This is a genomic window from Fibrobacter sp. UWB10, from assembly GCF_900182935.1.
Lineage (GTDB): Bacteria > Fibrobacterota > Fibrobacteria > Fibrobacterales > Fibrobacteraceae > Fibrobacter > Fibrobacter succinogenes_O.
In genome coordinates, this window is record NZ_FXUE01000006.1 from 1 (window position 1) to 196,343 (window position 196,343).

Genomic DNA, 196,343 nt, shown 5'->3' on the forward strand with positions numbered 1-196,343 from the left:
GAAGGTTACCCGGTTGCTGGCGCTACGGTTAACGTCAAGGATGTGAGCATCTTCCGTTACCTCGCTCTCGACCTCGAAATGTCTCACGATGACCTCTATGCCAAGAAGAACCGTGGCTTCATCTGGGCTGTCAAGCTCACCAGCCGCTTCGGTGATACTCGCGAAGAGAAGATCGGTGAAGAACGTTATCGTCGTTTGAAGATCGAACCTGAAAACGACTACCGCGCCGCTATGCGTCTCTACTTGAACCGTCAGTTCTTGGAAGCTGCATACGCCTTCGGTAAGGTTCAGACTAAGTACCCGGCATTCCACCTTGTGGACCAGGCCGCCTTCTATAAGGCAAAGTCTTTCGAAAACCTCCGCATGCACAAGGCTGCTAAGTCTGTGTACGAAGACGCTATCAAGCGCTATCCGCAGAGTGACCAGCGCGCCAAGTATCACTTCCAGTTGATGAACATCGACTATAAGGAAGGCAAGTACATCGACGCTATGGCCAAGTACCAGAATATTGCTCAGAAGTTCGGTGAAAGCGACGTGAAGGCTGACGCTGACTACGTTGCCGGCCAGATCAAGTTCGAACAGGGCCTCTATCAGGAATCTGTCGACCTGCTCGCCGCCATCCTTCCGGGTAACGCCAACTACTTCTACGCCCGTTACACCATGGGTATTGCTTACAGCCGTCTCGGCAAGTTCGACGAAGCTGAAAACTGCTTCCGCGACATTACCGAACAGCCGGTGTCCAACCAGTCTGAACGTGACTTGCAGGACGCTGCTAAGGTGAAACTCGGCCACATTTACTTCTCTGGCGAAAAGGCCGATATTCCGGCTGCCGCTCAGATGTATGGCCAGGTGCAGCCCGGTTCTCCGGTGTACGACGAAGCTATGCTCGGTATCGCATGGTCCTTCCTCAAGGTTAACAAACCGGACGAAGCCATCAAGCCGGCTCAGTGGATTATTAAGAATATGCCTGAATCCTTCCTCGTGTCTGAAGCATACCTCGTTCAGGGTTACTGCTACTTCATCAAGAAGGATTACAACAACGCTGTGAAGTCTCTTGAACAGGCTGAAAAGCGCACCGAACAGCCGGTTGTGACCGTTGCTGCTCGCGACAGTGCCCGTCAGGCTTTCGATGCCATGCAGGACGAATTCGACTCCGTGCAGGTCAAGGCACTTGATCTTGCTCGCCAGCTCCCGACTCCGCGTGTGCAGAGCAAGCGCGAAGCCTTGCAGCCGAGCTTCGACAAGGCTAACGCTGCTATCGAAGATTACGCCGCATTCACTCAGAAGGCTATTCAGAGTGACCGTTTCGAATCTAACCGTAAGCGTATTTTGGATGACGCTGGCTTTACCTTGGCAACCGTCAAGACTAAGATGGGTCAGGGTGCCGCAAGCTCTGAAGCCGCTCAGGAACTTGAAAGCCTGGATGACGAGTTAGACGATTTGGAATAAACAATGAATGAAGTTAGACCTGGCTTTTAAAAACCAGGTCTTCCCCTTTTTTATCTCAATAGGTGGAAAGAGAAAAATGAAAAAATTTTTGCTTGTTGGTGCAATCGTCTGCTCGCTCGTAGGCACCTCTTTTGCAGCGTCAGATCCTTGTAAAGACAAAGTCAATGAAGCCAAGAAATTGGCGGCCAAGTGTAAGGCCATGCCGAAGGGACCGGAAAAGACCCAGTGCGCAGGCTCCTACAAGGTTCTCAAGAACCAGGCCGAGCAGGCTTGCCGTTCCGGTGGCCTCGATGAAAAGGGCATGGAAGATGCCATTAGACAGTGGGAAAAGCAAGTAAACAACTGTAAGGGCAAGCAGAACAAGCGTTGCGCATCTGCTCTCCAGCAGTTGGGCCACTATCAGTTCCAGCTCGAAGAAAAGCACTTCCTCGATAAGAACGCCCAGTATGAAGAAGATGTAGCATGGTGCGCCGACCGCGATAACAAGCCGGCAAAGTGCGCCAACATCGATCAGCTCCCGAAGGCTGATCACCAGAAGTCCTTGGGTTACTTCCTCGAATATATCGACAAGTATCCGAAGGAAGACAAGACTCCGACCGTTATTTACCAGGCTGCTGCTGTGCAGGAAGCTAGTGGTGAAGACGAAAAGGCATACAAGCTCCGTATGCGCTTGGTCGAAAACTTCCCGGACAACGGTCTTGTGCCGAAGGCTTGGCTCCGTATTGCGGAATACCACTTCATGAACCGCAAGTTCCGTGACGCTATCAAGGCGTACAAGAAGGTGACCGGCTTCGAAACCCTTACGGGTAAGGAAGCTGCCCTTGCCATGTACCACTTGGCAGAATCTTACTACAACATTGCTGAATACGAAACTGCTGCAGTCAAGTACTATGAATACATCATCGGTGCTGACAAGGGTAAATATCCTGCTGACTTGCGCGCAGAAGCTATGGACTTCATGGCAGCCTCTTTCTCTGACCTTGAAGGTGGTGGTGTTGCCGAAGCTGAATCTTTCTTGAAGGACAAGAAGGTTCCGTTTAAGGATTCCGTGTACTATCGTATCGGTATGAAGAACAAGGACCACGACCGTAACGAAGAAGCCGTGCAGTCCTTCAAGCGCTTGATGAACATCAACCCGGATTACATCGACGCTCCTCTTGCTGATATTGCGATGATCGAAATCCTCATCATCCAGCAGAAGTTTGAAGAAGCTCAGCAGCATCGCTACACTGTGGTGAAGCGCTATGACCGTAACTCTTCTTGGTACAAGAAGAACCAGAAGTATCCGGAATCTGTGAAGAACGCAGAAACCGCTATCCGCGGCGCTATGCTCGACATTCCGCAGTATCACCATGCTCGCGCTGCCAAACTCACCAAAGAAGGTGACCTGGAAGCCGGTAAGAAGCAGTATGCAGAAGCCATCAAGGCTTACGAAGCATTCCTGAAGCGCTATGCCAAGGAACCGACTTGGGACGAATACAAGGTTCACATCAACCTCGCTCTCGTTTACCAGGAAATGGGCCAGTTTGCTAACGCTGCCAAGATGTTCAACTGGATCGTCGATACTGATACCACTCGCTACGGCCGTCGCCCGATGGGCTCCGAAGCTCTCCTGAAGAAGGAAGAAGCTGCATATAACGCCGTGCTCATGATGGACCAGTCTCGTGAAAACGCCAAGAAGAAAAAGTATGGCGACGATGCTGTGAAGGCTTACAAGTCTGAAGAAACCAAGGCTTACTTCGATCAGGTTAACAAGTACATGGCCAAGTTCGGCCAGAACAAGGAAGCTGCAGAACTTGCATACAACGCCGCTATCGTTCATTACGATGCCAAGCAGTTCAAGGTGGCTGTGGGCGTGCTCCGCAAGCTTAAGCAGGACTTCCCGAAGCATCAGTACATTTTGCTCATCAGCCGTATGCTTGCTCAGTCTCTCTTGGAATCTGGCTCTTACGACGAATCCCTCACCGAATTCGAATGGCTGTATAAGCAGTATACTCAGGTCAAGGAAACTCGTAATGACTCCATGGCCAAGGAAATCGAAAAGGCTATCGCTTACGTGCTCTTCCAGATGGCAGAACAGTCCGTTAAGCAGAACCAGTATCAGAAGGGTGCTGAAGCTTACCTCGCTCTCGTGAAGCGCTACCCGCTCATCGACATTGCTGACAAGGCCGTGTTCGAAGCCGGTGCCGCCTATGAAAAGGATCAGCAGTTCATCAAGGCTGCCGAAACCTTCATGATTCTCCCCAAGCAGTATGCTAAGTCTCCGCTCACCATCAAGGGTATCGTCCGTGCTGGTGACGCTCACAAGAAGGCTGCTAACCTGAAGAAGAACGATCAGAAGTACTTCGAACAGGAATACCGCGAAGCTGCTCAGACCTACTTGTTCATCACGAACAACTTCCCGCAGGATTCTATGGCCTTCATGGCTATCGGTTCTGCAGCTCAGGTCTACGACACCATCGCCGACAAGAAGGCTGCTGCTGTGACTTACGAAATTGCTTACAAGCGCTATCCGAAGGATGAACGTACTCCGGGTTACTTGTACAGCGCCTGCTTGAGCTACGATGAAGCCAAGATGACCGACGAAGCAATCCGCTGCTCTAAGGACCTCGTTCGCGACTACCCGAAGAGCTCTTACGCTCTCGACGCTGCGTTCAGCATCCCGATGGCATACGGCAATGCTAAGAAGTGGGAACTCGCTGCTTCTGAATATCACAGCTTCATCAAGGCCTACGGTAACGACGATAAGGAAAAGCTGATTGCTGCCTATATCGGTGCTGCTCGTGCCTACATGGAACTTAAGGAAGAAGAAAAGGCTGTTGAAGACTACCGCAAGACTCTCGAAGCTTACGACAAGTACGGTCTGCAGATCAAGAATGCTGACCCGGGTGTTCCGGCTGAAGCTGCCTTCTACCTCGGTGAACATGAATACCACAAGATGGACCCGTATGTCCTGAAGGGTAAGGAAAAGGAAAAGGCCAAGATTATCAAGCAGTTGGTCGATATCCTGCAGAAGGCTATGAGCCAGTACTCTAAGTCTGCAACCTACGCATCTGAACGCTGGACCTTCAAGGCCACCAACAAGATGGGTATGCTCTTCGTGACCATGGCTGCCAAGATCCGCGAACAGGAACTCAATGGCAAGAAGGAAGAAGAAAAGTTTGCTGAACGTATCGGTATCGTGCAGCAGCTCCCGAGCTACTATGAACAGGCTCGTCCGATCTTCCAGAAGAACATTGACCTTGCTCGTGACCAGGGCTTCTACAACCAGGATGTGATCGAAGCTGAAGAAGGCTACATTGAAATGTACTACCAGGGCTGCGCTGTGTTCGTCGAAGTGGCTGACGCTTTCGCTAACTCTCCGCTGCCGGACTCTGCTTCTATCGTGAAGGAATACGTTGAATACGAAGGCATGGCCAAGGAAGACGCCGTTGAAGCTGTCCATGAAGACTTGGAAGCTTACCGCGAAGAATTGACCAACCGTTCTAACGGTGCTAAGGAACTCGCTGTTCCGCAGTGCGCAACCGGTATTAAGGCTGCTGCTCACTACGGTATCGAAAACCAGTGGACCGAAAAGCTCTTCGAACTCCTCAAGACTCTCGATGAAAACAACGAGACCTTGAACACCAAGATCGAAAAGTTCGACCCGTCTACCTTGTTCTCTGACCCGGCTTACTTCAAGACCAAGGCTCGCTTGGAACAGATTGCTAAGTCCGAAGTCATGACTCCGGAAGAACAGATCACGACCTACCGTGAAATCATCAAGGATGCCAAGACTGAAAACGAAAAGTTGAAGGCTGAACTTGCTGACCTCCAGAAGCAACTCGCTGGTGGCTCTGCTTCTACTACTTCCTCTTCCATGAGCTCCATGGACGACGAACCGGAAGCTGCCGCTGAACCGGAAGCTGCTCCTGCCCCGAAGGCCAAGAAAAAGGCCTCCAAGAAGAAGGGCAAGAAAAAGTAGCGGTAAAAACAATTTTACGGGGAACCTAGTTCATAGGGTTCCCCTATTCTATAAGGGTAAAAATGGCGTTTTTTGAGTAGTAAACAAGATTTTACCGGCTCGACTACACAATTTTGCCCTAAAAAAGATTAAATATGAACAAAGATTTTTCAAAATAAACCAAAACACTCAATCAAGGAGTACTCTAATGTCTAAAATGCTTCAATCCTTCAGCCCGGAATCTGATGGTTACCAGTTCATGTGGATCATCCTCGTGGTGTTCATGATTGGCCTCGGCTTCTCTGTTGAACGCTTCCTTTACATCATGGTGAAGAGCGCTAAGGGCCGTAAGGATTTCTTGGCCAAGTTCGGCACTCACATTTCTGCTCAGCGCTATGATGAAGCTCTCAGCTATGCCAACGCAACCAAGCTCCCGATCGCTCGCGTGATGGCCGCAATCGTTGCTGCCCGTAACGGTGGTCGTGAAACCATGTCCGCTGCTTGCGACGCAGTGTTCCTGACCGAAGCTCCCCGTCTTACTCGTTATATCAGCATCATTCAGGTTATGGCTTCCATCTCCACGTTGCTTGGACTTATGGGCACCATTTACGGTCTGATCTACACCTTCGATGCTGTGGCTAACAAGCCGGCTGCTGAACGTGCTAAGGCCCTTTCCGATGGTATTGCTATCGCTATGGGTACTACGCTCCTTGGCCTTCTCTCCGCTGTGCCTCTTCTGGTCATCGTTGGCCTCCTCAACATGAACTCCGAACGCCTCATCCAGGAAATGGAAGAAAAGGGCCTCAAGATTATCAACTCCCTCGCTTAATCGAAGATAGAGAGATAATTTTAACGGAGTTATAAAACATGGCAAGACAACTTAAGAAACCAGCCAAGCCTGAAGAACCGGACCTGTTGCCGGCGATGGGCTTGTTCACTATCCTGATTCCTATGCTGTTGTCTATGACCGCCTTCTCCAAGCTTGCTATCGTTGAAATCAACATGCCGGAACGCAGCATGATGAATATGGACAACGATACGCCTCCGGAACCGGACCAGCAGGCTCTTAACCTCTCGCTCGCTATCACTGGTGATTACCTGGTGATCGGTGCCCGCGGTGGTTTCCAGCCGAACGTTTACTTCAAGGAAATGTGGACGTTCCGTTGCAAGTCCGATGCGCAGCTCATTACGTATGCGCCGGAAGATGTGAAGTCGGCCGTGGAAAGCGGTCATGGTCCCAAGTGCAAAGACGGATCCGAAATGGATAAAGAAAAGTATCTTTATGAAATCGAATCCATCGAACTCTGGGCCATCAACAAGGAATCCGAAGAAGACCCGGGCCGCGTGATTTGGGCCGTGTATTCTTCTCAGTCCGAAAATGTGCCTGACAGCGCATATGTGGACGGTAACAACGCATTCCTCGCTGCTCCTGGCGAAGGCGCTATGGGTCTGACCCCGCCGCCGATGCTCAAGAAGCCGAGCGCAGGCGCTGTGCTTGCAACCCTCACTCCGAACTCGGCTCGTACGCTGAAACCGGATGTGGCTGCAAAGAACATCATCTACCCGCTGTCTGCTTACGACTTGATCGCTAAGGACCTGATTCAGATCCATACGCAGTTCATTGACCTCGAAGACGTCGATAACATCATCATCGTTGCTAACGACGACACCCAGTTCGATAAGATCATTCAACTTATGGACCGTGCTAAAGAGGCCGGTTTCAGCAAGATCAACCTTGCTAAGCTGGGAGGTTAATAATGGCTAGAAAAACTCGTAAATTTAGCGAAGACGTACCTTTCTCTTTGACGTCCATGATGGACATGATGACCATTATTCTGGTGTTCATGATCAAGAACTTGGACGCTGAAGGTCAGCTTTTGACCCAGGCCGAAAACCTCATCCTTCCGGTGTCTACCTCTAAGGTGCAGCCGAAGGAAGTGGCTCTGACGGTCGTGGTCGATAACAACTACGTTGTGGTCGATAACGCAAAGATCGTTCCTACCGAAGACGTCTTGAAGCAAGAAGATCTTCTTGTGACCAAGGTGGACTCCGTTCTTAAGGAACGCCGCGCAACGGAACAGGAACACGCCCTGAAGATGGGTCTTCCTGCTGACGAAGCCGGTAACATCATTGTGCAGATCGACAAGAACATCCCTTACGATGCAATGTATAAGGTCATGGCTACTTGTGGCTTCTCTGGCTATACGCACATTGCATTCGCCGTTATGCAGAAGAACGGAGGGGAGGAATAATTATGGCTAAAAAGAATACTCCCGAAATGGATCCGTTAGTAGCGTCCCTGATGCCGGAATCCGACAAGAAGATGGGTGCTATTGCCGGTATCTCTTTAGTCGTAGCTTTGGCTATCTGCCTTTGGGCTTCCATGTACGAACAGGTGGTGGACGAAGTCGTGTTCGACGACTCTGCCGCTGCTGATCTTACTGCTTCTATGACCATCGATGAAAAGAAGGAAGAGAAGAAGGAAGAGAAGAAGAAGGAAGAACCCAAGAAGCCTCGTAAGAAGGCTGGTGGTGGTGGCAAGCCGCGTGGTAAGGGTCAGCCCAACGCTCCCCAGACTCGTGGTGTGCTTAAGCTCTTGACTGCTCAGACCAAGAATGCCTCTGCAGGCGCCTATGACCTCATGAAGAACCAGAAGTTCTCTAAGGACATCGACAAGGTGCTGAAGGACGTGGCTGGCCTCCAGACGACGGGTAAGACCGTTCTCGGTGGTCGTCGCGGTAAGGCTGATGGTGGCTTTAACGAAGGTTATGCCGAAGGTGGTTCCGGTGGTATCGGTGACGGCCTGGCTGGTCTTCTCGGCGGCGGTGGCGGTGGTATCGCTACCAAGGCTAAGGGCTCCATTAGGACTCCGTCTGAACGCGATATCGACATGGGTGCCGGTGGTGGATCTCGTTCCGCTGCAGACATCATGAAGGTTGTGCGTCAGCGTACTCCGGGTCTGCGCCACATCTACAACAAGTTCCTGAAGAAGAAACCGGGCTTCCAGGGTAAGGTTACCTTGAAGTTCACGATCGCTCCGGGTGGCGAAATCATCAGCATCTCCATTGCTTCTTCTACGACCGGTTACGGCGAATTTGACGGCGAAGTCAAGAACGCTGTGAGCCGCTGGAAGTTCAGCAAGGTGAAGTCTGGTAACACCACTGTTACGATCCCGTTCACCTTCTCCGAATAATTCGGCGAAAACTTGAAAAAAGACCGGACTACCAAGTCCGGCCTTTTTTGTATGTAAAGGCCTATTTCCTCCGCTTGGCCTTTTTGTATAAAAAATTTGGCTTTTGTTTAAAATTTTATTGCGTTTTTCATTTAATTAAACTAACTTTAAAGCAGAATTTTCCAAGGAGTTATCCTATGAATATAAGAACTGCTGCTGCCGTTGGTGCCGCTTTTGGTATTCTTGGCGTGGGTTCCGCTTTTGCAACCTTTGCTCGCGTTGAATCTATGGGTAAGAACACCACTTACATCATGGACGATGTAAGCATCTTTGACAACCCCGCAAACGCATCCCTTTACTCCAATTACTTGATCGGTGGTTTTGGTGCATACACCGACAACAATATGACTGCTGGCGGAAACGTTGACCCGCAGCATCCGACTTTCGGTGGTATTTTCTCTATTTCTTTCGGTGAAGACAACAATCCCGATCCGAAGTTCACGATCGGTGGTCTCTTTGGCCGCATTAACACCGAACTTGCCATGTACTTGCCCGATTACGTGCAGACCGGCAAGAACACTTACACGGTTGTTCCTGAAACCGTGACGAACTTTGACGGCTTCTTGGGCGGCACGTTCTCTAGCGGCGACGCTTGGGGCTTGCATGTTTACGTTGCTCACCAGGATGGTGGCGATGTGGACGAAAGCGGTACCTATCAGCCGGATAGCAAGGCTTATGCCTCTATCGTTCAGTTTGATGGTGGTGTGAACTTCCAGGTGGGTAGCGGAACTTCTTACGAAGCATCTGTCGGCCTTGCTCGTGTTCAGTACGGCCCGGAACGTCACAGCTTCTTCGATGATGGAGACTTCTCTTTCCTTGCTAAGGCTCGTGCCTTCTTCACTCTCGAAGCTATCGATGGTGAACTCGTGCCGGCAGTCTCCATGAAGCTCGCTCAGGCTCCTGGTATCGATGACAAGCGTGCTCAGGCTGGCATGGGTATCAATGTGGCCATGGACCGCGGTTTCTTCTGGCTCGGCCTTGACTTCATTTGGAACCAGCTGAAGTCTCATGACTGGGTTTACGACAAGACTGTAGATGACGGTGCATGGGTCTATGACTCTCGCAACGAAGACGATCCGAACTGGGACAAGCGTTCCGACATCGGTGGCAAGATCAGCTTCGGTATCGAACGTAACATTTGGTGGGACTGGTTCGTTATCCGCGTGGGTGGCCAGAAGTCCATTCTCTACACCGATTGCAGCGTGAACGAAAAGAACAAGTACACCGAAACACGCTATGGTCTTTGCAAGGACGACGGTACCTTCTTCACCACGAATCCGCTTGCTGACGGCACTGCCGACGATCACGTTGGATTCGGCTTCGGTATCAATATCGAAGAACGCCTGAAGATTGATGTGACCGTTGCTGAAGACTTGCTCTTCCGTAACCCGTTCCAGGGTGAAGGCCGCCTCTTCTCTAGAGTGGATGCTACCTACTCGTTCTAATTCATACAGATTTATTCGGACTTGAATACGAAGACGCCCCTTTCGATAGGGGCGTTTTTTGTTTATGCATTCTTTCTACATTATAGCTATGAAATTTTTCTCTATAGCTACTCTATTCCTTGCCGTTTTCCTGTTCGGTTGCGCCGAACCGACAGAACGCATTGAGAACAAATTAACTGATTATTTGCAGGATGACTTGAAGTTCATGGTGGCAGAGACTATGAAGGCTTCCAAAAGCCGCGAAGGGCTCCTGGATACTCCGTATTACCGCGTGAAGGACTTTAGGCTCTTTGATGGCGCCGAAGCCCGTATTTATGCGGCATACGCCGAGGTCGATTTCTTTATCTACAAAGACATCTCCATGCACGAAAAACGCAAGTATCGTTATGACGTGAACACCCGTGGCTGGGACCGCTACAAGAAGGAACTTAAATTCGGCAAGGACACGCTGAGATAGGACTCCGTTCACGGTATTGCAGATTTTAAATTTTTTTTTGCCTACGGCATTCTGCTATCGGACAACTTTTTTATATTTCTTTACGGAAGTTAAATCTTAAACAAGGATTGGATTTTGTTCGGCCTCTTTTCTTGCGATATCGGTATTGACCTTGGCACGGCGAATACGCTTGTTCATGTGGCGGGTCAGGGAATAGTCATCAATGAACCTACGGTTATTGCGGTGGACAGCAAAAATAACCGTGTTTCTGCTATCGGTTTCGAAGCAAAGAAAATGCTTGGCCGTACGCCTGGCGAAAGCCGTGCCGTGCGTCCGATGCGCGATGGCGTGATTGCCGATTTTGAACTGGTGGAAAACCTGCTGCAGACCTTTATTAAGCGCGTGCAGAAGTACCCGCTGTGGATGGTGAAACCCCGTGTGGTGGTCGGCGTTCCGAGTGGCATTACCGAAGTGGAAAAGCGTGCCGTGATCGATGCTGCTAAGCAGGCCGGTGCCAAGGAAGTCCACCTGGTGCATGAACCGATGGCTGCTGCTATTGGTATGGGCATCCCGGTTGAAGACCCCATTGGTAACATGGTGATCGATATTGGCGGTGGTACTTCCGATATCGCCGTAATCGCTTTGAATGGCACCGTTTGCAACGCCTCTGTGCGTGTGGGCGGTGATGAAATGGACGAAGCCATTGTTCGTTACCTGCGCACCATGTACAACCTTTGCGTGGGTGACAGCACTGCAGAACAAATCAAGATCCAGATTGGCTCTGCTAGCCCGCTGGAAGAAGAACTGACCATGGAAGTGAAGGGTCATGACTTCTTGGCTGGTATGCCGCGTACCACGACGATTAACAGTGCCGAAATTCGTGAAGCCTTGAATGAACCTGTGACCGCTATTATCGAAGCGGTAAAGCAGGCCTTGAGCATTACTCCGCCGGAACTCTCTGCCGATATTTTCGACAAGGGTATCATCATGACGGGTGGTGGTTCTCAGTTGCGCGGCTTCGACGAACGTATCCGTAAGGAAACGGGACTTTCGGTGAACGTGATTGATGAAGCTCTGACTTGCGTCTGCAAGGGTGCCGCTCGCATTCTCGAAGATTTGGACAAATACCGCCCGGTTTTGATAGCATCTTCGAACTAACACGATAGGGTTCGATGCTTAGGGCGATTCGCTTTATTGTCGACTTGTTTACACAAAGGCACGGTATTGTTGCCTTTGTGTTTTTCTTGGCACTAGGACTTCTGATGAGACAGGCTCCGAATCCAATCCGCGAGAGCATTGTTTCAACAGCGGTGTCGACGTTGTATTTTCCTGCGCAGCGTATTGTGTCTGCGGTTGGACATTTCAAGACGGTTGCTCTTGAAAATGAACAGCTGAAAGAAGAAAACGCGCGCCTGAGACAAGAAACGTATCATGCGCGTGAAGGCCTGCAAGAACTAGCTCGACTGCACACGCTAGTCCGGTTTGATGACAAGTGGGATTTCCCGATTGTGACGGCTCGTGTGGTTGGTCATAATCCTGGGCGATTTCTTACGACGATGGTGATTAACCGCGGTACGGAACATGGTGTGAAAGAAAACATGCCGGTGTTCTCGATGAATGGTCTTGTCGGAAAAATTTCGAAAGCGACCATGAGTCATTCCCGCGTTCAGTTGCTGGTTGACCCGAATCTTAAGTTGTCTGTAATGGACCGTCGCACTCGTGTGGTGGGATTCCTTGAATCGATGGATGGCCGCCGCCTGATGGCTATGGTTCCGACTCATGCCGGAATTCATGCGGGCGATACGCTTGTGACTTCGGGCCTTGGCGGTATTTTCCCGAAAGGAATTCCTGTGGGAACCGTGAGGGATGTTCGCAAGTCTGACCTCGATGTGATGCGCTTGATGGATGTTGAACCGTTCCAAGAATTTTCGATTCTTGAAGAAGTGTTTGTGATGGAAAAAGAACCTGATTGGATTATCAAGGAGTTGCTCGATGAATAATTTAGGGTGGCTTAAGGTTCTTGTGATGTTTATACTTGTATTCGCATTGCAAATGACAGTTGCGGAATGGCTTGGCTTTTTTGACATTTCGCCGGATTTTGTTGTGATTTTTATTGTGGCGGTAGCCATTAGAATGGGGCCTACTGCGGGCTGCCTGTGGGGCTTTGTTGCTGGCTTTACGCAAGATGTGTATGCGCCGGTAGAATGGCTTGGTGCAAATTCCATTTCGATGACGGTGCTTGGTTTTGCGGTTGGTCAGCTTGAAGAACGTTTCTTGTCGCTGAACTTGCCTGCTAAAGTGGGCGTTCTCGGCCTTGGCTTTTTTGTGTGCGACATGATTTACTTTGCGATTACAGGACTTTCTAAAGATGTCGTCACGAACCTGTTCTTGACAAAATCGCTGCCTGAATGCATTTATACGATGCTGATTGGTGGTATTTTCTTCTACTTGGATTTGGGCAAGAAGAACAAGAAGCATGCTTAAGGGAATGTCTGAAAACGAGACCCTGCAAAACAGGAACTGGAATGTATTGATTTACATGACCGGTGTTGTGGTCTTGTTTTTTATTCTTTTGATGCGCCTGTTTTCGTTGCAGTTTACCCATTACGATGAAAACCTGCAACGTTCTGAAAACAACCGTATTCGAAAGGTTGTCCTTGTGGCCGAACGCGGTTACATTTACGACCGCAATGGCGAAGTCCTGGTGCGTAACCGTCCTTCGTACCAGATTGCGCTTAGCTCCATTAACATGCCGCGCAAAAAGAGCGAGCGCGATTCCCTGTTCATGAAATTGCTTAGCATTAAAGATACTGCGGGAGAACGCTTGTTCGATTCGCTTTCGCTGGATACGGCGTTTCAGCGTTCCCGTTGGATTAAGAACAGGCCGATTCGCTTGCTTGAAGATGCTTCTGCAGAACAGGTGGCGATTATCGAAGAACGCTCCGAAGAACTGCCCGGCGTAATGACGGTAATCGAATCGCGTCGTGAATACCCTTACGGAACAATGGCTTCGCATGCGCTTGGGTACACGAGTGAAATTTCGGAAGAACAGCTCAAGTTGCCCGAATACGAAGGTTATACGCAGGGCGACCGAATTGGCCAAAAAGGGCTTGAACAGTTTTACGATAAGGAATTCCGCGGCGTAAACGGCATGAAGCTTGTGGAAGTGAATGCCTCTGGTCGTGAGGTGGGCACGGTCGACGGTGTCGAAGGCACAGAACCTGTGCCGGGATTGCGCTTGGTGTCGACCATCGATTTGCGCTTGCAGAAGGTTGCCGAAGAGGCAATTCCCGATTCTGCGAAGGGTGCGCTTGTCGCAATCGACCCGCGTAATGGTGAAATTCTGGCAATGGTTTCTTCGCCGAGATTGGATCCGAATATTTTCTCTTTGAAAAAGCGTGAGCGCAACAAGGGTTGGGCTCACGTGGCGCTCGATTCCATGAGGCCGCTTACAAACCGCGCTATTTCGGGAACATACCCGCCGGCATCTATTTTTAAATTGGTGACAGCTGGTGCTGGGCTAGAAAATGGAATCCTGACCGAGAACAAGTATTATTCCAAACCTTGTACGGGCGGTTACCAGTACGGGGCGCGCTACCAGAAATGTTGGGGTACGCATGGTAACTTGAATGTGGTGCACGCAATCCGTTTGAGTTGTGACGTGTTCTTTTACCAGGCCGGCCTTGATATCGATATGGCTCGTATCAATGAATTCGGCAGGCGCTTTGGCTTGGGCGAAAAGCCGCTCGGAGTGGATATCCCTGGCGAAAAGGCGGGGTGGCTTCCGGATTCAACGTCTTTCAATGAACGTAACAAGCGCTTGGGTTGGCGTTGGGCTCGTGGTTTGATTTTGAACTTGTCGATTGGCCAAGGGCAGATTGTGACGCCTTTACAGCAGGCAACCTTGATTGGTTCCTTGGCAACTGGAAAGGGCGTCTATAGACCTCACTTTATGAAGGAATTGCGTGATTTCCAGGGCAATGTGGTTCGTCGCTATGAGCCTGAAATTATTCGCCCGGGAAACATGAAACCCTACACGCATCGCATTTTGCTTGCGGCCATGGATTCCGTGGTGAACCATCCAGGCGGTACGGGTAAGCGCGGTGCTCTTCCGAATGTTCGCGTGGGTGCAAAGACGGGTTCTGGCGAATGGAAAAAAGGCGAAAAGACTCACGCTTGGTATGCTGCCGTTGCTCCGCTTTATGCTCCGGAAATCGCTGTGGCTGTTATTATGGAAGCCGCTGGTGGTGGCGGTGCCGTGTCGGGCCCGATCGCTAAAAAAGTGTTGGAAGCCTATTTTGAAAACAAGGCGAAGGAAGAGGAGGGCGTAAAGTGAAGTCCGGACGATTCCTGGACCAGTCACTCAAATTTGACTGGTTGTTCATTGTACTGACGCTTGCGTTGATGACCTGCGGTGTCTCGCTTGTTTATTCGGCGACGGTAAACGAGGAAGTCATAACATTCGATTCCTTCTGGTTCAAGCAGATTGTGTACTTTATTTTTGGCAGCGTGTTTGCGGGTGCCCTTATCTTTGTGCGCATTGACTGGTTGAAACGGGCGGCGTTCCCGCTATATGCGGTAGCCCTTATTTTGCTTGTGGTGGTGCTCTTTTTTGCGGGCGATGTGGTAAAAGGCGCTGGCCGTTGGATTGACCTTGGCGTGTTCAAACTGCAGCCTTCTGAATTTGCAAAGATTGCGTATCTCTTGACGTTCTCTTATTGGCTTTCGAAGCATCCGGTAAGTTTGTTCAAGATGAAAACCTTCGTGGTGCCGTTTTTCTTGTTCATTGTTCCGTTCGCATTAGTGCTTAAGCAGCCAGACTTGAGTACGGCACTTGTGTTTATTGCGGTAACGATGGTGGGATTCTTTTTTGCTGGCCTTACGCTTACCGACATGTTCCTGATTGTAAGCCCGGTGTTTTCGGTGCTGTTCTCGCATTCGCAAGAACTCTTGTTCGAATTCCTTTGGGGAATTTTGATTTGCGTGGTGGTGTTCGCTCTTTTCCGCCGTAGACTTCCTAAGGTATTGTCGGCCATTTTCTTGATGGCTAACATTTTTGCCGGCTACGCAAGTACGATGGCTTGGAACATGTTGGAACCTCACCAGCAAAAGCGCGTGAACACCTTCCTGGATCCGATGAGTGACCCCTTGGGCGATGGTTACCAGGTGCTGCAGTCGCTTACTGCAATCGGTTCGGGCGGCTTAACCGGCAAGGGCTTTGGAAACGGAACGCAAACGAATCTTGCCTTCTTGCCTGAAGAACATACGGACTTTATTTTTAGCGTGCTTGGCGAACAGTTCGGTTTTCTTGGTTGCGCTTTCATTTTGTGCCTTTATGCCCTGTTCCTGTGGCGTGCGACCTCGATTAGCAAGCAGTCGTCGGACCCGTTCGTGACGCTGATGGTCATGGGGGCGTCTACGATTTTCCTGTTCCACATTATGGTGAATATTGCGATGACGATTGGCCTTATGCCGGTGACAGGGCTTCCCTTGCCGTTCCTATCTTATGGCGGATCGTTTGCGCTTACCTGTATGGTGCTGGTCGGATTCTTGCTTTGCCTGCGATTCCAGGCACGAAGAAGATAGTTCTGTTTGCCCCCAAAATTTAGGGGCAGATTTTCACACTTTTTGCAAAGCTGGCGTATATATACAAGGAGCTTCTTTGGCTCCGAGGAGTTTATATGCGCTGGATTGAACGTGTAGAACGATTTGTCTTTGGGGCGGAATGTCTTGGGTGTGGAAATCCTTCGGGAAAACTTGATCCATGGCTTTGCCCTGAATGCGTAAAAGAATTGGAGCGTGAGTCGAGGATTGATGTTAACCCTGGGCCCGAGGCTTACAGTTTATACCCGATGCGGCCTTTGACGCGTAAACTTGTTCATGCGTTAAAGTATAGGGGCATTTCGGGAATGGCGACCTATTTGGTAAAACATTCGGCGTCGGTACGGTGCGGGGCGGTGGCCGAGGATTTCGCGATGCTACCTAAACCTTTGTTCTTTGTGCCGGTTCCCCTTCACCGGGCAAGATTCCGGGAACGCGGCTATAATCAGGCTGAAAAAATTGCGGCGGCGCTTTCGCTTGCGTTTGGAGGGAAGGTTTGCCGTTGGCTTAAAAGAAAGACCTTCGTCGTGTCTCAGACTAAACTTTCAAAAGAACAGCGAGAACGTAATGTGGCCTACGCTTTTGAATGCGTGCTCAAAAATGTGCCAGCGACGGGAACGGTTGTGCTGGTAGATGACGTGTTTACGACAGGGGCGACGACTTCGGCATGTCTTGCTGCTTTCGGACGGGATTTCCCGCTGCCGATTAAGGTTTGCACGTTGCTTTATGACGAGCCTGCCTCGGCAGCGGCGGACTATGCGGCAGACAATCGCGTTGAATGGGAAGTGAAATAAAAAAAACTCCTATGAAGGAGTTTTTAGCGGAGGAAGAGGGACTCGAACCCCCAAGCCTTACGGCGGCGGTTTTCAAGACCGCTGACTTACCAATTAGCCTATTCCTCCAAGGCTTTCCAAGGATAGAAAAATTCGCCTAATTCTGTCAATAAAAGTTGAGAATAATGCGAAGTTTATTTAAATTTTACAATGTATGACGGAACTGGACGAAAAACAGGCAGTAGAGTCCCAAAGAATATTGGATCTATTGTTCGCTTACATGCCGAAGATTGCGGCAGAGCGAAAAATGGATGGCTTGCTTATTCTGATGGCTGACCTGGGTCGCTCGATTGTATCGGCGGACCGGTGCTCCCTGTGGCTTGTCGATAATGACCGTGGTGAATTGTGGACAAAGGTTGCTCATGGCGTAAGCGAACTTCGCATTCCTAAAGATGCAGGCTTTGTTGGCTATTCCGTAAGGACTGGCGAACCGCTTTTAATCAAAGATGCTTACCAAGACCCGAGGTTCGACCATAGGAGCGATGAAAAGACTCATTATCGAACAACGTCTGTGATGACGGTTCCGCTCATGGATTCTGCCGGAAACGTAATGGGTGTGTTCCAGGCTATTAACAAGCAAGGTCAGAACGAATTGGGCGAAGCGGCTGTATTCTCGGTCCAAGATTTGGAACGCCTTCGCTTGACGGCTGTGTATTCGGCTAAGACTGTCGAATCGGCCATGTTGAACATGGAACTGGAAGCGACTCAGCAGGAAATTATCCATATCTTGGGTGAAGTTTCTGAATATCGTAGCGAAGAAACGGGCGACCACATTCAACGTGTCGCTGAGATTTCCGGCATATTGGCGAGGTATTTCGGCCTTCCGGACAAAGAAGTGGAACGCATTCGCCTTGCCGCCCCGATGCATGATTTGGGCAAGGTCGGTATTCCTGATGCCATATTGAACAAGCCGGGTCGGTTTACCGAAGAAGAATATACCGTCATGAAGAAGCATTCCGAAATCGGATACAACATGCTTTGCGGCTCCAAGCGCAAACTGTTGCGCTTTGCGGCATCGATTGCCCGTTCGCATCATGAACGTTGGGATGGCCATGGCTATCCAGATGGCATTGCTGGCGAAGATATTCCGCTTGCAGGCCGTATTTGCTCTGTTGCCGACGTTCTGGATGCTCTTTCTAGCCCGCGTTGCTACAAGCAGCCTTGGCCCGAAGACAAAGTGAAGGCTGAATTCTTGAAACAGCGTGGCAGCCAGTTCCAACCGGAACTTGTAGATGTCCTGATGGAACATTGGGATGAAATCTACAGCCTCTACCGCCACGACCCCAATTAAAATTTTTTTAACACCGTGCTTTTGAAAAGCTAGTTTTGTAAAAGAAAAGAAAAAGACCTCGATAAAATCGAGGTCTTTTTTCGTGGCACCGGTCAGAGTTGAACTGACGACACGCGGATTTTCAGTCCGCTGCTCTACCAACTGAGCTACAGCGCCGACTTGGTAGGCCAAATATAGAACACTTTGTGAGCCCTGTCAAGGGTAAATAGAATATTACTGATATTTTTCCCTTTTTTTTGAATAATCTTCTAAATTTAGTAGCTGGGTGCTAAAGAATATGACTCTGGAATTTGGGATTTCCGAGCAACGTTTTATCATAGGGTAGCAGTGTGTACGTATTCAACAAGATAAAAGGCCTTGCTTTCATTGGCGGACTCGGTTTGGTTTTCTCGGGCTTCGTTGCCTGTATGGAAGATTCCACTTCAAACAAAAATTCCGATGAACCCCTTCCTGTAAGGGTTGATACCGTGGTTCATGTTGATTCGGTTACCGGTGATACGGTTACGACAATTGTAGAAACTCCGGGGCATAAGGATACTGTCCGTACGATTGACCCGGTTACGGGTGATACGTTATGGAAGATCGACACCGTTTATGTGCCTGCTGATACGACTGTTGAATGGGTCGGAAACTCTGCGTTGAGAATTACCGAAGTTTCCCCTGTGAATTTGACTTGGCTCGATGAAAATGGTGATGATCCGGGTTGGATTGAAATTTACAATGCCGGAGATGTTGCTGCAAACCTTAAAGGCTATGCTCTTGTTGAAAGTCGTGAAAAGCCGCGCAAGTGGGTCTTTGGTGATGAACTGATTGCGGCCAAGTCTTTCCGCACGGTATTCTGCGACAAGAATAACATTGCTGCTGTGGCACCTTCGGATGATTCCACGATATACAAACTTCGTACCCATACAAACTGGAAACTCAATAGGAGCGGTGGAACGGTTTACTTAATTGACCAGTATTATTCCATCCGTGACTCGGTTGCATATCCGGAACTTTCTACGGGCATGAGCTGGGGCATTGTTGACGGTGGTGTGTGGAAGTACTTTGAAGATCCGACTCCCGAAAAGCCGAATACGGAAGCCGTCGCCTACGATGGCGTTGCTCCCAAGATTTCGTTTGATAAGAAGGGCGGCTTCTACAATGAACCTGTGACCTTGAAGGCTCCGAATGTTCCGGAAGGTGTTTCTGTTCGTTGCACGAAGGACGGCTCTATTCCGACCAAGTCTTCTGAAGCATTCAAGTCTGACATGAAGATTGAAAATAGTACGGTTCTCCGTTGTGCTGCATTCAAGGAAGGTCTCCTTTCTAAGGAAGTGGTCACCAACACCTACTTTGTCGGTGAAATGGCAAAAATGCCTGTGGTGGCTGTGAGCGTGGATCCGGACTTCTTTGAAAAGTACTACAAGAAGACAAATGGTGGAGAACCGGATATGGATCACGACCAGATGTATGCTCCGAATGAATCTTATCCGAACGATTCCGGTGAACTTCCGGTTCATGTGGAATACTTTGAAAACGGATCCAACAGCAAGGAAAGGGCCTGGGAAGCCGATGGCGGAATTTCCTTGATGGGTGGCTGGAGCCGCATGGAACGCAAGAAGTCTGTCGCTATTGTGATGAAAGAAGAATACGGTGGAACCTGGCTGAAGTATCCTTTGTTCGAAACGCGTAAGGGCGTGAACGACAAGTACAAGGGCTTTAACCTGCGTAACAACGGTAACCGTTTCGTGAGCGATTACTTTGCTGATGCTGTGGGTGGTGCTATTCTTGAAGGCAGCGGTGTTGATTACCAGCGTAGCCGCCAGGTGGTGGTATTCTATAACGGTAAGTACTACGGCATTCACGATATGCGCGAACGCTTTAACAAGAACTTTGTTGAAACAAATTACGGAATCGATGCTTCTTCTGTTACGTTCCTCAAGCATTTGGGTGTAAAGGTCGAAGCTAGCAACGGTACCCCTGACGAATATATCGCCATGCTGGAATATGCCGCAGACCACGACTTTGCTGCAGATAACGATGCTTACAACTACATGACGACGCTCATGGATATGGGCAACTTTGCCAACTACATGCTCGCCGAAATGTACGTTCACAATGGTGACTGGCCGAACAACAACGTTCGCGTTTGGAAGGCCCCGGATTCTCCGCTTTGGAAGTTCATGGTTTATGACCTTGACCATGGCTTTGATTGGGAATGGGGTGTCGAAGGTTTTGGCAAGCACGAAAATATGTTCCAATGGGTTAAGCAGGGTGGACGTTCTAACGGTTCTTGCTACACAAGTAGCAGCACTAAGTTCACTGGAGACAAGGCTCATTGCTTCCATGTCCTTTACACTCGCTTGATTGAAAACGCCTATTTCAAACGCCTGTTCTTGAACCATGCTGCCGTAATGCTGAATACTTTCTTGAATGCTAAGAACGTTGAGAAAAATAGAGCGTTCCTTGCTGGCATGCTCAATCAAGCGGATATTGATAGAGATATGGAAGTAGAAGCATACAAAGAAAGAAGATCCACTTATGGACATTTTGATGCGAAGGGCGAAAGGCTTACTACTTGGGCGGAAAGCCGCGATTCGGAATTCCTGTCTGAAATTCAGGAAGAATTCGGCGTGGGTAGCCTAGTTTCTGTTACGATTACGGCTACGGAAGGTAAAGGCTCTGTCCTTATGGATGGCATGGTCCTCCCGAGTGCTAGTTACAAGGCTAAGTTCTTTGCCGGAAATACAATGGAGCTGACTGCTATTCCTGCTGCCGGTGCCGTATTTGGTGGCTGGACGGGTTGCGAACCTGTGCCTAACGTACCGGAAAAGTGTATTGCAACGGTTGCTGAAGGAGCTTCTGTAACGGCAACGTTCAAATAATAGCGCTTTGTAAGTTTTTGGAAAGGAACCTGTGGCTTGATAGCCGGGTTCCTTTTTCTATATTTGGCGTCATGCGAAGCCCTGTGCGCAAGATGTTTGACGAAATTGCCAACCGCTATGATTTTTTAAATCATACGCTCAGTTGCTTTCAGGACATCTTGTGGCGCCGCAGTTGCTGTCGCGAACTGAAACGGCAAAACCCCGGCAAACGTCTGCTAGACTTGTGTGGGGGCACGGGCGATTTTGCGGTTACTTACGAAAAATTCAATGGCAAGCCAGATGTCGCCGTTTTGGGCGACTTTTCGTTTGGTATGCTGAAGGGTGCTGCAGGCAAGAAAATGACAGCGGTTCCCTTGCAGCTCGATGCCATGAAAATGCCTTTTGGTGATGCCTCGTTCGATGTGGTGTTGAACGGCTTTGGAATGCGAAACTTGCCCGATGCCGAAGGTGGCTTGAAGGAATCTGCCCGTGTGCTCTCAAATGGGGGGTACTTGCAGGTATTGGAATTTTTTTCTCCGAGAAACGCATTCAACAAGTTTTTCTACAAGAGACTTGCACCGCTTTTTATTCCGGTGCTGGGAGCCTTTTTTAGCAAGCGGGAAGCTTACGAATATTTGGTGAATTCTGTGCTTCGTTTTTTGCCGGTCAAGGATTTTGTCGCAATGGCGGAATCGAACGGCTTTGAACTGGTGCACGTGAAGCCGTGCTTTTTCGGGGTGGCCTACCGCGTATTATTGAGGAGACGAACATGAGGTTCATTTTGGGGGTAACCGGTGCAAGCGGCGCCATTTACGCGACAAGGACCGCAATGCATTTAAAACGTTTAGGACACCATGTGACCGCTTTGGTGACGCCGCCGGGTAGGGGAGTCGTTGCCTACGAAGGTCAGGACGAACTGTTCGATTACGTGGATGATGCTCCTGACGTGAAGAACTTCTTTGCCGAATGTGCAAGCGGTTCTGCCGATTATGCGGGTATGGCTGTGGTTCCGTGCTCCATGGGTACGATTGGTCGCATTGCTGGTGGAACGTCTGACAATTTGCTGATTCGCGCAGCCGATGTTTGCCTCAAGGAACGCCGCCCTTTGGTTGTGGTGCCGCGCGAAACCCCCTACAACTTGATCCACTTGGATAACATGACCCGTTTGACTCGTCAAGGCGGGATTGTGATTCCGGCGTCGCCTCATTTTTATGACCACCCGAAGACAATCGAAGAATTGGTGGATACCGTAGTCGCGAAAATCCTGATGCACTTGGGTGCAATGAGGGACGCTGCCGACATTGTGAAGCCTTGGAAGGGAATCTCGATACCTAAAGTGGTAAAACAGAAAACGCCTTCTGTGAAGCACTTGGCCAAGGTGAGAGCTAAAAAGAAATAAGTATGCTTAAAAAGGTTCTTGAATTCGGCCACATGGTGCGCTTTAGTCATTCGCTTTTCGCGATGCCTTTTGCGATTGGCTCCATGTGGGTCGCGGCAAACGGTTTTCGCGGCATGGCTGCCGCGGAGGCGGTCAAGATGATTGCGCTTATTGTGGGCTGTATGGTGACCGCCCGTAACAGCGCCATGAGTTTCAACCGCATTGCCGACGCCGATATCGATGCCAAGAACCCGCGTACTGCAAAGCGTCACCTGCCTGCAGGGCGCCTGAGCAAGGCGTCGGTGATTGCCTTCCTTGCCGTAAACGGAGTGCTTTTCGTGCTGTTTGCGGCGCTGTTACAACCGCTTGCCGGTCTGCTGGCGTTACCGGTGTGGCTCTTGCTGCTTTCTTATTCTTACTGGAAACGCTTTAGCTGGCTTTGTCATTGGTTCTTGGGGTTTGCGATTGGCATGAGCCCACTTGGAGCCTGGATAGCCATTCGCGGCGAATTTGCTGTATTCCCGATTTTCTTGCTTGTGATTCTAATGCTCTGGATGGGCGGCTTTGATATTATTTATGCGACTCAGGACGAAGAAATTGATCGCCAGATGGGCCTACATTCGGTGCCTGCCCGTTTTGGCCGTAAACGCGCCTTGCAGATTGCTTTCTGGAGCCATGTGGCTATGCTTGCCTTGTGTGTGGCTTTCGGCGTGTTCTGGGGCATGGGAATCCCCTGGTGGGTGGTAACGGGACTCATGACCGCTGCAATCCTCTACATCCATTTATTCCGCAAATCCGATGACCTCGATGCCATGAACCGCGACTTCTTTTTGGCGAATGTCGCTATCAGCGTATTGGTGATGGCGGGGCTCATCGTGTGGATTTGCATGGGAGGCGATGTCAATGCCCTTTACTAACGGTCCGTTCAAGAAGCCCTTCACCATCGAAGACAAAATCCAGATGTTCGACCGCATGGGCGCTACCGCCGCCGTAATTGCGCTGATCATTATTATGCTCATTGAGTCGGGACATGTGGGCGAGTACAAGAACCTTGCCGACATGGGCCTTACAGCGATGATCGTGGTGCTTGCCGTTTCTCTGGTCGGCAGCCTCTTCTATAAGACAAGAAGAAAGTAAGGCTGAAAAGAATCGCTGATTAAATTTCTAAGTCGGCGGAGTAGACGGTTTCGATAGTGCCGTCGTCGCATTTGAACAACAGGCTTCCATCATCTTGCATGTCAAGAATGGAGCCTGTTTTTTTGATGGCGCCTGAGCCGCTGTCGCGATTTTCGTCGGTGCAGTGATTGTTGACGATAATGGTGCCCCGTGCGCCGATGAACTGGTCCATGCGCTTCCAGGCGGCAACCCACGGGCGAATCCCGAAGGCTCGGAACTGCCCAATCGCGCGTTCCAGATTTGCAATGAGCATTTGCAAGAGTCTTTCGCGATTGATGTTTTGACCGCAGATGTCTTTCAGTGTTGTGACCGCGCGGCCCAGGTAGGCGTAATCTAGCGGACTGCTGTTTACGTTGATGCCCACTCCCATGCTGACCGCTGGCTTCCTTAAGTCATGCTGACGCAGGTCAGCATCGGCTTTTTGTGTCGGAACCATAACGATCTCCGCCAGAATTCCGCAGAACTTGCTTTTCCCGCACAGAATATCGTTCGGCCATTTGACGGTGACTTTCCCGATGTTCTTGTTCCCGCGGCCTTGCGCGTTGGATTCGTCTTGCAGGCTTTTGAATACTTCGGCAAAGGTAAGCGCTGCTACCTGCGTGATTTGCGGGGCAGATGCAAGCGGGATTCCGTCGAGTGGAATCAGAATGTTGAAGTAAAGGTTTAATCCGGCGGGCGATGCCCACGTGCGCTCATGACGGCCGCGCCCGGCTGTTTGCGTGTCGGCGACAAATAAGGTGCCGGGCGCAATTTCGCCTGCGGAGGCTCGGGCCTTCATTAGGCTATGCGTGCTTTCGAGGCTGTCAAAAAGAAATGCGGGCGAATTTCCGAAACCGCTGAGTTTCCAATCGCAGAAAGATTTTTCGAGGGAAAACATCTACTGGTCTTTCTGCTGGTCCTCAAGCATCTTGAGGGCTTCTTCGGGGAAGACGGCGAAGTATTCCTTCTTCTTGTCTTCGAAGAGCTGTAGCAGGCGTTCCTGTTCGAACTGCTCGCGGTCGATGTTCTGCATAAAGAATTCATCGCGAGCGAAATCGCGGGTGGTCATCTGCTTCTTGATGTCTTCGGAAAGATCGACTTCGTCCCAAAGAATGTAGTACGACCCGACTAGGCCGTCGGCGAAAATGTCCACGTTCAAGGTGACGGAATTGCTCTTGGTCGAGTCAACCAGTTGCACCTTGGTGTCACGCTTTTCAGGGCGGAACACTTCTACGTCGTTCACGGGTTTATCCAAATCCTGTGCCCAGCAGAAAGCTGCTGCGCATAACAGGAACATTACCTTATGTTTGAACGACAAAATCATAGCTACAATATACAATGAAAAAGCCCCAAATAAAAGGGGCTAACAAAAAAGCGTGATGGAAAATACGGCTGTTTTTGAGCAAATTGCTATACGACGCCGTACTGTTTCCACTTGCCGCCACGCCAGCGGATATAATTCACGATAGAACGGTAGAATTCGTCGGCGGCCATGCCGAGCCAAATACCCACGAGACCGAGATCTAGACCGAAGGCGAGCAGGAGGGCGGTACCCAGGCCGCAGGTCCACATCATGGCAGAACCTACGATGGCGGGGAACTTGGAATCGCCCGACGCGCGGAGGGCCGAGGTGATGACCATGTTTGCGGCCTTGAACGGCTGCAGAATCACGTCGCACCACAGGCAGAGCTTGCCCAGGCGGATGACTTCGGGGTCGCTGGTGTAGAACGAAAGCAACTGGGTCCCAAAGAGGGCAACGATGATTGCCACAATGAGCCCGCTTGCGCTACCGGCAATCAGGCTTTGGTGCAGTCGGCGGTTCGCCTTGTCAAAGTCGTGGGCGCCCACAAGGTGAGCCACGAGAATCTGGTTTCCGCTACTCAAACCCACGCTCAAAATGACTGCGAGCATGGCGAAGTTTGCACTAAAGATGCGGGCGGTCATGGCAATAATGCCCAAGTGCACCACAATCGCTGTCAGCACCACCTGGAAAATCTGGAAACTTACGGGCTCGACCGCGGCCGGAAATCCGATGCGAATCCAGTCGGGCAGAATCACGCGGGAACGTTTGAAGTCGGTTCGGCGAATCTTGTGGTGGACCTTGATTCGCAAAATCAGGAACAGAATGCTTGCGGCAATCAGCCAAGAAAGCATGGTGGCAAGCGCCACGCCCTTCACGCCCATCTGCGGGAACCCGAGATAGCCGTTCAGGAAGATGACGTTCATGATGGCGTTCGAAATAATCGTGATGAAGTTTCCGAGCAGGTTCCATACGGTAAGACCGTGGGTCGCAATCAAAGACGTGAGACAGGATTGCAGGGCGCGGAACGCAAAACCGATAGAGACAATATGCAGAAAGTCGCGGGCGTGGTGGGCGGCCTCGCCTGTAAGCCCCATCCAGCTTACAATCTGGTTGTTTAGGGGGATTATAACCAGTGTGATTGCAACGCCTAACAAGAGGCTACCCAACAACACCATAGTTTGGGTGGTGCCAGCTTGCCTGGGGCGTTCTGCCCCAATGAACTGCGAGGCGATGCTCGCCCCTGCTTGGGCGAAGGCGTTAATAGCCATAAAGAGTGCGCCCAGCACAGGCATAAGTGCCCCCACGCCCGCTGCCGCCGATTCCGACGTACGCGACAAGAACCAGCTGTCCATCATGGGTTGGCACGTGGCGATACCGAAGGTAATGAATAGCGGCCACGAAAGGCTTAAAAGGGATCTGTCCTTGACTTGCACTTGCATACGCCGCCAATTGTAGAAATGCCCCAGCCTAAAGGCTAGGGCTTGAAAATTTTTTTTGTATACAACTGTATCTGGTGAATCACTTTTTAGGGTGATTTTGCCGGATTTTACTCTCCGCGGTTCTTGGCGGCAACGTCCTTGTACTTGTTGTGGTCGGCCAAGTTGGAGCTAAAGAAATGCGTCATGGAACCGTCGTCTTTTGCAACAAAGTAAAGGGCGTCGGTCGTGGCCGGGAACAGCGCAGCCTCAATCGCCTTGCGGCCTGGATTCGAAATGGGACCCGGCATTAAACCCTTGAATTTGCGGGTGTTGTAGGGGCTATTGCTATTGAGCTGGCTCTTGTAAATCGGGCCGGTCAGGTTCCTGAAAATGAACCGCACCGTGGGGTCTGCCCCGAGCGGCATACCGATGCGTAAACGGTTATGGAATACGCCTGCAATCAGCGGACGTTCTTCGGGAATGCCGGTTTCTTCTTCGACCACGCTTGCAAGCGTCAGCACCTTGTGCCAGCTGCCAAGAGTCTTCCACATAGAGCCCGGACGCTTTTCCATTTCGTCGCGGACCTTGAGGTTTGCGGCCACCATGTGCTTCAGGATTGTCTCTTCGTCGGCGTCAATCGGGAAGGGGTAGGTGTCGGGGAGCAGGTAGCCTTCCAGGGAGTTTGCTTCGACTCCGAGCGAGCGGGCGAACTTCGGGTCTTGGACGAGCTTGTTCCAGCGGTTCTCGTTAAAGTCAGGGTAAGCCTTCTTTAAATAGGCCGGGATTTCCCACGAGGCGCGGCCTTCGGGAATGGTTACGCGGCGTACGGCAACCTTGCCGCTTTCAATAATGGCGAGCACCTGCGGTAGCGTAAGGCCAGCCGGGATTTCGAACCAGCCTGCCTTGAGGTTCGGGTTCAACCTTTTCATGGTCAACCGGAAGGCGAGGTCGTCGCTCCAAATTCCGTTCTGTTTTAGAATCTGGAAAACCTTTGCGGGGGAGCTCCCCTTGGGGACCTCGATGAGGGCTGTTTCGGTGTTTTTTGCCAGCTCACCCATCCTGGACTTGAGGTTTACGGTCAAAAAAGTGCCCAAAAGTGCCAAAATGATGGCCAAAATAAGTAAAATCTTCTTCATATCGCAAAAATTTAAAAGAAAATCTGACGAAAGTCAAAAATAAAAGGTATATTCGTACTTGCATTGTCAAGTTTTTAACCTGTTTCTGAGGAAAGATATGAAAAAGGTGCTCTTAATTGCTCTTGCTCTGATGGTTAGCGTTTCTTTCGCTGCCGGCAAGAAGGTTAAATCTAAGCTGGGTGACGTGGACCTGACCAAGGAAAAAGATGGTGGTTCTGTCGTTTGTACCGCAGGCTTTAATGATGAACTGACGATCCTTAAGGACGGCGAAACGGAAGTGCTCGTGAAAGGTCCTTGCGGACAGGGCTGGGTTCAGAAGTCCAAGATTGAATACGTTGCACAGGCTGCTGGTGACAAGTCCATGAAACTCGATCAGGTGGACGTGGTCGGCTGGCTCGATAACCCGAGCGCCGTGTTCGTGTTGGAAAACGATGACCTCGACCTCGACGGTGTGAACATCGACCGTGACTTCAAGGAATACTTGCAGCACACGATGGACCGCGAACAGATGGAAATGCACAACAACGAAAACTAATTCGTTTTCTGTCGCAAACGCGTTTGGTTCCCCTGCAGTACGCAGGGGTTCTTTTTTTGTGGGGTTCATTGTTCCGCATTTGGCGTGGTTAGTCTACGTGTGTAAACATTATCAATTTGTTATGTGCTTTCAATCACGTGGAAAATGAGTTCTGAAAAGCTAAATTTACACACATGAAAATTTCTAGAATCGTTAATCTTTTTGGCCTTACGGTGCTTGCCGCAGGGTTTATTTCTATTTCTTCTGCTGCCGTTACTCCGACCCGCGTTGGCCCGGTGAGCCAATACGGCCAGCTGCAGGCTGGTAAGAATTCGGATGGTCACGGTCGTATCTATGGCAGTTGCAAGGGTGTGACCGCCGGGAACGAAGTTGCTGTGCAGGGCATGAGTCTCTTCTGGAGCATGGCTAGCGGTAATGAAGGTCCGGCTTATTGGAACGGTGCAACGATTTCGGGACTTGTTGAAAAACAAAATATCCAATTGATTCGTGGTCCTGTCGGTGTTGATGGCGACTGGCAAAATGGAAACGGAAACTATTTTACGAATACGAATTTCCATAGGAATTTAATGGATTCGGTGGTAACGGCCGCCATTAAAAACGATATCTATGTGATTATTGATTTCCATAGTCATTGTGCAGAACAGATTACGAGTAACGCACAGTCGTTCTTTAGCTATATGGCTGAAAAATGGGGCGGCTATGACAATGTGATTTTCGAAATCTACAATGAGCCCAAGAACAATTGTTCTGACAGCTGGTTTGACCTGAGCGGAGCACAAAACTACTGGAAAGAAAAAATTGTCCCGTATGCAAAAACGATTATCAAAACCATTCGCACTTATTCCGACAACCTGATTGTGGTGGGAACTCCATACTATGATCAGTATACAAATGCGGCTCTTGTTGAACCGCTCAATGATGCTAATGTGGCATATTCGTTCCACTACTATGCGGGTGATGACCCGTATCGTCACAAGACTGATGACCAGGGTGCTAGAGCCGAAAAGGCGATGCAAGGCGGACTTTCTGTCTTCGTGACCGAATGGGGTAATTCTGCGCCGAGCGGCGATGGTGGTTTTAATAAAGATTATAGCAGCACTTGGTATCAGTGGATGACCAAAAATCAGCTGTCAGGTGCAAACTGGTCTGTATCGAATAAGAATGAAACTGCTTCCTATTTTAGTGGTGGCGCTTGGAATTATTCGGAAAGCGGTAAATGGGTAAATGAAAATGTCTTTGCTCCGATTCGTAATCAGGTGTATACTGCCTGCTCTGCAACGCCTGCGTCATCTAGCTCCAGCGTAGCCTCTTCTTCCAGTTCTGTTCCGTCTAGCTCTAGTGTGAAGCGCGTGACCGTCTTTGAACTCACTAGTGGTAATGCGAACCAGACCGTTATTGCTGGCGATTCTATTAATCCAATTGTCTATCGCTTTAACGACAATGTGGTTGGTCTTAAATTGTCTGGCCTTCCGAAAGGCTTTGGTAGCGTACTTGATACGAGTGCTAGAACGTACTCCATTAAGGGTGCCTCTGAAGAATCCTTGCGCGATCATGAGTTTACCTACACGGTGGCTGTGACCGGAGTTGATTCGAATACGACTGCAACGGGTAAGATTACCGTCAAGCATAAGCCTGTTACGACATCGATCGAAGTGGTGGAAAATGCTTCTCAGACTGTTGTTGCCGGTGACTCCATTTTGCCGATTGTATTCCGCTATCAATATTTGGATTCTATTGCGGCGAGCGGCCTTCCCGAAGGAACCATCAACTTGCAGATGGATAAGTCTACGAAGACGATTACGCTTGCCGGTGCCGTCAAGGAAACCCTCCGTGACCATGAGTACACTTTGAAGCTGGATATCTTTGGACCGGACAACAATGCCTCTGCTACAGCGAAGGTGATGGTTGTGGCGCCTAAGTCCAGCAGTTCCGTGGAGTCCTCAAGCTCTGTCGTATCCAGCTCTAGCGAAGCATCCTCCAGCTCTGAAGAAGTTTCTAGCTCTAGTGCGGAATCTTCTAGTTCCGTCGAATCTTCTTCTAGCGAAATTTCTAGCAGCTCTGTTGAATCCTCGAGTTCTCAGCCGAAGTCGTCAAGCAGTTCTGTTGTGTCCTCCAGTTCTGTGCCGGAATCTTCTAGCTCTGAGCCGGAATCGTCCAGCTCCAGTGTCGAATCTAGCTCCAGTGTTGAAGAATCTAGCAGCTCCTCGAATGTCGATGTGTTGGTGGTTGGCAGCGTAGAACAGCTTGCGGTGCCAAACGGCAAATTTGAAGAAATCGTGTTCCGGAATGTGGTAACGGCTGTTCGCAATACTTATCACTTGCATTTCGTGACCATGGCGCAGTCCGGAAATGAGTATGTCGTTTCCGCAACTACGGTGCCGGACTACTTTAGGCCTGGCGAGTATGCGGACACCTTGACTATCAATGGTGAAAAGTATGAAATCAAGCTTACCGTAACCGAACAGACGACCTTTGCCGCAGCATCTGTGACAAGCCCGGTTCTGCTGATGGTGGAAAACCGCACGCTCCATGTGTCGGGTGCTGAAATGGTCCGTCTAGACGTGTTCGACATGCAGGGGCGCCCGGTGGAAAGCTTTAAGCAGGTAAAGGGCTCTGTAAGCCTCGAAAACCTTCGTCAGGGCAACTATATCGTGCGCGTGAGAGCAGGCTCTAACAGCCTAATTCGCCGAATTTCGATTAAATAAGCCGTTTTTGTCCAAAAAGACAAGTGATTTCGTGAACCCCGGTCTAGCCGGGGTTCTTTCGTTTCTTACGGAAATGTTATAAAAATATTCCAATTTGGACTAGGCTAAATCGTCTTTTCTAGCGCGGGGTCTCATTTTCGGGTATATATTTGTTTACATATCGATTTCTCGCAATCGATATTGAGGTTGTTTTAACATGGAATTCACCTAAACCCCGGAGGTCCACCATGAAAACCGCAATCCTTAGCTCTATTTTAACCGTTGGCTTAGGCGCTTCTGCTTGGGCTGAAGGAACACCGCTTGATATTGCGGTTGGTGATTCCGTAATCATTGATGATTTTGCGGATGGTGACTATAACTCCAATTTGGGTCCATGGGTTTTCTCAAAGGCTGAAACATCTTCATTGGATACATCTATTGTAGATGAATCTGGTGTCAAGGCTCTTAAATTGGATTATACGGTTTCGTCAGGTTTTATAATGCCGAAGGATTATCCATACGGGATGCAAATGTCTGAAGGCTATGTTGAAGCGAAAGTGCTTCTAGATGAAAGTCAAAATGCAATTGATTTGTCGAGTTGTACCGAAATTCGATTTGATTATAAGCAACCGCAAAATTCGATGGTGATGATGATTACGCAGTCGTTTGCTGTGATTGACGGAAATGGTCAAGCGTATTCCAAAAGCCTGAATTCGGCCATGTATTATAATCAATCTTTCCAAACGGCAAGAATCAAATGGACCGATTTGGTTGGCGATGATGCTGCAGATGATGTTGCTAAAAATGTAGCGGCATTTAGCTGGAAAATTTCGTCACCTTCTATGATGGGAATGTCTGCTCAGGGATCTCTTGAAATAGCCAATGTTCGCTGTGTCAACCTTCCTGTTTATACGGTGAAGTTCTATAAAGGCGAAGAACTGTTGCAATCAAAAAAATATCTTCAGGGAGAAACACCTTCTTATGATGGATGGTTCGAAGAGACGGATCGGTATCATTATGAACTTAGAGGCTGGGAACCTGAAATTACTCCTGTGACAGCTGATGCCAGTTACAAGGCTGTGCTGGATAGTAGTCTCCGTCGTTATGAAGTCTACTTCTACGATGCTAATGAAAATCAGCTGATGTATAGTTATTTGCCGTACGGAACGGTTCCGAGTTATACCGGTGTGAATCCGGTAAAGCTTCCTACTGTTGGATATTCCTACACCTTTAAGGGCTGGGGAACGCGAACTTGTGATTATGTGGAGTATAAAAAATGTTCTGATGACGATGAATATGATTGTGATTATTGGGATGAAGAAATATGCTTGATAGAATACATACAAGATCTTCCTCCGGTAACAGGAGAAACGTCGTATTATCCGGTATATGATTCTACGGCAAATATCTATACGGTCAAGTTTGCCAATGTTGATGGAGAAATCCTGAGCAGTCAGGAATATGCCTATGGAACAAAGGCAAGCGATATCGTGCGCCCGGCAAATCCGACCCGAGAATCTAAAAATGGTATCGTATACACCTTTAAAGGTTGGGTTCCCGAAGTTTCAGATGTGTCTGGTCATGTGGTTTATGTCGCTAATTATTCTGCTGAGACGGCGGATGGTGATCCTGCTGAAATATATACCGTGGCCTTTGTGGATGAAAATGGTGTTCTTGAAGTAAAGGAATACCAAGCGGGAGATTACCCTGAATATACGGGTTCTGCCGAACCGTCCAAGGAATCGTCGGTGATGTATGATTATATCTTCACTGATTGGCGCGATCAGAATGGTTGGTATATAGACGAAGTGGATGAGAATAAAGTGTATATGGCTCTCTTTGAAGAGCAGTACCGCAAATATTGGATTGTCTTTAAGGATGATGACGGTTCGGTTCTCGATTCTATCCAGTATGAATATGACAGTTATATTGATGATGACGATGTAAGGGAACTTGCAAAGTCTTATGATGATGGCTATAGTCTGCAAAAATGGAATCCGGAATTGAAACGGGTTACGGGTCGCGCCGTTTATCAGGCGGTGTATAGCTATGAAGCTCGTTTTGTGGCCGAAGATTTCTACCGGTCAGAATGGGTGAGCAAGGGTGAAACCCCGGAGTGTAGAGATTGCAACCCTGAAAAGATGCCTACGGCTGAATATACTTATGAGTTTATCGGTTGGGATAAATTGCCTGCACCTGTTACAGATACGGTGACTTATACAGCTGTCTTTAAAGCGGTGCCTATACCTGCAGCACCTGTAACAAATATTGCCGTGGGTGACGCATTGTTAATCGATGATTTCGAAGACGGTGATGAAATCTCGAAACAGGGTGGTGAATGGTTCGTCTATGATGACAGTGATAGCGAATACCATTATTCTTCGGAAATTTCCAAGACGGTTTCTGTAAAGGCCGATGGTTCGAAAACCCTTGAAGTTGCGCACAAGAGAAGATGCAGTTGGAAAGGTGGCTACGATTGCGATGGCTGGCTTGGAGTTGGAGTAACCCTTTCGTCGGGAGGAACCCCGGTTGATTTGTCGCAGTGTAATGCTATCCAATATGACTATCGTGGTAGTGAACACATATTCAAAGTGGAAAGCGTCCTTGATGTTGATTACAATAGTGTGAGGACTTATGTTGATTCAAGTGAAAACTGGAAGACTGTTACGATTTATCTTAACAAACTGAAATATGGTACGGTCGATGCAGATGTAGCCTTTAAGCAGGCTAAGCAGTTCATTTGGAGCGACATGATGGGCGAAGGTATTTTTGAACTGGATAACATCAAGTGTCTCCATAAGCCGACTTATGTTGCGAAGTTCTATTACGGAGAAAATCTGATTGATTCTGTAATGGTTGCCGAAGGGGATGAACCCGAATATGATGGCGCCTTCTCGCTTGATAGCGTTGCAGAAGAAATGTCAGACGATAAGTTTGAATATGTCGTGGATTGGACTCCTGAAATTGTCCCGGCGACTAAGGATGTGGCCTATACGGCCACATTCACCAAGCAACCGCGTAAATTCTGGATAAGCTTTAGTACGGCAAAAGATTGGTCGGATACGCTTGTGGAATACGGGAAGACGCCTGTATACGAGGGGGACCTTACCAGGGATCCGGATGAATCTTGTAAGGAATACATCTTTGACAGGTGGGTATCTTATGATTATGAAACGGATGAAGACGTTTATGGCTTATTCCCTGCGACGCGTGATCGGTCGTATTCGGCTGAATATAAGTGTAAAATGCCTGTCATGATTACCATTACATTTATGGATGACGATGGGGAAACCGTTCTTTTGACCAAGGAATATCCTTATGGAAGTTATGTGGATTATTATTCTCCTGAGAAAGCTCCTACTGCGAGGTCTACTTACCGATTCTCTGGATGGAATCCCTATTTCCAGAGGTATGCGTATTCAAATATGACTTACACGGCCCAATTTGATGAGAATACACGTTATTACAGGGTGACTTTTGTGGATGCTGAAGGTGGGGGAATGTATTCGGATGATTACGAATATGGAACCTTGTATAGCGCTATCACTCCGCCGTACTGGCAACCAAACAAATATTCTCAGGATGCTAATTACGAATTTACAGGTTGGTCGCCGGCGCTTACCGATGAAGATAGCGTAACGGGTGATGTAGTATTTGTTCCTCAATATAGCGCTGAGTATAAAGTTCGCTTTGTGGATTACGATGGATATTCAATCGATGTTGATGGAGAGAGTTCGAAGTATTATCCTGAAGGAACGTTACTTAGCGAAATTGTCAAACCGGCAAATCCGACTCGTGAATCCTATAGTGACTCGGCATATGAATTTATGGGGTGGTTGCCAGAAATTAAAGAAGGCGATCGCTTGACTGGGCCGATGACATTCCTTGCGACTTATAGATCGCCTGATAATAAGTATACGATTACCTTTATGGACGGAAATGAAATCTTGTGGCAGGCTGAAGTCGAAAAAGATTCTATGCCTAAATACGAAGGCTATGAAATTGATCCGTCTTGGAAGGATGATCAACAATACAGCTACAGTTGGAATCCTGAAGATGGATGGGATAAGGAAATTGTCAAGGTGACAGGTCCTGCCGTATATGTTGCAAAGATTAAACAGACTCCGAAGAAATACACAATCGTGTTCCTAAACGATGATGGAACGGTATTGAAGACAAAGGAGTATGAATTTGGTGAAACCATAACGGATGCACCGACCGAGGCTGAGGTTATTGCCAATAAAACGGGTGAATTCCGCTATAGTGACAAATGGTGTATTCAAAACTCTTATACAGATTGGGTTTGCAAAGTCGATGGCGGTAAGGAATGCATAGAATGGGAAGAAGTTCAGATAACTAATTTGAACTGCTATAATGGCTTGCAAACGGTGTCGGAAAATAGAACCTATGTCGCTAATATTGAATATAGGATCAATTTCTATGATGGCAATGGTAAACTCCTGAACGAGAATGATAATGGTAAGTGGAGTGATATTACCAGCTGGTATCGTTATGGAGATACAATCCGCTATTGTTACGAAAATGATCCGGATGAATGCTATGAAAATGATTTGCCCACGAAGGATTCTACGGCTCAGTATAGTTACTCGTGGAATGGTATCAAATCTTATAACACGATAGCCGAAAATGCCTGGACGCCTTCTATTACGACGGTAACGGGATCGATAAATTATACTGCATTGTTTGATTCTACATTGCGCCGTTATGAAGTTGCCTTTGAAGATGAAGATGGCTCGGAGCTTAAAGATGCGATTTCTTACCCGTATGGAACGCAACCTGAAGATATTGCAGTTCCTGAAACGCCGTCTAAGAGTCCGACAAAATCGGAGGTCTATACTTTTGCGGGCTGGAACTTGAAGGCTGTTACAGGAAATGTGACATACAGGGCGACTTATACGGTTTCTCCGAGGCTGTACACGATTACCTTTGAAAGTGCGGATGGCGCTGTGCTTGAATCGGCGGATTATGCATACGGCACGCCGACATCAGATATTAATCTGCCTACGGCTCCGATCAATTCGGGATTCAAGTTTGCGGGCTGGACTCCTGAGGTTGCAACTGTGACTGAAGATGTGACCTACAAACCGCATTACGTTCCGAATGATGAATTCGTGGTCACCTGGCGTGATGAAGACGGAACACTCCTGCATACGGAAAACTATGCTGCAGGACAGATCCCCTCGTATGACGGAACGCCGACAAAGGAATCTACGGCTCAGTATGACTACACCTTTAACGGATGGACGCCTGCAATTGCGGCGGTGTCTGGAGATGTGGAGTACAAGGCGACCTATACAAGTAAGGTCCGTAAATATACGGTCACGTTCGTCAATGAAGATGGATCTCCGCTTGGTACCGCTAAGGAATACGAGTACGGAACACCGGTAGAAAATATTGTGGTTCCCGAAGTTCCTGAAAAGCCTTCGAATGAATACTATGCATTCACTTTTGCGGGCTGGACGCCGGCTCTGAGCGAAGTGACCGGAAATGTGACTTACAAGGTTCTTTACGGCAATATGAAACGCTCCTTTACGGTGGTGTTCAAGAATAGTGCTGGCAATGTATGGAACGAATATACATACTATTACAACGAGGTTGTAAATGTTCCCAAATATGGTCCTGAGACTTATACTCCGGAATGCGAATATGACTTTGACAAGTGGGTAAGAGTCGCTGGCGAAAGTGATACCGTCAAGAGTGATATGGAATATGTGGCGACGCATTCTGGAGTTTGTCAAACTCGTGAGTATTTTGTCCAGTTCCATGATACGCTTCGCGATGAATGGGTGTCGTATCAATTCTATCCTTATGGAACCAAGGCTGAGGATGTGAACGTGCCTACCGTATCGGGTTCGACGATTGGCGATTGCGAATACCGCTTTGTCAAGTGGTCTCCGGATCTTGCCGATGTAACTGGACATGTTAGTTATGAAACGGTTTATGAAAAGGTATGTAACGAACAGTTCGAGGTGACTTGGTTGGGCGATGATGGCAAGGAATTGCGTAAATCGAACTACAATAAGGGAGAAGTTCCTACCTATGGTGATACAAACCCTGCAAAGGCAAGTTCTGCCAAGTACGACTACAGGTTCGCTGGTTGGACGCCAGATGTGGTTGCTGTAACGGCAAACGCTCAATATAAGGCAAAATTCGATTCGACCATCCGCAAGTACGCAATTAAGTTTGTGAATTACGATGGCGTAACGGTAAGGACCTCGGCTATGTACGAATACGGAACAAAGGCGAACCTGATTGTTGCCCCGACGATTCCGGATACAGTTGTCGGTAATTGCACCCTTAAGTTCGACAAGTGGGATAAGGAATTCGCAGACGTGACGGGTGCCGCAACCTATGTTGCCCAGTACAAGTCCGTTTGTGGAACGAATCCGCCTGCAAGCTCCAGCAGCGTTGTGCCTCCTGCAAGCAGTTCTAGCGAACCTCCTGTCTCGAGCAGCAGCGTAACGCCTCCTGTATCCAGCAGTAGCGTGGTTCCGCCTGCAAGTTCCAGCAGTGTTGTGCCTCCTGCAAGCAGCTCTAGCGAACCGCCTGTGGTAAGCAGCAGCTCTGAACCGCCTGTGGTAAGCAGCAGCTCTGAAGTGCCTGTGGTATCCAGCAGCTCCGAACCTCCGGTTGTCTCCAGCAGCAGCGTTGTACCGCCTGCAAGCTCCAGCAGTGTCGTGCCTCCTGCAAGCAGTTCTAGCGTGCCTCCTGCATCGAGCAGCAGTGTAACACCTCCTGTGTCCAGCAGTAGCGTTGTGCCGCCCGCAAGCTCTAGCAGTGTTGAACCTCCTGCAAGCAGTTCGAGTGGTGGAACCACGAGCGTGAATGTTGCTCAAAACATGCTCAAGTTCGGCTATGCGAACAACCTGCTGACGGTGGTTCAGTCTAGCCCTGCGATAGTGCGTGTTCAGGTGTTCGACATGAGCGGTCATGAGGTGCTTGCCTTCTATGAACCGGTTGCGGGCTCCAAGGGCTTTAGCCTTGCGAGCTTGGAACGAGGTAACTACATGGTGCGAGTCTCTAGCAAGACTCAAACGCGCTCGGCAAGAATCGTTGTGAAGTAATTGTACCCTCCTAAAAAAGTAATCCCTGCGACGTGTAACCCACGCTGCGGGGATTTTCTTTATGCATAAATTTATATATCTGCATACGTTTTTGACGAAAATTTCCTATATTTGCGCGCATGAAATTTTCAAATGGTGTAAAAGACGGACTTCCGATTGGTCTCGGCTACTTTGCCGTGTCGTTTTCGTTCGGAATCGCCGGCTCCAAGTTGCTTTCTTGGCCGCTGGTCACCTTTATTTCGATGACGAACTTGACTTCGGCGGGGCAGTTTGCGGGGCTGCAGATTATGTCCGATGCCGCGGGGACTTTTATTGAGATGGCGATTGCCACGTTCTTTATCAATTTGCGTTATAGTCTGATGGCGATTTCTTTGTCGCAAAAGGTGGCGCCCTCGTTCGGTACGTTCAAGCGCCTGATGCTGGCAACGGGAATTACCGATGAAATTTATGCGCTTGCTGTAAGCCAGAGTGAACCTGTGACGGCGCGTTATTTTGCTGGCCTCATGGTTCTCCCGTATATCGGCTGGTCTTCGGGTACTTTGTGCGGTGCCATTTGTGGCGAAATTTTGCCTGGCGTTGTGACGAATGCCTTGGGCGTTGCTTTGTACGGAATGTTTGTGGCAATTGTTGTGCCGCAAATGAAGGCGCACCGCCCGACTTTGGTTGCGGTACTGATTGCAATTGCTTGCAGCCTTGCTTTCAAGTACGTTCCTGCGCTGAGCGGTGTGACGGTCGGCTTTGCGATTATTATCTGTGCGCTCGTGGCCTCGCTCGTGGGAGCGGCAATCTTCCCGGTTAAGGACGAGGAGGAATCATGCACTTAAGAGATTACTTCCTGTTCTTGCTTGTGATGGCGGGCGTTACCTATTTGCTGCGTGCGGTGCCGTTCGTACTCTTGAAGGGCAAAATCAAGAGTCGTTTCTGGCGATCCTTCTTGGCGTATGTGCCGTACACGGTGCTTGCTGCCATGACCGTGCCTGCGATTCTCTATTCGACCGACAGTAAGCTTTCGGGTGCCTGTGCCCTGGTGGCGGCTGTTGTTGCTTCGCTCCTTGGCCTTGGCTTGGTGGGTGTTGCCGTGGTCGCTTGCGTGACTGTCCTCGGCGTCGACGGCATCTTGATGCTTTTCTAGTCATGCTGAACTTGGTTCAGCATCAGCTTTCTTGTTGTGATTTCTACATTTGAACCATGCAGCCCGAATTGTGGAAAAAGATTCAGGACATCTGCGATAAGTTGTCCAAAGTCACCTACGAGAACCTGACGAAGATTATTCGTCTGGAATCCACGGGAAGTTCCACAGCCGCGCAAAAGCTCGATGATAGCTTTCAGAATGATGTAGATGCCTGGATGGGCGGCGGTACCTGCTTTAGCATGACATGGCACTTGTATCAAGTGTTCAAGGATATGGGGCTTTCGCCACGATTGGTGATGGGCCACAAGCGCAAGGAAAAGAATATCCACTGCGCATTAATATTGCCCGATCCCGATTCTCTCTATTCACTTCCTACTTCTAACTTCCTACTTCCTACTGAATATCTCTTCGATCCGGGCTACCTGATTTTTGACCCGCTCCCGATTCCCTTGCCGCCTCCGCAAGGCAAGGGCACAGCCTTTTTCCCGCTGGTCCCGAATACGGTAAGGCTGGACCGCCCGACAGTGGACAGCATGGCCTTATGGACGGGCGGTGCGGGAGCGCCAATGAAGCTCCGCTTCGAATATCCTGTCGAGGGAGTCTCTGTCGAAGAATTCAAGCAGCACTGGAATGAAAGTTTTTACCGCGAAATGATGACTTATCCGGTGCTTAACCGCCTGGACCGTGAGCGTGGTGTGCAGTACTATTATCAGAAAGGCAACCTCGTGACTCGCGATGCAAATGGTTCTCGTATCGAAAAAATTGACGAATCTGCACGCGTTGAGACCTTGAGCCGCATTTTTGAGCTAAAACCCGAGCTCATAGAGCGTGCAATGCGCATTTTACATAAATAAATTATATATTAAAGGGCGGATTACTGGCGTTGCCTATTGCAATGCCAAAAGGAGAAAACATGAAAAAATTTGCCCTTATGGCCGTTGCTACGATATCGCTTGCCTTTATGGCTTGCGGACCATCCAAGCTCGAAATCCAGGAAGCTTCGTCGCAGAGTGACATTATGCTCGAAGTCCGCCAAGTGCTGAACGACTCCATTAGCCTGTTCGTGGGCAATACTTTTTATCTGAACTCCAAACAAGTTATCACGGATAATATGTATCCGTTGCTGGTAAGCACACGTGATCCGTCGGAATTGGAAAAACCGACTGCAACCGATATTATTAACAGCGACGAAGAATTCTTGGAATATTTGCGCCGTAAATCCCCTGAAATGATTAACATCGGACTTGTCATTGGGGAAACCGCTTATAATGAAATCGGTTTCGAAGAAAATGATGCCATCGGAAAGCTCACAAAGATTTTCAAGAAAATGGAAGGCGGTTCGCTTGTACTTTTCCATGAAAAAGGTGGCGAGCTGACTGACATGAAGAAATTGTACTAGTTGAGATTTTCTTAGAGCGACAAGATGTAACAGGCGTTACATCTTTTTGCATTTTTGGTTACCTTGTAAAAAATAACTTGCAGTATATAGGCTTTTCTTATATATTTTGCTTGTTCATTATGGAATAATTAGGAGGTCCGTATGAAAAGATGTTTGTTTGTTATGGCTGGTGCCGCTTTGGCGTGTTCTGCGGCATGGGCTGGCCCAAAGCAATTCAATGTGGTGATTCCGACTGATATGGAGGAATGGCTTGCTGCCGTTCCGATGATTAGCTTGGATAGTGGCAAAACGGCTGTGCCTATGAGGGCTGATCCGAATCGGTGCGGCTGGTTCTCGTATACGTTTGCCGACGGCCCGGTTTCTGACAACGTGTTTCTTCTGAGGGATGACGATGTAGATCGCGAAGACATGCTCGGCATGAATGGCAACTGGGAAACGGCAGCCTCACCGACGCCGATTCCTTTGGGTATGGTTTTTGAATTGTATCAGAGTGATACTTTGTACTTTGTGCCCGATGAGGCGCAAAAGACAAACGAAAGTGGTTGGTACGAAACCGCTTCTCTCGTTGCTGGTATCGAAGGTGTTTGTTCTTATGTAGTTTCGACGATTATTTACGATTCTGACGCTAATTTGCACCCGGCTTTCTCTTGTTATTCTGCGGGTGGTGAAGGTTGCCAATTGGGTGCTCAGGATGTTGCTGCCAAGGATGCCCTGGCTGCAGTTAATAACTGTATTGGCGTGACTCCGGGAGTTGTAGAAACTACGTTGGATCCGACAACGAAAAAACCGAAATTGTCTGCTGAGGGCAAAAAGTGCTTTATTGACGAAAAGTACTTTAACCAGCTGTTCAATTATACTGAAAATGTAAACGAAAAGACTTGCTATGACCTGCCGCTGTCGCGTACAGAGAATGGTTGGTGGTCCTTTAATTCAGATTTCTTCACTTCGCCCAATACAAAGACTCAGGGTGGGTACTTCCCAGTAGAAGGTAAAGTTGATGAAGGGACTTTGCGGGCTGATCCTAATCAAACTCCTCTTGCTGTCGCACGAACTCTGTACGATGCGGAGGGCCCGGTTTTCTATGGTCCTTCGCTTAGAAAACTCGATTCTCTTGAGGGTGTTCCCGTATTTGATTTGTTGTGCAAAGGCCCGGGTTGGAGCAAGGGACGCGATTGCTCTGGACAGTTTGATAATGGTGCAACCACCGAAGAATTTGTTCAAGCTGCTCTTAAGTTGCCGACAACACGTCCGGACAACTGTGTGCTAGGCTGGGGCTGTCCTGAAGACGCCCCCGAAGGGTGGCAATTCTATGAAGAAGGTACGGAATCCCCGATTCAGGGAGCTTATGTACCCGCATCAGGAAATTCCTATCGCTGGACAGGCAAGCGCAACCACCATTTCTGTCAGGAAACGCACACCAAGTTTATCCAGAAGCCGGGACTCCGCTTTAATGCTCGCGGTAGCGATGACATTTGGGTGTTTATCGACAATAAGTTGGCCATTGACTTGGGTGGCGTCCACTTGGATGCTCCGGGTTATGTAGACCTCGATGAGTTCGAAGGCGCAAGCGGTAAGCTGGTGACGGGTGAGCAGTACGACTTGGATATCTTCTTCTGCGATCGACGCACCACTATGAGCAATCTTCAGATTAGAACGAATATCTTTATGGCGGAAATGGAGAAGAGTGCTATTTCGACAAAGGCAAAAAGGAATACGTCAAATCCGTCTGAAACCGAATATTGCATGTGTTATGCGAAAACGGGCGGCGGAGACTGCTCCTCTGCAATTGCCGGTGCTGCGGAAAAGTCCTATTGCTGCAATAATCCTGAAATGACTACGTTGCCGATTTCGTATACGTTGGTTATTGGCTCAAATAGCAATGGCACTGCTGTAGACGGCTTTGATAAAATTTCTACTCCGGGCGTTTATAAGGGCGGCATAGACCTTACGAATATCGCTTCGCCCAAGGTTGATCTGTCTAAGATGGCTTTGCCGGGTGGCCGTTACACTCTGTTTGTAACTATCGAAGGTAAGACCAAGAAAGTAGCCTCTTTCCGTATCGGTACTGATGCAATCAAGCCTGTTGCCCATATTGCAGGCGTAAGCTTTACTGTGAAGAACAATCTGCCGCAGGCCCTCACGATTACTGCGACCAAATCTGCAGCCAAGTTTGCGGTTATGGATTTGCAGGGTCGTGTGGTGCGTCAGGGCGTTACCGCTGGTGCTGAAACGGTGGTGCCGAACCTCAAACCGGGTTCGTACATCGTGAAGGTGGCCCGCGAAACCCGCCGCGTGAATGTCCGTTAATGCAGTTTCTTTAGTTCATGCCAAAGCATGGCCAACCCAATGAAAGCCGCACCTGTGTCGGCAATGGGCTGCGCCATGAATACGCCCTTGAGTTCAAAGAAGTGGGGCAGTATCAGCAAGAACGGAATAAGTAAAATTACTTGACGACAAGCGTTCAGGAACATAGCCCTGAACGCTTTTCCTGTACCCTGGAAAAAGTTCCCCGACACCATGCCGAAGGGAATCATAAAGAAGGCTGCCGCAAAAATGCGCATGGCCCAGGCTGAAAGTTTGATAAGTTCGGGGTCTTTTGGTGCGAAAGGCGTCACAAAGGTTTCTGCCTGCCACATGAGAATGCCCCAAGTCACGAACATAAATCCGCCTGCATAAATGAAGGCAAACTTGAGTGTTTCCTTGACGCGGTTGTTGAGTCGTGCGCCGTAGTTGTAGCCGATAATCGGCTGTGTGCCGTGAACGAATCCGAGAAGCGGCAAAATGATAATCGAAACGATGCTGTTGGTGATTCCGAATGCAGAAATTGCCATGTCGCCACCCGAAAGCGCGCCAGTTGTCTTGACGCTGATGTTTCCGTAAGTGGTTAGGCTCCAGGCCAAAATCGCATTCATCAAGCTGTTGCAAATCTGCATTACAGAAGGCGGCAAACCGAGAATATAAATCTTGCGGACATAGGCGGCGCGCAATTTCATGTGGCGCCAGCGAATGCGAATAGGTGTACCCTTCTTGATAAAGAATTGCGTAATCAAGGCCGAGGCCACCAGCTGCGAACTGATGGTTGCCCAGGCGGCGCCCTCGATACCCCAGTGGAATTTCATGATAAAGAGGTAGTCGAGAATAATGTTCGTGACTGCACCCACGATTTCGCGGAACATGGCCGTTTTGGGGTGGCCCATCGAACGGATAAAGTGGTTCATGCCGGGGGCGATTGTCTGGAATACAGCACCGCACAGTAAAATGCGCATGTAGCTGCTGGCCACCGGCAAGGTCTGCTCGCTTGCGCCAAACAGCTTTAAGAGCGGCTCCATAAAGATTTCGCCCAGCGTGAACGCTCCAATTGCCATCAGAATCAGGAGCGAAAAGGAATTGTTCAGAATGATGCTTGCCTGGATATACTTCTTTTGCCCGAGGCGGATTGCGAAAAGCGTGTTGCCGCCTACGCCCACCATCATGGACATGGCCATCATGAACAGGCAAATCGGGAAGCAGAGCGTGATGCCTGCGATACCGAGACTGCCTACGCCCTGCCCCACAAAGAAACGGTCCACTACGTTGTAGAGGGCGTTTACCAGCATGCTGATGATCGCAGGAACCGAGAACTGCAAGACCAGTTTCGGGATACTTGCAGAACCAAAGGAATTAAGGCGCTCGGAATTCAGTTTAGACATTTCGGCGCCAAAAATAGAATTTTTCTTTACAATTTAAAAGGCTACCTGATTTCGGCCACCCTCTTTGGCCACATAAAGCAGGCGGTCGCATTCGGCGATCAAATCCTCGATTTTGCCGATTTTTTCGCCCTGACGGCTAGCAAGGCCTAAAGAAATGGTCACCGGGATAATTGTGTCTTTCCACGAAAAACGATGGCTTTCCACTGCCGAGCGCAGGCGTTCGGCGCTCTTTTTGGCGTCTTCGGGCCCAATGCCGCCCAAAAGCAGCACGAATTCTTCGCCGCCATAGCGGGCGAGCAAGTCGGATTCTCGCTTTTCTTCTTTAAGAATGCGGGCGATTTCTTTAAGAACCATGTCGCCGCACTGGTGACCCCAGGTGTCGTTCACGCGCTTAAAGTGGTCTGCGTCGACCATGATGGCATGAACGTAATAGTTGTTGCGGCGGGCCAGAGCGAGTTCGCCGAGGCTTCGGTCTATAAACGTGCGGCGGTTGCTTATCTTGGTCAGCGGATCCATGGTCGCGGCTTCGTAGAGCTCGCGGTCAAAAGCTTCTTCGCTTGCGTCCTTGAAGTCAACTTTCAGGACCATTTTTCCGATTTGCAGGCGGTTGTGGTCTTCGAGCTTACATTCTGTAATCGGGGAGCCGTCGACGAAGGTGCCATTGGTGCTGCCAAGGTCCTTGACTGTTACGTCGACACCGTCGAAGGTGACGGCGCAGTGCCTGCGGCTGACCAGTTCGTCATCCAGGCGGATTTCAGCATCTTGCCCACGGCCAAGCACGACCGTTCCTTTTTCGAGCGGTATTTGCTTGAATAGGTGTTGCGGGTAGAGCACAATCAGATGTGGTCGCATGGGGGCGACGGGTAGCTTGATTGTGTTTCCGCTGGCAATTGTTTGGTCCATGTCCTGCATAAGCACTCCGGTTTGTTTAAAAAAGTAGTAAAATAGCCCCTCTACTCTTGAAAAATTTTCTTTACTGTCTGGTCTGTAGATGCGTAAATTTTCGATTTTTTAAGGTTTTTATCGTTTGTTTATAACGCTGCCTTTTACGAAACGAAAAAAAAAGTAAAAAATGTTCTTTTTTGAAAAGAAAAGGATAAATTTACATTGGTTGTTGGCGTCCCAAAAAGGGTCGGTCTTTTTTGGTATGCCCAATTGGAAGGAAGTCATATGAAGAGAAAAACAGAGATTTCTTGGTGGAAATGGGTCATATTGGGCTGTATGCTTTTTGCTGGTGTGCAAAACGCTGTTGCCGCTTGTGCAGGTACGTTGCATTTTAAGAAACCCGATGATTGGCCAAGAAACTTTTATATCGCCATGAACAATATCGATGCTCTTGTCACAGCGTCGTATTATAACGCTGCTACAGGGTATTACGAATACGATTTGGCCGATGCTGGTGGCGAAAACATCGAAACCTCATTTGCCCTTGAATCGTCAAAGTCGGCTCCGATGAATTTTATCCTGTCCAATGTATGGAACGGGATTTCTCAGAACGATCAAAGCTATCCGAAAAACAATCGTAATATTAGGTGCCCAGGCGCAGGAAAAGACGTTTATGTGCTAGAAAATCCGAAAAAAGCGGGTACCACATTGGTGACAAACACCGCACCTGATATCAAGTATTTCTATGTCTTGGTTCCCGATGATGAATCCTGGAAGTCTACAGTTCCGATGTGGTCTCCTGACTCTACCTTTGCTAATGCTCAACCGTTCAAGGTTGATCCGAATATGTGCGGATGGTATTATGCTGTTTGGATGGATGAACCGTTGCCGGAAAGATTGATCATCTTTAAGGATGATGACGTGGATTTGGAAGAGGCTATTGGCATGAATGGTTGGGAAGCTGAAGTTGTGGTTCCGTTCCCGATGGATATGTTCTTTAGCATGTTTGAGGAATCTGATAGGGTTTATTTTATTGCAGACTCCGCAAAAGCTGAAGAAGCTGGCCTTACGACAACGTTCGTGGCTGTTGATCCGCAAATTGAAGGTAACTGCACGTATAAGTTGGCAGCTTTCCTTTACGATACCGATGCCAGTATGCATGGTGCCTTTACGTGTGATGCTTATCCGCGTGTGGCTTCGAACGGATGCTATTCGCCAACGGCGAAGTATAACTATCCGGGAGCTGGCGGCGACAATAGCGTGCCTTGTATCGGTGTAACCACGGGAATCGTTAACAGTATTTTGGACCCGACGACGAAAAAACCGACTTACAATACGTCAAGCGGGTGCTTTGTTTCTGCAGAAGCGTTCAATGTCATGTTTGAAGAAACCGCTGGTGTTAACGTAAAGCATTGCCGCGATGTGGTCTTTAGCCAGACCAAGGACGGTATGTGGGAATATGACAGCTATAATGAACCTGCGGGTGCGTTTACTCCGTTGAATGACCTTGCTACGGATGTGACATGCACTGGCTATTGTAAACAGGCTGCTACCCCTAGACCCGGCAAGGGCAATGTGCGCTATGGTGTGGGCGAACAGGGTAAAACCGCGGCCCAGAATGGAATTTCACGTAAGGCACAACTGGCTCTTGGTAATGTCACGGACTGGTCTGCTATTGAACCGACAACCGGTTTGCCCTATATCGACTTGTATCCGGTTTCTGATGGCGAATTCAGCAGTGGTACCGAACCCAATGTTTATGACAATAGCACGTGGGATTTGCGTATCGAGAACGATAATAACCAGATGTTCTGCTTTGAATCTCACGCCAACTTTACTTACCGTTCCGGCATGCAGTTCATGTTCCGTGGTGACGATGACATTTGGGTGTTTATCGATAACAAACTTGCGGTGGACCTTGGCGGAACCCATTTGGCTGCTCCTGGTTACGTAAAATTGGATACATTGAAGGGGGCTTCGGGTAATCTGCTTACTCCTGGTGAAACCTACGATATCGATATCTTCTTCTGTGACCGTCGTACCGACATGAGTAACGTGCGTATCAAGACGAATATGTATATCCAGCAGAAGACGGCTATTTCGGCCAAGGGTAAGAAGGTTCCGGGAAATCCGTCTGAAACAGATTACACCCTTTGCTTTACAAGAACTGGTGACGGTTCTTGCGATGCGGCTGCTGCCGGTATCGGAGAAAAGAAGACTTATTGCGGAGATTCTCTTGCGATGGAAATTGCCGCGGGCCGAATCAAGGCCACTTACACACTTGTTAGTGGTAAGAAAAACGGTGAAAATGTGGTTCCCGGATTCGATAACGTTTCTACGCCGGGTATCTATAAGGGTGGTATTGACTTGACGAATTTTGGTTTGCCTAAGATTGATAGGTCGAAGCTTTCTTTGGCAGGCGGTTATTACACCTTGTTCGTGAATATTGAAGGTAAGTCTGCAAAGGTGCTTAGCTTCAAGGCCTCGGGTGAAGTGGATGTCATTTATAAGAATGGCCGCTCTTATGTGTTTGACGATGAAAGTGGTGATCAGACACAGACGGGTGTGTATAATATACAGACCTCTGCTATGGGTGGCGAATACGTCCCGGTTTATATTTCGAATGTGGCGCTTAATGGCGATTCTACGGAACTTGAAATTTATCCGGAAGATGCGGTTGAAATGCCCTATACGCTAACTTATACAGCCCCGATGGAAATTTACACCAAGGAAATTGATGCAACTACGGGTCAAGAAGGGTATAAGAGAATCAATCCGGCTGTGCCACGTAAGATTGGTGCTTCTGGCGTCGATACGGTTTATGCACATGTTGATATGCGAGATTTGCAGTCGCCGATTACGCCGTTTAACATTAGTGTTGCCGGTAGAGATCAGAATGCACTGACCATCAACTTCTACTTGCCGCAGATTACGTTCATCAGAGAGATTCCGGAAGATGGCGTTTCTATTGATCCTGTGATGGGCCAGGATTCCTTACCGGATGGTTCTTACGCAGAAAATTGGGTTGGCTCAATTAATGTGATGTATTTGGCTGTGCTGAAACCTGTTGGCAATGATAATTATGTTCCGTGTTTGGAAGAATGTAATGGAATCTATGTCTACATGGGTTCTGAAACATCTCCGAAGATAGACTTTATTCCTGAAGATCCCGTGTATTTTGTAAATGGATACGCTACTATCTCGGTGCGCTCGTTGACCAAATACCGTTGGGATAGGGATCCTTCTATTCATAGGCCGGCAACGATTGTTGCTCAGTACAATGACTATGTGAAGGCTGTTTATTATCCGATGTACTTCCGCGATCCTCCGGTACCGTTCCCGGTCTTGGCCGACGTGTTCGATGCTCACGGTTCTTTGCCGACTATGGAACATCGTATTCCGGCTCCGTACTTTAGTATGGATCAGGAATATCTGGATGGTATCGGCGACTCTGTTGCTGTGTACTACGATCGTCGAATCCATAAGGATTCCTTGCCGACAAAGATTTGTGTGATGTGGGATTCCACTACGGCTGAACCCCATAATCCGTACGCAGAAGGTCTTTCTACAATGCCGAGGGATTCTGCAATCACTTGTAACGCCCTTGTTCCGCTCGATGCAAGCAATATTGATTGCTCTGCCCCGTCGGATAGTGGCTATTGCACCAATGTGATTATGGTGGGTGGTTTGAAACTGTCCGAAGAAGTAAAGACGTCTGGTATTGGTAAGGTTCATTCCTTCGCCGAATTCGAAGATAAGGGTAAAAAGGTCAGACAGGGCTTTGATGGGGCTCTTACGGACCGTATGGCTCCTGTCCCGTTGCGTGCTGAAGTGCGTACCCTTAAGGATGGCGATCAGTTGTCTGACCTTGACAGCCTTGTGGTGGTGATGTCTGAACCGGTTAAGCTTGTTGCGACGACAAATAAGAAATCGGCTTTGGACTTCTACCTGAATTCTGCAATTGAATTGGATGAATCTTCTCGTTATGTATCTGCTTTGGCTGGTGCCACTTCGATTGTTACTGCTCAGAATGAGCCTTTTGTGAGTGCAACAGATGGCTTAGGCCGTATCAGGTACTTGTACTTGCGCGGTGGTGTTTCTCCGCATGTGGGTGACTATGTGCGCTTGAGCGGTAATCTGACGACGGTATTCTGGTCCGATACCGCAGATATTAAACCGGCGGGCACCAAAGCCGATTCGCTCCGCTCTGCTGCGGACGCCTCGTACCATTGGAATTCTCCGACTGCTTACAATGAAACATTGCGCTTGCCGTCGATGTGGATTCAGGTGACTGGCGATGCTGAAATTGCCGTGAATGAAAACAAGTTTGCGTCTACATCGAATGCTCCGGCCGGAGAAAAGGTGCCGGCGGTATCGGTGAATGTGTATCGTACGTCTATGACCAAGGCTGAAATCCTTACGGCTGAAAATGGAAGGCCGGGTCATATTGTGAAGGCTGACATGTATGCCTTGTACAATGGTCTTTCCGATGAAGATCGCAAGAAAGTTGCTCCGCAGGATATCTACTTCTACTACGAAGTCCAGTATTTCACCAACCTGGGTAACTTCGTTGCTAGCAAGACTCAGCGTATTTACTGCGATGACAGTAAGAATACTGAAATCGATCCGGTGACGAAGCAGCGCATCCAGTACTTTAATGGAGGCCTCTGCACCGATGCTGGCATGGACCGCAACTTCTTTATCGGTTGGAACATGCGCTCTCAAAAGGGACGTGTGGTTGGCACGGGTGCCTATATTGTTAAGCTCAAGTCTTATGTGAAACTTGGTTCTTCTGGTAAGGAAGCAAAACAAGAAAGCACTTCTGTTTGGGGTGTCAAGCGTTCTCCGAAAGCGGACACTCGCTACATGAAGAACTTGACAGCTAAATAAAGTCCTGTTCAGAAAAGTTTAGAAAGGGATGGAGTTAATCCATCCCTTTCTTGTATGAAATGGATTTGTTGAAAACTTAATTTTACACTAGCTGTTTTTCTTGTGACAAAACTCACTAGGTTTCGTTTTTTTAAGTTTTTGGACACAAAATGGATGCTTTTTTTCCAAAAAATCACAAAAATAAAATTGGCTTTTCGCTTAAAAAAGAGTAAATTTGAGGGCGGTCTATGGGATATCGTAAAGGTCCGTCCTTTTGTTATGCCCTGTTGGAAGGAAAACCATCGATGGAAACTAAAATGAAAATGAATAAAATTAACCTCCTTGTTAAGTGGGCGTTGGGTGTTTGTCTGCTTTTCGTTGGGGCGCAGAGCGCATTTGCGTTAAACGGACAGGTTTGTGCCGAAGGTACCGTTTATCTCGATGCTCCTAAGAGTTGGACCACGGCTTATGCTGCCGGTGGTGGTAAGTTTGTTCCGTTTACAAAACAAGCTGACGGATGGTGGACTGTTAAGTCTTCTCTCATTGCCCAAGGACAGGATACATCGTTCTTTATCGCTTCGGTCAACAACGACTACTGCCAGTCTGCCGGCATTACGAATTCTGAATTTGACAAGACATCTTGTAATCAGCAAGATGGTATTCCTTGTAGCAGAACAGGTGACCTCTACATTTTTGCAGATCCGACTAATCCGGAAAAAACCGTGGTTAGCGAAAATCCGCCTAACGCAAAGTATTTCTTTGTGATGATTCCGCCTGATATGGACGAATGGATGTCGGCTGTGCCGATGCTTAGTTTGGATGGTGGTCAGACCGGTAAAGCTATGACCGCTGTTGATGGCATGTGCGGCTGGTATTCCTATGTATTCTTTAATGAAGAAATCACGGATAATGTGCTTCTTTATCGTGATGATGACCTTGACCGTGAAGACATGATTGGTGTGAACGGCAACTGGGAAACTGCTGCATCTGCTCAGCCTATCCCGCTCGCATCTGTTTTCACTATGGAAGACTCTTTGTTCTTTGTGCCGGATGAGGGACAGAAAACTACACCTGATGGCTACTATTACCATAAGGCCGATGTTGAAGGAATCGAAGGTAACTGTTCTTATACTATGGCTGCAGTTATTTATGATACTGATGCGGACTTGCATCCGGCGTTCTCTTGCTGGTCTCAGGGTGGTGAAGGTTGCCAGGCTATGAGTGGTACCGCTGCTCAGGGTGTTGACAAGACTACCGCAATTGCAGCTATTAATGCCTGTATCGGTGTGACTCCGGGCATTGTTGAAAGCACTTTGGATGAAACTGTTCCGCAGAATCAGAGAAAACCGAAACTGAGTTCTGCTGGTAAGAAGTGCTTTATGGACGAAAAGTATTTTAACCAGTTGTTCAACTATACTCAGGGCGTAAACGAAAAGAGCTGCTTCGATATGCCGTTCCATCGTTCTACTGATGGTAAGTGGGAATTTGACTCTGACTTCTACACTAGTCCTGGTCTTGAAGTGCAGGGTGGCTTCTATCCGGTTGAAGCTTCTACTGACTCGTCCATTCTTGCTGCGGATCCCCTCCAGACTCCGGTTGCTAAGGCCCGTACTAAGCGTATGGCCGAAGGCCCGGTGTTCTATGGTCCGGCTCTTCGTGAAAATGATCCTGCAGAAGGTATTCCCAATATCGATGTTCTTTGTAACGGCCCGGGTTGGGATGGTGGTATTAAGTGTGATGGTCTCTTTGCCGATGGCGAAGGAACGGAAACTGTTGTTAGAGAGCATTTTGGCCTTGGTAACGATAACACCGGCTGTATCTTCGGATGGAGTTGTCCGAATGATGCTCCGAAGGGATGGGCTTTCTTTGAAGATGGTACTGAAACTCCGGCAGAGGCTGGTGTTGGTGGCCAGGTTAACGGTTCTCCTCGCTGGACTTCCAAGACGGGCCGTAACCAGCAGTTCTGCTTTGAATCTCATGCCAAGTTCACCCATAAGCCGGGTCTGAAGTTCAACTTCCGTGGTGACGACGATATTTGGGTGTTCATTGATAACCAGTTGGCTGTGGACCTTGGTGGTACTCACTTGGCTGCTCCGGGTTATGTGAATCTCGATAAGTTCAAGGGTAAGAGTGGTGCGCTTGAAGCTGGTAAACAGTATGATCTGGATATCTTCTTCTGCGACCGTCGTACGACCATGAGTAACGTGCGTATCAAGACGAACATGTATATCCAGCAGAAGACTGCTATCGAAGCAAAACCGCAGAAGACGGGTTCCTCTGAAAAAGCTTATGAAATCTGCTATACCCAGAGTGGTGATGGCTCTTGCGCTGCGGCCATGACGGGTGATGAAGAAGAAAAGATCTATTGTGGCGATGATCTTAAGAATTCTAGTTTCAGCATTTCCTATACACTCGTTCAGGGCAATTTGGCTTCTTCTCCGGCAGTACCTGGCGTAGAAAATGTGTCTAGCGGTGTTCATAAGTGCGGTATCGATTTGACGAATCCGGCTAACCCGAAGATTGATCCTGAAGCTATTTGTGGCTTGGGTGGCGGCCGTTACACCTTGTTCGTGAACATTGAAGGCAAAACGAAGAAGGTCTACTCATTCCGTAGAAGTGGTGAAGTGGACGTTGTCTATGCAAACGGTGATGCTATGGACTCTAACCAAGTTAAGATTGGCAGCTATACGATTGAGACCACTGCTATGGCGGGTACGAAAGTGCCGGTTTATGTATCTTCTTTGGCTCCTGTTGAAGGTACCGGTAAAGTTGAAATTTATCCGGACGATGCTGTGGGTGTTCAGTACACTTTGCAGGCTACCGATAACAGTGGCGTAGCGACAAGGCTTATCGAGTTCTGTGCCTATGATGGTGGTGATTCTTGTAAGCCGATTGGTTCTGGTACCCCTCGTACAATTGGAGCAAGTGGTGTCGATACGGTTTATGCAAAAATTCTTATGGATAATATGCAGTCGGACTACCAGACGTTTAAGATTAGCGTGTCTGGTCGACCGAATGCTCTTGCTGTTAGCTTCTACTTGCCGAAGATTTCGTTTATCGAAGCGATTCCGGAAGAAGGTGCCGATGCAAAGTCTGTAACGGGTCAGAAAAAAGAAGCTGATGGTTCTTACGAAGAATTCTGGGTCGGCTCGATTTACGATCTGTACCTGGCTGTATTGAAGCCGAATGCTGATGGAAAATCCTTTAGCCCGTGCTTGCAGGAATGTAATGGTCTCAAGATTCATAAGGGTAATTTGACTTCTCCGAAGATTGACTTTATCCCAGAAGAAGTTGAATTTAAGGATGGCTATGCAACCATTTCTGTCCGTTCGTTGACCAAGTATCGTTGGGATACCGATGAGACGATTAATAACCCGGCAACGATTGTGGCTGAATACAACGATTTTGTGCAGGCTGTTTATAACCCGATGTACTTCCGCGATCCTCCGGTACCGTATCCGGTGCTTGCCGATGTGTTCGACGTGCATGGCGCTCTCCCTGCTGTGGAATACAAGATTCCGGCTCCGTACTTTAGCATGAATCAGGAATACCTGGATGGCGTGGCTGACTCTGTTGCTATTTACTATGACCGTCCGATTCACAAGGATTCCTTGCCGACCATGCTCTGCGTGATGTGGGATTCTCTTTCTGCCGAAGAACATAACCCGGTTAAGGAAGGTTACTCCAACATTTCCAAGGACTCTCTGATTTCTTGTAACGAATTGATTAGTGTTGATGCAAGCAATATTGACTGTTCTTCTCCGATCGAATACAATGGAAAGGGCGGCTATTGCTCCAACTTGATCAAGATCGGTGGCCTTACGCTTTCTACAGGTGTAAAGACGGCTGGTGTGGGTAAGGTTCATTCTTATGCCGTATTTGAAGATAAGGGTAAGCAAGTGAAGCAGGGCTTTGCCGGTGCGTTGACCGATCGTATCGCCCCTGTGCCGCTGCGTGCTGAAGTTCGTACGATTAAGGATGGCGATGAATTGACCGATAATGATAGCCTTGTTATCGTCATGTCTGAACCGGTCCGTTTGGTAACGGATACTTACGCGAAGACTTCTGTTGACTTCTATCTGAATTCTGCTATTGAATTGGATGAAGCTGACCGTTATGTATCTTCTCTGGCGAACACTTCTGCCGTGGTAACTGCTCAAGTTAGCCCGTTTGTTAGTGGTGCTAATGGTGAAGGTCGTATCAGGTTCTTCTACAAGCGTGGTAATGTGTCTCCGCACGTGGGTGACTACTTACGCTTGGGCGGTAATCTCTCCAATATCTTCTGGACTGATGCCGATACGACTCACTATACTCAGCCGGGTAGCGATACTTTGCGTTCTGCTGCTGATGCTGCCTTCTACTGGAATTCTCCGACGGGCTACGATGAAACAAAGAGACTTCCGTCTGTGTGGATTCCGGTGACGGGTGATGCTGATATTGACGTGATTGAAAACAAGTTCGCTTCTACGGCTAATGCCCCGGCTGGTGACAAGGTTCCTGCTGTGTCGGTGACTTCTTACCGCACGACAATGACCAAGGCAGAAGTCTTTGCTGCCGAAGGTGGCAAGCCTGGTCACTTGGTCAAGGCAGACATGTACGCCTTGTACAATGGCTTGTCTGACGAAGAAAGGGCAAATGTGAAGGCGGAAGACATGTTCTTCTACTACGAAGTACAGTACTTCACTAACTTGGGTAACTTCGTCGCTGGTAAGTCTAAGAAGATTTACTGCGATGATAAGAAGAACACTGAAAAGGATCCGGTGACGAACCAGACAATTCAGTACTTCAATGGTGGCCTTTGCACGGAATCTGGTAATGACCGTAACTTCTTCATCGGCTGGAATATGCGTTCTGACAAGGGTCGTGTGGTTGGAACTGGCGCTTACATCGTTAAGCTCAATTCCTACGTGAAGCTTGGTTCTGCTGGTAAGGATGCCAAGCAGGAAAGCACCTCTGTCTGGGGTGTCAAGCGCTCGCCGAAAGCTGTAATGGATTACGCAAAGGCTCCTGCCGGAAAGTAATCTAGCGACTAGATTTGAAAAAGGGAACGGATAAAATCCGTTCCCTTTTTGCTATATTGTTGGTATGCGAAAGATTTTATTTGCTTTGAGCCTTTGCTCCTTAGCCTTTGCCGCTGAACCGACTGATTTGGATTCCCTTTTCCGCGGCAAGGAATACAAACCTGTTTTGAGCGCTTCTCTGCGAGACAGCTCCAAGAGCGATGCCGTTCCAGGAAAGACTGCTGCGAAAGCCTCCAAGTCCGATGGTTACTATATGCTTCAGTTTGAATCTGTAGCCGACTTTGATGCGGCTCAGCGCCGTCGTGCACAGCTTTCTGCAAGTACCGGATATGCAATTCAGGTCGTATTCGATGCCCCGTTCTACAAGCTCCGTGGCGGTGGCTGGGGTAACAAGAAAACGGCCGAAGACAAGGCTCGCGAATTGTCGGCTTACAACATTAATGCCTTCGTCGTCAAGGTCAAATAGCTGTAAACTTGAATGCCTTTGGCATCTTTTGAATAATGAAAAAGTTCCACCCAATGACGGGTGGAACTTTTTGCTTTAATCTTATTTGGGCTGAGTTATTCTAACAGCCCCATAGCCTGCTTGAGAGCGAATTCGTCCATGTTTTGTGGCATGAGCGCGCGTTCTTCGGGTGCGACGAATGCGAGTTTGCGTTCGAAGTCCGGACGGTTTGCACGATTGCGTGCGACCGGCTCCTTGGCCTTGAGCGAATAGTAGAACGGGCCTGTCTTGATAAAGCGCTTCTTCTGCAATCCTTGACGGATGGCTTCGGTCAGCACTTGCTGGAGCACTGGACCTGCTCTGTCGACATGATGCAGTTCCAGAATTCGCTGTTTCAAGATTTCTTCGTGAATTGGAGCTTCGCTGTCGACATAGAACTTGAGCTGCGTGATGAGCGCTGCAATCGGAAGTTCTGCAATGGGCTTGTCGTGGGCGGTTCCTTCGATTTTCGGGTGCTGTACCACGTAAGGCTCGGTCATGGGCTTTGCGGCATCAAACACTTCGGAGCCGTCATCTTCGTCGGCTTCTACCGTGGGCGGGGGAGCCACACTCTGTTCGATAGCGATGGTTGCCACCAGGTGTCCGACTTCGTCCTTGTTGGACATGTACCAGAACGGTAACCAAAGGTTCATGACCTTCCAGCCGAGTTGCCTTAGAATAAGCGGGCGTACGTAGTCGCGGTCTTCGATAGAATCGCGGAAACGTTCCGTGGTGCAATCGTCTTCGATGAGCGACAAGAAATGCGTGGGATTGTTGGCGTCTATGACGACCGGACCCACGGGAATGCCGCCCTTTGAAGTGTGGGCTTGTACCAGAATGTTTTCGTTCTTGAGAGTCTCGATGACTTCGTCTCTGAGCGGAGAATCTGCGGGCTCGATTTCGATTACAGGGTCATACTGCCTTGACTGCAGGTGGTTGATCCATTCACGGAAAAGCGAATTCTTTTGCGATGCAATCTTTGTCTGGTCGGATTCTGTAATGAATGCGCGGAGTTCGCGCTTGGCGAGCGTAGAGCAAACTGCAATCTTGTGGTCGGCAGCAAGACCGCCTGCGCCCTCGGCTTCGATACAGACAAGGATTGTATCCCTGAATTGATCGATTGCTCTTTCGGGTGTTTTTACGAAATAGCGAATGTCTGCATTCGGTCTTGCAAAGAAATTGGCCGCCGGAGTTCCCGCGATAAGCTTTGCGCGGATGGCGTCTTCAATTTCTTGGCAGGTGGACTGGTGGAATGCGATGATTCCGAGAGTCCTTTCCGGATGGCGTTCGGCGTGGTGAATTGCCGTCAGGGCGATGGTTTCGATCTTGTCGGAAACTTCCTTGATTGAAATGCCCTTGAACAGGTCGTTGTTCGGAGACGGCAACTGCTTGATTCCATGATTGTAAATGCGTTCGTTAGCGAAGCTTACAATGGCAGGATTGTTGAATTGCGTCGTGAACCAGAGTTCTCTGGTCGGAGCTCCCTGACGAAGAGCCGCGGTCAAGATGCTTTCTTGGAAGAGAGCGCTACGAGTAACGGATTCTTCGTGGAAAGCGTCAATCGGTAAGTAGTCGTGGCTCGGAGTGTGCGGGTCGCCAATAAGAATCGTCTTGGGTGCAGCAAACAGAATCGGCAAGGCTTCTGCCATTGAAATGGCATCGGCATCGAGAATGATTGAAATGTCGAAGGTCTGCTTGTTGGAAATGTTGAGTGCGTCTGCAAGCGGTACTACGGTGAGCACGCTTGAATCGGCTTCGACTGCGTTATGCAGTTCCTTGAAGTTTGCGCTTGAGAACTGGTCCAGGAGTGCCCTGTAGTCTTTGCTCTTTTGTGCCTTGGCTTTCGGGGATTCCGAGAACAGGGTGGGGCAAACCTTGGTAGCCGCCTGAATCTGGGCTCCGGTCCAGTAGTGGGCAAGGGCGTTGCAGAAATCGGCGTCTGCGTTTTCGGGATCCTTGAGGTATTCGACTAAGGCCGTGTTGCAGTAGCTTTCCATTTTCTGGAAGTGCGCTGAAAGCTGCAGATGAATATCGAGGTGACTCCAGTTATCGTTCCACAACTGAATCTTGCCGAGCCACTTGTCGATGCTCAAACTTTCGAGAGGTGTCTCGAGTTCCATGTCCCTGTTAATCTGCTTGATCGAGGATTGAAGCTCGATGACAGAATTCCAGAGATTCGAAAGTTCCGGTTGAAGGTCCTTAAAGTTGTGCCATTGTTCAAGCAACTGTAGGAGCAGGTCGAGCCTGGGGTCGTCTTTATGCTTTTCACGGAATTCGTAAACATACTGAATTTTCTGATTCAGTTCGACCCAGTTAGAACCTTCGAAGTGCCAGTCACGCCCGAGCAAATGGTTGCCGAGTACGGCGCTTTCCTTGTAAGTCTTCTTGTTGGTTTGCAGTTCGAGGAGCGTGTCGATCAAATCCAAGAGCTTGGCGTCGGAGTCGACGGTCTTGGGTTTGCGAATCACCTGCAGCAAACGCTTGCGGGATGTGCGGTAGCGTTCCGAAAGGCCCTTGAGAGAAATGTGCTGGCATTCGGCAAAGTCGTCGCGTGCATTCTGGATGTTTTCGTCGACGGCATTGTCGGTATAAATGTCAGAAGTTTGCCTGCGGTACCGCACCCATTGGTCGCCTGCTTCGGGGAGGTACATGAGGGTATCCCTGTAGGCGGTCCAGTTGTGGCTGCGCAACTGCCAGTCTTCGAACGTGGGAGTATTTTCGTCGAAATTATCGCGAAGAAGTTCAAGAATGTCGATCATGCCCGATAGGAAGATCCCGGTGGGGAAGAGCCCTGTCGATTCCATTTTCTTGATAACGGGTTCCAGTTCTTTTGCGCGGGTTGCCGCGCAGCGGAGTTCTTCGCAAAGGGTTTGTTGCTGGTCTTCTGAAAGGCTAGATACCTTGACCCCTTGGAATGCCTTGCGGGCATCGACTCCCTTTTTGTCGAAATACAGTTCCGACAAAATCTGGATGTCTTTCTTGAGCTCTTGGTAACTGTTGAAGTCCAGTTGGCCTACACCGCGGAAAATACGGTCGGGGAATTTCTTTTTGGGCTGCTTGACGTCTTTGAATTCGCGCAGCAATTCCGGAAGTAAAACGTTGGTAGGCGGAATAGGCTTGTTTACTGCGTTGTAGTATTCCAGAAAACCGTTTCGCATGGCGCGAACTTTCTGTTCAAGTGCGTTGCGGTCGGTATCCGGGAAACTGCGGAAGGGCGGTTTCCAGGCATTCTGGAATGCACGTGCCGTAATGGCGCGCTTGTGGACCACTAAAAGTTTTTTGCCCTGGGCGATTTCGTCGGCGACGATATTGGCGGCCACCTTCATTTTTTCGGTGCCGGGGAGTGCCTGGATCGCGTAGGCGCAGGTTTGCTCGTTTTCGGCATCCACTGTCACTTTATTCGTGTGCGAATCAGTGGTGTAAAGGAAGTGGTGGTCTGCCGGCGAAAAGACATTGTCGAAATCGTTTTCTTCGAACAGAGATTCTTGGGCCTGGAAACCTTCCTTGCGAAGGAGCGACGCCAAAATCGGGTTCCCTGCAATGCTCTTTTCGGAAAAGCCTAGGCTGCATCTTTTCTTGAGCTGCAGAAGGTTTGTGTTGAAAAATCCGAGGCATAGCCCGTGACGGGTAAAGCGCCAGTTTCGTTCGCCTGCAATGGCTTTTTCAAATTGTGAAAAATAGAGGAGCAGGCTGAACTTGCCGTTGATAATAGCATCTTCGGCAGAGGGCAGTGCAATCGTGTCCTTGAGGCGTTCTCGCAGGACGATATTTTCGATGGGGTTTCGATTCGAAATAGAAACAGTATTCTTGGTCGGATCGAAGTCGAGCGGAACCAAAAGGCTTGGGGCAAGGGCATTGCCGTCCCATTTCAAAAAGCCGAGAAGCAGGTAAAGATCTGTTTCGCCGTAATCGTCAAGTTTGTGACGAAGCACCGAGGTGATGGTGTCGAGGGCGGTAATCTTTTGCTGCGCCGTAAAATTCTGAGAAACCTGGAAAAAGGATTCCAGGGGAAGGGGCCCATGGGCTTGCAACCATTTTTCGTAGAAAAGGTCTCCTGCCTCGGCGATCAGGGGCGACTGGAAATCGTTTTTGGTCGAAAAACTAAGTAAACGGTCTTTGGAGTCAAAGAGGGCGGCTTCTTGCCGAATTTTGGCGACAATAGCAGAAGATGAAGACATACCCTGAATATACCTAATTTATTGCTAGTTGCGAAATTAGGTAATAAAAAAGGAGTGTAAAAGGCGTGTTTACAGGCGCTCTGCAACCGTTGCTATCGCTTGTTCTAACGTTGTCGGTATAATATGTGACAAAAAACCGGCTTTATGAAGGATTTGCCCCAAAAGTTCCTGGGGAGTCTTGCCGTTTTCTTTTTCTTGACGGAGACTGTAGGCGTGCTCGCGCTTGGAGAGCTTTTTGCCAGTCGGGTCGACAATAAGTGGGTGGTGCAGATATACTGGGCGCGTGTAGTGGGGTATATTTAGGTTGGGGTCGCCTTGGCAAGTTTCGGCAATTAATTGCGAAAGGGCTATTTGGCGGGCGGTAGAATTGCGGATATCTTCACCGCGAACAATATGCGTGATTCCGTCGGTAAAGTCATCGATGCAGACGGCGAATTGGTAGGTCCAGAAACCGTCGCGGTCGCGAATAGGGAAATCTCCGCATTGATTTTTCGGATTTTCGCTAAAGTCACCGAGGCGCTCGTCGTGCCAATTAATTACTTTGTTTGGAATAACGATACGTAGGCTATGAGGTTCGCTGCAGGGCATTGTATGCGTACGGCATTTGCCTTGGTAAATGACTTCGCCGGTTTCGCTTACGGGATTTTCGGATTGCAATTGCTTGCGGCTGCAGGTGCAGGGGTACACAAGCCCTTGAGCGGTGAGTTTGTCGAGGACTTTCTGGAAAAAGTCAAAGTGCGAACTTTGAATGCTTTCGCTGTCGTACTGGAATCCGAACCAGGCGAGATCTTCGCGGATGCCGTTGATATATTCCTTGCGGGCGCGGCCTTGGTCGTGGTCTTCGATGCGAAGGTGAATCTTGAGACCCCATTTTTTTGCGGCCGCCCATACGTAAAGGGCTGAGAGCAGGTGCCCTTCGTGTAAAAAGCCCGTGGGGCTCGGCGCAAAACGGATGATTCCTGGCATACGTGGAAAGATAGAAAAGAATTACGCTTCAAGAGCTTTTTTTAGAGCCACACGGATTGTACTAAAGTACTAAAAGTGTGCAAGGTTATGACGCAGCAGAAAACTTGTTTTCTGTTATGGCATAACCGTAGCCACGAACGCCAACGGCGTTAAATGCTCGGCTCGGTTATAGGCCTGCAAGCAGTCCTGCAACACTCGCCTTGCGCATTTATTGGAAAACGCTAACGCGTTTTCTTGTTTTTCATAGAATTTTTAGCGTGAAATCAAATTTTAATTGGTTGAATATTTGTTTTTTATCAGAAATGCCGTTAGGCATTTCGAATCCGTGTGGTTTTATATGCTGATTTACTATCTTTCATGATGATGAAGTTTGATTTGAAAGTTCTCTTTTTGACGGCGACGTCGGTAGCGACAGTGTTTGCCTTGAATGCTTGTTCGGGTTCGCCGGAACCGCAGACGGAGCCTGTACCGGCTGCGCAGACTGATTCGGCTGCCCCTGTTGCAGAAAAAAATGCCGAACCGGCGATTCCTGCAAGCTATAAGGACATCCAGTTTCCAGAATACAAGTATGTAGCTCCGTACCCGAAGGATTTCCGCGTAGAGATTGCCCCGGGTATTTCGGGCTATATTGTAAGCGACCGCAGTTTGCCGCTCGTGAATTTTTCAGTCTATTTTGAACAGCCGCGCGCTCCGCTTTCGCTTAAAGACGAAGCGGCGTCATCGATGGTGGGGAGCATGCTCCGTCGCGGTGGCGGTGGTGGCATTTCCGCCAAGGCTTTGGACGATTCCCTGGAATTCATTAGCGCAGGGTTGAGTTCTTCGGTCGGCACGTTTACTTCGATGTTCGATATCGATTGCTTGTCTAAGGACTTTGCTGACATGCTGAAGCTTTCGAAGCAAGTGCTGACGGATCCTGCTTTTGACAAAGACCAGTTTGAAATTTTGCGTGCAAACTTCTTGACGGCCTACGATCGCCGTTATGACACGCCGGCAAAGGTACTTTCGGCGTTGAAGGCTAAAGTGAACTACGCTCCGAACCCGAGATTGTGGGATGCCAATGCCGAAGACTACAAGAAGGTGTCTGTGGCCGATGTCAAGCAATTGGCTCAAGGTGTGTATGGGAATGGCCGCGTGATATTTGCACTTTCTGGTGATGTCGACAAGGATTCGATAGTTGTCGTGCTCAAGGATTTCTTTGAAGGTTGGAAAACGGCCGTTTCGAAAAATGTGAAAAAGAATGCAAAGGCTGTGGCCCAGGAACCGACTCCGCTTACGTTTGTGAGAAAGCCCGGAATTTACGTGGTCGACAAGGATATTTCGCAGGCAAATATTTCGATGAACCAGCCCTTTGTGCGTAGACCGCATGCAGACTACTATCCGGCAGCGGTGGCAAACTTTATTCTGGGTGGTGGTAGCTTTACGAGCCGCTTGATGAACCGCGTACGTAGCGATGAAGGCTTGGCATACAGCGTGTACAGCTCGGTAGGGAACGATTATCGCGACACCGCCATGGTAACGATTGCTTTGCAGACCAAGGTGGAATCGGTTGGATTTGCCCTGAAACTGATTCGCGAAGTGGTGAATGAATTTGCTGAACAAGGACCTACAGAAGAAGAACTTTCGCAGGCTAAAAAAGCTTTGATTGAAAGCTTGCCGAGCCTGTTCGATAGTCCTGAAGCAACGGCGGTAATCTTTGCGAAGGGTGAACTGCTGGGTAAGACCTACGACCACTACTTGGATTATGTAAAGGAAATTAATGCGGTGACGGCCGACCAAGTGAAGGCTATGGTCAAGAAGTATTTTGATATGGACAAGATGACCACCTCGATTGTCGCTCCTGTTTCAAAACTTGAAGCCATCAAGCCGTTCACGGTGATTCCACAGGATAGTCTGGAGTTTAGGAATTAATGAAGATTCTTGGATACATAGCGAAGTCTTTGATTGTGGTCCTGTTGTGTGGGGTGTTTGCTTTTGCTGCAGATGCTCCCGCGACTGATACGCTCGCTCGCCACAACTTGGTCAAACGCCTCCAGAACGAAGATGATGTGCGCTCGCTGTGTTCTGGACTCAAAACGTGCATGGATATTGATTATCCGGGCTGTTCCGTGGGAGACAAGCATCCATGGCCCAAAGTAAAGTACAACGAAGAATTTTGCAAGCCTTACAAGGAACTTGAAAAACGTGGCTACAAGGTTGACCCTAAGGTTCCGATGGTTCCTGAAATTTACGCGAGACTTGGCCGCCAATACCGTGTGGAATACGTTTATGCGGGAACGCTCCCGCTTGATGAAAACGTAATCAAGTTCTTGTTTGACAATATGCCGTTTACGGCGCAGTTGATTAACGCTTACCTCGACGAAAACTACGTGCTTGAATACACGCACCCGAACAGACGATTCTTTAGTGGTAGTAATGGCCGCAGTCTTTCGGGCGAATTCTACTGGGCTTTGCAGGATAGTGCGGGACAAAAGCTTGGCATGCGCGACTTGTTCTTTGGATACGGCCATGCGAAAATCCTAAAGTGGGCGCTCCATGGAACCGCAATCGCGTACTTGGATATGGATCCAATGCCTGGCAAGATTATTAAGTACAAATTAACTGCTATCGTGTTCCCGGGCAACTCGGTGCTCAATTCTATTATGCAGATGAAGGTGTTTAGAAGCGTTGTGAACACGAAAATCGAGCAGATTGTGAACGACATCAAGAAAGCGTCGGGAATGTACTTTAGCGGCAATAAGGAACCCATGCTTAAGAGTGCGACTCTCAAGTCCGAAGAAAACGTGCAGTACGTTTTGGATTTTGAAGAAGTCGTAAACGGTGCACATTGGGAACTTGGCGATTTTGAACGTCTGCAGAAAGCCCGCAAACAAAAGCGTGAGCAGGATATGCAGGCAGTGCCTATTATGGTGAAGGACCTTCAGGTTATCAAGGAAAAGAAATGACGAACGAAACTTTGGAATCCCTTTTGGAACGCGTGACGGAACGCCGTCGTGAACTTTTGACGTCTGTGGTGGATCGCCGTACCAGACACTTTTGCATGGTGCTCGAAGATTTGTTCGATCCGCACAACATTTCTGCTGTGATTCGTACTGCCGAAGTGTTTGGCCTTCAAGATGTTCACATTATCGAAGAAGACAATGCCTACAGTGTGAACAAGTCCATTCTGAAGGGCAGTTACAAGTGGATGAGCTTGTACCTTTACAAGAAGCGCATGCTTTGCATGGAAAAACTGCGCGCGAAGGGTTACAAGATTGCCGTGGCGAGCACGAATACCACCAATTCTGTTTTGGATTTGGACTTGAGCCAGCCTACCGCTTTCTATTTGGGTAGCGAATTCCACGGGAATCACCCCGATACTTTGGCCCATGCCGATTACGAATTCAAACTGCCTCAGTATGGTATTACCGAATCCATGAATGTGTCGGTGGCTGGCGGCGTTTTGATGACTTACCTAGATGTGTTCATGCAGAAGGATGGCCGCGAAAAGTTCTTGCTCCCTAAGGCAGAACGTGATGCTTTGCTTTTGGACTGGCTTGACCGCCATGTGAACGGTATCGAGAACAACAGCCCGATTGTTCGAATCGACGAGTAACCCCTTAATCAAGCCTTAAAAGCTCTCTTTTAAGAGGGCTTTTTTTGTTTTATATGCAAAAAATGCTAGATTAAAACCCAAATGAAAAAGTATTCGGCTCTTTATTTTTCAGTAGGCTTGGTGGTCATCCTTGCCCTGATTATTCTTGTTTTTGGAATATTCTTCTTAAACGAGAAGGACCCTCGCGAAACCTTTAACACCTATTATCTGCGGTTTACCCAGGTGAGTACCTTGGTGCTCGATGACCCCGTCAAGGTGAATGGTGTGAAACTCGGTAAGGTCGAATCGATCGATTTGGCTGGCCACCGCGTGGTTGTGACAATCAGGCTTCGTACCGACGTGAAAATCCCGAAGGATTCCGAAATTCGCGTGCAGAACATCGGTATCATGGGTGAACGTCAGATCGGTATGATTCTTGGGGACTCGACAAGCTACTTTAACCCGGGCGATACCATTACAGGTCAGTTCGATGCCGGTATTGCCGAAGCTCTTGGTCTTGTGGGTGAGGTCTGCGACTCGACGAAGGTCCTTTTGGAATCGGTCAAGCAAGCTTTGAACCAGACTATCGTGAACCCGGAATTCCAGGAACGTTTCAAGACTCTGCTCGAGAAGGCTGAAAAGCTGGAAGACCGCGTGCTTGTGATGCTGAATACGGCTGACCCGCAGCTTAGGAAGAGCCTTGAAGGCTTGAACCAGGTGACGGTCAAGGTGAATAACTTGATTGATGGCGTGAAACCGCCAATCGACAATATGTTTGCGAACACCGAAAAGGTGATGGGTAACGCCGACAAGTTGCTGGGCGAACTGGAAACGGTGACGAACCATTTGGATCAGCTTGTCATGAAGGTCCAAAAGAAGATTGAATCCAAGGACAATACGGTGGGAATTTTGCTGAATGACCGTACCTTGCATGATGACTTGGTCAAGACGGTCCATTCGGCGGACAGCTTGGTGCGCATTATTTTACAAGATGGTCTAGACATCAACGTGGATTTTTTCTGAGGAAAACAATGATTGAGAAAGCATTGGTGGTAACAAACAAGTTGGGGATACACGCAAGGCCTGCCGGAATGATAGTCGATATCACCGGCCAAGCCAAGAGCGATATATCCATCGTATTCGAGGGCTCGAAGGCGAATGCCAAGAGTATCTTGAATGTGATGATGCTTGCAATCCCTGCGGGTTCCGAAGTCAAATTCGAAATTGATGGCGAAGACGAAGAACAGGTCGCGTCTCAGTTGGAAAGTCTGTTTAATGACCACTTCAACGAAGAACCCTGCTAAAAAGCCGGAACAAGTCCGTACAGTTTTGACGGGCGTTCCAGCATCCCCAGGCTTTGCCATGGGGAGCGTTTTCCCGGTTACGAACCGGAAAATCTCGGTGGTAGAGGAAACTCTCCCCGAAAGCCGTCTGCCGGACGAAGAACAGCTTTTCTTGAAAGCGGTCCACAAGACGGTCAAGGAAGTTTCGCAGATTAAGGAACTTTCTGAAAGTCGCACCGGGATGAAGGATAGCCTCATCTTTGCGACGCACTTGATGATTTTGCAAGACCCCACTTTGATGAATGGGGTTCTCGACAAGATTCGCAAGGAACGCAAGAATGCCCGTTGGGCAGTTCATGTGGTTCTTGGCGCCTTCATTGATAAGTTTGAACAGATTGATTCGCCTGCCATGCGCGATAAGGCGGCCGACCTGAGGGACGTGTACAACCGCTTGATGGCGGCCATGGAAGATTCCGGACCGGTGCTCGAGGATGTGGCTACCGAAGACGGCGTTGTGCTGGCGGGACACGAACTTTTACCGAGTCTTTTGATGTCGATTAAGCCCGGCCAGGTGGCGGGGCTTGCGATGGATACGGGTGGCCGTACGAGCCACGTGGCCATTCTTGCGCGCTCGCTCCAGATTCCGTTGGTTTCTGGCTTAAGAAACTTTGCTGCGTTAGTGAAGGCTGGCGATACCGTTATCGTTGATGGCTCGAGCGGCCAGGTTGTCATTAATCCGAACCAAGATGACATCAAGGAATTCCACGCCCGCCAAGAAGTCTTTGAAAGACAGCGTCGTGAATTGTTCACGATGCGTCAGCTGGAACCGATGACGCGTGATGGCAAGTATATCACGTTGCATGCAAATATCGAACTTCCGTCGGAATCAGAAAAGGTGACGGATTTCGGTGCAACCGGTATCGGCCTGTATCGTTCTGAATTCTTGTTCTTACGGAGTGAGGCTCCGACTCAAGATGAACAGCGCGATGCCTATCGCTACATTCTTGAAACCATGTACCCCTGTCCGGTGACGATTCGTACTTTGGATGCCGGCGGAGACAAACTGGTGAGTGGCATTACTGCGGTGAATGAATCGAACCCGTTTATGGGTTGGCGCTCGATTCGCGTGTGCCTTGACCGCGAAGATATTTTCTGTACACAATTGAAGGCTTTGCTCCTTGCAAATACCAAGGAAAACCTGCGCCTGCTCTTGCCTATGATTTCGGGCATGACAGAACTGCGCCGTGCAAAGGCCTGCATTGCAAAGTGCCGCAAGGAACTTGAGGAAAAGGGCAAGAAAGTCGCGAAGGTGAAAATCGGCGTGATGATTGAAGTTCCTGCCGCGGTGATGATTGTCGACAAACTTGCCAAGGAAGTGGACTTCTTTAGCATCGGTACAAACGACCTTGTGCAATTTACGCTTGCCGTGGACCGTACGAACGAATTGATTACGGACATGTTCCAGCCGCACCATCCGGCTGTACTCAGCATGATTTATCAAACAGTGCAGGCGGCACACCGCGAAGGAATTCCGGTGGCGGTTTGCGGTGAAATGAGTGCGGATCCGTTGAGCGTGCTGTTGCTCGTTGGCCTTGGAGTCGATGAACTTTCGATGACTCCGTGGAGCGTGATGTCTACCAAGAAAATCATCCGTTCGATCAACTTCGAAGATGTGCGTGATTCTGCGCTGACGGTGTTGCAGATGGATGATGCTGAAAGCGTGAATGCCTTTATGCTAGGTAAGTATGCCCAGACGATTCGGGACTTGGGTATATCGAGTTTTGTGGGGCAAGTCGATAGCAGTAAGAAATGACACGATAGGGTGTGAATGTATAGGATTGTTTTGTTGGTTGTGTTTTTAGGCGTGTTCGCTTTTGCGGATTCGTCATCTGTGGCTCCCTCTGTAAAAGCATCGTCTCCGAGCCCGCTTCCGTCGCAAGCAACGGATAGCTTGATTGCGTCGATGCCGTTTACTCCCCCGAATCCGTACGAAAGTCTGGAACAGATTCCGCCTTCGCAATTTCAGGATGTGGTGGTGCGTTACAACCGCCTTAAGGCTTTGAGTGAAGACAAGTCTCAGCCTAAGAATGTGCGTGACTTTGCACGTGCTGCCCAGTTCTTTTACAAGGAACAGTGGGATAGCGCCTACTTTGCTTACGATTCCCTGCGTGGTCGCGATGCTCAATTAGATGGTGCTGTTATCTTGCGCATGGCAAAATCGCTGTTCAAGTTACGCGATTACAAGAACATGCGCGTGGTGCTCGCTCTTTATAAGAACCTGGATCAGGACGCCTCTTTTGAACGCGCTGCTTCTAGGCTTCGTATTGAGGCCGCGATGGCGGACTCCTCCTTGAGTGACCGAGCTCATGCGGATTCCCTGAAGGTCTTTGTTGAAAAGTATCCGAAGTCTGATGATGCGGCGGCTTTAAGATATCGCTATGCCCAATACTTGGAACAGTTCAGGCAGATGAAAGAAGCAAAGCGCATTTATTTGCGACTTTTGACGAGTGCCTCTAACTACAAGGATTCCGCCTTTGCCGCAATCCGCAGACTCCGCAAGGTGCGTGGCGCTCCCGAGACCTTGGAAGAAAAGGTTGCGTATGCCAAGATGGCTTGCGCCAAGGATAACGCAAGCGAATGCCTTTCTTTGCTTGATTCGATTCATGTTCTGGATTCGATGCTTGTATCGCTTTCGCCGGAAGCAGCGCTCCCGCCGCCGGAAGATTCTTTGCAGAAAAAGCTTGCCCCGAGTTCTTTGGACATAAATACCCGCATTACTTTGTGGGAAAAGCGTGCAGTGACCTTGCGTACGCTCAAGCGCGATGACGAAGCCATTAAGCAGTTCAAGTTCTTGCTGGATTCTGTGGAAGCTCGCCCCTTGTGGATGCAGTCTATTTTGCGCCTGTATCGCAACAATGCCGGTCGCTACGAAAGAGAAATCCGCAAGATGGATGCAACCTTGCAAGATGCTAGCCAGTTCAGTAAGGAAAATGCGAACAACTTGTGGGTGAAGGGTTTTGAATATGAACAGAAAGAAATGTACGATAGCGCCATTGCTTGCTACAAGACTCTTTCTCACAAGCGCTTCAAGAATAATATCAAGCGCCAGTGGGCCAAGTTCCGCATTGGCTTTGTGTACTTTAAGCAAGAAAAGTGGGCTGAAGCAATTCCAGCCTTGATTGATGCGACCAAGGAACCCTTCCTTTGGAGCGGTAGCGGTGCCCGCATGTTCTTGGGCGATGCCTACATGCGACTGGGTAAGGATTCTCTTGCCCGCGAAGCATACCTCGACTGTATTCGCGATTTCCCGCTGGCTTACTATGCGCACCGTAGCCGTCTTAAGCTTGTCGGCTACAAGTTGATGAACGAAAAGGATGTTCCGTATGCGCATGGCGTGCTCATGGCGCCTGAACAAACGCTTGCTTGGGTGCGCGCCTCGCAGCCGAAGATTGGCAAGCCCGATACGACTTACAATCCGGAACGTTACAACCGCATTCGCACGCTGTTCCAGTATGGTTTTAGCGAACAAGCATTCGCCCTTTATGACGAAGCCCGCAAAAAGAATGCGAAGCGTTTGGATTTCTTGTACGAATACGGCAAGCTGTTCTATGAAATGGGCGAAACTGCTGCCGGCTATCGCCTCGCTCGCCAGTTCCAGAACAATATCGATCGCCGCCGCCTGATGGCTCCGCCGATTGATGTGCTGCATTACCTGTATCCGATTCCGTACATGGACCAGGTGAAGTTCCATTCCGGTGATCGCATTGATCCGTTCTTTGTGTACAGCGTGATGCGTCAGGAATCGATTTTCAATTTTGAAATCATGTCGCCGGCGGGTGCTTGCGGCTTGTTGCAGATTATGCCTGCAACAGGCAAGATGCTTGCCGAAAAGGAAAGTCTTCCGAATTTCGAACCTCGTCAGCTGTTTAATGCCTACATGAACATTCGCTTGGGCATTCGTTACCTGATTGACTTGAAGGCCGAATACAACGATGACTACATGTATGTGCTCGGTAACTACAATGCGGGCCCGAAGCCGACGAAGCGCTGGCAGGCTGCTGGTGAGGGCAAGTCTTGGGATGTTCGTGCCGAAGACATTAGCTACTGGGAAACCCGCGACTACGTGAAGCGCGTCATGGGCAACTACTGGATTTACCAGGAAATTTACGACGGAATCTAGCCGATGCTGTTCCTGTTGCTGACAATCGGTCCTGCGTTTCTTTTTGCTTGCGGGAACATTCTCGAAAAGTCGGGTGTGTCTACGGTGGGCAAGCGCACTGGCGGAACTTCTCGTCCGTGGGAATTCTTTAAGGGCGTAATCACTAATAAGTTCTGGTGGCTTGGAATTTGCTGTTCTGGCCTTGCAACGCTTGGCTACTACATTGCCATGGCGCGTTATGACCTGAGCCAAGTGCAACCGATGATGGTTTTGAATCCGGTGCTTACCGCCCTCATGGGATTCTGCATTCTGAAAGAAGCTTTGACCAAGCGCATTGTGATTGCGATTTGCTTTGTGGTGGCGGGCCTTCTTTACTCTGTCGAGAACTTGGGTGAATCGACTGCGATTCAGAATATCGGAATGCTTTGGGCGTACGCTGGCGGACTGAGTGCTGTAACGCTTGTAGCGCACTTGTGGGTCAAGGACCGCGAAATGGTAGATTCTTTGATTATGGGCGTGGGCTTTGGACTTTCTGCCGCATTCTACAAGAGTCTCGCGATGGATTTTGACTTGGACCACATTGAGCTTTCTTCGATTGCGAACTTGCTTTTGGATTTTAGAACGCTTGGCTACATTGCGACTTATAGCATTGCTTTCTTGTATTCGCAAGTGTCGTTCTCTCGCGGTCGTGCGCTGTTCATTATTCCGTTCAGTGCGGCTGTTGGCGCTGCAGTGCCGACTTTGGCTGGCGTACTTGTATTTTCGGAAGCGTTCCCGATGGGCAAGGTGATTTCGGTGAGCCTCGTGCTGATTGGCGCCTGCCTCTTTATTGTGCGCCGCCCCAGAAGAAAGAAAAAAGAAACTTTTGGATAGGCTCTCGAGCTACCGGTTTCTTGTGGATTAATATATATTATCCCTGATGTGTAGGGATGTTTGTGCAATGAGGGGCTTTTTTGCCGTTTGGGTTGCGTTGCTTGCGCTGTGTTTTGCAGCGTGTTCCGATAATGATTCCAGTTCCTCAAAAGATTCCGAACAAGAAACACCTGCTGATAGTGTGATTGATGCCGACGCGAAACTTCCGTTTGTGGGTGGCCCCGTTATCTTTACCGAGGTTGATCCGATTAACATTGTCTATGAAGATCATGAAGGCGGCGATGCTGGCTGGGTGGAACTTTTCAATACTTCGGCCGATACGGTAGATTTGTCGGGAATGTACTTGACTGATTCAAAAACGGAGCCGTTCAAGTGGAAATTCGGAAACGTAAAACTTGCTCCGAGTACGTTCTTGCTTGTGTTTATGTCGGGCAAGAACTATCCTGACTATCAGCTGCCGCATGATTCGCTGAATATGATTGGCCCCGGTTGCTGGACATGGACCGATTCGCAGAATGATCCGCCGGGAGAAAGCTATGCTGATCCTTTGCCCGGTCAGAAAAAGAACTGCTTTAAGGAAGATGCCGTAAGACGTTTTGGTTCTGTGATGAAGCTTGGCGAGAATGAAGATTTGGGCTGGTCTTCGATTGCGGTATTCGTGGGTACCGGAAGTTCTGATAAAGAAGATGTACTCGATATCTCGGCGGCGAATGAAATCTTGATGCAGGCCTACATTACTAAGGACCGCAAGGTGTCTTTTAGACTCACGCAGCCCGATATTGACGACTGGAAAGGTTACGAAATCGTGTTTACGGGTACGGGCGATTCTTCGACGGTTTACCGCGCGACTCTCCCGACAGGGACGACTTTCCCGGACCTCAAGAATATTTACGGCACGCGCATGAGCCCCGAGGCGAATGAATCGCAAGAAGTAACGGTTAAGGTGTTTAGCTATATCGCTCGCAACCGTGGGCATGAACCGCATGCGGGTTTCAAGATTTCTGAGGCGGGTGGGCGCTTGTATTTGGTGAATGCTGATACGGCGATTGTAGATTCTATTGCATACCCAGAAATGTCTGTAGGGAAAACTTGGAGTTTCGGCACGCTTGCCGACGGTACGATGGGCTTTGGCTTTGGCGACGCTTCGCCCTATGGCCTTGTGACGCAACCGGTGGTGCAGTCGCGCTCGCCGGCGCTCGATACTTTGGCCGAAATTCCGCCGTCTGGTTTTTACGATATGCCGTTTGCGATTGCTTTGCCTGAGGGTGCGAATGTGCGCTGCGAAAAGGGTGGTTTTGCGCCTACGGTGGATTCTCCGTTGGCTATTTCGCTTGCGGTGGATTCTTCGATGACGATTCGCTGTGCTGCGTTTGATGCGGGAAAACTCCCGGGTGAAGAAATGGTGCGCACGTATGTCTTGGGCGAAAAGCATTCCTTGCCGGTGGTGTTCTTGACGACGGATCCGAATTCGCTTTTTGATCCCGATTCGGGCATATACATGGAAGGAAATTTCGCGCAGAGCAAGGCTCCACATTACGGCGCGAATTACTGGCTCGATAAGGAAATCCCCGTGACGGTAGAATTCATGGAGCCGGGTGTGAATGCGCCTGCTTTCGTGAAGCACGCGGGCCTCAAGATTTTTGGAAATTACAGCCGCCAGAATGACAAGAAATCGGTCGCGATTACTTTCCGCGAAAAGTATGGCGACAAGCGTTTGCGCTACAGCCTGTTCCCGGATTTTCCGGAGCTGAACAAATTCAAGGTCTTTATTCTGCGCAATAACGGAAGCAATTTCGGCAATGACTACATTCGCGATCGCTTGGCAAGTTCGATTAGCGAAGGCTTAGGTGTGGATTACCAGCGCGGGCGATTTGCGGTGGTGTACTATAACGGCGAATACTATGGTATTCATAGCATTCGTGAGCGCTCGACAGAATATTACTTTGAAACGCATTACGGCTTGAATCCCGACGATATCGATTTGCTTAAGGCGGATAATTCCGTGTCGGCAGGATCCGCTGTCGATTACGTGGCGCTGATGGATTGGCTTGAATCGAACAGCCTTGAAAGCGAAGAGAATTATGCCTATGTGGCTTCGCAAATTGATGTTGACAACTTTATCAATTATATGCAGACTGAAATGTATGCGAATAACCGCGACTGGCCGGGCAACAACCTGAAAAAGTGGCGCAGCAACAATCCGAAAACGCCGTGGAAATGGTTCCTGTACGATATGGATTTCGGAATGGGGAATGGTTATAGCGAATACACGAATAATATCTTTGAATTTGCTGCGGCAGAAGATGGCGAATCTTGGCCGAACGGCCCTGAATACACACTGCTTTTTAGGCGTTTGCTTGAAAATTCGGGATTTCGTGCGGCATTTGTGAACCGTATGGCGGTGCTGTTGCAAATGAATTTCTCGAGTGAGCGTGTGCTTGCGCGCATTGAGCGCATGACGAATGAAATTGAATCGGAAATTCCGCGCGATCAAAAACGGTGGAAGTTGAGCTCTTCGAGAATGGAGCGCCAACTTGAGGAAATTAAGGATTTTGCGCAGGAGCGCCCGGGCGTTGTGTACGATGAACTGCGCGAATATTTTGAATTGGGTAGCCCGATTGCGTTGTCACTTTCGGTAAGCGGACCGGGTATAATAAACGTTCATGGTCTGAAAATAGATTCGTATCCGCTGACGGTCAATTTCTTTGAAGGGCTCCCCGTGATGCTGGAAGCTGTGCCGACAAATGGTGGCGTTTGGGCTGGTTGGAGTGATGGGGTGATGGAGCAGGCGCGTTATGTGTCCCCGGGAGAGGTGGAAAGCCTGACCGCCGTTTTCAAGTGAGTTTCTTTAACTCAATTTTACATGACTTTCCACTGCGAACACCCCGTGAACGGAAAGTTCTAATATAAACCTTACGAACGTGCTCATCGGGGTTTTCTTTAGTTATAATCTAGGTCAGAAATTCGGTATTTTGCTAAATTTGGGCACATTATGAGTTACAATACCAAGATTCTTTGCATTGGCGCGGGCTATGTCGGTGGCCCCACTATGACTGTTATTGCCGACAAGTGCCCCGATGTGAAAGTGACTGTGGTTGATATCAACCAGGCCCGTATTGACGCTTGGAATAGCGACAACCTCCCGATTTTTGAACCTGGCCTCGATGACGTGGTGAAGCGCGCCCGCGGCCGTAACCTCTTCTTTAGCACCGACATTCCCTCTGCCATCAAGGAAGCGGACATTATTTTTGTTTCTGTGAATACCCCGACCAAGACGTTTGGCCACGGTGCCGGCAAGGCTTCTGACCTGCAGTATTGGGAAAAGACCGCCCGCAATATCTTGGAAATCGCCGACGAAGGCAAGATTATTGTGGAAAAGTCGACGCTCCCGGTGCGTACCGCTGCCGCCATGGAACGAATCTTGAACTCTAACGACAAGGGCCTGCACTTTGAAGTGCTTTCTAACCCGGAATTCTTGGCCGAAGGTACCGCTATTAACGACCTTTTTGAACCGGACCGCGTGCTCATCGGTTCTCACCAGACGGAATCGGGCCTTGCCGCCTGCCAGAAGCTGGTGGATGTGTATGCCCACTGGGTGCCGCGCGAACGCATTCTCACGACGAATCTTTGGAGTTCCGAACTCACGAAGCTGACTGCAAACGCCTTCTTGGCTCAGCGCATTAGCTCCATCAACTCGATTAGCGCCCTTTGCGAAAAGACCGGCGCCGATGTGGATGAAGTGGCATTCGTGATGGGTAAGGACCGCCGTATCGGTCCCAAGTTCCTCAAGGCCTCTATCGGCTTTGGTGGTTCTTGCTTTAAGAAAGATATTTTGAACCTCGTGTACCTGTGTGGTTACTACGGTCTTCCCGAAGTGGCTGCTTACTGGGAATCGGTGGTGAAAATCAATGAATGGCAGACCCACCGCGTGGTGGACCGCATGCTCGAGACCATGTTCAACACGATTGCAAGCAAGAAGATTGCCGTGTTCGGTTTCGCTTTCAAGGCAAATACCGGCGACACTCGCGAAAGCCCTGCAAATCTTGTTGTGCGTGACCTGCTTGCTGAACATGCACTGCCGGTTGTTACCGATCCGAAGGCTATTCCTGATGCCAAGCGCGATTTGAAGGACGTGCTTGACCAGGTTCAGTTCGAGGAGGATCCGTACAAGGCTGCCGAAGGCGCTCACGCCGTGGTGGTCTGCACGGAATGGAAGTGCTTTGCTGAACTGGATTGGAACCGCATTTACAAGGGTATGGCCAAGCCTGCCTTCGTATTTGACGGCCGCAACATCCTGGATGCAGACGCTTTGAAGAAGATCGGTTTCGAAGTTTCAAGTATTGGTAAGGGGAAAGCGGAGTAAAGTAAAATGGGGTTCGATTCAAAAACAGGACGTCCTGTGCCGCTATCTAGGGCGCAGGTGCCTATTTTGAAAATCTTTAAGGAAATAAAGCCGGTTCTTGAGGCGAATTCGATTCCGTACTATTTGTTGGGCGGAACCTTGCTGGGTGCTGTCCGGCATAAGGGATTCATTCCTTGGGATGACGATATCGACATTGGCATCGTCCGTGAAGACTACGAACGTTTCTTGAGGCTTGTGCCGAAGATTCTTCCGAAGCATTTGGAATTGCGCTCGTACCGCGATAAGTCCGACCACCATTATTATTTCTCGAGAATTGTAGACACCCGCTACGAGATGAACCGTAACGGAAGTCTGGTCTCTAGAACAGAAAATCTCTGGGTTGATATTTTCCCCCTCGATGGCATGCCGAACAATTGGTTTGTACGCAAGATTCATATGCTGGAACTGTTGTGGCTCCGCTTGCGTTACCATGTGGCCTGCTTTGACAAAGTCAACCTGAACCGCCCGAATAGGCCGCTGTCCGAACGAATCGTGATTGCGCTTGTTAAGGACTTGGGCGTTAACGGCCATAAGAACTACAAGAAGTGGTTGATCAAGCTTGATTTAGTGCTTCGCCGCTATAAGGTACAGAATTCGAACTGGATTGTGAACTTTATGGGACAGTACAAGTTCAAGGAAATGTTCCCGAAGTCCTACTACGGCAAGGGTAAACTTTATCAGTTCGAAGACATGCAACTGATGGGCCCCGAAGATGCCGACAAGGTTCTTACGCAAATGTACGGTGACTACATGAAGGAACCGGAAGATTGCGACAAGAACGTGCATGACGCTCAACTTGTTGAGCAACAGGCGTATTAATGGACGAATCCCTGCGCGCATTGCAACTGAAGGAACTGGACTTGCTGAAATATTTCCAGCAAGTCTGCAAAGACAATCATATTGAATACTATGCCTTGGGCGGAACACTGCTGGGTGCGGTACGCCATAAGGGTTTTATTCCTTGGGATGACGATATCGATGTCGGCATTCCGCGTCCGGATTACGAACGCCTTTGCAAGATTCTTGAAGAAAAGTCCGGTACTGGGAAAATCAAGTTCCGTTCTTATAAAAATACCCAAGATTACATTCGTTACTTTGGTCGTATTGAAGACGAAAGTATGAAAATCGTTCGCCATGACAACATCAAGGTCGAAGAGGCTTTTGCCTGGATAGACTTGTTCCCGCTGGATGCCATGCCGAACAACGCCCTGCTGCGTAAGCTGAAGGTTTTTTACGTTCTCTTTTTGCGTGCGATATACCGCTTTTCTTGCTTTGATCGCTTGGTGAATGTGAACAAGAAAGGGCGTCCTTTGCACGAACGTGTTCTGGTTTGGGTTGGACTCCATACCCCAATTCAGAAATTCTTTGATACTAAGAAATGCCTAGCCCGCTTGGAACGCGCGCTGACGGCGACTCCGTACGAAAAGTCGGACTACCTGGTGAATGCCATGGGCGCCTACAAGTTCCGCGAGATGTTCCATAAGAAGTATTACGGCAAGGGGCGTATGTACCCCTTCGAAGATACCGAAATTTGTGGCCCCGAAGATTATGACTTTGTCTGTACGCAACTTTATGGCGACTACATGACGCCGCCGAAGGTTGATGACCGCAATCACCATGGTTTGCAGGCTGTAAGTAATGCTTCCGAAGATTAGTGTTGTCATTCCGGTTTATAATTCCGCAAAATATTTGCGTGATTGTCTAGACAGCGTGCTTGCTCAGTCTTTTTCGGATTGGGAAGTGGTGGCTGTCGATGACGGAAGTCCGGATGATTCTCCTGCAATTCTCGATGAATACGCTGCGAAAGACGCCCGCATCAAGGTGATTCACAAGGCAAATGGTGGTGTGTCGGCGGCCCGCAACGACGGCCTTGTTGTGGCTGCTGGCGAATACGTGCTGTTCGTGGATTCAGATGATTATCTGGAACAAGATGCGCTGCGCATTGCTTATGAAGAAGCGACTCGCGTGAATGCCGATGTCGTAATTGGCGATTACTTTGCGGTAAGCTCTAAGGGCCGTCGCCGTTACCACTTTTTCTCTGAAAATTTTGTCGCAAGCGAACGTACTTTGATTGAAAAGCTGCAGCAAACGATGCTGTATAGCGGTTATTCGCCGTATTTTTCGAATTCATGCGGCTACCTGTTTGGTGCGCAGTGGACAAAACTTTTCCGCCGTAGCATGCTTGTTGAAAATGCAGTGCACTTTCCGACCTCGATCAGCCTGTTCGAAGATGGCATATTCGGGCTGACCGCGTTTGAACATTCAAAAGTGATTTCGTATTTGAGTGTCCCGTTCTATAACTATCGCGTTCTGGAAACGTCTCTTTGCCATTCTTACAAGTACAACAATATTGACTTGTACAAGCGCATTTCTTCGGAAGTCTGTTCGCTGGCAGAACGTTTTGCTAAAGGGCCTGATTTTTACGATGCTTACGAAACCCGCTTTATTTATTATGCCAAAAAGCAGGTGGGACAAATATTCGCAAGCAATATGGGATTTTGGAACAAATATCGTGAATGCAAGAAATTGCTCACGAATGAATTCTACGTTCCGTTCTTAAAGAAGATTGCGGTCAAGCCTTTAGTCATGAATGAAAGGCTTTTTGGTCGCTTAGTTAGATTCAAGCTGTATTTGCTTTTGTCCGTCTTGATGCAGGTCCGCAGAGGGTAATGCGTTAGCGTCCTCTTCGTCTTCTTGCTTTTCTTTTTCTTGAACGAAGTTGCCTAATTGCAACCCAAGAATCGAGAACAAGAATGCAGAACTATTGCCGATTGAACCCGACAGCGTTAGGAACAGGATGCCTGCACCCACGATAATGAAGGCGTCATCTCGTTCGCTGAATCTGTTGCGGTACCTGTAGAAAAGCCAGAATATCCAGAACAGTAGCAGGTAATAGCTAATCAGCCCGACGAAGCCGCGGTCGATGAGTAGTGTGAATACGACAGATTCAAGGCCGCCCATGTCCGTTCCTGAACTGTCTTCGACACGCATCTGTCCGGCATCGTTTTCTTCGAACAGGTTATGCGAGGCGTATTTGTTGCCGTTTCCCCAAATGGGGGACTTGTCGATAGTGACGATTGAAAAAATGAGCTGCTGAGTTCTTAAGTCAATCGAAGAACCTCGCCCCTGCCCGCCTTTGAAATTGTCGGCAATGACCCCAAGAATTGCGGTGAAAGAAAGGATGATCAAACCGATGGTGGCAATTTTGACGAGTATGCTGAATCGGTCGGCAATGTACAGGGCGACGCCAATCAAGGTGCAGAATAAAGCTGTTCGGGAACCGCACATGACTATGTTGACGGCAAGGAGCCCGAGAATCAGCAACAACTTGGAAAACGGAATGACTTTTTTCTTTATATAGGGAAGGTAGAAAAGGAACATGGTCATCAGGAATGTTCCGAAGGCGGTCGGGTGCTTTGTTGTAAAGCAGGTGCGGATTCGCCAGCTTTGACCGAGCGAGATGTCGGAATTCAAATTGTACAGACCGTTGTAATGCGGGAACGCCGAATTGATAAACTTGTAAGGATAGTTGGCGTTGAGCAACCCTTCGATAATACCGAAAAAGCAACAGATGACAATGAATGGATAAATCGATTTGGCGAATTCGTGAATGTCGTTGTTCTTGCCGACGATGTATGCTGCAATAAGGTAGCCGAATGTGTCTACGATATCGCGAACGCCGTAGTACATGTCGATAGAGAGTAGTCCACCATTGAAAAGGGCTGTGCAAGTGTAGCTTGCGACAGAAAGCCCCAGGGGGATTACTAACGGGTTCCTGAATACGCCGCGAAAAAATTCTTCGCGATTCTTTAGACATTCTATCGCGAGAAATGTATAAAGAATAATGTGTTGGGGCGAAATAGAGGGGTTCTTAACGAAAAGGCAAACGTTAGGAAATAAGAGCGTTCCTGCGAAAAATGCCATAAACCTTTTTTGGGAATCTCCATAGTAGATGATTCCTAGGATTCCGAAAAAAAGGAGTAGGACGAGGATGCTCATGTTCGAGCCTATTTTTTCAGAATCTTCTTGATGTCAGTCGTGCTTACACCAGGCGTTCTAGGCAGGTAGATGACGTCGCAATAATCTTTAAGAAAATCGAATTTGCCAGTCCAATCGTCGCCCATGACAAACAGGTCGCAGTGGTTTTCCTTGACGTCGTTTATCTTTTGGTCCCAATTGTCTTCGCGGATGACCTTTGTGACGCAGGCAAGCGATTCGATGATTTCGGCACGTTCTGCAAACGGAATGACACAGGTTTTACCCTTGATAGAATTAAACTCGTCCGAAGATACGGCGACATAGAGTTCATCGGCCAAGGCTGCAACGCGTTTTAATAGACGGAGGTGCCCTACGTGAAATAGGTCGAATGTTCCGTAGGTTATTGCTCGCTTGTACTTTTTCATATTCTGAAATATAGAAATTATTTAAGGTTGTTTTATAGCGGGTAATTCAAATACCATCATGATTGGCGAATGATCGGAGGGGTAACGATAGGTTTCCCCGTCAAAATACATTTCGTTGAGAACCCCATAACGGTATACGGGAATTCGAGAGTCCACAAAAATGTGGTCGAGGTCCCATTTGCTGTCGCGAGTGGGGTCAAAATGATTGAAGCTCTTTTTTACGATATGAGTGAATTGTGCGACATCCTTTGCATCTTTGATGCCGGGTATTGACATGAGAATTTCATAGGGAACGGAACCTTCGACGGAGTTGAAATCTCCAGAGATTATGTAGGGCGAGCTCTGGGCTATGGAAGGAATCCATTGGTATATGATTTTGGCGCCTTCGTTTTTGGCAACTTTTCCACGATGGTCAAAGTGCGTGTTGAATACAAAAAAGGTCGTGCTGTCTTTTTGCAATTTGGCCCAAAGGCAGAATCGCTTGTGCATTGAATCCCAGCTTTTGCTTTTTTTCTCGGGTGTCAGCGATAAATAAAACTTGCCTTTATCTAAAAGCTTAAACTTGTCCTTCTTGATAAGAATGGGATTGTGTTCCGTAGAATCGATTTCAATGAAGGCGTAGTCTTTCAATAGAGGGGCAAGGTCGTCGCGTTTTCCGGCAGCGCCTTCTTGCATGGCAACGATGTCGAAATCGTAAAATCGGATGACGTTGGCTATTGGCTCGAATCTTTTTTTCCAAGCGTTCCCGTTTTTAACATCGTCGTCGCTTTGCCACCGGATGTTCCATGAAGCGAAGGTGATCTTTTCCTGATTTTGAGCAAGGCTGATTCCTGTTCCTAGAAACAGCAGACAACTCAAAAGGAATACAGAAAATGGTTTCATGAAAATGTCCTAGCCGAAAGCTTTTTCGAGAATGTTCATGATGTTCTGGGCGAATGAAATTCCGTTGGGCGGATTCAGTTGCTCTTTGATGAACTTCTGACGTACATCGCGTTTGGTGTCGGCTCCGGCTTTGCCAGCGACCATTTGAAGGAATTCGTCGATGCTGAAATCGCTTTGCGTGTAGTTGGCCTCCATAGAAGCCTTCCCGAAGTTGCAAAGGATGTCGTCGCGCTGGTTGCCGATGTAGAGTACGGGCTTGTCGACATAAAGGTATTCTACCGTGAACGAACCGCAGTCATGAATCAATGCATCAGATGTCTTGAACAAATCGATATAGTCGTTGTCGAACAAGAATGTGTTCGACGCGACATTCCATGCTGCAAAGTAGGTGTCGGTGCGGGCTTTGCCCCAATCGGGGTGACGGTAGAGGTGTTCCTTGAGATGCGGGTGCGGCTTGAATGCAAACTGGAATTCCGGGTTTTTGCGAGCGCGATCAAGCATGGATTCTGCGTGGGCTAGGAATGTACCGCAGTCGGCCAGGTCATCGCTCAATACGGAATGGTGTACGCCCCATACGATTCGCTTGATTTTAGGATCCTTGATTTTCCAGGGATCGCTTGCAGCGGGTGTTGCAAACTTGTCGGCGAGAGGATAGCCTACAACTTCGACATTCTTGCCTCGGATCAAGGAAATCTGTTCGGCATTCTTTTTGTGCAGTTCCGAAGGGTAGAAAAGTTTCCAAGCCAAATTGTGCACTTGGGCGTCGTATGCCCACTTGTAGTTTGAAATAAAGAAGGCGTAAGGAACGTAGCAGATGAGCTTGTCCAAGAAATTGTAGGCGCGAAGTTCTTCGGTAATGCTGTTCTTGTATGGCTGCGCGTAAAAGAGAATGTCGGGGTCGGTTCCTTGGAGCGTTTCTATAACCGGGAATCCCTTTTCTCCAAAATACTTAGTCATCTTGTCGTGATGCATCTGCTGAATTTCGAGCGTGTCTTGCGGACGCTTGGTCAGCAGTACGACCGGCTTGAAATGCGAACTTTTTTGCATGAGTTCGAAAAGGTTGTCGTATTTCCAGAAAGAAACAGACATAGCCATGAAAACGACATTGACCTTCTGGTTCTGCTGGATTTTGGCGCGAACTTTAGCAACGGCCTTCTTTTCGCGGCTTCTTTTGCCGGCTAAAAGAAGACGGTCTTTGATGCGAAGCGAATTTTGCAGGTTCTTGAGAGGAGCTGGAATCAGACTGTACAATTTTTTAACGGAAAGCTTCATGAAAAGCGGCCTTTACCATTCAAGGTAAATCTTGGAGTCGGTGGTATAGATTGCTTTGTAGTGCGGGAGCCTGAAAAAGAAATTCTTGAATTTTCTGGTGCGGGCAAGTCTTCGAGTATAATATTTCTTGACCGAATTCAAGAACTTTTTTTGATCGGCGGTTAAGTTGTCAATTCGTTCAAGAATCGCTTCGCGCCAGAAAGCTCTGTCGGCAAGTCGAGGGGCCTCGCGGTAATGAATGGGACCCAATTTTTTCCATTCCAGAGGCTTTGAAGAATTACTGTTGTGGCGCCTGTGCTGCGTGATAATCTGTTTTGTGTAAATAAGCCCGTCTACAAAGGGGGCGAGGGCGGCAAACCAGGCGTCGTGATATTTGGCCTTTTCGGGAATGGGGAGTGCTTTTTCAAGAAAATTCTTGCGTATAAGCATTGAGGCGCCTTGAAAGCAACTGCTGTTGAAGTACACTCGGTAGGCAACTTCGAGATTTGCGGCCGGAGGAATTTCGAGACAGTCGGCGTCGCTCAAAGTCATGCCTAAAGATTCTCCCGAACTTCCAATCAGGTTTGCATCTCCGCAGGCAATGCTGTGGTTTCCGATGGTGTCCAAAAGAATTTGCAAGTGGTTCAGCTCCCAAATGTCATCTTGGTCGGAAAGGGCGATGTATTCGCCTTGGCAAAGCCTGATTGCCTTTTCAAAATTTTTCTTGAAACCCAGATTTTCTTCGTTGCGGAATGGTTTGATACGAGAATCTTCGGTGGCGTTCTTCTGGATAATTTCCCAAGTGTCGTCCGAAGAATGGTCGTCGCAGATAATGATTTCGATATCTTTGTAAGATTGGTTTCGAATGGAATCCAACTGTAATTGGAGGTATTTTGCCCCGTTGTAAGTTGCCATTGCAATTGAAATCATGTGCGAAAAGTCCTTGAGAATGCTAAGGAAAAAAATAGAATTTTATGAAGGCTGGGAAAAGCCGACTTTTAAATAGAGCTATATTTGAATTGAAAAAATGGAGCGTTGAATTGAAACTCAAAGACCGCCTAAGAGAAATCCTATTTTACTGTTTCAGAATCTTCCCTGTCCAAAAGAAGAAGGTGCTTTTTGATAACTTTATAGGCCGCGGTTACGGTTGCAATCCCAAATATATTGCCCGGGCCCTCAAGCAAATTGACCCGACCCTAGATATAGTCTGGCTTGCCCGAAAGGAACTTATGAAGTGTGATCGCGAGGGCGGTCGCAATGTTAAACTGGGCTCCCTGCGTTCGGTGTATGAACAGGCGACGGCGAAAGTATGGGTGGCCAATAACCGCCAAAAGGAATATGTCCGCAAAAGGGCGAATCAGGTGTATTTGCAGACATGGCATGGCGCCATTGGAATCAAGAAATGCGAAGGCGATATGGGCGATTTGGTGAATGCAGATTGGAAACGCTGTGCCATCAATGATTCTCGCATGATTGACATGATGATTTCTAACAGCAAGTTCTGCACCGATGTCTACAAGCGTGCTTTCTGGTATAATGGACCTGTTTGGGAGGTTGGATACCCGCGTAATGACTTGATGCTGAATCCGAATGAAGGCGTTTTCGAGAAAGTTCGGAAATCTCTGAATCTGGCTTCGGATGTCAAACTGTTCCTGTATGCTCCGACTTTCCGCAAGGTTCGTACGGACTGGCAAAGCGATAGCCTGGATTTGGAAAAAGTGCTTGCAGCGCTTGAAAAAAAAATTGGCGGAAATTGGGTCTGCCTTTTGAGATTGCATCCGTTTGCCATCAAGGCGAACGAAGGCCGTATTCAGTTCTCGGACCGTGTGGTTAATGCATCTAAGTACGAAGATATGCAAGAATTAATGTGCGCTGCCGATGTGTTGTGCACGGATTATTCTTCGTGCATTTTTGACTTTATTCTTTCGCGTAAGCCTGCTTTGATGTATGCGCCGGATATGGAACATTACTTGCAGGAACGTTCCTTCCATTTTGACCCGTACAAGTTGCCGTTTAGTTGCTCCCTTAGTAATGACGAAATCGTGAAGGCGATTGATTCGTTTGACGATGCCGCCTACCAGAAGGCAATTGATGCCTTTATTGAACGCGAACAGGTGATTGAAAAGGGCTGCGCCTCGCAAAAGGTGGCTGAACTTGTCGCAAGCATTTGTGTTGAAAAGCCCATCGACCCTGCGACTCTTGGTCGCGTAGTGCGGTAATCGTTTTTGTTGATTAAAAGTATAATTGATAAGGAGACCATGTATGACTGAAATTGAATCTTCTTATGATTCTTTTTTGCAGAGGGATGTTGAATTTATTTCGAATAGCTCTTGTGTCCCTTGGGAAGATTTTCGTTCCAAGTCTGTTTTGGTGACTGGTGCGACAGGACTCATTGGCTCCTTAATTGTTCTGGCTCTTGCTTGTCGTAATAGGTTGTTTAATCAAGAAATCAAGATTAAGGCGCTCGCTCGCAACAAGAAAAAGGCTGAACGCGTATTCGAAAGCCTTCTCGGTCGACCCGGATTCGAAATTGTCGAAGGTGATGTGAACGCTTCTATTGAAGGCGCCGGCGAAGTGGACTACATCATTCATACGGCAAGTGCGACTAGCTCGAAGTATTTCGTGACGAATCCTGTAGAAACCATCGCGACGGCAATCGACGGCACCCGCAACGTGCTGGAACTTGCACGCCGTTGCAAGGTGAAAGGTTTCCTTTACCTATCCTCGCTTGAAGTCTACGGCGTTCCAGCCGAAGGCCATGTCAATATGCTGGAATCTGAAGCGGGCTACATTGATTCGATGAAGGTTCGTAGCTGTTATTCCGAAGGCAAGCGCATGGTAGAATGTCTTTGTGCCTCTTACGCCTCGGAATATGGCGTTCCGGTAAAAGTTGCTCGTCTTGGACAAACTTTTGGTGCGGGCGTTCCCTATGAGGACAATCGAGTTTTTGCACAATTTTCTCGCAGCGCGATTGAAGGCGTAGATATCGTTCTCAAAACGAAGGGTGAAACGCTCCGTAACTATTGCTATACGGCAGATGCCGTGACGGCCTTGTTGACGATTCTTGCAAAGGGAAATGTTTCTGAGGCTTATAACGTAGCTAACAAAAATACGGCCATCACGATTGCTGATATGGCGCAACTTGTGTGTCGCAAATTTTCCAATGGCAAAAGCAATGTCGTCTTTGATATTGCCGAAGATTGCGCAAAGTTGGGCTACAATCCGGTTGTGAAAATATGTTTAGATACGAACAAGTTGGAAAATCTTGGTTGGAAAGCGGAGTACGACTTGGAACAAATGTTTGAGCGTACAATAGAAAGTATGAAGCTAAAACAGCCGTAAGTACATTATCGGTGGAATCTTTGGGCTATTTTGTTGTATAGCCTTGCAATTCCTTTGCGGTCATTTTTATTCAATATAATCGCATAACCGATAATAAAACCGAATAGGCAACAGGCGACAATACTTGTTGCAAGAATCGGCCAGCTGATATGTGAAATTTGGTTTTTCAGAATAAATAGCGGGACAATCAAGACGGCGAATGCGATGCCGCTACGTAGCATTCCTAAGTATAGAGCCTTTGCCTTGATTTTGATGCATTTGGCGCCATAAATGGGCAGGAATATAAGAGCCTTAGACAGGCTGAAGAATGAGCCCGTTCCTGCAATCAAAAGCATGTGCGTCAGAGAGCTTTCGGTAATGTTAATCCCAATGACAACGGTTGCAAATGTAGCCGTATAAATAACAAGGTTGAACAAGGCGTTCGCTTTGAGCTTGTTTGTTAAGGGGAAAATGTTGTATATGGGCTGTAACGGCATGGCCAAGGGCAATTCAAGGCAACCTGCTGCGGTCAACAAGTACAACAATTTGGCGTCTTGAGAAGGTAGCCACAATTGATAAAACCAGTCGCAGAAAACAAAAATGAATGCTGTCGGAATAAAGCTGATGAAACCAAAAATTCTAAGGGACTGCTCAATGCTTTTGTGTAATTCGTCAAAGTTGTTCTGGGCATAAAGTTTTGTCCAAGGCGGGGCGAAAATGGAATTGATTCGTTCAAAAAGGGTGAGCGTCAGCGTCGGGATTCTTTTAATGATGGCGAGAATACCCATCTCGGTTGGGCCAATCAACAGGTTCGCAATTAGAAGGTCGAAACCATGTTGCAATAGTCCGCTTAATCTAGATACAATATTCCAGATGCCTGCAGAAAGCAACTCCTTGATTGCTTTGGTGTCAAAATATTTGAGCCCGATGATAAGATCCGGCGTAAGTCTGCGCCGGAAATGAATGTTGGTTATGATAATGTAGATTGTGCTGATGACTGTTGCAAGGCCGATGTACCAGACGGCCGGGTCGAAAAAGTAAAAGATTCCTACGAGAAGAATAGCCTTGAGGGCGTTTGCGATAATGGTTCTTGTTGAAGAAAGGTCTAGACGGTTGCGGATGAAGGTGCAGACGTTATAGACGTTGAATATGATGCTGATGAAAAAGTTGAGGAATATGCATCCGAAAAGGACTTTCACATCGTACAGGTTGTTGGCAGGAATGTCGATGATGTGTTCTAGCTTGTATAGTACGGCAAGCCCTATGATGCTGATGAATGCAACGAGAATGATGTTAGAGTAAAATACGGAACTGAAGTATTTTCGGGCTTTTTCAATATCGTTTTGGTGAACGCTAATAGTTATAAATCGTCCGGCCATGGAATTCAAGGCGATGGTTGCGATTTGAGCGTAGCTTACAAAGTTGCTTGCAAGACCAACGAAACCATACGCGGCGGCACCCAAACGGCTAACAATGTAGGGCGTCAGGAAAAAGGTAATTCCTATACTTACAAGAAATGAAAATACCTGAGCGATGCCGTTGATTGCAAATTTCTTTTTGGATTCCATTGTCCGCAAAAATAGCATTTTTTTATATTTAGGTTAAAGGGAATGCGTAATTATGATAAAGCTTGTCGAAGTTATAGATGAATTGGAAATGGGAGGTGCTCAGCATGTATTGCATGAGATTATCACTCATTTGGATAAGGAAAAATTCGACATAACGATTATTTGCTTTAAAAAAGCCCGCCCCTTTGCATCTATGTTGGAACAGGAAGTTCTGGCGAAAGGTTTCAAAGTGATTTATTTGAAGCCGAAAAAGCGTCGCTATAAATATTTGCAATTGATGTGGGAACTGACTAAAATCAGACCCGATGTCATTCATGCGCATCAGACCGGAATTGTGGCGGCTTATTGGGGTTTTTGGGCCCGTGTTAAAACGATTATCACGATTCATACCAAACCCGCTCGCTCGTTCATTTTTAGAAATTCAAGGCGCGCTTATAAATTTGGGTTAAAGACGAAGTCCATTATAACGGTCGCTATTTCTGCATTCAATAAAAAATTGTGCCAGGAATACTGGAATATTCCGGAGAAAGAGGTTTGTTACGTAAACAACGGTGTCAATATAGACGGTTGCGTTCCGGAATCTCATGATTGCTTTTCTTTTATCAATGTGGGCCGCCAAGATGAAAATAAAAACCAGATTTTGATCATCAAGGCGTTCAATCGCTTTTTGAAAGAAGTTTCTTCTGATGTTCAACTTTATTTGGTCGGCGACGGTGAATGCAAAGAGCAATTGCAAAAAACGGTTGCTGAATTGAATATCGAAGACAAGGTGATTTTTACGGGTTATATCGCAAACCCGAGGCCTTTTTTGGCAAAAGCGGATGTGTATATTTCGTCAAGCCATCGAGAAGGTTTGCCCCTTTCTGTTCTCGAGGGAATGGCTTTTGGCTTGCCCGTGATTGCAACCGATGTGGGTGGCGTTCGCGATTTGGCTCAAGAGAATGGCTACTTGATTGAAGACGATGACGAAAACGCTATGTTCAACGCCATGCGCGAATTGTACAAAAATCCTGAAATTTGCAAAGACAAGGGTGCTAAATCCCTTGAGATTGTGCAGCAGTATACGACCCAGAAAATGGCCGATGGCTATGCAAAACTTTTTGAGGAGTATGCCAAAAAGTGAAAAAGTTTTTGATAACGATTGATACGGAAGGCGATAATCTTTGGGAATATAAAATCGGTGATCCGGTTGAAACGAAAAACGCCCGTGCTTTGCCCCGCTTTCAAAAACTTTGTGACAAGTTCGGCTTCAAGCCGGTTTACTTGACAAATTATGAAATGGCTCAGGATCCATTCTATGTCGAATTTGCAAAGGCGGCGCAGAATGAAGGTCGTTGCGAAGTGGGCATGCACTTGCACGCATGGAATAATCCTCCTTATTTTGAATTGCCGGCTGCCGAAAAAGGCCTGCCTTATCTCATTGAATATCCCGAATCGGTGATGCGAGAAAAAATCCATGTGATGGATGATTTGCTCACGGAAAAATTCGGCGTGAAGCCTGTAACGCACCGTGCGGGGCGCTGGGCCATGAATCAGACCTATTTTGATTTGCTGATTGAAAAAGGCTATCTGGTGGATTGTTCTGTTACCCCGCATATCGATTGGCGGACATCTGTGGGGTTGACGAAAAATAGTTGCGGTTCCGATTATCGCAATATGGCGGAAACGCCGTCTTTTATAACTTCGAGCAATGGAAAAGAATCCATCATAGAAGTTCCTGTTACGGTGGGCTTTGACCATCATTTCCGGGCAAAAAGAGTCCTGAAACATCCACAGAAAATTTTGGAAGAATTGAAATCGGCACGTAAAGGGCGACTCGTATGGGTGCGCCCGAACGGTAAAAATCTCAAACAGGTGCTCCGTTATGTAGCGCAGATGGCAAAGTCGGATTTTCCGTACCTTATGTTCATGATTCATTCTTCAGAACTGATGGCTGGCGGTAGCCCGACTTTTAGAACGGATGAATCTATAGAGAGACTCTATTCTGATTTAGAGGCTCTGTTTGAATGCGTTTCGAAAAATTACGAAGGCGAAACCATTCGGAACTACATTTCGCAATTGAATGAATTTTGCTAGTGGAATAATTTGGAAACGAGTCCGAAAATTTCCTTTCGGTCTGCGGAATTCAATATAATCAAGGAGCCAATTATGGTTCCTAGAATGCAGGTGACCACGCCACAAACGCCCAACAATTCCCAACTCGCTTGAGGGAACATTGTTTTAATCCAAAGCAGAAGGCTAAGCAAAACGGTAAAGGACAATACGCTTCGGATAGTGCAAACATAAAGGAACTTGGCCTTCATTTTAATGCAGTGTGCGCCATACAAGGGAAGGAACGTAAGCGCTTTAACAATGTTAAAGACGGCGCTTGTGCAAGAGATAATCATCAAATGCGTAAACGTTCCGCTCGTTACGTTTAACCCTACGAAAACAATGACGAATGTCAAACCGAAGGTGAATAGGCTGAAAAGAGAATTGGCCTTGACTTTGTTTGTGATAGGGTAAAGATTATAGATGGGTTGTAGCGGCATGGCGATGGGGAGGTCGATGCATGCGGCAAGTGTTAAGCAGTATAAAAGTTTGGTGTCTTGCGACGGGAGCCACAAAGCATAAAACATGTCGCTAAATGCAAAGATGAAAGCATTGGGAATGATGCTTATCAACCCGAAAAAGCGAAGTGTTTTGATGATTTGCCTATGTAAAGCTTCGTTTTGGTCTGTTGCGTAAAGCTTTGTCCATGGGGGCGCAAAAATGGAGTTGATGCGTTCAAACAGGGTTAGCGTTAAGGTCGGGATTCTTCTTGTAATTGCTAAAACGCCCATTTGCGTTGCGCCGATAAACAAGTTTGCGAGGAGCAAATCGAAACCGGTACTGAGGATAGCACTGAGCTTTTCGACAACGTTCCAAACGCCTGCAGACAATAGTTCCTTGATGGAATTTTTGTCAAAGTGACTTAAAGAAACGGACAATTCGGGAGTCAGCCTTCGCTTAAGAACGATATTGGTGCAAATGATATAGATCGTGCTGATAATGGTTGCTAAACCAATGTACCATACGGCTGCATCAAACAAATAGAATAAGCCAACGAGGAGTATTGCTTTGAGAATGTTTGCAATGATTGTCCTGATGGACGAGAGATCCAGTCGGTTCGCAATAAAGGTGCTGACATTATAAACGTTGAAAATAATGCTGATGAAGAAGTTTAGGAAGATGCAGAAGAATAAAAGTTTGACATCTCGAATGAGTTCTGGCGGGATATCGATGAGACACTCTAATTTCGCGAGAACGACGACGCCTATAATGCTCACAAATGCGACAATGATGATATTTGAAAAGAAAACGGAACTGAAATAGCGACGGGCGTCTTCGATTCTGTTCTGGTGGACGCTGATGGTTATAAAGCGTCCGGCCATGGAATTCAGCGCAATGGTGATAATTTGAGCGTAACCCACAAAATTGCTCGCCAATCCGACAAAACCATATGCAGCCGCCCCAAGTTGGCTGACTATATATGGAGTTAAGAAAAAGGTAATGCCTAAACTGACCAAAAAGGCAAATACCTGGGCGAAGCTATTTATAATGAATCTTTTTTTTGAACTCATTTTAAATAAAGATAGAATAATTGGCAAATGAAAAAAGTTATATTTGGACCCGTAGAAAATAATTGCAACTCTTTTAAAGAGTTTGTTTAACTAGAGCCCTAGGATGAAGTTTTTTCAGTCTGCAATTCGCTATACAAAACGACCGCTGTCGTTGTTCGATCGATGGGCGAAAAAGGGCCGATTGAACTGGTTGCCTGATAAAATTTATCTGTCGTTGATGTGGCGAAGCAAAATGGGCTATTGGCTAAATTGGGCCAATCCGCAAGGCTTTAATGAAAAAATGCAATGGCTGAAGTTGAACTACCGTCAGCCGTCATTTAGCAAACAGGCCGACAAATATGAAGTCCGGTCTTTTGTAGAAAATAAAATCGGAAAGCAGTACCTTATTCCTATTTTGGGAGTGTGGGACGATCCCGATAAGATTGATTTCAGTAAATTGCCGAATCAATTTGTTTTGAAATGCAATCATGATTCCGGCAGTGTTGTCGTTTGCCATGACAAAAGTAAAATTGATGAAAATCAGATAAAATCTCGTTTTAAAGAGTCTCTGAAAAAGAATTACTATTATAGATTCAGAGAATGGCCGTATAAGGACATTAAGCCGCTTGTTATTGCAGAACAGTTCTTGCAAGGATCAGAAAAAGACGAAGTCCCTTATGACTACAAGTTTTTCTGTTTTCATGGCGAACCGAAGTTCATGTATATATCCAATGATGGCGCTCAAGATACGGTGACAGACTTTTTCGATATGGACTACAATCATTTGGAATGCGTCATAGACCAGCCGAATGCTTCTGTTCCTCCGGCAAAGCCTGAAAAATTTGACGAAATGGTTAGCCTTGCTAAAAAGCTGTCAGAAGGCATTCCCCATGTGAGAGTGGACTTTTTCTGCTGCAACAATCAGGTCTATTTTGGCGAAATGACTTTCTTCCACGATGCGGGATTCTTTAAATTCACCCCGTCGAAGTGGGATAACTTTTTTGGCGAAATGTTGGATTTAAAATCAATCGGAAAGAAACATTAGGTTACTTTCCGTATCCCACCAACTTGCGATAAACGAATCGCCCGACTCGCTTTAATTTCTTGCCCCAAATATTTTTCTCGCGCACATGGCTTTCGAACTGAAGCCAAGGACAATTGCGTGCGTTTTCATTTTCGGGCAGCAAGTAGTCGAACGGAATCCCTTCTTTCCATAGTGTGTAAGGGTACGAAAGCTGGTCTCGGCGAGAATACTTGTTAATAATTTCCCACCATAGTTCGCACTGCCGGCGCACCTTTTCGTTGTCATGCCTGCGCAAGATGATGTTAGCTTCAAACATGCCGTAATGGCGCGGAAGCCCTTGCTTGCGGATAAACCGCATCTCTTTCACGATGGCCGAGAACCTATCGAGCCCGTAGGTGAAAACAACGTAGCCTTCGTTGTAGCAACAATCCCTGAACGGGTGCTTGACGCCCGAAAGAAGGGCCCCGCTTTCAATCTTCTGAATGACGCGTTCATAAAAATCTTTCGAGGCAATACAGATGTTTGCGTCCATATAGACGCTGTAATCGTATTGCGAAAGTACAATCCAGGGGTGCATCTTCGGGTATCTGGATTCTATTTGCTTAGAACAGAATTCCCCGTCAAACTTGCGGATTTCCCATACGCCAATGCGGTCCTTGGGAATGTCGTTAGAAAAACAGATGTAATCGAACCGTTCGTCAGTAACGGAGGGCTGCTTTAATTGGTCGTAGCCTCCGGTGAGAACGGTGTAGATTGCAATTTTTTTCATTTAGTCCAAACCGTAAATCTGGGCGTCTTCTTTTACCTGCAAAATAGCCCTCATGGTGTAGAAATCATCAGGAGTCGTAATCTTGATGTTTTCGTAAGGGCCGTCTGTCATGTGCAGCTTGAATCCGTAATGCTGCATGAGCGTACAGGAATCGATAAAGTCTTTTCGGCCTTCTTCGAGCGCGCGGTTGTGTGCAGAAAGAATGTCATGAAGCCAGAAACATTGCGGGGCTTTGGCCACGCGGGAATGCGCTCTGTCCGGAACCATCTTGATTCCGCCTTCGTCGTCAATTTCAACAATCGTTTCTTTTACGATGCCACTTGTAATCGAATTTCCGTGCTTCTTGACGCATTCGATGTTCTTGGTCAAGAGTTCGCTGTTGATAAGCGGGCGCACGCCATCGTGAATCAAGACGATGCTTTCTTCGTCTTGGGCGATTTCTTTTGCGGCAACCAAACCGTTGTAAATCGAAAGCTGGCCCGATTCTCCACCAGGTACGATCTTCTTGATTTTCTGCAGGTGGAATTGGGCAACCAAATTCTTGAAGTAGTCAATCCAGTCGGCAACGCACACGACTACAACCGCATCAATCATGGGGTTCTTTTCAAAATGTTGAATCGTGTGAATTATAATGGGCTTATCATAAATGCGCAAAAACTGCTTGGGCAAATCTTTGCTATGCATTCTCGAGCCGACACCGCCTGCGAAAATAATACCGATATTCATGAAAATAAAAATAAGAAATTTTAGAGGTCGTAATTTTCGTCAACCCATTTCAAACGCTGGTTAATCCACTCTTTTAAGGCGTTCACAGCATCTTCATAGCTGTCGTAGGCTTCTATAAAGGGCCACTCGGAATCGTTTTCTAAAACGGGCCACCGCTTGAATTCGTTTTGCATCGCCTTGTCGAGTTTCGGCCACGTTTGGTCAATGGAATCTAGCATGTCCTCAAAATGATTTCGGTTTTCTTGCCAGTAATTGTCGACCATCTTTTTGACTTGCTTGTTCTTGAAAATAAGGCGGTACCAACCGTATTTTTTAACATACCAGTTTTGGGGAGATACGACTCCGTTGCTCGATATTCCGTAAGCAATGTCAAAGTCCCACACGGGGCCCATTTGCATGGGCAAACCTTTTTGCCAAGTAATAAAATGACTTCGCCTAAAGGCACCATCGGTATTGTGAGAAAACTCTTGAATCCAGTAATAGCGAATGAAATCGTCTATGTCAATCCAGTTTCGCAGAGAATCTGTATTGTTGATGGCTTTACTTTGTAAGAAACTCTCGAAGGCGTTGAGGTGGCTTTTTAGAGTTTCCTTTATTTGAGTGGATGGATTCTTGGGGTAGCAAATGTCATAGATAAAGTCCAGGTCTGTTGTAATCAGGTTTTCGCCTGTTGCATTAGCTGAAGTTTTCTCGAATAAGTAGCTGGAATCATCTTCGTATATCTTGACTCGTTGTGGAGAGACTTTGATGTGCTCCACAAGCATGTAAACGCCCATGTATCTGCGATTCAAGAAAACTTCGACAAACTGGTTTCGCGGGGAATAGCTGTCGTGCAGGGTGTGGGCGAGTTGATAGGTTATGTAATTGCGGAGCATGCTTTTGTCGCGGTGGTTTGCGACTAGGTCCCATTCTTTGTCTTTGGGCATTCCGAACAGCGATTGTTTGCTCTCGAATTTGAGCTTGATGCTGTATTTGGCCATGGAGAAACTGGAGTTGCCCCGGCCTTTGATTTCTAGGTCCAATACATCGCTTTCGGGCGAATTTTCTCCGTAAATTTGCAATTTTGCGCTGTGTTCGGTTTCTCGGTCGCCAATTTGGGCGAAATCTTCAGTTTCTATCACGAGTCGCGGCAGGCCCGCGTAAGGATAATCAGAATCGTCTAAAACTAAAAAATCGGGATTTCTTTCCGTATCGTTCCAAACGCAGGAACAAAACAATGTGCAAATGAAAAGAAAAACCGAGATGTGGAACATAAGGCAAATATAGATTTTCTAGATTTATTACGATGCTTTCTCGGACTCAACGCCTGTGTTTTGCATACTCCGTGCTCGCCGTACTCTTGTTCAGCGTGGTTTCGCTCCATGCCCGCGAAACCGTATCGCCTGTTCGCGGGCCTGCAAGCTATGCTTTGTTCGGGAGTATAGCGGAACTTCGTGACGATGTCTATAGTGTCGACTTGAATTTGGCGGGGGAGTATGCCCCGTGCAAGTGCTTTAGCATTTATGGCGATTTCTCGTATAGGCTTTTAAGCTACGAGTACGACCTCATGCTCCACGATCAACGTCATGAAGCGTTGAACTTGCATGTCAACGGGCTTAACGAATCGTACTTAGGTGCCAAAATGATGCCGTTCCCGTTTTTCGGCGTCGATTTCAATTGGCGACTTCCGCCGCGCGAAGGCTCTAGGGTGAATCGCTTTCATCGCCTTGGAATTTCTCCGTTCGGTCTTTACGATTTTACCAAAAACTTGACATTTGGTCTAGCTCTAGAATATTTCACGTTTCTCGAAAAACAGAATTATCAGCCAGGCGACGAACTGGGCGTAAAAGGCTCCTTCTCGTGGAAATTGCTTTGGGACCCGGATAACCATACCGGTTGGCAACTCGATTACACCTTGCTGTATCGCTGGCGTATCCAGGAATCCGAAAACATGAACATGGACAAACCCTACCGAAAAATGGATGACTTGGAACGCGGCTTTAGAATTCGCGTCGATGCGGCCCGCTACATCTCGGTGTTCAAGAAATCCTTGGGAATTGCCCTCTTTTACGAAATAAACCGTGGCTATTTATTTGGAGTGGAAACCGGCCACACATTAGGGCTTTATGCAAAGTTCCTGTTCTTATAAGGCAATCCTGATTGGTAATGGAACCATGGGCGAGCGGCACAAGCGGCTGTTCGAACAAGACGGCGTTGAATTTATCGGGGTGGCGGACACTTCGGCCGAGGCTACCGCCTTGTTCAAACGAATTAAAGCCGGTGAACTTGCTCCCGATTTTGCCGTTGTTGCATCTCCTGCCGTAACGCACGATGAATACGTCAAAAAATGCATTAAAACGAAACTCCCAGTGCTTGTGGAAAAGCCTGTGTCGGTGTCTGGGCTTGATGCTCTAGAATACCAGAAACTTGCCCTGAAACGGTGCGCATTTGTCTTTGTCGGGCATTCGGAACGCTACAATCCGGCAATCGAAGAATTTGTGAAGACTGACTTTTGCAAGGAAATGCAGGATTACTTGAAATTCTGGTACCTTCAGAAACAAGATTTCGCTCCGGTTTCCTTCAAGTTTACGCGAACACACGGCTTTTCGCCCCGCAATCGCGACGTCTCTGTGGAATACGACTTAATGATTCACGACATGGACTTGCTTAATTTCTTTGTAGACAAGAATGCCATGATGTACAAGTCGTTTCATTGTGAAGAATTGTCAGACGACCGCGTTCACGCCTTTTATGATTTGAGTACGCTAAAGGCTGAATTTATTGCGGACCGCAATTGTGCTACAGATTCTCGCATGGTAGAAATCTCGATGAACGGCCGTTCCGTATCGCTAGATTTGGGCGCCTATCGCAATGGCAATCCGGCGTATGCATTGCAAAAGGAACATCAGGCTTTTCTAAATTGTTTAAGCTCTTATAAGAATGCCACACAAGATGAAGATTCCGCATACGATTGGTATCGTGGTTTTTACGACGCCTGCAATGCGGTCGTACTGGTTTCTTTGATTGGTGAAGTATATAAAAAGGGGAGGGTAAATGAAACTGATGCAAAATAAGGCCGTATCTGCGCTGTTTTTGTTCTGTGCAACGTGTGCCTTTGCTTATATTCCGGGAGAATCGGGTTTTGTTTCGCTTGAAAACGAACACGGTATTTGGGGCAACCCGGCTGGTCTTACCGCCTTTGATTCCAAGGGCTTGCTTCTCAGCTACGATTACGATAAGTCCATCAAGAACTTCCGCGTCGGTGGTAATTTGAACCATTGGGCAGCCGGCTTTGAATACATTCAGGGCCCGCACCATTTAGATATTTCGCGCTGGAGCCTAACTCACGGAAATTCGTTATGGAATCGTCTAGTCTTTGTGGGTGAGCGTGTGAACGCCATTCGTACGGCGGAATTTTCTGGCACGGAATGGAGCCTAGATTTGGGTTTGATAGTTCGTCCGTTTTCGTTTATGTCGCTTGGCTATTCTTGCGATAACGTACTTTATACGGGCCCGCAAGCTCCTGAACGCGTGCAGAACTTGGGCGCCACCGTTCGCATTGGCTCCATGTTTAGCGTAAGCTACGATGTCGAAAATTTCGAAGACCATCGCCTGCTTGTTGAACTTGGACTTTATGGTGTGCGCTGGGGTTTGCGCGTGCCGCTCTATGGCGACGACGAATACCGCCTTACATTTTCCACCAGTTTCGGTGGCTACAACAATGTCGCCTTGCATGTGTACGATGACTTCTTGCCCAAGGGTGGCGCGTGGGGCTATCACAGTTCTCGCAACCCGAACGCTTCTTTGAGTGCCCAAATTGTTCGCGTACCGCTTGATATGCAAATCTCTGAAACCGAAGACGAATTCTCGTTCTTCCGCAAGAGCTCCATTAGCATTTGGCATGTGCGCAATCTGTTCGAACACATGTTGCGCGACCCGGCCTGCGGTCTTGTACTTCTTGATTTCTCAGGCTACAAGGGCAATATCGGAATTTCAAGCGAAATTGACCGCTACGTCAAAAAACTCAAGGCCCGCGGCAGCAAGATTGTCGCCTATATGGATGACATCCGCCCGTCTGTATTGCTCGCTTCGGCGCATGCGGACCGCATTGCGGTGGAGCCTTCAGCCCACATGAACTGGCGCGGTCTCGGCGGAAACATTCTCTTTTATAAGGGTTTGTTTGACAAACTAGGCGTGAAGGCGGAATTCTTGCGTCATGGGGCGTACAAGTCCGCTGTAGAACCTTATGTTGCTGATTCTATGTCGGCAGAGGCTCGCGCAAATTTAGACACGCTGTATACGGATTTGTGGACTGCTTTGCAGACCTACATTTCTATGCGTGGTGTAAGCGCTGAAATGACTGCTCCCAAGATGTATGCCCATCTGGATTCCTTGGCGGGTGAACCCTTGGTGACTGCTTCTGCGGCAAAGCATGCTGGCCTTGTGGATACCTTGCTTTACTTGGATCAGGTGCCGTCGTATGCGTTAAAGACATTCTTCGATATCGACTACCCGAATGCAGCGTACCGCACTTGGACGCCCACGGATAAAAAGATTTTCAACGAAAGCTGGGCTCCGCGTGCAAAGATTGCTCTCCTCAATATCGATGGCACCATCGATTCTCGCATGGAGCACTCGGTTCTTGAATTGATTCGCAAATTGCCCTCGTCTGGTGCCGAAGCTTTGATCGTGCGCATTTCTTCGCCGGGTGGTTCCGCTATCGCTTCTGACAAGATTTGGGCGGCGCTCCGCAATGTTAGCGAGCAGGGGATTCCGGTGGTTTCTAGCATCGGCTACATGGGTGCTTCGGGCGGTTACTACATCGCCTGCGCCGGCGACAAGATTCTTGCAGAACCGATGGCTATTGTGGGTAGCATTGGTATCTATGGCGGTAAAATCGATGCCTCTGGCTTGATGGAAAAAATCGGGCTCAAGGCCGAAACCGTCAAGACGCATGAATATGCTGATGCGACGACCTATACGCGCTCCTGGACGGACCGCGAAAAGGCCGCCTTGCAAGCGTACATGGATGAATTCTACGAGCGCTTTACGGGAGTCGTCTCGAAGGCTACAGGTATCCCGCAGGCGACCGTCGATACCGCCTACGGTGGCGGCCGCGTCATGATTGGCATCAAGGCTCTTGCCGCAGGACTTGTCCACGACCTCGGCGGAATCGACGACGCAATCGCCGTCGCCAAGCAACTCGCCGACATCGGTCCGAATACCGATATTGACTTGAAAGTGCTCGGCTCCGGCCATTCGCTCACGCTCCCGACTTCGGGCGCCAAGATGCTTTACCAATTGTCCGACTGGACCGAATATATTTATGACTTGAGTCGCCCGCAACTTTGGGCTGTTGAACCTGCGCTTTTTGAACCGGCTTTGTTAGGTATTGAATAATGTTTTATATCGTCCTTACGGTTTTAGGTTGCTTGGCCATTTCGGCGTTCTGTTCGGTGACAGAAGCGTCGTTTTATAGCATGCCGCCTGCAACTATTGAACAACTGCAAAAACAGAAAAAGTTCACCGCCCGCTACATTGTGCATGTCAAGGAAAATATTGACCGCTACATTGCCTCGGTGCTGGTGGTGAATACGATTGCAAATACGGTGGGCGCATCGCTTGCTACGGCGCTGGCTGTTAAAAATTTGCCACCGCTCGGGCAGGTCTCGCTCCCGATTATTCTTACGGTGCTTATTCTTTTGTTTGGCGAAATTACGCCGAAAACCCTCGGCGTCAAGCAGGCGAAAATCGCGGCGCCCTTGGTCGCGGTGCCGTTTTATTATATCACGATTGTTCTTTCGTGGACGGGTATTATCTGGCTTTGCCTCACGCTCACCAAGCACTGGACTCGCGAAAAAGAAGACAAGAAAGATGTGAGTATCGATGACATCAATAGTCTGGTAAGCCTCGGGCTCCGCGAAGATGTCATTGACCGCCAACAGTCTCTGGTTATCAAGAATATTTTGGCCCTGAAATCGGTGCCGGTGCGTAAAGTCATGACGCCGCGTCAGGTGGTGTTTTCGCTCCAGGCGGATTCTTCTATCGGCGAGACTCTCGATGAACGCGGAAATTGGCCGTTCTCTCGCGTACCGCTTTACGAAAAAGAAAAAGACAATTGGATTGGGATTGTGCTTCGCCGCGATGCTTACAACAAGCTTGCCGAGGGCCTGCGCGATGTCAAGCTCCGTCAGATGATGCGCCCGCTGCAGCTCATTCCCGATAGTCTTACGTTAGACAAACTTTTGCTTCGCTTCTTAAAGCAGCGCGGGCATATCGTGGGCGTTGTCGATGAATGGGGTGCCATTGCTGGCATCGTCAGCCTCGAAGACGTCCTCGAAGAAATCCTCGGCCGCGAAATTGTCGATGAATACGACGAAGCCATCGACCTCCAAGAAACCGCCCGCCGCCGCTCCAAAGCCCTTGCCCGCATCCGCCAACAAAGCAAAATGCAAAAGGACCTTGAAAAATGAAAAAAATGTCACACGAATCCGTGTGGCTTTAAAAAGATTTTTTATGGAAAAAGCAAAACCGAATTATTTCCCGGCTCTTGATGGCCTTCGACTCCTCGCAAGCATTAACATTGTGATGCTTCACTTGGGTTCTTCTTCTGCCCTCAATTACATGTCCGATTACAAGTGGATCATGCCCATCGTGAATGCGCCCGCCTTTGCCGCCGGCATCTTCTACGTGCTTGCAGGCTTCTTGTTTGCAAGTAAATTCAGCGACCCCGAACGCCAAATCCCCGTTATCCCCTTCATGTTCGCCCGCATCTCCAAGCTTTACCGCTTGCACTTCTTCATGACGCTTCTCATGTTTGTTGTGCTCGTTTTCAAGTTCAGCGGTTATACGCACCTGCCCGGGCTCTCTGAAATTGGCGATTGCTTTGCCGCCGGCCTTGCTAAAATGACCCACCCGTGGCGAAGCCTCCTTTTGCACATTACCCTTACCTGGTCCATCGTGCCCGATTTGGGCATGAAGTTGAATGAACCCTCTTGGTCTCTTACCAGTTTCTTTGTGTGCTATGCCGTAACACCTTGGTTTAGCCGTTGGCTTTTCAAGCAAAGCGACCGCACTCTTTGGGTGCTTTTCGGAACACTCTTTATTCCTGGCATTCTGTGGGCAACCTTCTTTGGCCTTTCTGACAACCTCTGGTTCGACAGTTACGACGCCAAGTACCGATTCTTCCACATTTTTGCGCCCGTCCGTATTTTCGAATACCTGTTCGGCATGGTACTTTTCAGACTCTTTAAAGAAGGCCACTTTGATTTCCTCAAGCGAAACTTTGCAAGCGGCATCGCGCAGTTCGTGATGCTCGCTGCTATTTACGGTAGCCTTTTCTTAATGCGCCCGGAACTGAATCCCGGATTCAACTATTTCTTCCACCATTCGCTCCCGATTTTGCTGTACGGCCTTTTCTTGGTTTCGCTTTTGACCGGCAAGGGCTTTGTGGCAAAGTTTTTCTGCATTGGCATTGTCCGTAAAATTGGTCGCGCCTCGTTCTATCCGTACTTGATTCACTTGCCGATTATCACGATTGCGTGGGGCATTTGCAACCTGAATCAGCCCAAGAACACCATTCTGCTCTTGATTTTCATTTATACGGTCAGCACGCTGTATAGTGAGTTCAAAGTTTGGCGTCGCAAAAAGGCAAAAGCCAAGTTGGCCCAAAACTCGGTGAAGTAAACTCCTGTTAACGTTGCGCCGGAACGTGAATTCCCGAAAAATTTTTGGGAACATTTGGTGAACGAAAACCGCATTTTGCGGTGAGAACGAAATCACTATATTCCTAGAAATTTACGCAAAAACGCCACTTTTGCAACTGAATTATTACAAAGCAGGCCTTACCGCTTTGGGGGTTCTATTTTATATTTACAAGAACTGGGTGTAAAAGATAATCAAAAGGATTTCCTATGAAGAACATTCTCAAAGTTGCGATTGGTGCGCTCGCTCTCACGGCGGCAACCTCCTCCTTTGCGGGTCAATACCCCTTCCCGCAGAACATGAAGCATCCGCACGGCACGACCATTGAATATGCCGATACGGACATGATCAAGGCCCACTACCAGAAGTGGAAAAAGGCCTGGTACAATTCCAACAATGGTTGGATTTATGCACCGGAAGGAACCGGTTCTACCGTTTCCGAAGCTATCGCTTACGGTATGTTGATTGCAGTCTACATGGATGACCAGTCCATGTTCGATAAGGTTTATAGCGTTTGGACATCCAACGGCGGTAACGGCGGTGGTATGAACTGGCGCATCGGTGATGGTGGCGGTACCGGTTCTGCAACTGACGCAGACGTTGACGCTGCTCTCGCTCTCGTGATGGCTTCCAAGCAGTGGAGCAAGGATTCCTACTTGACCGACGCCAAGAAGATTATCTCTTGGATTGGCACCAACGATATTAACGGTGGCCACGTTAAGCCGGGTAACCAGTGGAACGATGCTTTCAACCCGAGCTATGGTACGCTCGCTAACTTTGAACTCTTCAAGTCTGTTGACGCTTCTGGTCCGTGGTCCAACGTGCTTTCGACCACTGCTTCTGACCTGAAGGCTTGCCAGAACTCCTCTACGGGTCTTGTCCCGGACTGGTGCGACTGGAACTCTCATAAGCCGACTAAGACTTCTGCTTCTGTGGCCCAGACCGAAAATGCAGGCTTCTTCGATGACGCTGCCCGTACTCCGTGGCGCATGGCTTGGGCTTACTACTGGTATGGTAATTCCGATGCAAAGGCCTTCAACAAGAAGGTTTCTGATTGGCTCATCCCGACTACTCACACCGCTAGTGGCGTGAACTCCGGTTACTATGTAGATGGTCAGCCGGAACTCTCTACCAAGCGTCGTTTCGTTTCTTCTACCTTCTCTGGTGGTCTCGGCCTCGCCACTTCTTCTGTTGATGGTGATGACGCTAAGGCTTACCTCGGTACGACCTATAAGGCTCTTTCCTCTCTCACGAGCTGCGAAACTGCTCAGGGTTGCGGTGAAGGCGTTGCCGGTGAAAAGTACTATCCGGCTACTTTGAACCTCCTTTACCTCCTCCTCATGACCGGTAACATGCCGAACCTCTATGATATTTCCAAGTTCACCAAGTTCACTCCGGATCCGAGCAAGGCTCCGTCTGTTTCTGAAATCGGTGGTACTCAGATGCAGCCCAAGGATACGACAGTTGGTCTTTCTGGCTTCTGGAACTGGGGTGCATACCATGACAAGCTCAATATCGGTACCAAGATGGTTCCGGATTCTGGTTCTTCTCCGCTCTTCCTCAAGGAAGATGGTCAGATTTATGCCGAAGCCTCTATGGAAATTGGTCCGGAACCGGAATGGACCAAAGAAAAGGCCGAAGCAGGTCTTCTCAAGTATCCGTCTGCCGGTATCGCCATGTCCTTCCTCGCTAACGATAAGAAGGGTGTGAACTTCAATACTCTTGGTATTAAGGCTGTTCGCGTGACCATGAAGTCTTCTGGCCCGATTCGTATGGCTATCCTTAATGAATTCACTGCCGAAGCTGGTGCTGAACCGGGTATTTTCGTTCCGACGAGTTCTGATTACAAGGCTACGACTTATGACATGACTCCGTACGATCAGGGTGTCAAGGGCTTCGATAACGATAACTTCGGCGGCCTCCTTGACTGGGTTGACAAGAACGAAGCTCCGGAAGGAACTCAGATCGTTACCGCTGTGACTGGCTTCAAGTGGGAAGTTAAGGACGCTAAGGGTGGTATCGGTGAATTCTCCATCAAGTCCATCGAATTCCTCGATGCTTCCGGCAATGTGATTGATCCGGCCACGATTACCGGCATCAAGATCCAGTCTGGTCCGATTACCGGCATCAAGACCGCTGTTGCTCCGGCTGCTGCAAAGATCTCTGTCTCTGGCATGACCATCTCTGCTGGCGCTGCTCAGGATATCGCAGTGTTCTCTCTCCAGGGCAAGAAGATTGCTTCTGGCAAGGCTTCCGTAACTGTTCCGAGCAAGGGTATCTACCTGGTTCGCGTGAACGGCAAGCTCTCCAAGGTGAACGTCAAGTAATCCTAGCTTAAACAAAGCAATTAAAGAAGACCTCCGATTCAATCGGAGGTCTTCTTGTTGTGTGTGAAGGAGTAAATTGTTTATAGTTTACTGCTACATTGTATGTAGCAGTGGACTACATTTCTTCGAGTTCCTTGCCCTTTGTTTCCTTAATGAACTTTGCCACAAAGAAGATGCTGAAGATAGCGAAGAAGGAGTAGATGGCATAAGTGGGCCCGACGCCAATGCCGTCTTTACCCGTAAGCACCGGGAAACTCCAAGTCACAATGAAGTTTGCTCCCCATTGGGCGAGGCCGCAAATGGCAATTGCCACGGCACGAATACGGTTGTTGAACATTTCGCCAAGCATCACCCACATGACCGGGCCCCAAGACACCGCAAAGAACGTGATGTAAAGGTTTGCTGCAATCAAGGCGATAACGCCTGCGGCATTGGGGAGGCTTCCATCGGAATTGGCATTCATGAAGCATACAGTTAGCGTGCTTAAGGTAATGGCCATACCCACGCTGCCGATAAGGAGAAGCGGTTTACGGCCGAGCTTATCGATAAGCATAATGGCCACAATCGTCATCACCAGGTTTACACCACTAGAAATAACGCTGGTGAGGAAGGCGTCGCTTTCACCGAAGCCTACACTCTGCCAAAGCATGGTGCCATAATAGAAGATGACGTTAATGCCTACAAGTTGTTGCAAAATAGCAAGGCCAAGGCCTGCCCACACAATGGGGGCGATTCGCTTTTTGCCACCGACCAATTCGAGCAAATCGGCCAGTTTTGCAGGCTTTTCGTTCTTGAAAGTCTCGTGAATGTTTTCAATTTCTTTGTCGACACCCTCGGAATCAATCTTGGCGAGGACTTCTTTTGCCTCTTCTAGGCGTCCCTTATGCACAAGGTAGCGCGGGGATTCGGGGAGTTTCCAGGCGGCAAGTCCGTAGAGGGCTGCCGGAACGATTTCGACCCAGAACATTATTTGCCAAGCCTTGAATCCGCCAAAGAGAACGTTATTTGCAGAACCCGCTAAACGAACAATCAGATAGTTCGATAGTAGTGCCACGAAAATACCGATCACGATGGCAAACTGCTGCATTGAACCCAAGCGCCCACGTAAATGCGCTGGCGCAGTTTCTGCGATGTAAATCGGGGCGATAATAGAAGCGACACCGATACCGACACCGCCAATGACGCGCCAGAATATAAAGTCAGGAATTCCGAACGGAACGCCCGAACCGATAGCACTCACTAGGAACAAGGCCGATGCGGCAAGCATACAGCGAACGCGGCCGAACATATCGGCAAGACGGCCCGCAAAGTAGGCGCCCACAGCAGCGCCAATCAGTGCGAGCGACACAGCCCAGGCAAGTTGATAGTCAGTTGCGTTAAAGTGGATTTTCAAGGCTCCGTTCGCCCCGTTAATCACGGAAGAATCGAAACCGAATAGGAATCCGCCAATAGCGGCAGATAGGGTTATGAGTAGAATGTGTCCCATGTTGGACTTTGCGTTGGACATTTAAGCCCCCTTTTTGCGTTGATGGATATATAGACAATATAGGTGATGTTTGCCCCAAAAGGCAACTTTTGGCGTCTTTTTTTAAGATAAATTATATTCCAAGTTGGAATATTCTAGGTATTTTGCTATTGAACTCTTGTTACAGAAGTGCATTTTTTATTTTAAATCGGGTATCCGAATTTTGGGCTTGTGTAATACAGGTGCGTTGCCGTAGCTTTCGCTAATTTCTACATTTACGCCCGAAAATTTAGTGCCCGCAGCGCTGTGCTGCGGGGTTTGAGGTAACCCATGTTTCGTGAAGTAAAGAAAGAAGAATCGTTTCCGCAAATAGAAGAGCGCGTGCTCGGCTTGTGGGATAAGGATGAATCGTTCAAGAAGTCGCTGGACTCCCGTCCGGAAACTGAACCGTACACTTTCTACGATGGCCCTCCGTTTGCGACGGGCCTTCCGCACTACGGTCACCTGCTTGCCGGTACCATCAAGGATATCGTTCCGCGTTACTGGACCATGAAGGGCAAGAAGGTTCCCCGCGGTTTCGGTTGGGACTGCCACGGCCTTCCGATTGAATCTCTCGTGCAGAACGAACTCGGTCTCGCGGGCGTTGCCGAAATCCAGAAGCTCGGTGTCGATAAGTTCAACGAAACTTGCCGCGGCAAGGTGCTCAAGTACACCAGCGAATGGAAGAAGACCGTGCGCCGCATGGGCCGCTGGGTGGACTTCGACAAGGGCTACAAGACCATGGACAAGAACTTCATGGAATCTGTGTGGTGGGTGTTCAAGCAGTGCTTCGACAAGGGCCTCATCTACCAGGGCTACCGCATCCAGCCGTACAGCCCGGCTCTCGCTACTCCGCTTTCGAACTTCGAAACGAACCAGGGCTATAAGGACCGTCAGGACCCGTCCCTGACCCTCATCTTCCCGCTCAACACGGATGAAGCCAAGTTTAAGGACACGAGCATCCTCGTGTGGACGACGACCCCGTGGACACTTTATTCCAACTTCTGCATTGTTGTGGGCCCGGACATGGACTACAACCTTGTGGAACAGGATGGCAAGAAGTACTGGATTGCCGCAAGCCGTACCTCCGCCTACTTCAAGAACCCGAACATCGTGGATACCTGCAAGGGTTCCGAACTCGTGGGCAAGGACTACGAGCCGCTTTCCCGCATTTCCGATGCATTCGTGACGCCGGACCAGCTGTCCCGCCACTACAAGATTTACCCCGCCGACTACGTGAGTACCGAAGACGGTACCGGTGCCGTGCATACCGCTCCTTCCTTCGGTGAAGAAGACTTCCAGAAGGGCGCCGAACTCGACCTCGGCCTTTTCGACCCGCTCGATACCGAAGGCAAGTTCACCGACAAGGTCCCGATGTGGAAGGGCCTGGGCGCAAAGGATGCCGACAAGGAAATTATCCGCTACTTCAAGGAACAGGGCCGCGTGTTCAAGCAGGACACGATTGTGCATAGCTACCCGCACTGCTGGCGTACTGGCGTTCCTCTGATTTACCGCGCCCTCAAGACTTGGTTCTTGAAGATCGACGCTCCTGTTACAAGCAAGGACGGCGTGACCAAGACTTTGAAGGAATGGATGGTCGAAAACAACCAGACGGTGAACTGGGTTCCGGATCACATCAAGAACGGCCGCTTTGGCAAGTGGCTCGAAGGCGCCCGAGACTGGAACCTTTCCCGTAACCGCTTCTGGGGTACGCCGATTCCGGTGTGGCTCTCTGATGACGGCGACATGATTGCCGTGGGTTCTATCGAAGAACTCCAGCAGCTCACTGGCGTGAAGCTCGATGACTTGCACAAGCACTTTGTGGACAAGCTCACCATCGAAAAGAACGGCAAAGTTTACCGCCGTACGCCGGAAGTTTTCGACTGCTGGTTCGAATCCGGTTCTATGCCGTATGCCAGCCGCCATTACCCGTTCGAAAACAAGGAACTCGTGGAACGCAGCTTCCCTGCGGACTTCATTGCCGAAGGCCTTGACCAGACTCGTGGTTGGTTCTACACGTTGACCGTGCTTTCTAACGCTCTGTTCCAGAAGCCCGCATTCAAGAACGTGATTGTGAACGGTATTATCTTGGCCGAAGACGGCTCCAAGATGAGTAAGTCTAAGCGCAACTACCCGGACCCGAACGACCTCATCGAACGCACGGGTGCCGACGCTATCCGCTTGTTCATGATCAACTCCGCTGCTTTGAAGGCTGAAGACCTCCGCTTCAGCGAAGAAGGCGTGAAGGGCATCGTGAAGCAGGTGATGTTGCCGCTTTGGAACGCTGTTGCATTCTTTGTCTCTAACCACAACGCCGATGCCGCCAAGGGCCAGCTCAACTGGAAGCCCGGTCAGGAAGTGAAGAGCGACAACGAACTTGACCGCTGGATGCTTGCAACGCTGCAGGATCTCGCTGCCAAGGTCGAAGTGGAAATGAAGGCTTACCGCCTGTACAACGTGGTGCCCGCCGTGATTGCCGCGGTGGATGACCTCACGAACTGGTACGTGCGCCGCAGCCGCCGCCGTTTCTGGAAGTCTGAAAACGATGGCGACAAGAACGCCGCCTACGCTACCATGTACAAGGTGCTCGTAGACTTCTCCAAGATTCTCGCTCCGTTCCTCCCGCTCCTCGCCGAAGAAATCTACCAGATTCTCGTCCGCGAAGTGGATGCCAACGCCCCGGTGAGCGTGCACCTCTGCGAATTCCCGAGTGCCGACAAGTCCCTGATGGACGAAAAGCTCGTGGAACGCATCGCCATGGTGCGTGGCATGGTCGAAATGGGCCGCGTGATTCGTGCTACGAACAACGTAAAGAACCGTATGCCGATTGCCAGCATGACGGTGGTTGCTCACGGTAAGGTCGAAAAGGACGTCGCCGAGACCATGAAGGACTTGATCCTCGAAGAACTCAATGTTCGTGAAATGAAGTTCCTTGAAGATGAGACGAAACTCGTGCAGCTCTCCGCCAAGCCGAACTTCCTCGCTATCAAGGCGAAGGGCCCGGACTATGCGAAGAACATGAAGGTGATTTCCGCCAAGCTGAATTCGCTGACTGTCGATGAAATCAAGGCTCTGCAGAATGGCGAAACCATCAAGTTCGACTTTGGTGAAGTCGGTGCCGACTGCTTGATGCTCAACCGCATCGTGGCCGACGGCATGGCTGTGGAAGCTAACCAGCACTTCACTGTGGCTCTGGACTTGAAGATTACCGACGAACTCCGCCGCGCCTGCGTGGCCCGCGAACTCGTGAACCGCATCCAGAACCGCCGTAAGGATCAGAACTACGCCATCACCGACAAGATCGAAGTGACGCTGTTCTCTGCAAGCGACGTGTTCAAGCAGGCTGTCGCGGAGAACGAGGCTTACATCGCCGGCGAGACCCAAGCGGTCTCTATCAAGTGGGCTGCCGCTGCCGATGGCTTGGAAGCTAACGACGCCGACGGCGAGGCATTCAGCTTCACCACCGTTAAGGCTTAGTTGTCAACCCGTTTTAAAAAACACTTCATCCGAAAGGGTGAAGTGTTTTTTGTTGTCCCCAAAAATCCCTCGTAAGTGATGGTTATTTTACCAAAAAATGACGAAAAACTTACAGTGCTAATAAGTGTGAGAAATTGCACTTTTCTTTAGCAAAAATTTACATAAAATTTGCGTTTTTTGCGTTATTTCGCCATTTTTGTGTTTTTCTTGACCGTTTTGTAAAAAAATAAGTTATTTTAATAAGAGGCTGAAAACTTCAAGGCTGTGTAAGGTAGGATTATGCTGTTAGCAAAGCAAAATATTCGCACAAGAAAAGCTGGTTTTACTCTGGTTGAAGTCCTGGTAGTTGTCACTATCATGGGAATTCTTTCGGCTATGGGTGTTGTGGGCCTGCAGCGTGCCGTTGCCAATGCCCGCGTTAAAGACGCTGCTGTCAATACCGCAGCCTTTGTTGAACGTGTGGGTAATGAAGCAATCCGCATGTCCTCCGAAATTTGCCTTGCCCAGAGTGGCGATCAAAAAATTTTAGCGTATAAGGTGGATTCTAAAACAGAATGCCACGGAACGCGAATTGATTCTTTGGTGATTGATGCCCCGAACAAGTTTACGACTATGGCAGCTTGCGGCATGCCGGCCGATGTCCCCAATATGCTGACATCTACCGATGTTAACAAGCGTTTCTTTAAGCCGAAAACGGGACTTTCTGCAGTACCGGTTGAAGGGGCAATCTGCATTCAGTATGGTTCCGACCAAATTTTTGGTGCGGCTCGAAAGCTTAAAACGTCCAATTCAGTTAGGGCGCAATGGAAGGTCGGAAACGATGTGACTGCAAATGGGGCTGACTGGATGGACCTGTAGTCTTTGGTTAGGTGGTGTATGGCGATGGTGAACAGACATTCGGTTGTTAGGCCGTGTGCGCGTGGAAAGCGAGGCTTTGGCATTGTAGAGGTACTAATTGCTGCTGCCGTGCTCGGCTTTTTGTACATGGCAGTGATGAACTTGCAAGGTGGCAATCGTGATGCTCTCCTTCGTATTCGTGGTCGCGATGGTGCGACCGAAGTAGCTCAAAATATTATTGATTCGTTGGGTTCGTTAGGTATTGCGAGCCTTTCAGATGCTAATCTGGGGGTCGGTGGCGATGGCAAGTTGAATCCCATTGCGATTCCGAATATTGAACGAACATGGAAAGGCCAGCCGGGTGTTATTGAACACGACATGAAGGTTGTTTATAACGCCGAAGTTTCTGTATCGCGTGATAATGAGTACATGGTGCAAAATTCCACGATGTTGCAGAATGTTTCTCACGTGTATGCGAAACGGCTTGATGTCAAGGTAAGCTGGCAGTTCAAAAACTCGATACAATCTATTGTAGTTTCGGGGGTGATTCGATGAAACCCCTCAAAAAGTCGGGCTTTACCCTGATGGAACTTCTTGTCTACATGGCGATTGTAGGCATTGTTGTCATTGTCGCTGGACAGGCATTTAGCAATTCGACCAAGTTCCGCATTCGTACCGACAACATGATTAAGGCTACGCAAGAAGCCGAAAATGTAGGAACACTGTTCAAAGAAGACCTTGAACAGATGGGTGCGAAAAGCTCCAAGGAATCGAGCGGTGCGGGTGGATCGAGTGACGTGTTTTCGACATTGTCCTTGGCTCAAGATGTTTATATGAAGGCATCCGATGTAGATGCGTCAAATATTGATAAGTCCTCGTATAAGCTTATTGCGGGCGCCAATGATGAAATCGTCTTTAGGCGCTTCCGATTTGATGATGCCGGACATTTTGTTGCGGTGGAAGAAATCGGGTGGTTTGTTGAAAATAAGACATTAAAGCGTTCTTGTCGCACGATATCGCCGTCTTCGGCAGGTATGGATTATTGCCCGAGTGGAAAAACTGCAGATCAGGCGAAAGCGGATGCCGTCAATATGGCGACAGGCGTGTCGAAATTCAATGTGACTCCTGCAATGCCTGGTGTACAGGATGGTTCCGTGGGTCAGCTGTTCCCTTATTGCTCTGCAGAGCCATGCCCCAAGGCTTTCCGTATGGTTGCTCGTGAAGGAGGTGGCGACTATATTGGCCTTACGATTTCTTCTGATGCGGAAACACACAAGATTGTTCATCTTTCTGGATTCGTAACCAATTATGATAACAATACGAATGCCGTTTCTAGTACTTCGCCAAGAATTAACCAGGTGTATGCAATCGGAAATTCTGATGGCACTGGTTCTTGGTCGGCTCGTTGTAGCGAAGCAGGCAATCATTTTACGTTAGAAAAGAATACCCTGTACGAATTGTCCTTTGATATGATAAACAATGCGGATAAATCAAGGATGTTTATCCCGGGAACGGACCACATGGCGGTGGGCTTTAGAACTCAGGACGGTGCCAAGCCTGCTGGTATAGATGACTTTATGTTCTTCCCGCCGGCGACGGATCAGGCGTCTGGTACACGGACAATGCGTTTTACGGTTCCCAATAAAATTGAGAATGTTTGCATTGCCTTTACGTTTGCATGTTATTCACCGTTGGTCGCCAATGGTCGAATTACAATTTCTGACTTGCTGTTGAAAAAAGTTGAAACGGCAAATTACTCTTTTAACTACGCTTCGTCCAAGGAATTTCCTATCAAGGACAAGGAACGTGTTAAAGCTTTTAAGATGGAGATGCAAGTAAATCGAGGGGATAAAAATGGTGCTAGCGGAGAAACGGGAAATGTCGTATTGATAATTCCGACTCCTAGCAATGGTCCGTATGATTAGCGAGGATATCCCCATGCAGACAACATCGAAAATAAATAAAGCAGGCGTTTCCTTAATCGCTGTACTTTTATTTATGCTTATTGCGACTATCGCCGCAACCGCCACTTGGAAATGGATTTCAAGTGAGGGGCGTTCTAGTGCGAGTCGTATGCTTAAGCGTGAGGCTTACCAAAGCTCCATTGCTGGAATCGAGAACACCCGAGCGTGGATGACTTTCCATGGTAATGATGTCGGTGCCTTGATTAAGCAGTATTACGATAATGGCAATCAACCGATTAAGTTGAACAACCGGTTGACTCCTTGGCTTCGTGCAGACCAGAATTATGATGTTTGGCTGACGGGTGTTAATACGGAGTCGGCTCATAACTTCAAGTTGAAAATCCTTTCTCGAGGTACTTCGAGAGGGTCTTCTGTGCATACAGAAGCCGCCGTGCTTAATGTAGATGGTTTGTACCGGGTTAAGATTCCGAGCGAAAGCATTCCGATGGACTTTGATAAGGCCTTCTCGGGAACGCTGACGAATATGACTAACTCACCGACAATCGAGTCTGCTATTGTCAATGGTGATTTTTCGGGTAACCAGCCTTCTGTCGACAATGAATTGGTTGTTACGGGTAATGTGACTTTGCAAGGCCCTGTTAATGGTGCAAAGGGCTTGGCTGGTGCGGATCTTTATGTGAAGGGTAACCTGACTTTAAATGGCAATACAAATATTGGTGGCCCGGGAAAGGTTGCCTATGTTGGTGGTGATGTCGTTAAGTGCGAAGGTGGTAGCGAATTCCATCCGAAGGGAGACTTTTTGGTAGAAGGAAGCTTCCCTGCAGATTGTAATATTGAAATCGATGGAAACATGACTGTCGGTGGAACCCTCTATCGTGATGGTGCTGATAGAAGGTTCAAGATTGGAAAGAACTTGGTGTTCAAGAAAAATGGCGACTTTAATTGGACCGGTGTTTCTACCCTGGTGGGTGGCGCTGGTACTCATAAGGAAGGTGTTGGGAAAAAATCCTATTTGGCGAGTGTTTCCGGAAAAGATGCTAGCAATAACAGAATTGTTAATCTTGGAACGGATATTTATCTTTATTCGTCTTTCCCGGCTCAATATTGTCAGAATGGCTGCGTGATTAGCGATGAAGTCCACATGAATTCGTGCATGAACCGCTGCGCAGGTGGAACTGGCCTTGAGGCAAATACTTATTGTGAAGGCTTTTTCACTTCGTGTGCCGAAAAAGATTATGGAACGTATCGTTCTACTATTGGCGTTCCGGATAATCGATATTTCTCGTTTAAGTCTCCCGGCTCGAATGGAAGGGTGAGGTCTACTCGCATTTCTTCGTGGGACAGAAACGATAACGTTTTGAAAGATGTCGGTGATGATTATTGGAAAAACATCGATAAGATGAATGCCTATGGTCGTTTGATTAAAGAAGAAACGAATACGATTCCTCAGCCGGTTCTCCTTAAGGATTCTACCACTTGGGCGAAGAAATCGGCTAATGCCCGCTGTCGAGAATTGGGATTCTTAAAGGTGGATAAATCCAACGCGGGAAAAATTGCTAATGGCGACATGCAAAATGACGATAGCGTGTGGGTTGACCTCAATGATTGCTATCAGAAATTGTCTAACGAAGGCGACCCGATTCTTTATAATGGATTTATGGTCGTGAAGTTTGATGGCGGCGCGGGAATGAATATGAAGCAAACCGTCACCGAGGTGTTGAGGGGAAAATATGTTTTCTTCTTTGAATCTCAAATAAGCGGCGCTTTCTATTTGCCGCCTACGACAGAAGAGACGACAATTATGCTGTTTACTTCGAGAGGTGGCGGAACGCTTTACTCTGCTAAAACAGATGCAGAACATGTTGGACCTTATGTCTTTAACTATTTCATATACGCAGATGGTGGCACCGAAAGTCAATTGGAATTCAAGGAACTGCAAATAAATGGTTCTGTAGTGATGGCCAATGGCAGTAAGGCTGCGATTTCTGATGGTGGCGTGCACTTGAATTATAATAGCAAAGTCCTTTCGGACCTTGCTCAGGCGGGAATAATTGAACAAAATCCCGAATATACGGCGGTTGTTAATGGTGATGAATCCGCTGCAGGAGGCTCTGGTGTCTCTGTTGCGGGTGGCCATGACGCATATTTCATTGCGACTGCTCCGCAACTCCATGTTACGCTGGTTAGCCAATCGGAAAGTTCCGAAGAAGCTCCTTCAGGAGCTGCGGCAAATGTCGAAGTTGCAACGTCGTTTATCGTTCTCCCTCGCGTTATCTATTTGCCTAAGAATCCTTATGGTAAATTGGGCGATTACTTTAGCGTGGTCAACTTGAATGGTGGCGCGGTTACCAAGAGTATGACAAACGTGTCGGGTTGTACCGAAATTCCGAAAGATCCGAATCTTTTGTATAATCGAACGGAAGGGGCTACGGCAGAATATCTCGCTCCTGGTTTGTATGAATGTAAGTATACGGCAAATAGCCAAGAGGTTCCGTTCTACGTTAGAGTCCAGAATGAAACGGTGAGCAACGCTCCTTTTGTTCATTTTATGGACAGTCATCAGGAAATGAGCGCGAATTATGAGGCCCCGCTTAAGTTGAAGTATATTTCGACTACGGGAGCGGAAGCTTTTGAAGTGACTATTTCGAAGCCCACGGGCTTGCCTGAATCGTGGGTCGTGACGCCGCAGGCACCATTGAAGGCGGGAACGACTTGCGATGATGCTTCGCCGGAATGTACGTTCGCATTGCATTTTGATGACCAAAGCCCGCTGACTTTGTTTACGGTGAAAACCATTGATGCCGTCTCTGGAACGGTGGATTTCCAAATTGTCAATTGCTCGGGTTGCCAACCGGAAAATCCCAGTTCAGAAACCTTCTCGATTTCTAATTCTGTGACGGTGAACCGTTTTGGAATCGCGGAATATTGCGGCGTGGGTGGCCCGGGTCATGGAAAGAGCGTTTGCGAACAGGGTGGCTCCTATTATGAAATGGCTCAGGCCGATTGGCCGGATTGTCCTTCGACAGGGACATGGGTTAAGGCTGTGGGCACCGACGCTTCTGTAACGAACAATTGTTCTGCTAGCGCAACGAATCCTAACGATGCATGGACTTGTGGAAGATCTAGTGATCTTAAGTTGAACGCGATTGCATCGGGCGTTCCCGTAGGGTGCTCGGCCATTGTGCCTTCGTATACGTTGCCGATGAGTGCTTTGGAGGCAGATCATAGTTATAGTCTGTATGGCTCCTTAAAGCGCGACAAGGTGAATTTCCATGTGGATTTCAAGGGTGACCGTCTGAGTGGAAAAATCATTAGGGTGAGCTCTAACAGGTTCGGTGCCACTTATCAAACGTGTGCCTATTCTTCGGCTGGTTGCGATTTTACCTTGTTCTCTGGGGATAATATCACGTTTACCGCTGATGACGATTTAGCCTATTGGAAGTGCGATGTTGATAACAGCACCGATTGTAAAGAGACCGGAAATAACACTGGAGAAACATTTACCGTTAATGCGTTGACAGGTAATAACCGAGTCGAAGCTTGGTTCTACCAGAAAGATCAACATTGTTTCTTCGATGAATTTAAAACGGCAAGAGAATGTACTGCAAGCGGTACAGAAAATGAATGGAAATATTGCTTTGACTATTGCAGTAGTTCCGGAGATTGTGCTATCGGAAACGGAACTTTTAATGGATATGCCAAATGGCTTGTAATGGGCAACAGTACCCTGCGTGACCGTCTCCAGTATTCTGATGGAAAAATCTGGTTGGAAAATGGAAACGTTTATGGAAACAAGCTGGCCGATAGAAGTGCATTGAAAATCCTTAGCTCTGTAAATGCAGGACTTTATGGAACAATGCGTGCTCAGTTTAGGGTGCCCCGATTGATCGGTGACGATAATAAGTCTATTGACGGATCTGGCTTTATGCTTCATTCCGATAATGCCGCACAATCGTACCTTATGTTGAATGTGTATGCAAATGCAGACGGTAATCTTATTGCTCGCGTGTGTTTTGGTTCATCTTGTCAAGAAAGTGCGCTGGCGGAAAATGGCCGTGTGTATAGCACAGATATAGTCACGATGTCTGCGACAATCAGGAGCGCTACAGGAAGCGACTATCTTGATGTCGAAACGATTACGGGCTATATGGGCAATTACAGAACGGCAACGGCAACATTTGAGCTTTCTTCGCTTGACGGATACGGTGGTACTTTGACGAATGCGAATGAATTTGTCGGCTTTAGTCTGTCTAGCCCCGACTTTGTGCTCTATGATATTGGCTGGAAGAGTAAAACCTATGAACGAGAATGCTGGGATTCGTATCCTACGGTTAGGTGCTCGTTCAAGGCCGCTTATGAGGGCGGCGTGGTTCCCAAGGACTCGGTAACGAGACCGTGGGTCGGACTTTCAAGCTGGTTCGATAGAAAGGATTGTACTCCTCAGTATTGGTACAATGGTGACGATGCGTGCGGTAGAAGCACAACGGGAGAATATTCCGAATGTTTCAGTGATTCGTATGTATTTGATGCTGAAGGGGCGCATGGTGTTACGAGTGTCGAAAATAACGTAACAACAGAAACTCGTATGGCCATGGCTATGGTGCAGAATTGCGCGGCATCGCTTTCGGATGCAAATAGGGCCCTCCTTTATGCAGAACAGGCAAAATGCGGTTCCTTCTGGGTGGGTCACGTTGAACTGTGCAATGAAAAACTCGCCATATTCCCGACGAATACGGACAATTCAAGAGTGATTACAACTCATACGAAGAATGCTGAATTGGAATCCTTTGATGCGTATGAACTTTTCGCCTTGAGCGATGCGACTAATATGCGTTCTGCACGATTGAAAGTGCTGCTTGCAAATGAATTTGCCAGCGAGGCTGAAATATATCTGCGTAGTCAGGTGAACGGAAGCCCGAATGTCTATTATAGCAAGCCGGTTGTCACAACGGGCAATGGGACTGTCTTGAACATCAATGTAGATGATGTTTCGGACGTGGAAGGCTTTGATCCTGAACATGTGACCGGTGTGATTGTTAGAAATCTTGGTGCATATCAGTTTACGGTTGAACAAATCCATATGGATTGTGATTTTGTTCCCCGTGTTGAATGTAGAGATGTTGAATACGATGCGAATAAGTTCAAGGTGACGGTTAATGTCAAGAATTCGAATAGGGCATCGTCTTATGAAATGACGGTTAAAGAAAACAACCAACTTGTCGATGACTTGAAGATGACTCAGGATTGTTCTGCAGGAGAGTGCCTGCAAAGCGATGATGAGGACAATATTCTGCTTGTTACCAAGGAATACAATCCCTATGCGATAAACGGAGCAAAGGAATATCTCTTTACGGTAAGCATGAAGAATGATGCCGGAGAAGAAGTAGAAAATTCTCCGTGCACGATTTCGCTTTCGCTGACTGATATTGCTGCGTCTTGCAAATGGAATGAACATCCTGGGGCAGGGCCTTATCACTTGGCTCAGGGGGCCGGATTCCCGCCGTTCCTGTACAGCCTCACGTGCCCAGAAGGAAAATCCTGTTCTTATGAAATTTTGCTTGACAATGAGAAAATATATGAAGGAACAGGTAACACAAGTGGTTACTCAAGTTTGCCGACATCGGTAACGAATAGCATTAATACGAAGCAAAATCCGTTGGCGGACAAGTCTGAACATACGTTGGTTTTCCGTAGCTCAAACGATGCGGCTACTTTCCCGGCTTGTACAAAAACCTTTAAGATTACAAAGCCTGCCAAGGAAAAGGTTGAGTGCAGTCTTTCAAATGCGGAAGAAACGGCTGCTGTTTCTGATGGTGGGGAGTCTATGGCAATTCCGGCTAGCTCGGTGACGGTGACTGGCTGTGACGATGGTGGATGTACCTATACGATTAAGGATGGTGCGGAAGTCGTTGGCAGTGGCAATTTCACTAGTGGCTATAATCTCTATTTCACTGGGGCAACTGAACCGGGTGTACATAATTATAAGGTGGATATTAAGCGTGGTGCCGAAGCTGATAAGCCTTGTGGCGGAACCTACAAGGTGACCTATACGGGAGCCGCTTCAAGTTCGAGTGCTGAACCTGAGCCGAGTTCTAGTGCTACTAGTTTGGGCGTTGTCGAAATAAAGGATGTTGACAAGGCACATGATGTCGCATGTGGAAAATCGATAACAGTATCTGTTGAACAGGCTCAATGGAATAATACTGTGCTTGTGTGTAGTGGTGCTCCGGCTGGAAGTGTTGGCGGCAATCCTAAGACTGAAAATAATCTTGTAACCAATCAGGTTTGTGCTGGTTATGGGAATGGAGGATCTCCGACTACATGTACTGGGAAATTCTCGACTGAATGTACGGGAACCTTGTCTTGCCAAATTTCTAGGTGGTAAAACGCGCTAGTGTCACTTGTAAAATAAAACGGGCTGCTCTAAAGCAGCCCGTTTTCCATAGAAATTGATGTTCGATTATTTGAACCAGTAGGTTCCGCCGATCTGAATTTGCATGTTCTTGAAGGCTTGGTCGTCGTTGTCAAATTTTTTGCCGTCAACAATAGAATTCAAACCGACTGCAAAGCGAATGTCAAGGTCCAGATTCTGTGCGACCGAGAAACCGACGCCGGCATCGAGGCCGATTTCAAAAATGTGGAGTGCGTCAACTTTGCGGTCGCCGAGCTTGATCTTTTCGGCGCCCGGACCGGTATCGAATTTGCGTTCGATTTCAGAACTCAAGAGGAATCCGAGCTGCGGGCCGGCTTCTAAGTACATCTGAGGAACCACGCTGTAGCGGGCGAGAACGGGAACTTCGATTGCCCAAGTGTTCCAGGTGATTTCGTCGTCTTTTTGACGGCGCCAGTCCACATTCATTTCGGGAACAACGCAGATCTTTTCGTTTACGGGAACCTTAGTGGCAACACCGGCTAAAACGCCGAGGCTCCAAGGAATTTCCATTTCAGAGGCGCCGTCGCCCCAGAGGGTGCTGAAGTTCACCGCAGCGTGTCCGCCAATTTGAACTTGAGCAAAGGAGATGCCGGTGGCGAGCAGAGTGCCTGCAATAATACGGGAGATCTTTTTCATAGGAGTACCTCTGTAAATTTGCTATCTCAGCGGGTTCTTGTCGCTCTTGTACCACTTCATGAATTCGCCGATGCCGTCGTGCAGACTCCAGTGGGGCTTGTAGCCGCACTCGGTTTCTAGCTTGGTGGTATCGGCGTTGGTCTGGTACACGTCACCAGGCTGCATGGGCAAGAAGTTCTTCTTGGCAGGCTCACCGTAAGCGTTTTCGATTTCGGCAATAAAGTCCATGAGCTTTACGGGGTGGCTGCAGCCGATGTTGTAAATCTTGTAGGGCACGTTGTTCGGGCACTTGGCAGCATCGGGTACATGGTCCAGCGTATGGATGGTGCCTTCGGCGATGTCGTCGATGTAGGTAAAGTCGCGAATCATGTCGCCGTTGTTGAACACCTTGATAGGTTCGCCCTTCGAAATAGCGCGGGCAAAAAGCATAGGCGACATATCGGGACGTCCCCACGGACCGTATACGGTAAAGAACCGTAGACCCGCGACGGGCAGGTTGTAAAGCTTGCTGTAGCTGTGGGCCATGAGCTCGTTGCTCTTTTTGCTGGCGGCATACAGGCTTACCGGATTGTCGACCTTGTCGTCTTCGCTGTAGGGAACCTTGCTATTAAGGCCATACACGGAACTCGACGAGGCGAACACGAGGTACTTGACTTCGTTATGGCGGCAGGCTTCCAGAATGTTCAGGAAACCGACCAGGTTGCTTTGCAGGTAGGCATACGGATTTGTGATAGAGTAGCGAACGCCAGCCTGTGCGGCGAGGTTCACGACCTTGTCAAACTTTTCTTCGGCAAAGAGCTTGTCGAGCGGTTCTTTGTCGTCGATACCCATCTTTACGAATCGGCAGTTCTTGTACTTGGTGCTTTGAACCATGGCGCCGTAGGCGAAGTTGTCGCCGGGCTGCTCAATGCCGCCTTCGCGGAGTCGACCGTACTTGAGGCGTACATCATAATAGTCATTAATATTGTCGAGGCCCACCACTTCGTCGCCGCGTTCCGCGAGCATGAACATGAGCTTGGAGCCAATAAAACCTGCAGCACCAGTAACAAGAATCTTCATGTGGGGAAAGATAGTATTTTCTTTTTCTACCTTTATTCCCGATGTCCACGGTCATTCTTTTCAACAAGCCTTTTGGCGTTTTGAGCCAGTTTACGCCGGAATCGGGCCATGCGGCTCTCGATACATTCGGGTTCCCGCCGGGGGTGTATGCGGCCGGGCGCTTGGATCACGATAGTGAGGGCGCGCTCTTGCTGACGGATAATGGCAAGTTAATCAAGAAGTTGCTGGACCCGAAATTTGAACACCCGCGTACCTACTTGGCGCAAGTCGACGGCCAAATTACCGAAGAGGCCGTGCGCAAACTTGCGAAAGGGGTAGACATCAAAGGCTATCATACCAAACCTTGCAAGGCAGAAATTGCCGAAGAACCGGACTGGCTTTGGCCCCGCAATCCGCCCGTACGTTTCCGCGCAAATATTCCCACAAGCTGGGTGCGCCTTACGCTTATCGAAGGCAAAAATCGCCAGGTTCGTCACATGACGGCGGCGGTGGGGTTCCCGACGCTTCGCCTGATTCGTGAGCAAATCGGAAACATTCCTCTGAACGATTTAAAACCAGGTGAATGGCGTGTGGTTACTGATAAAGTAATTTAAATTATAAAACCCGCATCTTTTTATATATTTAGGCTTATGAAGAACATGAAAAATATTATCGCTTTCGGGGTGACGTTATTCAGTGTCCTAATCGTTTGTTCTTGCTCTGACGAAAAAATTACTTGTAATTGTATTGACGTACCTGACGAAAATGATTCGTCAGAAGTTGTCGTCGGGCCAGTGAATATGCTAATAAATAAGTGATTTTATGTTAAATTTTTAGTGGACTTTAGTGATATTTATCGAGTATTTAAGAAATCTACGAGATTTAAAATGAAGAATAAGAAAATGAAGTTTTATAGTGCCGCGTTTATGTCTGCGGCTTTGATGGTTTCGGCGCTGTCGCTTAGCGCTTGCAATGAATCCGGCTCCAAGGGTACAAAGTCTGCTGGCAAGAATGCCGAATTGAATTGCCCTGAATCGCCGTTTGATTCTACGGCCACGGGCGAGTTTGACCCGATTGCCTCGAAGGATGCCCGCCCCTGCGGTGCAATTACCTTGTGGGGCTCCGCGATGCCCAAATCCTTTAACATGTGGGAAGACTACAACAGTTTCTCGGCTGAACTCATGGGCATGATGTTTGAACCGCTCGTGAGCCTGCATAGCACCGAAGACCGCGAAGTGGGAATCCTCGCTGACAGTTGGAGCGTTAGCGAAGACGGCAAGACGTTCACCTTCCATGTGGACCCGCGCGCCAAGTGGAGCGACGGTAAATCGGTGACCGCCGAAGATGTGCAGTTCTACTACGACGTCATCATGGACGAGAAAAACCTCACGCCGATTTTCAAGGTGGGGCTCAGCCGCTTTGATCGCCCCGAAGTCGTCGATAGCCTTACGGTGAAGATGACTGCCAAGGAATCGCACTGGGGCAACTTCTGGGAAGCCGCAGGCATGCTCGCCTTCCCGAAGCACGTGTGGGCCGGTAAGGACTTCAACCAGATTCGCTACGAATTCCCGGTGGTGTCTGGCCCGTATAAAATCAAGACTTTCCGCGAAGACCGCTACGTGGAACTTGCTCGTCGCGCCGACTGGTGGGGCTTCAAGAAGAACTGGAACCGCGGCAAGTACAACTTCGAAAAGATTCGCTACCGCTTCATGAACGATCAGACGAAGGCTCTTGAAGCGTTCAAAAAGCAAGACATCAACGCCTACGCGATTTACACCAGCAGCATTTGGATGAAGCAGACTGACTTCGACGCTATTCAGAAGGGCTGGGCAGTCAAGCAGCGTATCTTCAACAAGGAACCGATTGGTTTCCAGGGGATGGCCATCAACTTGCGCAAGCCGCAGTTCCAAGATGTTCGCGTGCGCCGCGCCCTCAACATGCTCCTGAACCGCGAAGCCATGAATGAAAAGTACATGTACAACCAGTACTTCTTGCTCAACAGCTATTACCCTGACCTGTGGGAAGGCAACCAGAATCCGACTGCGACTCTCTACAAGTTCAATCCGGATAGCGCTCGCGCCCTCTTTGCAGAAGCGGGCTACAAGGTGAATGCGCAGGGCGTGCTCGAAAAAGACGGCAAGCCGTTCGCCATCAACTTTATCACGAGCCAAGAAGACTTGCGTCACCTCACGTTGTTCCAGGAAGACTTGAAGAAGGTGGGCGTTGTCGCAACTATCGAACAGATGTCGCAGAGTACGCTTCGCAAGCGCTTGGACGATGCCGACTTTGATTTGTACTGGGTGAACTGGGGCGCAGGCCGCCTCCGCGACCCGGAAGCCAGCTGGATTTCTACGACCGCATTGCAGAAGGGAACGAACAACCTCGCTGGCGTGCAAGACAAGGTGGTGGATAGCCTCATCAACTTGCAGAAGACTGAATTCGATTTGGCCAAGCGTAACGAAATCCTGAAGGCGCTGGACAACCGTCTCGCTGAAATCGTGCCTTATGTGCTCATGTGGCAATGCGACCACCATCGCATTCTCTACTGGAATCGTTACGGCACTCCGGAAAAGGTATTCGACCGCTTCAACCGCGAAGACGCAATCCCTGTTTACTGGTGGCTAGACCCCACGAAGTCTGCCGCTCTCGACAAGGCCATGAAGGCTGGCGAATCGCTCCCGATTCCGGAATACGACGTGAAGTAGTTGGCAGAATTTAGATCGTGCCTTCGGCACTGCAGAACTTAGAAGAGTATGAAAAAAAGGCGGGCTGAAAAGCTCGCCTTTTGTACAAAAGTACAAATATAAAAGGAGATGCCGGGTCAAGCCCGGCATGACAAATCAGACTTAGAAGAAGAATTCAACACCGACATTGAGGCCGGTTGCGTCGCCGCCGATATCACCGCTACGCACAATCAACTTGGCCCAAACATCAAGCATGTTCGGAATTACGAAGTAGTCTGCACCGAGCCAGATATTGACCTGCTTGTCGCCGTCATCATCGGCACCTGCTTCATGATCGCCTTCTTCCCATTCGCTTTCGGTCAGGCGGAACTTGAATTGGAGACCGAAGAATGGGGTAATGCCAACGCCCTGAACCGTGTAAGCGATTTCACCGCCGAGGTGCAGGTCGAGGCCGCGTTCATAGTTGTCGTGTTCAAAGCCCCAGTCAAGGCCGGCTTCGGTACCGAACTTGAGGCCCGGAGCATCCTTGACTGCCATGCTGAACTGGCCACCAAAATAAAGGGCGATTTCTTCGGTAGAAGGGGGTGTCGTGCTGCTGATGGCGTTTGCATCGACATCGTCATTGCCGACGGGCAGGTGCAAGTCCAAGAACACGTTGAACATCGGGTCAAACTGGTAACGAGCGCCAATGGTAAGGTCGCGCAGGCCGCTACCGCCGTTTACGCAGCCACTGCAATCCCATTCGCCCCAGAACTGGTAGCCCCAATCCTGCAAAGAAATTTCGAGGCCGTTGATCACACTGAAACGTGCGCCAACGCCGAGACCAGCTTGAGACCAGTCATGATCCCAGTCGTAATAGAGGTTGCCTTTAGCAGAACCCTTGCCGCCTTCGAGAACGGGGTAGTAGTCCCACGTTGCGAATGCAGCACTTGCTGCGAGAGCTGCAGCGAGAGCGATTTTTTTGAACATACCAGACTCCTTGGATAAGTTTTGGCTTAAAATCTAGTAAATGTCATTTAGCTAGGGATGTAAAAAAAAGATACCCCGGACTTTTGTCCGGGGATGGTAAACAGCTGTTTACAGCCGGTTAGAAACGGATGAGGAATGCGCCCTTGAGGGTGTTGCTGTCACCATAGAGGTCGCCGTTCGAAATAGCGAAGTTGACCTTGACTGCAAACATCTGATTGATGTCGTACTGAGCGCCGACCCAGAAGGTGAGCTGGTTTTCGTCGCCACCGGCATCGTTGCCGTCAATCTTGTCTTCGGTGAGCTGCTTGTCGAATTCAATACCAATCCACGGAGTCAGACCGATGGCGGCAATCGTGTAGTCCAATTCGGCCTGAATGGTCATCGTGACGCCTTCTTCAACCTTTTCGTCTTCGAACATCCAGTCAAAACCGAGTTCGGAGCCGAACCACAAGTTAGGAATGAATTCCTTGGTGAACTGGATAGCAGCGTACAGACCAAACGGGTCGTAGTCACCCGTAACATCTTCGGATGTGAGCGGAAGACGAATGTCCAATGCGCCAATCAAAATCGGCAGGAACTGGTAACGGGCACCAATGGTCATAGCGTAGATACCATCGTTATCCGGGCAAGACTTGGTGTCATCGCAGCGGTCGTCTTCGTTCCAGATCTGGTAACCGATATTCTGGAGAGAAATTTCCAAGTTCTGGATGACATTGTACTTGGCGGCCAGGTTGATTCGGTTCGCGGACCAGTGGTCATGCCAGGTGTAGTTATCGCTGATTTCAACTTCACCCTTGTTGGCGTCGCCAACCGGGAAGAAGTTGTAGGTAGCGAAGGAAGCGCTAGCGGCAACTGCTGCTACGAGTGCAATTTTCTTAAGCATTAGGAGTCTCCTTATATTTAGAATTTATAGAATAATCTAATAAAAAAACACTCCCGATGGAATCAGGAGTGCTTTTAATTGCTGTTTTGTAGCGAATTAGAAGTTTACACCGACCTTGGCGGTAAGGATGGTGAGCATTTCTTCGCCATAGTAGTCGTCGCCGAAGCAGAACTGAGCCTGGGCGCCAGCATAGAACATCGGGTTGATGTTGAAGGTGAGGCCGAGGTACGGAGCAATGCCCATGTCGCCAGTGTGGCTTTCGCCTATATTTTCGCCGTCAGCGGTAACCTTACCGAGGAGCATGTTGATGTCGATACCGACGTAAGGAACAACCATTTCGCTAACAGCGAAGTCGGCTTCAAGACCGAGGTTCATGTCCCAAGGCGGCGTAGTCTTGTCGTCACCCTTGGTTTCGAGAGCGAGGCCGAGTTCAGAGCCGAAGTCGACAATGCCGAACTTCTGGGAGAACTGCACACCAAAGTGGAAACCGAACGGGTCGTCATCACCGCAGAGGTCTTCGTTGCAGGTGGGGACTTCAACGTCCAAGAAGGCGTTCAAAATCGGCATGAACTGGTAGCGCAGCATGAGCTGGATGTTGGCAAGACCGTCTTGCTTCATGTCTTCGCCGTCCCAGCTGGTAAAGAGGACGAACGGAACGATTACGCCGGCTTCAAAATTCTGAACGATAGTGTAGCGGGCGCCTGCAGAGAGAGCGCCACGGCTCAAATCGTCCTGCATCATGTAGTCAAAATGGATTTCGGCCTGACCCTTGTGGGCTTCCTGAACCGGGAAGTAGTCCCAGGTTGCGAAAGATGCTGTTGCCGTAAGAGCTGCTGCAAGAGCGATTTTCTTAAACATGTGTATTCTCCTTGTAAAATGTTTGTAACCTAAATGTAACATTTGTTGCGTCAAAGTCAAGGACTTTTTTATCAAGTGTGATATTTTTCACAATAAAGGGGGCGGGCTATGTGCTTGATACTCAATGGGTTGCGAAATCGGGCTTTCTTGAGGTGTGTGATGTGTACGCTTTTTTTGTTCCATGTCACAGTAGACAGGTTTTTCGGGGTACTCCCCTATCTTTTTTGGGATTTTTTAAATATTTTTACAGAGAAAGATACAGAGGGATTATATGAAGGCAAAAATCAGTTTGTTTGTGTTGACCATGCTGGCCTATAGCAGCGTGGTTTTTGCCGCTCCTGGAGCCGCGGCCGAAACGCCGAAATCCTATTATAACCTGACTACCCATGTTGTCCAAGCGGGAATGTGGGGGTATGGCATGGGTAACAGATCGACGACCTTGGTGCTGAGCCAAGGTGCCGCAAAATGTTCCAATGCCACTGATTGGAAGTTGAACTTCAAGGGTACCACATACTCGAGTAACGGAACTAGCATTGGCTATTATTCTACTACTCCTTCTCCTTGGGGGGGGACGACGACGAGTTTTACATCTGCGGGACAATGTGTTGCCTCTGTTGAAGATACTCCTGCGAACTTGGCCGCCTTGCTCGAAGATAATTGGATTAATGGCGACTCTACGATGAAGAAAGTCCCGCTTGAATTGTGGTCCAATATTGACCTTAAGGAATTTGCAGCCAATACAAAGGTTGGCGAATGCGCTGTAAACCATGTGCCGCTTCCGATGATGGATAGCACATCGTTTAACGGTAATGGTTTTACGATTAGTCATCTTTGCTACAATGCGACTGTCACGACGGCAAAACCGATGGAAACTCCGGTAGGTTTTTTCAAGTCGGCATCGAATGTGTCCATGACGAATGTGAAACTTAACGGCGTTCGTATCTACATCAATGGTGAAAGTACCGATGGTGCCGATTATTACCCCGTAGGAGCTCTTGCGGGTTCTGTCAACTTGGTGACGGTCGATAGTGTAAACATTGCTAACGATTCTATCCAGGCTCCAATTGCAGGTGGCGTTGTCGGTTTTGTCAAGAATTCTACGATTTCAAACATCACGGGCGACGACGATATCCATATTTCGAACATCGTTTCGATTACCACGGGATATGCGGGCTCTGAGGAAATTAATAAGTCGGCTGGTACTTTGGTTGGCCATAATGTGTTCCTGGGTGGTATTGCCGGTGTGGCGGTCCGTACGCAAAGCACAGAAGATGCCACGTTTAAAAACGATTCTGTAAAGGTCGATGTTCATGACTATGCCATGGGGCACAGGTCTGCCTTGGGTGGCATTGCCGGTTTGAACCAGACCATTGGTGGTCCGGCCAACAACTTGTATGTTTACACGAAGAATAAAGACGGCGGCGAAGTGATCCCGACCAAGATTTCGGGTGGCGCTTCGATGGGCGGTATTTTTGGTGCGTCGTATGTTCCGCGTGATAACAATGTCGCGGATGCAGGCAATTTTGTGGTGTCGAACAGCAGGTTCGACGGTAAAATTTACGACGCCGCTTCACCTAATGTGATTGCTGTGGGTGGTATTCTTGGTTATGATTCCTCCGATGCGCAGACCTCGGTTCGAGTGATGAACAGCGCTGCCAATATCGATGTCAAGGATTCTTTGAAGGATGCCCGTCTTTATCAGTATTATGCCGGTGGTATTGTGGGTTATGGTTCCTCTTGTGTGCAAGGTGGCTCAAATGGCGATGAATTTTTGAGCGTTACGGGAGCAAAAACGACCGGTTCGATTGCGCTTTCAGCATCGGGAGCGGCGGTTCCTGGACTCCATAGTGATGCCTTCTTAGGTGGCGTCGTGGGTTCTGCGTGCATTGCCCAGACTAAAGGCTTGGGAATCACAAATGATACTTCGTCTGTCCAGATTACCTCGAAGGTAAAAACCTCTGTTGATGGAAACAAGAAAGTCAATGGAGCCAATGCTCGTGATAGTGTGTATGTGGGCGGTATCGTCGGTTTTGCAAGCATTATGATGTATAACGCTGCTGCAACCGTAGCTCACTTGTATTACGAAGGTTCTATTGTGGTTGAAGACAGCCTGAACAATGTATTTGTGGGTGGTGTTCTTGGCGGCTTTACGAATGACCAAGGTGGAAGGACTTTGATTTTGAACGATGTGATTGCTAAAGGCACAAACCAGTTGATCAAGTATACCGCAAAAGAAGCTGGAACGGTATCGACCTCGAATGTTCAGGTTGCAAATATCGGTGGCGTATGCGGCCTTTGCAATGAAATTAGCGAAATGAGCCTAGTGGCTGCCGTGGGCGACATTAGTGTTGTTGGAAAGCATGCGGGCAACTATCTTTATGTGGGTGGTTTAATTGGTAATACGCAGGCAAACAATGTGAGGACTGTTGTTAAGAACACTTACAATGTGGGCGATATTTCGGTCACGGCCAACAATGCTTCCCTCAACAGTTACGACAAAAAGGTGGGTTACCTGATTGGTAAGGCTGAAGTGAACAAGGGCTATGAAATTAAGTCCAGTTACCATTTCGGTGAAGACGACGATGAAACTGTAACATTGCCGGTAGGATTCTTGAAGACGGAACAGGAGACGAATACCTGGGTTGATAGTGATTCCATTTCTTATGTGTTGAGAAACAGCTCTGCCTCGCAGCAATCGGCTCGCTATAACGGTACTGAAATTGCAAAGACCATGAAGTCTTCTCAATTTGCCGGAACCTTGAATGAGGCTTATGCCGATGCCGCTGATTACGTTTGGACGTTTGCGAAGGATAATAACAATAACCTTCCGTTCTTTGCCAATGGCCAATACGAACCGATTGCTCCGACAACGGTTGTTAGTCATGTCGTTGTTTTTGCAGATATGAATGGTAAACCGATTGCACAGCAAACGGTGGTCCATGGTGGCGCTGCAACGGCTCCGGTCGATTCTGTGGTGACTAAGATTGAAGGTTACACCTTTACGGGTTCGTGGGATAAAGATTTTGATAATATTATCAGTGACTTGACCGTAACGGCTGTTTACGATAAGAATTCGTATACAGTCCGGTTCTTTGACTTTGACGATACTCAGTTCGGAACGAATCAGTCGGTATTGTATCAAGAATCTGCAACGGCTCCGAATGACCCGGAACGCGTGGGTTATACCTTTGCCGGTTGGGATGATTCGACCTTTGTCAGCGTGACGAAGGATTTGGATGTTCATGCCACATATGTGCCGAATAAGTACTTGATTGTGTTTAAGGATTATGACGGAACAGCCTTGGATTCTGCTTATATTCCGTTTAATGCGGCTGTGCCTCAGCCGGTTGACGTGAAGCGTGAGGCTACCGCTGAATACACCTATGAATTCTTGGGTTGGACTCCTGAAGTGGTTAATGTGAATGGCGATGCCGTTTACACTGCTACTTACGACTCGACCAAGGTTAAGTATGCTGTGACCTTTGTGGATTACGACGATACCCCGATTGGCGATGCCCAGATGGTGGAATACGGCGATTCTGCCGTGGCTCCTGCTGACCCGACTCGCGAAGGCTACGCATTCGTGGGTTGGGACCGTAAGTTCGACGTGATTACCAAGAGCATTGAAGTGAAGGCTGTCTATGAACTGCTCAAGTTCTGGATTGTGTTCAAGGACTTCGATGGCAGCGAACTCAAGGCAGACTCGCTTGTTTACGGTGCAACTGTTGTAACGCCGAAGGATGTGAAACGTGCTTCTACGGCAGAATACAAGTACACGTTTAAGAGCTGGACTCCAGACGTTGCTGTTGTGAGTGCCGATGCTGAATATACGGCAGAGTACGATTCTGCCAAGGTCAAGTATGCGGTGACCTTCGTTGATTACGATGAAACCCCGATTGGTGATACCGTTTGGGTGGAATACGGCTCTGCCGCTGTGGCACCCGCTGCTCCGACTCGCGAAGGCTACAAGTTCACTGGTTGGGACCGTAAGTTCGATGTGATTACCAAGAGCATCGAAGTAAAGGCTGTCTACGAACGTCAGAAATACTGGGTTGTATTCCAGGATTACAATGGCGATCAAGTCAAGGCCGACTCCGTGCTTTACGAAGGTTCTGTTTCAGCTCCGAAAAACCTTACTCGTTCCTCGACTGCAGAATACAGCTACCTGTTCAAGGGTTGGGACCCTGTTGTGACCAAGGTGCTCGGAGATAAGGTCTATAAGGCTGTCTATGACTCCTTGAAGAATTCCTACTCGGTGACCTTCTTGGATTACGATGGAAGCCGCATTGGCGATGTCCAGACGGTTGAATACGGTGCTGCTGCTGTGGCGCCTGCCGAACCGAAGCGTGATGGTTTTGCGTTCTTTGGTTGGGATGGCAGATTTGATAAGATTATCGAAGACACCGAAGTGAAGGCTCTCTATGAAAAGCTTCCGGAATCTTCTAGCTCTGCCGAAAGCTCCAGTTCTGTTGAATCCTCTAGTTCTGTTGGAAGTTCTAGCAGCGTGATTCCGGCCTCTAGCTCTAGCGTGTTCGAAGAATCCTCTAGCTCTGTCGAAAGCTCTAGCAGCGTTCCGGAAGTCTCTAGCTCTAGCATTACTGGCGAAATCAAGATTGTAGAACCGACAATCAAGCAGTCTGGCAATGCAATCCTCTTGACCTTCGATACCGAAAATGCTGGCGAATTGGATTCTGCTCGCGTGGTGGTGACCGGCGAAAATGGTGGTATCTTGGATACTATTATTAAGAAGTCGGTTGTGAACGGCGGTCAGTGGCAAATGACTCCGGCTCCGATTGGCAAGTTTACGGTAACCTTGACTGTGGGTGACCAAGTGAATTTCGCTGAATACGAAGGCAAGTTTGAAGTCGCCTCTGAAATCAAGGCCGCTCCGGGTAGCTGGCAGATGGTTTCTCTGTCGGCACTCGACAAAAAGAGTGTTAAGGCCGACGATGCTGCCTTCTACTGGTGGGATGAACGCAATCCGGTGGGCGATTACTGGCAGTACCGCGCCTTTGATGGCGGTGTCGTTGAGGGCACTCGCGGCTTCTGGTACGGCACGGCCGATGGCGAACCGTTGGTGATTCGTGAATCGACCGGCTCTAAGGAAAGCGAAATCGTGTGGGAACTCGATAGCCTGTACAGCGGCTGGAACCTGGTGGCTAACCCGTACGGCTGGTATGTGGACATGTCTAAGGGCTCCGCCGATAATGATGCCCAGGTTACTTTCTGGCGCTGGAATTCTGCAACAGGCAATTACGACCCGATGCCTAAGGTGCTTGGCCCGTACGAAGCCGTGTGGGCAAAGGTTTCCAAGTCTACGATCTGGCGTATGTCTGCTGCTCCGGAATTCAAGATCGAAGAAAGAACGGTTGCCGAAACAAAGATGGCTATGCATAAGGATGCCGCTGGCATTAAGGGTGCATGGAGCCTGAAGGTGTCCCTTGCCGACGATTACGGTAAGCAGGATTCCTGGAACGTGATTGGTGCCGGTGCCGAAGAATCGCTCGAAGAACCGCCTGCAGGCATGGGTAACCATGTGGCGCTCGCAATCCGCAATAGCGAAAAGGGTGCTAAGCTTGCAAAGAGCATCAAGGCTGTTGCCGACGAATATAGCTGGATTCTCGATGTGAGCGCAAGCTCTGTGCGCGAAGGCAAACTTAAGTTTGAAGGCGTCAAGGAATTGAGCCGCCAGGGACTTAAGCTGTTCGTAACCGCAGACGGCGAAACGACTGAAGTCACGAATGAAAATTCCTTGAATGTGGCGCTCGCCAAGTCTGCTAAGCAGGTGGAAGTCCGCGTGGCAGCAGGCAATGCTGTGGTCGCCTCTTCCAAGATCAGCGGCTTTGGCTCTACCCTTGCGGGTGGCACGCTGCAGGTTGGTTTTACGGCTCCCGAGGCTTTGGCCGGGGCACGCGCAAGCTACGCTGTGGTCGGTGTCGATGGCAAGAAGGTGGCTGCGGGCCAGTTCAAGGCAACGGCCGGTACGAACCAGTTTAGCCTGAACGCTCCGAAGTCTGGCGTGTACTTTGTGAAGATCAAGGTCGGCAGCCAGCTGCTCTCGGGCAAGGTACTTGTGAAATAACGCACAGAATTTTAAGCAAAAATGTGACACTTGTCAAAAGGCGGGCCTAGTGCCTGCCTTTTTTGCGCTCGTTCTTACTTTTTTGTTGCATAAAAAATTATTATTAACTTGTAGCGTTTGGGATAAACGTTGTTGGAGGCTATGATGGGAAAAATAGCGAAGCTCTTTTTGATTTGCACCCTGCTTTTGGTAGGGGTGTCTTTTGCTGATTTGCCGTATGCGCTTAAGTTTAGTTGTTCTAAGTCTACTGATGATGTCTATACTTGCGGTATTGAACAGCTTCAATCGTCAAAGCCGACTGCAAATACCTACACGACATGGGGAAGTTTTTTACAGGCTTTTCAGACTGAGATTGAATCGAAATTGGATATTTCCAAAAATCCGTCTGCAAAAACTGAATATAATGGGTTTGTAATTCGTTTTAATTCTAATATCGACTTTGGTGGATACCAAAAAACAGGCGATGTTATCACTTGTAGAGACGCTACTTTTGCTCCCATGAATTTTGGACCGCTTGCGTTCCAGCCGACGATTGATGGTAACGGTAAGACGATAAAGAATTTCTGCTATATTACCGAAAACATAAATGCTTCGTTCTTCGGGGATCTGCAAAATTCTAAGGTTCAAAATATTACATTCGATATGGCCTATGTCAAGGCGACGGTGACTTCAGGGACGAACTTCGATGCGGCGGTTGTGGCTTACAGGGTGGCAAATGTCAGCTTTAAGAATGTGACTGTGAGCAATTCGCTGGTGTATGGTTGGCAGACCGCGGCTTTGGCTGTATATTCTGGAGCTTCGTCTAGTGACAGAGATAACCCTGCGGTTGCGCTTTCTAAAATTAAGATTCAGAATGTGACTTTAGGCATAACTAAGGATGTTATTGCAGGTCACTCGACGTTTGGCTCTCTTGAAAATCTGCAGTCGGCAAGTGGTGGCGTTATTGCAAATATCGGTGGGTATCCTGTAATGGATAACATCGAAGTGTCGAAACTGAAAATTCCTGATGCTATTTCAGAAGTCTATAAGAGTGTTTCTGGCCATGAATATATTGGGGATCGCTATGTCGGTGGCGTTGCGGGACGTTTCGAACCTTCGGCAGATGATGACGGTTTTACCTTAGGTAGAATAAGTGTGTCGGCTGATTTGAGCGGCCTTTGGGTGGGCGGCTTGTTTGGACGAGCTTATATTGACAATAATTCTCTTACGGGTGCGTCCTATTTTAAGCTGGCGAATGCGAAGGTGACTTTGAACTCGGCGGTGCATTCGGGTGGCAACAACAAAGCGCGTTTTTTTGGCGGCCTTGTTGGGGAATTGCATTGGTTAAGGGGACAGATTTCTTTGTCGAACGATACGGTTGATGTTTCGGCGACTTGGCATCGCGAAACGGATTATTTGAATTCCAAAGCCTGCATGGGTGGACTTGTTGGATATGTTTATGGTGAAGAGGATGATACTCCTGTTGATATTTATGCCGAAAATAATGTGGTGACGGCAGAAATGCAGACCTCTGCTGGCGTGGTTTATGCGGGCGGAGTTCTGGGACAGGTGGCATTTGTTCCCAGTCCTAATAACGAAACTAGTGGTGAAGTCCTTGTCAAGAAATCTAGTGTCAAGGCGAAAGCAACGAACTTGATTATGACTACGGCAGAAACGATAAATACGGTCTGTGCGGGTTACCTGGTGGGCAATGCGGTGAGTCGTGGCGGAAATATCAATATCCTGCAAAACCATGCCGAAGGCAATATCTACATCGCTAACAGTGGGGTGGTTGCAGCTGGTGCCTTGGGAGCCGAAATCGGTTTGGGGTGGTTTAGTAGCATAGATGTAAGCAACAATTCCTCTATTGGTGATTTGTTTCCAAAAACTATTGTAGGCAATGATTTTGCATACAGAATATATCGGGGGTATGTCGCAGGAACTCTTGTGAGTGAAAATTCCGCAACAACCGTTAGCGTGAGGGACAATTTTCACTATGGCTCAATGGATATGTCTGTTGTTGATGCGGTGGACTCGCTGAAAATCGCGGGCCAGGGGAAGAAAAAATCGGATTGGAGAGACAAGTGTTCGGAAAATTTGAATATTTGCTTCAATTACCGTAATGAGTTGAAAGGCGATTCGGCGTTGTCGGTTTCTGGCGTCTTGAGTAAGGATGGCTCCGGTAAAATTATAGTGAATACAAAAGATGGTGATTATTGGTATAACGGCATTATCGATGCTGATGTCATGAAATCGCGCTTGTTCACTTATGTGATGAATGCAACGCAACCGTCAGCCTCTGTTGCTTGGGATAATGAACCATCAAGTTTGCCGACTATTTCGTCGCAGAGAACGGCGTATAGGCTTGCAATAAGCCTGACTGATGCGGATTATAAAGAATTGAAGGATGAAGACAAGGTTGCTTTAAAAGATTATTTGCCTGCAAAATGTGAGGCCGGAAAATGCTCTTTGTATGTCTATACAGAAAAAGGATCCTCAGAAAATAAAGCTGTGCTAAAACCGGGCTTGAAATATGACTTTGACGCATTGAAGGCCGGTTTTATGGTCATTGATGAAGACGGTGATGTCTATGATTTAAGTCGAACTTTTACCAAAGATGATAAAGCGAAAGGCCTGACAGATCGTGAAATAAAAGTGATTTGCTATATAGAAAATCCAGATCAGTTTGGCGGTTTTCCTACGCCCGTGCTAATGGATGATTATGTGGATGACGTGACTCTTGCGTGGCCAAAGGTGGAAAAAGTTCGCCTGTTATCTAGTAAGAATATCGTTCCGACGGCTCTTTTGGGTTATAACAATACCAAATATGATTTGGCTTTATATCAAGCGTATACGTGCCCGGCGAATGCAGTGTTCTTTGCTGGTTGCAAAAATGTTTTTTCAAGTGGTATTTCGTTGGCGCAAAAGCAAATGAATAATATTGAGGCTGTTCTTAAGGAGGTGAGAACGCATATAAACGATAAAAATGGAGATGAAATACACTTATACTATAAGTTGTTTGCTTCGAGCGAGGACGTTAACTACTTGCCACAGGTAGAAGTTGGATTGTTTAATAGCAAAGCTAAAATCAATGTGTCCACATACGGCTATGATAAAAATGGGACGCTTACTGAGATTGATTCGTATGAACTAGGAAACACCAAATCTTTGCAACCTAATGTAGACATTGTATCAAAGTACGGGATCGGCCTTGCTGAACGTGGTTTTATACTGGATTCTTTAAAAGTTGATTTCTGGGTCGATTTGTTCGATAAAACCACTGACGTGATTAAAGAATGCTATAACGAAGTAAACAAACCTGCAAAGTGCGAAGAATCAAATCTTAATAAGTATGAAAATCTCACCGAGAATTATTTCGATAGAGAATCAGTCTTAGAAAATCAGTTGAATGCAACGATAACCAACGGTTTGTCTCGGTTGATGGTGTGGTCGATGAAACTTGGTGCCGATGAAATGTTGGATTTGGATTCGATGGTCCAAGCCATGTCTATAGCTGCTCCCCAAAAGGCTCCGAATGCGCCAATGTTCTTGGGAATCGATTCCGTGCATGTGACAGCGATCCCGTACAAGGTTACTTTCGATATCCGTGCGGGTAGTTCAGATGTGTTTTTGACGGACAAGTTTGTGATTAAAGAGAGTTATTCCCGTGAAAATGATGAAACGGCAAAACTCCCTGAAGGTCTGCTTTCGACAAAAGCCTGCTTTAAGGGCTGGGATAAAGATAAAATCGGCGTGATGGGTGAGTCTCATTATACATCTCTTGACGGAGACCTTCTTTTGAAAGCAAATCCGAGCGATGAAACATCGTTTAGCCTGTATGGATTCTGGGATTCTGCAGTTAAAGGCAATAAAGTTGCCTGCGAACCTCAAAATACCGAGATGATTTTGAAAGTGGTTGACAAAACGGGTGTCGAAGGCGATTACGGAACGGTTACTTTGAATCAGTCTTACAAAAAGCTCGGAAAAGACACTGAGACTTTTACGCATAAGTTTAACTCTGGAAAACTTGAAATTCCTGTTTCCGCAGATGCAATGACGTTGCATGTGGCATCTGTCCAGACCAATAAAGAATACGCTCTTGCAAAACTCACGTTGAAAAAGGCTGATGGAACTGAATTGCCAATTAAGTTTAAAACTGGCGACGCGTTGGAACCTGGTGACACGTCGTTCCAGATTGCGCCTGCGGCGGGTATGACATATACGCTCGAGGCCGTGTATGCAGGCTATATCGATGTCAGTGTTAAGGTCGGTCGAAACGATGTCTTTTATGGCTCGGAATCTAAAGTGGACACGATTCGCTTGAAGGAAATCGGGACTACGCGTTTGCCTAAGTGGGTCTATACTCCGACGGAGTGTGTGCTTGGATGGTCTGTAACGCCTGATGGCGCAGATTATGATCATGGCGTTGTTTCGAGTAATGATTTGATTGCTAAGGTGACTAGTGAAAAGACTTTGTATGGGGCATGGGGCAGTGCTGATGCTTGCGTGGAAAATGCGGGTTATCGTCGCCTGAAACTGGAATCGGAACATGGAACTGTGGAAATTGTCGAAATTGTTGAAATTAATAAGATCAAAGTTTCCGAAAAGACGCATGCCTTTGCTGAAGATTCTACGATGCTTTTACCGCAGGATTACGCTCATTCCACGTGGGTGGTTCGCGGTGCTCCAGAAAAGGGGTATAAGCTTGATTCCGTTGTGATAGACGGACGCATCAAGCTTGTCGAGGGAGATAAATTGGCTGATTCAATTCAGGGCTATTTGCCGATGAAGGCCTACTTCTCGGAAGATAAAGCGCCGGTGGTTAGCCCAGGTGGTGATTTTGAGTTTGTGCGTCATGAACCGATTCTGTCTGGAAATGCAATGCGCCTGACTCTTGAATGGAAAGTGAAATCGGGCAAGGTTGCGGAATTGCGCGCGACTTTTGTGGATGCGTTGGGCGTGCCGCTTCCTGATCCAAAGATTGAAAGCGTTACAGATACTGGTTCTCTCGATTGGGATGTGTATCCGTTGTTACCGGGTGACTATAGGGTTAGGGTGGCTCTTAAGAATGATGCTGATTCAATACCGCCGGTTGATTTCGGGCCGTTTACGGTGAGTTCCGAAATTGCGGCGGCTCCGGATACCTGGCAGATGGTTTCGCTTTCGGATGTAGATGAAAGTTCAATCGTTTGGGACGATGATCCGGCGTTCTATTACTGGGACGAATCTGCCGAATACGGCGTTGCCTGGAAGTACCAGAAGTATAATGGTGGTGCAGTGAATGCTCAGCAGGGCTACTGGTACAATTCCTTGGAAGGTCGACCGCTTGTGTTGCGCAAGGATGCGGTGACGGGTAGTGACGTGGCTTATGGTGCTCATGAAATGGTATGGGAACTGGATAGCGGCTGGAATATGGTGGCCAATCCGTATGGCTGGAATATTTCGCTGGACGAGTATGCCCTTGAACTCTATAAATGGGAGGCCAGCACCGGACCTGTGCCTGTGTCTGTATTGGGACCGTACGAAGCCGTGTGGCTGCCATCCGATACCAAGAAAACGCTTCCTGTTAAAGCTGAACCTTGGTTCGGTGCGAACTTGAATGCCAAGGGCTTGCAGAAGGCCGCCTTGGCGAAGGCTACTCGCGAAAGCTGGACTTTGCAGGCAGTGCTTAACGATACCAAGGGCCATAGCGATTCTTGGAACGTGCTTGGAGTGGGTGAGGCTAACGAAAGGTTGGAACCGCCTGCAGGTATGGGAGACTACGTGAACCTGTCGGTGGTCGAGGGCAAGAAGGCCTTGTTGAAGTCTATCAAGAGCGCCGACGATGGCGATTATGAATGGAATTTGGCCTTGAGCGCGACAACTGACCGCGTGGGCTACCTCAAATTCGAGGGCGTAAAGGCCCTGAATGAGATTGGACTGAGGGTTTATGTGACGGTTGACGGCAAGACGACTGAACTTGGCTCTGGGGATTCTCTGAGGGTCATGCTCAAGGCCGCAGGCTCTACGGCGACCGTCCGCGTCTCGGCGTCCGAAATCCAGACCGTCGCCTCGAAGCTCGAAAATCTGCGTTTCCAGCGCGTTCCGGGCGCCCTCCAGGTCGGATTCGACGTGTCTAGCGACCTGGCCGGCGCAAGCTACCGCGTGCAGCTCGTGGGCATAAACGGCAAGATTGCCGCCACCTACCGCGGCAAATCGACCGCTGGCCACAACACGCTCGCACTTACAGCCCCGAAACCGGGCCTGTACCTGCTCCGCGTGCGCGTAGGGGGACTCCAGGCCACCCGTAAAGTGGCGATTTCACGATAATTCGGGGCGTTGCGGGGTGTCCCCGCAGTGGGGGTGGTGGAAGACCTTGTGAGAGACTGGCCGCTAAGCGAACATTAGAGGCCGAAGGCCGAATCCATGTTCGTGTGCGGAGCAGGCTCGAGCAGGGGCAGCAACCAGGGGGAATCTTCCCCCTTTGTAACAATGCCGTAATCTTGCCATTAGGGCGGCATTTTTCTAAATTTGGCCGCACTATGACAAAGGCTAAATTCATCAAGTTCATCATCGCGTCGGTGCTTGCCATCGCCGCTCTCTTCTTGCCCTACGAATCCCTCGGATTCGATGCCGCAAGCCCCATGGGAATCCTGAACCCGCTCGAAATTCGCGTTATTGGCGTTTTCGTGATGGCGGCCCTGTTCTGGATTCTGCAACCGTTCCCGATCTGGTCGACATCGATGCTTGTCATCGTGCTCATGATTGTGACGATGTCTGACTCCGCCCTTGCGCCTTTCCGCGTGGACGGCGTGACCATGATCAGCCATAAGTCCATTATGGCTACGTTTGCAAACCCGATCATCATGCTCTTCTTGGGCGGCTTCTTCCTTGCTGCTGCCGCTACCAAGTACAAGATGGACTTGAACCTTGCCCGCGTGCTCCTGAAGCCGTTCGGCAAGAACCCGAAGTTCGTGCTTCTTGGCCTCATGCTCATTACTGCCGTGTTCTCCATGTTCATGAGCAACACTGCTACCGCTGCCATGATGCTTGCAATTCTTGCTCCGGTGCTCAAGCTCTTCGACGAAGATGACCGCGGTAAAGCTGCCTTTGCCCTCGCTATTCCGCTGGGCGCCAATATCGGTGGTATGGGTACCCCGATTGGTACGCCTCCTAACGCTATTGCCCTTGGCGCCTTGAACGACGCTGTTGCCCGTGGCGACCTCGTTGCTAACCCGGTGAGCTTCGGTCAGTGGATGGCTTTCGGTATTCCGTATGTGATTATTTTGATGGTGATTGCTTGGGTCTTGCTCCTTAAGATTTACCCGATCAAGATGAAGGAAATGATCCTGAACATTGAAGGTGCCGGCAAGTTTGATACCAGCCCCAAGGCCATTATCGTGTACATTACCTTTGTCGTGTGCGTTGTCTTGTGGGTGACCGGTAAGGGTGTCCACGGCATTAACGATAACGCAATCGCTATGATCCCGATGGCTGTGTTTGCTTTGACCGGCGTGATTACCAAGAAAGACCTGAACGCAATGAGCTGGGACGTGCTCTGGCTCGTGGCTGGCGGTTTTGCTCTGGGTGTTGGCCTGAACGCTACTGGCCTTGCCGCTCACTTGATCAAGACGATTCCGTTTGCAAGCTGGTCTCCGATCGCCCTCATGATCGGTTGCGGTATCATCTGCTTGTTCATGGCTAACTTCATGAGCCATACCTCTACGGCTACGCTCTTGGTTCCGATTCTTTGCGCCGTGGGCATTGCTTGCCAGGACAACCTCGTTGGCCTCGGTGGCGTGACCGCTCTGCTCGTTTCTGTTGCCTTTGCAAGCTCTCTCGGCATGAGCCTCCCGATTTCGACTCCGCCTAACGCCTTGGCCCACGCTACGGGTTACACCGACACCAACGGCATGGCTAAGACCGGTGTTGTGATGGGTCTCTCCGGCCTCGTCCTCTCTTGGGTGATGATGATCTTCCTTGCCAAGGTGAACTTCTTCGGTACTCCGGTTCCTAAGGCTGCTGAAGCCGCTCCGGCTGCACCTGCTGCCGCCGAAAAGGTGGTTGAAGCTCCCGCCGCTCCCGCTGTCGCTGACAGCGCTGCCGCAGTTGCTGTTGATAGCGCCGCCGCAGCAAAGGTTGAAGTTGCCGCTCCGGCAGACTCTGCTGCTAAGTAATTGAAGGATTTTTCTTCCTGAACAAAGACCGCCTCTCAGGCGGTTTTTGTTTTTTATACGGGATTTTAAGGGCAGAGCCCTTAGGCGAAAGGGTAATGGAAAACCCGGTGAGAGACTGGCCGCTAAGCGAACATTAGAGGCCGAAGGCCGAATCCATGTTCGTGTGCGGAGCAGGCTCGAGCAGGGGCTGTAATTAGGGAGAGCCTTCTCCCTTTTAAATTTAAAGAGATGAATAAAAAAGTCTAGAAAACAAAGAAGCCTCGCTTGAAGCGAGGCTCTTTCAGTGGTCGATACAGAACTCGAATCTGTGACCTCTACCATGTCAAGGTAGCGCTCTAACCAACTGAGCTAATCGACCGAGGTGAGACCAAATATAGTAAACCGTTTTAGGCTTGTCAAGGGGTAAATTATCGCTCTGAATCAGGAACCCAATAACGCAGGCGACCGGTTACATGGAGCGGGGGAAGCTTGTCGCTGCACAGTCCCGAGCGGCAATCCTTGAAATAAAGGTCCAAATCGGCCGTCCACAGGGAATCTCCGATGATTTCGTCGAATTTGATGGTGCTGCTGTCCGCGATAAGGGGGGCCTCGTCGGTCGTTTGCGCCCTGAACCACGTAACCGTCTCGTAGTGGCCGTTTATGCTTGCGCGGCTCACAGGAGTGAGGAATTTGCCCGTTTGCGGGTTGTTGACCATGAGCGCTAGCTGGTCACCGCGGTCGCTTTCTTCTAGGCGAGTGCAAAGGTAAAAGTAGTGGTGGCTGTTGTTTACGTAATACGGGGGTTCCACGTCGTTTTTAGCCAGTTCTATGGTAAAGGGGCCTTCGTCGTTTACGCTGTACTTGATATAGCCGCCGCCTTTGACTTCCCAGCTGCTGTTAATGTCGCCGCAGGCGCTGAGCGCAATCGCGATTGTCCCTAGGGCGATACAGGCTTTTTTGCGGAAAGTCAGGTTCATACCCCTAAAGTAGAAATTATCTTTGTGCTAGACTTATCATGAACGAAAATACCGCCATAGACAATGCTCGTGAAATCCGTAAATTGGATGTGGAAACTCCTCTTGGGGTGGTCCATTTGGCGGGGTTCATGCAAAAGCCGGATCACCGCTCTGTGATATTCAAAATTCTGTCGGATTACCTAGGGCGCCCTGTAACCGCCGCCGACCTCGTAGAATCCAAAGAAGACACTCGGCCTCAATTTCCGAGCTTCGATTTCGACGTAAACTGGACGCATTCCGACGGCTACTGCGTGTGTGCCTATGGCAGCCGCGGTTCGCTTGGAACTTTGAGAATCGGCGTAGACCTGGAACGCTATTCGCCGAAACGCTTGCACCTCGCAGAGCGATTCTTTAGCAAAGAGGAGTCAACGGAACTCGCACGTCTCGAAGGTGAATGCGCCTTGAAGGAATTCTTTAAGCTCTGGTGCCGCAAAGAGGCTTTTTATAAGTGCGTGGGTGGTGAATTCTTTGAAGGCTCGCTCCGCCGGAACATGCTAAAAAGCCCGGTGCAGTTAGAAGCATCGGGCCATGAAGTTCATTTTGTGGATTTGGACGCTGCGGTTGTCGGAATGCAGACTCCCGCAGCCTTATGCATTGCGGTCTCTCGTCTGTAGCCGCATAGCGGCGTCCTTTCGTCTTTCGTCTAATTAGGTGAGATCCTGTTCGCCGCTTGCAATCGGGGCATCCGGCGCAGCCTCTCCCGGCTGGTTCGGAGCTTCGAGTGCATACAGCGGCAGACTCACGAGTTCTTCATTGTCGACCAGCAGGCGAATCATGTACTTGTCCGGGCGTTTAATCTGGAAGCGCTGCAGATTCAAGACCATGTTCACCGCAGCCGTGTCAAAACCCTGGGCCACAGGTTCCAGCGGAATCTTAGACTGCATGGGCGGCACAATCGGCTTCCCGCATACGTCTTCGAATACAAGCGTCAGATCGTGCACTCCTGCCTCGCTACGCATGTAACGAATGCGGAAAGCCGTTGAACACTGCGGAATCACAAGCGGAAACTTTGCAAAAATTCGATCAAATGCTCCAAGGATATTCAGGCGCCCGCCAACTCCGTTCGCGGTCGCGGCATCACAAATAGAAGCAATTTCAATATTCATTATTTAATCTCCCAGGTGTCGGCCACGTACTTCATAACGAGCGGGCCGTTGTTTTTGACTGTGTGTGTGCTGCCATACGCGGTTTCGCGGGCAAGCATCGAAACGTAAACCTTTCCGTTGCTGCTCGTTGCAATTGTCGGGCTCGAACCGCGCAGATAGTACTTGTTCATATTGTAGAATACAGAGCTGAAGTAGGGCAACTGGTTCTCACCATGCAGGTGCCATTTGCCACCTTCGAGCCTGTACACGTGAACCTGCGACAGGTTGGGACGTCCGGCGTCGTCCATGGCGACATACAGAATGTTTCCAGAGACGGCGAGACTGATGTTGTAAGCAATCAAGCCTTCGTGGATGGACTTGCTGTATACTCCGGACTTGTCGAGGGTGAGACTATTGTTGGTAATCGTTCCCTTGTACAGGTACGGACCATATTTACCATGTTCCACGTCGCGGTTTGCAAAGCCTAAGTACAGGGTGTTCGACTTTTCAGCGAGAGAAATCTTGCTCATGTGCTTGTCGATTTTTTCGGCATGAGTATTCTGATAACTGCTGCTGTAGATGAACTTGTATCCTGTGTAGTCAGAGGTGTTGTCGACCGCGATAATGACGAGGCTTCCGTTGCTAGCGAACAGAGCGTCGAATTCACGATAGTTTACTGTAGTCGTGTTATTGTTGCCGTTGCTAAAGCTGTACTTGAGGCGGTTGAAGGTGGAGTTGTTCTTCCAAGAACCACCGTTCAGTTCTGCCAGGTAAACAGCGTTGCTCTTGAGGTACATGACCATAGCGTTTGTAGCACCGCTCTTTACAAGAAGCTTTGCCTGCGTAACACCTTCAATGGTGTTGCCAATTTGAGTGTACGATTTGTACACGCTGTATTTGCCAGTGCTATCGAGTACGCCGACATAGACCGTAGAACCATCTGCAACCAACTGGATCGAAGCTACCGGTTGGGTAAAGCTAATGGAACCGAGGTCGCCCCAAGCGTTGCCTTGGAGTTGCTTTACAACAATCTTCTTGGCAGCGTCATCATGGTAGGCGACGGTAGGAGCGTCGTTTACAAGCGTCATGACCGACGGCGTGTTCGAATTGGTCTTTGCAATGACGGTGTCAGGGCCTTGATTGCGCCAAGCTTTGCTGAAGTATACCGTACGGCTGACTTCTTCGGCACGATGACGGCTGTAGAAGGCGTAGGTCGGTGCAGTCGTGGTACTGTCGCGGTAATCCAAGGTGATGGTGATAGAGCCAGCCTTAGTCTTACGGATGAATGCCGTGTTGAATTCAGCGATGCTCGTGTCGAGGCTACCGTCAGTCTTGCCTTGATAGAAGCTTCCGTCGACGTTGCTGAATTTCCACCAGTAATCCTGCATCTTGTCGTTACCGAGTTCGCCCTTCTTGGAATTGAATCCGCCCCATTCCGGAGTGTAGAAGTAAATGGCTTCGTCGTCGACCGATTCGTCGCCGCTCCACAGGTACACGGTGTCTGCCGCGGTAATAACGCCCTGCGGGTGTTGCTTGAGAATCTTGACTTCGGTGGTGTCGCTCAGAACATCCTTGCCGCTTGTTTCGCGGGCCGAGATAATGCAAAGCATATCCTTGCCCTTTTCGGAGTAAGAAGAATCCTTGCTCATTCTGAACGATTGTCCGTTAAGGTCGTAGCTGAACTTGGTGGTGTCAGATTTCTTGATGAGAGCGCCGGTGTCTTTGTAACGGCATTCCCATTTGAACCAGTCGATTCCCTGCCATGCAGAGTTGGCCGAGGCGTCGAGCGTGAATGCATCGCCTACGTTGACATAGAGCAAGTCGTAGGAGACCTTCAGAGACGGAATTTCATTTGTGAACGAAATGCGTACCGTGTCGACAGCCGTATTGCCGTCGTTGTCGGTAGCTCTTGCGACGCAGTAGAATACGGTTTGCTGAGCCGGAGCTTTCCAAACGGTATCGAAGTCAACAACAGTTTTCCAGTTCTTTTCAATCTGTTCCGGCGTGCCGCAGCTCCATTCCTGCTTTACGATAGAACCCGGGTCAGAAGGCAGATTGTTGTTGTCGCTTGCGGTAGCATCAAGAGTAATGTTGAAGTCGGGGCGAACAGTCAACTTCTTGTTAGCGACCGTCACGGTAGGCGGTGCAAGAACGATGTCAATCTTTACCGTATCCTTGGCAATATTGCCGTCGTCGTCTGTCACACGTGCGATACACTGGTAACCGTTTTGTGCGGTTGCAGGCATGGTCATCGTGGTGCGCGGCGTTGTTGTCGAAGAATAGGTGAATCCGATATTTTCGGCGGACGAGGCTCCGCAGCCCCATTCGTACTTGACAATGCTACCCAAGGAATCCTGAGCGTGTGCGTTCAGTTCCACCATGTCCTTGATGGTGACCTTGTTGTAGTTGACGTATGCAGTGACTGAGGGCATGCCGACAATGACTTTGTAAATAGCAGTGTCGCGTGCAGTGTTGCCGTCATCGTCGGTGACCTGGACCACGCAGTAGTAAGCGTTCACGGCAGTCTGCGGCATGACCACAACTGTCTGGGCTGAACTCATTTCGTCCCAAGTCGGGTTCTTGAGTTCGTTCAAGTTTTCGCTACAGGCGCTTTCGTATTTGGCGATATAGCCGAGCTTGTCAGACGCATTTGCCTTGATTGTCTGCTGACTGTTGATCTTGACCGTGTCTCTCTTGGTGTTCAGGCGAACGGTGGGCGGGTCGAGCAAAGTCTTGAAGGTAAGCGTGTCAAAGCCTTGTTCGCCGTCATCGTCGGTAGCCCTAAAGATGCAGCGGTGGTTGCTGACTTCAGTGCCCGGAAGTGTTAACTGGAGGGCGATGTCGCTGACCGATGCGGTGGGCGGATCAATGTCTTTCTTATAATCGTAACTGACCATGCCGTTGCTGCAACCCCATTCAATCTTGTTGATGGTGCCGAACTTGTCGCTTGCAGAAGCCTTCACGGTAACGACGCTGTTGATCTTGTATTCGTTCGTCTTGCTTTCGGTGGTTACATCGATTGTCGGCGGATCGCTAATTACGATAATCTTGGTAGAGGCCGTACCAGATTTGCCGTCTTGGTCTGTGATGGTTGCGGTAATCGTGTAGGTCCCTACAGCCTTATAAGCAATGTTTGCTTCCTGAGTGTCATCTGCGGGGCAGGTGTAACCGGTTGCCATCTTGTCTACGTTGGAGCAGGTCCACTTGACAATCCAGCTTGTGCTAGCCTTGCCCGGGTAGGTCTTCACCTTGAATGCGACTGCGTCGTTAAGGCTTACGGTGTCATCGAAAGCGGGTTCCGTAAAGATGATTGTGGGGTTGTCTCCGCGGATACCGAATTTGACCTGAGCTTTAACGTCTGCTCCGTTTTCGGTGTAAGCAACGGTCATCAGGTATTCTTCACCTGCGGTCGCCAAAGTCTTGAGCTCTTCATAAGTATAGGTGATTGTGGCCTTGCCGTCTTCATCGACATCGGCCGTTTTCTTGGTGTCATCCAAGTCCCAAGACCATTCGACCTTCTTGGGGGCCGGAATGGCTTCGCTGACTGTTGCGGTAAATACGAGCGATTCGCCTTCGCCAATACGAGCGTTCTTGTCACCGTTAACATCGAGGGTAATCTTTGTTGCCTTGATGGTGATGGTCTGTTCCAGTTTCTCGAGGTTGCCGGCGTTATCCTTGGCGGTGTAAATGAACTTGTGGTCTCCGTCGAGTAGGTTGTTCAGGCTCAAGGCGCAGTTGTAGATGGCGCCTTCTTCGCCGATGCTGCATGTTAAAGGCTTTGCTTCGCCATCGATGCTTGCTGTGACTGTATCGATGCCGGCACCCAGGTCGCGGGCGTAGACCGTCTGGTTAAAGGCGCGTGTTGTCAGGGTGTCGATGTTTTTCACAAGGAGCATGGGCGGTACGGTGTCTTTCAACACGATTTCTTCCAGTTCGATGGTGCTGCCCGATTCAATATAGAGGTCATCGATCGTGCGGCTCTGGTATTCCCTGAGCGAATCAGAAGTAATGGTGGCGGTATAGTTGCCTGCGTCGACCTTGACGGTGTAGTTACCTTGATTACCGGTGTGGGCGTCGAAGGACTTGCTACCATTGTTGAATACGACGTGGATACCGGAGTGGGTCTGTTTGCCTTGGTACTTGACAACGCCTGCAAAGGTTCCCTGAGACGAACTGAGGTCGCCAATGTAGAAGTTCCACGGGCGGCTAGAGCTTTCGCCTTCGTTCTTGATACGTTCGAGTCTTACAATATCATAACCGTCGGTAACGTACATGTCCCAGTAAATACGGCCTGTCAGGGCCTTGCCCGGATCGCTAATCAGAGTGATTCTGTTCTTTCCGTCTTTGTCAATCGGTTCGAATATGTTCGAGGTGAAAGCCTTTGCAATCAAGTCTTCGTCAGTGAATGCCTTTTGGGGCGGCTGACCGTTCTTGGAAACCTGCGCGTAAATAAAGTACTGCAAGTCCTGCGGGTTGTCGTCATCAATGCCTTCGTAGTAGAAGTAGAAACGGTCATTAATGTTGTGGCGGGCGCCGTCTTGCGGGTAAATAATCTTGAGCTTAGGAATGCGGTTGAAGTGCAGGTTCACGCTATCCTTGGTCTCGTTGCCGTCGTCGTCGGTCACGATGACGTAAATCTTTTGGTTGCCGAGGGAATCCATCCGGCTCTTGTCGTTCTTGATGGTCAGGTAGAGCGAATCGTTGTCTTCGTACCTCTTGTACTTGACGCTCTTGGCGGAATCTTTCTTGCCGCTTGCATCGAGGTCGACCTTTACATCTACAATCGTGCCAAAGGAGTCGCTTGCGAGGATCGGGAAGGTGATGTCACCGTCGTGCTTGGTCCAGAGGGTATCCTTAGGTACATATAAGACAGGCTTGGTGTCAATCACCTTGATCCATGCCTTGCGGGTGGCCGTACCGGCAGTGTCTGTTGCGTTGTTACCGTCAATGGCAATGAACTTAGGCTCGTAGAGCCCTGCCTTGGCGTAGGCCCAAGCCTGCAGTTTGGCATTGTCGCCGACAACAGTGGTGTCTTTGCCATTCTTTTTAGTCAGAGTCCACTGGAATCGGTAAATCTTGTCCACGTTGTAGGGGAGTAGACCAATCAGGTAGACCGTATCGTTTACAGTCACGGTTAAAGTGTCCGGAATGGTGTCCGCTTCGTTTACCGGGGTGTCCGCCATGGCGTCGATGAATGATTGTCCATCTTCGACGCGCTTGTCAAACGCAAAAACGCGGGAGTGGTTGTTTTTCAGGTTGACGTTTTCCTTGACGGAAGATTCCCTAGAACATCCGAAAAGGGCTAGTGCAGCGCTAAGGCCGAGGGTGAACATTAGGAAATGGGGTACACGCATAGCACATCCTCAATGAAATACTAAACAATTTTTACACTTTAAATCTATCTTTTTTATTTGAAAAGCGTGAGTGAAAATTTACACTGAAGGAGCAAGTTTATGGAAGAAATCCCTCTTTGGTATAGTTTGGCGGTATTTTTCGTGCTAGGAGCCTGCGTTGGCAGTTTCTACAATGTGATTGTATACCGCATGCCCCGCGGAATTTCGCTGATAAATCCGCCTTCGCACTGTCCTTTGTGCAAAAAGCATATACCACTATATTATAACTTGCCTATTATAGGTTGGATTATTCTAAGAGGGAAGAGTGCCTGCTGTAAACAGCCCATTAGTATTATATATCCGATTGGGGAAAGCTTGTGCGGTCTTTTGGGGGCTCTGGCCCTCTATGCGGCGACCGGTTTTACCACGAATTTTACGGCTCCGGTACAAAGCCTAGAAGTATGGGCCGATGCTCTGGCGCTTTTTTGGCTGTTGCTTGGCATTTACCCGGTGAGCGCCGTTGACTTTAAGTACAAATTAATTCCTGATTCTATTTCGGTGGGCGGTATTGTCGCTGGCCTTATCATTTCTTTTATCCCGGGCGGCTTGACTCCGGTTGAAAGCATTGTGGGCGCTGTTGCAGCCGGTGGCGGACTTTATTTGCTCGGCTGGGTGGCGACCAAGGTGCTGAACAAGGCTGCCATGGGTTTTGGCGATGTCAAGCTCTTGGCCGGTTTCGGTGCCATCATGGGCGTGACCCGTGCGGTGGAAGTGCTGGTGGTTGCCTCGGTTCTCGGTATCTTGATTATGGTGCCGTACGCAAAGATTGCTGAAAAACGTGCCGCTAAAAAGGCTGTCCAAAGCAAGGCCTCGCAAAATAAAAATGCCTCCGCTGAGGAGGCAGAAGACGAAGGTGCTGGCCAGATTCCGTTTGGCCCGTTTCTTGCAGTGGCCGCCCCGTTTATGTACTTGTGGGGCGATGCTCTTAAAGAGTTGTATATGAAGTTCGTTGTCGGCGAATAAAAATGTACGTTGATTTAATTGAAAATGCTCGCGGTTTCGCGAGCATTTCTTTTATAGATCTTTCTGCATTTCGTAGAATGCGTATAGCCAGGCTTTGAGGCGGTACCAGTTCTTTTCGCCGCTTTGCTTGATGTAATCTCCGAAGGAATAGAACATTACGTCTTGTACCGGGGCGCTACCGGTGTAGATTTCTTCGAGATCGAAGAATTCTGTCGAAAGCTTGATGTCGGTGTCGCGGATGGTTTCTCCGTCGATGGCGATCGTCAAGTGTTTTTTGTGCATGACGAATGAATAGTGGTGGCGTTTGCCGTCGATGACATTTGCCTTGCCGTATTCCATGGAGTCGGTCGAGGCGGTGTCGATTCCGTTATAAATCTTGACGCAGAGCGCGGTAGAATCCTTTTCAGAGCGACGGATTTCAAAGCCTAGGCTGTCGTTGCCCGAATAGAACAGACGGCCGTCTTTTTCGAGGCTATCCAGTTCAAACCAGAAAGAAAGCGCGAAACTGTTGTTGTCGGTAAATACCTTGCGGGTTGTAAGGAGAGAATCGGTTACGGGCTCAGAAACGAATTCGCGAATGCGATCATACGAACTAGGAGCGTTGCCCCAGTTGATATCTCCTTCGAATGCGGTCAACGTCGTGACGGAATCCATTTTGGGAATCACATACCAGGCGTAAAAGGAGTCTTCTGCGAACACTCTGCTGTATCTTGGTCCAAGAAGAATGTTTTTCTGAGCGTCAATAAATTTATCTGTGTAGTAACTGGCGCTTCTTATGTAAGATTTGCTGTTGTACCAGAAATGGATCGGCACTATAAGCGAATCTAGCGAGTATTCACCCAGGGAATCGAACAGGTCTGACTTAGGCAGGGATAGCTCGATATCGTAAAGGCGCTTGATGTTAAGGACGTTGTCTACGAACAATGTGTCGCCGGCATTCAGGTCTAGGTTGACCCCGACGGCGCGGAAATCTTCGCCGTTGGAAATTTCGATTTGTTTTGCGATGTCACCTTCGTTGAACAGCGGTATGTTATTGAGGGTGATGTAGCCTTGATCTAAGTCGTCTTTAGTGATTTGCTTGCAGGCAAGCGTGCCTGTGATGCAGAGCGTGTCGCCCTGGGCGAAAACGCTGACGGAATCGGAATTTTCCCAGATCTTGTAATCTGTCGAAATCTGTAGCGTGGCGGGTTCCTGCACGCTGACATAAACGGTGTCGGTATCGTTCCGTTTCAAGACGTCGACGCCGTAGAGAGTGTCTTTTTCGCCGTTTACCCCTGCTGCTGTAGCGACGACGCTATAGGCTCCGTGTACGTCTTCAAATACGGCAAAGTCGCCGTATTTCACGGTGGTGGAGTCGAATAGTTCTGTTTTGCCGTCTACAATTTTAGTGAGCGCGAAATGGACCGTACCCGATTTCTTGGCGGAAACGTTTATTTCGGAGATTTCTTTTTCAATAGCGAATGCAACCGTGTGGCCCGATTCGGTTTCGGTGAGCACGCCTGCGTGATCCGATTCATGGGAATCGTTCGGTAAAGTACATGCGGTAAAGAGTGTCGCCATAGAGAAGGCGAGCGTTGCAAATTTTGTCGTTTCTCGTCTTGTCATGGTTTACTCCAAATTTGAGAACAGGTGGATGTTCATCTGATAAACGCCATCGGCTTTTTCTTTGTCTTCGCCAATAATGCGGCGGGCCTTCGCCTTGAATTCCTGCAGTTCGGCTTCGAGTTTTTTGTATGCGTCGCTTGAAATGCTGAAGGTAAGCGTGCTCATTACAGTTGGTTGCTTGGGCGGCGTCATGAGGGCTTGCTTCGAAAGTTCGAAACATTGCAATTGGTATTGCTTGATTAAGTCGGCGTTATTGTAGGGGCCGCTACTAATGCTTTCTTTAGTGGGTTTCCAGAATCCGGCTTCGTTTTTGCGGGCGAGTCCGAGTCTTTCCAAGAGGGCGAGGGAATCCTTGAGTTTTCCAAGCGGAACCTTCGGGAAAATTCGCTTTTGCACGGGCGTCATGTCGTCATCTACGTCCATGGCGTCAAGAATTGCAAAAAGGGCGCTGTTATACCAGTGACTGTAGTATTCGTAGGCGTCTTCGTTTAAAATATGCTGCGGATTCGGATGCTGTTTCAAGAGCTCTTGCATCGCGGCATTTCGAATCGTTTCGTTTTTGGCTTGGTCGAGTTCTACCAGGGTTTCGAAATACTTGGCTTCTTTCTTGTCGAGTTCCAGAATTTCGATAAATTTGGCGACCATGCGGGGGGTGACCTTTTTACCTCTGACCACATCGGCGAAGTAGCTACGGCTCTTTTCGAGACCGAGCAAATTGCAGATTTCGGTACGGGTAAAACCGGGTTCCTCTTTGGCGCGGGCAACCTGGTATTCTTCCAAAAATTTGCGGAAGTGCGTAAACTGGTATATGTCTAGAAAACGATTCACGACCTTAATATACATAATTTTTGAGAACATTGTCAAAAAATAATTGTCTTTTCGGGGCTTTGTTATGTTTATCACAAAATGGCCAAAAAGTGAAAAATTGGGGCGTTTTAGGCCATTTTCCTCAAAAAAAGATGATAAAAAAAACGTTTTTGCACAGCGCTAACACGTTTTTACTTGCCGAGAACATACTTTTTATTCCAAAATGGATTATTTTTAAGGAAAAGGATTTTGGGTATGAAAAAGGTGCTATTCATATATATGGTTGCGGCGGTGTGCGCTCTGGTGATTCCGGCAAATGCGCGTCCGGCTGCTCCAGGATTCCAGACAGTTTCCAATAAAGACGGTAGTTCTGTTTCGATTCGTCATTTTGGCGATGAACATTATCACTATACCGAAACCTCCGACGGAATGTTGGTGACGGGTAATGGTGACGGTAGCTATGTGTATGTGGGCGAAGATGGTACCGCAAGCGATGTTATCGCAAAAAACGTGGCTGATCGCACCTCCGAAGAAAAGTCATTCTTGAACAGTTTAAATCAGGAGGCGGTTCATCAGAAGCACCAAGAACTGAATGGGGGCCGATTTCCCGAGGAAGAAGGACTGAACGAAAACGAAAGCTTTAGCCATGCGCCAGTGATGTCTTATAATCAGGATGGCGTGTCTACCAAGATGCTTCGCCGTCCGACTTCTGAAAAGTGGACAACTGGTGAGCGCTGGTTCCCCGTGCTTTTAATCGGGACAACCGACAAGGCTCATGGTGATTCTGCTGAATTCTACAGTTTTTTGAACCAGCCTGGTTACACCAAGAATAATAATGTGGGAAGCCTGCGCGACTATTTCTTGTATGTCTCAGACAGCCTGTTCGACCCGCATTTTGACGTATATCCGATAACGCTTAATAAAGCTTTGACCGACTTTGGAACGGGGGATAACTTTAAGGAAGGGCAGTTTACGGCAATGGGAATTGATTCCCTTGTCAAACGCAGTGATTTTTTGGCAAAGGCTAAAAAATACTGCATGAAAAACTCCAATGTCGATGGTTTTATTTTCTTGTTCCCCGGTATGGAGCAGGACGCCTTGAAACAAAGTGAACTTTTTTGGGGTCACCAGTTCTGGATGCAGAGCAACGGGTCTTCGTCGGGCTGGTTCCCATCGGCATACAAGGCCGGTGGCTATACCTTTGACAAGTACCTGTTTATAGCTCAATATGCCGATGGGTCTCGAAATGGTAAAATCAACAAAATGGGAATTTTCGCCCATGAATTCAGTCATGTGATGGGCTTGAATGATCACTACGGCAAAGATTCGAATAACCGTCAGGTCGATGGCCCGGGTGCCTATGACGTTATGTCGCTTGGCATGTATAACGGAACGACGTTTAACGAAGGCAATGCGCCTATGGGTTATTCCGCTTATGAAAAAGAAATTATGGGTTGGTTGAAGCTGACCGAATTGGAAGCGGACAAGGTATATTCCCTCAAGAAATTGAGCGAAATGCAGGCCTATTCTGTCACAAATCCGAATCAAAACGATGAATACTACATTGTTGAATACCGCCCGGCGGAATCTTATGATTCTTATATAAAGAGCTCTATCAATTGGAACCAACGTGGCAACGGCGTGTATGTGTGGTATATCGATTACGATAAAACGATTTGTGTGACAAACAATAATGCAAATGGCGATATTAATCACCAGCGCGTGGCGATCAAGGCGGTGCAGGCGGCCAAGGGTTATTATGCAGACTTTACCTATGTGAACAAGAGTGGCAGGGCTTCTGTGCCGGGTATTTACAATATTGTGCTAGATGGTGATGAAAGGGCGTGCTTTACGACTTCGCAGGGAATGTCTTTGACGGCTTGCCCCGAAGAATCGAGTTCGTCTGTTGCAAGCTCCAGCAGTGTTGCAAGTTCTAGCAGTGTGGCTAGAAGTTCCAGCAGCATCGCCAGAAGTTCTAGTAGTGTGAAATCGAGTTCTAGCCAGACTGTGGTAAAATCTTCTTCTAGCGAAAAGCTGGAGTCTAGTTCGTCTTCGGCTATTATGGGAATTGCAGCGACTGTTTCTATGTCGCAGGTGCAGTTCTTGCAGGAAGGTCGCTTGCTCCATGTGCTTGCAGATGTTCCTGGCCTCAAGAGTGTGCGCCTGTTCGATATGCAAGGTCACTTGCTCTATTCAGAAAAATTCTCTGGCAGTGCTGTGACGCTTGATCTCGGTGCCGTTGGCCGTGGCGCATTTGTGGTGCGCCTGACGGCTGGCAACAGAGTACTCGCGATGAAAAAACTTTAAATATAATTACTTGGCTATTCCAGCTTTCCAGGCATCCACGGCGGCTTGCGATGTGTTGAGCGCCCAGTCGCCTTCGTAATCCTTGCTTTGGCTGAACCACATTACGGCGAATACTCTAGAAAAGTTTGTCTGGAACTGCTCGAACATGTCGGTAATCCATTCCGCTTTGTTGCCACCTTTTTCAGAACATGAAATTTCTGCAATAAAGAGCGGCTTGTTGATGGTGGAAAGCGCTTCGTAGGATTTTTTGAACACTTGCGTGAAGGTTTGCCAATTAGACCAATCTTGACTCTTGCCCCAGTTGTAGCCGTCGATGGAAATGTAGTCTACGTAATCGTCGCCGGGGTAGTTTCCTGTAAAGGTTGTGCCGTGGCCGTGATTTGAAGCGTTTGTAGTCCACACCCATTTGACATTTGTTACGCTTTCTTCGCGGAATATGTTCACGATATGGCGAAATGCTTCGGCTACGTTTGCATCGGTGTTGCCAGCGTCTTTCTTGCCCACGCCCCAGTCGTACCAGTCGCCATTTGCCTCGTGCAACGGACGTAGCCAAATTTCGTCGCCAAATTCCTTGACTCCCTTCGAAAATTCGCGAATGTAATTATCGGTCTTGCCGTCGACAATGTCTTGTGCTCCGTAGCCATTTGGCATCCATGTAATCACCAGTGTCGAACCGTTTGCCTTGGCAACATCGGCATATTGCTTCACGTTGTCCCAGTCGTTGATGTCGAACAGTGCGAAATGGTTGATGAGGTCAAGATGGCTGCCTTGCAAATCTTGAAATGCCTGTACGTTTTCGGCTGTGGGCTGCGGGGTTTCACCTGGGCCGCCGACCCAGGCGCCGATCTGGAATGCAAGTGTGTTCATAGGCGGGATTCCTGGCGTAAAGAGAGTTGTCCATCTTTTTTTTGTAAAATAAATATGAAATTTCCCTTTGCTCGCGAAACTTGTTTATATTTGAATCAAAGTGTATCTAGTGTTCCTGATGGTAGGCATTAAGCGGTAGGAAACAATATGAAAGTCGAAGATTTTTGCAAATGGCTTGAATCTGCTGGGTTCAAAGATGGGGACAGACTCCCTTCTGTGCGTGATGTTGCCTCGTCTTCGGGGGCGTCAACGTGTACCGTTTTCCGCGCGTATAAAAAAATGGTGGAAGAGGGGAAAATCTATGCCGAGCACGGGAATGGTCATTTTTGGGGGCGAAAACCCGAATTTGCCGTTGACGTGCATGAACGCGAAAGCGATCGATTGGAACGACTGCTATTGGAAGCGTGGAAATCCGGAAGAATTTCAACGAATGGCCCACTTCCCTCCATCAAGGAACTGAGCTCGACGTTTGAAACTTTGTCGAGTCAAATGCAGCGTGCACTAGAGGCGTTACGTGGTAAAGGGGTACTTAAACGCAGGGGAAAAGGACGCTACTATTTCGTTAGTGCACAGCCCTCCTCGATGAAGTCTAAGGAAATCTTGTTGATTATGCGTTGCAATCCGAGTGGCGATTTTAATTGTCTCGGTGAACGAGAACTCCTGTTTGTGCAGAAGGTGTACGCAGAAGCTCACCGCAATAATCTTAAGGTCAAACTACTTGGTTATTTTGAAAAAACGGGGGCCTTCCTGGATGCGAGCGGCAATCGTGTCGAGATGGAAAATTTCCGCGAATGTTTCGGAGCGATTATCTCGACAATGCTAGTGTTCAACATGAACAGACTGTTTGCTGAACTTGCTCGCACACGGTTCCCTGTGGCAGTGTGGTGGGAACACTCGCTTTCAACGATTCCACGTGCGCTCAAAAGTGAAAAACGTTACGCATTTTTCAACCTCGCCTTTGGTGAATTTCCGGGGCGTGCGGTGGGACGATTCTTGAAGGAACGTGGTGTGGCGAGCGTGGCGTATGTTTCGCCATACCATTCCAGTTCTTGGTCCATTGACCGTTTGCATGGGCTAAAAAGGGCGGGATTACACGTGTACGAGGCTACCGATGCAACGCATGCAAGTCCGTTTGATTTTATGCGTGAATCTCGTTCCAAGTCTCATTTCAGAAGCATCCTGTTGTCGCTTGCTAAAACTATTCCGTCCGTAGATGCTTGGGTGGTGGCAAATGACTATGTGGGCGCGGAACTGCTTTCGCTCATAAAGCAGGGAAAACTCAAAAAGCCGCCTTACATGGTGTCATTTGACAATTCTACGGACAGCTACCGCATTCGCCTTGATTCTTTCGAATTCAACTTTGAATCGCTTGCCGCGCAGTCCATATACCACCTGATTTCTCCGGGCGTCACCTTGTATAAATCGAACGATTTCCGCGAGCTTTCGGGCCGCGTGGTGGAAAAATAATGAGCCATCACGGGGTTGTTCTCGATGGTAGCGGCAACGTAGCCGTCGGTCAAGTAGTCGGTGGTGGTGGCGCCCGTATGTGCCGGAAGTCCGCCCGAAACCAACTTATTGGGGGTGATGGCGTTGGCGGTGCTGCATGTTAATGTCGCTATAATTGCTGTTGTCGCAATTATTCAAGAATATCTGTTGAAAACGGCTCATCATTGAATGATGGACGTTATCATCTAGAATCCTGTATAGCTGAACGATTTGTAACCGAACTTTTGACCGCAACTGCTGACAAATACCGCTGTCAACTTACCGACTCGGATGCCTGCCAGGCTTCCGCCTTTTTCGCCGAATTCACGGACGAGATTTCCCTGCAAGTCGAATAAGCGAACCTTCGTGCCCTCGGGTGCACCTTGTACATGCAAGAAACCGTTTGATACAAACATGTTCATTGACGGAGCGAGGTGTGCCATCTTCAGGGAGGTCTTCGAAGTGTCCTGTTTGGAAGTGTCCTGCACGGTCGTGTCCTGCTTGGAAGTGTCCGGCTTGGCTTCTTCGTACGGGAGCGAAGGCGTTTCCCAGTCAATCCAGTCGCCATAGTTGTCAATCTTGAAACCCTTGCCGTTCGTGGGCTTGACGTGAATATCGGTATTGGCACTCTTGCCGCGCAGGAACTTGTCGACAAATGCTGTCACGGTGTTGTTCTGGCTGCTGGCTGCCTGGCAATGCTCGTGGCCGCCGGTAAAGTCAAAGCCGATGCGGTCCTCGATGCCCATGGACTTCCACACTTCGCTTGCTACCATCATGGACTTGTAGCCCGATTCGTCGCCCAGCCATTCGTAGCCGGGGTTTCCGAGCGCAACCACCGCACGCGGGGCAATCATCGCGATGAGTTCGTGGTGATCGTGCGGGAGCTTGTACGGGTCTTGGCTCTTGAGGCTCTGCATGAACCAGCTGTAGTTTGTGTTGTCGATTTTTTCGATGTTCGTGCCGCGGCTTGCGAAGTCTGCGGAAGTGCGCCACGAGTTGATGCCGCCGCCACCCGATTCCTGGGCAATGGTGAGCGTCACGCGTTCGTCAAAGGCGCCTGCGAAGAGTGCCATCTTGCCCGCATAGGAACAACCTGTGACTGCAATTTTGCTCATGTCCAGGTGGTACTGGTCGGCAATTTGCGCAAGGCCGTCAATCAGGCGGCTTACGCCCCAAGACCATGCGGAATAGTCACCGTTCTGGTTTTTGTTGCCGTAGAACTTGTAGAAGCCCACGTTCGTGTCCTTCTGACCGTTCATGGAGTATTTCGCCACCTGGTCGTGGCTGAAAGGCACCTGCACAAAGCCGCTGAACAGGCTCGAGGAAAGCGACCCCGTACCGCTATTCATGCCGATGATAATCGGGTGCGGGCCGTTGCCAGACGGAATGTTGAATTTCGATGTGATCGTCATCGTCTTGCCGCCTTCCTTGACGGTGACCGTAAGGGTGCCGCCGCTGTAAGTGGCGCTCACGTCGGAAGGAATCGGCTTGTCGCCAATTTCGTACTTTTCGATATCGGCCTTGATTTCGTTACGGCGCTTGCTCCAGTCGCCATACTTGGTGACCTTGGAGCCGTCGTGGAATTCGAATGGGTTGGGGAGTTTTCTATTGCTCTTAAGTTCGCCCGCCTTGGCGCCAAGATCCTTGCCGCGGTTTTCGGTGTCGAAATTAAGCGGTATTTCTGCAAATACCATAGAACATAAACCAAAAAGAAGCGCCGTATGGAGGCCCTTTTTCATGTTTCACTCCTTTCGCCAAACAGAAACCCAAACCCATTGTGTTAAACAACCTTAATTATAATGGGTACTTTAAATATATGCTTGAATAGCATAGATATGGTGTTCAAATTCTTTTTACTGTGGACAAGTATGTCCACATGTTTCGTGTCGTAGTCTGTGGGCTTAAAAGTAGGTCGTTTTGGAAATGAATTTTTGTAAAACGTGGACTTTTTTTTAATAAAAGTGTTGTAAAAACATCATCAAATTGTTTAAAACTATTGTAAAACTATTGACTTTTAATTGCAAAAAGTGTAGATTTTTTATATATTCTCTGGAAAGGAGTGTGGTATGGGTGTATTGGAAACATTCAGGGCGGCGTGTGTCGCCTTATCTCTCGCGGCTGTTGCCGCATTTGCGGCCTCGGTCGCCGTTCACGATCCTTCCGTCATTGTGGTCTATAAGGACGCGGGCGGGAATTCGTATCCTGAAAACGATGCGGCCAAGTCGCGGACGAAGTATTATTACATATTCGGGACCATGAACGGGGCGGCATATTCCCGCGATATGCTGGACTGGACCCCGTTTACGCCGCAGCTTTCGAGGGGCGGCACGGTGTATGTCACTGGCAACGAGGCTAGGGACGATTACTACAGCGTGTTCAAGGCGGAAGCCGACTATGCGGAACATACGAATTCCGCGACCGCCAAGGGGAACCTGTGGGCGCCCGATATCGTGTGGAACAAGAAGCTGAAAAAGTGGTGCCTGTACTTTTCGATGGCGGGCGAGGACTGGAAAAGTTCCATTGTGCTCCTGACATCCGACAAGATCGAGGGACCGTACGAGTACAAGGGTGCGGTCGTCTACGGCGGGATGGACAAGCAGACGGCGGGTTCTGCCGCCAATGCCGACTACGCGAAGGTGACCGGTTCTTCGACAATCGACGAGCGTTACTATATCGCGAACAACGGTGTCACTAATTTGGGCAAGTGGGATGGCGGCTATGGTTCCAGCTGCATCGACCCGAACGTGTTCTACGACGAGGACGGAAACCTGTGGCTCCTGTACGGTTCGTGGAGCGGCGGGCTTTTCCTGGTCAAGCTCGATGAGTCTACCGGTCTCAGGGACTATTCGTACAAGTACGGGAACAACGGCGCTGCCAAGTGGAGCGGGACTTCGATGCTCGAGGACCCTTACATGGGCATCCACGTGGGTGGCGGTTATTATGTGAGTGGCGAGGGTTCGTACATCCAGTATTTCAAGGATGCGGACGGCAATGGCTACTACTACCTGTTCGTGAGTTACGGGTTCTATTCACCCGAGGGCGGCTACACCATGCGCGTGTTCCGCAGCAAGGACGTGAAGGGACCCTATGTCGATGTGGATGGGACTCCTGCGATTTTTGAAAAGTTTATCCTGAACTATTGGGGCAATACCGACCGCGGATTCCCGATTGTCGCGAATTACCGCTGGAGTTTCTGGGCCGAAGACCGGGCCGAAATTGCGGACGGGCACAATTCGCTGTTGCGCGACGACGATGGCGGCATGTACCTGGTTTATCACCGCAAGTTCAACAACCATACGGGTTGGCACAATGTCGAGACTCACCAGCTGTTCTTTAACAGAATGGGCTGGATTGTGGCGGCACCTTTTGAGTATCACGAGGGTTACGGGCTACCGGCGCGTGCGCTCGACCGCAGCGATATCGCGGGCCCGTACAAGGTGATTATGCATAACCCGCCTAGGAACAACCCGCAGACCTGGGAAGATTCTGTGGCGGTGAACCAGGAACAGGACATGCAGCTCAATGCCGACGGTACGGTGACAGGCGCCTACACGGGAACCTGGGATTACGACTATGCGAAGGGCCGGAGCTACGTGACGCTTACTCTGGGTGGAACTGTCTACGAGGGTGTGGAGCTTGACCAGTTGCAGAACGATATGAGCAAGCGGACGCTTACGTTCTCGGCGATGAACAAGGCGGGGAACCGTGCCTTCTGGGGTTACCGTGTGCCGAAAACCGAAGTGCTGCAGGATGCCCGCTATTACGGCGACAGCGTGAAGGTCGTTGGGAAAAAGGACTTTAGCACGGCATGGGATGCCTATGACGAATTTGAGTCCGTGAAGGTAAGCGGGAACTTTGTCGCGGAATTTGAATTCAGGAACAAGGTAAAGAGCGGAGCCGAAAACTGGAACAACTGGGTGCTCGTCTTTAGGAACGGTGGCGACATGTGGTACCTGCGTGCCGACGGCTATTCCGTGGAAACGCTCGGTGGAGAAAATACGGTGCACTACTGGAACGCCTGGGGTGAAAACTGGGATGCCTTCAAGAAGATGTACGACGGTGCAAAAGTCCGCCTGCGTGCAGAAAAGGACGGCTACCTGATAAATGTGTATGCGTTCTTGCGCGGTGCGGCGAAGGATGGATCCGACTCGCTAGTGTATGCGGTTACGGCTACGGGGACACCGGTTGGTGATTACGAAATATTGCTCGGTGCCGACGCGGCGTCGCTCGAGTTGAGCCGCGTTGCCTACGGGACGCTTGAAAATCGCATCGTGGCGGGTACGATAAACGACGGTGGCGAATACAATGTAGCGTTCAATGCGCAGAAGACGGCTGAATACAAGGTCTCGGGCGACTTTAGCGCAACATTCCGCTTTATGAATTACGGAAACAAGCCGGTTTACGGGCTTGCCGATGCGAACAAGGTGAACAACTGGGACAATTACATTGTGCGTGCGACTGCCGGCGGGGCGACAACGCTGTTGCGTGCCGATGCCTTTGCGATGGATAACGCGGGGACGTTCGATTACGATTTCGACTGGAACTGGGACGATTTCGCTGGCATCATGCGCAACGCCGAAGTGGTGATGGATGTCTCGCGCGAAAAGGATGTCGTTACCTACTCGGCCCGCATCACGGCGCAAGATGGCAAGGCGTATCACTACAAGGCGGTAAACAGGGGCACATCGACTGCCGAGATGTTGCTCGGGTTTACTTGTGAGAAGAGTGTGGTCGACCTGCTTTCGGTTTCCGTGAATAGCGTGGCGGGCGACAGCACGCAAATCCAGGTGGAAGATCCTGATTCTTCGACCACGTCGTTTGCGGTTCGCAATGGCGTTGAAACGGGACGCAGCCTGCAGGATATGCGTGGCGCGAAGGTTTACGATGTGCGCGGGCGCCTGTTGGGAACTGCGGACAGCCCGCGGGTAAAGGAAATGCGTTTGCGCAAGGCCCGACGGCCCGTTTTTGCGAAGTAACAAAAGCACCGCAGGTGCCCGCCGTAGTCTGCGGACAACTGGAAATTTCTTTTACCCTACCTCCGGAGCAAATCCGAGGGTATTTTTGTGGGCAGAAAGGAGTTATGTATGGGATGTTTGAACTCTATTCGCGTATTGGGCCTCTCGGCGGCGCTTGCCTTTGCCGCATCGCCCGTCATCAAGGTCGATTTTGACATGAACGGGCGCAATTCGAGTGAAGTGACGGAACCGAATTACGTGCCTTGGGTGGTTTCAGGTGTTTCCTCCAAGGACACGTCCCTTTCGGGGGTGAAGGTGAATGTTTCTGGTAGCGGAAATCTTAAGGCGAATTGGTACAAGGCCGGGGTGCAGTCCCCAAGCTATGCACGCCTTGTATGCGATGGCGTGATGGTCGAAGGTGGCGGGGCGATTACGCTCACCTTCTCGAATCTTGCGGCAGGGACGCACAGCCTCCTTTTGTACCTGAACAATGTCGATGGGACGGCGGTAAGCAACAGCATCGATGTCTATGTGAACAACTCGAAGCAGGCGTCGGTCAAGCCCACGAATCGTGCGCTCTCGACAGGCGAGGCGGCGATTGCCTACGTGACTTTTAATGTAAGCGGTACGGGTGCCTCGACCGCGATAAAGTTGAATACGGGTACGGTTACTCTGAACGGCTTTGAACTGAACGTGCCCAATGCGGCGGCACAGGCGACAGGGCCTTCGCCTGCGGATTTGGATTATCACGCTCCGCACGAAAGCGGGGCGCTGACGCTTTCGTGGACGGCGGCGAAGTCGGCCGTAAAGCATCGCGTCTATTTCGGGACGGATTCGGCGGCTGTGCTTGCGGCAACGCCCTCGAGCACTGCGGTTTACATGGGTGAACAATCCGGCAGTTCGTATAAGGTGAGCGGAACGACTCCGCTCCAGACATATTACTGGCGCGTAGATGAGGTCGATGCGAACGGAACGGCTACGGCAGGGAATGTCTGGTCGTTCAGGCCGGGCCGCCTCGCGTTCGAGGGTGCCGAAGGTTATGGCCGCAACGCCCTGGGTGGCCGCGGCGGCAAGGTGGTGTACGTGACGAACCTGAACGATGACGGTGCTGGCTCCTTGCGCGAGGCGTGCACGGCGGAAATTGGCCCGCGTACCATCATGTTCAAGGTGTCGGGCATGATCCAGCTGAAATCGCGCCTGGTCTGCAATCAGGATTACGTGACGATTGCGGGGCAGACGGCTCCCGGCAAGGGAATTACCATCAAGAGCGCTCCCATCGGGTTCACGGGCAAGGATATGGTTATCCGCTTCATGCGCGTGCGCCTGGGTTACGGTGCCACTTACGACGGCATGGGGCTCACCGGTGGCGACCACAGCATATTGGACCATGCGAGCATTAGCTGGACGATTGACGAAGCCTTCAGTAGCCGAGGCGGCAAGAACCTTACGCTGCAGCGCACGCTGATTTCGGAAGCCTTGAACATTGCGGACCACCAGAACTATGCAGCGGGAACGGGGCACGGGTACGCGGCGACTATCGGCGGCGATATCGGCAGTTTCCACCACAACCTACTTGCGCACAATGCGGGCCGAAACTGGAGCCTGGGCGGTGGCCTCGACGGGAACGGCTACTATGCGGGTCGCCTCGACATATTCAACAACGTTGTCTATAACTGGGTGAGCCGCGTGACCGATGGTGGTGCGCACGAGGTGAACTTCGTGGGCAATTACTACAAGGAGGGCGCCGCCACTACCTTGCACGGCTATACATTGCGCGCGCAGTTCGAAGGTACGGGCAAAGGCTCGCAGGCGTATTACTACCACAACAACGTTCTCGAGGCTGCGGGCGGCAAGTTTACCTGCGACGGCACCAACGACAATTGCGGTCGCGAGTATTCGCTTTCCGGCGGGCAGGTGCTGGATTGGGAACCTTGGAACAGCAAGCCTTTCTTTGCCTCGTATGCGACTGTCCAGAGCGCGAAGGCCGCCTACAAGGATGTGCTGAGCGATGTGGGCCAGCGCATGCCTGTACTTGACAATCACGACACCCGCGTGATAAACGAGACCAAGAACGGAACCTACAGCATGAAGGGGTCCGTGGGCGGCATGGCGGGCATTCCCGATCGCGAAACCGACGTGAAGGATACGGCGAACATCAAGGGCTGGGAGCCTTACCCGAGCGAAATCCGGGCCGACGACTACGACAGCGATTTGGACGGGCTTCCGGACTGGTGGGAAAATATGTATGGCTACAATCCGAAATCCAAGAGCGGGGACTTTAGCGATGCGAACAGGGACCGCCTGGGCGATGGCTGGACGGAACTGGAACGCTACCTGGAATGGATGGCCCGCGCGCACTACACCTTCGCGAAGGGCGAAACCCAGACGATTGATCTTGCTCAATTTACCAAAGGCTATGACAATGGAACCTATACCGTTTCTGCCCCCACGGGTGTGACCGCAACCGTGAACGGCTCCAAGATGACGGTAAAACTTACCGAAAACTTTGGCGGCGTAGGCTACGTGAAGTTTACGCTGAAGGACAACGCGGGCGATACCTTTAGCCGCTACATCGGCGTGACGCAGGGACTTGCCGTGAACGCTTCGCAGGACGGACAAGACGAAAACGACACGACATCTGTTGTCGCGGGCGATACGACTGCGACAGGAGATTCCACGACAACATCGTTAAGGCCGCGTGCGCAGAGAAAGCATGTAAATGGCCTTGGACGCATTTACGACACGCAGGGACGCCTCTTGAAGCAGCGAAAACATAGGGGCTTTTACCTGACGCGATAAATTTTTAGTATAATAAGATGAAAGGATGGTCGATTATGGGAATGTTTGGTACAAAAACGGCTGTTTCTGCGCTTTGCCTAACAGTGTTTGGTTTTATCGGGGCAGGTGCCGAGCCGCTGGCTTTTCCGGAGGCGCTCGGTTTTGGCGCGCAGGTCACGGGTGGCCGTGGCGGCAGTGTTTATCACGTAACGAACCTGAACGATGACGGTGCGGGTTCTTTCCGCGATGCGGTGAGCCAGGGCAACCGTATTGTGGTCTTTGACGTGGGTGGCATCATCAACATCAAGACGGCGGTTTCTATCAAGAGTAACATTACCATCGCGGGGCAGACGGCTCCGGGCGAGGGGATCGCCATTCACGGCGGCAAGCTCAGTACCGGTAAACAGAGCAACATCATCATCCGTTACCTGCGTATACGCCCGGGCGAAAATACCGCCTCCGAAAAGGATGATGCGCTCAATCTTTACGATGCGAAGAACGTGATTGTGGATCACTGCTCGGTGGAACTTGCTCCGTGGAACAATTTCGGCGGAAGTTCTGATAATAAGGATTATCGCGTTACGGGCATTACGGTGCAGAACTCGCTGATTGCAAACCCTATCGGGCAACAGTTCGGCGCGCACATCGAATCGGTGGATGGCACTTGGGCGTGGTACTACAACGCCTTCGTGAATACGCATAACCGAAATCCGCTTGACAAGATTAACGACGTGTTCGTGAACAATATCCTCTACAACTTCGAGGCGGGCTACACGACACATACGAGCACGCATTTCAATCACGATATCGTGAACAACTACTTTGTCTATGGCCCGAAGGGGAGTAACCCGTGGTTCCAGGTGGACAAGAACCAGAGTATCTACGCGAGCGGCAACATGATCGACACGGACCGCGACGGAAAACTGAACGGCGGGCCTTCTAGTATTTACTACTACCAGGGCGTGGGCGAGGAACTTTTGAAACCTTGGAGCGAACTTACGACGAGCGGCCCGATGCTCAGTGCGGCAAGCGCTTGGCGCTATGTGACGTCGCAGAGCGGCGTGCTCCCGTACGACGATATTGATTCCCTGATATGGCACCAGGTGGGGACACTTGGGAAAGAAGGAGCCCTAGTGAAAAGCGTTGGTGCCATGGGAATCAAAACCAATAACGGCTGGGGCGAAGTGATGGCAGGGAAGACCGCGACCGATTCCGACAAGGACGGCATGCCCGATTACTTTGAAGACGCGATGGGTTACGACAAGTCGAAAGACGATGCCATGACCAAAGAAAGCGATGGCTATGTGCGCATCGAGAAGTATATCAACTGGCTGGGCGCCATGCACGCGTCGGTTGCGGGCGGCACTCTCGATTTTGACCTGCGCACGATTACGCGCGGGTTCAAGGACGTGGCTCCGGCCTACAGCGTGTCTGCGGCCGAAAACGGAACCGTAGAACTTGCGGGAGACGGCTATACGGCGCGCTTTGCGCCTAGGGCGAATTTCAGCGGGCTTGCCTCGTTCAAGTACACCGTGAAGGGTAACGACGATACCGAATATACGGGCCGCGTCGAGGTGCTTGTGGAAAAATCTGCTGAAGCGGATTCGACTACTACGCGCCTCGCTGACAAGTATCATCTTCGTGCAGAAGCTGTTACGGTAGGCGTCTTTGACATGAACGGCCATTATGTGGGCGTGACTACGCAGGGACTTCCGCAAAGCCGCTACATTGTCCGCCAGAAGGTGAATGGCCGAATTTTAAATAAGCTGTTCCGGAAAGACTAAATTGATAGAACCAAACAAGGCGTCCCGACGAATGTCGGGGCGTTTTTTATAAAGATTATGGAAAATTATTTCCCGCCGACGGGGAACAGTGCAAATTCCAGTTGGAAAACTTTATCGCTCCCTTCGTCTTCTTCGGCGAGGAGCGCGATTTCTTTACGGAAGGCGTTGATTCGCTCTACAATGCGTTCGTAGCCTTCTTGGCTGATTCCAAGCGTAAGGCCCGAAACATGGCGCGTGCCAGGAGCGTCGCGGTCAATGGAATCTGCAGCGAGCTTTAGGCAATTCTGGTGATAGCCGCGGAGTGCGAGTTTCGAGGTGCGATCGCCGGTGGTAATGGCACTTTCGGTCAGCACGTACTTGCCCGATTCATCTTTCTTGATGAGTTGACATTCTTCGAGTAGCTTTACGGACTGTTTTGCCTGTTCGACAGTGATGTTCGGACGAACTTGCTTGGCGAGCGCCTCGTAGTTGCCGTCAAAACCGAACATTCCGATAAGGCTGCGGATCGTGAGATGCCGCCAGTCGGAATATACCATGTACTGAGCATGCCCGAGCAGGTGCTGCTTTTCGGCGAATCGTACGACTTTGAGTACGGCCTGCATTTGCTCGAAGGCGGCGTTGCGTTCGTCGGTTGTTTCGGCCTGGTTGAACTTGACAAGCGCTACGAAAAATTCGGTTTCGTGCTTGCCGAGGCGAAGCCCCGAAGCCACTTTGGGAATGCTTTGGCTCGAAAGGTTTTTGTCGCCGTTCATGACGCGGCTAATAAAGTCCTTGGCCTTGAAACCGATCTTGTCCGAAAACACGCGAAGCGAAAAGGCGGGGTTCGCCTCTTTCTTTGCGTTGTAGTAATCTTTCAAAAATTCCCGGTAATCCAGGTATTCGAAGATCCTTTTTGTCGGTTTCTTTTCGCCCATGCCTTAAATGTAAGAAAAATGGTTGCGAAGAGGGGTGATAGTGCAATATTCCCGTTGTCTAGAAACAACGCGTTATAATAGGGAATATTTGTTTTCCTTTTTAGCGAAACTATATTTATATTAGTGGTGATGGATACTTTGAAATACTTTTTAGCGGGTTTCGTTGCCTTTTTTGTTGGTTGTTCTTCGGACAGCCAAGTGGCGGGCAATAGTGCCGAAACGGGTTCCCCGGAACTCGCGGGTATCTTGGTGCTTGACAATGGTAAGCCTGCCGCCCGTACGAAAGTTCAGTGTGTGCCGGGCAACTACAACATCATTGCCGCAAGCGAGGCTGAACAGGTTCTGCCTTCCGCGTTCGAAACCGAAACGGATGAAAACGGCAACTACGAATTCGATTCCATCCCGGCGGGCAGTTTCTCTCTCGAGGCTTTCCATCAAGAATCGGGCCAGATGCTTCTAGTGCAGGACCTGAGTGCCGAAGAGGACGAGCCCCTTGCTGTAAATGACACCTTGCGTAATTCCGGAACGGTCAAGCTTCTCGTATCGGGCGCGTTCCGCGAAAACCAGGGTGGCGAAGCCATCGTTATCGGGACGACAATTCGCAGAAGGGTTTCTGTGCAGAACGGGAAAATCGTGGTCGATAGCCTCCCGGCAGACACGTTTGAACTTATTGTTTACATGGATGGCATGAGTCCGTTTGGATTTAAGGATGTTTCCGTAAAGCCTGAAGAGACTACAGTCTGGGGCGATTCGGTGACGTACACATTGAAAGCTCCGCTCGCGCTCCCCGAAGAAATCGATTCGCTCGGCACCGTCGTGAGCGATTTCCCGCTGGCCATTCGCTTGACGAAAAAAGAAATTGCTTTCGATTCTGCGGAGGTGGTGAACGGCCGCTGGGAGGCCGTGCGCATTTCGCAGGACGGAAACCGCAGCAAGAAACTCCCTATTGCGCGAACCTACTTTGATGCTCATGCCAAAGAGGCTGTGTTCTGGGTGCGTGTCGATTCGCTGAATATTTCAGATTCTCTGGAACTCCATTTTGACAACACCATGAACCCCGCGTACGCAAAGGATGTGTTCCCCACGAACCGCAGCTATTCTTTGGTGTGGCATTTCGATAGCGGCCTTGAACCTGTAGGCGATGGAGCGGAAAAGGGATACTTCGAAGGTCTGCCGACAGGGGCCGTGGCTGCCGACGGTGTTGTTGGTAGGGGAGTGGAACTTGATGAAGGCGATGTTATTGTCGTCGAGAATTCGAGTGCGGCTGATTCCTCGCGCAAGGTGAACTTGAATTACGACGGTAGCGAATATTTCTGCTTCTCGGTGTGGGTAAAACTTGACAATCTCGAAGAAAAACAGACCATCTTTGAAAAGTCCAAGGAATATGCGTTGCGCTATGATCCGGAGAAGGGCTTTGTGGTTGACCTCTGGGTTCCCGATACGAGTTCCGATTCAATAAAATACGCCTGGGTGTCTGGAACGTCTGATATTAAGGCGGGCGAGTGGGTCTATGTTGCCTTCAGCCGCCACACGACTTCGCAGTCCAATTTCTACGTGAACGACCGCAAGATTGAAACGGAGCCGGAACAAATCGCTTGGACGGGCGTCCGTGAACTGGCCGACTTCAAAGTGGGCGGCTTTACCGGCATGATTGACGAACTCATGCTTGGGAGCTGTTACCGCGATGACGACTGGACGCGCCTTACCTACCTGAACCAGCGTCCCGAAAATTACTGGCCAGCCCTTTCGGCCCGCTAGGCGTAATCCATAAATAATTATTTTTTTTTTGTAAAAATGAGAACATTTTTGCAAAAAAATCGCTGTATCTATTGACTTTGCGAAAAGAATAACTTATATTCTGTTTTGATATTTTGAGAACATTTTTGAGAACGGGAATGAATGTTTGTCGGAATATCAAAGGATGTACTTGGGATGAATTATTTGAAGAATATCCGCTTGGTGGAAATTTTGACGGCAGCTTTTGCCGTTTTGGCGCTTGCCGGGAATACCCATGTAAAGCCTGGCGACGATTTTATTTCGGCCATGACTAAGGCCTCCGCCGGAGATACCGTCTTTTTTGAAGCGGGAACATACCAGGTGCCCTATACAGAGGGTCAGGCGAATACGATTACACTTTCTAAGTCAGGAATGGCGGACAAGCCCATTGTGTTCTATGCGGCGGGCCATGCGACTGCCGTGATAGACTTCCAGTTCCCGGAACTCACCTATGTCGACAAGGGCGTGGGGCTGAGCATGACCGGCAGTTATTACGAACTTCACGGTCTCGCCATTACCCGTGCGGGATACCAGGGAGCCTATGTGACAGGGTCGTACAACAAGTTCTACAACATGTCGTTTTTCGAAAACCGCAATTCCGGTTTGGAAATTAACAAGGGCGGGAATCATACGCTGGTGGTCAACGTAGATGCGTACCGTAATTATGACCCCAAGAAAAAGGGCGGCATGGCTGACGGCTTTGCGAGCAAGCAGACTCAGGGAGCAGGAAATGTGTTCATCAACTGCCGTGCTTGGGAAAATTCCGACGACGGTTTTGACTTTTTTGATTCACCCGACAGTGTCATTGTCTATGATTCCTGGGCGTTCCGGAATGGGGTCAATGTTTTTGGCTATGCGGCCGAGCTCTTTGATGGAAACGGCAATGGCTTTAAGATGGGCGGCAATAAAGCCCAAGCGAATCACCGTTGCACGCGTTGTATTGCGTTTGACAATCCGGTAAAAGGCTTTGACCAGAACAACAATACGGGTGGCATTACGGTGGAACAGAGCCTTGCTTACCGCAACGGAAGCAGTGGTGCCGCCAATTATGGAATGGGTGGGGCGCTGAATGCGGGGCAAAAGCATCACTTGCGGAACAATATCTCTTATAAGGGCAAAAATGCCGACTCTTTTGGTTCGTCTAGCGAACAGAAAACGAATTCCTGGAGCATTTCGGTGACTGTGAGTGACGATGACTTTGAGTCGTTGGACACGAGCCTTGCGACGATTGCCCGAAATGCGGATGGACTGCTCCCGTACACAAAGTTGTTCCGCCTGAAAAAAGGAAGCGTCTTGATTGACAAGGGGACGGAAATTGGCTTTGATTATGTTGGCTCGGCACCGGATCTTGGACCTTACGAATATGGCGAAATTGCAGCAGAATCCAGTTCTTCGGAAGTGTCTTCTAGCAGTGCTACAACGACTGTTATTCGCCGCAGGGTGGCCCCTGCTGACAGGCGTAAAGATGCTCCGAGGTTCAATGCATTGGGGCGTTCGGTAAAATCCGCAGAACCTTTCCGTTGGAGCGTCAGTTGGTTTTAATAAAGAGGTGGAAAAATGAAAGCAAAATATTTGGCAATTCTCTTGATGAATGTGGGGCTCTTTGCGGCTACCCCTAACTTCGATATGGTGGGGTATGCCACTTTGGAAGGGGGCACTACCGGCGGTAACGGGGGCAAGGTTGTGGAAGTCTCCAACTTTGCAGAATTTAAACAGTACGCCGAAGATTTGGAAACTCCTTACGTCATTATCGTGAAGGGTGAAATCAATACCGGTATCAAGACGTTTATCGATGAAAATGGCCATGTGGCCTCTTCGGGTACGGCAACGACTTATGGCGAATTGGTCTTGGTCGGCAATAACAAGACGATCATCGGTAAAGGCGAATCGGCGTTCCTTAATCGAGTGGGCCTGATGATTCAGAATAAACATAACATCATCATTCGTAACATCAAGTTCACCATGAGCGATGTTCCCATTAGCAAGACCGACGAAAACAAGGTGATCGCTTTCCGCAATGGGGCAGAAGTTGTCCTCAATGACCCGGACTGCATCGCGATTTCTGCGGACTCTGCTGCCACTAACTGGGCTGACAAGAATAAGCAGGGAAGCCATAACATTTGGATCGATCACTGCGAATTCTATAATGCCTACACCAGCAACAAGGACCGCTACGATGGTCTGCTGGATGCCAAGAACAACATTTACAATGCGACTTTTAGCTGGAATTATTTCCACAACCATCATAAGGGAAGCCTCATTGGCAATAGCAACGGAGATAGTCTTCGTCATGAAATAACTATCCACCATAACTTTTATAAGGACCTGGATGCGCGTACTCCCATGATGCGCCATACTAAAATTCACCTTTATAACAACTATGTTCTCGGTCAGGGAACCGGCAACGGCCCGAATGTTCGCTATGGTTCTGACGACTACTTTGAAAATAATCACTATGCGGGCCTCAGCAAGGCGATTTTCGCTGGCGATGATGGCGTGGCTACCATTGTTGGAAACTATTACGAAGGCTGCGCCAACTTCCAGAGTAGTGGCTGTAACAGCAAAAAAATGAAGATTTCCGTAAATCCCGGTACTTCGCTTACTTCCAAGGATACCGCATGGGTCACTTACGATACGGAAATCCCTAAGGGAACTTTCAATCCCAAGAGCGTCTACAGCTATAGTGCAGATCCCGTAGGCGATGTGAAGGGCTTGGTGACAAATTATTCTGGCATTGGTAAAATTGATATCAGCGAATATGAAAAAGGAACGAAAATCGACCCGGTGATTGTTAGCTCAAGTTCTGTCGCCGAAGTAAGTTCTAGTAGCGTTACGAGTTCTTCAAGTAGCTCCGAAAACACAACGCGGTTGATTGCAACCGATGTCGAGTTCACCATTTCGCCTATGACCAAGGTGCAAATTTTCTCCTTGACAGGAAAACTGATCAAGCAGGGCTTTTACAGCGAATGGGAACAATTGAAGTCTAGCCTCCCGCAAGGCCACTACATTGTGCGAGGGCTTCACCAAACATTAATATTCCAGTCCCGAAGAAAATGCTCTCGTCTTTAAGGTAGTGGAGCAATCGTTGTCTGTAGACAACACGTAAACAAAGTTTTCGACACTCCTTAGCTTGCTAGGGAGTATTTTTTATGTCAGCATAAAAGTTGGAGTGTGTTATGCGAAAAAGTTGTTTGGGATTGATTCCGGGCGCCGTTTTGTCGGCTGCCCTAGGTGTTCACACATACGCGGCGTCGGGTGATGCTTACACATGGCCCGGTTACCGCAGCGACCTGGATTACGACACAAAGTCTAATCTGGGCGACATTCAGCCGCCGACCAAGTTCAATAACAATTGTTCGGGCGTTACCGGAAAGAAGGCCGGTAAATGGTGGGCGTTTTATTGGGGCAAGGATCGCGACAGCCGCATTACCGACGTGACGATTGATTCGATCCTCAAGAAGTACGATACCGATTTCGAGTACCTGTACAATGAGATGGGATGGGCGCCGGATGCCCAGGCGCAAGAAGGCCAATACAGTGCCGTTTATTACTATGGCTCGGGCACTTGCGCAGGTGGTGCGAAGGAAGATACTACGGGTGGTTGGCAGACATGGGTGGCAGGCTACACGGCGGTGGCGGCTTCGTTCTATCCGCTCTACAGTTTTAACACGAGTTGCCCCTACCGCGATCGCGTGGCACAGATGGATGCGATGATTCACGAGGGAATCCACTCGATGACGAACGGCTACCCTGGCGCAAAGGATGCGCACTGGTTCCAGGAAGCGGGTAACACCTGGATTCAGCAGGATATGTTCAGCCACCGCGATGGTGTATACAGCGGTATGGGATTTCTGAATGCGGCGACGGTTATTGCGCCGTTTATGCCTATTGAAACCTATTCGGGCTGGCTGATTGACGGCACTTTCGGTGGCCCTGGTGGCGGCGCCGATGGCGGTGGCGTGACCGGTAAGAATCAGCGTTACCTGCTGGGTGGCTCGCAGTATAGTAACATCTTCCCGACGTTTATCGGAACGTGGATCGGTACGGGGGCTGTTCGCTGGATTTACGGAAACGCTTACGGTAAGACCAAATACCTGCTCGAGACCTACGGCCTCGACAAGGGGCTGGGCGATGCGGGCGTGCGCAGGCTCATTACCGAATTCCGCGCAAGGCTTGCGATGCTCGACATGAAAAAATGGTCCGGCGAAATCAGGAACCTGCTGAATCAGCATTTCGGAAGCGACACCTACTGGGAACAGGACATGTGGGACAACAACAGGAAAAGCTACACCTGGACCATGACGCCTTACCAGACGGTTTCTGAAAACGGTGGTTACCTGGTTCCGGATCAGGAAACGACTCCGGGCTGGTCGGGCTCGAACGTGGTTCCGCTGAAAGTGCAAAACGGCGCAAAAGAAGTCACTGTGAGCTTCTACCCGAACGGCGCAAATTCCAACAACACGAATATGAACTTCTTGCTGTGCTACCGCGCGACCGATGGCACGCCTGTATACAGCGAACCCATTACGGGCGAGGGCTCTGCAACGCTTCGCCTGGACAAGACGCCTTCTTCGACAAACGGCACGCAGATGGTTTTCGCGGTCATCGTGAATACGGATTATCAGTACACCGGCAACACGGGGATTCGCAAGCTGCATTACGATTATAAGTTGAAACTGGAAACGGGCGTAAGTGGCGCGGGTGCAGCAAACGTCAAGTATTACAACGACTTTAAACTGGATTACAAGTGGCCCGAAATCGGCGAAACCCCGGTTGCGTCCAGTAGTTCTGTAGCATCGAGTAGTTCTATCGCTCCCGCAAGTTCCAGCAGCGCGGAGCCGACTTCTTCGAGTAGCGAAACGTCGACGGCAATTGCTTTTGAACCGTTGAACGTGCCTTCGCATATCAATGTCAAATTTAAACGTGGAATTGTAACGGTTGACTACGTTTTACCGCAGCGTGAAAATGTGATGGTTAGCTTGTTTACGGGATTTGGTGCTTTAATTGCCCAAGAAATGGTTGGCGTGCAGAATGCCGGTGCGCATACGCATTCTTTTGACCTAAGTCAAATGCCGGCGGGATCCTATATCGTGAAGGTGACAACCGGCGGCTACCGCGAAGCGAAATCAATAAACATTTTCCGATAAATCGATGATACCAAACAAAGGCGCCCCGGCGAATGCCGGGACGCTTTTTGCTGTGGCTTGGGGAAATTTTCTATTTGGTGTAAATCTTGTGCTCTGCCATATAGATGGCCAGAAAGTCTATGACGCCGGAATCGGCGCCTTTTACAGGAATATAGCGCAGGTTGTTTTGCGCATCGGCAATAACGGCTAGCCCCGCGATGAAGTTAATCCAATGGTAATCCTCGTGATACTTGAGGGCGACCTTTTTCTGCGAACCGAAAACGGCAAGCGGCATCACGAAGATGTCGTGCGACACCATGATGGTGACGCGTTTCCATCTGGATAAATTTTTCAGGATGACCGTTTGCATAAATTCCTGCGCACGGGGCTCCATTTCGTAAAATGTTTCTGGGTATCCGCCTTCGTATGCCCAGCGAGCCATCAGTTCTATTGAACTGCCTTTTAGACCGAGCGCGGTCGCTTGCTTTGCGAGAGAATCGGCCGAAATTTTTAGGAACCAATTGCCAGTAATGTCGTAATTCGTGATGAGTTTCGGGGACGTCGCTTCGCCGCGTCCTTTCGAGATTTGGTTTGCGGTTTCGTTCGTGCGCACGAATCCCGAAGTGACGTACGAGAATTCCTCTTCACTCTTGAGTGTTGCTCCTAGATCCTGTGCCATCTGGATTCCGTTTGCGGTGAGTTCGGTTTCCAAAGCCACGTCATCTTCACGTTCGGAATGGCGGATGATAAAAACCGCCTTTTCGTCGGGGGCGAGGCTCTTGTAGACGTCGGCGACGGTAGCGAATCCGTCTTTGTCCAAAACGATTTCCGGAGAGGTATCCATGATTGCGGACGAAGAAGATTCCTCAATCGAGGAGGAACTGCTGACTTGCAGTTCTGCTGAAGATGATAGGGCGTGCGGAATTTGCTCGCTTGAAGAGGATGCCGGAATGGCCGAGGATGACATTGCCAAAGAAGGCATTGTCGAAGACGACCATTCCGGGGAATCTTGCTCGGACGACGGCACGGGTATCCAGGAGTGATTGGAGGTTTTGTCGGACGAGCTTGATTCAATATCGGGACTAGATACTTTGTCATTGCATGCCGTGAGTGCTGCAATGCATGCGGTGGCAAAGATGAAAATGTACGTGCGCATTATGACCCCCACTGGTAATCACCAGCTTCATAAACGGGGTTTTCTCCGTTGAAGCCGCGGGGACGCTTGATTTTGTCATCGTAAAGGGTCTTGTTGAATATGCGGAAGTCGCCTCGTTCATAACTTTGGAATGAAATGTGGCAGAAAATGGGGCCTGCAGGCATATATTCGCTGTAGCTCATGGTGCGTTCGCCAGCGGTGTAGAGGTAGTTGAAGTATTTCCCGTTCAGCACGATGTGTAGCCCGATGTTGCCCACAGTGAACCAGCGGCCCTTTGCGAGGATATTCTCGTGATGCGTGTCGTCGTAATCCATCACTACGAATTCGGCGTCCCCATTCTTGTCGAGGTGGAATCGGTATTTGTGGTTGCCGCCACAGCAACGCCCGTCAAAGAACCAGGTGTATCCACTTGCGGCAGCAATACGCGGGTCGCGTACGCTTGTATCGGGGTGGGCGAGTTGTTCGTCTGTCACGAGACGCTCGGGTTCTACGGCGGCAATCAACTGTTCCAGTGTTTTCGGGTTGCTTACGGTCGTAAGGCTTACCTTGTTCTTAGCTTCGCTTGCAGCACGGCGGTACAGTCGGTAAGGAATGCCGTCGTCACTAATCATGGTGAGTTCATCTTGGCTGAACACGTAGTAGGCGTACGTTTTGGTTCCGGTTTTGGTGACCACGTTGAAGCTGCGGTTGTTGAGCGTGTACCATTGGCCGGAAACGTTCGGGAATCCTGAAACCGCCGCAATTCCGTCTTCGCCGATGATAACGGTATAGTCGTCGCTGATCCAGGCTTCGTCTGCTGCGGTAATGAGGCGGCAGTCGCGGTTTTTGTCTCCGGCACAAACCGCGTCGCTCGGGTTCGCCGCTTCGCAGGCGCTGATCATTCCCGGCGGAAGTTCGGTAGAGGCCCCTAGCCTAAATCCCATGTCGGCGGCGCCATCGCGGCTACGGATGGCCCGGCGGCTCACCCGAGCGAATTCGGCGGGCTCGCCGTAACTGCCGCCACGTCGCGTCTTGTTGCCAGAACCCGTGAGCTGAACCGGGTTGACTTTATCGCCTGCAGTATAACCCACGAGCCAGTCGTACACCCATTCCCAGGAATTGCCACTCATGTCGTAAAGCCCGAGCTTGTTCGGCTTCTTGCTGGCGACGTCGTGTGCCTTGCCACCGCTGTTTTCGGAATACCAGGCGACATCGTCAATGGCGTTGCCTCCTGAGAATTTGAAGCTGTCGGCAATCCCATCCTTACCTCCGCGAGCAGCAAATTCCCATTCGGCATCGGTAAGCAGGCGGTATTGCCTGCCTGTCAATTGCCCTAATTTACAAGCAAAATTATTCGCATCAAACCAGCTTACACCTATTTTGGGGGCGTTTCCTGATTCCCAAGCGTTTTTCTTGCCGCCCATGACGGCGTTCCATTGGCTGACTGTGACTTCGGTTTTGGCGGCAAAGTAGTCGCTGACGGTTACCTTGTGCGCGGGTGTCTCGTAAATTTTGTCTTGTTCGGCGCAGTTGTCGCACCCGCGTGTGTACGAACCTCCCGGAACATGAACCATGTCAAATAAGACGCCGTTTACAGTGTCGGAAAAATTTGCAGGTGCAATATATGAAAATCCTGTTCCGCTTGATGAAACTGGGGGGACAGCAAGTTCACCAGACGAGGAGGAGCTAATAAATAAAACGTCCGATGAACTTGTTGCAGTGAGTCCGCTCGAAGAATGGGTGTCGCCTGCGCTGAAAGCGGTTTCGGAACTGATTCCCTGAAGAGAATCAGCGTTTGACGAATCCGGAAAATTCGTTGCTGAGGAATCGCCCTCGGTGGGGGGAGTTAACCCACTTTCGGGCGATTCCGAGCAACCTCCAAACATCCCGGCGATAAAAGTAACCGCTATAACACCCGAGGAAAACTTGTGCATACGCACCCCCATCGAGTCTACATCCTTAACCGGTTTTAATATAAACTTAAACTAAAAGGAAAAGGCGTTATTTATTCTTTTACTGTGGACAATTGTGTCAACACCAATGTTTGCGTTTCAAAAAAAAGAAGCACTCCGTTCGGGGTGCCTCTTTGTTTGGTTTAGGAAGTTTTGCTCTTTTACTTTGCCCGTACGATACTTGTCTGCACCGCATTTTTGCCACGGATAATGACTATGTACTGCCCCGTCGGGATGTTTTCAAATTGTACCTGTCCGTAATTCTTAGAAAGGGCCTTTTGAGAAATGAGTTGCCCCGTTGCAGAAACAAGGGTTACGGAGGTTGCATTTAGTAAGTTGCCCTCAACGAAAATACTCTTCCCTTGCGCGTAAATTCGGGGGACCATAAACGTACTTGTCGCCTTTAAAGTCGTGGAGGAGTCTGGCGTTTTGGCGGCGGTGTCACCTACAGCGTATAAGGGCGCCAGTGCTTCTGCCCACAAGTGGTGCATGGCTTGACCGCCCTTGGTTTCGGCATTCGGGTGTACACCGTCGCTCGCCAACAATTCGGGATGTTCCTTAAAGTAACTGTAGAAATCAGGACCCTGCGGCAGGTCGTTATTTTCGACGAGTTTGTCTACGGCTTTCAAGAATGCCGGATTGATTTGCCAGCCCGCCTTTGCGGAATCGGTCGCGATAATCCGTGCAATCACGGGCGTGATTCCGTGAGCCTTTGCAGAGTCGATAATCGTCTGCATGTTGCTCACGTAGGTGTTCAGGTTCCAATCGCCACCGCCCCAGGCATCGTTGGTACCCATTTCGATTGCCCAGAATTTGACGTTGCCAGCGTATTCCAGATATTCGTTCAGGTGTTCCACGACTTCGGTGCTGTTGATGCAGCCAATGCCACCGCGCAACATGGCGGGCGTGTATTCCGGGAACTTTGCATGAATGAGCTGCGCCGTGGTGGAATCGGTATCCTGTTGCTTGATTCCCATCTGACTGATGCTTGTGCCCATAAAGAACCAGGTGTCGGTTCCGCCTGCGCTCATGTCGAAGGCTTCAATTTCAAGAATTTTGCCCACATCGCCTTCGCTTGCGATCTTGAACCAGGATTTGCCCGCAAAGTCGATGGTTACGCCACGTGCCATCACGGGGTTGTTCTGGATGGTGGCGGCCACTTCCCAGTCTCCGTCGGTACCGTCGGTGGAATTCGCCGAAGTCAAAATCTTGAAATTCGAGAGTGCGACTCCCGAGTGCCCGCAACCGCTCGTGAAATCGGTCGCCCAAGCACAATCGCCGAACGATTCCCAGTTGATCAAGAGCTTTTGGGGGCCTTCGCCCACGTTCAACGCGATTTCCTTGGCGCTGCTACTCTTCCAGTTGGTCAAGTAACCATCCGTCAGGTAATCTGTCGTTGTGGCTCCTGTATGAGCCGGCAAACCGCCAGAAACCAACTTGTTCGGGGTAATCCCGTAAGAGGCGCACATTCCGCATAACAAAAAAGCTGCGGTTGTGTTCGCCTTTTTTAAAGTAAAACAACCCATAAACACTCCAATTCAAAAAAGCGACGCTCCAAAAATAAACTCCAACCCCCGTTGTGTATTCATTTTTTTCGCGTCGCCTGTAAAATTCGTTGAAACCGACTCAATAGTTATTTTTTGATGTATACCGCATTCAAGTTGCGTCCCTGGATTCTTTGACGCACGATGTAGCGCCCCTGCGGAAGTCCCTGCGTAGTGAGTCCCACATAGTGGCCGTTCATGTCAAAGATGCCGATTGTTGTTGCAGGGCCGTAGAACGGCGATACCTTTGCAAGACGTGTCGTAGAGGTATCCTGGTTGGGCTTGTATTTGTCCCAGCCGGGCATGTCCTCGAGCGAAATAACACGTTCGTCACCCATGTTGCTCTTCCACACGGCATCCTTCGTCTGGCCGGGCCAGGTTCCGCTCCAGGTGCTGTACCACGGCATCCACCAGCTCCATACGGCTTCGTCGGTGTGCATGTTGTTCACGTCGGGAATGGGACCGTTTTCGCTGAGTGCGATAATCTTCGTGGCATTAGATGCGTTCTTGAACTTGTCAAAGGCGCTCGCGTTGCTTGAATGGTCGTTTGCGCTGTTGTAGATGTCGATAGAAAGCACGTCGTAGTATTCGCTGCCCGGATCCCAGGTGGTAACGGTAGAACCTTCGGGGTTGAACACCCAGATCATGTTCTTCACGCCCTTGACCTTCACCATGCGGTCAAATACCAGGCGGTAGAGGGCCGCGAACTGCTCGCCCGAATTGATACTCCACCAGAACCACTTTCCGCCCGCTTCGTGCAGGGGGCGGAAAATGCCTGCAACGCCATCTTTCTGCAGTTCGAGGAAGTAATCGGCAATATGGTCAATGTCGGCGATAATTCCCTTGTAGGCCGCACTTTCGGTGTCCCATTCGGTGGTGCCGCTCTTGAATCCGGTAGAGAAGTCGAAGTCCGTATATTCGTTGGTCCCTGCCGCACTCTGGATGTAGAATGCGTCCTTCTTGTCGAGGGGATCCTTCCAGTGCCAGGTGAATGCGGGAATGCCGCCTGCTTTCCAGAGACCCTTCGCTATAGAAATCGCCTTGTCGGTGTATTCCATGTTCCAGCTACCGGAAGCGTTCGGGCCCGTTGCAAAAAGGAAGTCGAGGCCGACGAGTGCCGGGTACTTGCCCGTGCGCGTGTAGATGTACTTTACGTCGTCGTGGGTCTTGAAGTCGGCTCCCAGCGTGTAGCCGCTCATGTCGCCGGTCATGATTCCGCTAATTGTTTTCTTGCCGAAGTTTTCGCGCAAGAAACTGTAGAGTTTTACTGCGCTTTCGGTCGCGTTCGGGGTGACCGGGCTTGCGGAGAGCTCGAAGGGCTTTGATTCGTAGGCAGAAATGTCGATGTAGTCCACGTCGATCCAACCCCAGTATTTTTCGATAGCGACGGTATTTGCACCTGCCTTGAGCGTTACGGCCGTTGTGATGTCCGCCCACCCGGTCGTTGCCGCAAAGTCAATCGTGCCTGCGGTCGCTCCGTTTACCTTGAGGTAGTTTGCCTTGAAATCGCCCGCCTTGTAGCGGATGGTGAGCGTGTACTTGCCTGCGGATTCGGCGGTGACTCCCGTGAAGGTAATGTTGCCTTCTTGGAGGCTTGCGTACCCTGTGCCAGAGACGCCGCTGCTGTTGACAATTTTTGCCTCGCTAGATACGGTTGCCGATTCGGCTTCGTACTTGGTGGCGAAAGCTGTTGTTGCGAGGGTTGCCGCAAGAATTGCGACTGTATTTCTTTTAAACATTCAAACTCCTTGATACACCATTGTACCCTAAATTTATGCTTGTGAATGCATTTCGAGGAGTTTTTTTTGGGAAGGGCGTGGACAAAAATGTCAACAACTCCGAAAAAAAACATTAAAAAGCAGTTACGAAAATAGATTATTTTGATAATAGAAACTATATTATTGGGACGGGTCAACCATGTTCGCAAGAAACAAAATCAACATATACGATTACACCGACTACCGTAAATTCCTGCAGGACTTTTACGAACTCGAAAAGTCGCTCGATCCGACCTTCAGCTATCGGGTCTTTGCGTCTGCTGTGGACATGGACGCAAGTCTCTTGGTGAAAATCTTGCAGGGTAAGCGTCATGTGTCTTCGAAAGGTGTTGAACCATTCGTTGAATTGTTCCGTTTCAAAGAGGCGAAGGCTGAATATTTCCGCGAAATGGTCGCTTACGGCAAGGCAAAGACCGACGAAGAGGTGCGCAAACATTTTGAAATACTCCAGAAAATGCGCCCCGCTGCTTGCCGCGAACTTGATGAGGCTCGCTACCGTTATTTTCAACAGTGGTACTATCCGATGATTCGCTCGGCGCTCGATGTATTTGATTATCGGGGCCCGCAAAATGCCGCCGCACTCGCCGAGACATGCATTCCGAAACTTACCGCTACGCAGGTTGAAAAAGCGGTCGAGGCGTTGCTGCAGTTGGGGCTTGCCCGCCAACGCAAGGATGGCCGCGTGGAACCCACCGAGGCGCATCTCCGCACGCAGGAACACTGGCTGAGTGCCACCATTAGCGACTACCAGGGACGTATTGCGGAACTGGCGCGCGACTCGATAGCCAACACGCCGAAGGAAAAGCGCGATATCAGCACGCTCACCATGGCGCTTGACTCAAAACAGATCCAAAAAATCCGCGATATCCTCGCCGAAACGCGAAAATCCATCGTAAATGTGGTCAATGCGATGCCTTCGCAAATTTGCGACAGCGTTTATCAATTAAATTTCCAGTTATTCCCGATGATGAAAAAGGAAGAACGGTAAAAATGTTCCAGGTGTTTAGGATTCATAAATTGTTTTATTTCGTGCTCGGCCTGATTCTGGCGGCGTTTTCGGGCTGTTCCGACAGCGGCCCTGAAACTGCCGGAGCCACGAGCGAAACGACGAACGGGATTGCGGTCGTTGCGCTTGATGGAGTTCACAAGCCTGTGCCACAAGCGCGCGTCACTTTGTATCAGCGTGCTGGTTTCACTCCTGCGGAAAGTCCGTCCGAAGACGTGAATATCCAGGATGTGAGTCAGTTCCTCCCGTCTTATGTCACTGCGCTGGAAACCTCCACGGCAGATGATTCCGGAATGGTGCAGTTCGAGACTCGGCTGGATCAGTGCCAAGGTGCAAGGTGCTATGTCGAGGGAATTGCCGGCGAGGACTCCTCGCTTATGGTGTGGACAAAAATCAATGCGGCAGATTCCTTGGCAGATGAAATCGAGCTCTTGCCGTCTGTATCGCTTACGGTGCGTACCGGGGCGGCCGTTTCCGATTCTACTGTCTTGGGCAGTTCCGTGATGCTTGATGCGACTCCCTATTGCGCCAAAAATGATGGAAACGATTTCGTATTCACGCATGTTCCGGCGGGTCTATATACCATTGTCGCGAATAGTCAGCCCGTTGGCGATATTTCGCTTGACGCGGGCACTTCTGTTGACACGCTCCTGTGGTTCCAGGATTTGTCTCACGAATACGTTTTCGAGGATTTTGATGACGGTGACAATCTGAACAATTTGGCGAAAATATACCCGAATTACGGTTGGTACTACATACCGCACAAGGGGGCTACCTTCGAAAGTCCCGATAGTACGGGCTTTACGAGTGCGCTGATTGATGACGTTGCTAGCGGAAAGTATCTTTCGCTGAAGTTTACCATCCAGGATTCGGGCTACGTGATGCTCGGGACGCACCTTGGGCTTGATTCCGGCTACTATGATTTGAGCGCACTTTCCGCAGTCCGTATGAAAGTCCGCGGTGACTGCATGTTTGCCGTTGCGCTTGAACATTACCGCCAAATCGAGAATAACAACTATAACAAGGCGCTGTGGTTTACGAAGGCGAGCGATGGATGGACCGAACTGGTCTTACGCCCAGGCGAAGAAATCGTGGACAGTAAGAATTATCAAGTCTCTTGGGACGAAATCTCAAGCGAAATTGGCATATTCAGCATCTTTATCTATAACGGATCTTTCCTGGAAATAGATGAAATTGTATTCGAAGGGATTGGCTCGATTGAATAATAGACGGTTTCGGCCGTAGTCCGCGGACAACCCTAAATTTCGAAAACCCTACCCAGCACTCCGATAGGAGTGTATTTTTTTTGCGTAAAACGATTTTTTACAAGTCGTTGTCAACAACCAAACACATATTAACGTGCTTGGCAGATAACGTTTTGAAAATAGAAGTGTCATAGTTAGATTATAAATGGTGTAATAGCTCAAAAAAGAGGAAAAAATGGGAGTAAAAAAGGATGTTGGGTTGGCTTTGGCGGGCGTTGTCTCGCTTTTTGGAATTTCTACCGCCGCAATTCCGGCGACAGAGGTGGTGACGCTTCCGTCGGAAGCCGCTTATGGCGGTGGTGACAAAGTTGGTTCGCAGTTGGTTGCCGCGACATACAATGCGGGCGAGGGTCCGGGTATCTGGATCGTGGCCGATGGCGGCTACAGGCTCTACCATAATGGCGCGCTCCTTGCCGAAGATAATCAGGCGGGCCGCGTACGCTTTGTTCCGATGACGTTCCTCCCTGGCGAAAATGCAATTTCGGTCGTGGGCGTGAACGGTAAGGGCGCCCCGGGCGTCTTGGTGCAAATTGATGACCTCGACAAGTCTTACTATTCCGGCAGTGACTGGAAATCGAAACCTTCGGTCGGTAACGCTTCTTGGAAAAACAAGGGCCGCGACCTTTCGCAGTGGGGTGGCGCTACTGCCCTCAGCTATTCTAGCGACAAGCTCCCGAGCGGCGGCTCACTTTCTGGCTTTGCTGCAAACACGCAAGCCAAGTGGATTTGGACCTCTGCCGAAACAGACCCGACGGCGGTTCTGTTGTTCACATTCAATGTGAAGGCCGAAGGCTTCGGTGCTTCTACGACGGGTGGCGCCGCTGGCAATATCGTTTTCGCAAGCGATTCCGCAAGCATTCGCAAGTATTTGCAGAGTAACGATGCCGTGACGATTCTGGTACCCGAAGGCACTTACGACTTTAGACAGCTCAGGAATGCCGTTACCGAAGCCAAGAGCAAGAGCCGCACTTGGTGCAAAAAGACTTGTGACGAAAAGAACGCTGTCACGGGCAAGACCAATACGTTCTACCGCATTACTTTTAAGGCAAATAGCTGCGCCGACTTGAACGAAAGCGGCGTGCAGATTGTGCAAGAAAGCGAAAATTTGAAACAGTGGGACAACTGGATTACTACCAAGGCGAATAAGACTTTGGTGGGTATGGGCCGCGGCGCGAACTTGCGCGGGGCCGCTATTGCCATTCGCAGCAATGAAGGCTCGTACAACCACATTTACCGCAACCTCGCCATTTACGACGTGAACCCGCACTTGATCGAAGGCGGCGACGGCCTTGAAACGGTGGGAACCGCCTCGAAGCATGTGAAAGGTTTTTGGGCTGACCATATTAGCTACAAGTGGATTAGCGATGGCATGGATATGGAATTCTTGGACGATGCGACCATCAGCTATCTGGATTTTGACGGAGCAAATGAATACAACTGCTGGGGTACCGACCCTTACATGGCTCTTGTCGAAGACGCCCATTTGACTTATGCAAATAACTACTGGCACAATACCTATGGCCGCGTGCCGAAGGTCACCGGCGAAAACAACGGTTCGCAGGTGCATTTGTACAACCAGTATGTGGATTATAACCGATTCTTTGTGGCAGGTGCTAACGGCCATAGCGCAAGCGCCAAGGCTTACGTGCGCTACGAAAACAGCTACATCGATAACGGCAACGGTTACCTCGCTGAATGGGGCGATTATGGCTATGTGTACTTTAGCGGAGTTACGCTGGGTAGCAAGACCAAGCAACAGCACCGCTACAACGGTACGGTAACGCAGGGCATTCCGCAGGCAGAAACCTTCAACCCGAGCTACAGTTTTGAAAAGCGCACCGTCGCAAACCTCCCGAAAGAAATTCCGAACCTCTCGGGCGTGGGTGGCCGTTACGGCAAAATGCCTGAATACGACCAGGGCTTTGGTCAAAGCAACAAGGCTGCAAGCGTCTCGATGACGGCGCCTTCTGCCGGTGCCAAGTTCGATGCCGGCAAGGCTGTCACCTTGAGTGCCATCGCCAAGGATAACGACGGCTCTGTCAAGAAGGTTGATTTTTATGTCGGAACGACTTTAGTCGGCTCTGCGACGGCGTCGCCTTACCAGGTGAATGCCGAAGGCCTTGCTCCGGGCACGCATTCTGCTGTCGCTGTCGTGACGGATAACTCCGGGCTCACTTGGATGTCGGAATACGTTACGTTTACGGTCGAGGGAACGCTTGTAGAATCTTCATCAAGCGTAGTGCCTGAATCCAGCTCTTCTGAAATGGAATCTAGCAGCAGCGCAACGACCGCGATTGCCCAACGCGTGAATCTCGGCACTGAAGCAGAAACAGCCTACTATCGCATATTTGACCTGCAAGGCCGCCCGTTGTTTACGGGTATGCAAATGCCGGCCAAAATGCCGGCAGCCCACGTGATGGTGGTTGAATATTCGAAAAACGGTAGTGTTAATCGCCGTTATTTGAAGAATCGGTAAGGGCCTTGTAGGAATCCAGGATCTTTTGCGCTTGCTTAGCCAAGATGTCGGTTTTGTTCATCTCGATGACTTTTCGCAAGTGCTTAAGACCGTCTTCAACGTCAATTTCGCGAATGACGCAGGTCTCGCCCAAGGTATAGAGGGCGCGCCTTGCGAAGTTCTTGTCTTTTTCAAGCGAAAGGCCTTTCTTTAAGAGCATGATGGCTGCTTCGGGAGCGTTCTTGGTCTTCGCGATTTCGCCCCATTCAAGCCACTGGTTGCTTGAAACTTCGATGTAGAGCTTATTCATGCTATCTGCCAACGAAAGAACCGCAGCCTTGTCGATGGGATGTTCCTGCAAAAGCTGGACCATCGATTGCGTCAGCAAGCTCAGAGCCTGTTCGGGGCGACCGCCCTTGGCATTTTCAATACCCGATTGAATCATGGCTCGAGTCTTACTCTTCATTTCGGCCATGGGGTTGCGCTTTTCTATGCGGCGCGCCCTTTCTGCCAAAGCTTCTTGCTTGAGTTCAAAACGGGTCTTGCGACGAGTCTCGATTTTCAGGCCGGCAAATGCGCCTGCTCCAAAGGCAACGGGCGAAAGCACGGTGACGGCGCCGAAAATATTCGGATTGATAAACCAGTTAACCGCCATGTCGAGCACGAGTCCGGTAAAGCAAATTGCCGAAAGAATCTGTGATGTCAGTTCCTTGCGCGGGGCGAATGCGGTTGCGCCAAGCAAGAATGCAATAGTCAGGCTCATGCCCATGTAGCGTTCACCGCTGTAATGGTCAAAGAAACTCGTGCCGGTCATGAGGTTTACAAAAATACCGCCAGCGAGTGCCCAGCCTACAATGCAACCCCACAGAATAAACCATTGCCAGCGCTTTTCCAAGTGCACCAGCGCAAATACAAAGAGTCCGGCGAACAGAATGTAGCTCCATACGCTCGGGAACAGAATCCAGCTAGTGAGCAGACGATCGTACTGTTCTTTCTTGGGCACGAATGCCATATTGTAGCGTGCGAATTTGTCGGTGTAGCTATCAATCCATTTTGCAAGTTCTTGCCTAAAGTCAGATTCGCTCGGGTAGCGGTTATTCTTTGATATAAATTCTTCTTTGCCGCCTTTGATTTCCCACCATTCTCGGAAATCTTTTCTCATGACTTCTACGCGGTCTTCGATAATGTACGAAGGCTTGATAGAAAGAGCCCTGTTGCGGAACTGCTCAAATTCTTCTTGTCTGACTTTTTCGGTCGGTTCGACTCCGACGACCTTGAACTGGTTTGCGCCTTCTTCTTCCCACCACTTGTTGAAAGATTTTTCGATTCCCCTTTCGTAGCGGCCTTGCTTGATTTGCGGCATGACTCCGGTGACGGCATTAAAAATGCCAATGCCAATAATTGCCAAAACGACCAAGTAATGAATTGGCTTAACTTTTTTCAAAAGAGCGATAACATTCGAGATAGAGGGCTTTTTCATACCCTGAATATAACTAATGAATTAGAAAGTGAAAATTTTATTTTTATTAAAAACGATTGTATTCGCGCAGCTGATTCCACAAGAAGTCCGTGTTCACGTCGCGGTAGCCTTGGGCGTTTACGCGTTCGCGCAATTTGTGAGCGATATCAAACAAATTCGGACAACTTTGCATACGTTCAAAGCTGTCGAAAATGGTGAGGTTGTCAATCCACTGCGTGAGTTCCGGGAATCTCGGATCGTGGAAGCGGTTTTCGCGACCGGTCTTCAGATATTCCAAGTAACGGTCGGTAATGCGGTAGCCGTCTTCGATAAAGATGTCCATTGAATGCGGGAACAGCTTTTCGCCGGTCAGGTATTCGTGTACGATAATGCCGAAGCTGAAGTAGTCCACCGAGGCCGACAGGTTTTCACCCATGATAGCCTGTTCGGGAGCGCTGTAGCAAGGCGTCATCTGTCCACCGTACTCGGTGATGGTGTCGCGCATTTTTGCCTGAGCGTAACCGAAGTCGCACACGAGAATCTTGTGGTTGTTCTTGTGTTGCGGATTTTGGCACAAGAGCAAGTTCTTGGGCTTTAAATCTTTGTGCACCACTTGGTAGTAATGCAACTGGCTAATCGTATTTGCCAGGTAGGCGAGTTGGGCGACTCGATGCAGGATTTCGTCGTCACTTAGTTCTTTCTTGAATAACCTATCCAGAGAGCAACCCTTAATAAACTCCATCTTGAGGTAAGGGTGTCTGCCGGCAATGCCGCCGCCCATGCTCTGCACCACGCCTTCGATATTGGTGGCGTGAATCAGGTTGTTAATGCGGATTTCGTCTTGGAAAGCGCTCAAGAGACTGTTCAGACGGTGAAGTCTGTTCTTGCCGGGGCTTGCCCAGAACTTGCAAATCTTGACGACGATTTCTTGCTCCACATAGCGGCTGGGGTCGTTCGGGTGTTCCAGCCAGTATTGGGCGCGGTAAAGGTTGTTGGTGCCTTCGAGTGTCAGGGGCTCGACGAGCTGAATGTGCTGCATGGCACCGTTGTGCATGTATTCTGGATTCTGGTCGAACCACCGCTGGTATTCTTCCATGGTGTAGTTCGGGCGGAGAGCCAAATTTCTAGATACTCGATCTAATGTTTCTGCCAGAATGTTTCGAATCATGCCCCAAATTTAGCTAATCCCCAAAACAAAACAAGGTGCCGCAGAGCGACACCTTGCAATAAAAGTTATTTGAGATTAATCCATAGTCTTTTCGAGAGCCGTTGTAATGACATTGTAAGCATCTTCTACGGTATCGCAGAAATGGAACAGCTTGAGGTCGTCCTTGTCGATCATGCCTGTTTCGGCGATGTAGTTCCAGTTGATGACCTTGTTCCAGTACTTGCTGCCGTAAATCACGACGGGCATCTTGTCGCCGTATTTTTTTGTCTGGATCAGCGTCAAGATTTCGAACATTTCGTCGAGCGTGCCGAAACCGCCAGGGAACACCACGAGTGCTCTGGCCATTTTCATGAACCAGTACTTACGGATAAAGAAGTAGCGGAACTGCAGGTTCAGATCGTCGTCGATGTAGGGGTTCGGGTGCTGCTCGAAGGGAAGCTTGATGTTCAGGCCAACCGAAGAGGTGCCCACATCGTTTGCGCCACGGTTACCCGCTTCCATAATGCCCGGACCGCCACCGGTCATCACCGCAAATCCGTGGTCGTGTTGCTTGTTTGCCCAACGGCCAAGTTTTGCGCCGAGTTCGCGTGCGGCGTCGTAGTATTCAGCGACGGCTTCCAGTCGTTTGAGTCGGGCAAGTTCGGCTTTGTTCTTGCAGCTCTTTTGGCGTTTCTTGAGTTCGGCCATGGGGAGCGTGCGGGCAGAACCGAAGAACACGATGGTGTTCTTGATGCCTTCTTGTGCAAAAATCTGGTACGGACCCATGAATTCGGAAAGAATTCTAATCGGGCGCCCGACATCGCTATCGATAAATTCCAGATTATGGTAGATCATTTTGCCGGGGGTCAGTTTGATTGCCTTTTTCGTTGCCATGGTAAACTCCTTGGTTGGGAACACCCAACAGCTATATTATATCCCTAAAATACACTCAAAAAGGCAAAAAGCAACAAAAAAACGCTTTTTTTCTACTTGCAAACAAAAAAAACTTTATATTTATAGCATGCTAGTAAAAATTTGGACCGACAGCTTTATCATCACGGGCGAAATCGATACGCTCCGCGATGAACGTCTCACGGACTACATCCGTGAAAACAAGGACTTTATTGCCGTCACGCAAGTGCGTGTGAGTGACAGGAGCGAAAAGGACCTGTTCCGTACGCACTTCTTGAACGTGAGTACGCGACATATCGAAATTATCTTACCTGCGGAATAATGCCAAGCGAATGCAATAGGCCCGGTAGCCTATTGCCGAAGCGCTGGATGAACATAAAAAGACCGCCCTAGTGGACGGTCTAAATTTTTTTTGCCTTAACAGGTCTTCTTGATTACATGAAGAACCAAGAGGCGTAAACGCCGGCCTTCAGGCCAAAGTCTAAGCGAGAATTGTCGACCGTGACAGAACCAAGAGCGTTGCTGGCTTCGGTGGATGTATAGGTGTAGTCGAAGCCGAGTCCAACCTTCCCCGTCAGAATAAAGTTGGGAACGATTTCTGCGTGGACGCCGAACATGAGGTCAATCAGGAAGTCGCCAGAAGATGCGGTCGTTTTGGTGTTGCTTGCAACATCGGTGGTTTCCGTTTCGCCGTTGCTCACGTAAATGAGGTCAATGCCAGCAGAGGTCAGCATAAGCGGCATGGGCAAGAAGTAGTCAAAGCCTGCGCCGATTGCAAGTCCGGTGTAGTTGTCTTCTGCATCCACTTCGGAAGAGACACCGCCAGCCGTGGTTTCGGTTGTGGTTTCGCCGTGGTGATAAAGGCCGATGATGCCGGTTACCATCATGCTTTCGTTGAGCTTAATCTTAACGTCGATTTGCTTCAGTTGCATATCGTTAAAATTCGAGGTGAGGCCCATGCCGATACCGAGGAATGCGGAACCGTCGGATTTGGCTTTCTTGGTGGCCTTAGTCGGCTTTGCAGGAGCTTCATCTTCTTCGTCGTCTGCAGCAGGTGCTTCAACGCGAGCCGGGGCGTCGTCTTCGTATTCATCTTCGTATTCGTCGTCCTGTGCGTAGCTGTAGGAGCACAAGGCGAGAGCCGTCACGGCTGCAAGAAACATTTTTTTCATAAGTTACTCCTTAAATGGGGGTTTCAAAAATCCATAAGGAATACTAATAAAAAATGTCCAAAAGTGTTATAACTTTTGCTAAAGTTTTACCATTCCATCGCAATTTTCTTGATAAGGAAGCGTCTTGACGCCTCGTCAAGCTTCTTGGGATCGAAATTGACGCCCATCAGGGCTGCGTAAATGTTGAACGGGCTGGCGGTGGTGCCCATGTTGTTACACTTGATTTTAAGGATAATGGCGCCGCCTGCAATTTGAATTCCAAGAATATGCTCGTTCAAGTTGATTTCTTGACCGCGGTGGTTGAGTACCACGGGGAGCGTCTTGCTTTCAAACTTTTCCATGATGCCTTCGGGAATGGATTCAGGCGTGAATGAATAAATCATTGCCGTCGGCATGTGCTTCGATAGCTTTTCCTTGAGCGGTTCTATGTTCACGATTTCCATGCCGCGCGGGAAGGGCCTCGAAAGTTCGGCCATAATCTTTGGCAGATTTTCCTTGGATATGTCGAGCGGTTGCAGAAGGTCTACGCTGATGACTTCGCAGTAGGTTTCAAGACCGAGCGGGAGTGCGCCCATGTTCGAAATGCGGGGTTTCGGACTGAAGCCTTCGCTGAACTTGATGGGAATGCCTGCGCAAAGGAACGTGCGTTCGAAGAAACTGAGCATGTTCTGGTGCGGCAAGAATCGGCTGAGGCCTGTTTTCTTGAAGGTAATCTTGTAGCTGTGGCAGCTCTTTTGCGTGGGGCGGCGTTCAGCGACAAGTTTCTTGATTTCTTCGGGCGTGCGGCTCGGAGCCTTGTGACGTACCGGGTCGTTAGCGAGTTTGATTTCGGCGCCGAAGCCCGGAATACCGCACTTCTGGCAATCACCCCATTTGCAGTTGGGCACGGGGGCGGAATCTTCCTTGAATGCTTTTTCCCATTCGCCGCGCAGGTACTGTTTGCTTGTACCGGCGTGAATGAAATCCCATGGGAACACTTCGTCTTTTTCGCGCATGCGGTACACCCAGCTGGTGTCATAGCCACATTCTTCCCAGACCTGCTGCCATTTTTCAAAATCAAAACGGTAAGAGTCGCTTTCGAAGATAATTCCCTTCTTGTAGGCGGCGTAAATCACGGGGCCGAGCCTGCGGTCGCCGCGGCTGTATATGGCTTCGAGGAAGCTTGTTTCCCAGCCGGCCCAGTTCACCTTCACGTTCGGGTGTCTAAAGAATCGTTCGCGCACGTAGCGGATATGCTTGAGGGCGGTTTCCTTGTCCATGAACGGAGCCCATTGCAGACCGGTAAAGGACTTCGGGATCAGAATGCCCATGCTCACGGCAATCTGGCATCCGCGCAGGTACTTGCGACCGATTTTCACGAGGTTTTCAATCAGGTTGCAGAACGCTTCCATATCCTGCTCGTTTTCGGTCGGGAAACCGATCATTGTGTACAACTTAATCTTGTTGAATCCGCTACTAAAGGCGTGTTCGGCGGCGTTGTACATGTCTTGGTCGCTGATGGTCTTATTGATCATCTTGCGGATTCGTTCGGAACCCGTTTCGGGAGCGAAGGTCGCGCTGCGGCCACCCTTGAGGGCAGAAATCTTTTGGGCGAGCGTTTCGCCGAAGGCGTTCACGCGGATACTCGGGAGACTTACATCTACAGTGTCGAAGAACGGGTCGTCAATGATGGAATCGGTCAGGCCTTCTACAGGCTTGTAGTCGGCGGTAGAGAGCGAAAGAAGTCCAAGTTCGCGTTCGCCGGTAGCCTTGATGCCTGCTTTGGCGATGTCCAAAACGTCATCGGGGTCAAGTTCTCGGCAGGGCCTGTACCAAATGCCGGCTTGGCAGAAACGGCAACCTTGGGCGCAACCGCGCATGACTTCGACGCTGAATCGGTTATGCACCAGCTGCATGTTGGCAATCAAGTTCTTGATGGGGTAGTTCTTCGGGTCCATTACCGGAATGAACTGCCTGCGCACTCCGTTCGTATTCTGGTAGCTGCCCTTGGCGGGTTCTGCAGGAACGATGTCGCCAAATTCATTGATGACAGTGGGGCGCAGACTCGGTACGTACACACCATCGATTTTAGACAAATTCTCTAGAATCTGGGCGCGGGGGAGTTTGGCCTTGCGTCCTTCGCCTACGCAGCGCAGGAACTTGATAATCATGTCTTCGCCATCACCAATCATGAAGGCGTCGAAAAAGTCTACGACCGGCTCGGGGTTTGCCATGGCAGGGCCGCCTGCCACCAGAATCGGATCTTCTTCACGGCGGTCTTTTTGCCACACGGGAATGCGCGCGATGTCAAGCACGTAGGGCACATTCGTAAAGTTGAGCTCCGTCTGGAGCGTCATGCCGACCACTTCGAAATCACGCACCGGTGTATAGCTTGCGTAGCTGTACAGCGGAATGTCGTATTTTTCCATTTCTTTTGCCATGTCGTCCCACGGAGCAAAGGAAACTTCGCACAGCAAGTCCGGTTCGCGGTTAATGACATGGTACAGAATGCGGATTCCGTTATTGCTCATGCCGATTTCGTACTTGTCGGGGAACACAAATGCCATGCGGCAAAGCATCTGGCTGTGGTCCTTTACGACACTGTTCGCTTCGCCACCCATATAGCGGGCGGGGGATTCGACAGCGGGGAGGGCAAGGGCAATCTTTTCAAGAATGGTCATATTTACAAATTTAGCTAAGTTCCTGTTTTTTTGCGTTTATTTATGAGTCGGCTGTCAACAATTTCCCTTTTTAAGCTACATTTAATGACATGAGCATGTTTACTTATTTCTTTTGGCTAGTTGCGTTTGTCACAGGTGTCGTCATCGCATTCTTTGTGCCTGAGACGACGGTTCCCATTAGTGGCAAGTTCGTTTTTATCGGGGCATGGGGCGCTGTTCTTGGCTTGGTGCTCTATAATGTGTGCAAGCGTAAGCTCGACATTGCCGAAGAAGACTTTAATGAAGCGCTTTATTCCATCAAGGATTCGAAGTTGACTATGTCGTCCGGGATTTCTGTGAATGAACCCGATCCGATGGCCTCCGCTCCTGAACCCGAAGATATGCCTCTTCCGTCGGGTGCAATTTCTTCGAAAGAAGCTCTTGCTAAAAAGGTTGATGAAATTTGCGTCAAGTTCCCTCTGGATGCCTGGAAAAAGTATACACGCTGCCTTTTGAAGGATCGCCCGGTCCCCGAAGTGATCAAGTCCTTGCAAGATTTGCTCCCGCTGTTGTTCCCGAATGCATCTGGAATCCTCTACATGTATGCTGGAACCCAGACGGACTTGCACAAGGTGCTTGGCTTTGGCGAAACAGTCTTTAGTGACGATGTGATTCGCCCTGTGGAATGCGCCAGCTTCGATGCCGGAGACATTGTCATTACGGATTATTCGAATCCGAGCGTGAATGGTGGTTGTACCCATTTGCATCACCACCCGCATGGCATTTCGTTCTGCGCTCCGATTGAAGGGGTTGAAGAACATTTCGGTATTTTCTCGCTCCAGACCGATGCTTTGCCCGACAACGAAACCATGGACGACTGGCATGCCAAGGTGAGTGCGGTTGCGGCAACGTTTGGACTCTATATTGCGACCCAGAACTTGAATGCCCGCTACAAGCAGCATAGCATTCGCGATGGCTTGACTGGATTGTTCAACCGTCGCTACATGGAAGAATCCTTAATCCGCGAAGTGTCGGCGGCAACTCGCCATCGCTCGCCGATTGGGCTTGTCATGATTTACCCGGATTCTGTTTCGCATATTCAGGAACAGCGTGGCCGTCATGCCGTGGAACAGCTCCTGTGGGAACTGGGCCAGCGCCTGCCGGGCTATGTCCGCAACGAAGACATTCCGTGCCGTTACGAAGGCGATGTGTTCTGCGTGATTCTGCCTGGTGCAGACCTCAAGATTACGCGTGACCGTGCCGAAAGAATCCGCAACGAAATTTCTCAGCTCAAGATTGCCTATGGCGATACGGTTCTTGAAACCACGCTCAGCATGGGTGTTGCCGTAATGCCGGTGCATGCGGGCGACGCTCGCGGCCTTCTGAAGGCAGCCGGAGAATCGATGCAACTGGCTGTTCAGTCTGGCGGCAATCGTGTGATTCTGGCCGATGCATTGGGCAAGAAACAGTAATCGAAACCTGAACTTTATTGATTAATTTGTATGCAAGGCGAGGTGCCTTGCATATTTTTTTGTGAACTTAACTTTACAGAATGGCAGAGTCGGCTACAAAAAAAAACTCAGTTAACTTGCGTTAACTGAGCTTTTTGGGGGTTAGGAGGAGAACAAAGAGTTCTTGAGCATTAAGATAGAAATTGGATGGGAATATGGGAGGGCTTTTCGATAGGTGTTGTTGAAAAGCGTTGAGATTTCTTCAACATTCTCAACAATTCTCATTGGGCATATTTTCTTTTTTTTACTATTTTTAGGCTATGAAAAAGTTTTTAGCTCCCATCGTGCTGCTTGTCCTGGCATCCGCTTTGGCTGTTTATCTGTTGACGGATTTCTCTGGTTCAGGAAATTCCTTTGATGCCGAAGCTTATTTGACGGCACGCTCTAAAATTGATTCACTTGAACTTGAACTCTGGAATGCAAAGGCTGATCCTGACCTTCAGGTAAATATCCGCTTGCAGCTTGACTCTGCATGGGAAGAATTGTCCTCGATGCGTTCTGCTCCGGTTTCTGCTTCTTCGGAAGGTACCGCTGTCGAAGAAAAGTCTCACGCATCTGATATTGTCAAATGGATTTTGGGTGGCATTCTTGCCATTGCCGTTTGCGTTGTCGTCTTGATCTTTGTTTTGAGAAAGCGTCAAGAGATTATTACCCGCCGTATGGAAGCTATTAAGGCCGAACGTTTCAAGGAACCGAAGGCTTCGCTTGATGACGCGACTATTCCGCCGCGCCCGCGCCGCGAAAAGCGCTCCATTATTGCTGACGCCGAGGCGTATGCAGCCAGAAAGCGTGAAACTCTTGCTCAAGAAGCTGCTGCAAAGCAGGAACCCAAGCCCGAAGAAGAGCCGAAGGTCGCTTTCGAAGACGAAAACGGTGTTCCTGAAAACAAGATTCTGACGAGTGCTATCGAAAATAAGCCGACTCTCAGGCCCACAGCCAAGGAACGTATCACCTCTGCAATGCAGAATCTGTCTGACGTATTGCGTGCTCCTCGCGGCCTTTCTCGCGAACGCACGATGAAGTTGCGCGCCCAGAGCCGCAACCTCACAGGCGATCCGAACCTCAAAAGCCCGCTCGAAGTAACGCGCTTCGATCGTGAATCCAACGAAAAATTGAAGATTCTCCAGATGTCCCGCCGCGGTTTCCCCGCCTCGGCTATCGCCTCTAGCCTGAAGATTTCTCAGGAAAAGGTTGAAGCGGTCATCAAGGAAGCCATGGGCTAATGCGTTATCGTTACCGCTGCGAATATCTGGGCAGCGCCTTTTACGGCTGGCAGGCCCAGAACGAGGGCGGAAAGACCAAATTTGTTACTGTTCAGTCTGCGCTAGAGCAAGCGTTTAGCGTCGCTCTTCGTACGCCAGTGCGCATTACGGGCTCTGGCCGTACCGATACGGGCGTGCATGCCCGCGGGCAATGCGTGCATTTTGATTTCGATGGTGAAATAGATTGCGCAAAAATAGTCCGTTCGATTAATGGGCTTACGCAAAGGCTTATCCGCATTCGTGACCTCGAACCGTGTGCGCCGGATTTCCATTCTCGATACGACGCCTTGTGCCGGTATTACCAGTATACGATTTTTACCCGCCCTGTTGCTCTTTTGCGTGACTTCGGCTGGGAGTGCGGTTCCTTGAATCTCGATCTGGATGCCATGGAGCAAGAGGCCAAGTCCTTCTTGGGTCACCATGATTTTATCGATTTCTGCATTCCTCGAAACGACGGCAAACCGACAGATTGCATTCTTACGGAATTCCGCCTGGAGCGCCTGAATGATTGGAGTTGCATGTTCCACATTAAAGGGAATCGCTTCTTGCACCGCCAGGTGAGGGCCATGGTCGGAACGTTATTCGATGTCGGTCGCGGCAAGCTTCCGCTGGGGACCGTTCAAACTATTTTTGACAAAAAATTTAAGGGCGAACGCACGTGGGCGCCGCCCCAAGGGCTTGTACTTCAGAATGTAGAGTATAAGGACTACTAGTTCTTTTTGGCTTTGTTGTTGCCGTTATCCTTTTTCTCTTTTTTCTCTTTTTTCTCTTTCTTTTCCTTGTCGTTGTCGCCGCTCTTGTTGTCATCACTGTCGTTGTTGTCGTCGCTTGTGGCTGCGGCACTGCATTCAGCAACAGCTCCTATAGCCCATGTAACTGTTAATGGGAGACAGTCCTCAGACGAAAGGATTTGCTGGTAGTCGACATGGCTTCCGGTAGGAGTCATTGAAACGGCCCAAACGCTTCCGGCGGGGCAATCGTTCAAATCCGTGAGGCTTGCAATCTTGAGCCCAATAACGCTTTCGGTAGATTCCAAACTTATATCGCCGGATACGCAGCCAGAATATTGAAAGTAGTTGGTTGTGCCGCCACCCGGTGCTGCAAAACCAATGCTATTCCAACTTCCGATCATGTCCTTGTGGGCAACATGCGCGTCCTGAAGCTTTATGTAAGATCCTGCGGCAACGGAAACTTCGCTTGCCTTGGCTTTTGCAATTTGTCCGAAAATTTTCGGAATGCTAACGGCCGACAATATGCCAAGAATGACAATAACGACCAATACCTCGACTAAAGTAAAGCCGTGCTTCATTTTTTTTTGCCCCTCTAAATAAAAATGTTTGTTGCCCTTAAATATAAAAAGGGAATTTTAAATTCCCTTTTTAAACCTTGGTGGCTTCAATCATGTCGCGTACGGCACGGTCGATTCCGATCATGACCGCCTTGCTGACTATGCTGTGGCCGACGATAATTTCGTCGATGCCTTCGATAGCGGCGATGGCGCCCACATTGCGGTAGTTGAGCCCGCGGCCGGCCTTAACCTTGAGGCCGTATTTGCGGGCGAGGACTGTCATGTCTTCAAGTGCCGAAATTTCGCGTTCCACTTCTTCGGTGCTTCCGAGTGTGCAACTGGTGGCGTACTTGCCCGTGTTGAATTCAACGAAGTCAGCGCCAATCTTCTTGGCGGCCTTGACTTGTTCGGTTTCGGCGTCAATGAACACACCGACAGAAATATCGTTGTTTTTGAGCGTCATGACTGGCTTAATCAGGTCGTTGGCCTTGGCGGCTACGTTCAAGCCGTCTTCGGTCGAAAGTTCCGTGTGAATTTCGGGAACAAGCGTCACGGTGTCGGGCTGGTTGTTGATTGCGGCCTGGAGCATTTCTTGCGTGGGGCTCATTTCCAAGTTCATCTTGGTGGTCACCGTGCGGCGCAAAAGCTGAACGTCGCGGTCTTGGATATGCTTCTTGTCTTCGCGCAAATGTACCGTAATGCTTGCTGCGCCTGCCAGTTCTGCAAGTACTGCCGCTGCAATCGGATCCGGTTCGCAAATTTTGCGGGCTTCGCGGATAGTGGCGATATGATCAACGTTAAATCCAAGTTTTACGGTCATACAAGGCTCCTTGTCATTTCTTCATAAAAGTAGATAAATTTATTAGAGTGGTACCCTGGGCTTTCGCTTTTGCCGGCAAATCGCTCAATTTTTCGATAGAGCTTGTATTTAAGGGGAGAATCATGACGGCAAGTCCGTTTCGCTTCGCTTCCCTGATTTTTGCCTTGGTATAGTCGTCTATCGAGCTGTTTTCACGGTTGTAGGCAGTGGCGGTTTTGCATTTCATTTCAAGTTCTTTACAAGTCTGCATGACAATGGAACGCTTGTTTGCCGAAATATCCATAAACCAGAGTCCGCGATCCTTGGCGGGCTTCAAAATGGCCTGTAAAAGCTGTTTGTGTTCTACAGCCTGTTCGCCATAGCGCGATACGATTCCCCTTGCCTGCGGGAACTTGGTGCGTGCGTCCCCAATCACGGTCTCGATTTGTTCTTCGGTGTGGTGAATGCGTAGGGGTCTTAGCTTGTTGTGGGCCTTGTTCAATTTGGTGGATTCCAACGTGAGCCAAAGTGTCTCGCTCATGTTGTTTATTTTGTCTAGACTCTTGTATTCTTCGTCACTTAAACCGAATGGCGGAATCAGCAGGTCGTAGGGGTATTCCAGTTTCTTGAGGGCGACAATCAGTTCGGGTGTCAAGCTGGTAACCTGGAAGGCGACTGCAAGCAGCGATGCGCCCGGCTTGAATTCGTTGCGGGAGACTTGAAGTTCCAGTTTGAGTGAATCGCCTTTATCGTTTAAAAGGTCCACTTGTGCAGCCTGGAAAATGGAAGGATCCAGGTTGTAGATTTCTTCCATATAAAGAATCTTGCCGCCGTTTTTGTCGACGAATCGCTTGAGCTGCAACAAATACATAATGACTGTTTCGCCGCCGCCCATAGTCCATATATGGCGCTTCTTGCGTTTGGAGTAGCTTACCTGTAAAGGAGATAGGGCTGCGTCCATTTTTTCTTCGAACGAACGGGTGTCTTGTTTTTCGGCCTGTTCCTCTGTCGAATCTTTTTGAATAAGCTTGCCTTCTACCTTTGTCTTATAAAGCTCGGTAAGCATCGGGAGCGCGAATACGAACCCTCCGATTAAAATCAGCAAAACAATAATTATGGCAAGAATGTGTTTCATTTTTCCCATGGTAGGTGCTAATATAACTAAATTGCCGGTATGCCTATTGTGTTTGCCTTGGTCGGAGCGACCGGAATCGGAAAATCGGAACTGTCCCTGCAACTTGCGGAATCGTTTAATGCCGAAATCATCGGGGTTGATTCTAGACAGGTATACAAAGGCTTTTGCATTGGCACTGCGCAGCCGGACGCTGCTAGCCTGCAACGGGTAAAGCACCACATGGTTGATTTTCTGCCGCCGACTGAAACTTTTTCGGCGGGGGAGTTTTGCCGCCAAGTAAAAAACTTGCTGGCAGAAAATCCCGAAAAGAACTACATCTTGGTCGGTGGTACAGGGCTTTACGTACAAAGTCTTTTTCTTGGACTCCCGAAGATTCCTGCTGTTCCCGAAAGCATTCGTAAAGAGCTAGAAGATAAAGCGGCAAGCGAAGGTGCTGATAATTTATACAAAATGGCTTGCGCGGTAGATCCCGAGTCTGCTCAAAACGTGAATCCGAATAATACGCTGCGCTTGGTGAGAATCCTTGAAGTGTTTCAGGCGACAGGGCGCAAGTTGTCGGATTATCAGAAGGAACGTGAAGGCGGAATTGGGGCGGTTCCTGTCTTTTGGTTGCAACGGGACCGAGATGTTTTGTACAAACGAATTGATGCCCGCGTAGACCAGATGATAAAAGACGGTTGGGTAGAAGAGGCTCGCGAACTCTCTAAAACAGTGCCGCTTACGGCCCCTGCATGGCAAAGTTTGGGCTATCGCGAACTTTTGCAGGCGAAAACAGCCTCTGAAATGAAGAATATTGTTGAAGAAGTCAAGAAAAAGACCCGCAATTATGCCAAAAGGCAGTTGACATGGTTCCGTTGGCAACTTCAGAACACTTCGATTGACATGGAAAATGCCCCTTTTGAGGCAATTTTGTCCAGTCTTTCAAAAAACGCTTAAAGAAAGTTGTGAATAGTTTGTGAACTCTTGGGTAATTCCCTGCGCAAGAGTCGTGTTATTCCCGTTTTTTGCGAAAATAAGAAAAAAATGCGATTTTTTCTGCAAAAACACCCTTGCAAAAGTTCCTGAAAATTCTATAATTGGCGTCGTTCCTGAGAGGGACGGCCGAAAACGAAACGCTAAACGCGAAGAACCAAGTAAGCCGCGATCAAGGGACAGCAACCCGAGAGGTTGCTGAGTAGATTGAAGGAATCGGAGATGTGCTTAGTGACGGGTCCAAGAGATTTCTTGGAATAGTCAATAATACGAACGTGATTAACGGGACCAAGACTTTAAAAAATTAATGAAGAGTTTGATCCTGGCTCAGAACGAACGCTGGTGGCGTGTCTTATACATGCAAGTCGAGCGGTGCAGCAATGCATAGCGGCGAA

The 196,343-nt window shown here is 49.2% G+C and carries 130 protein-coding genes, 3 tRNA genes and 1 rRNA gene; 87 read left to right on the top strand and 47 right to left on the bottom strand.

Features of this window, described 5'->3' with window-relative positions; translation table 11 throughout:
* The 14 genes from QOL41_RS12625 to QOL41_RS12690 all read left to right on the top strand — a co-directional run.
* On the top strand, nt 1–1,449 hold a 1,449-nt coding region (locus QOL41_RS12625), incomplete at its 5' end, for a tetratricopeptide repeat protein (protein WP_283430047.1).
* A 76-nt stretch (nt 1,450–1,525) separates the two neighbouring features.
* Nucleotides 1,526–5,413: a tetratricopeptide repeat protein gene (locus QOL41_RS12630; protein WP_283430048.1), complete on the top strand. Its 3,888-nt coding sequence runs from the start codon at nt 1,526–1,528 to the stop codon at nt 5,411–5,413.
* Between the two features lie 187 nt (nt 5,414–5,600).
* A complete protein-coding gene (locus tag QOL41_RS12635; RefSeq protein WP_088628014.1) occupies nt 5,601–6,221 on the top strand; it encodes a MotA/TolQ/ExbB proton channel family protein in 621 nt (206 codons plus the stop codon).
* Between the two features lie 38 nt (nt 6,222–6,259).
* Nucleotides 6,260–7,147 carry an ExbD/TolR family protein gene (locus QOL41_RS12640; protein ID WP_283430049.1) on the top strand — a complete coding sequence of 296 codons (888 nt, stop codon included), beginning with the start codon at nt 6,260–6,262 and terminating at the stop codon, nt 7,145–7,147.
* A 2-nt stretch (nt 7,148–7,149) separates the two neighbouring features.
* The gene (locus QOL41_RS12645) at nt 7,150–7,644 is read left to right on the top strand and encodes a biopolymer transporter ExbD (protein ID WP_072801023.1); all 495 of its coding nucleotides are present in this window, start codon (nt 7,150–7,152) and stop codon (nt 7,642–7,644) included.
* Between the two features lie 2 nt (nt 7,645–7,646).
* Nucleotides 7,647–8,585, top strand: coding sequence for an AgmX/PglI C-terminal domain-containing protein (locus QOL41_RS12650; protein ID WP_073319377.1), 939 nt, complete (start codon nt 7,647–7,649; stop codon nt 8,583–8,585).
* 176 nt (nt 8,586–8,761) lie between these two features.
* Nucleotides 8,762–10,069, top strand: a complete 1,308-nt coding sequence (locus tag QOL41_RS12655; protein ID WP_283430050.1) for a hypothetical protein — start codon at nt 8,762–8,764, stop codon at nt 10,067–10,069.
* An 88-nt stretch (nt 10,070–10,157) separates the two neighbouring features.
* A complete protein-coding gene (locus QOL41_RS12660) occupies nt 10,158–10,526 on the top strand; it encodes a hypothetical protein (protein ID WP_283430051.1) in 369 nt (122 codons plus the stop codon).
* A gap of 114 nt (nt 10,527–10,640) precedes the next feature.
* A complete protein-coding gene (locus QOL41_RS12665; RefSeq protein ID WP_173653155.1) occupies nt 10,641–11,663 on the top strand; it encodes a rod shape-determining protein in 1,023 nt (340 codons plus the stop codon).
* Nucleotides 11,664–11,740: 77 nt separating this feature from the next.
* On the top strand, nt 11,741–12,505 hold the full coding sequence (mreC, locus tag QOL41_RS12670; protein WP_283430052.1) for a rod shape-determining protein MreC: 765 nt from the start codon (nt 11,741–11,743) through the stop codon (nt 12,503–12,505).
* Nucleotides 12,498–12,989: a rod shape-determining protein MreD gene (gene mreD, locus QOL41_RS12675; RefSeq protein WP_173653153.1), complete on the top strand. Its 492-nt coding sequence runs from the start codon at nt 12,498–12,500 to the stop codon at nt 12,987–12,989. The genes mreC and mreD overlap by 8 nt, the downstream gene beginning before the upstream one ends.
* A complete protein-coding gene (gene mrdA, locus QOL41_RS12680; protein ID WP_283430053.1) occupies nt 12,982–14,841 on the top strand; it encodes a penicillin-binding protein 2 in 1,860 nt (619 codons plus the stop codon). Before mreD ends, mrdA begins: the two co-directional genes overlap by 8 nt.
* Entirely contained in the window at nt 14,838–16,091 is a 1,254-nt protein-coding gene (gene rodA, locus QOL41_RS12685; protein WP_283430054.1) for a rod shape-determining protein RodA, read from the top strand. Before mrdA ends, rodA begins: the two co-directional genes overlap by 4 nt.
* A 95-nt stretch (nt 16,092–16,186) precedes the next feature.
* Complete coding sequence (locus QOL41_RS12690; protein WP_283430055.1) at nt 16,187–16,900, top strand: ComF family protein; 714 nt, start codon at nt 16,187–16,189, stop codon at nt 16,898–16,900.
* 27 nt (nt 16,901–16,927) lie between these two features.
* On the opposite strand, the gene QOL41_RS12695 is transcribed toward QOL41_RS12690, so the two are convergent.
* Nucleotides 16,928–17,008 (bottom strand) — tRNA-Ser (locus QOL41_RS12695).
* An 85-nt stretch (nt 17,009–17,093) separates the two neighbouring features.
* Between QOL41_RS12695 and QOL41_RS12700 the strand changes: the two genes are divergently transcribed.
* Nucleotides 17,094–18,230, top strand: coding sequence for an HD domain-containing phosphohydrolase (locus QOL41_RS12700; RefSeq protein WP_283430056.1), 1,137 nt, complete (start codon nt 17,094–17,096; stop codon nt 18,228–18,230).
* A gap of 83 nt (nt 18,231–18,313) precedes the next feature.
* On the opposite strand, the gene QOL41_RS12705 is transcribed toward QOL41_RS12700, so the two are convergent.
* Nucleotides 18,314–18,386, bottom strand: a tRNA-Phe gene (locus QOL41_RS12705).
* A gap of 173 nt (nt 18,387–18,559) precedes the next feature.
* Between QOL41_RS12705 and QOL41_RS12710 the strand changes: the two genes are divergently transcribed.
* The 5 genes from QOL41_RS12710 (at nt 18,560) to QOL41_RS12730 (ending at nt 23,591) form a co-directional block, all read left to right on the top strand.
* On the top strand, nt 18,560–21,097 hold the full coding sequence (locus QOL41_RS12710) for a CotH kinase family protein (RefSeq protein WP_283430057.1): 2,538 nt from the start codon (nt 18,560–18,562) through the stop codon (nt 21,095–21,097).
* Nucleotides 21,098–21,168: 71 nt separating this feature from the next.
* Nucleotides 21,169–21,849, top strand: a complete 681-nt coding sequence (locus QOL41_RS12715; protein WP_283430058.1) for a ubiquinone/menaquinone biosynthesis methyltransferase — start codon at nt 21,169–21,171, stop codon at nt 21,847–21,849.
* Nucleotides 21,846–22,475: a UbiX family flavin prenyltransferase gene (locus tag QOL41_RS12720; RefSeq protein WP_173653146.1), complete on the top strand. Its 630-nt coding sequence runs from the start codon at nt 21,846–21,848 to the stop codon at nt 22,473–22,475. Before QOL41_RS12715 ends, QOL41_RS12720 begins: the two co-directional genes overlap by 4 nt.
* Nucleotides 22,476–22,477: 2 nt before the next feature.
* Entirely contained in the window at nt 22,478–23,371 is an 894-nt protein-coding gene (locus tag QOL41_RS12725) for a 4-hydroxybenzoate octaprenyltransferase (protein ID WP_173653145.1), read from the top strand.
* Nucleotides 23,358–23,591, top strand: coding sequence for a hypothetical protein (locus QOL41_RS12730; protein ID WP_283430059.1), 234 nt, complete (start codon nt 23,358–23,360; stop codon nt 23,589–23,591). The genes QOL41_RS12725 and QOL41_RS12730 overlap by 14 nt, the downstream gene beginning before the upstream one ends.
* 19 nt (nt 23,592–23,610) lie before the next feature.
* Here QOL41_RS12730 and QOL41_RS12735 read toward each other — a convergent pair whose 3' ends face one another.
* From QOL41_RS12735 to mltG, 4 genes are all read right to left on the bottom strand, one after another.
* The gene (locus QOL41_RS12735) at nt 23,611–24,507 is read right to left on the bottom strand and encodes a biotin--[acetyl-CoA-carboxylase] ligase (RefSeq protein WP_283430060.1); all 897 of its coding nucleotides are present in this window, start codon (nt 24,505–24,507) and stop codon (nt 23,611–23,613) included.
* Nucleotides 24,508–24,933: a hypothetical protein gene (locus tag QOL41_RS12740; protein ID WP_173653142.1), complete on the bottom strand. Its 426-nt coding sequence runs from the start codon at nt 24,931–24,933 to the stop codon at nt 24,508–24,510.
* An 86-nt stretch (nt 24,934–25,019) separates the two neighbouring features.
* Complete coding sequence (locus tag QOL41_RS12745; RefSeq protein WP_283430061.1) at nt 25,020–26,351, bottom strand: MATE family efflux transporter; 1,332 nt, start codon at nt 26,349–26,351, stop codon at nt 25,020–25,022.
* 107 nt (nt 26,352–26,458) lie between these two features.
* On the bottom strand, nt 26,459–27,466 hold the full coding sequence (gene mltG / locus QOL41_RS12750; protein ID WP_283430062.1) for an endolytic transglycosylase MltG: 1,008 nt from the start codon (nt 27,464–27,466) through the stop codon (nt 26,459–26,461).
* Between the two features lie 97 nt (nt 27,467–27,563).
* Here mltG and QOL41_RS12755 point away from each other — a divergent pair, with 97 nt between their 5' ends.
* The 8 genes from QOL41_RS12755 to QOL41_RS12790 all read left to right on the top strand — a co-directional run bounded on the left by QOL41_RS12755 (nt 27,564) and on the right by QOL41_RS12790 (nt 42,608).
* Complete coding sequence (locus tag QOL41_RS12755) at nt 27,564–28,001, top strand: hypothetical protein (protein ID WP_073056223.1); 438 nt, start codon at nt 27,564–27,566, stop codon at nt 27,999–28,001.
* 173 nt (nt 28,002–28,174) lie between these two features.
* Nucleotides 28,175–30,706 (top strand): cellulase family glycosylhydrolase, encoded by a 2,532-nt coding sequence (locus tag QOL41_RS12760; RefSeq protein ID WP_283430063.1) that lies wholly within the window; start codon nt 28,175–28,177, stop codon nt 30,704–30,706.
* Nucleotides 30,707–30,933: 227 nt separating this feature from the next.
* Nucleotides 30,934–37,770 (top strand): T9SS type A sorting domain-containing protein, encoded by a 6,837-nt coding sequence (locus tag QOL41_RS12765; RefSeq protein WP_283430064.1) that lies wholly within the window; start codon nt 30,934–30,936, stop codon nt 37,768–37,770.
* 119 nt (nt 37,771–37,889) lie between these two features.
* Nucleotides 37,890–38,594, top strand: a complete 705-nt coding sequence (locus QOL41_RS12770; RefSeq protein WP_283430065.1) for an AzlC family ABC transporter permease — start codon at nt 37,890–37,892, stop codon at nt 38,592–38,594.
* A complete protein-coding gene (locus QOL41_RS12775; RefSeq protein WP_072799784.1) occupies nt 38,585–38,902 on the top strand; it encodes an AzlD domain-containing protein in 318 nt (105 codons plus the stop codon). Before QOL41_RS12770 ends, QOL41_RS12775 begins: the two co-directional genes overlap by 10 nt.
* 56 nt (nt 38,903–38,958) lie before the next feature.
* Entirely contained in the window at nt 38,959–39,756 is a 798-nt protein-coding gene (locus QOL41_RS12780) for a hypothetical protein (protein WP_283430066.1), read from the top strand.
* Nucleotides 39,757–39,815: 59 nt separating this feature from the next.
* The gene (locus QOL41_RS12785; protein ID WP_283430067.1) at nt 39,816–40,301 is read left to right on the top strand and encodes a hypothetical protein; all 486 of its coding nucleotides are present in this window, start codon (nt 39,816–39,818) and stop codon (nt 40,299–40,301) included.
* Nucleotides 40,302–40,442: 141 nt separating this feature from the next.
* Nucleotides 40,443–42,608, top strand: a complete 2,166-nt coding sequence (locus QOL41_RS12790; protein ID WP_283430068.1) for a fibro-slime domain-containing protein — start codon at nt 40,443–40,445, stop codon at nt 42,606–42,608.
* On the opposite strand, the gene QOL41_RS12795 is transcribed toward QOL41_RS12790, so the two are convergent.
* On the bottom strand, nt 42,605–43,990 hold the full coding sequence (locus tag QOL41_RS12795; RefSeq protein ID WP_283430069.1) for an MATE family efflux transporter: 1,386 nt from the start codon (nt 43,988–43,990) through the stop codon (nt 42,605–42,607). The two genes, QOL41_RS12790 and QOL41_RS12795, sit on opposite strands and share 4 nt — an antisense overlap.
* Nucleotides 43,991–44,023: 33 nt before the next feature.
* Nucleotides 44,024–44,893: a GGDEF domain-containing protein gene (locus QOL41_RS12800; RefSeq protein WP_283430070.1), complete on the bottom strand. Its 870-nt coding sequence runs from the start codon at nt 44,891–44,893 to the stop codon at nt 44,024–44,026.
* 318 nt (nt 44,894–45,211) lie between these two features.
* Between QOL41_RS12800 and QOL41_RS12805 the strand changes: the two genes are divergently transcribed.
* The 3 genes from QOL41_RS12805 (at nt 45,212) to QOL41_RS12815 (ending at nt 55,231) form a co-directional block, all read left to right on the top strand.
* Entirely contained in the window at nt 45,212–49,765 is a 4,554-nt protein-coding gene (locus tag QOL41_RS12805; RefSeq protein ID WP_283430071.1) for a fibro-slime domain-containing protein, read from the top strand.
* Between the two features lie 296 nt (nt 49,766–50,061).
* Nucleotides 50,062–54,765 carry a fibro-slime domain-containing protein gene (locus QOL41_RS12810; protein ID WP_283430072.1) on the top strand — a complete coding sequence of 1,568 codons (4,704 nt, stop codon included), beginning with the start codon at nt 50,062–50,064 and terminating at the stop codon, nt 54,763–54,765.
* Between the two features lie 64 nt (nt 54,766–54,829).
* Nucleotides 54,830–55,231 (top strand): SPOR domain-containing protein, encoded by a 402-nt coding sequence (locus QOL41_RS12815; protein WP_283430073.1) that lies wholly within the window; start codon nt 54,830–54,832, stop codon nt 55,229–55,231.
* A 95-nt stretch (nt 55,232–55,326) separates the two neighbouring features.
* Here the strand turns inward: QOL41_RS12815 and QOL41_RS12820 are convergent, their stop codons facing one another.
* Both QOL41_RS12820 and QOL41_RS12825 read right to left on the bottom strand, forming a co-directional pair.
* The gene (locus QOL41_RS12820; RefSeq protein ID WP_283430074.1) at nt 55,327–59,427 is read right to left on the bottom strand and encodes a hypothetical protein; all 4,101 of its coding nucleotides are present in this window, start codon (nt 59,425–59,427) and stop codon (nt 55,327–55,329) included.
* Nucleotides 59,428–59,496: 69 nt separating this feature from the next.
* A complete protein-coding gene (locus tag QOL41_RS12825) occupies nt 59,497–60,393 on the bottom strand; it encodes a glutamate--tRNA ligase family protein (RefSeq protein WP_283430075.1) in 897 nt (298 codons plus the stop codon).
* 363 nt (nt 60,394–60,756) lie between these two features.
* Between QOL41_RS12825 and QOL41_RS12830 the strand changes: the two genes are divergently transcribed.
* The 13 genes from QOL41_RS12830 (at nt 60,757) to QOL41_RS12890 (ending at nt 77,351) form a co-directional block, all read left to right on the top strand.
* On the top strand, nt 60,757–62,301 hold the full coding sequence (locus QOL41_RS12830; RefSeq protein WP_283430076.1) for a M16 family metallopeptidase: 1,545 nt from the start codon (nt 60,757–60,759) through the stop codon (nt 62,299–62,301).
* The gene (locus QOL41_RS12835) at nt 62,301–63,335 is read left to right on the top strand and encodes a hypothetical protein (RefSeq protein ID WP_283430077.1); all 1,035 of its coding nucleotides are present in this window, start codon (nt 62,301–62,303) and stop codon (nt 63,333–63,335) included. Before QOL41_RS12830 ends, QOL41_RS12835 begins: the two co-directional genes overlap by 1 nt.
* Nucleotides 63,332–63,985: a TrmH family RNA methyltransferase gene (locus QOL41_RS12840; RefSeq protein WP_283430078.1), complete on the top strand. Its 654-nt coding sequence runs from the start codon at nt 63,332–63,334 to the stop codon at nt 63,983–63,985. Before QOL41_RS12835 ends, QOL41_RS12840 begins: the two co-directional genes overlap by 4 nt.
* 81 nt (nt 63,986–64,066) lie before the next feature.
* Nucleotides 64,067–64,987: an MlaD family protein gene (locus QOL41_RS12845; protein ID WP_283430079.1), complete on the top strand. Its 921-nt coding sequence runs from the start codon at nt 64,067–64,069 to the stop codon at nt 64,985–64,987.
* An 8-nt stretch (nt 64,988–64,995) separates the two neighbouring features.
* Nucleotides 64,996–65,268, top strand: a complete 273-nt coding sequence (locus QOL41_RS12850; protein WP_073319470.1) for an HPr family phosphocarrier protein — start codon at nt 64,996–64,998, stop codon at nt 65,266–65,268.
* Entirely contained in the window at nt 65,240–67,060 is a 1,821-nt protein-coding gene (gene ptsP, locus QOL41_RS12855; RefSeq protein ID WP_173653122.1) for a phosphoenolpyruvate--protein phosphotransferase, read from the top strand. The genes QOL41_RS12850 and ptsP overlap by 29 nt, the downstream gene beginning before the upstream one ends.
* A 15-nt stretch (nt 67,061–67,075) precedes the next feature.
* Nucleotides 67,076–69,427: a lytic transglycosylase domain-containing protein gene (locus QOL41_RS12860; protein ID WP_283430080.1), complete on the top strand. Its 2,352-nt coding sequence runs from the start codon at nt 67,076–67,078 to the stop codon at nt 69,425–69,427.
* A 3-nt stretch (nt 69,428–69,430) separates the two neighbouring features.
* Entirely contained in the window at nt 69,431–70,279 is an 849-nt protein-coding gene (locus QOL41_RS12865) for an EamA family transporter (protein ID WP_283430081.1), read from the top strand.
* 67 nt (nt 70,280–70,346) lie between these two features.
* A complete protein-coding gene (locus tag QOL41_RS12870; RefSeq protein ID WP_283430082.1) occupies nt 70,347–73,121 on the top strand; it encodes a CotH kinase family protein in 2,775 nt (924 codons plus the stop codon).
* 150 nt (nt 73,122–73,271) lie between these two features.
* Nucleotides 73,272–74,642: a nucleotide sugar dehydrogenase gene (locus QOL41_RS12875; protein ID WP_283430083.1), complete on the top strand. Its 1,371-nt coding sequence runs from the start codon at nt 73,272–73,274 to the stop codon at nt 74,640–74,642.
* 6 nt (nt 74,643–74,648) lie between these two features.
* Complete coding sequence (locus QOL41_RS12880) at nt 74,649–75,500, top strand: LicD family protein (protein WP_283430084.1); 852 nt, start codon at nt 74,649–74,651, stop codon at nt 75,498–75,500.
* Nucleotides 75,500–76,336, top strand: a complete 837-nt coding sequence (locus QOL41_RS12885; RefSeq protein ID WP_283430085.1) for a LicD family protein — start codon at nt 75,500–75,502, stop codon at nt 76,334–76,336. Before QOL41_RS12880 ends, QOL41_RS12885 begins: the two co-directional genes overlap by 1 nt.
* Nucleotides 76,320–77,351, top strand: a complete 1,032-nt coding sequence (locus QOL41_RS12890) for a glycosyltransferase family 2 protein (protein ID WP_283430086.1) — start codon at nt 76,320–76,322, stop codon at nt 77,349–77,351. The genes QOL41_RS12885 and QOL41_RS12890 overlap by 17 nt, the downstream gene beginning before the upstream one ends.
* On the opposite strand, the gene QOL41_RS12895 is transcribed toward QOL41_RS12890, so the two are convergent.
* The 5 genes from QOL41_RS12895 to QOL41_RS12915 form a co-directional block, all read right to left on the bottom strand.
* Nucleotides 77,292–78,605 (bottom strand): O-antigen ligase family protein, encoded by a 1,314-nt coding sequence (locus tag QOL41_RS12895; protein WP_283430087.1) that lies wholly within the window; start codon nt 78,603–78,605, stop codon nt 77,292–77,294. The genes QOL41_RS12890 and QOL41_RS12895 overlap by 60 nt on opposite strands.
* A gap of 83 nt (nt 78,606–78,688) precedes the next feature.
* Complete coding sequence (locus tag QOL41_RS12900) at nt 78,689–79,084, bottom strand: adenylyltransferase/cytidyltransferase family protein (protein WP_283430088.1); 396 nt, start codon at nt 79,082–79,084, stop codon at nt 78,689–78,691.
* A gap of 21 nt (nt 79,085–79,105) precedes the next feature.
* Nucleotides 79,106–79,966: an endonuclease/exonuclease/phosphatase family protein gene (locus QOL41_RS12905; protein WP_283430089.1), complete on the bottom strand. Its 861-nt coding sequence runs from the start codon at nt 79,964–79,966 to the stop codon at nt 79,106–79,108.
* 9 nt (nt 79,967–79,975) lie between these two features.
* Nucleotides 79,976–81,238, bottom strand: a complete 1,263-nt coding sequence (locus QOL41_RS12910; RefSeq protein ID WP_283430090.1) for a hypothetical protein — start codon at nt 81,236–81,238, stop codon at nt 79,976–79,978.
* A 12-nt stretch (nt 81,239–81,250) separates the two neighbouring features.
* Nucleotides 81,251–82,147 carry a glycosyltransferase gene (locus QOL41_RS12915; RefSeq protein ID WP_283430091.1) on the bottom strand — a complete coding sequence of 299 codons (897 nt, stop codon included), beginning with the start codon at nt 82,145–82,147 and terminating at the stop codon, nt 81,251–81,253.
* 44 nt (nt 82,148–82,191) lie between these two features.
* Between QOL41_RS12915 and QOL41_RS12920 the strand changes: the two genes are divergently transcribed.
* Both QOL41_RS12920 and QOL41_RS12925 read left to right on the top strand, forming a co-directional pair.
* Nucleotides 82,192–83,436 carry a CDP-glycerol glycerophosphotransferase family protein gene (locus QOL41_RS12920; protein WP_283430092.1) on the top strand — a complete coding sequence of 415 codons (1,245 nt, stop codon included), beginning with the start codon at nt 82,192–82,194 and terminating at the stop codon, nt 83,434–83,436.
* A gap of 43 nt (nt 83,437–83,479) precedes the next feature.
* Nucleotides 83,480–84,559: an NAD-dependent epimerase/dehydratase family protein gene (locus QOL41_RS12925; RefSeq protein ID WP_283430093.1), complete on the top strand. Its 1,080-nt coding sequence runs from the start codon at nt 83,480–83,482 to the stop codon at nt 84,557–84,559.
* A gap of 5 nt (nt 84,560–84,564) precedes the next feature.
* On the opposite strand, the gene QOL41_RS12930 is transcribed toward QOL41_RS12925, so the two are convergent.
* Complete coding sequence (locus tag QOL41_RS12930; RefSeq protein WP_283430094.1) at nt 84,565–86,106, bottom strand: lipopolysaccharide biosynthesis protein; 1,542 nt, start codon at nt 86,104–86,106, stop codon at nt 84,565–84,567.
* 52 nt (nt 86,107–86,158) lie between these two features.
* Here QOL41_RS12930 and QOL41_RS12935 point away from each other — a divergent pair, with 52 nt between their 5' ends.
* The gene (locus tag QOL41_RS12935; RefSeq protein ID WP_283430095.1) at nt 86,159–87,229 is read left to right on the top strand and encodes a glycosyltransferase; all 1,071 of its coding nucleotides are present in this window, start codon (nt 86,159–86,161) and stop codon (nt 87,227–87,229) included.
* The gene (locus QOL41_RS12940) at nt 87,226–88,182 is read left to right on the top strand and encodes a polysaccharide deacetylase family protein (RefSeq protein ID WP_283430096.1); all 957 of its coding nucleotides are present in this window, start codon (nt 87,226–87,228) and stop codon (nt 88,180–88,182) included. The genes QOL41_RS12935 and QOL41_RS12940 overlap by 4 nt, the downstream gene beginning before the upstream one ends.
* Here QOL41_RS12940 and QOL41_RS12945 read toward each other — a convergent pair.
* Nucleotides 88,179–89,708, bottom strand: coding sequence for an MATE family efflux transporter (locus QOL41_RS12945; protein ID WP_283430097.1), 1,530 nt, complete (start codon nt 89,706–89,708; stop codon nt 88,179–88,181). The two genes, QOL41_RS12940 and QOL41_RS12945, sit on opposite strands and share 4 nt — an antisense overlap.
* A 103-nt stretch (nt 89,709–89,811) precedes the next feature.
* On the opposite strand from QOL41_RS12945, the gene QOL41_RS12950 reads away from it, so the two are divergent.
* Entirely contained in the window at nt 89,812–90,732 is a 921-nt protein-coding gene (locus QOL41_RS12950; protein ID WP_283430098.1) for an ATP-grasp fold amidoligase family protein, read from the top strand.
* 1 nt (nt 90,733) lies between these two features.
* Here QOL41_RS12950 and QOL41_RS12955 read toward each other — a convergent pair whose 3' ends face one another.
* From QOL41_RS12955 to QOL41_RS12965, 3 genes are read right to left on the bottom strand one after another with little or no spacing between them, the layout of a single operon-like run.
* On the bottom strand, nt 90,734–91,480 hold the full coding sequence (locus QOL41_RS12955) for a glycosyltransferase domain-containing protein (protein ID WP_283430099.1): 747 nt from the start codon (nt 91,478–91,480) through the stop codon (nt 90,734–90,736).
* Nucleotides 91,481–92,206, bottom strand: coding sequence for an IspD/TarI family cytidylyltransferase (locus QOL41_RS12960; protein ID WP_283430100.1), 726 nt, complete (start codon nt 92,204–92,206; stop codon nt 91,481–91,483).
* Between the two features lie 20 nt (nt 92,207–92,226).
* Nucleotides 92,227–93,459 carry a CotH kinase family protein gene (locus tag QOL41_RS12965; RefSeq protein ID WP_283430101.1) on the bottom strand — a complete coding sequence of 411 codons (1,233 nt, stop codon included), beginning with the start codon at nt 93,457–93,459 and terminating at the stop codon, nt 92,227–92,229.
* A gap of 32 nt (nt 93,460–93,491) precedes the next feature.
* Between QOL41_RS12965 and QOL41_RS12970 the strand changes: the two genes are divergently transcribed.
* From QOL41_RS12970 to QOL41_RS12995, 6 genes are all read left to right on the top strand, one after another.
* Nucleotides 93,492–94,334, top strand: coding sequence for a hypothetical protein (locus QOL41_RS12970; protein ID WP_283430102.1), 843 nt, complete (start codon nt 93,492–93,494; stop codon nt 94,332–94,334).
* The gene (locus tag QOL41_RS12975; RefSeq protein ID WP_283430103.1) at nt 94,312–95,259 is read left to right on the top strand and encodes a Gfo/Idh/MocA family protein; all 948 of its coding nucleotides are present in this window, start codon (nt 94,312–94,314) and stop codon (nt 95,257–95,259) included. Before QOL41_RS12970 ends, QOL41_RS12975 begins: the two co-directional genes overlap by 23 nt.
* Nucleotides 95,240–97,585 carry a signal peptide peptidase SppA gene (gene sppA / locus QOL41_RS12980; RefSeq protein WP_283430104.1) on the top strand — a complete coding sequence of 782 codons (2,346 nt, stop codon included), beginning with the start codon at nt 95,240–95,242 and terminating at the stop codon, nt 97,583–97,585. The genes QOL41_RS12975 and sppA overlap by 20 nt, the downstream gene beginning before the upstream one ends.
* On the top strand, nt 97,585–98,658 hold the full coding sequence (locus QOL41_RS12985; protein ID WP_163436631.1) for a hemolysin family protein: 1,074 nt from the start codon (nt 97,585–97,587) through the stop codon (nt 98,656–98,658). Before sppA ends, QOL41_RS12985 begins: the two co-directional genes overlap by 1 nt.
* A 43-nt stretch (nt 98,659–98,701) precedes the next feature.
* Nucleotides 98,702–99,871 carry an acyltransferase family protein gene (locus QOL41_RS12990; protein WP_283430105.1) on the top strand — a complete coding sequence of 390 codons (1,170 nt, stop codon included), beginning with the start codon at nt 98,702–98,704 and terminating at the stop codon, nt 99,869–99,871.
* A 227-nt stretch (nt 99,872–100,098) separates the two neighbouring features.
* Nucleotides 100,099–102,216 carry a glycosyl hydrolase family 8 gene (locus tag QOL41_RS12995; RefSeq protein WP_283430106.1) on the top strand — a complete coding sequence of 706 codons (2,118 nt, stop codon included), beginning with the start codon at nt 100,099–100,101 and terminating at the stop codon, nt 102,214–102,216.
* A gap of 115 nt (nt 102,217–102,331) precedes the next feature.
* Here the strand turns inward: QOL41_RS12995 and QOL41_RS13000 are convergent, their stop codons facing one another.
* Nucleotides 102,332–103,723, bottom strand: coding sequence for a sugar porter family MFS transporter (locus tag QOL41_RS13000; protein WP_173653097.1), 1,392 nt, complete (start codon nt 103,721–103,723; stop codon nt 102,332–102,334).
* A 288-nt stretch (nt 103,724–104,011) separates the two neighbouring features.
* Here QOL41_RS13000 and ileS point away from each other — a divergent pair, with 288 nt between their 5' ends.
* The 5 genes from ileS (at nt 104,012) to QOL41_RS13025 (ending at nt 116,344) form a co-directional block, all read left to right on the top strand.
* Nucleotides 104,012–107,197: an isoleucine--tRNA ligase gene (ileS, locus tag QOL41_RS13005; RefSeq protein ID WP_283430107.1), complete on the top strand. Its 3,186-nt coding sequence runs from the start codon at nt 104,012–104,014 to the stop codon at nt 107,195–107,197.
* A 279-nt stretch (nt 107,198–107,476) separates the two neighbouring features.
* Nucleotides 107,477–108,055, top strand: coding sequence for a prepilin-type N-terminal cleavage/methylation domain-containing protein (locus tag QOL41_RS13010; protein ID WP_173654071.1), 579 nt, complete (start codon nt 107,477–107,479; stop codon nt 108,053–108,055).
* Between the two features lie 3 nt (nt 108,056–108,058).
* Nucleotides 108,059–108,589, top strand: a complete 531-nt coding sequence (locus QOL41_RS13015) for a type IV pilus modification PilV family protein (protein WP_283430108.1) — start codon at nt 108,059–108,061, stop codon at nt 108,587–108,589.
* Nucleotides 108,586–109,959: a PulJ/GspJ family protein gene (locus tag QOL41_RS13020; protein WP_283430109.1), complete on the top strand. Its 1,374-nt coding sequence runs from the start codon at nt 108,586–108,588 to the stop codon at nt 109,957–109,959. The genes QOL41_RS13015 and QOL41_RS13020 overlap by 4 nt, the downstream gene beginning before the upstream one ends.
* Nucleotides 109,960–110,032: 73 nt before the next feature.
* The gene (locus QOL41_RS13025) at nt 110,033–116,344 is read left to right on the top strand and encodes a hypothetical protein (RefSeq protein ID WP_283430110.1); all 6,312 of its coding nucleotides are present in this window, start codon (nt 110,033–110,035) and stop codon (nt 116,342–116,344) included.
* Between the two features lie 75 nt (nt 116,345–116,419).
* Here the strand turns inward: QOL41_RS13025 and QOL41_RS13030 are convergent, their stop codons facing one another.
* Nucleotides 116,420–117,028, bottom strand: coding sequence for a porin family protein (locus tag QOL41_RS13030; RefSeq protein ID WP_283430111.1), 609 nt, complete (start codon nt 117,026–117,028; stop codon nt 116,420–116,422).
* Nucleotides 117,029–117,049: 21 nt separating this feature from the next.
* Entirely contained in the window at nt 117,050–118,087 is a 1,038-nt protein-coding gene (locus QOL41_RS13035) for an NAD-dependent epimerase/dehydratase family protein (protein WP_173654076.1), read from the bottom strand.
* A 41-nt stretch (nt 118,088–118,128) separates the two neighbouring features.
* Here QOL41_RS13035 and QOL41_RS13040 point away from each other — a divergent pair, with 41 nt between their 5' ends.
* Together QOL41_RS13040 and QOL41_RS13045 are read left to right on the top strand one after the other, a co-directional pair.
* Nucleotides 118,129–118,680 carry a pseudouridine synthase gene (locus tag QOL41_RS13040; protein WP_283430112.1) on the top strand — a complete coding sequence of 184 codons (552 nt, stop codon included), beginning with the start codon at nt 118,129–118,131 and terminating at the stop codon, nt 118,678–118,680.
* A gap of 273 nt (nt 118,681–118,953) precedes the next feature.
* Nucleotides 118,954–120,771 carry an extracellular solute-binding protein gene (locus tag QOL41_RS13045; RefSeq protein WP_283430113.1) on the top strand — a complete coding sequence of 606 codons (1,818 nt, stop codon included), beginning with the start codon at nt 118,954–118,956 and terminating at the stop codon, nt 120,769–120,771.
* Between the two features lie 141 nt (nt 120,772–120,912).
* On the opposite strand, the gene QOL41_RS13050 is transcribed toward QOL41_RS13045, so the two are convergent.
* From QOL41_RS13050 to QOL41_RS13060, 3 genes are all read right to left on the bottom strand, one after another.
* Entirely contained in the window at nt 120,913–121,719 is an 807-nt protein-coding gene (locus QOL41_RS13050; RefSeq protein ID WP_283430114.1) for a transporter, read from the bottom strand.
* 118 nt (nt 121,720–121,837) lie between these two features.
* Entirely contained in the window at nt 121,838–122,602 is a 765-nt protein-coding gene (locus tag QOL41_RS13055) for a transporter (protein WP_283430115.1), read from the bottom strand.
* A gap of 96 nt (nt 122,603–122,698) precedes the next feature.
* Nucleotides 122,699–123,460 (bottom strand): transporter, encoded by a 762-nt coding sequence (locus tag QOL41_RS13060; RefSeq protein WP_283430116.1) that lies wholly within the window; start codon nt 123,458–123,460, stop codon nt 122,699–122,701.
* A 271-nt stretch (nt 123,461–123,731) separates the two neighbouring features.
* Between QOL41_RS13060 and QOL41_RS13065 the strand changes: the two genes are divergently transcribed.
* The 3 genes from QOL41_RS13065 (at nt 123,732) to QOL41_RS13075 (ending at nt 137,677) form a co-directional block, all read left to right on the top strand.
* Nucleotides 123,732–129,542, top strand: a complete 5,811-nt coding sequence (locus QOL41_RS13065; protein ID WP_283430117.1) for an InlB B-repeat-containing protein — start codon at nt 123,732–123,734, stop codon at nt 129,540–129,542.
* Between the two features lie 141 nt (nt 129,543–129,683).
* Nucleotides 129,684–135,830, top strand: a complete 6,147-nt coding sequence (locus QOL41_RS13070; RefSeq protein WP_283430118.1) for a hypothetical protein — start codon at nt 129,684–129,686, stop codon at nt 135,828–135,830.
* 212 nt (nt 135,831–136,042) lie between these two features.
* Nucleotides 136,043–137,677, top strand: coding sequence for an SLC13 family permease (locus QOL41_RS13075; RefSeq protein WP_283430119.1), 1,635 nt, complete (start codon nt 136,043–136,045; stop codon nt 137,675–137,677).
* 284 nt (nt 137,678–137,961) lie between these two features.
* On the opposite strand, the gene QOL41_RS13080 is transcribed toward QOL41_RS13075, so the two are convergent.
* Together QOL41_RS13080 and QOL41_RS13085 are read right to left on the bottom strand one after the other, a co-directional pair.
* Nucleotides 137,962–138,035, bottom strand: a tRNA-Val gene (locus tag QOL41_RS13080).
* A gap of 49 nt (nt 138,036–138,084) precedes the next feature.
* The gene (locus tag QOL41_RS13085) at nt 138,085–138,633 is read right to left on the bottom strand and encodes a hypothetical protein (RefSeq protein ID WP_283430120.1); all 549 of its coding nucleotides are present in this window, start codon (nt 138,631–138,633) and stop codon (nt 138,085–138,087) included.
* Nucleotides 138,634–138,671: 38 nt separating this feature from the next.
* On the opposite strand from QOL41_RS13085, the gene QOL41_RS13090 reads away from it, so the two are divergent.
* Entirely contained in the window at nt 138,672–139,286 is a 615-nt protein-coding gene (locus tag QOL41_RS13090; protein WP_283430121.1) for a 4'-phosphopantetheinyl transferase family protein, read from the top strand.
* 33 nt (nt 139,287–139,319) lie between these two features.
* Here the strand turns inward: QOL41_RS13090 and QOL41_RS13095 are convergent, their stop codons facing one another.
* Both QOL41_RS13095 and QOL41_RS13100 read right to left on the bottom strand, forming a co-directional pair.
* Nucleotides 139,320–139,778 carry a DUF6941 family protein gene (locus tag QOL41_RS13095; RefSeq protein WP_283430122.1) on the bottom strand — a complete coding sequence of 153 codons (459 nt, stop codon included), beginning with the start codon at nt 139,776–139,778 and terminating at the stop codon, nt 139,320–139,322.
* Complete coding sequence (locus QOL41_RS13100; RefSeq protein ID WP_283430123.1) at nt 139,778–145,111, bottom strand: hypothetical protein; 5,334 nt, start codon at nt 145,109–145,111, stop codon at nt 139,778–139,780. Before QOL41_RS13100 ends, QOL41_RS13095 begins: the two co-directional genes overlap by 1 nt.
* 99 nt (nt 145,112–145,210) lie before the next feature.
* Between QOL41_RS13100 and QOL41_RS13105 the strand changes: the two genes are divergently transcribed.
* Nucleotides 145,211–146,113, top strand: a complete 903-nt coding sequence (locus tag QOL41_RS13105) for a prepilin peptidase (protein WP_283430124.1) — start codon at nt 145,211–145,213, stop codon at nt 146,111–146,113.
* A 51-nt stretch (nt 146,114–146,164) separates the two neighbouring features.
* Here the strand turns inward: QOL41_RS13105 and QOL41_RS13110 are convergent, their stop codons facing one another.
* Together QOL41_RS13110 and QOL41_RS13115 are read right to left on the bottom strand one after the other, a co-directional pair.
* On the bottom strand, nt 146,165–147,718 hold the full coding sequence (locus QOL41_RS13110) for a LamG-like jellyroll fold domain-containing protein (RefSeq protein WP_283430125.1): 1,554 nt from the start codon (nt 147,716–147,718) through the stop codon (nt 146,165–146,167).
* A 3-nt stretch (nt 147,719–147,721) separates the two neighbouring features.
* Nucleotides 147,722–148,576: a TIGR02147 family protein gene (locus QOL41_RS13115; protein ID WP_173654093.1), complete on the bottom strand. Its 855-nt coding sequence runs from the start codon at nt 148,574–148,576 to the stop codon at nt 147,722–147,724.
* 204 nt (nt 148,577–148,780) lie between these two features.
* Between QOL41_RS13115 and QOL41_RS13120 the strand changes: the two genes are divergently transcribed.
* Nucleotides 148,781–150,832 carry an immune inhibitor A domain-containing protein gene (locus tag QOL41_RS13120; protein WP_283430126.1) on the top strand — a complete coding sequence of 684 codons (2,052 nt, stop codon included), beginning with the start codon at nt 148,781–148,783 and terminating at the stop codon, nt 150,830–150,832.
* Nucleotides 150,833–150,838: 6 nt separating this feature from the next.
* Here QOL41_RS13120 and QOL41_RS13125 read toward each other — a convergent pair whose 3' ends face one another.
* Nucleotides 150,839–151,699, bottom strand: coding sequence for a glycoside hydrolase family 26 protein (locus tag QOL41_RS13125; RefSeq protein ID WP_283430127.1), 861 nt, complete (start codon nt 151,697–151,699; stop codon nt 150,839–150,841).
* 147 nt (nt 151,700–151,846) lie between these two features.
* Between QOL41_RS13125 and QOL41_RS13130 the strand changes: the two genes are divergently transcribed.
* Together QOL41_RS13130 and QOL41_RS13135 are read left to right on the top strand one after the other, a co-directional pair.
* Nucleotides 151,847–153,166: a GntR family transcriptional regulator gene (locus QOL41_RS13130; RefSeq protein ID WP_283430128.1), complete on the top strand. Its 1,320-nt coding sequence runs from the start codon at nt 151,847–151,849 to the stop codon at nt 153,164–153,166.
* Nucleotides 153,166–153,309 carry a hypothetical protein gene (locus QOL41_RS13135; protein WP_283430129.1) on the top strand — a complete coding sequence of 48 codons (144 nt, stop codon included), beginning with the start codon at nt 153,166–153,168 and terminating at the stop codon, nt 153,307–153,309. The genes QOL41_RS13130 and QOL41_RS13135 overlap by 1 nt, the downstream gene beginning before the upstream one ends.
* An 81-nt stretch (nt 153,310–153,390) precedes the next feature.
* Here QOL41_RS13135 and QOL41_RS13140 read toward each other — a convergent pair whose 3' ends face one another.
* Nucleotides 153,391–154,878, bottom strand: coding sequence for a glucuronyl esterase domain-containing protein (locus QOL41_RS13140; protein WP_283430130.1), 1,488 nt, complete (start codon nt 154,876–154,878; stop codon nt 153,391–153,393).
* 372 nt (nt 154,879–155,250) lie between these two features.
* On the opposite strand from QOL41_RS13140, the gene QOL41_RS13145 reads away from it, so the two are divergent.
* From QOL41_RS13145 to QOL41_RS13155, 3 genes are all read left to right on the top strand, one after another.
* Nucleotides 155,251–158,160, top strand: coding sequence for a glycoside hydrolase family 43 protein (locus tag QOL41_RS13145; RefSeq protein ID WP_283430131.1), 2,910 nt, complete (start codon nt 155,251–155,253; stop codon nt 158,158–158,160).
* Between the two features lie 108 nt (nt 158,161–158,268).
* Nucleotides 158,269–160,938, top strand: coding sequence for a hypothetical protein (locus QOL41_RS13150; protein WP_283430132.1), 2,670 nt, complete (start codon nt 158,269–158,271; stop codon nt 160,936–160,938).
* 41 nt (nt 160,939–160,979) lie between these two features.
* A complete protein-coding gene (locus QOL41_RS13155; RefSeq protein ID WP_283430133.1) occupies nt 160,980–162,701 on the top strand; it encodes an Ig-like domain-containing protein in 1,722 nt (573 codons plus the stop codon).
* Nucleotides 162,702–162,766: 65 nt separating this feature from the next.
* Here QOL41_RS13155 and QOL41_RS13160 read toward each other — a convergent pair whose 3' ends face one another.
* Nucleotides 162,767–163,615: a TIGR02147 family protein gene (locus QOL41_RS13160; RefSeq protein ID WP_072801291.1), complete on the bottom strand. Its 849-nt coding sequence runs from the start codon at nt 163,613–163,615 to the stop codon at nt 162,767–162,769.
* 129 nt (nt 163,616–163,744) lie between these two features.
* Between QOL41_RS13160 and QOL41_RS13165 the strand changes: the two genes are divergently transcribed.
* The 4 genes from QOL41_RS13165 (at nt 163,745) to QOL41_RS13180 (ending at nt 170,538) form a co-directional block, all read left to right on the top strand.
* The gene (locus tag QOL41_RS13165) at nt 163,745–165,373 is read left to right on the top strand and encodes a LamG-like jellyroll fold domain-containing protein (protein WP_283430134.1); all 1,629 of its coding nucleotides are present in this window, start codon (nt 163,745–163,747) and stop codon (nt 165,371–165,373) included.
* 174 nt (nt 165,374–165,547) lie between these two features.
* Entirely contained in the window at nt 165,548–166,933 is a 1,386-nt protein-coding gene (locus QOL41_RS13170) for a right-handed parallel beta-helix repeat-containing protein (RefSeq protein ID WP_198959548.1), read from the top strand.
* Nucleotides 166,934–166,948: 15 nt separating this feature from the next.
* Complete coding sequence (locus QOL41_RS13175; RefSeq protein WP_072976513.1) at nt 166,949–168,460, top strand: pectate lyase family protein; 1,512 nt, start codon at nt 166,949–166,951, stop codon at nt 168,458–168,460.
* A gap of 107 nt (nt 168,461–168,567) precedes the next feature.
* On the top strand, nt 168,568–170,538 hold the full coding sequence (locus tag QOL41_RS13180) for a T9SS type A sorting domain-containing protein (protein ID WP_283430135.1): 1,971 nt from the start codon (nt 168,568–168,570) through the stop codon (nt 170,536–170,538).
* 70 nt (nt 170,539–170,608) lie between these two features.
* Here the strand turns inward: QOL41_RS13180 and QOL41_RS13185 are convergent, their stop codons facing one another.
* Nucleotides 170,609–171,361 carry a histidine phosphatase family protein gene (locus QOL41_RS13185; protein ID WP_283430136.1) on the bottom strand — a complete coding sequence of 251 codons (753 nt, stop codon included), beginning with the start codon at nt 171,359–171,361 and terminating at the stop codon, nt 170,609–170,611.
* Between QOL41_RS13185 and QOL41_RS13190 the strand changes: the two genes are divergently transcribed.
* Nucleotides 171,360–171,560, top strand: a complete 201-nt coding sequence (locus tag QOL41_RS13190; protein ID WP_173654104.1) for a hypothetical protein — start codon at nt 171,360–171,362, stop codon at nt 171,558–171,560. The two genes, QOL41_RS13185 and QOL41_RS13190, sit on opposite strands and share 2 nt — an antisense overlap.
* A gap of 112 nt (nt 171,561–171,672) precedes the next feature.
* Here QOL41_RS13190 and QOL41_RS13195 read toward each other — a convergent pair whose 3' ends face one another.
* The 3 genes from QOL41_RS13195 to QOL41_RS13205 all read right to left on the bottom strand — a co-directional run bounded on the left by QOL41_RS13195 (nt 171,673) and on the right by QOL41_RS13205 (nt 176,887).
* On the bottom strand, nt 171,673–173,586 hold the full coding sequence (locus QOL41_RS13195; RefSeq protein WP_283430137.1) for a formylglycine-generating enzyme family protein: 1,914 nt from the start codon (nt 173,584–173,586) through the stop codon (nt 171,673–171,675).
* Between the two features lie 179 nt (nt 173,587–173,765).
* Nucleotides 173,766–175,130, bottom strand: coding sequence for an SGNH/GDSL hydrolase family protein (locus QOL41_RS13200; protein WP_283430138.1), 1,365 nt, complete (start codon nt 175,128–175,130; stop codon nt 173,766–173,768).
* Nucleotides 175,131–175,237: 107 nt separating this feature from the next.
* Nucleotides 175,238–176,887, bottom strand: coding sequence for a glycosyl hydrolase (locus QOL41_RS13205; RefSeq protein WP_283430139.1), 1,650 nt, complete (start codon nt 176,885–176,887; stop codon nt 175,238–175,240).
* Nucleotides 176,888–177,065: 178 nt separating this feature from the next.
* Between QOL41_RS13205 and QOL41_RS13210 the strand changes: the two genes are divergently transcribed.
* The 3 genes from QOL41_RS13210 to QOL41_RS13220 all read left to right on the top strand — a co-directional run bounded on the left by QOL41_RS13210 (nt 177,066) and on the right by QOL41_RS13220 (nt 181,673).
* Nucleotides 177,066–177,914 carry a TIGR02147 family protein gene (locus QOL41_RS13210; protein WP_072801375.1) on the top strand — a complete coding sequence of 283 codons (849 nt, stop codon included), beginning with the start codon at nt 177,066–177,068 and terminating at the stop codon, nt 177,912–177,914.
* A gap of 41 nt (nt 177,915–177,955) precedes the next feature.
* The gene (locus QOL41_RS13215; RefSeq protein WP_283430140.1) at nt 177,956–179,158 is read left to right on the top strand and encodes a hypothetical protein; all 1,203 of its coding nucleotides are present in this window, start codon (nt 177,956–177,958) and stop codon (nt 179,156–179,158) included.
* Between the two features lie 214 nt (nt 179,159–179,372).
* The gene (locus tag QOL41_RS13220; RefSeq protein ID WP_283430141.1) at nt 179,373–181,673 is read left to right on the top strand and encodes an Ig-like domain-containing protein; all 2,301 of its coding nucleotides are present in this window, start codon (nt 179,373–179,375) and stop codon (nt 181,671–181,673) included.
* On the opposite strand, the gene QOL41_RS13225 is transcribed toward QOL41_RS13220, so the two are convergent.
* The 3 genes from QOL41_RS13225 to QOL41_RS13235 all read right to left on the bottom strand — a co-directional run bounded on the left by QOL41_RS13225 (nt 181,645) and on the right by QOL41_RS13235 (nt 185,152).
* A complete protein-coding gene (locus QOL41_RS13225; protein WP_283430142.1) occupies nt 181,645–183,132 on the bottom strand; it encodes a tetratricopeptide repeat protein in 1,488 nt (495 codons plus the stop codon). The genes QOL41_RS13220 and QOL41_RS13225 overlap by 29 nt on opposite strands.
* A gap of 46 nt (nt 183,133–183,178) precedes the next feature.
* Nucleotides 183,179–184,279 carry a protein kinase domain-containing protein gene (locus tag QOL41_RS13230; protein WP_173654110.1) on the bottom strand — a complete coding sequence of 367 codons (1,101 nt, stop codon included), beginning with the start codon at nt 184,277–184,279 and terminating at the stop codon, nt 183,179–183,181.
* A gap of 75 nt (nt 184,280–184,354) precedes the next feature.
* Nucleotides 184,355–185,152 carry an LOG family protein gene (locus QOL41_RS13235; RefSeq protein ID WP_283430143.1) on the bottom strand — a complete coding sequence of 266 codons (798 nt, stop codon included), beginning with the start codon at nt 185,150–185,152 and terminating at the stop codon, nt 184,355–184,357.
* Between the two features lie 127 nt (nt 185,153–185,279).
* On the opposite strand from QOL41_RS13235, the gene QOL41_RS13240 reads away from it, so the two are divergent.
* Nucleotides 185,280–185,492: a DUF6812 domain-containing protein gene (locus QOL41_RS13240; RefSeq protein WP_073057624.1), complete on the top strand. Its 213-nt coding sequence runs from the start codon at nt 185,280–185,282 to the stop codon at nt 185,490–185,492.
* Nucleotides 185,493–185,604: 112 nt separating this feature from the next.
* Here QOL41_RS13240 and QOL41_RS13245 read toward each other — a convergent pair whose 3' ends face one another.
* Together QOL41_RS13245 and QOL41_RS13250 are read right to left on the bottom strand one after the other, a co-directional pair.
* Entirely contained in the window at nt 185,605–186,342 is a 738-nt protein-coding gene (locus QOL41_RS13245; protein WP_283430144.1) for a hypothetical protein, read from the bottom strand.
* Nucleotides 186,343–186,428: 86 nt separating this feature from the next.
* On the bottom strand, nt 186,429–189,002 hold the full coding sequence (locus tag QOL41_RS13250) for a TIGR03960 family B12-binding radical SAM protein (protein WP_163436780.1): 2,574 nt from the start codon (nt 189,000–189,002) through the stop codon (nt 186,429–186,431).
* 89 nt (nt 189,003–189,091) lie between these two features.
* Between QOL41_RS13250 and QOL41_RS13255 the strand changes: the two genes are divergently transcribed.
* From QOL41_RS13255 to truA, 3 genes are all read left to right on the top strand, one after another.
* Nucleotides 189,092–190,453: a GGDEF domain-containing protein gene (locus QOL41_RS13255; protein WP_283430145.1), complete on the top strand. Its 1,362-nt coding sequence runs from the start codon at nt 189,092–189,094 to the stop codon at nt 190,451–190,453.
* Between the two features lie 299 nt (nt 190,454–190,752).
* Nucleotides 190,753–191,715, top strand: a complete 963-nt coding sequence (locus QOL41_RS13260; RefSeq protein ID WP_283430146.1) for a hypothetical protein — start codon at nt 190,753–190,755, stop codon at nt 191,713–191,715.
* A complete protein-coding gene (truA, locus tag QOL41_RS13265) occupies nt 191,715–192,467 on the top strand; it encodes a tRNA pseudouridine(38-40) synthase TruA (RefSeq protein WP_283430147.1) in 753 nt (250 codons plus the stop codon). Before QOL41_RS13260 ends, truA begins: the two co-directional genes overlap by 1 nt.
* Here truA and QOL41_RS13270 read toward each other — a convergent pair.
* From QOL41_RS13270 to QOL41_RS13280, 3 genes are all read right to left on the bottom strand, one after another.
* Complete coding sequence (locus QOL41_RS13270) at nt 192,464–193,063, bottom strand: prepilin-type N-terminal cleavage/methylation domain-containing protein (protein ID WP_283430148.1); 600 nt, start codon at nt 193,061–193,063, stop codon at nt 192,464–192,466. The genes truA and QOL41_RS13270 overlap by 4 nt on opposite strands.
* Before the next feature lie 70 nt (nt 193,064–193,133).
* Complete coding sequence (locus tag QOL41_RS13275) at nt 193,134–193,862, bottom strand: pyridoxine 5'-phosphate synthase (protein ID WP_173654118.1); 729 nt, start codon at nt 193,860–193,862, stop codon at nt 193,134–193,136.
* Nucleotides 193,863–193,875: 13 nt separating this feature from the next.
* A complete protein-coding gene (locus QOL41_RS13280) occupies nt 193,876–194,985 on the bottom strand; it encodes a divergent polysaccharide deacetylase family protein (protein WP_173654119.1) in 1,110 nt (369 codons plus the stop codon).
* 30 nt (nt 194,986–195,015) lie between these two features.
* Between QOL41_RS13280 and miaA the strand changes: the two genes are divergently transcribed.
* Both miaA and QOL41_RS13290 read left to right on the top strand, forming a co-directional pair.
* Nucleotides 195,016–195,912 carry a tRNA (adenosine(37)-N6)-dimethylallyltransferase MiaA gene (miaA, locus tag QOL41_RS13285; protein ID WP_283430149.1) on the top strand — a complete coding sequence of 299 codons (897 nt, stop codon included), beginning with the start codon at nt 195,016–195,018 and terminating at the stop codon, nt 195,910–195,912.
* A gap of 340 nt (nt 195,913–196,252) precedes the next feature.
* Nucleotides 196,253–196,343, top strand: a 16S ribosomal RNA gene (locus QOL41_RS13290); the annotation flags it as partial.

Bases quoted from the DNA above. Each gene is read 5' to 3' on its own strand.
- QOL41_RS12630 (WP_283430048.1), top strand. From the start codon at position 1,526: ATGAAAAAATTTTTGCTTGTTGGTGCAATCGTCTGCTCGCTCGTAGGC.
- QOL41_RS12635 (WP_088628014.1), top strand. From the start codon at position 5,601: ATGTCTAAAATGCTTCAATCCTTCAGCCCGGAATCTGATGGTTACCAG.
- QOL41_RS12640 (WP_283430049.1), top strand. From the start codon at position 6,260: ATGGCAAGACAACTTAAGAAACCAGCCAAGCCTGAAGAACCGGACCTG.
- QOL41_RS12645 (WP_072801023.1), top strand. From the start codon at position 7,150: ATGGCTAGAAAAACTCGTAAATTTAGCGAAGACGTACCTTTCTCTTTG.
- QOL41_RS12650 (WP_073319377.1), top strand. From the start codon at position 7,647: ATGGCTAAAAAGAATACTCCCGAAATGGATCCGTTAGTAGCGTCCCTG.
- QOL41_RS12655 (WP_283430050.1), top strand. From the start codon at position 8,762: ATGAATATAAGAACTGCTGCTGCCGTTGGTGCCGCTTTTGGTATTCTT.
- QOL41_RS12660 (WP_283430051.1), top strand. From the start codon at position 10,158: ATGAAATTTTTCTCTATAGCTACTCTATTCCTTGCCGTTTTCCTGTTC.
- mreD (WP_173653153.1), top strand. From the start codon at position 12,498: ATGAATAATTTAGGGTGGCTTAAGGTTCTTGTGATGTTTATACTTGTA.
- mrdA (WP_283430053.1), top strand. From the start codon at position 12,982: ATGCTTAAGGGAATGTCTGAAAACGAGACCCTGCAAAACAGGAACTGG.
- QOL41_RS12690 (WP_283430055.1), top strand. From the start codon at position 16,187: ATGCGCTGGATTGAACGTGTAGAACGATTTGTCTTTGGGGCGGAATGT.
- QOL41_RS12700 (WP_283430056.1), top strand. From the start codon at position 17,094: ATGACGGAACTGGACGAAAAACAGGCAGTAGAGTCCCAAAGAATATTG.
- QOL41_RS12715 (WP_283430058.1), top strand. From the start codon at position 21,169: ATGCGAAGCCCTGTGCGCAAGATGTTTGACGAAATTGCCAACCGCTAT.
- QOL41_RS12720 (WP_173653146.1), top strand. From the start codon at position 21,846: ATGAGGTTCATTTTGGGGGTAACCGGTGCAAGCGGCGCCATTTACGCG.
- QOL41_RS12725 (WP_173653145.1), top strand. From the start codon at position 22,478: ATGCTTAAAAAGGTTCTTGAATTCGGCCACATGGTGCGCTTTAGTCAT.
- QOL41_RS12730 (WP_283430059.1), top strand. From the start codon at position 23,358: ATGCCCTTTACTAACGGTCCGTTCAAGAAGCCCTTCACCATCGAAGAC.
- QOL41_RS12735 (WP_283430060.1), bottom strand. From the start codon at position 24,507: ATGTTTTCCCTCGAAAAATCTTTCTGCGATTGGAAACTCAGCGGTTTC.
- QOL41_RS12740 (WP_173653142.1), bottom strand. From the start codon at position 24,933: ATGATTTTGTCGTTCAAACATAAGGTAATGTTCCTGTTATGCGCAGCA.
- QOL41_RS12745 (WP_283430061.1), bottom strand. From the start codon at position 26,351: ATGCAAGTGCAAGTCAAGGACAGATCCCTTTTAAGCCTTTCGTGGCCG.
- mltG (WP_283430062.1), bottom strand. From the start codon at position 27,466: ATGAAGAAGATTTTACTTATTTTGGCCATCATTTTGGCACTTTTGGGC.
- QOL41_RS12755 (WP_073056223.1), top strand. From the start codon at position 27,564: ATGAAAAAGGTGCTCTTAATTGCTCTTGCTCTGATGGTTAGCGTTTCT.
- QOL41_RS12760 (WP_283430063.1), top strand. From the start codon at position 28,175: ATGAAAATTTCTAGAATCGTTAATCTTTTTGGCCTTACGGTGCTTGCC.
- QOL41_RS12765 (WP_283430064.1), top strand. From the start codon at position 30,934: ATGAAAACCGCAATCCTTAGCTCTATTTTAACCGTTGGCTTAGGCGCT.
- QOL41_RS12770 (WP_283430065.1), top strand. From the start codon at position 37,890: ATGAAATTTTCAAATGGTGTAAAAGACGGACTTCCGATTGGTCTCGGC.
- QOL41_RS12775 (WP_072799784.1), top strand. From the start codon at position 38,585: ATGCACTTAAGAGATTACTTCCTGTTCTTGCTTGTGATGGCGGGCGTT.
- QOL41_RS12780 (WP_283430066.1), top strand. From the start codon at position 38,959: ATGCAGCCCGAATTGTGGAAAAAGATTCAGGACATCTGCGATAAGTTG.
- QOL41_RS12785 (WP_283430067.1), top strand. From the start codon at position 39,816: ATGAAAAAATTTGCCCTTATGGCCGTTGCTACGATATCGCTTGCCTTT.
- QOL41_RS12790 (WP_283430068.1), top strand. From the start codon at position 40,443: ATGAAAAGATGTTTGTTTGTTATGGCTGGTGCCGCTTTGGCGTGTTCT.
- QOL41_RS12795 (WP_283430069.1), bottom strand. From the start codon at position 43,990: ATGTCTAAACTGAATTCCGAGCGCCTTAATTCCTTTGGTTCTGCAAGT.
- QOL41_RS12800 (WP_283430070.1), bottom strand. From the start codon at position 44,893: ATGGACCAAACAATTGCCAGCGGAAACACAATCAAGCTACCCGTCGCC.
- QOL41_RS12805 (WP_283430071.1), top strand. From the start codon at position 45,212: ATGCTTTTTGCTGGTGTGCAAAACGCTGTTGCCGCTTGTGCAGGTACG.
- QOL41_RS12810 (WP_283430072.1), top strand. From the start codon at position 50,062: ATGAAAATGAATAAAATTAACCTCCTTGTTAAGTGGGCGTTGGGTGTT.
- QOL41_RS12815 (WP_283430073.1), top strand. From the start codon at position 54,830: ATGCGAAAGATTTTATTTGCTTTGAGCCTTTGCTCCTTAGCCTTTGCC.
- QOL41_RS12820 (WP_283430074.1), bottom strand. From the start codon at position 59,427: ATGTCTTCATCTTCTGCTATTGTCGCCAAAATTCGGCAAGAAGCCGCC.
- QOL41_RS12825 (WP_283430075.1), bottom strand. From the start codon at position 60,393: ATGCCAGGAATCATCCGTTTTGCGCCGAGCCCCACGGGCTTTTTACAC.
- QOL41_RS12830 (WP_283430076.1), top strand. From the start codon at position 60,757: ATGAAGTTTGATTTGAAAGTTCTCTTTTTGACGGCGACGTCGGTAGCG.
- QOL41_RS12835 (WP_283430077.1), top strand. From the start codon at position 62,301: ATGAAGATTCTTGGATACATAGCGAAGTCTTTGATTGTGGTCCTGTTG.
- QOL41_RS12840 (WP_283430078.1), top strand. From the start codon at position 63,332: ATGACGAACGAAACTTTGGAATCCCTTTTGGAACGCGTGACGGAACGC.
- QOL41_RS12845 (WP_283430079.1), top strand. From the start codon at position 64,067: ATGAAAAAGTATTCGGCTCTTTATTTTTCAGTAGGCTTGGTGGTCATC.
- QOL41_RS12850 (WP_073319470.1), top strand. From the start codon at position 64,996: ATGATTGAGAAAGCATTGGTGGTAACAAACAAGTTGGGGATACACGCA.
- ptsP (WP_173653122.1), top strand. From the start codon at position 65,240: ATGACCACTTCAACGAAGAACCCTGCTAAAAAGCCGGAACAAGTCCGT.
- QOL41_RS12860 (WP_283430080.1), top strand. From the start codon at position 67,076: ATGTATAGGATTGTTTTGTTGGTTGTGTTTTTAGGCGTGTTCGCTTTT.
- QOL41_RS12865 (WP_283430081.1), top strand. From the start codon at position 69,431: ATGCTGTTCCTGTTGCTGACAATCGGTCCTGCGTTTCTTTTTGCTTGC.
- QOL41_RS12870 (WP_283430082.1), top strand. From the start codon at position 70,347: ATGAGGGGCTTTTTTGCCGTTTGGGTTGCGTTGCTTGCGCTGTGTTTT.
- QOL41_RS12875 (WP_283430083.1), top strand. From the start codon at position 73,272: ATGAGTTACAATACCAAGATTCTTTGCATTGGCGCGGGCTATGTCGGT.
- QOL41_RS12880 (WP_283430084.1), top strand. From the start codon at position 74,649: ATGGGGTTCGATTCAAAAACAGGACGTCCTGTGCCGCTATCTAGGGCG.
- QOL41_RS12885 (WP_283430085.1), top strand. From the start codon at position 75,500: ATGGACGAATCCCTGCGCGCATTGCAACTGAAGGAACTGGACTTGCTG.
- QOL41_RS12890 (WP_283430086.1), top strand. From the start codon at position 76,320: ATGCTTCCGAAGATTAGTGTTGTCATTCCGGTTTATAATTCCGCAAAA.
- QOL41_RS12895 (WP_283430087.1), bottom strand. From the start codon at position 78,605: ATGGCATTTTTCGCAGGAACGCTCTTATTTCCTAACGTTTGCCTTTTC.
- QOL41_RS12900 (WP_283430088.1), bottom strand. From the start codon at position 79,084: ATGAAAAAGTACAAGCGAGCAATAACCTACGGAACATTCGACCTATTT.
- QOL41_RS12905 (WP_283430089.1), bottom strand. From the start codon at position 79,966: ATGAAACCATTTTCTGTATTCCTTTTGAGTTGTCTGCTGTTTCTAGGA.
- QOL41_RS12910 (WP_283430090.1), bottom strand. From the start codon at position 81,238: ATGAAGCTTTCCGTTAAAAAATTGTACAGTCTGATTCCAGCTCCTCTC.
- QOL41_RS12915 (WP_283430091.1), bottom strand. From the start codon at position 82,147: ATGATTTCAATTGCAATGGCAACTTACAACGGGGCAAAATACCTCCAA.
- QOL41_RS12920 (WP_283430092.1), top strand. From the start codon at position 82,192: ATGAAGGCTGGGAAAAGCCGACTTTTAAATAGAGCTATATTTGAATTG.
- QOL41_RS12925 (WP_283430093.1), top strand. From the start codon at position 83,480: ATGACTGAAATTGAATCTTCTTATGATTCTTTTTTGCAGAGGGATGTT.
- QOL41_RS12930 (WP_283430094.1), bottom strand. From the start codon at position 86,106: ATGGAATCCAAAAAGAAATTTGCAATCAACGGCATCGCTCAGGTATTT.
- QOL41_RS12935 (WP_283430095.1), top strand. From the start codon at position 86,159: ATGATAAAGCTTGTCGAAGTTATAGATGAATTGGAAATGGGAGGTGCT.
- QOL41_RS12945 (WP_283430097.1), bottom strand. From the start codon at position 89,708: ATGAGTTCAAAAAAAAGATTCATTATAAATAGCTTCGCCCAGGTATTT.
- QOL41_RS12950 (WP_283430098.1), top strand. From the start codon at position 89,812: ATGAAGTTTTTTCAGTCTGCAATTCGCTATACAAAACGACCGCTGTCG.
- QOL41_RS12955 (WP_283430099.1), bottom strand. From the start codon at position 91,480: ATGAAAAAAATTGCAATCTACACCGTTCTCACCGGAGGCTACGACCAA.
- QOL41_RS12960 (WP_283430100.1), bottom strand. From the start codon at position 92,206: ATGAATATCGGTATTATTTTCGCAGGCGGTGTCGGCTCGAGAATGCAT.
- QOL41_RS12965 (WP_283430101.1), bottom strand. From the start codon at position 93,459: ATGTTCCACATCTCGGTTTTTCTTTTCATTTGCACATTGTTTTGTTCC.
- QOL41_RS12970 (WP_283430102.1), top strand. From the start codon at position 93,492: ATGCTTTCTCGGACTCAACGCCTGTGTTTTGCATACTCCGTGCTCGCC.
- QOL41_RS12975 (WP_283430103.1), top strand. From the start codon at position 94,312: ATGCAAAGTTCCTGTTCTTATAAGGCAATCCTGATTGGTAATGGAACC.
- sppA (WP_283430104.1), top strand. From the start codon at position 95,240: ATGAAACTGATGCAAAATAAGGCCGTATCTGCGCTGTTTTTGTTCTGT.
- QOL41_RS12985 (WP_163436631.1), top strand. From the start codon at position 97,585: ATGTTTTATATCGTCCTTACGGTTTTAGGTTGCTTGGCCATTTCGGCG.
- QOL41_RS12990 (WP_283430105.1), top strand. From the start codon at position 98,702: ATGGAAAAAGCAAAACCGAATTATTTCCCGGCTCTTGATGGCCTTCGA.
- QOL41_RS12995 (WP_283430106.1), top strand. From the start codon at position 100,099: ATGAAGAACATTCTCAAAGTTGCGATTGGTGCGCTCGCTCTCACGGCG.
- QOL41_RS13000 (WP_173653097.1), bottom strand. From the start codon at position 103,723: ATGTCCAACGCAAAGTCCAACATGGGACACATTCTACTCATAACCCTA.
- ileS (WP_283430107.1), top strand. From the start codon at position 104,012: ATGTTTCGTGAAGTAAAGAAAGAAGAATCGTTTCCGCAAATAGAAGAG.
- QOL41_RS13010 (WP_173654071.1), top strand. From the start codon at position 107,477: ATGCTGTTAGCAAAGCAAAATATTCGCACAAGAAAAGCTGGTTTTACT.
- QOL41_RS13020 (WP_283430109.1), top strand. From the start codon at position 108,586: ATGAAACCCCTCAAAAAGTCGGGCTTTACCCTGATGGAACTTCTTGTC.
- QOL41_RS13025 (WP_283430110.1), top strand. From the start codon at position 110,033: ATGCTTATTGCGACTATCGCCGCAACCGCCACTTGGAAATGGATTTCA.
- QOL41_RS13030 (WP_283430111.1), bottom strand. From the start codon at position 117,028: ATGAAAAAGATCTCCCGTATTATTGCAGGCACTCTGCTCGCCACCGGC.
- QOL41_RS13035 (WP_173654076.1), bottom strand. From the start codon at position 118,087: ATGAAGATTCTTGTTACTGGTGCTGCAGGTTTTATTGGCTCCAAGCTC.
- QOL41_RS13040 (WP_283430112.1), top strand. From the start codon at position 118,129: ATGTCCACGGTCATTCTTTTCAACAAGCCTTTTGGCGTTTTGAGCCAG.
- QOL41_RS13045 (WP_283430113.1), top strand. From the start codon at position 118,954: ATGAAGAATAAGAAAATGAAGTTTTATAGTGCCGCGTTTATGTCTGCG.
- QOL41_RS13050 (WP_283430114.1), bottom strand. From the start codon at position 121,719: ATGTTCAAAAAAATCGCTCTCGCTGCAGCTCTCGCAGCAAGTGCTGCA.
- QOL41_RS13055 (WP_283430115.1), bottom strand. From the start codon at position 122,602: ATGCTTAAGAAAATTGCACTCGTAGCAGCAGTTGCCGCTAGCGCTTCC.
- QOL41_RS13060 (WP_283430116.1), bottom strand. From the start codon at position 123,460: ATGTTTAAGAAAATCGCTCTTGCAGCAGCTCTTACGGCAACAGCATCT.
- QOL41_RS13065 (WP_283430117.1), top strand. From the start codon at position 123,732: ATGAAGGCAAAAATCAGTTTGTTTGTGTTGACCATGCTGGCCTATAGC.
- QOL41_RS13070 (WP_283430118.1), top strand. From the start codon at position 129,684: ATGATGGGAAAAATAGCGAAGCTCTTTTTGATTTGCACCCTGCTTTTG.
- QOL41_RS13075 (WP_283430119.1), top strand. From the start codon at position 136,043: ATGACAAAGGCTAAATTCATCAAGTTCATCATCGCGTCGGTGCTTGCC.
- QOL41_RS13085 (WP_283430120.1), bottom strand. From the start codon at position 138,633: ATGAACCTGACTTTCCGCAAAAAAGCCTGTATCGCCCTAGGGACAATC.
- QOL41_RS13090 (WP_283430121.1), top strand. From the start codon at position 138,672: ATGAACGAAAATACCGCCATAGACAATGCTCGTGAAATCCGTAAATTG.
- QOL41_RS13095 (WP_283430122.1), bottom strand. From the start codon at position 139,778: ATGAATATTGAAATTGCTTCTATTTGTGATGCCGCGACCGCGAACGGA.
- QOL41_RS13100 (WP_283430123.1), bottom strand. From the start codon at position 145,111: ATGCGTGTACCCCATTTCCTAATGTTCACCCTCGGCCTTAGCGCTGCA.
- QOL41_RS13105 (WP_283430124.1), top strand. From the start codon at position 145,211: ATGGAAGAAATCCCTCTTTGGTATAGTTTGGCGGTATTTTTCGTGCTA.
- QOL41_RS13110 (WP_283430125.1), bottom strand. From the start codon at position 147,718: ATGACAAGACGAGAAACGACAAAATTTGCAACGCTCGCCTTCTCTATG.
- QOL41_RS13115 (WP_173654093.1), bottom strand. From the start codon at position 148,576: ATGTTCTCAAAAATTATGTATATTAAGGTCGTGAATCGTTTTCTAGAC.
- QOL41_RS13120 (WP_283430126.1), top strand. From the start codon at position 148,781: ATGAAAAAGGTGCTATTCATATATATGGTTGCGGCGGTGTGCGCTCTG.
- QOL41_RS13125 (WP_283430127.1), bottom strand. From the start codon at position 151,699: ATGAACACACTTGCATTCCAGATCGGCGCCTGGGTCGGCGGCCCAGGT.
- QOL41_RS13130 (WP_283430128.1), top strand. From the start codon at position 151,847: ATGAAAGTCGAAGATTTTTGCAAATGGCTTGAATCTGCTGGGTTCAAA.
- QOL41_RS13135 (WP_283430129.1), top strand. From the start codon at position 153,166: ATGAGCCATCACGGGGTTGTTCTCGATGGTAGCGGCAACGTAGCCGTC.
- QOL41_RS13140 (WP_283430130.1), bottom strand. From the start codon at position 154,878: ATGGTATTTGCAGAAATACCGCTTAATTTCGACACCGAAAACCGCGGC.
- QOL41_RS13145 (WP_283430131.1), top strand. From the start codon at position 155,251: ATGGGTGTATTGGAAACATTCAGGGCGGCGTGTGTCGCCTTATCTCTC.
- QOL41_RS13150 (WP_283430132.1), top strand. From the start codon at position 158,269: ATGGGATGTTTGAACTCTATTCGCGTATTGGGCCTCTCGGCGGCGCTT.
- QOL41_RS13155 (WP_283430133.1), top strand. From the start codon at position 160,980: ATGTTTGGTACAAAAACGGCTGTTTCTGCGCTTTGCCTAACAGTGTTT.
- QOL41_RS13160 (WP_072801291.1), bottom strand. From the start codon at position 163,615: ATGGGCGAAAAGAAACCGACAAAAAGGATCTTCGAATACCTGGATTAC.
- QOL41_RS13165 (WP_283430134.1), top strand. From the start codon at position 163,745: ATGGATACTTTGAAATACTTTTTAGCGGGTTTCGTTGCCTTTTTTGTT.
- QOL41_RS13170 (WP_198959548.1), top strand. From the start codon at position 165,548: ATGAATTATTTGAAGAATATCCGCTTGGTGGAAATTTTGACGGCAGCT.
- QOL41_RS13175 (WP_072976513.1), top strand. From the start codon at position 166,949: ATGAAAGCAAAATATTTGGCAATTCTCTTGATGAATGTGGGGCTCTTT.
- QOL41_RS13180 (WP_283430135.1), top strand. From the start codon at position 168,568: ATGCGAAAAAGTTGTTTGGGATTGATTCCGGGCGCCGTTTTGTCGGCT.
- QOL41_RS13190 (WP_173654104.1), top strand. From the start codon at position 171,360: ATGATTGCGGACGAAGAAGATTCCTCAATCGAGGAGGAACTGCTGACT.
- QOL41_RS13185 (WP_283430136.1), bottom strand. From the start codon at position 171,361: ATGGATACCTCTCCGGAAATCGTTTTGGACAAAGACGGATTCGCTACC.
- QOL41_RS13195 (WP_283430137.1), bottom strand. From the start codon at position 173,586: ATGCACAAGTTTTCCTCGGGTGTTATAGCGGTTACTTTTATCGCCGGG.
- QOL41_RS13200 (WP_283430138.1), bottom strand. From the start codon at position 175,130: ATGGGTTGTTTTACTTTAAAAAAGGCGAACACAACCGCAGCTTTTTTG.
- QOL41_RS13205 (WP_283430139.1), bottom strand. From the start codon at position 176,887: ATGTTTAAAAGAAATACAGTCGCAATTCTTGCGGCAACCCTCGCAACA.
- QOL41_RS13210 (WP_072801375.1), top strand. From the start codon at position 177,066: ATGTTCGCAAGAAACAAAATCAACATATACGATTACACCGACTACCGT.
- QOL41_RS13220 (WP_283430141.1), top strand. From the start codon at position 179,373: ATGGGAGTAAAAAAGGATGTTGGGTTGGCTTTGGCGGGCGTTGTCTCG.
- QOL41_RS13225 (WP_283430142.1), bottom strand. From the start codon at position 183,132: ATGAAAAAGCCCTCTATCTCGAATGTTATCGCTCTTTTGAAAAAAGTT.
- QOL41_RS13230 (WP_173654110.1), bottom strand. From the start codon at position 184,279: ATGATTCGAAACATTCTGGCAGAAACATTAGATCGAGTATCTAGAAAT.
- QOL41_RS13235 (WP_283430143.1), bottom strand. From the start codon at position 185,152: ATGGCAACGAAAAAGGCAATCAAACTGACCCCCGGCAAAATGATCTAC.
- QOL41_RS13240 (WP_073057624.1), top strand. From the start codon at position 185,280: ATGCTAGTAAAAATTTGGACCGACAGCTTTATCATCACGGGCGAAATC.
- QOL41_RS13245 (WP_283430144.1), bottom strand. From the start codon at position 186,342: ATGAAAAAAATGTTTCTTGCAGCCGTGACGGCTCTCGCCTTGTGCTCC.
- QOL41_RS13250 (WP_163436780.1), bottom strand. From the start codon at position 189,002: ATGACCATTCTTGAAAAGATTGCCCTTGCCCTCCCCGCTGTCGAATCC.
- QOL41_RS13255 (WP_283430145.1), top strand. From the start codon at position 189,092: ATGAGCATGTTTACTTATTTCTTTTGGCTAGTTGCGTTTGTCACAGGT.
- QOL41_RS13260 (WP_283430146.1), top strand. From the start codon at position 190,753: ATGAAAAAGTTTTTAGCTCCCATCGTGCTGCTTGTCCTGGCATCCGCT.
- truA (WP_283430147.1), top strand. From the start codon at position 191,715: ATGCGTTATCGTTACCGCTGCGAATATCTGGGCAGCGCCTTTTACGGC.
- QOL41_RS13270 (WP_283430148.1), bottom strand. From the start codon at position 193,063: ATGAAGCACGGCTTTACTTTAGTCGAGGTATTGGTCGTTATTGTCATT.
- QOL41_RS13275 (WP_173654118.1), bottom strand. From the start codon at position 193,862: ATGACCGTAAAACTTGGATTTAACGTTGATCATATCGCCACTATCCGC.
- QOL41_RS13280 (WP_173654119.1), bottom strand. From the start codon at position 194,985: ATGGGAAAAATGAAACACATTCTTGCCATAATTATTGTTTTGCTGATT.
- miaA (WP_283430149.1), top strand. From the start codon at position 195,016: ATGCCTATTGTGTTTGCCTTGGTCGGAGCGACCGGAATCGGAAAATCG.